This window comes from Streptomyces sp. NPDC018019 (genome assembly GCF_044327805.1).
Classification (GTDB): Bacteria; Actinomycetota; Actinomycetes; order Streptomycetales; family Streptomycetaceae; genus Streptomyces.
Map to the genome: position 1 here is coordinate 57378 of NZ_JBIRGD010000010.1, position 224303 is coordinate 281680.

A 224303-nucleotide genomic window follows, 5' to 3' on the forward strand; every position below is an offset into this window, starting at 1 on the left:
GCGCCACGGCCCGACGCGCGGATCACCCGGGGCATGGCCGAGGCGCTGCGGGCCGGTGTGGGCGGGGTGCCGGGCTCGCTGCGCGAGGAGCCGGGCGGGGAGTACAGCTTCGGCGTGACCATGGAACCGGCGGAGGACGGCCCGGTGGCGCCGCCCGGTTAGTGTGGGCGCATGAGCGATCTCCACGGTGCGCGCGCCGCAGGGCCCGTCCGCGTCCTCCTCGCCGACGACGAGGAAATGATCCGGCACGGCGTCCGGCTCATCCTGCGGCACGCCGAGGACATCGACGTCGTCGCGGAGGCCGCCAACGGTGCCGAGGCGGTCGAGCTGGCCGCCCGGCAGCCGGTCGACGTGGCCCTGGTGGACATCCGCATGCCGGTGCTGGACGGCCTCGCGGCGATCGAACAGCTGGTCCGGCTCGACCCGAAGCCGCAGGTCGTCATGCTCACCACGTTCGGCGACGAGGAGAACGTCACCCGCGCCCTCCAGGCCGGCGCGAGCGGCTTCCTGCTCAAGGACGAGGGGCCGCAGGAGCTGATCAGCGCCGTACGGGCGGCGGCGGCCGGCGACGCGGTCCTCTCGCCCGGTGTGACCGGGCACGTCGTCAAGCGGATGCTCCAGGGCGGCGGCCGGCTCGGCGCCGGGAACGCCGACGCACGGCTCGCCGGGCTGACCGACCGGGAGCGGGAGGTGCTGGCGATGCTCGGCGAGGGACTGTCGAACCTGGAGATCGGCCGCCGGCTGGAGATCGGCCTGGGCACGGTCAAGACGCACGTCGGGCGCATCCTCGACAAGACCGGCACCGAGAGCCGGGTACAGGCCGCCCTGCTGGCCCACCAGGCGGGGCTGGCGGGCTGAGGCCCCGCATCCGAAGCGCGGCGGCTCAGGCCCGCCAGTCGGCGAGGTCGAGGGCGTATTCGACGTCGCCGTGCTCCGCCCCTTCGATGGGGTCGGGCCACTCCTCGTGGAACGTACGGACGTACCGCAGTCCCGCCTTTTCCATGACGCGCCGGGACGCGGTGTTGACCGCCATGGTGGTGCCCATGACGCGCCGGGCGCCGCACACGGTGAAAGCGGCGCGGACCAGTGCGCGGGCGCCTTCGGTGGCGTAACCGTGGCCCCAGGCCGACGGCAGCAGCCGGAATCCCAGCTCGACTTCCCCGGGATTCCCCCGGTTCGCCGGTACGAGTTCGAACCAGCCGAGGAATTCCCCGGTGTCCGCTTTCTCCGCCGCCCGGTAACCGAGCATGTTCCGGTGGCCCTGCCGGGCCAGCATGACCGGCAGCGTCCTTTCCAGGACTTCCGCGCGCGGTACGGGTTTTCCGTCGCCGAGGAAACGCATCACGTCCGGATCGCCGTGCAGCGCGACGAGGTGCGGTGCGTCGGCCTCGGTCAGCCGGCGCAGCCGCATCCGGGGCGTCCGCAGGTCATGTGCCGCAAAAATCTCCATGGTGCGCGCAACCCCTCGTCGGTGGCCCTGCGTGGGGCACAGGCATAGTAGACACGCCCCCGGCCGGGGGCAGGCCTTTTATCCCGCATGACCGGACGCACCAGGGGGAATTCGCTCCATGCCTGCCATACGCCGTACCGCCGCGGCCGCCGCCGCGGTGGTCACGCTGCTCGCCGCCGTCACCGCCTGCGGCCCCGGCGACGACAAGGCCGCCGCCGCGCCGGGGAGTTCGGCCGGGGCCGGGCACCAGGGAGGCGGGGCGGGCCAGGACGCGGGCGGCCCCGAACTGCCCAACGGCCTGCCGTCCACCCTGGACGACCTGAAGAAGTGGCAGAAGGGCGGCTGGCAGGACTGGGACCGGTGGTCCCGCAAGGCGTCCGAGTTCGCCAACCCGATCATCAAGGACCTGTGGAACCCGTCCCGGATGGCCGAGGCGAAGACCACGCCGGACGTCACCGCGCAGAGCGCCGGTACGGCCGACGGCGGCACCGACCCCGAGCCGCGCCCGGTGCAGGCCCGGCAGGTGGCCCGGCCGTACCACCAGCACATGGCCCCCATCGGCAAGATCATGTTCGACAGCCCGCAGGGCCCGATGGTCTGCTCCGGCACCGTCGTCGAGGACCCCGCGCACCCGGGCAGGTCCAACCTGGTGTGGACCGCGGGCCACTGCGTGCACACCGGCAAGCGCGGCGGCTGGATGCGCAACATCGTCTTCGTGCCGTCCTACAACGACCAGGGCCTGCCGATGAGCCAGGTCGGCCGGGCCCCGGCCCAGGAAGTCGCGCCGTACGGGGTGTGGTGGGCGAACTGGGCCACCACGTCCGGCGAGTGGATCGACATGGGCAGCACCCGGTCCGGCAACGCCGGGTCCGCGTACGACTTCGCCGTGCTGCACGTCCGGCCGGAGCGGGGCGGCGGCACGTCGCTCCAGGAGACCGTCGGCGCGGCGCTGCCGGTGTGGTTCGGCGCCCCGTCCGCCGACCGCATCAACGGCCTCCAGGCGTTCGGCTACCCGGCCGCGCCCCCGTACGACGGCGCGCGCATGATGAACTGCCCGGCCCGCCCCGGCCGCCTCACGATGGCCCCGGGCACGCCCGCGATGCACCGCATCGGCTGCACGATGACCGGCGGCACGTCCGGAGGCGGCTGGTTCACCAATCGGGGCGGCCGTACGTACCTGGTCTCCAACAGCTCCATCGGCTCGCTGAACCACACCTGGCTGGCCGGCCCGCACCTGGGCGCGGAGGCGAAGCGGGTCTTCGACGGGATCAGCCGCAAGTTCGCGTGAACGCGGGCCCCGCTGTCCCACCCGGCCTCGTCCGGTTCTCGTACCGGGAGCCAGGTCAGGCGTCCGTCGGCCCTGGTGGGTACATGGGTTCCAGTACGAAGACGGGGATCACGCGGTCAGTCGCCTCCTGGTACTCGGCGTACGGCGGATAGGCGGCGACCGCACGCTCCCACCACGCGGCCTTCTCCTCCCCGCCGACCTCACGCGCCGTCATGTCCTGGCGCTTCGGCCCGTCCTGGAGCTCCACGTGCGGATTGGCCTTGACGTTGAAGTACCAGACAGGATGGCGCGGATAACCGCCCTTCGACGCCACGGCCGCATACCGTCCCTCGTGTTCCACGCGCATCAGGGGAATCTTGCGGATCTTGCCGCTCTTCGCGCCGCGGGTCGTGAGAATGACGACGGGCAGGCCCGTGTCCCACAGCGTCGTCCCCTGCGTGCCGCCCGAACTCTCGTACAGCTCGACCTGGTCGCGCACCCACTGCGCCGGGCTCGGCCCGTACTCGCCCTCAAGAGGCATCGCGGTCACCCCATCGTCGCTCGCGGCTTGCGGATGATGTCGCGCCGTTCACCACACGCCTCCCCACCAGGTCAGATGGCGGTGTGCCGGGCGAACTCGACGAGTCCGGCCCAGGCGTCGGGGTGCAGGGTGAGCACCGGTCCGTCCGGGTTCTTGGAGTCGCGGACGGGGACGATGCTGTGGGTGGGGAGGAGGTTGGTGGCGACCTCTATGCACTGGCCGCCGTTTTCGCTGTACGAGGACTTGAACCAGCAGGGTGAAGCGGTGGTTATGGGGCGCCCCTTCGTAACTGCTCGGTACGGCCACGGACAGCGCTTGGGAGCGCGCGCTGGGAGGCCGTCAACGGGCGTACCCGCCCGCTTGCTCGGACGAAACATGGGGTCACACGAAAGCCCCGCCACTACGGTGCGGAAGTGGCGGGGCCCGAGGTCAGATGGCGGAGTTCCGGGCGAACTCGACCAGGTCGGCGAAGGCGCCCGTGCTGAGCGTCATGACCGGCCCGTTGGGGTCCTTGCTGTCACGGACGGGGACCAGGCCGTGCGAAGCGGCAAGGTCGGCGGCGACCTCTATGCATTGGCCGCCGTTGTTGCTGTACGAGGACTTGAACCAATGGAAAGTTTCGGTGGTCACGGGGTGCCCTTTCGAAGCTGTTCGACCAAGGCTACGGACGCCGACTGTGAGAGGGCTCCGGCCTGCAACTGATGGTAGGCCGTCATCAGGGGCAGTACCGAGGTGCATTCTCCTTCGAGATGCCCCCGCTGGGCGGACTCCGCGTACGACACCAACGAGCGGTTGGCCAGCGTCAGGATCGTAACCGGCAGGTCGAACGGCCTATCTGTCCCCATGGTGAATGGAGCCACCTGGAAGATGGTGTTGGGCAGGTTGGCGAAGCCGATCAGCCGCGCCAACTGGGCGTCCATCACAGCAGGCTCGCCGACGGGACGACGTAGACAGCTCTCGTCCAGCACCGCCAACACCAGCGGCGGGGGCGTCCGCCGCAACACGGCTTGACGTTCGGAGATGAGCGAAACCCGCTCCTCCGCCTGCTCGGCCGTAATCATCCCTCGCCGGACAGCACTCTTGGCAAGGGCAGCTGCGTACCCCTGTGTCTGAAGAAGCCCAGGTATGACGCCGACTTCGTACAGACGGATTTCCGCCGCGCGCCCCTCGTGCCCCACAAACTCCGGGAAACCCTCCAGCAATGAACCGTGCTTGATCTCCCGCCACTGCCGCTCGAAGGTGTCCGTTGTTCCCTCGGTGCCGAAGGCGCGATCAGCGCTACGTGAAAAGCGCAAGGTTGGAATCTTCCGACCGGTTTCGACGGCTGAGATGTGCGTACTGGAGTACCCCATCCGCTCGGCCAGGTCTTCCTGCTTCCATCCGTGGCCCTCGCGCAAACTGCGCAGACGCGCCCCGAAGGCTGCCTGCGGACTGCTGTCCGGGTTCAACTCCTTGCGATTCAAGGGGTCACCGCCAACTCTTCTGCCGGACCTGACACGTTGATCGGTTCCCGACTCTAGGTCACCCTGAATCCCGCCGGTAGTGGAACCATTACGGAAAGGAGCGATCCTTGCCCCGGAAGAGTGACTCTGAACAGAACGCCGGACGGGAACACCTCACTCGGCTTATGCGCTCGCGCGGGCGCGACGGCGTGCTTCTTGTGCCTACCAGTGGTGACGGTGATGCCGTCTTCAACTCACCCCGATCCGAAGGGCGTTCCATGTCCCATCCCGACCCTGCCCCAACGCGTCTGGAGATCCAGATCACCGGTATCCGGAAGCACGTCGCCGCGTGCGTCACCGAAATCGACGGCGCGGAGTGCGGTGCCCGCTCCGCCGTCTGGGACACCCCCATGCCGGCGAACGGCTGGATGCGCGCCCACGCGGCGGAGAGCGGGCACAAGCGGTTCGTGAAGCACACGGAGGAGCCCGTCAGCGTCTTCACCAAACCCGCCGCCACCCGGCACTGACCCGCCGGGTCAGGCGATCCGGCGCCAGTGCTGGGCCGCGTCCTTGCCGTTCTTGTCCTCGCGGACGACGACGCCCAGCTCGGCCAGGTCGGCCCTGAGCTGCTCCGCGTCCTCCTTGTTGCCCTTCTTCAAGGCGTGTGCGCGGGCCTTGAGCAGGGCGTGGGCGGCGTCGGACAGGTCGGGCTGGCCCGCCACCCAGCGGCGGAAGTCGGCGGCGTACGGGTCGCCGTCCGCCTGCCACGGGTACCCGTGCCGCTCGAATGCCGCCGCGAACCGCTGCGCGTCGAAGTCGCCGCGCAACCGGGCCAGTTCGGCGGTGTCGTGGCCGAGCAGCACCAGGCTCTTGCCGTCCTGGAAGACCGCGGCGGTCGCGTCGCGCGGCACCGTGCGGGTGACGCCGTCCACGGTCAGGACGGCCTGGCCGGGCCCGATGACGCCGGTCACGTACTCCCGGTCGGCGAGGAACGCGAGCGCCAGGCCCAGGAGCGCACCGACGGCCAGGGCGCCGATCGACGCCTGCGGTTCGGGCAGGGACGCGACCAGCTTGAACGGTCCTTGCAGCGGCGCCCAGGGCAGTGACGCCACCCAGCCCGCCGCCCTGCTGAGCAGCCACAGCGCCCCCGCGCCCAGGACGGGGAAACCGGCCCACAGCAGGGCGCGTTCGCCGGTGGTGGGGCCGACGGTGGTCCGGTCGGCCGGGCGCGGGGCCTTGGACGCCGGGGTGTCGAAGGACATCGGGCCGGTTCTCCCTCTGGTGCGGGGCGGGTGCGGTGGGTGGGGTCAGGCGGGTGACGGGGACGGCCCGTCGGCGGGTTCCGCGTGGGCGGGGGTCCGTTCCCGGTCGGTCGGCTCCTCGGGCGGTTCCTGGCCCGTCGGCCCCTGGCCCGCCGGTTCCCGGCCGGTCAGCCAGGCGACGATGCGCCGCAGCTCGGCCGCGTGCGCCGCGGGGTCGAAGCCCGGATCGCCGGAGGTGAAGTAGGCGCCGTCGATCAGGTTCTGGATCCAGCCGGCGACCCGGGCGGGCGGGAAGGCGAGCTGCCCTCCCGCCGCGGCGAGCCGTCCGGTCAGGGTGTGCAGCGCGTCCCGGATCTGCGCGGTGTCGGCGACGACCAGCCGGGCGAACTCCTCGTCGCGGTTGGCCTGGAGGACGGCCGCGACGGCGAGGCCGGGCGCCAGCGGGTCGGCCAGGTCGGCGAGGAGGTGGTCCAGCAGCAGGTCGATCCCGTCGTCCGGCCGGTCCGCGGCGAGCGCGCGGGCGCACGCCTCGGCGTTGCGCGGCACATCGTCGCCGAACAGGGCGTGGAAGATGTCGCGCTTGGTCGCGAAGTAGTGGAAGAGCGTGCCGGAGCCGATCCCGGCGGCGCGGCAGATGCGGGCCGTGGACGTGCCGTCCACCCCGTGTGCGGCGAACTCGGTGGCCGCGGCGCGCAGGATGTGGGCCCGCTTCCGGGCGTGCTCTTCGGGGTTGACGGTACGCATCACCGCAATAGTAGAGCAGCTGCTCTAGTAAAGCCAGAGATCGTCAACCAAGGGTTGACGATGGGAGCGGCGTCAACTTACGGTTGACGCATGACGGAACCCACGCGCAGTACCCCGATCCGCCTCGACGACCTGATCGAGGCCATCAAGAAGGTCCACACGGACGCGCTGGACCAGCTCAGCGACGCGGTGCTCGCCGCGGAGCACCTCGGCGAGGTCGCCGACCACCTGATCGGCCACTTCGTGGACCAGGCACGGCGCTCGGGCGCCTCCTGGACGGAGATCGGCAAGAGCATGGGCGTCTCCAAGCAGGCGGCCCAGAAGCGGTTCGTGCCGAAGACGCCCGGCGAGGCGTCGGACCTCGACCCCAGCCAGGGGTTCGGCCGGTACACGGAGCGCGCCCGCAACGTGGTGGTGACGGCGCAGAACGAGGCCCACGCCGCGGGCAACCCCCAGATCGGCACCGTGCACCTGGTGCTCGGCCTGCTGGCCGAACCGGAGGGCCTCGCCGCGCGCGCGATCGTGGCGCAGGGCGTGACGCTGGACGCCGTACGGCAGCGCGCGGCCGAGTCGCTGCCGGAGGCGGCCGGGGAGATGCCCGCCCTGATCCCGTTCGACGCGCAGGCGAAGAAGGCGCTGGAACTCACCTTCCGCGAGGCCCTGCGCCTGGGGCACAACTACGTCGGCACCGAACACATCCTGCTCGCCCTGCTGGAACTGGAGGACGGCACGGGCCTGCTGCACGGCCTCGGCATCACCAAGGCGGCCTCCGAGGCCGACATCACCGCGGCCCTGGCCGCGATCGTCGCGGCCAGGGAAGAAGGGAAGTGATCCCGGCCGGGCCGCGACGGCCCGGCCGGCCGGCGGCTCAGGCCGTGCGCAGCTCCTCCGCCATGGCCTGCACCGCCGTCATCGCCCGCCGGTGCAGCCCGCCCCCGAAGGTGACCCGGGACGCGCCCGCCGCGCCCAGTTCGCGCGGGGACGGGCCGCCCGGTACGGCGATGGCGTTGACCGGCAGCCCGATGCGGTCCGCCAGCTCCCGCAGGACCTCGGGCGGCGCGAGGATCGGGTAGACGCAGTCGGCGCCCGCGGCGGCGTACCGCAGCCCGCGGTCCACCGCCTCCGCGACCTGGGCGGCCAGGTCCGTACCGCCGCCGGAACCGGCCCGGCCGGGCAGGAACACGTCGATCCGGGCGTTGATCAGCAGCGCGTCGCCCGCCGCGGCCCGGATCTCCGCCAGCCGGTCCGCCTGCCGACCGGTATCCGTCAGCGTTCCCGTGCGGTGATCGCCGTCCTCGATGTTGCAGCCGACCGCGCCGGTCGCGGCGATCCGCTCCACCAGCTCCTTCGCGGGCAGCCCGTACCCGGCCTCCAGGTCAGCGGTCACCGGCACGTCCACGGCCCGTACGATCCGGGCGACCGCCGCGAACATCTCGTCCGGCGGTGTGCTGCCGTCCGCGTAGCCCAGCGACGCCGACACCCCCGCGCTCGGCGTGGCCAGGGCCGCGAACCCGGCCGCCGCGAAGATCCGGGCGCTTTCGGCGTCCCACGGGCCGGGCAGCACCAGCGGATCGTCCGCCGCCCGGCCGTGGTGGAGGGCGCGCAGGGCCGCCGCGGTCACGAGAGGCCGCCAATGGGCTGGCGGACCGCGACGTTGATGCGGTTCCACATGTTGATGGTGGTGATCAGGGCGATGAGGTGGGCGAGTGCGCGCTCGTCGAAGTGCGCGGCGGCGCGTTCGTAGACGGCGTCCGGCACGAAGCCGTCGGTCAGGACGGTGACGGCCTCGGTGAGGGCGAGGGCGGCCTGTTCCCTGGCGGTGTAGTGCCCGGTGGCCTCCTCCCAGGCGTTGAGGAGGTGGATGCGCTCCGCGGACACCCCGGCCTTCAGCGCGTCCGCGACGTGCATGTCGAGGCAGAACGCGCAGTGGTTGATCTGCGAGGCGCGGATCAGGACCAGTTCGGCGAGGACGTCGTCGCCCAGGCCCTTCTTCGCGGCGATGTGCGCGTTCAGCAGGGGCTGGTAGACCCCCGGGGCGAGCTTGTAGAAGTCGAGCCGGGGGGAACGGGCGGTGGTCGTCATCACGCCTGCCCCGGGGTCATACGGGTGGTCACACCGAAGCGGTTCCACGCGTTGATGGTGGTGATCAGGGCGATGAGCTGGGCGAGTTCCCGCTCCTCGAACTGGGCGGCGGCGCGCTCGTACACGGCGTCCGGCACGAAGCCGTCGGTCAGGACGGTGACGGCCTCGGTCAGGGCGAGGGCGGCCTGTTCCTTGGCGGTGTAGTGGCCGGTGGCCTCCTCCCAGGCGTTGAGGAGGTAGACGCGCTCCTCCGTCTCCCCTTCCTTGCGGGCCTCCTTGATGTGCATGTCGATGCAGAAGGCGCAGTGGTTGATCTGCGAGGCGCGGATCTTCACCAGGTGGACCAGGGCCGGGTCCAGGCCCTTCTTGGCCGCCGCGTCGAGGGCGACCATCGCCCGGTAGACCTCGGGCGCGTTCGGTGCGATGGCGATCCGGGGGTGGTGGTGCCCCGGTCGCGGGTTCTCGTTCGTCGTCATGGCAGTGACGCTACGCCTGCATTGGCGCACGGGTATGGTCCATTCCCATGGACGAATCGTGGGCCACTTTCGGTCGCGACCTGCACCTCGACCTCGCCGGTTCCGGCGGCGTCCGTGCCTCCCTGATGCGGGCCCTGCGCGAGGCCGTGCGGACGGGACGGCTCGCGCCCGGTACCCGCCTGCCCTCCTCCCGCTCGCTCGCCGCGGACCTCGGCATCGCCCGCAACACCGTCGCCGACGCGTACGCCGAGCTGGTCGCCGAGGGCTGGCTCAGCGCCCGGCAGGGCTCCGGCACCCGCGTCGCCCGGCGCGCCGAACCGCTGCGCCCCGCCCCGCCGGCCCGGCGCACCGCCCCCGTCCGGGTGCCCGGCCGTCCGCGCTACGACCTGCGGCCCGGCACCCCCGACGTCTCCGCCTTCCCGCGCGCCGCCTGGCTGGCCGCGTCCCGCCGCGCGCTCACCGCGGCACCCAGCGAGGCGTTCGGCTACAGCCCCCCGCTCGGCCGCCCGGAGCTGCGCACCGTGCTCACGGACTACCTGGCCCGCGCCCGCGGCGTACGGACCGACCCGGAGCGCGTCCTGATCTGCACCGGCTTCATGCAGGGCCTCGGCGTGCTCGCCCGCGCCCTGCGCGACGCGGGCGTACGCGGGATCGGCACCGAGGCGTACGGTCTCGGCTTCCACCGCGACGTGCTGGCCCGCGCGGGCCTGCGCCCCGTTCCGCTGCCGGTCGACGGGTACGGCGCGGACACCCACCGGCTGCCGGACCTGCCGGGCGTACGGGCCGTCCTGCTCACCCCCGCGCACCAGTTCCCCACCGGCGTACCGCTGCACCCGGACCGCCGCGCCGCCGCCATCGACTGGGCGCGGTCCAGCGGCGGCCTGGTCCTGGAGGACGACTACGACGGCGAGTTCCGGTACGACAGGCAGCCTGTGGGAGCCGTGCAGGGACTCGACCCCGACCGCGTCGTCTACCTCGGCACCGCCAGCAAGAGCCTGGCCCCGGCGCTGCGGCTGGCCTGGATGGTGCTGCCGGACCACCTCGTGGACCCGGTCCTCGCGCTCAAGAACACCGGCGAGTGGCAGACCGCCGCGCTGGAGCAGCTGACGCTGGCCGAATTCCTCGCCTCGGGCGCGTACGACCGGCACGTGCGCGGTATGCGGCTGCGCTACCGGCGCCGCCGCGACCAGCTCGTCACCGCGCTGGCCGAGCAGGTGCCGCACATCCGGGTCAGCGGCATCGCGGCCGGCCTGCACGCCGTCCTCGAACTCCCGCCCGGCACCGAGCAGTCCGTCATCCAGGCCGCGCGCTGGCAGGGCCTCGCTCTGGAGGGGCTGAGCACTTTCGGGCACCCCGCCACCCCGGAAGGGGGCGGCGGTACGCCGCGCGACGGACTGGTCGTGACGTACGGCAGGCCGCCGGACCACGCGTTCGCGGGGGCACTGGAAGCGCTGCTACGGGTGCTCCCGCCCGCCCCGTAGGCCGCTCGCGGTGGGCTCCCCGGCCACATCGGCGGGCGCCGCCGCCCCCGGCACCTCCGGTGCCTCGCCGAAGCGGGCCAGCGCCAGCGCGCCCAGCACCGCCAGCGCGAACCCGGCGAAGCCCAGCGGCGCCAGCCCGGCACGCGTACGGTCGCCGAGCCAGACGACGCCGACCAGCGCGGGCCCCAGCGTCTCGCCGATGACCATGCCCGCCGTGGCCGCCGTCACCGAGCCGCGCTGGAGGGCCGAGGTCAGCAGCAGGAAGGCCGCGCCACCGCCGACGAGCAGGGCGTACGTGGCGGGGTTGGACACCAGGGACGTCGGCGCCAGGTCGGGAACCAGCCGTACGGCGACCTCCACGACACCGAAGCCGAACCCGGCGCCGAGCCCCAGCGCCGCCGCCCGCGCCCGGTCGGGCAGCCGCCCGGCGAACGCGCCCCACACCAGGATCGCCAGCGCGACGGCCAGCACACCGAGGCGCAGACCGGTGGAGCCCGCCCCCGTCCCCTCCGCACCCGAGGCGAGCCCGAGCAGGGCCAGTCCGCCGCAGACCACCACGACGGCGGTCCACTCGGCGCGGCTGAGCCGGACGTGCAGCAGCGGCACGGCCACGACCGCGGTCACGGCGAGGCTGGCGGCGAGGGCCGCCCCCACCGCGTAGATCGGCAAGGAGCGCAGCGCGACCAGTTCGAGGAGGAAGCCGCAGCCGTCCAGGGCCAGGCCGAGCAGGTAGCGCCACTCGCGCAGCACGCGCAGCAGCAGTCTGGGGTCCACGCCGGACCCGGAGCCGGTCCCGGGCGCGGTGGCGCGGGCCGCCACCGCCTGGAGGACCGACGCCGTACCGAAGCAGACCGCCGAACCGAGCGCACAGAACATCCCAATCAGCACACATCGACTGTAGGCGGACGGCCTGCCACGGGCCCGTTGCGGCCTTGCGGGCCATGGCCTTTAGGCTGACCTGGCTGAAAACCGTTGCCACGGATGTACGGGGGAAGACAGGGATGGCAGAGCAGACGAAGGCCCGGCGGCGGCTGCGGTCGAGCACGGTGATCCTGGGCGGCATGGGCGCCCTCGCGGCGGCGCTCACCTCCTGCGGCTCGGAGCCGGACAAGCGGTGCGTCGACCGCAACAGCTACGACGCGGTCAAGGGCTACCGGGTCATCGACTCGAAGGCGTGCAGCAGCAGCGGAAGCGGGTCGAGCGGGACCGGCAGCACGGGCGGCACCGGCGGCGGTTCGTCGTCCGGCAAGAACAAGGGCACCGCCGGGCGCGGGCAGAAGACCGACGGCCAGTGGTACTACGGCTCCGACGTGAACGGCCGGTACGCCGACTCCGGCACCTTCAGCAAGAGCACCGCCGTCAACCGCGGCGGCTTCGGCTGCTCCGGCTCCAGCGGCGGGTGACGGCGGTGCGGACGGAAAGCACCCCGGCCGGGGGAGCCGCCACATGAAGCGGCACCCGGCACGGCCGCGCCCCGGCTGGCAGGAGACCGTCGAGGCGCAGGGCCTGATCTACCCGCTCACCCGCTACCCGGACGGCTCGCTGCGCCCGTACTGGGACGAGAGCGCGTACTACTCCTTCACGCTGCCCGAGGTCGAGGCGCTGGAGGAGACCGTCGAGGAACTGCACGCCATGTGCCTGGCCGCCGCCGCGCACATCGTCGAGCACCGGCGCTTCGCCGACCTGGGCATCGACGACCCGCGGCTGGCGGACCTGGTCGCCGAGTCCTGGCGCCGGCGCGCCGAACTGCCCACGCTCTACGGGCGGTTCGACCTGCGGTACGACGGCACCGGGCCCGCCAGGATGCTGGAGTACAACGCGGACACGCCGACCTCGCTGGTCGAGGCGGCGGGCCCGCAGTGGTTCTGGATGGAGGAACGGTTCCCCGGCGCCGACCAGTGGAACTCGCTGCACGAGCGGCTGGTCGAGGCGTGGCGCAAGCAGGCCGAGCTGCTGCCGCCGGGCGCGCCCGTGCACTTCGCGCACTCGGCGGGCGACGAACTGGGCGAGGACCTGATGACCGTCGCCTATCTGGAGGAGACGGCGCGGCAGGCCGGTCTGGAGACGGTGGCGATACCCGTCGAGGAGATCGGCTGGGACACCCTTTCCGGCCGCTTCGTGGACCAGCGGCTGCGCTTCATCCGGGCCTGCTTCAAGCTCTACCCGTGGGAGTGGCTGGCCACGGACGAGTTCGGGCCGCACGTCCTGGACACCCTCGACAACGGCGGCGGCACCGGCAGCACGCTGTGGATCGAGCCCGCCTGGAAGATGCTGCTGTCCAACAAGGCGCTGCTCGCGATCCTCTGGGAGCTGTACCCGGGCCACCCGAATTTGCTGCCCGCCTACCTGGACGGACCGCGCGAACTGGCCGACGGGCCCGGGTACGTGGCCAAGCCGCTGCTCGGCCGCGAGGGCGCCGGTGTCACCGTCCACCGGCCCGGCGCGGCCCCCGTCGTCCGCGACGAGCCGTGCTGCTACCAGGAGCTGGCCCCGCTGCCCGACTTCGACGGCAACCGGGTGGTGCTCGGCGCGTGGGTCGTCGAGGACGAGGCGGCGGGGCTCGGCATCCGGGAGTCGGCGGGGCTGGTCACGGACGAGTACGCCCGCTTCCTGCCGCACGTGATCCTGTGAGGCGCGCCCCGTAGCGGCGGACGGTCAGGCGTCCAGTACGGCCCGCAGCTGGTCCAGCCCCCAGTTCAGGTCGTCCTTGCCGATCATCAGCGGGGGCGCCAGCCGGATCGTGCTGCCGTGGGTGTCCTTGACCAGCACGCCGCGCTCCATGAGCCGTTCGGAGATCTCCCGGCCCGTGCCCAGGGCCGGGCTGATGTCCACCCCGGCCCACAGGCCGCGCCCGCGCACCGCGTCCACCGCGCCGCCGCCCGCCAGCAGCCCCAGCTCGTGGTGCAGGTGCTCGCCCAGCTCCCGGGCGCGCTGCTGGTACTCGCCCGTCCGCAGCATCGCCAGGACCTCCAGCGCCACGGCGCACGCGAGGGGGTTGCCGCCGAACGTCGAGCCGTGCTCACCCGGCCGGAACACGCCCAGCACCGCGCGCGAGGAGACCACCGCCGACACCGGCACGATGCCGCCGCCCAGCGCCTTGCCCAGCACGTACACGTCCGGCACGACGCCCTCGTGCTGACAGGCGAAGTCGGTGCCGGTGCGGCCCAGACCGGACTGGATCTCGTCCGCGATGAACAGGACGCCGCGCCGGCGGGTCAACTCCCGTACACCCGGCAGGTAACCGGGCGGCGGGACCAGCACACCCGCCTCGCCCTGGATCGGTTCGAGCAGCACCGCGACCGTGTCGTCGTCCACCGCGTCCGCCAGCGCCGCCAGGTCGCCGTACGGGACGATCTCGAAGCCCGGGGTGTACGGGCCGTAGTCGGCACGCGCCTCCGGGTCGGTGGAGAAGGAGACGATCGTGGTCGTCCGGCCGTGGAAGTTGTTGTCCGCCACCACGATCTTCGCCCGGCCGTCCGGGACGCCCTTGACCCGGTAGCCCCACTTGCGCGCGGTCTTGACCGCCGTCTCGACGGCCTCCGCGCCGGTGTTCATCGGCAGCACCATCTCCATGCCGCAGAACTCGGCGAGCCGGGCGCAGAAGTCGGCGTACCGGTCGTGGTGGAAGGCGCGCGAGGTGAGGGTCACCCGGTCCAGCTGCGCCTTGGCCGCCTCGATCAGCCGGCGGTTGCCGTGGCCGAAGTTGAGCGCCGAGTACCCGGCGAGCATGTCCAGGTAGCGGTTGCCCTCCACGTCCGTCATCCAGGCCCCCTCGGCGGAGGCCACGACGACGGGGAGCGGGTGGTAGTTGTGCGCGCCGTGGGCCTCGGCGACGGCGATGCTGCGTTCCGTGGACGTCGTAGGGGTCACCGTTGACTCCGTTCGGTATGCGGGCGTTTCCGGGCGAAGAGATCCCGTTGGGCGGACGGTATGCGAAGAAAGGTTGCGCCGCACACCCCCCGATAGACTGGCTTCGCGCACCGCGACTGGCGTACGGGGAAGCGACCCCGAGGGAGCGGCGCGCGGCCGTCGGGAGACGGCCGACACCACGAGGTGCCGCCCGCCTGGGTACCCCGGGAGCACGACCGGAAAGCCGTACGGACCGATCGCCCCGGAGGACCCCGTGAGCCATCCCCTGCCCCACCCCGCCCTCGCCGCCGCCGACCCCGAGCTGGCCGCCCTGGTCGGTGCCGAAGAGCGCCTCCAGGCCGAGACGCTGCGCCTGATCCCCTCCGAGAACTACGTGTCCACCGCCGTGCTCGAAGCCACCGGCACCGTCCTCCAGAACAAGTACAGCGAGGGGTACGCGGGCCGGCGCTACTACGAAGGCCAGCAGAACATCGATCGTGTCGAGCGGCTGGCGATCGACCGCGCCAAGGCCGTCTTCGGCACCGAGCACGCCAACGTCCAGCCGTACTCCGGCTCGCCCGCCAACCTCGCCGTCTACCTCGCCTTCGCCGAGCCCGGCGACACGGTCATGGGCATGTCGCTGCCGATGGGCGGCCACCTCACGCACGGCTGGGGCGTCTCCGCCACCGGCACCTGGTTCCGCGGCGTCCAGTACGGCGTACGGGCCGACACCGCCCGGATCGACTTCGACGAGGTGCGCGACCTCGCGCTCAAGGAGCGCCCGAAGCTGATCTTCTGCGGCGGCACGGCCGTGCCGCGCACCATCGACTTCGCCGCCTTCGCCGAGATCGCCCGCGAGGTGGACGCCGTCCTGGTCGCCGACATCGCGCACATCGCGGGGCTGATCGCGGGCGGCGCCCACCCTTCGCCGGTGCCGCACGCCGACGTCATCTCCACCACCACCCACAAGACGCTGCGCGGCCCGCGCGGCGCGATGCTGATGTCCCGCGAGCAGTACGCGAAGCCGCTGGACAAGGCGGTCTTCCCGGGCCTCCAGGGCGGCCCGCACAACCACACCACCGCCGCCATCGCGGTCGCCCTCCACGAAGCCGCGCAACCGTCCTTCCGCGCCTACGCGCACGCCGTCGTCGCCAACGCCCAGGCGCTCGCCGAACAACTGCTGGCCCGCGGCTTCGACCTGGTCTCCGGCGGTACGGACAACCATCTGATCCTGATGGACCTCACGCCCAAGGAGGTGCCCGGCAAGGTCGCCGCCAAGGCCCTGGACCGGGCCGGGATCGTCGTCAACTACAACACCGTGCCGTACGACCCCCGCAAGCCGTTCGACCCGTCCGGCATCCGCATCGGCACCCCGTCGCTGACCTCGCGCGGCCTGGGGACGGAGCACATGCCGCAGATCGCGGAGTGGATCGACCGGGGCGTCACCGCCGCCGGCGCGGGCGACGAGGCGGCGCTCACCGCGATCCGCGCCGAGGTCGCCGAGCTGATGAGCGGCTACCCGGCGCCGGGGCTGGTGGGCGACCCGGCCTGACCGGGCCCCCGGGGCGGACCGGCCGGTCCGCCCCGGCTCGCGCCACCCCGTACGCCCGGCCCGGCGCCCGGTGCCCCCGGTGCTGCCCGGTCGGGCACCGGCCCCGTCCGCGGACCTGAGACAATGCCTGTCATGGCTCTCGACTGTCCGCGTGTACTCTCCGGCATCCAGCCCACCGCCGGCTCCTTCCACCTCGGCAACTACCTCGGCGCCGTCCGCCAGTGGGTCGCGCTGCAGGAGTCCCATGACGCCTTCTACATGGTGGTGGACCTGCACGCGATCACCGTCCCGCAGGACCCGACGGCACTGCGCGCGAACACCCGGCTCGCCGCCGCCCAGCTGCTGGCCGCCGGCCTCGACCCGGAGCGCTGCACCCTCTTCGTCCAGAGCCACGTCCCCGAGCACGCCCAGCTCGCCTGGGTCATGAACTGCCTGACCGGCTTCGGCGAGGCCGGCCGGATGACGCAGTTCAAGGACAAGTCCGCCAAGCAGGGCACCGACCGCACCAGCGTCGGCCTGTTCACGTACCCGATCCTGCAGATCGCCGACATCCTGCTCTACCAGGCCCACCAGGTCCCGGTGGGCGAGGACCAGCGCCAGCACATCGAGCTGACCCGGGACCTCGCCGAGCGCTTCAACGGCCGCTACGGCGACACCTTCACCGTCCCCGCGCCGTACATCCTCAAGGAGACCGGCAAGGTCTACGACCTCCAGGACCCGGCGGTCAAGATGAGCAAGTCGGCGTCGACGGCCAAGGGCATCATCAACCTCCTCGACGAGCCCAAGGTCTCCGCCAAGAAGATCAAGAGCGCGGTCACCGACACCGACACGGTGATCCGCTACGACGCCGAGGCCAAGCCGGGCGTCTCCAACCTGCTGACGATCTACTCGACGCTCACCGGCGAGTCCATCGCCGACCTGGAGAAGAAGTACGAGGGCAAGATGTACGGCGCCCTCAAGACCGACCTCGCGGAGATCATGGTCGAGTTCGTCACACCGTTCCGGGACCGTACGCAGGAATATCTGGACGACCCCGAGACGCTGGACTCGATCCTGGCCAAGGGCGCCGAGAAGGCCCGTGCGGTGGCCGCCGAGACGCTGGCCACGGCCTACGACCGGATCGGGTTCCTGCCCGCCAAGCACTGACCGGCCGGGCCGGGGCCGGCGCGCCCCGGCCCGCCCGTGTGCCAGGGCCATCGGTCCCGGACGCGGCGGGACCGAGGACGGTCGCCGCGGGGCCGGACCACCCGGCACACTGGCATCCGGGGACATCGACAGCTTCAGGAGGGAGAACGCAGTGGGGACCGTAACGCTCGGCGTTTCGATCGCGGTCCCGGAGCCGTACGGCAGCTTCCTCCAGGAGCAGCGTGCGGGCTTCGGCGACCCGCACGCACACGGCATCCCCACCCACATCACCCTCCTGCCGCCCACGGAGGCCCGCGCGGAGGACCTGCCCGCCATCGAGGAGCACCTCGCCGAGGTCGCCGCGGGCTTCGCGCCCTTCCGGCTGCGCCTGGAGGGGACGGACAGCTTCCGGCCGTTGTCCCCGGTGGTTTTCGTCAAGCTGGCCGAGGGCGAGGCGGAGTGCACCGTCCTCCAGGAGCGGGTGCGCGCCGCGTCCGGGCCCTGCGCCCGCGAGCTGCAGTTCCCCTACCACCCGCATGTGACCGTCGCCCATGGGATCTCCGAAGAGGCCATGGACGAGGCGTTCGTGGCGCTCAAGGACTTCGAGGCCGCCTGGACGATCGACGGCTTCGCGCTGTACGAGCAGGGGGCGGACGGTGTGTGGCGGCTGGAGCGGGAGTACCCGTTCGGGGCGCCCGCCTCCGGGGTGCCGCGCCAGGCGGACCTGTCCCGGCCGCCGACGCCGACCTGCTAGGCCCCGGCGGGCGGTCCGGCCGTCGGTGCCGACCTGCTGCTGGGCCCGGGCGCTCCGCCGCCGGTGGGTGTCAGACCGGCAGTCTGCGGAAGATTGCCCGTGGCATATGCCGCAGGATGGCCATGACCGGCCGCAGCGCTCCCGGCACCCACACCAGCTCGCTCCGGCGCCGCAGCCCCGTCTCGACGGCCTCCGCGACCGCCTCCGCCGTCGTGGCCAGCGGCGCGGGCCGCATCTCCGCCGTCATCTTCGTCCGCACGAACCCGGGCCGAACCACCATCACGTGCACGCCCGTGCCGTACAGCGCGTCCCCCAGCCCCTGCGCGAACGCGTCCAGCCCGGCCTTGCTGGAGCCGTACACGAAGTTCACCCGCCGCGTCCGCTCGGCCGCGACCGACGAGAGCACCACCAGCGAACCGTGCCCCTGGACGCGCAGCGCCCGGGCGCAGACCAGGCCCGCCGAGACGGCGCCGGTGTAGTTGGTCTGCACCACGCGCACCGCCGCGGCCGGGTCCGCCTCGGCGCGCTCCTGGTCGCCCAGCACGCCGAAGGCCAGCAGCACCATGTCGATGTCGCCCTCGGCGAAGACCTTGCCGAGGGCCTCCTCGTGGCCGCCGGTCTCCAGCGCGTCGAAGGGCACCGTACGCACGTCGGCGCCCAGCGACCGCAGCTGTCCGGCCGCGTCCTCCAGGGAGGGGGAGGGACGGCCCGCCAGCCAGACGGTACGGGCGCGGCGGGCGACCAGGCGGCGGGCGGTGGCGAGGGCGATCTCGGACGTGCCGCCGAGGATCAGGAGGGACTGGGGGGAGCCGAACGCGTCCTTCATGGGAATCCTTTCCGGAACGGGCCGGGCCGGGCCGGGCCGGGCCCGGGCCCGGGTCACAGGGCGAGGCGGCGCGAGAGGTCGGAGGTGAAGATCCCGCGCGGGTCGAGGCGTGCGCGCAGCGCGCGGAACTCCGGCGCGCGCGGGTACATGGCGTCGACCAGCTCCGGCCGCAGCCGGGCGTCCTTGGCCAGGTAGACCCGGCCGCCCGCCGCGGCCACCGCCTCGTCCAGCTCGTCCAGGAAGGCGCCGAGGCCGGGCAGCCCGGCCGGGATGTCCAGGGCCAGCGTCCACCCGGCGGCCGGGAACGACAGCCACCCCGGCCCGCCCGCGCCGAACCGTTTGAGCACCGCCAGGAACGACGGGCAGCCGCGCGCCGCGATCCGCTCCACGATGCGCCGCAGCGTCTCCTCGGCCCCGTGGCCCACCACGAACTGGTACTGCACGAAGCCGCCGCGCCCGTAGACCCGGTTCCAGTGCGGCACCCCGTCCAGCGGATGGAAGAACGCGGAGATGCGCTGCAGCTCGCCGGTCCGGCGGCGGGGCGCCCTGCGGTACCAGAACGCGTTGAACAGGCCCACCGACCGCCGCCCGAGCAGCCCGTCCGGCAGGCCGCGCGGAGCGGGCGGCAGCCGGCCGGGGCGGAAGGCGAGCGGGGCGCGGCGGGCGCGGGCGGGCAGGGCGTCCAGCGGCGCGTGGTCGCCGCGGGTCAGCACCGCGCGGCCGGTCGCCGCGCCGCGCGCCAGCAGGTCGATCCAGGCGACCGAGTAGCGGTAGCGGTGGTCGGTGGCGGCCAGCCGGGACAGCAGGTCGTCCAGGTCCGCCGTGCGTTCGGTGTCCACCGCCATCAGCGACGTCCGTACGGGCAGCAGGCCGACCGTCGCGGCGAGGACCACTCCGGTCAGCCCCAGGCCGCCGGCGGTCGCGTCGAAGAGGTCCGCGCCGGGCCGCACCGTGCGCACCGCGCCGTCCGCCGTGAGGAGTTCGAAGGACCGCACGTGCCGGGTGAAGGAGCCCGCCACGTGGTGGTTCTTGCCGTGGATGTCCGCGCCGATCGCGCCGCCGACCGTCACGTACCGGGTGCCCGGCGACACCGGCACGAACCAGCCCAGCGGCAGCAGCACCTCCATCAGCCGGTGCAGGCTCACCCCCGCGTCGCACTCCACGGTCCCCGCCTCGCCGTCGAAGCGGCGGATGCGGTCCAGGCCGGTCATGTCCCAGATGTCACCGCCCGCGTTCTGCGCCGCGTCCCCGTACGCGCGCCCCAGCCCCCGCGCGATGCCGCCGCGCGCCCCGCACCCCCGCACCGCCGCCACGGCCTCGTCGTACGAGCCGGGGCGGACCAGCCGCGCGGTGGCGGGGGAGGTGCGGCCCCAGCCGGTGACCGAGGCGGTGCGGAAACCGGCCGGGCCGGTGGACGACGCCATGCCAGCGACCGTAATGCGGCAGATGTGCCGATGAGCGGCTGCCCGGCCGTCCCCCGCACGGAAAGAGTGATTAATGGGGTGGATGGGCTAATCGCGGCGACAGGGCACGCGGGACGCCGGAGAGTCGGAAACGGAGCCCCGATGGGCTTGAGGGATAGGCGTCGGGCGGGCCGTACGAAGCGGGCGGCCCGCCCGGCGGGCCGGCCCGAACCGGATCGAGGTGACCCCGCTGTCCCCGCAAGAGATGGATCACCGCCTGCTCGCCGCACTGCGCGCCTGCGGGTGTGACGCGCGGGTGGCCGCCGTCGCCCGCGCCCTCTCGCACGGCGGCGAGCACGGAGCGCTCTGGCTCGCCGCCGGGCTGGCGGGCGCCGCGGCCGACCGGTCCCGGCGCCCCGCCTGGCTCCGCGGTACGGCCCTGACCTGCGGTGCCCACCTGCTGAGCAGCGGCCTCAAGCGCGTCGTACGCCGCCGTCGCCCCCACCTGCCCGGCCGCGCGCCCCTCGTACGGACCGCGAGTCCGCACTCCTTCCCCAGCGCCCACGCCACCTCCGCGACCGCCGCCGCCGTCGCTCTGGGCGCCCTGCGGCCGGTGGGCGCGGTGCTGTCCGTGCTGGCCGGGGCGGTGTGCCTGGCGCGGGTGGTGGCCGGTGTGCACTACCCGTCGGACGTGGCGGCGGGCGCGGCGCTGGGGGCGCTCACGGCGTGCGCGGGAGGCGGACGCGGTCACCTCTTGCGCTGGGGGCGCCGGTGACCGAGCGCACCGCCGTACTGGAGGAGCCGCCCGGCCCCGGAGCCGCCCCCGCCGCGCCACCGGGCCCGCGGGCCCGCGCGCTCGGTCTGCCCCTCGGCCTGCTGCGCACCGCCCGCCCCCGCCAGTGGGTCAAGAACCTCCTGGTGGCAGCCGCCCCGGCCGCCGCCGGCGACCTCCTCCTCCACCGGACCCTGCTCCAACTCCCGCTTCTCTTCCTCCTCTTCACCGCCGCCGCGGCCGCCGTCTACCTCGTCAACGACGCGCGGGACGCCGCGGCCGACCGGGCCCACCCCGACAAGTGCCGTCGCCCGGTCGCCGCGGGCGAGGTCCCGGTGCCCGTCGCCTACACCGCCGGGGCCCTGCTCGCCGCCCTCGTCCCGGCCGCCGCCGCCGTGCTGTGCAACCCGGCCACCGCCGCCCTGCTCGGCGGGTACCTCCTCATGCAGCTCGCCTACTGCGTCGGCCTGAAGAACATCCTGGTCATCGACCTCGTCGTGGTCACCACCGGCTTCCTGATGCGCGCCATGGCCGGCGGGCCCGCGCTCGGCATCCCGCTGTCCCGCTGGTTCCTGATCACCGCGGGCTTCGGCGCGCTGTTCATGGTCGCCGCCAAGCGCTATTCCGAAGCGCTCCAGGCGGCGCGGGACGAGCGGCCGGACCGGGGCGAGACCCGGGCCCTGCTGCGCGAGTACAGCGACGGCTACCTGCGCTTCGTGTGGCAGCTGGCGGCCGGCGGCGCCGTCCTCGCGTACTGCCTGTGGGCGCTGGAGAGCGGCGGCACACCGGCCGGCCTCCTGCCCTGGCGCCAGCTGTCCATGATCCCGTTCATCCTCGCCGTACTGCGCTACGCGGTCTTCGCCGACCGCGGGACGGCCGGCGCACCGGAGGACGTCGTGCTGCGGGACCGCCCGCTGGCCGTCATCGGGCTGGTGTGGACCGGGCTGTACGCGATGGCCGTCGCGGACGTGTGAACGAGAGCGAGTGCCGCAGCGATGGCCCCCGGACCCGCCCGGCACCGGCCGCCGGGCCGCCGCCTGCGCGCCCTGGCCCCCGAACTCCTCGGCTTCGCGGTGGCCGGCTCCTTCGCGTACGCCGCCGACCTGGCCCTGTTCGTCTGGCTGCGCGGCCCGGCCGGCCTGGACCCGTTCACCGCCAAGTCGCTGTCCTTCCTGGCGGGCTGCACCGTCGCGTACGCCGGGAACGCCGTCGGCACCTACCGTGCCCGGACCCGCCCCGCACCGCCTGCGTACGCGTACGGAGGAAACGCCGCCCGCGCCCGTACCCCCGCCTCCGTACGCCTCCGCCGGTACGCCGTCTTCCTCGCCGTGAACCTCGCCGGTGCCCTGGTCCAGCTCGCCTGCCTCGGCGTCTCGCGCCACCTACTCGGCCTGACCTCCGCGACGGCCGACACCGTCGCGGGCGCGGGCGTCGGCATGGCGCTGGCAACGTGCCTGCGTTTCTGGGGTACGCGGACGCTAGTCTTCCGCCACGCGGGCGACATACCTGTACGAATGGTGTCGAAGGCTGACGAAGGGTAGGCGGGGACCATGGAATGGCTGAGCAAGTTGCCGGTCATCGGCCCGGCGGTGTCCTGGCTGATGACGACCCACCTCTGGCGGGCCTACGAACGCATGCAGCACGTGCACTGGACCCGGCTGGCCGCCGCCATCACGTTCACCAGCTTCGTGGCGCTCTTCCCGCTGCTGACGGTGGCCGCCGCGATCGGCGCCGCCCTGCTCAGCGAGCGGCAGCTGCACGACCTCCAGGCGAAGATCGCCGAACAGATCCCGGGCATCTCCGGCCAGCTCGACCTCGGCGGACTGGTCGAGAACGCCGCCACCGTCGGCATCATCGCCGCCGTGGCCCTGCTGTTCACCGGCGCCGGCTGGGTCGAGTCGCTGCGCGACTGCCTGCGCGCCGTCTGGGAGAAGGAGGACGAGGACACCAACGTCTTCGTCGCCAAACTCAAGGACGTCGCCCTGCTGCTCGGCCTCGGCGGCACCGCCCTGGTCTCGCTCGCCTGCTCCGGCTTCGCCACCGCCGCGGTCGGCAAGGCGGCCGACGCGCTGGGCCTCGCGGAGGGCGGCGTCGGCAGCGTCCTGCTGTCCGCCGCGGGCTTCTGCATCGCCGTACTCGCCGACTTCCTGCTCTTCGCCTACGTCCTGACCAAGCTGCCCGGCGTCCACCCGCCGCGCCGCGCCGTCATCACCGCGGGCTTCATCGGCGCCATCGGCTTCGAGCTGCTGAAACTCCTCCTCAGCGGCTACCTCAAGGGCGTGGCCGCGAAGAGCATGTACGGCGCCTTCGGCACCCCCATCGCCCTGCTCCTGTGGATCAACTTCACCGCGAAGCTGGTGGTCTTCTGCGCGGCCTGGACGGCGACACAGCGGTGCGACCCGGAGTCGGCGCGGAAGTCGCTGGACTGCGACGAGGGGGCCGGGGCGAAGTCCGCTCCCGCGACGGGGCCGGGGAAGCCGCCGGGCGACTCGGGGGCGACGGCGCCGTGACGGGGCGGGGGAGGGGCCGGGGGCCGTACCTCTGAGCCCGGACCCCCCGGCCCCCCGGACCCCCGGCCCCCGGGCCCGCGCCCCCGCCGCCCCGTACGTCCCCCTACCGCTTTCCCCCGCGCCGCCGCATCAGCTCCGGGAGCGGCCAGCGGCGGTGTACCGCGAACGCCAGCCCGCCGAGCAGGACCAGGGCCCCACCGGTGATCGCCAGGGCGGTCCAGACGCCGCCGGACCCGCCGGCCGGGTCCTCCAGTCCGGCCCGCGCCTTGTCCCCGGCCAGCTCGGCGCCCGCCCGCGCGTCGCCCTCCTCGCTCCTGGGCCCGACCAGGCGGCCGACCGGCTCGACCTTGTCCGCCGCCGCGAAGCCCCAGTCGAAGAGCTTGGCCGTCTCCTTGTACGCCTCGTTGTGTTCCTTCTTCTCCGGGTTCATGACCGTGACGAGCAGCTTGCGCTCGCCGCGCTGCGCGACGCCGGTGAAGGTCGAGCCCGCGTTGGTGGTGGAGCCGTTCTTCACCCCCGCGATGCCCGGGTACGGCTTGACGTCGTAGTCCCCGCTGAGCAGCCGGTTCGTGTTCTGGATGCCGAACGTCCCGCGCTTGCCGTCCTTGACCTCGCCCGGGAACTGCGCGCTGACCGTGGAGCAGTACTCCCGGAAGTCCGCGTTCTGCAGGCCCGCGCGGGCGAACAGGCTCAGGTCGTACGCGCTGGAGACCTGCCCCGGCGCGTCGTAGCCGTCCGGCGTCACCACGTGGGTGTCCGTCGCGTTCAGCGCCTCGGCCTGCTTCTGCATCTCCTGGACGGTCTTGGCCGTACCGCCGTTCATCGCGGAAAGGGTGTGCACCGCGTCGTTCCCCGAACGCAGAAAGACCCCCAGCCAGAGGTCATGGACCGTGTAACTCAGGTTCTCCTTTATCCCCACCAGGCTGCTGCCCTCGCCCATGCCCGCCAGGTCGGCCGGCTTGACCGTGTGCTTCTGGGTCTTGGGAAACTTCGGCAGCACCGTGTCGGCGAACAGCATCTTCAGCGTGCTGGCCGGCGGCAGCTGCCAGTGCGCGTTGTGCGCGGCCAGCACCTTGCCGCTCTCGGCGTCCGAGACGATCCAGGAACGCGCCGTGATGCCGTCCGGCAGCTTGGGCGCCCCCGGCTTGGGCTGCACCTGCGTACCGGCCTGGCCGAGCCGGTCGCCCCCCACCTTCGACATCTCGGCGGGCGGCGCCGGGACCTGCGGCGCGCTCTGCCCGCCCTTGCCGTCCTTCTTCTTCTCGTCCGCGTGCGCGGGGGCGGCGAGCAGCAGCGGCGGCAGCAGTACGGCGGTGCCGGCCAGGGCGGCGGCCGTACGGGTGAGCGCGGTCCGAGCGGCGACGTGACGGGCGGCATCGCGCCGGGCGGCACCGCGCCGGGCGGTGGGCACGGCACCCGGCGCGTGCGCGGCCTCCGGGGCGTGCGCGGGGACGGCCCCGGACGCGTCCCCGGACGCCGCGGCGGTCGGATGATCGGCAGGAGTGGTCGGCACGTCGGTGAACGTACCCGTCGGCGCGGGCGGTCCGGACACCGCCCCACGGAAGAGTGCCCCGGCCGACCGCCGGATGGAGCCGCTGCCCATACTGGATTCCATGAAGCTCTCTCGCCCCGTCTCCTGGTTCCTGCTCGCGTTCGGGGTATGGAGCTGGTTCATCTGGATCACTTTCGCCAAAAACCTGTGGAAGGACGGGAGCGGCCTCGCCTTCGACGACGCGGGTGACCCGACCGCTTACTTCTGGGTACATCTCGCGCTCGCGGTGACGTCCTTTCTCTTGGGGACGGCAATCGGCCTGATCGGGTTCCGCGGCGTCCGCGCCCTCCGCAAGTCCGCCTCCTGACCCCGCCCCACCAGGCCCTGGTCCTCCGCCGCCAGTGCGTCATCTCACACCCTCGCCCCCATCGTCACCCGCCCCCGCGCGACCCCTACCGCCCGGACGCCCCCTCTGAAACCGGGAGGTGTGAAGAAGCGGGTGGGTGACTTTTCCGCCGGGCGACAGGGAAAATTCCGCGGTCGTTCAGCCGTGCGGTGAGGCCGTCTTACGATCTTGCGTTTGCGTCCCTCAACTCCCTAGCATTGACTGTCTTTACGTTGCTCTTATCGCGTGATCCCAACGGTGCGGCGCGACGGGGACGAGCGGGACATACGGGGCGAACGGGGAGTAGCTGTGGGTGAGCAGTACAAGGTAGACCTGCACGAACTGGACAACGTCGTACGGCAGCTCAAGAGGCTGCAGGCCGATATGGACGAGCCGAGTCAGAAGGTCAAGTACAGCACGACCATTCCGAAGTCGGCCTTCGGGAGCAACTTCCTCGAAGCCTCCGAACTCTCCACCGCGCACGACGACATGCAGGGCTACATGGCGCAGACCGTCAAGGCGCTCCAGGACCTGATCCGCGACTTCGGCGACAAGACCGAGCGCAGCAGAGGGGCGTACGAGGACCAGGAGCACGACACCAAGGTCTCGATGAACGGCTGAGACGCTCCTGCGGGGCGGGAAGGCGGCGCCGGTGTTCGGACCGGGGCGCCGCCGCGGTGGTGAGTGAGCGATGACGACGAAGGGGGGCCGGTGTGGTTGACGCCCGGCAGGAGTACGAGAGCGCCAAGGCGATGGACCGGCAGCGGAAGGCCGAGGACCGGGATGAGCGGCTGAAGTCGTTCAAGAACCACCGGGTCGTCCCCGCCTCCGCCTCCGACTTCCATCACCACGGGATCGACGCGCTGCGCGCGATGATCGAGAACGCCGATCCGGATGCGATCGAGACGTCCGGCAAGCACTGGCGGGCCTCCGCCGACCGGCTGGCCGGCGAGGACGGCCGGGGCGGTATCCGCAAGGCGTTCATGGACGCCGTCGACCATGCCACGGCCCACTGGGAAGGCAAGGCCGCCGACGCGTTCCGGCGCGAGGCGCGGCAGGTGCTGGAGAAGATCGACCGGACCTACGGGCACTCCCGCAACGTGGAGCAGACCCTGATCGGCACCCGCGCGACGGGTGAGCAGGCCGGTGTCGCCCACAACCTCCGTGAGGCGAAGAAGGCCATGTCGAAGATCAAGGACCCGGGGTTCTGGGACAAGGTGGGGGACGAGAAGGGCGACGACTCCCAGTTCCACAAGGACATGGCCAACCCGAAGATGGACGCCAGGATGGCGCTCGAACTCAACCGGGACAATCTGTCCCTGAGCAAGGAGCGCCAGGTCGAGGCGGTCATCGTCATGGAGGAGCTGGCCGCCAACTACCGGGCGCGCAACGACTTCTCCCCCGGCCAGCCCACCCCGCCGGGCAGCGGCGACTGGCCGACGCCGCCCGTCCAGACGACACCGCCGCCACCGGTGAACATGCCGACGCCGGGCGGCACGCGGCCGCGGCCGACCGCGGTGACTCCCCGCGCGCCACGGGTCCCGGGAGGCTCGGCCGTACCCCCGGGGCTGCGCGGTCCGAACGTGAAGCCGTCCGCGACGCCGCCGGTGCGCACGGGCCTGGCCGGCATGCAGAAGGGCATGCCGGGCCTGGGCGGCCCGAGCCTGCTCGGCCGGCCCGGTGGCGGCAACGGCATCAGCGGCGGTGGCACGCCGAACGAGCAGCCGCAGGCCGGCATCCCGGGCCTGCCCGGGGGTATGCCTCCCGGCCTCGGTACTCCGGGCCCGCGGGGCGCCGGACGCACCGGCAGGCCGGCCGGAGGGACGGCGGGCGGCCCCGGCGGCAAGGGCGGCGGGCGCTCCGGTGTGCCCGGCATGCCCGGTGGCGGCACGGGCGGTGGCGCCGGTGCCGGCCGTGGCGGCGCGGTGAAGGGCGGCGCGCAGGCCCGTACGCCGGGTGGAGTCGTCGGCAAGCCGGGCGGCCCCTCGGGCGGCTCGAAGCAGGGCGGGTCCGGACTGCACCGCAGCCGGGGCGGCACCCAGGCCGGCCGTCCCGACCAGCGCGGCAAGGGCGCGGGGATGCCCGGGATGCCGGGTGCCCGCGGCAAGGGCGAGGACAAGGAGCGCACCGCCGGCAAGCGGCCCGACTACCTCGTCGAGGACGAGGAGACCTGGACGCCGCAACGTAATGTGGCGCCACGCGTGATCGAGTAGAACCTGGCTCACGGGCCCGTGCCACGGATGGCCGCCCCGCCTCCCGGCGGAGCGGCCATCCGCACGGCGCCGGACCGCACGGAACGCACACGAGGAGCGAAGCATGAGGGTCACCCGAACCCTGCGCGCCGGTACGGGCGTGGCGCTGACCGGAGCGCTGCTCCTGGCTGCGGGCGGCACGGCGCAGGCGGACGAGGTCCGCAGCAAGCAGTGGCCGCTGGAGGCGTTCGGCGCCAAGGACATCTGGAAGCAGGCCACGGGCAAGGGTGTCACGGTCGCCCTGATCGAGAACGGGGTCCGCACCAGCCACCAGGACCTCGTCGGGCAGTTCGTGCCCGGCAAGGACTTCTCCCGGGGCGCGGACGGCTCCGCGGCGCTCCAGCCGGGCCAGGACATCCGCGACCACGGGACGGCCATGGCCGGGATCATCGCGGGGCACGGTCACGGTCCGGGCGGGGCCCAGGGGATCAAGGGCCTGGCGCCGGGGGCGAAGATCATGCCGCTGTCCGCGTACAAGAAGGAGTCGGAGGCGACCCGGTACGCCGCCGACCACGGCGCCGACGTCATCAACATGTCCTACGGCGTCACCCGCGACGCGGACACCTGCGAATCCATCCGCTACGCGCTGGACAAGGGCGTCATCGTCGTCGCCGGTGTCGGCAACGAAGGCAGTTCCAAGAAGAATTACCCGGCGGCCTGCCCCGGTGTCATCGGCGTCGGCGCGGTGAACGAGTACGGGGAAGCCTGGTCCCGCAGCAATTACAACGACACGGTGGATCTGCTCGCCCCCGGAGAGAAAATCCCCTTCGCGCAGGGCAAGAGCGACTCTGCGTACACCACCAGTGACGGCACTTCGCCGGCCGCCGCATATGTGTCCGCCGCCGCGGCCCTCCTGCGTGAGAAGTTCCCGGACCTCACCCCCGGACAGATCGCCAACCGCCTGGTGAGGACGGCGGGCCTGGCCAAGCCGGAAAAGGCGAAGAACCTGAAGCTGCCCGACGCGCATTACGGATACGGCTTCATCCAGCCCGCCGCGGCCCTGTCCCGCGACATTCCCGCCGGCCCCGCCCAGGGGCCGCTGGCGATGCCGCAGGGCAAGGCGGCGCAGCCGGCCGCCGACCCCGGCGAGGGGCAGCAGTCCGCCTCTTCCGCGAACACGAGCAAGTGGCTGGTCATCGGTGGCGGCGTGCTGGCCGCCGTCGTGGCGGCCGGAGCCGTCGTCGCCGTGGTGGTCTCCCGCCGCCGTGGCCGGGCGAACTCCCGGGCGTGGAGCTGACCCCGCCCCCGGAGAAGGCGGAAAAAATCGAGCGACGCCCCACCGCCGCACCTGTTAGTTTCCCCAACCATGGATCCATTGGCTGAAAAAGACATACGCGCCTCCTTCGTGAATTGCTCGAAGGGGGAGGCGAGCCGGATCAATCTGCCGGTGGGGCTTGGCGCGTTGCCCTGGGGGGATCTGGACTTTTTGGGGTGGCGGGATCCCGGGGCGTTGGACCGGAGTTATCTGGTGGTGCCTCGGGACGGGGGGATCGTCGGGGTGACGTTGCGGGTGCCGCAGGGGGTGCGGCGGAGTTTCACCAAGACGACCGTGTGTTCGTTGTGTGTGACGGGGCACCACGGGTCGGGGGTGAATCTGCTCGCCGCGCGCAAGGCCGGTGCCCTGGGGCGGCAGGGCAATACCGTCGGGACGTATATCTGCGCCGACCTGGCGTGCTCGCTCTATGTGCGGGGGAAGAAGAAGCCGGAGCTTGCCGGGCAGTACGAGGAGACCTTGCCGGTGGAGGACCGTATCGCACGGCTGGTCCTGAATCTGGACGCGTTCGTGGACCGGGTTTTCGAGGCGGAGTGAGGGAGCCGGGGGAGCCGGAACCGGGGCCGCCGCCGCCCCGGCGGCCGGCCGCACCGGGCTGGTGCGGCCCGGTCCCGGGTCCAGTGGTCAAGGCTGCTGGAAGTTCACTTCGGGGTGGGCGGGCGTCGGGCCGTCGAGCAGGGGCTGCCGGACGCCGCGCAGGTGCTGGTCGAAGAAGGCTCCCACGTAGGCGCGGGTGATCTCGTTGCCGCGCAGGCCGGGGATCGTCGCCGTGGGGTCGGGGCGGCCCGCCTGCTGGGACAGGGCCGGGACGTCGGTGAACGTGAAGTGGCCGGCGCCGGCCACGGTCAGCCAGCGCTTCCAGCCGTCCAGGTGGGCCCAGGAGCGGTCCCACGTGTCGTCCGCGCCGGGGCGGTGGCCGTCCTGCGTGCCGAGCAGCAGGAACGGGCGCCCGTTGACGCCCTGTTCCGGCACGGGGGTGTAGAAGGTGCCGTCCAGATCGGCCCCGGCCCGTATCCGGCGGTCCACCGTCATCGCGGAGCCCGCCGCGGCGCCCCCGATGGAGTGGCCCGCCATGCCGATGCGCCGCGGATCGATGAGGCCGGAGCGCTTCCAGGCCGGGTGGCGGCCGTCCAGCAGGCGGTCGAGGAGGAAGCCGACGTCCTTGGCACGGGTGCCGGGGACGCCGGCCAGCAGGGCCCACTTCGCGGCGTCGTCCGGCTGCGCGTCCAGTTTCCGGCAGGCGGTGCAGGGGAGGGTGCGTCCGCCGGGGAAGGTCGTGTCGGTCTCGTAGGCGTGGTCGACCAGGGCCACGACGTACCCGCGGCTGGTCAGTTCCTCGGCGAGGGTGCTGATCGTGGCACGGTTCATGGCGAAACCGGGGGAGAGGACGACCAAGGGGTGCCTGCCGCCCACGGGGCGCGCGCCGTCGCGGGTGTTCGTACGGACGCCGCTGAGCAGCCCGGGCGGTACGCCCTCACCGGCCGGGCCCTGGCGCTCCAGGAATCGCCGGGCCTCCTCCGTGCTCATGTACGCGGCCGGGCGGCCGGTTCCGGGACGGGCCGGGTAGTACATGGACACCATCAGCTCCCGCCCCTCGGCGGACGGCTCCCAGGGGTCCTTGCGGCCGTGGTCGACGAGGTGGAGGGTGTCCCGGCCGATCGCGTACGGGCCGGTGGGGCGGGGGAGGTGGAGCCGTACGGCGGGCGCGGCCGCCGCGTCGGCCCGCACGGCGGCCGCGGGGGCGCCGGGCCCGGCGGCGAAGGCGCTGCCCGCCGAGGCGAGCGGTATCGGCAGGGTGAGGGCGAGCAGCGCGGCCACGGCGCCGCGGGATATGCGGATCATGGGCCTACCGTACGAGGCGCGTGGCGGCCGGCTCGGTGCGGGAGGCTGCCACCCGGCGGCATCACTCCTGGTCGGAGGCGGTCCGGCCGGAGCGGGTACGGGAGGCGGGCCGGGCCGCGGCACCGGCGGCGGCCGGGAAGACGAACTCGCTCAGTACGTCGGTGACTTCGCGTACCAGCGGGCGCAGCACCCGGAACCGGGACGCGGCGACCGCGCGCGCGACCAGGGGAGAGGTCCGCTCGACCAGGCGGCGGCTGCGTTCGCAGTTCTCCGAGCGGTCGTGCACCCAGTACAGGACCAGGCCCATCTGCTGGAGCCACAGCAACTGAGGCAACTTGTCGGCCAGCTCCGGGGCGGCCTTGGTGTCCGCGCCGGCCAGCACCTGCCGGTGCAGCGCGATGGCGGCCTCCCGCGGCCCCTCGGAGGCGTCGGAGAACGGGCTGAGCGGGCTGTCCGGGTCGGCCGCGTTCTTGAAGAACTGGGCGGCGAACCGGTGGTACGGCGCGGCGACGTCCAGCCAGGTCAGCAGGACGCCGCGCAGCCGCCCCGCCAGGTCCCGCTCCCGCGCGAGGACGTCCGTGACCGCCGCCGCGTGCTCGGCGGCGATGCGGTCGTAGAAGCCCTGGACCAGGTGCTCCTTGCTCGCGAAGTAGTAGTACGCGTTGCCGACCGAGACGCCCGCCTCCTGGGCGATGGCCCGCATCGTGGTCTTGTCGTAGCCGCGGTCCTGGAAGAGGCGGAGAGCGGTTTCGAGGATCAGGGTGCGGGTGCGCGAGCCCTGCGAGGTGTGTTCGCGGGCGGGCTCCGCCGCGCGGGCGTCCGCCGCGCCCCGGCCCGCGCCGCCGTCCCCCGTACCGTCGCCCGTCACGCCCCGCGCCCCGTCCGCATCCGCCCTTGTCGCTTCGTCCACGGCACCGACCCTAATGCGGTGCCCCACCCGGCCCCGGTCCCCACCCCCGCCGCGTCGCCCGGGCGCGGCGGGTACCACCCTCAGAGCGCGTGCGCGGCCAGGAACTCCAGGATCAGGTCCTGCCACTCCTCCGGCCGTTCGGCCATCGGTACGTGCCCCGTCGCGATCTCCGCGTACTCGGCCCCCGGTATGTGTTCGGCCAGGTAGCGCGAGTGGGACCGGTGGATCAGCTGGTCCAGCGTGGTCGCGATGACCAGCGTCGGTACGGCGATCCCGGCCAGGTCGCCGGTGGTGTCCACCTCCTTGACCAGCGCGGCCTGCTCCGCCGAACCGGCGGGCGGGCCGTCGGGACGGTCGTCGAGGACGGCGGCCAGCTCGGCGGGCGGCAGGGCGTTCAGCGCTTCCGGGGAGAACCCGCTGAGCGCCCGGACCTGCGCGAAGGCCGTGTAGTCGCCGCGGTCCAGCAGGCGCAGCCACAGGTCGAGCCAGAGGCGCGCGCGGCGGTCGGGCCGGGCGAGCCCGGCGGTCAGCACGAGGCCGCGTACCCGCTCCGGGTGGCGGGCGGCGGCCCGTACGGACACCGCCGTCCCCAGGGAGAAGCCGATCAGGGTGAAGGTCTCGACGCCCGCCGCGACGGCCCGCTCCACCAGGGCGTCGGCGAGTGCGTCCAGCTCCAGCGGACCGCCGGCGCGCGGGGTACGGCCGGAGCCGGGGTAGTCGGGCGCGACGACGGTGTGGCCGGTGGCCGCGAGCGCGGGGATGAGCGCGCCGTAGTTGTCGGCGATGCTGCCGGTGGCGCCGTGCGCGAGCAGGATGCCGTGGGCGGAGCCGGTGCCGGGCCCGGCGGGCGTGACGGTGGTGGACAGGGCGGGAAGGCGCGGTGCGACCGCGGGAATCTGCGTCATGCGCCACAGGTTGACCTTTGACATCGGTGTGAAGGTCAAGTCGGGCCGGTCGGGCCGGCCGAGGCGTCGGAGGAGGCAGCTGATGGGGTGGTCGGCGGGGGAGTGTCCGGTGGAGACGGCCGTGGGGGTCCGTACGCCTCGTACGACAGCGGAGGCGACCGACGCCCACACCCCCATGCGCATAGGCGAACTCGCCGAACGCACCGGAGTCAGCCCCCGCTCGCTGCGCTACTACGAGCAGCAGGGCCTGCTGCGCGCCGACCGGGACGCCAACGGTTACCGCCGCTACGGCCCCGACGCGCCGGCCACCGTCGCCCGCATCCGCGAGCTGCTCGACACGGGCCTGAGCACCGACACCATCCGGGAGCTGCTGCCCTGCGCCCAGGGCGGCCCCGGGCTGGTGTTCTGCGATTTCTCGTGCAGTGTGGTCGAGCGGCAGATGGCGCAGCTGGACGCGGAGATCGCCGAACTTGCCCGTAAACGGGAGGCGTTGGCGACCTATGCGCACGTCATGCGGCAACGGCGGGACCAGGACCGGGCGTTGGCCGCGATGGCGCTGCGCTCGGCGCGCCGCGGAGCCGCCCGGACGTGACCGACGCGCCCCGACGGCCTCCCAGCGCACCGCCCTGACCTGCACAGATGTTTTCTCATTCGTTTTTCATTGAACGAAGTTGGCTGCTGCGGCGTGTACGGGTTGCGCAAAGCGGGGCGTGGGCCGATCCTCGGGTGCACCGCCGTTCGGGGGAACGGCGGGACGGCCACAGCATCGGGGGATTGTTGTGTTACGTGTGCATTTCACGGCGGAGGATCTGAGCCGTACGCGGATCGCCGAGGGGGCCGACCCCCTATGGGAGACCGTACTGAGCCTGCACCGCCTGCGGGAAAGCCGTACCGAACCGGCCCTGGCGCCCTGGCGGCAGCATGCCGCGCGGCACGGCCCCGGGCCCCTGCGGATGCTGCTGCCGCTCGTCCCGCCGCGCGGCTACTTCCCCGACTTCCTCACACCGGCGGCCGGTGCGGCCGGCGTGGAGCCGGGCCTCGAAGCGGTCATGACGACACCCCGGCGGCGGCTGCGTACGGAGATCGCCCTGCTGGCCGGGCAGGCACAGCGCCCGGGGCACGGCCAGCACGCCGCCCCGCCCTCCTGGATGCGCTCCCTCGCGGACGGTGAACCGGCCGCGCTGCGCACCCTCGCCCGCAGCCTGCGCACGTACCACCACACCGCCCTCGGCCCCGCCTGGCCGCTGATCGGGCAGCGCGTCGAGGCCGACCGCACGCTGCGGCAGCACGCGCTGCGCCAGGACGGCGCCGAGGCCCTGCTGCGGACCTTCGGGCCCGCGATGCGCTGGCGGCGGCCCGTCCTGGAGGTCGGCTACCCGCGGGACGGGGAGCTGCGCCTGGAGGGGCGCGGCCTGCTGCTCGTGCCGTCGTACTTCTGCACCCGTCCCGTCACCTTCGTGGACACGGAGCTGCCGCCGGTGCTCGTCTACCCCGCGGCGCCGCCGGAACGGGCGGCGGTGACGGCCGGGCGGACCGGGGCCGGACACGCCGAAGGGCTCCGCCTCCGTACGTACGGGAGCGGAGCCCTTCGCGGCTTCCAGACCCGGTTCGGGTCGCTGACCGGAACCAGGTTCTAAGGCACCTCGGGATCAGAAGCGACGCGTGATCAGCGCGCGCTTGACCTCCTGGATCGCCTTGGTGACCTCGATACCGCGCGGGCAGGCGTCCGTGCAGTTGAAGGTCGTACGGCAGCGCCAGACGCCGTCCTTGTCGTTGAGGATTTCGAGCCGCTGCTCGCCGCCCTCGTCACGGCTGTCGAAGATGAAGCGGTGCGCGTTGACGATCGCCGCCGGGCCGAAGTACTGGCCGTCGTTCCAGAACACCGGGCACGAGGACGTGCACGCGGCGCACAGGATGCACTTGGTGGTGTCGTCGAAGCGCTCGCGGTCCTCGGCGGACTGCAGGCGCTCGCGCGTCGGCTCGTTGCCGGTGGTGATCAGGAACGGCATCACGTCCCGGTACGCCTGGAAGAACGGCTCCATGTCCACCACGAGGTCCTTGAGGACCGTCAGGCCCTTGATGGCCTCGACCGTGATGGGCTTCTCCGGGTTGATGTCCTTCAGCAGCGTCTTGCACGCCAGGCGGTTCTTGCCGTTGATCCGCATCGCGTCGGAGCCGCAGATGCCGTGCGCGCACGAACGCCGGAAGGTCAGCGTGCCGTCCTGCTCCCACTTGACCTTGTGGAGGGCGTCCAGGACGCGCTCCTTCGGGTCCATCTCCAGCTGGAAGTCCTGCCAGGTGGCGTCCTCGGAGACCTCCGGGTTGAACCGGCGGATCCGCAGCGTGATGGTGATCGTGTGCGAGGCGCCGTCCTCGGCCGCGTCCAGGGCCTTGGAGTGCTTTTCGAGGGTGGAGGTGCTCATCAGTACTTACGCTCCATCGGCTGGTAGCGGGTCTGGACGACCGGCTTGTAGTCGAGGCGGATCGACTCCGAGCCGTCTGCCGCCACCTCGCGGTACGCCATGGTGTGCCGCATGAAGTTGACGTCGTCGCGGTTGGGGTAGTCCTCGCGGTAGTGACCGCCGCGGGACTCCTTGCGGGCCAGCGCGGACACCGCCATGACCTCGGCCAGGTCGAGCAGGTTGCCCAGCTCGACGGCCTCCAGCAGGTCGGTGTTGAACCGCTTGCCCTTGTCCTGGATGGACACGTTCAGGTAGCGCTCGCGCAGCTCGCCGATCTTCTCGACCGCGGTCTTGATCGTCTGCTCGGTGCGGAACACCATCACGTTGGCGTCCATGGTCTCCTGGAGCTCCTTGCGGATCTCGGTGACCCGCTCGGTTCCCGTGGCCGAGCGCAGCCGCTCGACCTGCTCCTGGACCATCTTCGCCGGGTCCTCCGGCAGCTCGACGAAGTCCGCGGTGGCCGCGTACTCCGCCGCCGCGATGCCCGCCCGGCGGCCGAAGACGTTGATGTCCAGCAGCGAGTTGGTGCCCAGGCGGTTGGCGCCGTGCACGGACACGCAGGCGACCTCGCCGGCGGCGTACAGGCCCGGCACGACGGTGGTGTTGTCGGCCAGCACCTCGCCCTCGACGTTGGTCGGGATGCCGCCCATCGCGTAGTGCGCGGTCGGCTGGATCGGGATCGGGTCCGTGTAGGGCTCGATGCCGAGGTAGGTCCGCGCGAACTCGGTGATGTCCGGCAGCTTGGCGTCCAGCTGCTCCGGCGGCAGGTGGGTCAGGTCCAGGTAGACGTGGTCGCCCTCGGGACCGCAGCCGCGGCCCTCGCGGATCTCCGTGTAGATGGAGCGGGAGACGACGTCACGGGACGCGAGGTCCTTCATGACCGGCGCGTACTTCTCCATGAAGCGCTCGCCGTCCTTGTTGCGGAGGATGCCGCCCTCACCACGGGCGCCCTCCGTCAGCAGGATGCCCATGCGCCAGATGCCGGTCGGGTGGAACTGGAAGAACTCCATGTCCTCCAGCGGCAGCCCGCGGCGGTACGCGGCTGCCTGGCCGTCACCGGTCAGGGTGTGCGCGTTGGAGGTCACCTTGAAGAACTTGCCGGTGCCGCCGGAGGCGAAGATCACGGCCTTCGCCTGGAAGACGTGGATCTCGCCGGTGGCCAGCTCGTAGGCGACCACACCGGCCGACTTCTTGACCCCGTCGACCTCGCTGAGCAGCAGGTCCAGGACGTAGAACTCGTTGAAGAACTCCACGCCCTCCTTGACGCAGTTCTGGTACAGCGTCTGGAGGATCATGTGGCCGGTGCGGTCCGAGGCGTAGCAGGACCGGCGGACCGGGGCCTCACCGTGGTTGCGGGAGTGGCCGCCGAAGCGGCGCTGGTCGATGGTGCCGTCCGGGGTGCGGTTGAACGGCAGGCCCATCCGCTCCAGGTCCAGGACCGAGTCGATGGCCTCCTTCGCCAGGATCTCGGCGGCGTCCTGGTCGACCAGGTAGTCGCCGCCCTTGATCGTGTCGAAGGTGTGCCACTCCCAGTTGTCCTCCTCGACGTTGGCGAGGGCGGCGGCCATGCCGCCCTGGGCCGCGCCGGTGTGGGAGCGGGTGGGGTACAGCTTCGTCAGGACCGCGGTGCGGCTGCGCTTGGTGGCCTCGATGGCCGCGCGCATGCCCGCGCCACCGGCGCCGACGATGACCGTGTCGTACTTGTGGATCTTCATGAGTCGGTTACCTCAGCCCCGTGGCCTAGCGGATGTTCGGGTCGAAGGTGAAGATCACCAGCGTGCCCAGAAGGACGGTGAAGACCGTCGCGGTGTACAGCAGCATCTTCAGCCAGAAGCGGGTGTTGTCCCGCTGCGCGTAGTCGTTGATGACCGTGCGCAGGCCGTTGGCGCCGTGCAGCATCGCCAGCCACAGCATCACCAGGTCCCAGACCTGCCAGAACGGCGAGGCCCAGCGGCCCGCCACGAAGGCGAAGCCGATCTTGGAGACACCGCCGTCCAGCACGAGCTGGAGCAGCAGGTGGCCGAGGACCAGGACGACCAGCACGATGCCGGACAGCCGCATGAACAGCCAGCCGTACATCTCGAAGTTCGTACGGGTCGTCTTGGGCGTCTTCTTCGTACGCTTGCGGGGCGGCTCGATCACGGGAGCCGGGTTGTCCACGTCGTACAGGGACACGGAGTCGTTCACAGCAGGAGTCGTTTCAGCAGACATCGCGCGTCATCAGCTCCCGAACAGGGTGCGCAGGGTGTGCTGCAGCACCGGGTAGAAGGCGCCGGCCATCAGGACGGCCCACACGCCGACAACGGTCCACAGCATCTGCTTCTGGTACTTCGGTCCCTTGGACCAGAAGTCCACGGCGATCACGCGGAGGCCGTTGAGCGCGTGGAAGAGGATGGCGGCGACGAGGCCGTATTCCATCACGTTGACGAGTGGCGTCTTGTACGTGGCAACGACGTCGTCATAGGCCTCGGGGGAGACGCGGACGAGTGCGGTGTCGAGGACGTGCACGAACAGGAAGAAGAAAATGAGGACGCCGGTGACTCGGTGAGCCACCCAGGACCACATGCCTTCCCGGCCGCGGTACAGCGTTCCAGCCGGCACGGAAAAACCCTCCGGGAGCGGGGATTGGGGCCTGCCGGCTTCTCTGTCGGTCTGGCCCGGCCGGGTACGGTCCACCGGCCCCGGCCATCGTAGCGACGGACTGTCGGTTCCTCCCGCCGGGGTCCGCAGGTGTGATCAAACAGGCACGTACGGGCTATCCCCCGGGGGCGGGCCGGCCCTGTACACGGGGCGGGGGAACAGGGTAGGAGCGGTCCGGACGGCCGGGGCCGTTCAGGCCCGGGAGGCCGTGAGGTGGGCCAGCCGGCCGCGGGCGATCCGGCGCAGCTCCTCCGCGGCGATGGCCCGCTCGTCCTCGGGCTCGTTGCCGAGCCGGTCGTGGATCGCGGTGAGCACCGCGTTCAGCACCTCGGCGTCGCGGAAGCCGTCCAGGCAGATCACGAAGGCGTGCCGGAACTGGCGCTCGTACTCGGCGTGCGCGGCGCGCAGCGCGGTGTGCGCCGCGAGCGTGCCCGGCCCGCGCGCGCCGACCAGCGGCCGCGGCGAGACGGATTCCCCGGCCAGCGCCTCGTCCAGGTCGTCCGCCGTCAGGTCGTAGCTCGCCTCGTCGGCGGCGGCCAGCAGGGCGTCCAGATCGGGGTACGGGCGGTGCGCGGCCAGGCGTCGGGCCCAGCGGCGGCTGCCGCAGCAGTGCAGCAGAGCGGCTTCGGCGGTGGCCGGTGGCGCGGCGTTCAGCCGGTCGAGGCCGGCCGTACGGGGCCGGGCGGCGGCGCCGGGAGGCGGTGGGAGCGCGGGTGGGAACTTCTGGGAGGGTGTGGCGGGCCGGGGAGTGCGCAGCGGTGTCGGCGGGGCGGCCGGGCCGTCGCTGGGCTGCATGGGCTCCTCGGGTCGCAGAACGCCGGATCAGGGCGGCCGGAGCGGGTGGCCGCGACGGATGCGCGGGGCCGTGGGCTCCGGGAGGGGTGAGCGGGTGAGACGCCACCGTAACGACGTCTGTCGATCACTGTCCGACGGATGCACGAATTTCACCCGGATGAGAGAGCTTTCGCGCGCGTAGTAGACGGAAATGACTGTCACCTGGCAATACCTTCGCCCCGGAAAGGGAGGTTTTGCGTATATGAGGACCGGAAAACTCGCCACAACGATCACGGCAGGGGTGACGGCCGCCCTCACGGCGCTGGCCGTCGCGGGCTGCTCGGACGGCGGCACCCCGCGGCAGGGCGACCGCCGTACCCCCTCCGCCGCCCCCACGCCCACCTGGGACCCGGTGCCGGGACCGCCGCGCACCGTGCCGGCCGTCCAGAAGTTCCAGGCGGCCGACGGGCGCGGCTGGCGGCCCACCGAGCAGGCCCGCGTCGTGGTGCCCGCGGGCGAGCAGAGCCCGGTCGCGGACGAGGCCCGGCGGTTCGCCCGGGAACTCGGCCTGCGGACGGTCTGGGGCCGGCAGGCCGTCCGGCCCGGCGACGTCGAGCTGCGGCTGTCCGGCGGCCGGGACGCCGCCCGGCGCGCGGACAACGCCCCGGTCCACGACACCGCCGAGGAGGCGTACACCCTCACCGCGCGCGGCACCCGCCTCACCCTCACCGCCCCCACCGACGCCGGTGTCTTCAACGGCACCCGTACCGTCCTGCAGTCCGTACGGGCCTCCGGCGGCGTCCCCGAAGGCACCGTCGAGGACCGGCCCGACCGGGCCCAGCGCGGCTTCGTGCTGGACATCGCGCGCAAGCACTTCGACGCGCAGTGGATCGAGGACCGCATCCGCGACCTGGCCGGCCTCAAGCTCAACCAGCTCCAGCTGCACTTCTCCGACGACCAGGGCTTCCGGATCGAGAGCGAGCGGCACCCCGAGATCGTCTCCAAGGACCACCTCACCAAGGACCAGGTGCGCCACCTCGTCGACGTCGCCCGCGGCCTGCACGTCACCGTCATCCCGGAGATCGACTCGCCGGGCCACCTCGGGGCCGTGCTGCGCGCCCACCCGGACCTCCAGCTGCGCTCCGCCGACGGGCGCGCCCAGAACGGCGCGATGGACATCTCCAAGCCGGGGGCCGCCGAGATCGTGGACGACCTGCTGCGCGAGTTCGCCCCGCTCTTCCCCGGCAGGCACTGGCATCTCGGCGGCGACGAGTACCGCGCGCTCGCCGACCGGGCGCCCGCCGAGAACTACCCGCAGCTCGCCGAGGCCGCCCGGGAGAAGTACGGGGACGGCGCCACCATCGAGGACCTGGCCACCGGCTGGCTCAACGACCGGGACAAGACCGTGCGCGCGGCCGGCGCCCGGCAGGTCGAGGCGTGGAACGACGGCTACTTCCCCGATACGGACGTCGAGCCGGACCCCCGGCGCACCGTCGCCTACTGGACGGGCAAGGAGATCGGCGCCCGGGAGCCGCGGGAGTACCTGCGGGAGAACCGCAAGGTGATCAACCTCAACGACGAGTACCTCTACTACGTGCTCGGCGAGCCCAACAACATGCCGTATCCGACCGGCGAGCGGATCTACACCCAGTGGACCCCCGGAGTGCTGCGCGGCACCGAGCCCGTACCGGAATCGGAGTCCGGGCCCGACCGGGTGCCCGGCGCGCGCCTGGCGGTCTGGTGCGACATGGCCGGGGAGCAGACGCAGGAGCAGGTCGCCGACGGCATCCGGATGCCGCTGCGCGCGCTGGCGCAGAAGGTCTGGGACCGCCGCAAGCCGGCCCTGTCCTGGGAGGACTTCAAGAAGCTGGCCAACCAGGTCTGAGCGGCCAAGGCCGGCTGCGGCGAGGAGGGGGACGACCGGGGCCGCCACCCCCCACAGGAGAGGCCCCGGCCGTCGTTCCAGTGGAGCCTGGTGACAGGCCCCTGTCCCTTACAGCGCCGTGCGCCGCGAAAGCGTCACAGGCCGGGTCCGGCGGGCTCTGGACGCGGGGTGCGCCCTGGCCGTAGCGTGCGGGTCCGCGCCGACCGGCGCGGTCGCCGGGCGCACGTCCGGTGCGGGGAGGGGCAGGTCGGGCAACAGCCCGGATGCCCCGGGGCGCGGGCGGTCGGGTTACCGTCAGCGGGGACACACGGGTTACCAGGAGTACCCGCGGTGCCCGAGAACAGCGAATCAGCGAGGACCGGGCGGCGGACTTTCCGCGTGCGACAGGATGGACCCGTGCGAGGGGACGACACTCAGCCGGACGACGGCCGGCTGACGGTCGCCGTACAGGCGGCGCAGGGCGGCGACGAGGCGGCGTTCCGTACCGTCTACCGCGCCGTGCACCCGCGGATCGTCGGATATGTACGGACTTTGGTGGGGGATGCGGACGCCGAGGACGTCGCCTCCGAGGCATGGCTCCAGATCACCCGCGACCTGTCCCGCTTCAGCGGCGACGCCGACCGCTTCCGCGGCTGGGCCGCGCGGATAGCCCGCAACCGGGCCCTGGACCATCTGCGGATGCGCGGACGCCGCCCGGCGATCGGCGGCGACGAGACCGAACTGGCCGACAAACCGGGCGCCTCGGACACCGCGGACGAGGCCCTGGAGGCCCTCGGCACCGGCCGCACCTTCCGCCTCATCTCCCGGCTCCCGCAGGACCAGGCCGAAGCCGTCGTGCTGCGCGTGGTGGTGGGCCTGGACGCGAAGAGCGCGGCCGGAGTGCTGGGCAAGCGGCCCGGCGCGGTACGCACCGCCGCGCACCGCGGACTGAAGCGGCTGGCCGACCTGCTCGGCGCCGGCGGCGAGGACGGCGACGGCACCGGACCCATGGACGGGGAGCCCGCACCGGGCGCCGGACGAGGCGGGGGCGCGGCGGAATCGTACGTACCGGGTGTGACGGAAACGGGCGCACGAACGCAGAAGGACATGTGATGGCCGACGACCGGTACGACTGGCTCGACGAGGAGGCCGCGGAGCGACTGCTGCGCGGCGAACCCGCCGGTTCTCCGGACGGCGTCGGCGCCGCGGAACTCACCGCCCTGCTGAACGCCGCCGCCGCGGCGGGCCGGAGCCCGGCCCCGGACCGGGCGCTGCCCGGCGAGGAAGCCGCCGTCGCCGCCTTCAGACAGGCGCGTGGCGACGCCTCCGCGTCCGCCGCGGCCCCGGCCGGCAGCCCCGCCACGCCCGACGTGGGAACCGTGCGCGCGTCCCGTGGCGCCGGACCCGCCGCCCGCCCCCGTTTCGGACGTCCGCTGCGGCGCGGGTTCATGGTGGCGCTGGCGGGCTGCGCGCTCGGCGGCGTCGCCGTGGCCGCCGGCGTGGGCGTGCTGCCGACTCCTTTCCACGGCGGGACCGGCCCGGGCCCCGCCACCAGCGTCTCGGCCGCCGAGACGCCCGGCCCGCTCGCCTCCGGCGGCACCGACACCACCACCGGCGGCACCTCCCCCGTACCGGACACCGGCACCGACAGCCCCGGTCCGCTCGCCACCGACACCGGGGACGACGGCGGCACGCGGTCGCCGTCCCCCGGACGGACCGGACAGGACACGCCCCGCCCGGAGGACACCGGCGGCACCGGCGACGGCAGGGGCCGCCCCGACGACCCCGAACGGAAGCCGGACGCCAAGGAGAAGCGCCGGCTCGGCTCCTCGTTCTGCCGCGCCTATGTGTCCGGCAAGGGCTCCGGCCTCGGCCAGGACACGCTGCGCCGCCTGGAGCGCGCGGCAGGCGGCCCCGGCAAGGTGTACGCGTTCTGCCGCCAGTTCCTGTCCCACGGCAAGGGCGACGGCAACTACGAGGGCGGCCGCTACGACGGCGGCGACAAGGGCGGCCACGGCCGGGGCGAGCACGGCCAGGGCGGCCGGGGGCCCGGCCACGGCAACGGCGGCAAGGGCAACGACGAGGACGACGACCGCCACCGACCCGGTCCGCCCTTCGGCCGCCCCTTCTCCGGCACCGCCCACCGGACCGCGCCCGACCCCGCCGGGACCGTCACCACCACACCCGGCGCGCCGGACGAGCTGCGCATCCCCGGAGCGCCCCGCATCGCGCGGGTGTGACGTTTTCCGGGCCCCCGGCGCAGTACGTAGTGAAGCCGACTGGTCATCGGCTTGCTGCGCGAGCCGGGGTTCCCCCCGTACCAACGGCTCGTCGCACCCGGCGCGGGCGGGGCACGTTCCCCCGGCCCTGCCCGCGCTGTCTTGTGCGCCTGAGCCGGCGCCGCTCTCGCGGACGTGGTTGCTGTGGGTGGGGGTGCCTCAATTGATGGCTGGGGTTACTGATGGGGCCTTGGGCCTATTTGTAGATGACTACCTTGTCGCCCACTTTTACCTGGTGGAAGAGGGCGGCGATTTTTTGCCTGTCGCGGACGTTGACGCAGCCGTGGGAGGCGCCGCGGTAGCCGTGGGCGGCGAAGTCGGGGGAGAAGTGGACGGCCTGGCCGCCGCTGAAGAACATCGCGTACGGCATGGGCGTGTGGTAGATCGACGAGACGTGCCGGCGGCTCTTGAGGCCGATCCGGAACGTGCCCTCCCGGGTCGGCGTGTACTGCGCGCCGAACCGGACGTCCATCGCCGAGCGCACGGTGCCGTCCACCATCCACGCGAGCGTGTTGCTCCGCTTGCTGATGCACAGCACCCGGCCCTTGAGGCAGCGGCGGTCGGCGACGGCGACCGGCTTGCTGGTGGGCGGGTACATCTCGAAGCGGGCCGGCGGGCGGGTGAGCGAGCGCAGGGCGTTCCAGGTCGCCCGGTCGAGGGTGCCCGTACAGCGCAGCCCCTGCTTCCGCTGGAAGGCCGTGACGGAGGCGGCGGTGAGCCGGCCGTAGTAACCCGTGGGCTTGTGGCGGAAGAGTGACATCTGCGCCAGACGGGCCTGGAGCGCGCGCACCCGAGGGCCGCGGGAACCCTTGGCCAGGACGGGCCGGGCGGGACCGCGAGCGTGCTTGGCGTGCTTGTTGCTCCTGGCGTTTTTCGCGCTCTTGGCGGGTTTGGTCGCACGGGGCCGTTCGGGGAGCGTCCGGGCAGGGGTGCGTACGGGCAGCGCCTCCGCGGCGAGCGGTGTGCGGCTCTCGGCGGAGGCGGCCGGGGGCGCGGTCGGCGAGTAGCCGCCGGATGGAGTGATCACCACCGTCTTGCAGCCGGCCGTCACGGCCGCCACCAGCAGCCCTGCGGCCACCGCCTGTCCCTTGCGCACCGCGTTTCCTCTCCGCGTCCCTGTCATTGCGTCACCCCCCGTGGCGTCACCGGCCCCTTCCCTTGTTTCCCAGGGCCGCGACGGGACGAACCTGGAAGCGGCCCGGGAGCAGGGGGCACTGACGTGCGGTCGGGCGGCGCCGGTGGCCCGGACCACGCGCCGCCCGAGCCCCCGGCGCCGCTTCACCGGCCCGGCCCAGGGGACACTGTGGAGATGTCACCGCGTCGCCCCTGCCCCGTATGCAGTCGAGAGATCGCCGTCGTCGGCGGACGTTTCGCCCGGCACGACCCGCCGGGGCGGCGTACCGCGCTGGAGCTCGTGTCATGTCCCGGCTCCCGCCGCATCGCCCCGATGCTCGCTCCCGCCGAGCGGTTGTTCGACCCGGAGGAGCCGCCTTTCCCGGGGCAGCAGCCGCTGTTCTGACGGCGGCGACAGGGCCGTGACCTGGACTGGGACTGTGGTTACGGGTGGGCCTGCCGGGTCGCTCGTCGTTCGGCCACTGACGACGTGAACGCCGTCCAGTCCTGCCCGGCCAGGGGCGCCAGCATCGCGCGCCACCCCTCCGCCGCCTCCGGCCCGGCTTCCTCCAAGGCCGCCGCGAACAGTGCGCGCTGACGTTCGTGCAGCTTGCGTTCGAGTTCCGCACCGCGTTCGGTGAGGTGGAGCTCCTTGCGGCGCCGGTCCCGCGCCCCCGGCGTCATCCGCACCATCCGCTCGTCGGTGAGCTTGCGCAGCGGCCCGTTGATGGCCTGCTTGGTCAGCTGGAGCGTCCGGCACAGTTCGCCGACGCTCATCCCGGGCGCGTACGCGAGGAAGGTCAGGATGCGGTGGTGGGCGCGGCCCATGCCGTGTTCGGTGAGGGCTTCGTCGGCCGCTCCGGTGAACGCGCGGTAGGCGAAGTAGAAGAGCGTGAAATCGCGGTCGAAGGCGTCCGGGCGATTAGGGTCAAGCATGTTGACATTTTATCCCGGGGTTCCGTACGCTCGCGACTTAGGACAACGACCTTGACCTAAAAGGTTCACGTGTGAAGAAAGGCCGGTAACCGTCATGCCGGACACCCCCTCGGACAGCGGCCCGCAGGCCGCCCTGCAGATCACCGTCGCCGACCACCTCCTGCGCCGCCTGCGCGAGCTGCGCGTCGAACACCTCTTCGGCGTGCCCGGCGACTACAACCTCGGCTTCCTCGACCAGGTCGCCGCTTCCCCCGGGCACACCTGGGTCGGCACCTGCAACGAGCTGGACGCCGCCTACGCCGCCGACGGCTACGCCCGGCTGCGCGGCGCCGCCGCCCTCGTCACCACCTTCGGCGTCGGCGAACTGTCGGCCGTCAACGGCGTCGCCGGCGCGTACGCCGAATCCGTGCCGCTCGTCGCCGTCACCGGCACGCCCGCCACCGCGGTCACCGCGGCCGGCCGCCCGGTGCACCACACCCTGATGGACGGCGATCACGGGCACTTCGGCCGGATGTTCGCCGAGGTGACCGTGGCGCGCGCCGATCTGACCGCGGACAACGCGCCCGCGGAGATCGACCGCGTACTGCGCGCCATGGTCCGGCACCGCAAGCCGGTCCACCTGAACCTGCCGACGGACGTCGTCCTGGCCCGGGTCCCGGCCCCCGGCGGACCGCTGCTGACGCCGGATGAGCCCGCCGGCCCCGCGGTGCTGCGGGACTTCCTCGCGAGCTGCGCGCGCATGCTGGACGGGGCGCGCAGCGTCACCGTGCTGGCCGGTCATGAGGCCGAGCGGTACGGGCTGCGCGGACCGCTGCGCGACCTGCTCGCCGCCGCGCCGGTCCGGGCCGCCGTGTTCTCCAGCGGGAAGGGCGTGGTCGACGAGACCGCCGCCGGGTTCGTGGGGACGTACACCGGGGAGATCAGCGACAAGCGCGTCCGGGCGGCCGTCGAGGACGCGGACTGCCTGATCCTGGCCGGCGCCCCGGTCGCGGACAGCGTCACCGGCGGCTTCAGCCACCACTTCACCCCGGAGCGCACCATCGAGCTGCGGCCGTGGCGAGCGGCGGCGGGCCGTGCGGTGTACGAGGGGGTGGGGATGGCCGAGGCGGCTGCCGGGCTGGCCGGGCTGCTGCGGGATGTGCGGCTGCCCGTGCCCGAGGGGTACGGGAAGGCCGTCACCTACCCGGATGTCGCTCCCGGCGGCGCCTTGACGCAGCGTCATCTCTGGTCCGCGGTCGGCTCGTTCCTCCCCGAAGGCAGCGTGCTCGTCGCCGAGCAGGGCACTGCCTTCTACGGCGCCCAGGAAGTGCCGCTGCCCGCTAACGGGCGCTTCGTCGGGCAGCCGCTGTGGGGCTCGATCGGCTACACCCTGCCCGCCACCCTCGGTACCGGACTGGCCGCGCCCGCGCGGCGGTCGGTGCTGGTGATCGGGGACGGCTCCCTCCAGCTCACCGCCCAGGAACTGGGCACCATGACCCGGTACGGCGCGACCCCGGTGATCGTGGTCGTCAACAACGACGGCTACACGGTCGAGCGGGCCATCCACGGCGCCACCGCCGCGTACAACGACATAGCCGCCTGGGACTACACGGCCCTGCCCGCCGCCTTCGGCGCGGGCCCCGGCACGGTCGCGGTACGGGCCGAGACCCCGGCCGAACTGGCGGACGCGCTCGCCCTCGCCGCCCGTACGCCGGACGAACTGGTGCTGATCGAGGCGGTGCTGCCCCGCGAGGACGCCCCGGAACTCCTCACGGCTTTGGCACGTCGGTTCGCGGAGCAGAACGCGTACGGGGCCTGAAGCGCGGTACGGGACGCGCGGGCCCGGGGCAGTCCCACGGGCCCGCGCGGCCTATGGCGCCAGCACGTCCAGTTCCGCCATGGCCCCGGCCGTGATCTCGCGGGTCAGCGCCTCGGCGCGGTCCGCGTCGCCGACCCGTACCGCCTCGGCGACCTGGACGTGCAGGGTCACCGCGGCCGGGTCGGGGTCGGTGAACATGACGTGGTGGTGGGTGCGACCGGTCAGGACCGCGGCCACCACATCACCCAGCCGGGCGAACATCTCGTTGCCGGAGGCGGTCAGCACCACCCGGTGGAAGGCCACGTCGTGCACCAGGTACGCGTCGAGCTGCTGGCCGCGCGAGGTGGCGACCATGCCCATCGCCTGCTCGGTCAGCTCGGCGCACTGCTCCGGGGTGGCGTGCCGGGCGGCCAGGCCCGCGGCGGCCGGCTCGACGGCGGAGCGCAGCACGGTCAGCGAGCGCAGCTGCCGGGGGCGGTCCGGACCGGCCAGTCGCCAGCCGATGACGCGCGGGTCGTAGACGTTCCACTCCTCGGTGGGGCGCACGGTCACCCCGACCCGGCGCCGGGAGGCGACCAGGCGCATGGATTCCAGGACCCGTATCGCCTCGCGGATGACCGTACGGGAGACCTCGAAGCGCTCCTCCAGCTCGTCGGTGCGCAAGATCGTGCCCGGCGGGTACTCGCCCGCGGTGATGGCGGGTCCCAGGGACTCCAGTACCCGCGCGTGCAGCCCCTGTCCCGCCCCCTGGTTCTCCATGGGTTCAGCCTACGTTCCCGGGGTGGGCCGCTTTTAAGTATGACTTTTACATCACAGGCTCTTGAATACGTCGTATCCCATGGGTTTCAGTGGGACGACAGACCGAGGTCAAAGAGGACAGCGAGGTACACGGGATGAGCACCCCCCACGTCATCGTCGTGATGGGCGTGGCCGGCACCGGCAAGACGACGATCGGGCCGCTGGTGGCCGCCGACCTTGATGTCCCCTACGCCGAGGGCGACGACTTCCACCCCCCGGCCAACATCGCCAAGATGTCGGCCGGCACCCCGCTCGACGACGCCGACCGGTGGCCGTGGCTGGACGCCATCGGCGCCTGGGCGCACGGCCGGGCCGGCCGGGGCGGTGTCGTCAGCAGCTCGGCGCTCAAGCGGGCCTACCGCGACCGGCTGCGGGCCGCCGCGCCCGGCATCGTCTTCCTGCACCTGACGGGCGACCGGTCGCTGATCGAGTCCCGGATGGCCGAGCGCAAGGGCCACTTCATGCCCACCGCGCTGCTGGACTCCCAGTTCGCCACCCTGGAGCCGCTCGGCGCGGACGAGGCGGGCGTCGCCGTGGACGTGTCCGGCACCCCGCAGGAGATCGCCGGGCGCGCCGTCGCCGCGCTGCGCCGCTACGACACCGGCCGGCCCGCGCCCGCCTGACCGTCTGCCGCGGGCCCGGGCCCGTACGCCCCCGCGTGACCGCCCCGGGGCCACCACCACAACCAGCAACAGCACCCCTTAGGGAACAGCCGTGACACATCTCAGCGTCGAGATGCTGGCAGCGGATGCGACCGAGCCGATCACCTCGGCCGGTCACGCGCAGCTCGGCATCGCCGTCCTCGCGGGCATCGCCGTCATCGTCCTGCTCATCACCAAGTTCAAGCTGCACGCCTTCCTGTCCCTGATCATCGGTTCGCTGGTGCTGGGCGCGGTGGCGGGCGCGCCGCTGGACAAGGCCATCGCCAGCTTCTCGTCCGGCCTGGGCAGTACGGTCGCGGGCACCGGCATCCTGATCGCGCTGGGCGCGATCCTCGGCAAACTGCTCGCCGACTCCGGCGGCGCCGACCAGATCGTCGACACGATCCTGGCGAAGGCGAGCGGGCGCGTGATGCCCTGGGCGATGGTGCTGATCGCCGGCATCGTCGGCCTGCCGATCTTCTTCGAGGTCGGCATCGTGCTGCTGATCCCCGTGGTGCTGCTGGTCGCCAAGCGCGGCAACTTCTCCCTGATGCGCATCGGCATCCCGGCGCTGGCCGGGCTGTCCGTGATGCACGGCCTGATCCCGCCGCACCCCGGCCCGCTGGCCGCCATCGACGCACTGCACGCCAACCTGGGCGTCACCCTGGCGCTCGGCGTGGTCGTCGCCATCCCCACCGCGATCGTCGCCGGTCCGCTCTTCTCCCGCTACGCGGCGCGCTGGGTGGACATCCGCCCGCCGGAGAAGATGGTGCCCGAGCGGGCCTCCGGCGAGCTGGACAAGCGGCCCGGCTTCGGCATCACCGTCGCGACCGTGCTGCTGCCCGTCGTGATGATGCTGGCCAAGGCCCTGGTGGACGTCGTCGTGGACGACAAGGGGACCACGGTCCAGCGTGTCTTCGACGTGGTGGGCTCCCCGCTGATCGCGCTGCTGACCGCCGTCATCGTCGGGATGTTCACGCTGGGCCGGTCGGCCGGCTTCACCAAGGGCCGGATCGCCTCCACCGTCGAGAAGTCCCTCGCGCCGATCGCCGGTGTGCTGCTGATCGTGGGCGCGGGCGGCGGCTTCAAGCAGACGCTGGTGGACGCGGGCGTCGGCCAGATGATCCTGGAGCTGTCCAAGGACTGGAACATCTCCACGCTGCTGCTGGCCTGGCTGATCGCGGTCGCGATCCGGCTCGCGACGGGATCGGCGACAGTGGCCACCATCTCCGCCGCGGGCCTGGTGGCGCCGCTCACCGCGGACATGTCCACCACCCACACCGCCCTGCTCGTCCTCGCCGTCGGCGCCGGTTCGCTGTTCTTCAGCCACGTCAACGACGCGGGCTTCTGGATGGTGAAGGAGTACTTCGGCATGAACGTCGGCCAGACGCTCAAGACCTGGTCGCTCATGGAGACGCTGATCTCCGTCGTCGGGATCGTGTGCGTGCTGCTGCTGTCGCTGGTGTTGTAGCGCCGTTCCCCAGGGCCCGGTGGGCGCCCGGCGTGTGGCCGAACGACCGGCGGAAGGCGTCGATGAAGGCGCTGGCCGAGGCCCAGCCGCAGCGGTGCGCGATGGCGGTGACGGACAGCGCCGGGGTGCCCTGCGTCAGCAGCAACAGGGCGTGGTGCAGGCGCAGTTGCGTACGCCACTGCGGGAAGGTCATGCCCAGTTCGCCGCGGAAGAGCCGGGCGAGGGTCCGCTCGCTCGCCCCGGCCTCGGCGCCCAGCGCGGCGAGCGGGCGCGGGTCGGCCGGGTCCGCGCGCAGCATCGAACAGACCGCCACCAGGCGCGGATCGCGCGGTGTGGGCAGGTGCAGGGCCTGGAGCGGGGCGTGGCGCAGCTGGTCGAGGAGGACGGCCAGCAGGCGCCGCGCCTCCGCCGTGCGCCGGCTGCCCGGACCGCTGTACGCGATGATCAGCTCGCGCAGCAGCGGGCCGACCGCCAGGACGGCGGGCCGGTCCAGCCCCAGCGGATTGGTGTCCACCGGCACGCCGACGGTGTGCAGGTCGGTGTCGCCGTGCGCCCGGTGCTCGTGCACCGTGCCGGCCGGGATCCAGATCGCCCGGGTGGCCGGGGCCACCCAGCTCCCGGCGTCCGTGGTCACGGTCAGCACCCCGCGCCCCGCGTAGACGATCTGGTGGACGTCGTGCTCGTGGGCCGCCACCTCCGTACCCTGCGGCAGGAAACGGGTGATCGTCGTGACGTGCGGCGGGTGATGGCGGAAAACCGGCATGACGTGGCAGCTTATGGGAAGCCCGCCACCGGGTGCGGTCACCAGGATCGGTGCATGACAACGAAGCAGGTGGCCGCTGTCCGGCGGCCGGTCGCGATGATGTCCGCCGGGCACGCGGCGGTGGACTTCTACCAGGGCGCGGTCCCGGCCCTGGTGCCCTTCCTGGTGGCCGAACGCCACTACGGCTACGCCGCCGCCTCCGGCATCGTGCTGGCCGCCACCCTTCTCTCCTCCATCGTCCAGCCGCTGTTCGGCTCGCTCACCGACCGCTGGACGATGCCCTGGCTGATCCCGGTGAGCACGCTGTGCGCCGGGCTGGGCATCGCCCTGTCGGGGCTCGGCGACTCCTACGGTCTGACCTGCGCCGCGGTCGCCCTCTCGGGCATCGGCGTCGCCGCCTACCACCCGGAGTCCGCGCGGCTGGCCCGCGTCGCCGGCGGCGGCAGCCATGTCGCGATGGGCTGGTACTCCCTCGGCGGCAACATCGGCTTCGCCCTCGCCCCGGCCGCCGTCGGACCGCTGCTGTCCGCGGGCTCGCTGAGCGCGTCGCCGTGGCTGGTGGTGCCCGCGGTGGCCGGTGTCCTGCTGACCGCTTCGGTGATCCGCGTCCTGGCGCCGCGGGCGGCCGTCGCCAAGGCCGCGGCGCGCCGGGCGGGCCGCGACAACTGGCCGGAGTTCCTGCGGCTGACGGCGGTCATCGTCTGCCGCTCCATCGTCTTCGTCGGCCTGAGCGCCTTCATCGCGGTCTACGCCGGGCAGCGGGTGGGCGGCGGTGCCACCGCGGGCTCGGTGGCCCTGTTCGTGCTGTTCGCGGGCGGCGCGGTGGGCACCGTGCTGGGCGGCCGGCTGGCGGCCCGGTGGGGCCGGGTCCGTACCGTGCGGATCGCCTACGCGGCCACCGTGCCGGCCGTCGCCGGGCTGGTGCTCGTCCCCGGCCCCGCGCTGTACGTCTTCGCCGCCCTGACGGCCACCGCCCTGTACGTGCCGTTCTCCCTGCACATCACGCTCGGCCAGGACCTGCTGCCGAACCGCATGGGCACCGCGAGCGGCGTCACCCTGGGCCTGGCGGTCAGCGTCGGCGGTGTCGCCACCCCGGCCATCGGCGCCCTCGCCGACACCACCGGCCTGCGGACCGCGCTGCTGCCGCTCATCGCGCTGTGCGGGGTGGCCTGGCTCGTCGCGCGGACGCTGACCGAACCGGGGGACGCCGACCGCGCCCCGGCGCCCTCGGCGGAGGACGCCGGGCGGCCGGCCGTCAGCGCGCCGCGGCCGTGAGGACGCCGTACCGGGCCAGTTCGTCCGGCAGGCCGGAGGCGTCGTCGGCGGCGTACGCCACGTAGCCGTCGGGCCGGACGAGGAACACGCCCTCGCCGTACGCCTGGCGGGCGTGGCCCTCGGTGTCGAGCAGGTCGGGGGCGGGGCCGCCGACGCGGCACGTACGGATCATCTCGCCGTGCAGCGCCGGGAGTTCGGCGTCGCCGATGCCCAGCAGGGTGAAGTGCGGGCCCTGCAAGACCTCGAAGAGGCGGCGTGGGGTGCCGTCCGGGGTGGTGCAGGGCGCGTCGGGGGCCCGGTCGCCCGCGCGCAGGGCGCCGTCGGCGAGGCCGGTGCGCCGCTCGGTGGCGAGCGGTCCGTCCGGGTACCCGACGCCTATCTGGTGCAGGTCGCTGCCGCGCCGCATGTCCCCCGACCGGTGCAGCCGGGTGCTGACGTCCAGGATGCCGGCGGCGACCGGCAGCCGCTCGGCCTCGTAGGTGTCGAGCAGGGACTCCGGCGCGCCGTGCCGGAGGACCTGGCCCAGTTTCCAGCCGAGGTTGTAGGCGTCCTGGACGCTGGTGTTCAGGCCCTGGCCGCCGGCGGGGGAGTGCACGTGCGCCGCGTCGCCCGCGAGGAAGACCCGGCCCACCCGGAACCGGTCGGCACGGGCGGCGTTCGGGCGGAAGGTGGAGGACCACAGCACCTCGTGCACCTGGTCCGGGGTGAGGTGGGTGCGCTCCGCGACGAGCTTGCGCACGGCGTCGGGGGTGGTGTCCGGCTCCGCCGCGGGGTCCGCGAAGCCCGCCATGAGCTGGAAGTAGTCGTTCAGCGGCGCCGGGAGCAGGGCGACGAAATCGGTGGCGGTGAAGCCGCCCCACATGTGCCAGTGCCGCTGGTCCAGCCCGTCCAGCCGGACGTCGGCGAGGAGCATCGGATACGGCGCGACGCTCTCCCCGGTCATGGTGACGCCGAGTGTCTTGCGCACCGTGCTGCGCCCGCCGTCCGCCGCGACCAGGTAGGCGGCGCGCACCGTACGGGCGGTGCCGTCGGTGCGTACGACCCGGGCCTCGACGCCGTCCGCGTCCTGCGTGAAGGACTCCAGCGCGGCCCCGAACGCCACCGTGCCGCCCAGCTCGGTCAGCCGCGCGTACTGGATCTCCAGGTTCCGCCACTGCGGGACCATCATCATGGTGCCGTACGGGGTGGACGGCGTCGGTTCGACGGCTTCCACGAACACGTACTCGTCGACCATGCGGCCGTCTTTCCAGGACCCGATCTTCGGGTACCGGGTGCTGCTCGCCCGGAGCGCGTCGAGCACCCCGAAGTCCTCGTAGACCTCCTGCGTACGGGGCTGGATGCCGCTGCCGCGGGTGCCGGGCGACAGCCGGTCCTGCCGTTCCAGGGCCAGGGCCCGCACACCGCGCCGGGCGAGGTCGAGGGCGAGGGCCAGACCGGTCGGCCCGGCCCCGGCGATCAGCACGTCCACGGACTCGGGCAGGACGTCGGAGGGGGCCACGGGTGCGTCCTTAACGTTGTTAAGTTCCATGCTCCCGAGGGTGCGCTTAACGGTGTTAAATTGTCAACATGGCTACGAGACTCGACCGGAAACTGGTGGCGGAGACCGCCCTGGGCCTGCTGAACGACGTCGGCCTCGAAGGGCTCACGCTGCGCCGTATCGCCAAGGAGCTGGACGTCCAGGCGCCCGCCCTGTACTGGCACTTCAAGAACAAGCAGGAGCTGCTGGACGAGATGGCCACCGAGCTGTTCGTGCGGATGACCGCGCCGGTGGTCGAGGCCGGTCGGGACTACGGGGGCGGTGACTGGAAAGGCATGCTCACCCAGGCGAGCCGGGGGATGCGGCACGCGCTGCTCGGCTACCGCGACGGCGGCAAGGTCTTCGGCGGCACCCGGATGCGCTTCCCGGTGCCGATGCAGCCGATGGAGATCTTCCTGACCACGATGCGGGACGCCGGGTTCACCACGAACCGGGCCGCGCGCGCCTGGTTCACCACGTACACCTACACCATCGGCTACGTGATCGAGGAGCAGTCCGTCTTCCCCGTGCCCGGCGATCCGCACCGCGACCCGGCGTACGACCAGGAGGACCGGGAGCGGATCCTGGGCGCCGAGTACCCGCTCACGGCCGCGGCCGGCGTGGAGATGTTCGGCAACACCGCCCGCGGTTTCGAGGACGGCCTGCGGGCCGTCATCGCGGGGATCGAGGCCACGCTGCTGCACGACCGATAGACCGGGAGCCCAGGGGGCCGCCCCCGGGCACCCGGCGTCAGCGCTTGGGCCGTGGATCGATCGCCCGCTTCAGTACGGGCGTGAGCGGGCGCTCCACCCAGCGGTGCAGCACCCACGCCAGTGCCAGCATCAGCACGATGGTGAGCGCGAACGTGGCGTACGAGGGCAGCCGCAGGCCGCCGTGCAGCCCCTGCACGACCACCCAGCCCAGGTGCTCGTGCACGAGGTAGAACGGGTACGTCAGCGCCCCGGCCACGGTCAGCCAGCGCCAGTCGGCCCACCGCATCCGGCCCAGCGCGATGGCCGTCACCAGCGCGAAGCCCACCGTGACGATCGCGATGACGACGAGCGCCGAGCGGTACGAGAAGGCCGTGGCGGACGGCGGGTGCCACAGCCCGGCCACCGCGAAGTGCTGGCCGATGAGCCAGCTCACGCCCACCACCGCCCACGCCACCGGGTCCCGCCCGCCGTAGCGGTGCAGCAGGTAGCAGCCGATGCCGCCGATGAAGAACGGCGCGTACTGCGGCATCAGGACCAGGTCCAGCGCCGGGACGTGCGCGGCCTGCGCCACGGCCGCCGCCAGCGTCCAGCCCGCGCAGAACAGCACCACCCGGCGGCGGGTGGCGCCCGGCAGCACGACGCACAGCGCGAACAGCGCGTAGAACCGCATCTCGGCCCACAGCGTCCAGCACACGCCCAGCACCCGCTTCGCGCCCAGCGGCTGCTGGAGCATCGTCAGGTTGGTCAGCACGTCACTGGGCCCGAGCGCCTCGAACGCCACCCACGGCAGCGCGAAGACGGCCGTCACCAGCAGCACCGCCACCCAGTACGCCGGGTACAGCCGCGAGACGCGGGAGGCGATGAAGGCACGCAGCGACCGCCCCCACCCGCTCATGCAGATGACGAAACCGCTGATGACGAAGAAGATCTGCACACCGAGACAGCCGTACGCGAACAGGCCGTGCAGCGACGGGAACTGGCGGGCCGGCGAGCTGCCCCACGCCTGCGCAATCTCGCCGTTCCGGCCGCCGAGGTGATAGGCGGCGACCATCAGGGCGGCGATCAGACGCAGCCCGTCCAGGGCCCGCAGCCGGGGCGCGCCACGGGAACGCTTGCCGGGCGGGGCGGCGTCGCCCTTCCGCACGTCCGGCACGGCGGATACGGGACGGGTGAGCAGCGCGGACACGGACGACGTGGACGGGCCGGGCACCGCGGCGGGCGGCGGCGCCTCGGCCGGAAGCGGTGCGGTCATCCGAACGCGGCCCGCTTCTTCAGGCGCCGCTGCATCGCCCGTGCCCGCCGCGCGACCCTGCGTACGGCCGCGTTGCGCGGGATGAAGGACAGCTGGGACGGGAGCGCGCCGGGCAGCGCCAGCGCGGTCAGCCGGCGGCGCTTGAAGTAGCGCCAGGTGCGCTCGTTCAGATGGGTGGCGAGGTAGCGCTCGGCGACCGGGCGCAGCTCCGGGTAGATCTGGTGCTGCATCGCGTACCCGACCGCGCCGACCAGTCCGTTGAGGTGGGTCGGCGCGGGTTTCGTCCCCGGCTCGTCCGCCAGGTCGGGCACCAGCGCGTCGACGAGGGTGACCGGCACGCGGTTGCTGTTCTGGTACGGGGTCAGCCGCTCCAGCAGCAGGGCCGTGCCCACGCGGGCGGTCGGCAGGTCGTAGAACGCGGACGCCGTCAGCAGGGCCGTCGAGAAGCAGCCGACGACGAGCGCGGGCCGTCTGCGCTGGTACAGCACCTCGGCGAGGACCGGGGTCTCCAGCACGGTCAGTTCGGCACCGAGCCGTTCCGCCTCCCGCTCCAGCGCGCGGGACCAGCGGGCCGGTGCGGACGGGTGCGGCTTGAACACCACCGCGCGGTGCCCGCGCCGGACCGCGCCGCGCAGCATCCGGGTGTGCAGCTCCTCCTCTTCCTCCGGCGTGAGGATGCCCAGCGCGGACAGGTACTGGCCGAGGAGCAGCGCCGCGCCCTCCGGCACGTCGTGCAGCGCCGGGCCGTCGACATCCGCGGCCAGGTCGGCGAGCACCGTACGGAAGGCGTCGGTCGGCACGGTCTCCGCACCCACCCCGAACTCGGTGAGCAGCAGTGGCTTCAGGCCCGGTACCAGGTCCAGGTGCAGCAGGCGGCGGACGCGGGTGCCGACCAGCGGGTCCAGCTTGTTGCGGGTGGGCCCGTAGCTCATCAGCCCGTCCGCGTACACGTCGACCGGCGCGTCCGGGAAGAGCTGGGCCAGCGCGAGCGCCGGGGGGACCTGGATGGACTCCACCACCAGCTCGATCCCGTCCGTGCCCAGGTCCCACAGCAGCCGCAGGTGCCGCTCCCACAGCGGTACGTCGTCCGGGCGCGGGGACCAGCCGCCGGGGTGGAACGGGCTGATCGTCTCGTTCCACGACAGCACCCGGTCGAAGCGGTCGCGCAGCCGCCCGAAGCCGGACATCCGGTCCAGCGGCGTCGCGGTCTCCGGCGTCGCGGCGTTGTTGCTGACCAGCAGCAGCCTGCGGGCGGCCGGGGCGAAGCGGTCCGTGTCGAGCGCGGCGGCGAGCGTCGCGGCGCCGTACAGGGTGGACGCCAGGAAGATCTGCGTCCGCGGCCGGTCCGGTGCGTCGGTGCGGGGGGCCATCAGGCGGCCACCTCCGCCGGGACCGGACGGCGGCGCAGCCGTCGCAGACGGGAGGCGCGCTGCGTGTCCATCGAATCCAGTGCTTCCTTCAGTACGTCCTGCGGCATTCTTTTCAGCGCCGCCGCGCTCATCGCGCGCAATTTACGGGCGACCTGCGGTTCGAATCGCTCGGCCGAACCGAGATGGTGGGAAATGATGGCGCAATAGGTGCGCACCGCCTTGGGCAGGAGCCGGGCCGCATCCCGGTCCCGCGCCGTTTCTTCGACGACCTGGTCGAATGCCCGGATGAAATCGAGCTGCCGGACATCACCGATCTGCGTCAGCGAGGACGCCACCCCGCGCCGGTAGAAGACGCCGAGCAGCCCGGTCACCGCCATCGACCGCGCCTCGCGGTGCAGCCGCCAGATCCACGGCCGGTCCTCCGCGGTGCGCAGCCCGTGCGTGAAATGCAGCAGGCCGTCGTCCAGCAGCCGGCGGTGGTAGATCCCGGCCCAGGCGAAGGCGTAGTCGACGGAGGTGGAGCGGTCGGCGGGCAGGATCAGCTCGCGCGGGTCCAGGACGGTGTTCCGGCGGCCGTACGGGACGCGGTGCACCGAACGGGCCCGCGCGGTGCACTGCACATGGTCCGTCCGCACGAAGTCGCACGCCAACTCCTCGATGACGGAGAGCAGTTGACCGTAGTACCCGGGGGCCAGCCAGTCGTCGCCGTCCAGGAACGTCACGTACTCGCCGCGGGCCGCGTCCAGCCCGGTGTTGCGGGCGGTGGCCAGACCGCCGTTCTGCTCGTGCCGCAGCACCCGGGCGCCCGGCAGCCCGCCCGCGCCGCGCTCCAGGATCCGCGGTGTCTCGTCCCGCGAGCAGTCGTCCACCAGCAGGAATTCGAAGTCCTCACGGGCGTTGGCCGCCAGGCTTCGCAGGGTGTCGGGCGCATATGTCTGCACGTTGTAGAACGGCACGACGACGGAGAGCTTAACCACCCGGGTGACGTTAGGCGCGGACCCGGCATTCGTCTTGACCGGCCGCGGGCGGCAACGTGAACGAAGCGTGGCGGAACGGTTAACCCGGCAATGCGGCCGGCCGGTTCGCGGTCCCGCGTCGCGCTGTTAACCCGTTGTTGCGGCACCGTTGGCCCGCCGAACGGAACGCCTTCCTAGCGTTTTCGTCGTGCCCACTCGTACCACTTCCCCGCCGCGTGTCGCGGTGCTCGCGGATTCGGATACCCGCTGGAAATGGGGCGCTTCGACAGCGCACCGCATTCAGCCGGACGCATGTCCGGACGGATATCTGCTCCGCGGCCGCGCCACCCCCACGGTCCGCCAGCTCGACGAGGTCGGCGCCCGTGCTGACACGCTGCGCGAGATCCGCGGCGTGGACTTCCTGGGGCTGATGAAGGACACCGCGCGGTACGACGTGGTCGTCCTCGCCTGCGTCGGCGGCGCCGTCCAGGCGATGCTGCACGGCCTGGCCCGCGCCTGGGACGGCGCGGCCCGGCGGCCCGTCGTCGTCACCGGCTACGTCGGCGTCGTCTACGAGAAGCTGGCCGACGGCCTGCTGTTGCGGCACGGGGCGGACCTCGTCCTGGCCAACTCCCGGCACGACGCGGACCGGTTCCGCGCGGTGTACGAGGGCGTCGGCGCCGACGGCGGCAGCGTCGTCGAATGCGCCCTGCCCTTCCTGGGCGGCGCCCCGTACGCCCCCGCGGCGGACGGCCGGCCGTACACGGTCGTCTTCGCCGCCCAGCCCTCCGTACCGGACCGCCGCGAGGACCGTACGTACCTGCTGCGCCGCGCCGCCGGGCACGCCCGGCGCAACCCCGGGCGCGAGGTGCTGATCAAGCTGCGCAGCAAGCCCGGCGAACACACCACGCACATCGAGGAACACCCCTACCAGAAGCTGGCCGCCCGCCTCCCCGGTGGCCTGCCCCCCAACTGCCGCCTCGTGTACGGGAACATGGGCGACGTCCTGGACCGCACCGACCTCCTGGTGGCCGTCAGCTCGACCGCCGCCCTGGAGTCCCTGCACCGCGGCGTCCCCACCGCCGTCCTCACCGACCTCGGCATCCGCGAAGCCCTCGGCAACCACCACTTCCTGGGCTCCGGCTGCCTCGCCTCCTGGGACGAGCTGGACGCCGGACACCGCCCCGAACCCGACCCGGACTGGCTGGCCCGCCAAGGCGTCGCACCCCAGGGCGCCACCCGGCAAGGGACGTACGCCTCCGCCTTCGACGCCGCCCGCGCCCGCGTCACCGCACTGCGCGCCGCCGACCGCCTGCCGCCGCTCAGCCCGTACTACACACCCCGCACCGCCCCCGGCTACCTCCCCGGCATCCTCGCCCGCTACGGCCTCGGCCCCACGGGCGAACCGCTGCCCGGACAGGCCGCCGAGCCCGCCGCGGCCACCGGGCTGCGCCGGCTCGCCCGCGACACCGTGCGCGACGCCGCCCGCGGCGCCTACCGCCACGGCGTGCAGCGCGTCGCCCCCGCCATCCGCCGCTGGGGACAGCTGTGAGCCGCCCACCCGCCGCCCGCCCCCGGAGCCCGTACGGCCCCCGGAAGGAGCCCGCCATGCCGACCTCACCGAGCCGCCCGGCCGCGCCCACCGTCGTCGCCGTCATACCCGCCCGCGGCGGCTCCAAGGGCGTCCCCGCCAAGAACCTCGCCGCGGTCGGCGGTGTCCCCCTGATCGCCCGCGCGGTCCGCGAATGCCGGGCGGCCCGGCTGGTCACCGACGTGCTGGTCTCCACCGACGACGCGGGCATCGCCGCCGCGGCGCGCGGCGCGGGCGCCGTCGTGGTGCGCCGCCCCGGCGACCTCGCGGGCGACACCGCCACCAGCGAGGCCGCGGTCCTGCACGCCATGGACGCGTACGAGGCCGAGCACGGCAGGCCCGTCGACGCGGTCCTCCTCGTCCAGTGCACCAGCCCCTTCCTCGCCCGCGAGGACATCGACGGAGTGGCCGCGGCGGTCGTCGAATCCGGCGCGGACAGCGCGCTGACGGTGGCCCCGTTCCACGGTTTCGTGTGGCGCGAGGGGGCGGACGCGGCGGTCGCCGCGGACCCGGTGCAGGACGTACCCGTACCCGCCCCCGCCCCCGGCGGCACCGGCGTCAACCACGACAAGTCCGTCCGCCCGCGCCGCCAGGACCGCCCCCAGGACTTCCTGGAGACCGGCGCCGCGTACGCCATGGACGCGGCCGGCTTCCGGGCCGCCGGCCACCGCTTCTTCGGCCGTACGGAACTGGTCCGCACCGACCCGGCCCGCGTGCTGGAGATCGACGACCCGCACGACCTGGCCCGCGCCCGCGCCCTCGCGCCGCTGCTGGACGGCGCGCGCCCCGGCGCGCTGCCGACCCGCGACGACATCGACGCGGTCGTCCTCGACTTCGACGGCACCCAGACCGACGACCGGGTGCTCGTCGACTCCGAAGGACGGGAGACGGTCGCCGTGCACCGCGGCGACGGCCTCGGCATCGCCGCCCTGCGCAGGGCGGAGCTGAAGCTGCTCATCCTGTCCACGGAAGTGAACCCGGTCGTCGCCGCACGGGCGATGAAACTGCGCCTGCCCGTGCTCCACGGCATCGACCGCAAGGACCTCGCGCTCAAGCAGTGGTGCGAGGAACAGGGCATCGCGCCCGAGCGGGTGCTCTACGTCGGCAACGACGTCAACGACCTCCCGTGCTTCGGCCTCGTCGGCTGGCCCGTGGCGGTCGCGAGCGCCCACGACGCCGTACGCGGCGCCGCCCGCGCCGTCACCGCCACCCCCGGAGGCGGCGGCGCGATCCGCGAGATCGCCTCATGGCTCCTCGGCCCCACCCTCTGACCCAGAAGGAAGCCCCCAAGATGACCAGCACCTCCCGTCTGCGCACCCTCGGCGACCGGCTCGTCGGCCCCGGCCGCCCCGTCTACGTCACCGGCGAGATCGGCATCAACCACAACGGCGACCTGGAGAACGCCTTCGCGCTGATCGACGCCGCCGCGGACGCCGGCTGCGACGCCGTGAAGTTCCAGAAGCGCACCCCGGAGATCTGCACCCCGCGCGACCAGTGGGACATCGAGCGCGACACCCCCTGGGGCCGGATGACCTACATCGACTACCGCCACCGCGTGGAGTTCGACGAGGACGGCTACCGCGCCATCGACGAGTACGCCGGGAAGCGCGGCATCGCCTGGTTCGCCTCCCCCTGGGACGTGGAGTCCGTCGCCTTCCTGGAGAAGTTCGACGTGCCCTGCTACAAGGTCGCCTCCGCCTCGCTCACCGACGACGAGCTGCTGCGCGCCCTGCGCGCCACCGGCCGTACGGTGATCCTCTCCACCGGCATGTCCACCCCCAGGCAGATCCGGCACGCCGTCGAGGTGCTGGGCAGCGACAACATCGTGCTCTGCCACGCCACTTCGACCTACCCCGCGAAGCCCGGGGAACTGAACCTGCGCATGATCAACACGTTGCAGGCCGAGTACCCCAACGTCCCGATCGGCTACAGCGGCCACGAGACCGGCCTCCAGACCACCCTCGCCGCCGTCGCCCTCGGCGCCGCCTTCGTCGAGCGCCACATCACCCTCGACCGCGCCATGTGGGGCTCCGACCAGGCCGCCTCCGTCGAGCCGCAGGGCCTGACCCGCCTCGTCCGGGACATCCGCACCATCGAGGAATCCCTCGGCGACGGCGTCAAGAAGGTCTACGAGAGCGAACTGGGCCCGATGAAGAAGCTGCGCCGGGTGGCCGGTGTCGTCGCCGAGGCGGAGGCCGCCGACCGGGAGCCCGTCTCGGCCTGACCCCGGCGGCCACGGCCGCCTCCGTACGGCCGCACCTGCCTGCCACCGCACGACTGCTCCTGACGCCTGACGGACGGGACGGACACACCGTGAGCTACCCAGACGGGGCCTGTGGCCCGCCCCAGGAGGCGGCGGGTACTCCCGTCCGCCGCCTCCTGGGGGTACCCCGGCAGCGCCGCAGACCCGCCGCGAGCCGGGCGCCCGGCGGCGCGGCGGCGGAGCGGGCGGCGGTCGGCGGTGCCACCGGTCGTGCGTCCGGACGGGCCGCGCGGCGGGCGGCGCGACAGGCCGCGAAGCAGGCCACGGCACAGGCGGCCGAAGCCGCCGCGGCGCAGGCCGCGGGCACCCTCGCCTTCGTCGAGAGCCCGGTGCAGCTGCTCAACGTCCTGGAATGGGCGCACGGCGCACAGGCCGCTGACCTGACCGTCGTCGTCCTCGCCCCGCACGACCCGATGACCCGCGGCCAGCTGCGCCGGATGGCCGAACTCGCCCGCGAGGGCGGCCACTCCGTACGGTGGGAGGAGGCGCGCGGGGGAGCGGGCGCGCCGCTGCGCACCATCGGCGGCCTCACCCGGCGGCTGCGGCGCGCCGGCCGGGTCGTCATCGGCGACCCCTTCTCGCGCTACGTCCAGTTGCTGCTCACCCTCACCCGCGCACGCGACCTGGTCGTGGTCGACGACGGCACCGCCACCATGGAGTTCATCACCCAACTGGCCAACGGCGAACGCCTGGTGCGGTGGCACCGGCACGGCGGCGGGCGCGGGCCGCGGGACCTGGTGTTCGCGCCGTTCGCGGCGGCCGCCCGCCGCCGCCTCACCCCGGCGCCCGGCGGCGGACGTCGCACCGTCGGCCTCTTCACGTCCATGCCCGTCGAACCGCCGCCGGGCATCCGCGTCCTGTCGAACGAATTCGCCTGGACCAGACGGCGGTTCGGGCCGCCGCGGCTGACCCGGGGGACGGACATCGTCGGCACCTCGCTCGTCGAGACCGGCGTCGTCGACGCCGACCGCTATCTGGAGGCCGTCCGTTCACTGGCCCGGGCGCACGGCGCCACCCGCTACTTCGCCCACCGCCGTGAGTCGGCCGCCAAGCTCCACCGGATCGCCGCCGAGACCGGCCTGGAGGTCGTCCGGCCCGACCTGCCGCTGGAACTCATCGCCCGGCGCGGCCCCGTCGGCCGGCTGATCCTCAGTTTCCCGTCCACCGTCGTCCACACCCTGCCGCTCGCCCTCGCCGGGACCGGAATCGGGGTGGCGGTGTGCGACATCGACCCGTCCTGGCTGACCGGCAAGGCGTCGCCGCGGGCGGAGGGGTTCCTGTCGGGGGTCACGGGGACGGCGCGAGGGGTACGGCGGCTGCCGAGGGCGACGGTGGCACCGGAAGGGCGGGAAGCGGCCTTGCGGTGCGATGCTTCCGGGGCATCCGGGGGGCCCGGGGGATTCGGCGCCGGAGGTTCCGGAAAGAAGCGGAACTGATGGTGATACCCGGGTGATGACTGCTCCATGCGCCGGGCGGCCTAGATATTCTTCCCCTAACGGGCTGAACTTTTGTTGATCGAGGGACAGTTGCCCCATCCGCCCCCGTACCCTTCAACGGGTGAACCACTTGATGTCCCGCGAGGCCGAAACCGATGATGCCCCTGCCGGGGAACCGCTGCCCGGCGCGCTGCCGGACGAGCTGTGCGCCGAACTCATCGAGTTCCGGCGTGACTTGCACATGCACCCCGAGCTCGGGAACCAGGAGTTCCGCACCACCGCCGCGGTGAAGGCGCGGCTGGAGCGGGCCGGCCTGACCCCGCGCGTCCTGTCCATCGGCACCGGCCTGGTCTGTGACATCACGCCCGGCCTCGCGCCCTGGGACGGCGGCCGGCCGCTGCTCGCGCTGCGGGCGGACATCGACGCGCTGCCGATCCCGGACGTGAAAACGGTGCCGTACCGCTCCACGGTGCCCAACCGCGCCCACGCGTGCGGCCACGACGTGCACACCACCGTCGTCCTCGGCGCGGGCCTGGTCCTCGCCGGACTGGCCCGCGAGGGGCGGCTGCCGTGCCCCGTACGGCTGCTCTTCCAGCCCGCCGAGGAGGTGCTGCCCGGGGGCGCCACCGACGCGATCGGCTCCGGGGCGCTGGACGGCGTGGGGCGCATCCTCGCCGTGCACTGCGACCCGCGGGTGGACGCCGGGCGCATCGGCCTGCGCACGGGTGCGATCACCTCGGCCTGCGACCGGCTGGAGGTCTCCCTCGACGGGCCCGGCGGCCACACGGCGCGGCCCCACCTGACCACCGACCTGGTCACCGCGGCCGCGCGGGTCGCAGTCGACGCGCCTGCGCTGCTGTCGCGGCGGGTCGACACGCGGGCCGGGCTGGCGGTGACCTGGGGCCGGCTGGACGTGGGCCACGCGTGCAACGTCATCCCGCAGCACGCGGAGCTGGCCGGAACGGTTCGCTGCCTGGACCTGGACGCCTGGCGCGAGGCGCCGGACCTGGTGCACGCGGCGATCGACGAGATCGCGGCGCTGCACGGGGCGAAGTGCCAGATCACCTATGTGCGGGGGGTGCCGCCAGTGGTGAACGAACCGGTGTCCACCCAGCTCCTCCACGACGCGATGGCCGCGCGCCGCGGCCCGCACGCCGTCGAGGGCACCGAGCAGTCGCTCGGCGGCGAGGACTTCTCCTGGTACCTGGAGCGGGTCCCCGGCGCGATGGCCCGCCTGGGGGTCCGGCCGCCGGGCAGCACGGTCCGCTACGACCTGCACCGGGGGGACTTCGACGTGGACGAGGGCGCGGTGCGGGCGGGGGTGGAGCTGTTCACCGCGGCGGCGATGCTGGCGTAGTCACGCTCCGTGACCGAGGCCCGGGGCACCCGCCCGGTGCGGGCGGGCGCCCCGGGCCGGAGGAACAAATAGATAACGGCCACGCGGTGGAGGGTTTTCCGCCAGGTCTACGCGCGTTAATCTCCCGTCAAGCCAGCGCCACCGTGGGCGCTTCGAGCGAAGGGAAAGGCCCCTTGCGTCGGGTCACCAGGTTTGCCGCCTCGGTCAGCGCCACCGCGCTTCTCGCGGTCACCGCCACCGCCTGCGGCCAGAGCTTCGCCGAGGCGAACCGGGCCAGCCACGCCGGTGTCGGGCTCGCCTTCGACATCGGCGGGCGGGACGACCACTCCTTCAACGAGGCGGCCGCCCGCGGCACCGAGAACGCCCGCAAGAAGCTGGGCGTCAACGTCAAGATGCTCACCGCGAAGAACGGCGAGACGGAGGCGGACCGCGAGCAGCGGCTCACCTCGTTCGCCGAGGCCGGGTACAACCCGGTCATCGGCGTCGGTTTCGCCTACAGCCGGTCGATCGAGAACGTCGCCAAGGACTTCCCGGAGACGACGTTCGGGGTCGTGGACGCGATGCCCCAGGGCAAGAACGTGGACGCGATGGTCTTCGCGGAGCACGAGGGCTCGTACCTGGCGGGGGTCGCCGCCGCGCTCAAGAGCAAGACGCACAAGGTCGGCTTCATCGGCGGGGTGAACAACGCGCTGATCCAGAAGTTCCAGGCCGGCTTCGAGCAAGGTGTACGGGACACCGACCCGAAGACGAAGGTCACGTCGCAGTACCTGTACCCCAACAACGACAAGGGGTTCAACGACCCGGCCGCGGCCAAGGCCAAGGCGGGCGGCATGCTGGACAGCGGCATCGACGTGATCTACTCCGCGGCCGGCCAGTCGGGCGCGGGCGCCATCGAGGCGATCAGCAAGCGCGAGGGCGCCTGGGCCATCGGCGTGGACTCCGACCAGTACCTCCAGCCGGGGCTGGCGAAGTACAAGGACTGCATCCTGACGTCGGTCGTCAAGAACGTCGACGTGGCGGTCTTCGACCTGATCAAGAGCGTCGAGGACGGCCGGCCGCTGACCGGTGTGCACGCCTACGACATGAAGAAGAAGGGCGTCACGCTCGCCACGTCGGGCGGGTTCATCAAGGACATCCAGCCGCAGATCGACGCCGCCCGGCAGAAGATCGTCGAGGGCAAGGTGAAGGTCAAGGAGACGCCGTAGTCAGGGCGTCGCACGGTACCCCGCCGCGGTGCGGCCCGGTACCGTCCGCCCCACCGCGGCCGGGTTGCACCACGGCCGGATCAGCCCGCGGCCGGGCCGTGCCCGCGCCCCGACGGCCGGCAGCCGCTGCCGCCGTCCGCCCAGGACACGCCGTCCGCCCCAGGACCATCCCCGAGGGGAGTGCGCCATCAACGCAGCACCCACGATCAGCCGCCCGGCCGAGCCGGGCCCCGCGGCCGTCGAACTCCGCGGCATCACCAAGCGGTTCCCGGGTGTCGTGGCCAACCACGACATCGACCTGACCGTCCGCCGCGGCACCGTGCACGCCCTGTGCGGCGAGAACGGCGCCGGCAAGTCGACGCTGATGAAGATCCTTTACGGCATGCAGAAGCCGGACGAGGGCACCATCACGCTCGACGGCGAGCAGGCGGCGCTCAGCACCCCCGCGGACGCCATCGCCCGCGGCATCGGCATGGTGCACCAGCACTTCATGCTCGCCGACAACCTCACCGTCCTGGAGAACGTCGTCCTCGGCGCGGAGAAGCGGCACGGCATCGGCGGCCGGGCCCGCGCGAAGATCAAGGAGATCTCGGACGCGTACGGCCTCGGCGTACGGCCCGACGTCCTCGTGGAGGACCTCGGTGTCGCCGACCGGCAGCGGGTGGAGATCCTCAAGGTCCTCTACCGCGGCGCCCGTACGCTCATCCTCGACGAGCCGACCGCGGTCCTCGTCCCGCAGGAGGTCGACGCGCTCTTCGCCAACCTGCGGGAGCTGAAGTCCGAGGGCCTGACCGTCATCTTCATCTCGCACAAGCTGGGCGAGGTGCTGTCCGTCGCGGACGACATCACCGTCATCCGCCGGGGCACCACCGTCGCCTCCGTGGAGCCGTCGAAGACCACGCCCAAGCAGCTCGCCGAGCTGATGGTGGGCAGCGAACTGCCGTCGCCGGAGACGCGCGAGTCGACGGTGACGGACACCCCGATGCTGGGCGTCGAGGACCTGCGGCTGTCGGCCACCGACTCCGACGGGGTCGTCCGCACCGTGCTGGACGGGATCACCTTCACCATCCACAAGGGCGAGGTGCTCGGCGTCGCCGGTGTGGAGGGCAACGGCCAGGCCGAACTGGTCGAGGCGATCATGGGCACCCGCGCCCTGGACGGCGGCGTGGTGACGCTGGACGGGCAGGACCTGTCCACCGCCAGCACGCGCAAGCGCCGCGAGGGCGGCATCGGGTACGTGCCCGAGGACCGCCACCGGCACGCCCTGCTGCTGGAGGCGCCGCTGTGGGAGAACCGTATCCTCGGCCACGTCACCGAACGCCCCAACAGCAAGGGCCGGCTGCTCGATCTGGCGGCGGCCCGCAAGGACACCGAGCGGATCGTCGCCGAGTACGACGTACGGACGCCCGGTATCGAGGTGACGGCGGCCTCGCTGTCCGGCGGCAACCAGCAGAAGCTGATCGTCGGCCGCGAGATGAGCCACCGGCCCAAGCTGCTGATCGCCGCCCATCCCACACGCGGCGTGGACGTCGGCGCGCAGGCGCAGATCTGGGAACAGATCCGCGCGGCGCGCCGGGAGGGCCTGGCGGTCCTGCTGATCTCTGCTGACCTGGACGAGCTGATCGGGCTCTCCGACACCCTGCGGGTGATGTACCGGGGCCGGCTGGTCGCGGACGCGGACCCCGCGACCATCACCCCGGAGGAGTTGGGCTCGGCCATGACCGGTGCCGCCAGCGGCCACCTGACCGCTGCAGACGCTGACCCGCGCGAGGGTGGTGACCGGGAGTGAAGACGCTGACCAGGTCGCTCACCAAGGACAAGGCGCTGCTGGCGCTCGCCGCGCCGCTGCTGGCCGTCGCCGCCGCGTTCGTCATCAGCTCGCTGGTCTTCCTGGCCTCGGGCGAGAACCCGCTCCGGGCCTACTGGATCATGGTCGACTACGGCCATTACAGCGACAGCCAGGTCTGGATCATCAACAAGGCGGTGCCGTACTACCTGTCGGCGCTGGCGGTCGCCATCGGCTTCCGGATGAACCTGTTCAACATCGGTGTGGACGGGCAGTACCGGCTCGCGGCGTTCGCCGCCGCCGCGGTCGGCGGCGCCATCGCGCTGCCCGGCGCCCTCCAGATCATCCTGCTCATCGTCATCGCCATGCTGGTGGGCGCGGTGTGGTCGGGCATCGCCGGCGTACTGAAGACCTCGCGCGGCGTCAGCGAGGTGATCACCACGATCATGCTGAACGCCATCGCCGCCTCGGTGATCGGCTACTTCCTCCAGGACGGCCGGCTGGCCATCAAGGACGGCAACCTGCTGCACACCAGGTTCCTGCCGGAGTCCAGCCACTTCTTCAGCTTCCCGACCCACCCCAAGCCGGTCTACGGCTTCGTGGTGATCGCGGTGCTGGCCGGCTTCGTCTACTGGTTCGTGCTCAACCGCACCCGCTTCGGTTTCGACCTGCGCGCGGTGGGCGCCTCCGAGCCGGCCGCCGAGGCCAGCGGCGTCAGCGTCAAGCGCATGGTGGTCATCTCCATGCTGCTCTCGGGCGCCGCGGCCGGCCTGGTGGGCATGCCCACCCTGCTCGGCGAGTCCTTCAACTACGGCACCGACTTCCCGGCCGGCATCGGCTTCACCGGCATCGCCATCGCGCTGCTGGGCCGCAACCACCCGGTGGGCATGGCCTTCGGCGCGCTGCTGTGGGCGTTCCTCGACCGCACCGGCTCCCGCCTGGAGTTCGAGGGGTACGCGCAGGAGATCGTCGGCGTCATCCAGGGCGTGATCGTGCTGTGCGTGGTCATCGCGTACGAGATCGTGCGCCGCTACGGACTCCGCGCCCAGCAGCGCAAGGTCGGCGAGGAACTGGCCGCGCAGGCCCGTACGAACCCAGGTGAGAACGACAAGGCGGAGGCGACCGCGTGAGTACCGAACTCAAGCCCGCGGCCCGGCCCGGCGCCAGCGCGCCGGGCGGCGGTCGCCGCAAGCTGTCCTACCCGGTCATCCTGCTGATCGTCGCCGGTGCGATCGTCGCGGTGTCCGTGCTGCGCGCGGTCACCGGCACCAACGACCTGACCTCCGCCGGACAGTTCAGCGCGGCACTCGCCGCCGCCACCTCGATCGGCCTGGCCGGCCTCGGCGGCCTGTGGGCCGAGCGGGCCGGTGTGGTCAACATCGGCCTCGAAGGCATGATGATGCTCGGCTCGTTCGCGGCCGGCTGGGTCGGCTGGCAGCACGGCCCGTGGGCCGCCGCGGCCATCGGCGTCCTCGGCGGCGCGCTCGGCGGCCTGGTGCACGCCATCGCCACCGTCACCTTCGGCGTCGACCACATCGTCTCCGGTGTCGCCGTCAACATCCTGGCGCTGGGCGCCACGCAGTACCTGGCCACCCTCTGGTTCGGCGCCGAAGGCAGCGCGGCGATGCAGGCGGGCGGCAACGACAAGCAGTCGCCGCCGATGGCCGACATGCCGACGTTCAGCATTCCGGGGCTCTCGGACGCGCTCCAGTCGGTGGAGAACCACCACTGGTTCCTCGTCTCCGACGTGGCCGGCGTCCTCGGCGGCCTGGTCACCAACGTCTCCTGGCTCACCGTGCTGGCCGTGCTGCTCTTCGCCGGCACCTTCTACCTGCTGTGGCGCTCGTCCTTCGGCCTGCGCCTGCGGTCCTGCGGCGAGGCCCCGGTCTCCGCCGAGTCGCTGGGCGTCAACGTCTACACGTACAAGTACGCGGCGGTGCTGGTCTCCGGCGCGCTGGCCGGGCTCGGCGGCGCGTTCCTGTCCATCGGCACGCACTTCTACCAGGACGGCCAGACCGGCGGCCGGGGCTACATCGGCCTGGCCACGATGATCTTCGGCAACTGGCGGCCCGGCGGGGTCGCGATGGGCGCCGGCCTGTTCGGCTTCATGGACGCCATGCAGCTCCGCAGCGGCGGCCCGACCGTGCACGCCCTGCTGCTGGGCCTGGCGGCGCTGCTCGCCGTCCTGGCGCTGTTCCGCCTGCGCGCCGCCAAGCGGGCCCAGGCGGCGGTCTCCGGTGCCGCGGCCGTGGTCCTCGTGCTCTGGTACTTCCTGACCGACGCGGTGCCGCTGGAGCTGGTCGAGGCCAGCCCGTACATCGCCACGCTGCTGGTGCTGGCCCTGTTCGCGCAGCGGCTGCGCCCGCCCAAGGCCAACGGCCGGCCGTACCGGCGGGGGCAGGGCACATGACGCACGATGGTCGGGTGCGCGAAGATCAGGCGGGTCCGGTGCGGGTCGACTGGGAACGGCTCCGCGAGGCGGCCCGGGACGCGATGTCCCGGGCGTACGCCCCGTACTCCGGCTACCCGGTCGGTGCCGCGGCCCTGGTGGACGACGGCCGTACGGTCGTCGGCTGCAACGTCGAGAACGCCTCGTACGGGCTCGGCCTGTGCGCCGAATGCGGCCTGGTCTCCGCGCTCGCCGCGACCGGTGGCGGCCGGCTGACCGCCTTCACCTGCGTGGACGGCCGGGGCGAGCTGCTGGTGCCGTGCGGCCGCTGCCGCCAGCTGCTGTACGAGCACGGTGGGCCCGGTCTCCTGGTCGACGGCGGGGAGGCGGGCGTACGGCGGCTGAGCGACCTGCTCCCGGACGCGTTCGGGCCCCAGCACCTGGCCCGTTAGACACCGCCTTCCGACGACCCGTGGCCCGCACCGTCCCCGGACGGTGCGGGCCTCTCGATCTCCCGGCTCTATGCGTGTAGAACTGTTTCCGCCCGCTCGCCGCGTCGTTCCCGGGTACAGGGACGGGCTGGGCCGGCAGTTCCACGGAAAGGAAGCCAGATGGACGTCATCTCGGTCATCCGCGCGAAGCGCGACAAGAATGAGCTGACCCCGGAGCAGATCGACTGGGTCATCGACGCCTACACGCGCGGCGAGGTCGCCGATGAGCAGATGTCGGCCCTGGCGATGGCCGTCTTCCTCAACGGCATGAACCGTACGGAGATCGCCCGCTGGACCGCCGCCATGATCGCCTCCGGCGAGCGGATGGACTTCTCGGCGCTGGCCCGCCCGACCGCGGACAAGCACTCCACCGGCGGCGTCGGTGACAAGATCACGCTGCCCCTCGCGCCCCTCGTCGCCGCCTGCGGCGCCGCCGTACCGCAGCTCTCCGGCCGCGGCCTCGGCCACACCGGCGGCACCCTCGACAAGCTGGAGGCCATCCCCGGCTGGCGCGCGCTGCTCTCCAACGCCGAGATGATGGACGTCCTGGACCGGGTCGGCTCGGTCATCTGCGCGGCGGGCGACGGCCTGGCCCCCGCCGACAAGAAGCTCTACGCGCTGCGCGACGTCACCGGCACCGTCGAGGCCATCCCGCTGATCGCCTCCTCGATCATGTCCAAGAAGATCGCCGAGGGCACCGGCTCGCTCGTCCTGGACGTCAAGGTCGGCTCCGGCGCCTTCATGAAGAACATCGAGGACGCCCGCGAACTCGCCACCACCATGGTCGAACTCGGCACCGACCACGGCGTTCGCACCTCCGCCCTGCTCACCGACATGTCCACCCCGCTCGGTCTGACCGCCGGCAACGCCCTGGAGGTCCGCGAATCCGTCGAGGTGCTGGCCGGCGGCGGCCCGGCCGACGTCGTCGAGCTCACCCTCGCCCTGGCCCGCGAGATGCTCGACGCGGCGGGCCTGAAGGACGCCGACCCCGCCAAGGCCCTCGCCGACGGCTCCGCCATGGACCACTGGCGCCGCATGATCCAGGCCCAGGGCGGCGACCCCGACGCGCCGCTCCCCGTCGCCCGTGAACAGCACACCGTCAACGCCTCCTCCTCCGGCGTCCTCACCGGCCTCGACGCGTACGCGGTGGGCGTCTCCGCCTGGCGCCTGGGCGCCGGCCGGGCCCGCAAGGAGGACCCGGTGCAGGCGGGCGCCGGCATCGAACTCCACGCCAAGCCCGGCGACGAGGTCAAGGAGGGGCAGCCCCTGCTCACCCTCCACACCGACACCCCCGAGAAGTTCCCCTACGCCCTCGAAGCCCTCGACGGCGGCGTCCTCATCGCCCCGCCCGGCACGGACTTCACGCCGCGGCCGGTGATCCTGGACCGCATCGGCTGATCCGGCTCCGCACCGTGCCGCCGGGCCGGCGGGGCGGATAAATCGTTCGGGTGAACGGGACCGGTGGACCAGTGCCGGTCCCGTTCGCCATGCTGGGATCGGTGCCACAACACGTGAGGAGACCGCCATGGGTGCACTCCCCGCCGACCCCGCTCCGGGGGAGTACTGGGATGAGCTGCTCCGCTTCTGGCAGGAAGCGGACTGGCCCGAGGGCAGCAAGGTGGAGATCATTGATGGAGTCATCGTTGTGTCACCACCGCCGGCCGCACCGCACAACCGCATCGCCGAAAAGGTGCACCGCAGGCTGTACACGGTGCTGCCCGAGGAATGGGGGGTGTACCAGACTCTCGGAGTCACCCACCCCGTGCGTGGACGGCTCTTCATCCCGGACCTCGTCGTGGTCCCGGACGACATTCTCGACCGCATCGAAGGGGGCGAGGCCGTCCCGCTCACGGCCGCGGAGCTGGTCGTCGAGATCACCTCGCCGAACAATGCGAGCTATGACCGGCTCAACAAGGCGGCCGCATACGCGGAGGCAGGTGTACCGCTCTACCTCCTCATCGATCGCTTCGCCCCTCCCGGCCCCACGGTCACGCTGTTCGGGGAGCCGGAAGATGCCGTCTATCAGGAGCTCCAGGCGGTGAAGTTCGGGGAGGACGTCCACCTGCCTGAGCCCTTCGGCCTCACCATCGACACCAGCGTGTTCCCTTTCGGCCCCTGACACGGACGAAGGGCCCACCCCGCCAGGACAGGTGGCGGGGTGGGCCCTTCGGGCTGTGACGGGACGTTAGGCGGCCTTGCGCAGATGGGGGACGCGGCGTTCCGCCATCGCCTTGCGGGTGGCGTACAGGGTGATCGACGCGGCGCCGACCATCGCGGCCAGGCCGAGCGCGACGGTGGCTTCCCAGCCGCCCGCGTGGAAGGCCGCCGCGCCCAGCGCGCCGCCGATGCTGCTGCCGACGTAGTACGCGCACTGGTACAGCGCCGACGCCTGAGCGCGGGCCGTCTTCGCGGCGCGGCTCACGGACGACGAGGCCACCGCGTGGCCCGCGAAGAAGCCCGCGGTGATCAGGACCAGGCCCAGCAGGACGGCGACGAGCGACGCGGTGAGGGTGAGCAGCAGGCCCGCGGCCGTGGTGCCGACCGCGAGGTAGAGGGCCCCGCGCCGGCCGACGCGGCCGACCAGCCGGCCCGCGGCGGCGGAGGAGACCGTACCGACGAGGTAGACCAGGAAGATCGAGCCGACGATGCCCTGGGGCAGGCCGAACGGCTCGTCGACCAGGCGGTAGCCGATGACCGTGTAGACCGCGCCGAAGACCATCATGAAGAGCGCGCCGATGCCGTACAGCCGGCGCAGCAGCGGGTCGGACAGGTGGCCGCCGAGGGTGCGGGCCAGCGCGCGCGGGCCGACCTTGCGGGCCGAGAAGTGCCGCGCCTTGGGGACCAGCAGGCGGAAGACCACCGCGCACACCACGGCCATCGCACCCACCGCGCCGAGCGCGGCGCGCCAGCCCCACGCCTGGGCCACCCAGCCGGTGACGATCCGGCCCGACATGCCGCCGATGCTGTTGCCCGCGACGAACAGGCCGATCGCGGCGACCAGCGCCTTGGCCCGTACCTCCTCGGCCAGGAACGCCATCGCGGAGGCGGGCAGTCCGGCCAGCGCCACGCCCTGGACGGCGCGCAGCGCGACCAGCCAGCCCAGGTCGGGGGCGAACGGCACCAGCATGGCGATCAGCGCGGCCACCGACAGGGACGCGGTCATCATCGTGCGGCGGCCGAAGCGTTCGGACAGCGCGCTCAGCGGGATGACGGCCAGCGCCAGACCGAAGGTCGCGGCGGACACGGTCCAGCTGGCCTGGTCGGGCGTGACGGCGAGGTCGTCGGAGATCGCGGGGAGCAGCGCCTGCGTCGAGTACAGGAGCGCGAAGGTGGCGACGCCCGCGGCGAACAGGGCGAAGCTCATCCGGCGGTAACCGGGGCCGCCCGGGTGCAGCTTGGCGGCCTCCGGGTCGGGCGCCGGGTGCGCGTCGGCGGCGGGCGCGGAGGAGGTGACGGGGGACGACTGCGCGGAGGCGCCGGCGCGCGCGGCGGCCGACGCCCCGGTATCAGCGGGAGGCATGATCCGAACGTATGCCCGCGCGTTTCATGCGTCCAATGCATAGAAACGCCATAATCGATGCTGTGGCACATCACAGCAGCTCACGGCTGCCTCTGACGCACCCTCGCAACAGAAAAGACATCCGGGGGACACCGGGTGAACCGGTGGAGACCGCGGATCTCGGGGCCGGCTCCTGGGCTCTGGCCCTGACGCCCCGGCTCGCGCAGTTCGCCGCCGTCGCGCGCCACGAGCACGTCACCCGCGCCGCCCACGAGCTGGGCATGCCGCAGTCCACGCTCAGCCGCGCCATCGTCCGCCTGGAGGACGACCTCGGCGTGGCGCTCTTCGCCCGGCACGGCCGGACGCTCACCCTGACCCCGGCCGGCCGCTCCTTCCTCGCCTCCACCGAGCGCGCGCTGCTGGACGTGGAGCGCGCCACCGAGTCCGTACGGGCCGACTCCGACCCCACCGCGGGCAAGGTCGCCTTCGGCTTCCTGCACACGATGGGCTCGGAGACCGTACCGGGCCTGCTGCGCACCTTCCGCGCCGACCATCCGCGCGTGCGCTTCCAGCTCGTCCAGAACTACGGCGAGGCGATGATCGAGCGGTTGCGCGCCGGGGACCTGGACCTCTGCCTGACCTCGCCCGTCCCGGACTACCCGGACCTGGTCGCCCGCCGCCTGGACGAGCAGAAGCTGCGGCTGGTGGTGCCGGACGACCACCCGCTGGCGGCCCGCAAGCGGGTCCGGCTGGCCGAGGCCGCGGGGGAGCTGTTCGTCACCCTGGAGCCGGGGTACGGGCTGCGCCGTATCACCGACGCGCTGTGCGCCGAGGCCGGGTTCACGCCCAAGGTCGCGTTCGAGGGGGAGGAGGCGGAGACGCTGCGCGGCCTGGTCGCGGCCGGGCTCGGAGTGGCGCTGCTGCCGCCGCCCGCCGTGCCGCGCCCGGGGGTCGCCGAGCTGACGGTCACGGCCCCGCGCGCGGTCCGCGAGATCGGGGTGGCCTGGCTGGACGGCCACCCCGACACGCCTCCGGTGGCGGCGTTCAAGAAGTTCCTGCTGGGGCGGCGGGGGCAGCTGATCCCGCGGTAGGGGTGCCGGGTCCTCAATGCCTGAGCGACTCCCCGAAGCCGGACGCCAGCGGCATCCGCAGCCCCAGCGGCGGCGGCGCCGCCAGCGCGTCCGCCACCGGCCGGGCGTACGCGTGGGCGAACAGCGAGCCCAGTACGAAGTCGGCGGCCAGCGCCAGGACTTCGGAGCGGTGCTGGTGCAGGGAGTGGCCGTCCGAGTGCACCTCGAAGCGGCAGACAGCACGGTTGATCTTCTTCGCGCGCTCCGCGTAGCGGTAGGAGAGCTCGGGGTCGGTCCGCTCGTCGTTCGTGCCGTGCACGAGCAGCACCTGCCGGCCGGCGAGCTGCTTCACCGGGACGGCGTCGCTCTCCTCCGGGCCCAGGTCGGGAATCCACGGGGCCAGCGCCAGTACGGAGCCGACCGCCGGGTGGCCCGCGGCGTGCAGGGCGGCGCGCGCGCCCATACCCGTACCGACCAGGCAGACCGGCACGTCGCCGTACCGCCGCACCACCTCCTCCAGCGCCCAGGCGGTGTCCGCCGCCGGATGGGCCGCCGCGCCGTTCCAGCCGCGGCAGCGGTAGTGCACGACGTGGGCCGCCAGGCCCTCGGACCGCCCCGCCCGCGCCAGCCGGGCGGCCAGCGGACGGGCCGCCAGAGTGGACAGGGGAGAGGGCCGCCGGGTCCCCGTCGGGCCGCCATCGGGCAGTAGCAGGGCGACGCCGCACACCGCCCGTCCCGCCCCGGCCGCTCCCAGCGGTTTCCCCAGCCGGGCACCGCGCACCGGCAACGCTTGCTGAGCCATGACCGAAACGATGGCAGACGGCGGCCCGCGGGCCACCCCGTGTACGGGTCACCGTTGGATATCGTTCGTGAAGTTCTACGCGCGTAGGGGCTACAGTGCCGAGATGACGAGCGAGACCACCAATCTTCCGACCGGCGACCAGATCCGCCGCGCGCCCAAGGTGCTGCTGCACGACCACCTCGACGGTGGCCTGCGCCCCGCCACCGTCGTCGAGCTGGCCCGTGAGACGGGGTACGCGGGGCTGCCCGAGACCGACCCCGACAAGCTCGGCGTCTGGTTCCGCGAGGCCGCCGACTCCGGTTCGCTGGAGCGCTACCTGGAGACCTTCGCGCACACCTGTGCCGTCATGCAGACCCGCGACGCCCTCAAGCGGGTGGCCGCCGAGTGCGCCGAGGACCTCGCGGCCGACGGCGTGGTGTACGCCGAGGTGCGGTACGCGCCCGAGCAGCACCTGGAGAAGGGCCTGAGCCTCGAAGAGGTCGTCGAGGCGGTCAACGAGGGCTTCCGCGAGGGCGAACGGCGGGCCCGCGCGGCCGGCCACCGCATCCGCGTCGGCGCGCTGCTGACCGCGATGCGGCACGCGGCCCGCGCCCTGGAGATCGCCGAACTGGCCAACCGCTACCGCGACCTGGGCGTCGTCGGCTTCGACATCGCGGGCGCCGAGGCCGGCTTCCCGCCCACCCGCCACCTCGACGCGTTCGAGTACCTCAAGCGGGAGAACAACCACTTCACCATCCACGCGGGCGAGGCGTTCGGCCTGCCGTCGATCTGGCAGGCGCTCCAGTGGTGCGGCGCCGACCGCCTGGGCCACGGTGTGCGCATCACCGACGACATGGAGGTGGCCGACGACGGCTCGGTGAAGCTGGGCCGCCTCGCCTCCTACGTACGGGACAAGCGCATCCCGCTGGAGATGTGCCCCACCTCCAACCTCCAGACCGGCGCCGCCACCTCGTACGCGGAGCACCCGATCGGGCTGCTGCGCCGGCTCCAGTTCCGGCTGACCGTCAACACCGACAACCGCCTGATGAGCGGGACCAGCATGTCCCGTGAATTCGAGCACCTGGTGGAGACGTTCCGCTACACGCTCGACGACATGCAGTGGTTCACCGTCAATGCGATGAAGAGCGCGTTCATTCCTTTCGATGAGCGCCTGGCGATGATCAACGATGTCATCAAGCCGGGTTACGCCGAACTGCGCTCCGAATGGCTGTTCCAGCAGGTGGACACCGTGCCCGCGGTGATCAGCGAATATCGCTCCGAGTAACGGGGACGAATGCGGCAAAGGAAGAACGGCCGGCGTGTCAAGCGCCGGTCGTTTCTTCTTGTGCCGGGTGTTTGCGGCGTGTCGGTGGCGTCACTAGATTCCGGTGCCGGTCAAACTCCCATCACAAGGATGTATTTCCATGAAGCAGGGAACCATCACGTCTCTCGGTGCCGCGGCCCTCGGCGTCGCCTTCGCCGCCACCGCGGCCGGCTCCGCCTCCGCCGCCACGCCGGCCGAGACGGCACCGGCCGACGTCGCCGGCGCGCTGCACAGCCTGCCGGTCGAGGAGACCGCCAAGGGCATCACCGGCGACCAGGACGGCCACCAGGGGCTGAAGGCCAACAACAAGGGCAACCTGCTCGGCGGCCTGCCCGCCGGCGGTATCACCAAGGCCCTGCCGGCCCTCGGCTGACCGGCCCGTCCCGGAGCGGGAATGGCCGTGCCCCGGACCGTACGCGCAGTACGGTCCGGGGCACGGCCATGTGTGGTCCCCGCGGTCGCGGCGCGCGGCGGCGCCCGGTCACCAGGCGGTGCGGTCGGCGTTCTTCTCCGAGGGGATGAACAGCCACAGGCCCAGGTAGAGCAGGAACTGCGGGCCGGGCAGCAGACACGAGAGCAGGAAGATCACTCGCATCGTCGCGGGGGTGGTGCCGAAGCGCCGGGCCAGGCCCGCGCACACTCCGGCGATCATCCTGTTGTTGCGGGGGCGGACCAGTGCGGCGGCCATGGTTCTCGACTCCTCGTCGACCGGGAATCGGAGCTGTCTGCCCCGATGTCTCAAAGGTAGGTGCGGGAACCCGACAGGGCGTCGGCCTGCGGTGCGATACCGACCCTGGTCATGGTGGGGGCCGGGCGGGCGGGTAGCTCCTCCCTGCGGCGGAGCCGTGACCGGGACCCTGGTACGACCAGCAGGTGCGCGAGTACCACCCCGGTGGTGTTCAGCAGCACCATGTCCACGTCCGGTACGCGGCCGGGCACCCCGGCCTGGAGCAGCTCGATGGCCAGCGAGACCATCGCGCCGGTGAAGGCCGTACGGGCGAGCGAACCCAGCGGAGAAACGTTAAGGCGACCGGCTGCCATCGGCAGCAGGATGCCCAGCGGCGCCAGCAGCAGCACCGCGCCCCCGAGGCTCTGCACGGCCTCCCACGGGCCGTGCGCCAGCTCGGCGCGGATCGTCGCCAGCGGGCGGAAGTTCGCGGCGGGCACCCACGGGACCGTACGGGGGCGCAGCGTCAGCCAGCCGACGATCAGCAGATGCGCCACCAGGAGGACGGCTCCCGCGGCGCGCATACGGAGGGCGGCGGAACCGCCGCGGCCATGACCCTGCACACAGGCCAGGACGCGCCGACCGGCGGCAGTGGTTCCGTAAGAGCCCGCGTCATGACGAAGGCCGGGGACCCATCGAGGAGCGGTGGCGGTTTCAGAGCCAGGGGAAGGCCGCACCCCACCCAGCCCGTACGCACACAGGCTCGGGAGCGTGCGCGACGCTCCCGAGCCTGTTCCGTGCAGCCCGGTCCCGGGCGGGGCGGTTCGGGTCAGTTCAGCACTTGTTGTCCGGGTGTACGGAGCCGCCGTCGGACAGATTCCCGTTGTAGACCCAGCCGTTGATCTGGGTGCCGTCGATCCGGACGTGCGTCCACTTGTTGCCCGCGGAGTTCTTCACCCAGCAGTGGTACTGGAGAACGACGTCCGTACCGACCGTGGCGGTCACCCCGCAGTCCTCGCTGGGGCCGGTGCGGACCTTGGCGCTGCTGCCCTTGGCGGTGCCCTTGCCGGGGGATTTGTTCGACCAGCTCGGGTGGGTACAGGCGTCCGCACCGGTGGGCGCGGCGCTGGCCGCCGGTGCCGTCGCGGTGAGCGCGGCACCCGCCAGGAGCAGCGGTGTGGCAACGGCCGATATCAGTCGGACCCGCTTCGTCGGTGCACTCATCGGGTTCCCCCTTGTTGACGAGTGGGCGCCTCGAACGGCTGCCCGCGTAGCCCTGAGCATGCCGTGTAAAAGCGGGAAGCACGGGGCTCCCGGGACTCTTGGCCAAAAGTCGCCACGGACGTGCTGATTCCGTACATGTCTCCGGTGCGAGGCCCGGCCCGCCGCCCTCACGCGGGCGTCAGTCCGCTGGGGCGGGGGCGCTCTGCAGGCTCTCCGGATGGGCGCGTACCTCCGCCGAGCAGGTGTAACGCTGCGGGGCGCGGTCGCCGGGGCCGCCCAGCACCGCGGCGTGCGTGCGGCCCAGAGCGCCGCTTTCACCGAACGTGCAGGCGAGCTGGGCGAGCGCGAAGGACGGCAGGTCCTCCGGCCGCATGCTCAGCCGCAGCGCGGCCTGCGGGTCGCCCGCGCGCGGCCCGGACACCTCCAGGTCCTCGGGCACCGCCGTACTGAACCCGGCCTCCTCCTCGACGGGACTCGGCTGCTCCTGGAGCTCGTCCAGCAGGGCGCGGGCGGCCTGGACACGGCCGGCGGGCTGCTGCTTCGGATACGTCACGGTCCGCTCCACGGGCGCCAGCGTCGAGCTGCACACCAGGTACACGCCGACCGGGGCGCTGTCGGGCTGGGCCGGGGCCACCGAGCCCGCAGGAACCTTGCAGCTGACCCGGGAGGGCGCGCCCCCGGCGTCGACCGGCACGGACGTACCGCGGATGCCGCAGCCCGCGAGCGCCGGGGCGAGGGCGGCCAGCGCCACGGCGGTCAGCGCGACGGCCCGGGACCGGGACGCGGCCCGGACGCCGGCCGGCACCGGAGCGTCGGACGGCAGCGGAACACCGGCCGGGTTCGGGGCGCAGGCCGGGGTCCGGGTACGCCGCAGCCGCATCGGCCAGGTCATCGGCCGTCACCGCCTTCCGTGCCGCGCGGACCGGTGCCGTCGGACCGGGTGTCCGGAGCGGTTCCGGTGCCCGGGGCGGTTCCGGTGTCCGGGGCGGTTCCGGTGTCCGGTCGGGGGCCGGTGTCCGGGCCGTTCCCGGAGTCCGGCGCCGCACCCTCGGTACGGCCCTCGGCGCCCGGCGCGGCATCCGCTCCGGAACCGGCCCCGGCTCCCGCTCCGCCACTGTCCCGGGAGCCCTCACGGGCCCCGTCCCGGGCCTCCCCGCGAGCCTCGTCCCGGGCCTCCTCCCGGCCGCCGTCCCGCTGCTCCCTCTGCCCGTCCTGTCCGTCCTCCGCCGATCCCCCGGTCCCCACCGGCAGCCGCAGGGTGAAGACCGCCCCGCCCTCCGGAGAGTTCGCGGCCGTGATCTCGCCGCCGTGGATGTGCGCGTTCTCCAGGGCGATCGACAGGCCCAGACCGCTGCCCTCCGACCGCGGCCGGGACGCGCTCGCCTTGTAGAACCGGTCGAAGACGTGCGGCAGGACCTCCTGCGGGATGCCCGGCCCGTGGTCCCGTACCCGGATCAGCAGGTCCTCGCCGTCCGGCGTGGTCTCGGTGCGCACCGAGACCCGGACCGGCGAGCCGCCGTGCTTGAGCGCGTTGCCGATGAGGTTGGCGAGGATGACGTCGAGGCGGCGCGGGTCCAGGCGGGCCACGATGCCGCGCTCGGCGTCCAGCTCCACCGCGTCCAGCCAGGCCCGCGCGTCGATGCACGCGGTCACCTGGTCCGCGACGTCCACGTCGTCCTGCACCAGCCGCGCCGTCCCCGCGTCGAAGCGGGTGACCTCCATCAGGTTCTCCACCAGGTCGTTCAGCCGCCGGGTCTCGCTGACCACCAGCTTCACCGCGGGCGCGATCATCGGGTCGAGGGCGTCCTCCTCTTCCTCCAGCACCTCGGTGACCGCGGTGATCGCGGTCAGCGGCGTACGCAGCTCGTGCGACATGTCGGCGACGAACCGCCGGGAGGCCGCCTCCCGCCCGCTCAGCTCCGCCACCCGCTGCTCCAGCCGCTCGGCGGTGCGGTTGAAGGTGCGGGAGAGGTCGGCGAGTTCATCGGTGCCGGTCACCCGCAGCCGGGTGTCCAGCCGCCCCTCGCCCAGCTGCCGGGCCGCGTGGCCCAGCCGCTGCACGGGCCGCAGCACGGTGGTCGCGGCGGCCTGCGCCAGCAGCGCCGAGCCGACCAGGGCCAGCGCGGTGGCGATCCCCAGCGACCAGGCCAGCGAGTTGAGATCCTGCCGCTCGGTGGCCAGCGACTTGAGCATGTAGCCGGTCGGGCCGCCGCCGTTCATCCGGGCCCCGGCGACCAGGTACGGGGTGTCCTGGAGCTCCTTGCGCTGCCAGTACATGTGGTACGGCGTGCGGTTGCCCTCGTCGACGGCGCGCTTCTCGTTGACCGCCGTCTGGAGCGACCTGGGCACCGTCTTGAGCGTGAAGAGGTCCTTGTCGGTGGAGGCGACGCACTGCCGGCCGTCGGCGCCCTGCGCGACGAGCAGCACGGCGTAGCCCTGCGGCCCGCCCGCCATCTGCCGCGCGGCGTCCTCCAGCTCCGCGCACCGCGGGCGCAGCGGCAGCGAACGGGTGCTGTCCTCCAGCGACTTGCGGAAGTCGTTGAGGGCGGAGTTCTGGGTGCGGTCCAGCACGGTGTTGCGGTTGAGCCAGTACGCGATGCCGGAGGCGGAGACCGCCGCGGTCAGTGCGACCAGCGCGAAGACGAAGACCAGCCGCAGCCGCAGGCTGGTCCAGCGCAGCAGGCCGAGCGCCCGCACGCACCGCACGAGCAGCGAGGGCCGCTCCTGCTCGTGCGCGCCCTCGTCGGCGGTGCCGTCGGCCGCCCGCGGGTCCGTACCGTCCGCGCCGTGTCCGCCCGCGCGGGTGTCCGTACGGTCCGGGGCCGGACCGGTCGAGCGCTTCGTCACTGCGGGGTGTCCAGCCGGTAGCCGACTCCGCGGACCGTGCGGATCAGGGTCGGTGAGGACGGTACGTCCTCCACCTTCGCGCGCAGCCGCTGCACGCACGCGTCCACCAGCCGCGAGTCGCCGAGGTAGTCGTGCTCCCACACCAGCCGCAGCAGCTGCTGCCGGGACAGCGCCTGCCCGGGGCGGCGGCTGAGCTCCAGCAGCAACCGCAGCTCGGTGGGTGTCAGTTGCAGGTCCTCGCCGTTCTTGGTGACCGTCATCGCCGAGCGGTCGATGACCAGCGAACCGAACGTCGCCGCGTCGTTGGACTCGCGCTCCCCGCGCCGCAGCACGGCCCGGATCCGGGCGTCCAGCACCCGGCCCTGCACCGGCTTGACCACGTAGTCGTCCGCGCCCGATTCCAGCCCGACCACCACGTCGATGTCGTCGTTGCGCGCGGTCAGCAGGATGATCGGCAGCTGGTCCGTACGCCTGATCCGCCGGCACACCTCGAAACCGTCGATGCCCGGCAGCATCACGTCCAGCACGATCAGGTCCGGGCGCTGCTCGCGCAGCAGCTTCAGGCCGTCCTCGCCCGTCGCCGCGGTCACCACCCGGTGACCCTGGCGCGACAGCGAGAGCTCGAGGGCCGTGCGGATGGCGTCGTCGTCCTCGATCAGCAACAGGAAAGGCACGTCGGCCATTCTGGCCCATGGGGGACCACGACTTCGACCTGCGCGGTCCTGGCGCGCTGCCCGCACGTCGCCCCTCCCCCTGTGACAGGGCTGTGACAGACGGCGGACAGCGTCATGAAACTGCTCCGGCAAGCTTTTCCCCATCACGAACCGAAGCAAGCAGGGTCTACCGACGGGGGGCGCGCGATGAACACACTGCACAGCACCACGACCAGCGCAGTCGTCACGCGTCTGCACGACATCGGCCGGACCGCAGAGAAGTCCGGTGCCGTGGGCGGGCGGGGGTGCGCTCGCGGCACCGGGCGTCATCGCATTCCGTACATGATCGCGATCGACGCGATGACGCAGCGCGACGGGGGGCGCGGAACCGACGGGGGAGACGGTGGTTCCGCGGGGGGGACGGCGTACAGGGAAGGTACGGGGGAACGGCGCGCCGCGTCGCAGGCGGAGGAGACGGGGGACGCCGCCGCGGCGTTCACCGCCTACGTCCAGGAGCGCCGCGCTTCCCTGTACGCCACCGCCTACCACCTGACCGGTGACCGCTTCGAGGCCGAGGACCTGCTGCAGAGCGCGCTGTTCTCGACCTACCGGGCGTGGGACCGGATCAGCGACAAGGCGGCGCTGGGCGGCTATCTGCGCCGCACCATGACCAACCTGCACATCAGCGCGTGGCGCCGCCGCAAGCTGAACGAGTACCCGACCGAGGAGCTGCCGGAGACGGCCGGGGACACGGACGCGATGCGCGGCACGGAATTGCGCGCGGTGCTGTGGCAGGCGCTGGCCCGGCTGCCCGAGACACAGCGCACGATGCTGGTGCTGCGCTACTACGAGGGCCGCACGGACCCGGAGATCGCGGACATCCTCGACATCAGTGTCGGCACGGTCAAGTCCAGCATCTGGCGCTCGCTGCGCCGGCTGCGCGAGGACGAGGCGCTCAGCCTCGGCCGTGACGAGCAGGAGTCCTTCGGCGAGCTGGTGGCCTGAGGGGCGGGGAAGAACGGGGGAACCGAGGGGGGAGCACGGGGGAAACGGGGGGATGAGGAGCGGGTTCGGCCGGCCGGGGGGTACGGCGCGAATCCGCTCCTTCGCCGTTTCCGGCCCGCCGTCGCCCGGTGCGCGCGGCGGGCCCCGGCTCACTCAGGCACGGATCTCCGCGGGACCGGCGACGGCCCGGTCGGCCGCCCCGGTGTCCGCGGTCCGCGCCGCCGCGATGCGCGCCAGCGCCTCCGGCTTGGCGCACGGGTGGGCGCCCAGCCCGGTGTGCCGGGCGACGATGCCGCGCTCGGCGCGCAGCAGCCGCAGCCCGCGGCGCAGCAGGACCGGCACCGGTTTGCGGCCCTCGCGCAGGTCGCGGACCAGCCGGCGGCGGAACGTCGTGACGGGACGGCCGCGCAGGCACAGCGCGTCGGCCAGCAGCCCGGCCGTGCGGCAGTGCTCCACGATGTCCGCGGCGAAGATGCCCTCCGCGATGAACAGCGGCGCCGCACCCCGGTCCAGAACCGTTTCTCCGGTCCGGGCGCTGGCGGCGATGTCGTACACCGGCACGGCCGTACGTCCCGTACGGCACAGCGCGTCGATCGCGGCGACGGCGGCGCCCGCGTCCCACGACAGCGGGGAGTCCCAGTCGGTGGCCCCGCCGGGCAGCCGCGGCAGTGTCGGGTCCGTGCCCTCCTTGTAGAAGTCGTCGAGGCGGAGGACGGGCAGGCCGGTACGGGCGGCGAGGGACGACTTGCCGGAGCCGGAGGGGCCGGTCAGCAGGACGACCCGGGCGGCGGGCCGGGTGCGGGAGTGGAGGCTCACGGGGAGCCATTGTCGCGCATTGGGCCGTGCGGGTTACCGGGAGCGCGGTCGCTGGAACGCCCGGGCGTCCCTCAACTACGCTTCGCAATCGTTCGATTACTCAATCATTTACTTTGCGATGCACAGGCAGGTGGCACATGGCCTCTCATGCACGACCCAGGCACCGGCGCCGCGCCCCGCGCGGCGTCCTGCGCGCCGGGCTGGCGCTCACCGCGGCCGGTGCGGCGTTCGCGGCGGCCGGTGCGGCACCGGCGGGGGCGGCGGGCGTGGCGCCCGGCCGCGCCAGTGACATCGAGAAGACCGGCCGGGCGCTGACGGGCGCGCTGTCGCACTCCCTGGCGGGCGGTGTCGGGCCGGTCAAGAGCCTCAAGCTGGACCCGCTGGCGGGCACCGCCGCCGATCCGCTGACCAACAAGATCGGCACCCAGGTCGCCGACTTCAAGCCGCTGACCACCGGCATCGTGACGGACCCGATCGCCCGCGGGGGCGCGCTGGAGGACCTGCCGCTGACCGCCAAGGCCGCGGACCTGCTGCCCGGTTGAGCGGGCCGGATACGGAGCGGGACGCGAACCGCCCGCCCCCGTGGACGGACGGGGGCGGGCGGAAGCGTGCTCCGCGGGCGCGGGCGCCTGCGGGGGCGGAGGGTCAGACCCCCATCGGGTGCCAGACGGTCTTGGTCTCCAGGAAGGCCAGCAGCCGCTCCGTACCCGGGTCGGCGGTCCAGTCGGTGCCGGAGGAGCCGTCCACAGCCTGTGGACGCAGGACGCGCTTGAGGTTGTCGGCCGCGGCCGTCTCCAGCGCCTTGACCAGCTCCGCGTCGGCCGCGGCGCCCGCCAGGTCGATCGCGTTCACGTCTTGGTGCGCGGCCAGCGGCCCGCCCAGCTCGTTGACGCGCCCGGACAGGATGTTGACCACGCCGCCGGGCAGGTCGGAGGTGGCCAGCACCTCGCCCAGCGACAGCGCGGGCAGCGGCGACCTCTCGCTCGTGACGACCACGGCCGTGTTGCCCGTGACGATCACCGGGGCGATCACCGAGACCAGCCCGAGGAACGACGACTCCTGCGGCGCCAGCACGGCGACCACACCGGTCGGCTCCGGCGACGACAGGTTGAAGTACGGCCCGGCCACCGGGTTCGCGGCGCCCGCGATCTGGGCGACCTTGTCGGACCAGCCCGCGTACCAGACCCAGCGGTCGATCGCCGCGTCCACCTGCGCCGCGGCCTTGGCCTTCGACAGGCCCTCGGCGTCGGCGACCTCCGCGGCGAACTGCTCGCGGCGGCCCTCCAGCATCTCCGCGACGCGGTAGAGGATCTGGCCGCGGTTGTAGGCCGTGGCGCCGGACCAGCCGCCGAACGCCTTGCGGGCCGCGACGACCGCGTCCCGGGCGTCCTTGCGGGACGACAGAGGCGCGTTGGCGAGCCAGTTGCCCTTGGAGTCCGACACCTCGTACACCCGCCCGCTCTCGGACCGGGGGAACTTGCCCCCGACGTACAGCTTGTAGGTCTTGAGAACGCTCAAGCGATCAGACATCGAGGTACGCCTCCAGACCGTGCCGGCCGCCCTCGCGGCCGAAGCCCGACTCCTTGTAACCGCCGAACGGCGAGGCCGGGTCGAACTTGTTGAACGTGTTGGACCAGACGATGCCCGCCCGGAGCTTGTTCGCCATCCACAGGATGCGCGAACCCTTCTCCGTCCAGACGCCCGCCGACAGCCCGTACGGGGTGTTGTTGGCCTTGGCGACCGCCTCTTCCGGCGTACGGAAGGTCAGCACCGACAGCACCGGCCCGAAGATCTCCTCCTGGGCGATGCGGTGGGCCTGGGTGACGCCGGTGAACAGCGTGGGCGCGAACCAGTAGCCCGCGTCGGGCAGTTCGCAGGCCGGGGCCCAGCGCTCGGCGCCCTCGGACTCTCCCGCGTCGGCCAGCGCCGTGATGCGGGCCAGCTGCTCGGCCGAGTTGATCGCGCCGATGTCGGTGTTCTTGTCCAGCGGGTCGCCGACGCGCAGCGTGCTCATCCGGCGCTTGAGCGCGTCCAGCAGCTCTTCCTCGACGGACTCCTGCACCAGCAGGCGCGAGCCCGCGCAGCACACGTGGCCCTGGTTGAAGAAGATGCCGTTGACGATGCCCTCGACGGCCTGGTCGATCGGCGCGTCGTCGAAGACGATGTTCGCGGCCTTGCCGCCCAGCTCCAGGGTGAGCTTCTTGTCCGTACCGGCGACGGTACGGGCGATGGCCTTGCCGACCTCGGTCGAGCCGGTGAAGGCGACCTTGTTCACATCCGGGTGCGCGACCAGCCCGGCGCCGGTCGAGCCGTCACCGGTGAGGATGTTCACGACACCCTTCGGCAGGCCCGCCTGGCGGCAGATGTCCGCGAAGAACAGCGCGGACAGCGGGGTGGTCTCGGCGGGCTTGAGGACGACGGTGTTGCCGCAGGCCAGCGCCGGGGCGATCTTCCACGCCAGCATCAGCAGCGGGAAGTTCCACGGGATGACCTGGCCGGCCACGCCGAGCGGGCGGGGGTTCGCGCCGTAGCCGGCGTGGCCCAGCTTGTCGGCCCAGCCCGCGTAGTAGAAGAAGTGCGCGGCGACCAGCGGCAGGTCCGAGTCGCGGGACTCGCGGATCGGCTTGCCGTTGTCCAGCGACTCCAGGACGGCCAGCTCGCGGGAGCGCTCCTGGATGAGGCGGGCGATGCGGAAGAGGTACTTGGCGCGCTCGGCGCCGGGCAGCGCCGACCACTTCTCGAACGCCTTGCGGGCGGCCTTGACGGCGCGGTCCACGTCCTCGGAGCCCGCCTGCGCGACCTCGGAGAGCGCCTCCTCGTTCGCGGGCGAGACGGTCTTGAAGACCTTGCCGTCGGCGGCCTCGGTGAACTCGCCGTCGATGAACAGGCCGTAGGACGGCGCGATGTCGACGACGGCGCGCGACTCGGGCGCCGGTGCGTATGCGAAGGTCATGGTCAGTCCACCGTGACGTAGTCGGGGCCGGAGTAGCGGCCGGTGCCGAGCTTCTGGCGCTGCATCAGCAGGTCGTTGAGCAGGCTGGAGGCGCCGAAGCGGAACCAGTCCGCGGTCAGCCACTCCTCGCCCAGCGTCTCGTTGACCATGACCAGGTACTTGAGCGCGTCCTTGGTCGTACGGATGCCGCCGGCCGGCTTCACACCGACCTGTACCCCGGTCGCGGCGTGGAAGTCGCGGACCGCTTCGAGCATCAGCAGGGTCACCGGCGGGGTGGCGTTGACCGCGACCTTGCCGGTCGAGGTCTTGATGAAGTCGGCGCCCGCCAGCATCGCGAGCCAGGAGACCCGGCGCACGTTGTCGTACGTCTGGAGCTCGCCGGTCTCGAAGATGACCTTCAGGTGCGCGGACGAGCCGTCCTCGCGGCGGCACGCCTCCTTGACCTGCTTGATCTCCTCGAAGACGGACATGTACCGGCCGGACAGGAAGGCGCCGCGGTCGATCACCATGTCGATCTCGTCGGCGCCGGCCGCGACCGCGTCACGGGTGTCGGCCAGCTTCACGGGCAGCGCGGCCCGCCCCGCCGGGAAGGCGGTGGCGACGGAGGCGACGTGGATGCCGGAGCCGGTCAGGGCCTCCTTGGCGGTCGCCACCATGTCGGGGTAGACGCAGATCGCGGCGACCTTGGGGGTGGTGCGGTCGAGGGGGTCGGGGTGGATCCCCTTGGCGCACAGGGCCCGGACCTTGCCCGGGGTGTCCGCTCCTTCGAGCGTCGTCAGGTCGATCATCGAGATGGCGAGATCGATGGCGTACGCCTTCGCCGTGGTCTTGATCGAGCGGGTGCCGAGGGTCGCGGCGCGGGCCTGGAGGCCGACCGCGTCGACGCCCGGGAGGCCGTGCAGGAAGCGGCGCAGCGCACCGTCGGAAGCGGTCACGTCCGCCATCGACGCCAGACGCCCCGCGGCTTCCTTGCCGTATGCGGGAACAGTGGTGGGCATGGTCACGAGGGGAGCATATCTACGCGCGTAGCTGCATGTCATCCCCTTCGCGGAGCCGGGTTGGTGCGAGGGTGGGGACAACTCCGGTTTTCCGGCGGTGCCGGGTGATACCGGGCAGTCGCCCTTCCGCGGCGCGTCCGTTACACAACGGCGATTCGGCGGTCAAAGACCATCCGTACGTTACGTCCCACCGCCACCGCCAGACCTCACGGCCCCACCCGTCCGGGAGGCGGCATGCGATGTCTTCGTTCATCCAGTCCGGCACGACCAGCCCGCATTGGAGTTCCCGCATGTCTGCATCAGTCCCGCGCCACCGTACGATCCTGCGCACCGCGGCCGTCTGCGCCGCCGTGTCCGCCGCCGCCCTCGGACCGGTGTCCGGCGCGTTCGCCGCCGGTCCGGCGAAGGGCGGGGGGCCGACGCCTGCCGATGTCGCGCGGTGCACGGTCACCGAGAAGGTCCACTCGCTCCTGCCCGTCGAGGGCGCGTACGTGGAGATCATCAACCGGCCGATCCCCGAGAACGGGCCCGAGGGGCCGCAGGCCGTCCTGAAAGACAAGGACGGCAACCTCCTCACCAGGGACGGCGATATCCCCTACGGGGGTGTGAACTACCACCACCCCCTCAACGAGGAGGCCGGACTCAAGCTCACCGACCTGGAGAGCGGCCGGGCCAAGCTGTGGCAGCGCCGTCCGGCGGGCGGGGCCGCCTTTGCCCACACCCACGACTTCCCCGCGCTGCCCAAGGGCTGTCCGGTCCGCTGGGCGGCTCAGGGCGAGGGCACCCACGTCCGTACGGTGGCACTGGCGGACGGCGGTTCCGTCGCCAAGGTCTACCGGATGGGCCCCGGCCACTACCGGGCGGAAGGTTTCTTCGACGACGGACGGTCGTTCGGCTCCCTCGAAGCGACCCCCGCCGAGCCCTACGTGGCCGGCAACCTCAACGGGATGATCACCGCGCTCTCCGCGAAGGGCGAGGTGGCCTCCTGGTTCGCGAAGACCCGCCCGACCGGCCCGCACAACGAAACGCTCGCCGACGGCAGGACCGTCGTCCGGGTGACCGAACTCGGTGATCAGCACTACCGGGCGGTTCTCGTCGGCGGGGACGGGCGTACCCTCGGCACGATGGAGGTCCACGGCGACAGGAAGTTCCGCTCGGCGATCAAGGCCGGCTCCCTGTGGGCCGTACTGGAGACCGATGGCGGCGTCACCTCGCACGTCGCGCGCTGAGCCGGCCCCCACGCCGGAACAGCGTCCCCCATAACGCAGTTCGACCGGCCCGCCGGTCCCCGGCGGGCCGCTTCCCGTACACGCGGGAAGCCCTCTGTAACAGCCGCCCCCAGGAGTGATGAACTTCTGTGAGGTGGCCGTTACACAACCACGGACGGTCTGTCACAGCCGTCCCCTACCTTTTGGAATGCCGCACCGACCGCAGCACCTTCCGGCTCCACCAGTAGAGGACGGCGGATGTGGTCTCGTCGCCGAACGACCGACCATTCAACGGGGGTCACCCATGACCGTACTGACCGCACGCCGCCGCACCCTCCGCACCGCCGTCGCGTCCGCCGCACTGGGCGCCGCCCTGTTCGGCTCCGCCTCCGGCGCCTTCGCCGCCACGCCCGCGACCGCCGTGCCGGCCGCCGGCGCGAAGCCCGTCTCCGACGGCGCCGGCCGTTACGCGGGGCAGCCGGTCTACATCGGCAAGGGCATGGTGGCGGTACTGCGCAACGTGCCCTCGGACGGCGGCCCCGAGGCGTGGATCCGTTACGTCGGCCCGCGGTGGAAGGCCGGCGACTGGTACATGGTCCGGGTGCTCGGCCTCCTCGACCGTGCCCACCCGTCCGCGCGGATCAAGGGCCTGCACCTGCGCCTGTCGGGCATCTCGGGCGCGTCGCCGACGCTGCACGTCGGCGGCGGCAGCCTGGCGAGGACGTACCCGCTGCCGAAGTCCGGCGCGCCGTCCACCGGCGGCAAGGGGACCGGTAAGGAGACCGGCAAGCGCGGTCAGGGCGGCAAGGAGGCCGCGCAGACCGCCCACAAGCCCGGCGGTACCGCCTCCGACCGCCGCAAGAGCTGTTCCGTCACCCGCCGCGTGGCCATCGGCGGCGGCACCCTCGCCGCCCTGACCAACAGCTCCAAGGGCCCCGGGGTGACCTTCGAGGACGGTCCGGGCAACGCGGTGCCGGGCGCCTTCCTCGACCGTACGCACCCGACCCTGACCCGCTTCGGCGCGAAGATCGTCAGTCCGTACAGTGCCCACCCCACGTTCCGCTTCACGATGCAGGGCGGCAGCTACCCGACCGGTCTCGCCAACTTCCCCGCGCTGCCCAAGGGCTGCGCGCCGGTGGCGAAGCCCGGCAAGGGCGGTGCCGTCGGTGGTGCGCACACCGTGAAGGCCGCCGAGAGCAAGGGCACGGCCGCCACCGGCTCGCAGGCCGCCCCGGCCGGCGCCCAGACCAAGGCGCTGCCCAAGGGCGCCGTGGCCGCCGGTTACGACGCGCCGGAGACGCCGGACACCACTCCGCTGTTCGCGGCGGGCGGCGCGTTCGCCGCGGCCGGTGCCGCGGGCGTCGCCTTCGCGGTCCGCCGCCGCCGGCAGTCCGAGGGCGCGGAGTGCTGAACCGGCGCCCCGCGGGGCGCCGGTCGAACCGTCTGCTGGGGGCCGCCTGCCTGCTCCTCCTCGCGTTCGGCGGCGCGCTGATCCTCCGGGGCGTGCTGGCCCGCGGTGCCCCCGCCCCGGCACCGGCCGTCCACGTCGCGAACACCAGCGCCCCCACCACGGGCCCGCGCGCCCCGGCACCGGCCGCGCTGCCCGCCGCCCGGCCCGTCCGCGTCCGCATCCCGGCCGCGGGTGTGAACACCGGCCCGGTCCTCGACCTGGGCCTGGCCGCCGACGGCACGGTCGAGGTGCCGTCCGTGCGGCAGGCCGGCCGCATCGGCTGGTACGACCAGGGCGTCACCCCCGGCGAGACCGGTCCCGCCGTCCTCATCGGCCACTACGACACCGTCGACGGCCCGGCCGTGCTGAAGGACGTCGGCCGCATCGGGGTCGGGGACAAGATCTATGTAGACCGGGCGGACGGCCGGACCGCGGTCTTCGCCGTCCGCGCGCTCCAGCAGGTGGACAAGAAGGACTTCCCCACCCGGCGGGTCTACGGCGACACCGACCGGCCCGAGCTGCGCCTGGTGACCTGCGGCGGCGCCCTGGTCGACGGCCACCGGCCGGACAACATCGTGATCTACGCCGATCTGGTGGCGGCCTGAGGCCCGGCCGCGCCGCGGCGTACGAATGATGCCGTAACGCAATGTCCGGCATCCGGACGCTCAGGCACAATCGGCAGCATGACGAGCCCGGAACAGTCCTCCCCGCAGCAGTACGCGGACCGCAGCTACCGCTCGCCCGCCGCCCTCGCCGGCGGGGTCCTGCTGCTCGCGCTCGCCGCCTGGCTGGGCGGCGACGCGCTGGTGCGCGGCGCGGCGCACACCAAGCTGCTGGCCGTGGCCGGGCTGCTGTTCGCGGTGCCGCTGGTGACCGCCTTCACGCTGCGCCCGCTGGTGCGCGCGGGCACCGACCGGCTCGTGGTGCGCAATCCGTTCCGTACGATCACGCTTCCCTGGGCGGCGGTCGAGGATCTGCGGGCGTCGTTCTCCAGCGAGGTCTTCACGACGGACGGCGCGAAGTACCAGCTCTGGTCCATCCCGGTGTCGCTGCGGCAGCGCAAGAAGGCCAACCGGCAGGCGGCGCGCGGCGGCCGTCCGGCCCGCAGCCGGTTCGGGCTGCACCCGACCGAGGCCGTCGAACAGGAGCCGGTGGTGGCGCGGGCCACGGCCGACCGGTCGCTCGACGAACTGCGGGAGCTCCAGGAGCGGGGCGCCAAGCGGGAGGGCGCGCAGGGCACGCCGGTGGTGAAGTGGGCGTACGAGGTGATCGTGCCGTGCGTGGTGGGAGCGGTGGCGCTGGCGGTGCTGATCGCGCTCTGAGGCGCATGCCCCGCGGGGAGCCGCGCCCGGACGTCACAACGCGCCGCGGTACGTCAGCAGCATGTACGCGCCGAAGTAGGCCGAAGCCAGGGCGGCCACCGGCAAGCACAGCAGGGCGGTACGGCGGCGGGCGCCGGCGAGGGCCAGCGCCAGGGGGAGCAGGAGCGGGAAGCCGGGCAGCAGGAAGCGGGCCCGGGGGAAGTAGACGCCGCCGCTGCCCAGGACGACCGTCAGCAGGACGCCGCTGAAGACCAGGAGCGGCAGCGACCGGCGGTCGGACAGGCACAGCAGGAGGAACAGCACCACCGACACGATCAGCACCACCGACACCACGACCAGATAGAGCTGCGGGCGCGACTGGTGGACCAGGGTGGCCCGCAGCGCGCGCAGCGTCTCCGCGCCGCCGTCCCACTCGTTGCGCCACTGCCGCTGGACCGCGAAGTAGCCGTCCGCGCGCCCCAGCCGTACGCCCACCCACCCGACGTACGCGAGCCAGCCGAGCGGCGCGAGCACCGCGCCCAGGACGATGCGGCGTATCCGGCTGCGGTCCGGGTCCGGGTCCAGGTCCGATTCCGGGGCCGGGTCCGGCCCTGGCGGCACGGACGCGGTACGGCGCATGCGCCACAGGGCCACGACGGCGCTGACACAGACCGCCGCGACGAGCGCCACGCCGGTGGGCCGGGTGAGCCCGGCGAGGAGGCAGAGCGCTCCGGCCGTGACCCAGCGGTCGGTCAGCACGGCGTACAGCGACCACGCCACCAGCGCGGTGAACAGGGACTCCGTGTAGCCCATCCACTGGACGGCGGCGACCGGCGTGACGCCCCACAGGACGGCCAGTACGGTGCCCACCCGACGCCCGTGCAGGCGCTCGCCCACCGCGTAGATCCCCCACGCGGCGAACAGCGAACAGCCGACCGCGACGAGCAGCCCGATGGTCGCGCGGGAGCCCGGCGTCACGCCCGCGACGGCCTTGACGACCACCGGGTAGAGCGGGAAGAAGGCGAGGTTGCACGCGTCGAACCGGCTCGGATCGAGGGAGGCCGCGTAACCGTGGTCGGCGATCCCCGTGTACCAGCGCGAATCCCACCGGTTGGCCAGCAGCGGCCACAGCCCGTGGTGCTGGAGATGCGCCCACTTCATCAGCACGAACGTGCCCAGCAGGCGTACGGCGGTGTAGCCGAGCAGCGCGGGCCCGGCGCGGTGCAGGGAGTTCCGGAGCGCTCGTCCGGGGGAGCGGCGGGCGGCGGAGTCCGGTGCCGGTGCGGTGGGGACGGCCGTGCCGGTCGCGGTCGGGAACACTGCGGCAACTCCTGGGAGGGCTGGGCAGGTTGTCGGACCAGACCAGCGTGTCCCGGAGTGCGGGCGGTGGCGGGGGCGCGCTGCGGCAGGTGCAGTACGACTGTCACCCGTACGGGGCTGTCACCCGTACGGGAAAGCGGAGCGGGCCCCGGAACCCTTCGGTCCCGGGGCCCGCCGCCTGTCCGCCGTCAGATCAGATGCCGGCCGCGGCCGACAGATCCGCCTTGATCGCGCCGAGCACCTCGTCGGCCCGGGCGCGCGCCGCGCCCAGCGCCTGGGCGTCGCCGACCGGCACCACGACCTCCAGGTAGCACTTCAGCTTGGGCTCGGTACCGCTGGGCCGGACCACCACCCGGCCGCTCTCGACGCCGTCCCGCTCCGTCCCCGCGAGGTGGTAGCGCAGGCCGTCGGTGGGCGGCAGCGTGTCCGTCCCCTGGGACAGGTCGTCGGCGGACGACACGGTCAGGCCCGCCAGCGCGGCCGGCGGCTGCTCGCGGAGCCGCCGCATGGCCGCGGCGATCAGCGACAGGTCCTCGACGCGCACCGACAGCTGGTCGGTGGCGTGCAGGCCGAATTCCAGGGCCAGGTCGTCCAGCAGGTCGCTCAGCGTCCGGCCGGACTGCTTGAGCTCGGCCGCCAGCTCGGTGATCAGCAGGGCGGCGGTGATGCCGTCCTTGTCCCGGACGCCCTCGGGGTCGACGCAGTAGCCGAGCGCCTCCTCGTACGCGTACCGCAGGCCGTCCACGCGGGCCAGCCACTTGAAGCCGGTCAGGGTCTCCTCGTACGGCAGCGCGGCCGCGGCGGCGATCCGCGACATCAGCGAGGACGACACGATCGTGGTGGCGAAGGTGCCGGACGCCTGCTTGCTGACCAGGTGCGCGGCCAGCAGCGCGCCGACCTCGTCACCGCGCAGCATGCGCCAGCCGTCCTCGGTACCGGGGGCCGGTACGGCGACGGCGCAGCGGTCCGCGTCCGGGTCGTTGGCGATGACGATGTCCGGGCCGACCGAGCGCGCCGTGGCGAAGGACAGGTCCATCGCGCCCGGCTCCTCCGGGTTGGGGAAGGCCACGGTCGGGAAGTCCGGGTCCGGCTCGGCCTGCTCGGTGACGACGGTCGGCGCGGGGAAGCCGGCCCGCGCGAAGGCGGCCACCAGCACGTCCCGGCCGACGCCGTGCATCGGCGTGTAGACCACCTGCGTGTCGCGCGGCGAGCCCGGCGTCAGCACCGCGTCCGTACGCTCCAGGTACGCCTGGAGGACGTCCTCGCCCAGCACCTCCCAGCCCTCCTCGGGCCGCGGTACGTCGTTCAGCGACTGCACCGCCGCGATGCGCTCGGCGATCTGCCCGTCCGCGGGCGGCACGATCTGCGAACCGTCGCCCAGGTAGACCTTGTAGCCGTTGTCGCGCGGCGGGTTGTGGCTGGCGGTGACCTCGACGCCGGCGACGGCGCCCAGGTGCCGGATGGCGAAGGCCAGGACCGGGGTGGGCAGCGGGCGCGGCAGCACCGCGGCGCGCAGCCCGGCGCCCACCATCACGGCGGCGGTGTCCCGCGCGAAGTCCGCGCTCTTGTACCGCGCGTCGTACCCGATCACGACCAGCCCCCCGGCCCGGCCCTGGTCCTTCAGGTACGCGGCCAGCCCGGCCGCCGCGCGGATGACGACGGCGCGGTTCATCCGCATCGGGCCCGCGCCCAGCTCGCCGCGCAGTCCGGCGGTGCCGAACTGCAGGGTGCCCGCGAACCGGGCGGCCAGCTCGTCCAGGTCCTCCGCGTCGATGAGCTTGCCCAGCTCTTCGCGGGTTTCGAGGTCGGGGTCCTCGGCCTGCCATGCCTTCGCCCGGCTGATCAGCTCCGCGGGATCGGTTGCCACGTGATGCTCCTGCCTCTGGTTGCGGTGGTGGGGGGAAGCGCTCGGCGCGTAACGCTTACCCACTCCGCGCGATTGTTCGACCGGCGGGCGCGCGGGCGCCGGCCGCGCGCGCCGCGCCAGGGCGTGCGGGGGTCCCGGCCGGCCCGGCCCCTTGCGTACGGCGCGCCCCGGGGCACCCGTACGACGTACGGGGCGTCCGTGAACGCCCCGTACTCCTGCTTCCGTGTGTGTCCGGACGCGTCTGCTCGGACGCCGCTGCTCAGAGCTTGCCGAGCACCTGGGCGAGCAGGCTGCCCATGCGGGTCGCGGAGTCGCGCCCGGCCTGGAGGACCTCTTCGTGGTTGAGCGGCTCGCCGGTCATGCCCGCGGCGAGGTTGGTCACCAGGGACAGCCCGAGCACCTCGGCGCCGGCCTCACGGGCGGCGATCGCCTCCAGGACGGTGGACATGCCGACCAGGTCCGCGCCCATGGTGCGGAGCATTCTGATCTCGGCCGGGGTCTCGTAGTGCGGGCCGGGGAGCTGGGCGTACACGCCCTCCTCCAGCGTCGCGTCGACCTCCTTGCACAGCGCGCGCAGCCGCGGCGAGTACAGGTCGGTCAGGTCGACGAACCGGGCGCCGACGATCGGGGAGGTGGCGGTCAGGTTCAGGTGGTCGCTGATCAGGACCGGCTGGCCGGGGCGCATGCCGTCGCGCAGGCCGCCGCACCCGTTGGTGAGCACCACGGTCTTGCAGCCGGCCGCGGCGGCGGTGCGGATGCCGTGCACGACGGGGGCCACACCGCGGCCCTCGTAGTAGTGCGTACGGCCCAGGAAGACCAGGGCCCGCTTCTCGCCGATCTTGTACGAGCGGACCTTGCCGCCGTGGCCCGCGACGGCCGGGGCCGGGAAGCCGGGCAGCTCGGTGACCGGGAATTCGTGCTCGGGCGTGCCCAGTGCCTCGGCCGCCGGCGCCCAGCCGGAGCCCATCACCAGGGCGACGTCGTGGGTCTCGGCGCCGGTCAGCTCGCGCAGGCGGGCAGCGGCGTCGGCGGCGGCGCCCTGCGGGTCGCGCGCGATGTCCGGGGTAACAGATGCGTTCACGCGGACGAGGGTAGCCGGTAATTGCCTACGCGCGTAGATGTCCCGGCCGACGGCATCCCGCCGATCTGTTCGTAGATCCGTACGAAGGTTCCGGACGGCGGTGGAACGGGCCGGTCCGCGGCCTCGGCCCCACCGGACCCGCCGCGGCACGCGGTCCCCGGGCCCGGCCGTCACCCGGGCGGCAAACGATGGTCCGGCGCAGGGCCTAGCAAGGCCGCTTGCGCAGCTCCATCACATAGTCGTGCGGCGCGCCCGCCGACTCCGCCGCGTCGGCGATCTCGCCGAGGTAGCGGGCCGCCGGCAGGCCGCCCTCGTACCCGTTGAGGACGTAGAGCCAGGCGGCCTCGTCGCCTTCGAGCGTGTGGACCCGCACCCGCATGCGGCGGTAGATGTCCATGCCCACGCCCTCCCAGCGGTCCATGGACTCCTCGTCCATGGGGGCGATGTCGTAGAGGGCGACGAAGACCTGCGAGCGGGGGGCCTCGACGATCGTCGGCAGCGCTCCCTCCCAGCCCATCTGCTCCCCGCCGAAGGTGAGCCGCCAGCCGTTGAGCCAGCCGGTGCCGCGCAGCGGCGAGTGCGGAGCGCGGCGGGTCATCAGCCGCGCGTCGAGGTTGCCGGCGTACGCGGCGTAGAGCGACATGGTTCCGAGGGTACGGGAGGTCAGGGGGTGGGCTCGTGGTACGTGAGGTGCGAACGGCGGCCCCCGGGGGGTACCCCGGCGCGGGCGTACGGGACAATGGAGTACGTGACTCGGATCGTGATCATCGGTGGCGGACCCGGCGGATACGAGGCGGCCCTGGTGGGCGCCTCCCTCGGCGCGGAGGTGACCGTCGTCGACTGCGACGGCCTGGGCGGGGCGTCGGTGCTGACCGACTGCGTCCCGTCCAAGACCCTCATCGCGACGGCCGAGGTGATGACCACCTTCGACTCGTCCTACGACGAGCTGGGCATCATCGTCGAGGACGACACCCCGCCGGTCGACCGGCCCGCCCGGGTCGTCGGGGTGGACCTCGGCAAGGTCAACCGCCGGGTGAAGCGGCTGGCGCTCGCCCAGTCGCATGACATCACCGCCTCCGTCACCCGTGCGGGTGGCCGGGTGCTGCGCGGCCGGGGCCGGCTGGAGCCGGGGCAGTCGCCGGACGGCTCGCGCACGGTCACCGTCACCGCGGCGGACGGCACCGAGGAGACGCTGACCGCGGACGCCGTCCTGATCGCGACCGGCGCGCACCCGCGCGAGATCCCGGACGCCCAGCCGGACGGCGAGCGCATCCTGAACTGGACGCAGGTCTACGACCTCGACGAGCTGCCGGAAGAGCTGATCGTGGTCGGCTCCGGCGTCACCGGCGCCGAGTTCGCCGGCGCCTACCAGGCGCTCGGCTCGCGGGTCACCCTCGTCTCGTCCCGCGACCGGGTGCTCCCGGGCGAGGACCCGGACGCCGCCGCCGTCCTGGAGGACGTCTTCCGCCGGCGCGGCATGAACGTGATGGCGCGCTCGCGGGCCGCCTCCGCCAAAAGGGTGGGCGACCGGGTCGAGGTCACCCTGTCGGACGGCCGTACGATCACCGGTTCGCACTGCCTGATGGCGGTCGGCTCCATCCCGAACACCGCGGGCATCGGGCTCGAAGAGGCCGGCGTACGGCTGAAGGACTCCGGCCACATCTGGACGGACAAGGTCTCGCGCACCTCGGCCCCCGGCGTCTACGCGGCGGGCGACTGCACCGGCGTCCTCGCGCTGGCCTCCGTGGCCGCGATGCAGGGCCGGATCGCGATGTACCACTTCCTCGGCGACGCGGTGACCCCGCTCAACCTCAAGGCCGTCTCCGCGAACGTCTTCACCGACCCGGAGATCGCCACCGTCGGCTACAGCCAGGCGGACGTGGACGCGGGCCGGATAGACGCCCGGGTCGTCAAGCTGCCGCTGCTGCGCAACCCGCGCGCGAAGATGCAGGGCATCCGCGACGGCTTCGTGAAGCTGTTCTGCCGCCCCGGCACGGGCATCGTGGTGGGCGGTGTGGTGGTCTCGCCGCGCGCCAGCGAACTGATCCACCCGATCTCGATCGCGGTCGACAACAACCTGACGGTGGAGCAGATCGCCAGCGCCTTCACGGTCTACCCGTCGCTGTCCGGCTCGATCGCCGAGGTCGCGCGGCAGCTGCACACGCGCAAGACGTCCGGCGAGCAGCCCGCCGAATAGGGCCGATCAGACCGCGGCCAACGGGATGAACGGTCCGGGCGGACACCGGTCCGCCGGGCCGGGGACGGCCTCCCCGCACGCCGGCCGGGCGCACCGCCCGGCCGCCCGTTCCGCGTACCGTCCGACGGCGGAAGATGCCCTTCGGCGCCGCTTCATGGCACTCTTATGCCACTGCGCGACCGGCCACCGGCATATACCACGTGCGAGGGTCGGGAACGAACAACTTCCGTTAATTGGTGCAACCTGCTGAAAGCAGACGGTCGTTGGCGTTACTGTCAGTTTCGTGTTCGCTGCAGAACGTCGCCAACTGATCCTCGAAATGGTGCGCGCGAACGGAGCCGTGTCGCTCCGTGAGCTCGCCCGCGTCGTCCAGACCTCCGAAGTAACCGTACGGCGGGACGTGCGGGCGCTGGAGGCAGAAGGACTGCTCGACCGCCGGCACGGCGGTGCGGTCTTGCCGGGCGGTTTCGCCCGGGAGTCCGGCTTCCCACAGAAATCCCACCTAGCGACCGCGGAGAAGACGGCCATCGCCGATCTCGCCGCCGGCTTCGTCGAAGAAGGCGAGGCCATCGTGGTCGGCGCCGGTACCACCACGCAGGAGCTGGCCCGCCGGCTCGCGCGGGTGCCCGGTCTGACCGTGGTCACCAACTCCCTCCTGGTCGCCCAGGCGTTGGCGCACGCCAACCGTGTCGAGGTCGTGATGACCGGCGGCACCCTGCGCGGCTCGAACTACGCGCTGGTCGGCAGCGGGGCCGAACAGTCGCTCCAGGGGCTGCGGGTCTCCCGCGCCTTCCTCTCGGGCAGCGGCCTGACCGCCGAGCGCGGCCTGTCCACGTCCAACATGCTCTCCGCGAGCGTGGACCGGGCGCTGGTGCAGGCGGCGGCGGAGGTCGTGGTCCTCGCCGACCACACCAAGCTCGGTACGGACACCATGTTCCAGACGGTGCCCACCGACGTGATCACCCGGCTGGTGACCGACGAGCCGCCGGGCCACGACGACCGGGCCGCGACCGAACTCCAGGCCCTGGCCGACCAGGGCGTGCAGATCTCGGTGGCCGGCGGGCCCGGGGCCGGCACGGGAGCCGGCCAGCCGGCATCGGAGGTGATGGCGGCCGACCGCCGGGGCCCACGCAGGGACGTGCCGCTGCCCGGCCAGCGGCGCAACCTGTCCCCGGGCGGCGGCGGTTCCGGGCCGCAGCTGCGGACGGCCGCGCCGCTCGCCGAGCCGCCCGGCAGCCGGGTCGCCGACCTGGCACCCCGCCGCCGCTGAACGGGTGCCGGCGCGCGTACGGCCGCGCCGGCACCGCCCCGACGGCCCGGGACCCGGACGGACGACCCGGAGCCCCGGCGCTCGCGCCCCGCGTCCCGGCGCCCCCGCGTCCCGGCCCCGCTCACCCCTGCTCGGCGCGCAGCCCCCGCAGCGTCAGCGTGAGCAGCCGGTCGGCCAGGCCGGGGTCGTCCGGTGACTCCTCCACGGCCAGCGCGATGCCGTTGGTGAGCTGCATCAGATCGCCGATGCTCACATCGGTCCGTACGGCGCCCGCTTCCTGCGCGCGGCCGAGCAGTTCACCGCCCGCCTCGCGCATCGGGACGCTGCACCGCGACAGCCCGGAGGTGGCGTCGCCGGACGCGGCCATCAGGGCCCGTGACAGCCCGCGGTAGGTGCTGGCGTGCGCGATGATCGCGCGCAGCCACTCGACCAGCGCCGCGCACGGCTGCGGCGCGTCGCTCAGCTCCCGCGCGTGCGCCAGCAGCGCGTCCACCTCGCCCTGGAAAACGGCGCCCATCAGGGCCGTCCGGTTGGGGAAGTGCCGGTAGAGCGTGCCGATCCCCACGCCCGCGCGCCGTGCGATGTCCTCCAGCGAGGTGTCCGTGCCGTGGTCCGTGAAGGCCGTACGGGCCACCGCCAGCAACCGCTCGTAGTTGCGGCGCGCGTCGGCGCGCATGGGTCGTACGGTTTCCTGCCCTGCCGTCTCGGTCACCATCGCCGTCCTCGCCGTCCTCCCTGAGCGCGGCCCTCCACCGGACCGGTGTCCCCAGGATGCCACTGCGCCCACCGCACAAGCCTTCGGACCGGCGGCGCACCCCGCCGCCCGGCGCGCGGGGTGGACGGGAGGCGGCCCGCGGGTGACGGGGAGGGAAGGCGGCGTGGGCGCCTTGGGGAACAAGTGCGAGCGGTGGCAACGGGGCGCTCCCGGCAGGCATCAAACCTGGCGCAATGGGGTCTTCGGAGACCGTCGGAACGCGTGCGGGAACACCTGCCGGGAGCACCTGGGGAAGCAATGGAACTGACCAGCCGATCGCTGTTGTACACCATGATCGCGGTCGCCGTGGTGTGCGTGGGGCTCACGCTCTGGCAGTGGCCGCGCTTCGCCCGAAGCGGCCCGCTGGCCTGGCTGGGCCGGATCGGGTCCATCCTGGCCACCCAGCTGTCCATCGTCGCCGCGCTCGGCCTCGTCGTGAACGCCAACTTCCAGTTCTACGGTTCCTGGCACGAGCTGCTCGGCCTGTACGACGACGCGCCGGGCGCCGTCGCCAAATGGGGCGACGGGGGAGCGGGACCGGCCGGCGACCCGTCCAAGGGCCTGGTGCAGCCCGCCGGGGCCGAGGGGCTGGACAAGGTGCACGGCCTGCCGAAGGGGCCGCCCGAGCGGACGGGCCGGGTGGAGTCCGTACGGATCGTGGGCAAGCGCACCAAGGCCGTGGACCCGGCGTACGTCTACCTGCCGCCGCAGTACTTCCAGAAGCAGTACGCGCGCCAGCGCTTCCCCGTCATCGTCGCGATCAGCGGTTACCCGGGCGGCCACTACCTGCTGGGGCAGCACCTGCGGGTGCCGCAGACGGCCGGCGACCTGATCGCCGGGAACCGGATGCAGCCCACCGTCATCGTCATGCTGCGGCCCACCATCGCGCCGCCGCGCGACACCCAGTGCGTGGACGTGCCGGGCGGCCCGCAGGCCGAGACGTTCTTCGCGAGCGACCTGCCCACCGCCCTGAAGGAGCACTACCGGGTCGGGCACGACCCGGGCGCCTGGGGCGTGCTCGGCTACTCGTCCGGCGGCAGCTGCGCCCTCCAGCTGACCATGCGGCACCCCCGTACGTACACCTCGGCGGCGGCCCTGTCGCCCGACTACAAGGTCACCAGCGACCCCACCACCGGTGACCTCTTCGGCAGCGGCGCGGAGCGGGCCCGGCGCAAGCGGGAGCACGACCTGATGTGGCGGCTCGCGCACCTGCCCGCGCCGCAGGTGTCCGTGCTGATCGGCACCAGCCGGGAGGGCGAGAAGAACTACCCGGCGGCGAAGGAGTTCCTGAACGCGGTCAAGCCGCCGATGAAGGCCGAATCGATCATCCTCGACCAGGGCAGCCACAACTTCGCCACCTGGCGGCGCGAACTGCCCGCCGCGCTCCAGTGGATGAGCCGGCAGCTGACGTTCCCGCAGGACGTGGTGGGCAACTCCTAGCGTCCGGACGGCAGCGAAGGGGCCCGCGGCGGGTGCCGCGGGCCCCTTCGGACGCGTACGGTACGGCCGTCAGTCCTTGATCTCGCAGATGACCGCGCCGGACGAGAGCGAGGCGCCGACCTCGGCGGTCAGGCCCTTGACCGTGCCGGAGCGGTGCGCGTTCAGCGGCTGCTCCATCTTCATCGCCTCCAGGACCACGACCAGGTCACCCTCGGCGACCTGCTGGCCCTCCTCGACGGCGACCTTGACGATGGTGCCCTGCATCGGCGAGGCGAGCGAGTCGCCGGAGGCCGCGGAGCCGGACTTCTTGGCCGCCTTGCGCTTGGGCTTGGCGCCCCCGGCGACCGCGGCACGGGCCAGCGGCATGCCGAGCGAGGACGGCAGCGAGACCTCCAGGCGCTTGCCGCCGACCTCGACGACGACCGTCTCGCGGGTGTCCGCCTCGGCCTCGTCCGTGCCGGGCGCGGCGAACGGCTTGATCTCGTTGACGAACTCGGTCTCGATCCAGCGGGTGTGCACCCGGAACGGCTCGGTGGAGCCGGTCAGCTCGGGCGCGAACGCCGGGTCCTCGACGACCGTGCGGTGGAACGGGATGGCGGTGGCCATGCCCTCGACGGTGAACTCGCCGAGCGCGCGGGCGGCGCGCTGCAGCGCCTGCTCACGGGTGGCGCCGCTGACGATCAGCTTGGCGAGCAGCGAGTCCCAGGCCGGGCCGATGACCGAGCCGGACTCCACGCCCGCGTCCAGGCGCACGCCGGGGCCGGCCGGGGCCTCGAACTTGGTGACGGTGCCGGGGGCCGGGAGGAAGTTGCGGCCCGGGTCCTCGCCGTTGATGCGGAACTCGAAGCTGTGGCCGCGCACCGGCGGGTCGTCGTAGCCCAGCTCCTCGCCGTCGGCGATGCGGAACATCTCGCGCACCAGGTCGAGGCCGGTGACCTCCTCGGTGACCGGGTGCTCGACCTGGAGGCGGGTGTTGACCTCCAGGAAGGAGATCGTGCCGTCCTGGCCCACCAGGAACTCGCAGGTGCCCGCGCCCTCGTAGCCGGCCTCCTTGAGGATGGCCTTGGACGCGCGGTACAGCTCGGCGTTCTGCTCCTCGCTCAGGAACGGCGCGGGGGCCTCCTCGACGAGCTTCTGGTGGCGGCGCTGGAGCGAGCAGTCACGGGTGGAGACGACGACCACGTTGCCGTGCTTGTCGGCCAGGCACTGGGTCTCCACGTGCCGCGGACGGTCCAGGTAGCGCTCCACGAAGCACTCGCCGCGCCCGAAGGCCGCCACGGCCTCGCGGACGGCGGAGTCGTACAGCTCCGGCACCTCTTCCAGGGTGCGGGCGACCTTCAGGCCGCGCCCGCCGCCGCCGAAGGCCGCCTTGATGGCGATCGGCAGGCCGTGCTCCTCCGCGAAGGCCACGACCTCGTCCGCACCGGAGACCGGGTCGGGGGTGCCGGCGACCAGCGGCGCACCGGCGCGCTGCGCGATGTGACGGGCCGCCACCTTGTCGCCGAGGTCGCGGATGGCCTGCGGCGGCGGGCCGATCCAGGTCAGCCCGGCGTCGAGGACGGCCTGGGCGAACTCGGCGTTCTCGGAGAGGAAGCCGTAACCGGGGTGGATGGCGTCGGCGCCCGAATCGGCGGCGGCGGCAAGGACCTTGGCGATGTCCAGGTAGCTGGTGGCAGGAGTGTCACCGCCCAGGGCGTAGGCCTCGTCGGCCGCGCGGACGTGCAGGGCGTCCCGGTCAGGGTCGGCGTAGACGGCTACGCTCCCGATTCCGGCATCCCGGCATGCACGGGCTACGCGGACAGCGATTTCGCCTCGGTTGGCGATGAGCACCTTGCGCACGATCGGTTCCTCCTTGGCGCTTCGCCGCAACAAATTAGGACGTCGCGAGTTTAGGGACTGGCGACACCGCGTGCCGACCCGTTCCCGGTAGTGAGCTTGCCCACACGGAGCGTGTGCCCGGTGGGCGTCCGGGACCGAAGTCGCCCGGTATCCCAGGGTAGGCCCGTATTCCCGGGGTGCCGCAGTGATCAAAATGTGGGCAAGGTCTCGCCCGTCCGCCGTTCACCGGAACCCCGATTCTTTGTGGAGTCCCTACGAATGGGCGAAGGAAACTTTGCCCGCGGCTGCGCCCCGGCGGGCGCGTCCGCTTCCGTTCCGGCTCTTACCCGCCCCCGGCCTCTTGTAGAGCGGGGGGTACCCAGGAGTAGCCTGCGCGACGGACTTTCGTACTCGCGGTAACAGTGCAGCGGCCGGGAAGTGGGTGGTCGGAATGGCGGCGCGCGGACCGGTGGCGTGGGCGGCGGCGGTGGTGCTGGTGCTGGAGGCGCTCGGCATCCTCTTCCTGAACTGGGTCCTGAGCATCGTGGTGGACGAGCAGCACATGTCCATGGCGGGCGTGGACCCCGGCGCGATGTCCGCCGGTGCCTGGGTGCTCGGCGCCGTCTTCGCTCTCTACCTGGTGTGCTGCGCCGTCCTCCTGGCGCGTACCGCCGTGCGCGACCGCCCGCCGGGGACCCTCGGGCGCATCGCGCTGATCGGCTGCGCGGTGGCGCACGCCGTCCTCGGGGCCTTCGCGGTCGGGCTGGTCGGCTGGGCGGCGTTCGCGGTGCTGATGGCCGTTCTCGGGCTGCTGGTGCTGACGCTGCTGGCGTACGGGGCGGCGGACGGCGCGGACGGTACGGGCGGCGGCGCGTCGGCTACCGCTCCGGCTCGCCCCACGTCCTGACGTCCACCTCGTCCCCCACCGACAGCGTGCCCGGCCGGAGCACGGCGAACTTGGCGCCGAACACGACGCCGCCGCCGGCCGCGCGCCGGTACCCGGCCAGGGTCCGCAGCGGCTCCGGCCCGGTCCGCGCGCCGGTCCCCTGCTCGATCGTCGTCACGGCGCAGCGCACCGCGAGCTTGGCGTACCCCAACTCGGCGTCGCCGAGGGCGACCCGGCGCGCCCGGTCCTCGGTGTGCGGCTCGTCCCAGCCGTCGACCACGATGTTGGGCCGGAACCGGTCCATCGGCAGGGGGGCCGCGCCCTGTGCCGCGAGCCGTTCGTGCAGCAGCGCCAGCGAGGAGCGGGACAGGACGTGCAGCGCGCAGCTGTCGGCGTACCCGGAGGTGCCGGGGGTCAGACCGTCCGTCACCCGGCCGTGGTCCGGCGGCACCCGTACGAGCCTGCTCGGCGCGCCGAGCACCTCGGTCAGCCACTCGGCCGCGGCGGCACCCTGGTCGATGCCCCGGTAAGGCACCTTGAACAGCTCCACGTCCCTGGGGGCGGACGAGGCGTCCACGTCCAGGCTCAGCGTGTCCGCGCCCGGCGCGGCGAGCGTCATCCGGGTGCCGTCCGGGCTGATCCCGGGCCGGATCACCGCCAGCCGGGGGTCCCGCCGCTGGCTGCGGAACACGCCGTCCGTGCCGGTCACCATGAAGCCGCGGTCGTGCGCGAGCCCGGCGGGCGTCAGCTCCGCGGTGCTCACCGACACCCCCGCACACCCTTTGACCGGGTAGTACCTCAGCTCGGCCACCGTCGCCCTGCCGGTCATGTGCTCCCCCTGTTCCTCATGGGCCCCGTGACCACCGCGCACCCCGCGCATCTCACGACGCCCGTACGCACCGCGCTCCCCACGCGCTGTCGGTGCCAACCTAGCGCCGGGCCCTCAGGCCAGCGCCATCACCTCGCGCCGCAGGGCCTCCGTCAGCGGGCCGCGCAGCCGGGCGAAGTCCGCCACCGGCAGGGCGGCCGATACGGCGGTCAGTGCGGTGGCCGGGGTGCCGGGGCCGCCGGGGCGCACCGGTACCGGTACGGCGATGCACGCCATTCCGGGCACCGACTCCTCCCGCTCCACGGCCACTCCCTCCCGGCGGATCCGGCGCAGCTCGCGTTCCAGCCGGTCCGGGGCGGTGAGGGTGTGCGCGGTCCGGGGCGGCAGTTCGCCGGCGGTCAGGTACTGGCGCCGGGCGGCGGCCGGGAGGGCGGCGAGCAGGGCGCGGCCGTGCGCCGTGGCGTGCGCGGCGGTGTCCGGGCCGACCGAGAAGGCGGAGTCCGGTCCGGCGGCGCCGTCCAGCACGGCGATCCCGCCGTCCCGGTATGTGCTGAAGAAGATGTCCGCGCCGGACGACCGGCGCAGCCGCAGCAGCGCCTCGTGCACCCGCTCGTCGATCCGCAACTGCCGCTGGAACGCCCGGTGCAGGGCGGGGACGCGGTAGCCGAGGGTGTACCCGGCGGCCGTACGGGTCAGGTGGCCGCGCTCGGTCAGCGAGCCGAGCAGGTCGTAGACCGTGGACAGCCCGCAGTCCAGCTGCCGGGCCAGCGCCTTGGCCGGGACCGGCTCCGCCGCCTCGGCGACCGCGTCGAGCAGGTCCAGGGCACGGTCGACGGACTGCGGCATGGCGGTCTTCCTCCGGGGCGGGCGGCGTACGGGCGCGGTGTGCGGGGGCGGGGGCGGGTACGCGGGCGGGCGGCGCGTGCGTACGGCCCTCCAGCCTCGCACAGCTTCGTGGGGGGCCGGGCCGGCCGCGGTGACGGTCGTCACCGCACCGGACATTTCGGGAATGTACGGCGGCCGGTCACCGTTCACCCAGGTCGGGCCTCCACTCTTCCGGTTTCGGAACCAAGCTCACCAGGAGTTTTTCAATGCAGTGCTTCGACTGTGCGGAACTCGGCAGCGCGACCGCCGCGCTGGCCGTCTGTGCGGAGTGCGGCGCGGCGGCGTGCGCCGCGCACGCCGCCGTCGTCCCGCGCACGGTCCACCGGACGGCGGGCCTGGGCCGCAGCACGTCCCACACGGCGGGCCGCCGCCTGCTGTGCACGCACTGCCGCCACGCGGCGACGGCGGCGGCGTAACGCACGGTCTCCGGGCGGCCTCCGGACGGTCAGGGCGCCACGAGGCGGACGATCTCGCGCGGGCGCGCTTCCCGCTCGTCGTGGGCGAGGTCCAGCCCGGGGGCCGCCTGCACGGCGGCGAGCGACGCGGCCGACGCCTCCTCGGATTCCCACTGCACGACCGACACCACCGCGTCGCCGTCCGCGGTCAGCCAGCAGTCCGCCGACAGGCAGCCGGGCGTGCGCCGGAACTCCTCGGCGACGCGGTGCACGCGGGCGACGAACTCCTCGCGGTGTGCGGGGCGCGGGTAGTGGTGTGCCACCATGCCGACCTTCATGACGCTCTCCTTCGCGGTGTCCGGCGGTGTGCCGTGCGGCCGGGGCCCGCGTGGTCCGCGGGGACCCCGGGTGGGTACGTGAGCCCGAGCGCGCCGGCGGCGGCCCTGGTCACGAGCGTTTCGTCGTGCGGTGCGTGCCCGGCCAGGGCGATCGAGGTGCCCTCGACCGCGCCGACGAAGGCGAGTGCGACGGTCCCGGCGGGCGGGCCGTCCGGGATCGCCCCCGCCGCGCGCGCCGCTTCGACCAGGGCCGTGCAGCGGGCGGTCAGAGCGCGGTAGCCCTGCTCGATCGCGTTTCCCACCGGGTGGTCCTGTCCGGTGAACTCCAGCCGCAGCGCGATCGCCACGCGGGCGATGTCGCGCCGGCAGTGGACGGCGTGCCCGCGCGCCAGGGTGAGCAGCGCCGCGACCGGGTCCGGTGCCTGGTCGACGAGCCGGCCGACCTCCTGCTGCCAGGTTTCGAGCACCCACTCGGTCACGGCCAGGGCCAGGTCCTGCTTGCCCGTGAACTGGTGGTAGAGCGCGCCGCGGGTGTACCCGGCCTCCTGGGCGACCTGTTCGAGGCTGAGGTTGCCGTAGCCGTAGCGGGACAGGCCGCGGGCGGCCGATTCGAGCAGCGCGGCGCGGGTGCGTGCCCGCCGCTCGGCCTGCGTGGCGCGGGGGTGCCCCGCGCCGCCTCGCCCGTCCGGCCCGCTCGCCGCGCTCTTACCTACATGCATGTATGTATGTTACGCGCCGCGCCCGCGCGCATTCAATGGCCTTCGCCCGCCGAAGCGTTGACGGTCCCGGCCCGGTCGCACAGCGGACGCGGCGCCGGCCGCCCTCACCCTCCGTGACCCGTACCGGGGCGCGCTCCGCATGCGACGGGCGCGCGCCGGGGTCACCATGCGAGGAGTGCCCCGTGCGCTCTTCATGAGGAGGTAGGGATGCTGCCGGTCGCGGAACTGCTGGCCGACTGCCTGCGGGACGCCCGTGTCGCCCCGCTCGGAACGGTGCCGGTCGGGCCGGACGATCCTGGGTACGCCGACGCCCGCCGCGCGTTCCTCGCCGCCGGGCTGGCCACCCTCCGTGACGGGGGGCCGGGCGCGGACTGGGTCCAGGTGAGCCTGGACCCGGGAGCGGCGGTACGGCGCGACCTGTACGGCAGCCTCGCGCGGACCGTCCGCGAACTCCTCGGTGCCGGAGCGGTCCGCAACTTCTTCTTCATGCACAAGCCCCCGGGCCTGCGCCTGCGCTTCCAGGCGCCCGCACGGGACGCGTGCGACGCGTTGCGCGCCGATCTGCTGGCACGTCTCACCACCGACGGCGGACTCGGCGCGGCGCTGATCCGCCCGCCGGTCTGCGGGGTGTACGAGCCGGAGACCTACCTGTTCGGCGGCGAGCGCGCGATGCCCTGGGTGCACGGGGTGTTCACGGCCGACTCGCTCGCCTGGCTCGACCACCACGCCGGCGCGGCGGCCGGGGGAGGCGCCCCCGAAGCCGCGGACTGGCGGGTTTCCCTGACGCTGCTCCGCGAACTGCTCGACGGGCTGGGCATCGTCGGCTGGGAGCACCGCGGGGTGTGGGAGTCCGTACGGGACGACACGGGGCGGCGGCTCGGCGAGGACCCCGACGCGGCGGCCACGCGGCGCGCCGCCGAGGGCATCCGCGCGTTCTGGCGGCGCGGCCGGGACGAGCTGACGGCCGGGCTGCCCGCGCCCGAGCGCGCCGCCCTGGAAGCCCACCGGGACGCGGTCGGCACGGCCGCGCGGCAGTGGTGTACCGGGTACTTCGCGTCCGGTGACGCGACCGGCGGTGCCGGGCCGCGCCGGGCCGCCGCGTACTGCGTGATCTTCCACTGGAACCGCGGCCGGCTCTCCCCGGCGCGGCAGTCCCTGCTGACGGCGGCCCTCGCGGCACCCGAGATGAGCCGGGCGCCCGCGGCGGACCCGCGCCCGGCGGCCGTGGCGGGAGTGACCGGCCGTGGCTGAGGCGGACATGGGCGCGTTCGCGGCGGACGGGCGCGCGCCCGAGGTGGACGCGGGCGCGCCCGGGTCGCCGGGTGGGCCGGGGCTCGGCGGTACGGCCCTGCTGCGCACCGCCGGAATACCGGCCGCGGCGTGGACCGGCGCCGGGAACCCGCGGCTCTTCGAGCGGGCCGGCGAGTACGACCGCGCACGGCGGCAGCAGGCCGGCCGCGCCCGCGCCCTCGCCGGACGGCTGGGCACCGCCGTGGTCCCGCACCCCGCCCTCACCGGCGCCGACCGCCGGGCGGTCCTCGCGCTGCGCCGCCGCCTGCACGGCGGTGCGGCCCCCGGCGAGGCGGACTGCGCGTACCTGGAGTCCCTGGCCGCGGTCCCGGAGGACCTGGTGCACGAGGCCGTCGCCGTGCACCGCAACGACGTACGGCTGTCCCGTGCCCGGCGGGAACTGGAGAGCGCGGTCGCGGACGAGACGGACCGGGTGGGCGCGCTGGGCTGGACGCTGGCCTGCGCGGGACCGGTCATGCGGGCCTTCCTGGCCGACGCGGCACCGGACCTGGCACCGACCGTCGAACGCCGGCTGGCGCACGGCGAGTCCTGGAACGGCAAGCGGCTGCGCAAGAGCGGCGCGTACCTGTGGCGGGCGCTCGGCCGGGCCGCGGTGAAGACCACACCGCGCGGCTGGGTCGGCCAGGTCGCGCCGCTCCCGGTCGAAACCCGTACGGCACCCGGCGCCACGGACCCGGACGAGCCGCCGCCGCTGCTCGCACCCGGCACGGCGCTGGGCGCGATGGCGGCCGAGGCGGCGGAGAACGTGCACGTGGCGCGGACCCGCCTGAGCGCCGTCGACCTGACCTCGGCGGACCCCGCGACGCTGCTCGCGCCCGCGCCGCTGCACTTCCGCACCGCCGGAGCCGTACGGTGCTGGGTGACCGACCCGGCCGTACGGGACCGCCTGCGCCAGGTCGAACTGCGCCGCACCCGGCCGCTGGACGCCGTACTGACCCTGCTGGCCGAGGGGCCGCGCCCGCTGGGCGAGATCGAGACCGCGCTGCTGGGCACCACGGGCGGCGCAGGCGGCACCGGGCCCGGCCGGACGGGCGACGGCACCCGCCGGGTGCTGCGCGGATTCCTCGCCCACCTGCACGGCCTCGGCGTCCTCCAGGTCTGTGCCGCCCCGCGCCGTCGGCGCAGCGCCTGGACGCCGCCGGTGGCCGTCCGCGAGCGGGACCGGCTGCCGCGTCCGCAGGCCCTGGGAGACGCGGAGTTCGTGGACTCGTACCGGATGGCCGAAGGGGCGGCCACGGTGCCCGCGGCAGCCGCCGACGCCGTACGCGACGCACTGCGCACCGCCGCCCGCCTGGCCGCGCTGCGCGAAGCCGACGTCCGGCCCGGCGGGTCCGGGCGGCAGCTCCCCGACGAACTGCGCGTGCTCGACGAGCGTCCACGCGCCCTCAGCGATCTGCTGGCCGATCACTGGCCCGACGTCCGGCTGGCGCAGGGCGACGGCAGGCCCACCGCGCCCGCGCGGCACCGCTACGAAGGCTGGCACCCGGCCCGTACCGCGCACTCCGGATACGCCCGCCTGCTCGCCCACCTCGCCACCCGCGGCGACGAGCAACAGGTGGACGTCACCGACGCGTTGCTGGACTCCTTCGACGCGCCCGCGGGCGCCGCCGTACTGCCGCCCTGGCCCGTCGACTGCCTGCTGCGGCCCCTCGCCGGAGCCGGACCGGGCCCGCTGGCCGTCCTGGAGACGGCCTCGCCCGCCGGCATGCTGGACGCCCGGTTCGCCGACGCGCTGCACACCCTGCACGGCGGCTACGACAACGCCGAGCGCTACCGCGCCTTCCTCGCCGCCGTGGAACGCGAAGCGGACGTGCGGTTCGTCGAACTGCTGGTGCCCCCACTGGCCGAGCGCGCCGCCAACGCCGTACGCCGCCCGCTGGTCACCGGCTGGTGGACCGGCGACCCCGACCCCGCGCCGTACTACGGGACCGCCGCCGGCCCCGCCCGCTACCTGCCGCTCGACCGCGTCACGCTGCGCCGCGACGGCGGGCGGGTGATCGCGGAGGCGGACGGCCGGCGCATCGTGCCGGTCCACCACGGGACGCGCAGCGCCCTGCCGCCGTACGACGTGCTGCTGCGGCTGCTGATGGCCGCGAGCCACCCCGGGACGGCGTACCTCGTCCGGCTCGACGGGCTGGCCGGAGCCTTCCCGCGCGCCGCACGGCTGCCACGGCTCACGGTGGGCGGACGGCTGGTCGTCTCCCCGGCCACCTGGCGGCTGCCGCGTACGGCGCTGTGGCGCGCCGACGACGGCGACCTGGCCAAGGTGCGCGCCCTCGCGGCACTGCGCCGCTCGGCCGGCCTGCCCCGCTTCGTGTTCCTGCGGTACGGCGCGGGTGCCAAGCCCGTACCGGCCGACCTGGCGGCGCTGCCCGCGCTGCGCGTCGTCGACCGGCTGCTGGCCCGGGGGAGCGCCCCGGAGGGCGGCGACGAGCTGCTGGTCGAGGAGATGCTGCCCGCGCCGGACGGGCTGGTGCTGCGCGACCGCGCGCACCGGGACGGCGGCCGGGGCCGCGGCGACGGCGCGTACGTGGCCGCCCAGCTCCTCATGAGACTTCCGCACGACCGCGCGATCGGCGATCTCGCGGCGTCCGCGGCCGCCGCCCTGGGCGGCGGGACCGGCCTCCCCGGAACGCTCGCCCCCAGCGGGCGCGCCGCCGGGGCGGACCCCATCCATTGAGAGAAGGGAACACCGTCATGTCGGACACCCTGGAGCGCACCGAGCTCACCGACCTCGACGAGCTCATCGGCGACCTGGAGACCCGGATCACCGAGACCGAGCTGCCGGAGACCGAAGCGCACTCCGGCCACTGCAGCAACGTCTGTACGGTGCTCGTGTGCGGCACCGTCCTGATCTGCGGCTGACCGCACCGCCGTCCGTCCGGCCGCGGCCGGACGGACGGCTGCGCCTCCCCGGACGGACACGCGCATGAGCACCGGCACTCGCCCCGAGGACACCGCTGCGGACAGCGCCGCCGCTGCCGACGCCGCCCCGGAGATCCGCGCCCTCGCCGTCGGGCAGTTGGACGCCTGGGCCTGCCGCCAGACGTCCGGCCCACGGCAGTGGACGGCCGAGACCGCCCCCTGCGACCCGGGCGTCCCCGCGCTGGCCGCCCTGGTGGCGGCCACCGGAGACCCTGCCGAGGCCACCGCCGCGGGCCGTACGGTGGCGGTGTGGGCCCGGAGCGTCGGCCACGGCCAGGGCCACCCCGGCCTGTACGACGGCGGTCTGGCGGGCACCCTCGCCGGGCTGCGCCTCGGCGCCCGGCTCCACCCCCAACTGCACCGGCTCGCCGACCGGTTGCGCGATCACCTCGTCAGCGGGGCGCAGGGGCGGCCGTGGCGGCACGAGGGCGTCCGGTTCCCCGATTACGATCTGATCATCGGACCGTCGGGAACGCTGCTCTCCCTGTGCGCCGGAGCGGACCCGGAGGAACGCGAACTCCGGCCGTACGCCGCTCACCTGGCGTCGCTCTGCGACGCGGAGGAACTGCCGCGGCTGCGCACCGACGGCTACGCGGAGCACCCCTACCTGAGTTGGGTCCAAGGGCGGATCAACACCGGCACGGGGCACGGCGTGGCCGGCCTCGTCACCGCGCTCACCGCCGCGGCCCGGCGCCTGCGGCCGGACGACGGGACGCGGCGCGCGCTGCGGAACGCGACCCGGTGGCTGGTCCGTCAGTCCTTCGACGACGCCCGCGGCATCCGCAGCTGGGACGGCGCCGGACTCGACACCGGGCCGCCGCCCGGCGCCCGCGCGCGCCAGGCGTGGTGCTACGGCAACCCCGGCGTCACCTGGGCGCTGTGGGACGCGGCGGACGCCCTGGGCGACGACGCGACCGCCGAGTGGGCGGCGCGGGCCTTCACCGGCCTCGCCGAGCGCTACGACCCGGACTTCCACCTCTTCGGTGACCACCCGGCCGACCTGCTCGCCTGCTGCCACGGCGCCGCCGGTGTACTGGCCGTCGCGGACGCCTTCCACCACCACGCGCGGCTGCCCGCCGCGACGGCCCTGCGCGCTCGCCTGACCCGCCACCTGCTGGACCGGCTGCCCGACGTGCGGACGCTGGGGGAGGAGCGGATGGGGCTGCTGGGCGGCGCGACGGGACCGCTGTGCGCGCTGCTCACCGTGGCCGTACCGGATGCGGACCGCCTGTGGCAGCCGTGTTTCGGGCTGCGCTGAGCGCGCTGGCGGCGGACGGCCGGACTACGCCCAGAGGTCGGTGATCGCCACGTCCAGGTCCGCCAGCAGGCGGCGCAGCAGCGGCAGGGACAGGCCGATGACGTTGCCGGGGTCGCCGTCGATGCCGTCGACGAACGGGGCCGACCGGCCGTCCAGGGTGAAGGCGCCCGCCACGTACAGCGGTTCGCCGGAGGCCACGTACGCGGTGATCTCCGCGTCGCTCGGCTCGCCGAAGCGGACGGTGGTGGAGGCGGTGGCCGACACCCGGCCGCCCTCCCGCGCCGTGTCGATCACGCAGTGCCCGGTCCGCAGGATTCCGGAACGGCCGCGCATCGACTTCCAGCGGGCGGTCGCGTCCTCGGCGTCGGCGGGCTTGCCGAGCGCCCGGCCGTCCAGCTCCAGGACCGAGTCGCAGCCGACGACCAGGGCGCCGGCGGCCTCCGGGCGCGCGGCCACCGCGTCCGCCTTGGCCTCGGCGAGCACCCGGGCCAGCTCGGCCGGGCTGCCGGCGGTGATCGCGTCCTCGTCCACACCGCTGACGATCACCTCGGGTGCCAGCCCGGCCTGGCGCAGCAGGCCGAGCCGGGCGGGGGACTGGGAGGCGAGGACGAGACGGCGGGCGGCGGTGCCGGGCTGAACGGTCATGGCCGCCATCGTACGGAGCGGGGCGGGCGTCGTCCGACGCCCGCCCCGTGACCGGCCCGGTCCCGCCCGCTCACTTGCCGAGCACGGCCTCCATGACCTTCTTCGCGATCGGACCGCCCAGCTTGCCGCCCGCGATCTCCTTGCGGGGAATGTCCATGTCCGAGGGGTCGACGAAGACCGCGACCGCGACCGGCGAGCCGTTGCCCTGCTTGGCGTACGAGACGAACCAGGCGTACGGGCGCTCGTCGCGGACGTCCGCGCCGTGCTGGGCGGTACCGGTCTTGGCACCGACCTTCACGCCGTCGATCAGCGCCTTCTTCGCCGTGCCGTTCTCCGCGGTGTTCTCCATCATCTCCTGCACCTTCTTCGCGGTGCTCTCGGAGACGGCCTGGTTCAGCTCCTTGGGCTCGAACTTCTCGATCGTCGACAGGTCCGGGCCGCGCGTCTCCTCGACCAGGTACGGCTGCATGACCTTGCCGTTGTTGGCGAGCCCGGCGACGACCATGGCCATCTGGAGCGGGGTGGCGGTCAGGCTGCCCTGGCCCATGCCGGTCAGCGCGGTCTGCGGCTTGTCCAGCTTCTTCGGGTAGCCGCTGGTGGCGGTGCGCACCGGGGTGAAGATCTTCTGGTTGAAGCCGAACTTCTCCGCCGTCTCGCGCATCTTGTCCGTGCCGAGCCGGTTCGCCGCCTCCAGGTAGGTGTTGTTGCAGGACCACTGCATGCCGACCTTGAGGGACGCGTTCTCGCACGGCGCGGTGGCGATGTCGTTGCCGACCTTGGTGGCCGTCTGCGGCAGCGTGTACGGCACCGGGGCCTGCACCGGGGTGTCGATGTCCGGGACCACGCCGTGCTCCAGGGCCGCGGCGGCGGTGAGGATCTTGAACGTGGAGCCGGGCGGGTAGATCTCCAGGGACGCCCGGTTGTTCATCGGCTTGGACTTGTCCTTGATGAGGGCGGTGTACTTGTCGCCCTCCTTGAAGGAGCTGCCCGCGAAGACCGACGGGTCGTAGGACGGCGTGCTGGCCATCGCGAGGATCTTGCCGGTGCCCGGCTCCAGGGCGACCACCGCGCCCTTGGCGCCGATGTCGGTCAGGCTCTTGTACGCGGCCCGCTGCGCCTTCTCGTTGATCGTCGTCAGCACGTCGCCGCCGCGCGGCTTCTCCCCCGTCAGCACGTCCTTGGCGCGCTTGAGGAAGAGCCGGTCGTCCTTGCCGCTGAGGATGTCCTTGTAGACGCCCTCCAGGAACGTGGTGCCCTGGGACTGCGAGGCGTAGCCGGTGATCGGCGCGTACATCGGGCCGTCCTTGTAGACCCGTTTGTACTTGAAGTCGCCGGCCGTCTCGACCGACCCGGTGATCGGCTTGCCGCCGACGATGATGTTGCCGCGCGGGTAGGAGAACGCCTCGATCTTCACCCGGCGGTTGTTCTCGTCGTTCGCCAGCGAGTCCGCCTGGACGAACTGGACCCAGGTGGCGCGCACCAGCAGCGCCAGCACCAGTACTCCGCAGAAGACGGCTATGTGTCTCAGCGGCCTGTTCATCGCTCTCCACTCCCCTTGCCGTACGGCCGGTGCCGCGCGGACCGGCCGTACAGGCGCCCGAATCACGGCCTCAGGAGTAAAGGATGTCCCAAGTCGGGGTGGTGGTTGCAGGCGGGGCGTGTGATCTGGTGCTCTTCGTCCGCTTTCACCGGGGCGCACCGGGCGCGGGCACCGACGCCGCGCTCAGGCCCCGCCGACCAGCATGATCATCAGGATCACCGCGGCCACGGCCAGCACGATGCCCACCCGGTGCAGCATCGCCTGTACCTGGCGCAGCTCCTCGGGAGGCTCGTCGGGCGGATCGGACCACAGCATCCTTCGATCCTGCGCCGGGAAAGCCGACGGCGCCTGAGTACGCGTACTCAAGCGCCGTCGGGTGAAGGGACCGGCCCCGGGGTCAGCGCGGCCAGTAGCTCGTGCGCCAGGCCCGCGGACCCGGGTGCGGCAGCCGGCGGCCGGGGACCGTGGACGCCGGATCGGCCCAGGCGTCCGTACGGTCCGTGCCGGGCGCGGAGGCGGCGGCAGCGGCGGCCGCCGCCGCGCGGGTGCGAACCACCGCCAGTGCGGCGGCCAGCTCCTCGGGTGTGGGGTTGCCCCGGACGACCTTGATCATGGTCAACCGACCTCCTGGAGGGGTTGCGGCGAACGGCGGACAGCGCGGGTGGCGGGCACTGACGGCCCTACAGCGGGATGTTGCCGTGCTTCTTCGGCGGCAGCGACTCGCGCTTGTTGCGCAGCGTGCGCAGCCCGCGGACGATGTGCCGGCGGGTCTCGGACGGCATGATCACCGCGTCCACGTAACCGCGCTCGGCCGCCACGTACGGGTTCAGCAGCGCGTCCTCGTACTCCTGGATCAGCTCCTGGCGGCGGGCGTCCTGCGCGGCCGGGTCCTCGATCGCGGCCAGCGTGCGCCGGTGCAGGATGTTGACCGCGCCCTGCGCGCCCATCACCGCGATCTGCGCGGTCGGCCAGGCCAGGTTCAGGTCCGCGCCCAGGTGCTTGGAGCCCATGACGTCGTAGGCGCCGCCGAACGCCTTGCGCGTGATGACCGTGATCAGCGGCACCGTCGCCTCGGCGTACGCGTAGATCAGCTTGGCGCCGCGCCGGATGATGCCGTCCCATTCCTGGTCCGTACCCGGCAGGAAGCCCGGTACGTCCACGAACGTCAGCACCGGCACGTTGAACGCGTCGCAGGTGCGCACGAACCGTGCGGCCTTCTCGCTCGCGTTGATGTCCAGCGTGCCCGCGAACTGCATCGGCTGGTTGGCGACCACGCCGACCGCGTGGCCCTCCACCCGCCCGAAGCCCGTGATCATGTTCGGCGCGAAGAGCGCCTGCGTCTCCAGGAACTCGCCGTCGTCGAGGACGTGCTCGATGGCGGTGTGCATGTCGTACGGCTGGTTCGCCGAGTCCGGGATCAGCGTGTCCAGCTCGCGGTCGTACTCCGAGGTCTCCAGGTCCGCCTCCTCGGGGAAGGCGGGCGGCTCGGAGAGGTTGTTGGACGGCAGGTAGGACAGCAGCGCCTTGACGTACTCGATGGCGTCCTTCTCGTCGCCCGCCATGTGGTGCGCCACACCCGAGGTGGTGTTGTGCGTCCGGGCGCCGCCCAGCTCCTCGAAGCCCACGTCCTCGCCGGTCACGGTCTTGATGACGTCGGGACCGGTGATGAACATGTGCGAGGTCTGGTCGACCATGACCGTGAAGTCGGTGATGGCGGGGGAGTAGACCGCGCCGCCCGCGCACGGGCCGACGATCAGCGAGATCTGCGGCACCACGCCGGAGGCGTGCACATTGCGGCGGAAGATCTCCGCGAACAGGCCGAGGGCGACGACCCCCTCCTGGATGCGGGCGCCGCCGCCGTCGTTGATGCCGACGATCGGGCAGCCGTTCTTCAGGGCGAAGTCCATCACCTTGACGATCTTCTCGCCGTAGACCTCGCCCAGCGATCCGCCGAAGATGGTGAAGTCCTGCGAGTAGACACAGATCGGGCGGCCGTCGACGGTGCCGTAGCCGGTCACCACACCATCGCCGTACGGCCGGTTCCTCTCCAGGCCGAAGTTGGTCGAACGGTGCCGCGCGAACTCGTCCAGCTCGACGAACGACCCCTCGTCGAGCAGCAGCTCCACGCGCTCACGCGCCGTCAGCTTGCCCTTCGCGTGCTGCTTTTCCACGGCTCGCGCGGACCCGGCGTGGGTGGCCTCCTCGATCCTGCGCTGAAGATCGGCCAGCTTGCCCGCGGTCGTGGTGATGTGTGCTTCCGGCTCGGACATCGGGATGCGGCTCCTGCTCGTCCTGGACTGGTGCTCGTACGAGGGTGGTACGGGGGTTGAACGGGATGGGCTACCGCTTCGTAGCGTATCGGCGGCACTGCTCAGCGGCACTGCGTCGTTGACCACACCTAGGCTGGGGCCATGACGCCTCAACCTCCGGAAAACCAGGACAAAGACCACGCGGGAACCGGCGCCGGAGGGCGCTGGTCCGACCTGGCACGCCCGCCGCTGAACCGGATGGCGCTGCGGCGGGCCCTGCTGCGGCCCGGCGGGCTGTGGACCGACCTCGATGTGGTGCCCGCCACCGGCTCGACCAACACCGACCTCGCCGCGCGGGCCGCCGCCGGGCTGGCCGAGGGCGCCGTCCTCGTCGCCGAGGAGCAGTCGGCCGCGCGCGGGCGGCTGGACCGCCGGTGGTCCGCGCCGCCGCGCTCCGGCCTCTTCTTCTCCTTCTACCTGACGCCCGAGGTGCCCGTGGAGCGCTGGGGCTGGCTGCCGCTGCTCGCCGGAGTGGCGACCGCCAGCGCGGTGGCCCGCACCGCCGGGGTGGACGCGGCCCTGAAGTGGCCCAACGACCTGCTGGTGACCGTCGGTGACCAGGAGCGCAAGGCCGGCGGCATCCTCGCGGAGCGGGCCGGGGACGGTGTGGTGATCGGCATCGGCCTCAACGTCACGCTGCGTGCCGAGGAGCTGCCGGTCCCCGGCGCCGGTTCGCTGGGTCTGGCCGGCGCCGAGGTCACCGACCGCGACCCGCTGCTGCGGGCGGTGCTGCGCTCGGTCGAGGACTGGTACGGGCAGTGGACCGCGGCGGACGGCGACGCGGCGGCCTGTCGCCTCCAGGACGCGTACGCGGCCGGGTGCGCCACGCTCGGCCGGTCCGTACGGGCCCAACTGCCCGGCGACCGGGAGCTGCGCGGCGAGGCGGTGGCCATCGACGGCGACGGCCGGCTGGTGCTGGCGACGGAGGAGGGGGTGCAGCAGCCGGTCGGCGCGGGCGACATCGTGCACCTGCGGCCGGCCGGTCAGGAGTAGCCGGACAGGAGTAGGGCGAAGCCGCCGTTCCGTACGCCACCGTTCCGCGCGCCGCCCGGTGTCCGGCTGCCGTCCGACCGTCGGGCGCGGTGTCCCGGGAGGGTGCGTCGTACGGTGGCGGCCTGGCGGGTGGGGCCGGGTGGCCGCGACGGGGGTGCCACGGCGTGCGTCCGTATGACGGTCAAGAACGATCAGATCTTGGTCAAGAACCCTCGGGAGCAATCGCACTTATGTGCCGATCGGGGCGATAGCGCCGAGGTGCGAGAGTGAGCCAGAGCACACCTGCCGTATCGTTGAGGCGGTCCGCCGTGGAGCGGGCAACGAACGAGCAGTGATCGGAAGGGCAGTGCGCAGGGAACGGACAGGGAGCGGGCGGTGACCGCCGACGACTCGGGCGCCGGCCCGCGCGAAGCGGACATCGCCCCTCGTGGGACGGGGTCCGCTCCTCGCGAGGGGGACCCGGCGCGGGCGGCCGGCGCGGTGAACGGCGTGGCGCGGGCCGACGGCGCGGGCGACGCCGACGACGACACCATCGCCATCCGCCTGGAACAGCTCATCCTCGGCGCCGACCGCCGCTACACCCCCTTCCAGGCCGCCCGCAGCGCCGGCGTCTCCATGGAGCTGGCCTCCCGCTTCTGGCGCGCCATGGGCTTCGCGGACATCGGCCAGGTCAAGGCGCTCACCGAGGCCGACGTACTGGCGCTGCGGCGGCTGGCGGGCCTGGTGGAGGCCGGGCTGCTCAGCGAGGCGATGGCGGTCCAGGTGGCCCGCTCGACCGGGCAGACCACGGCCCGGCTCGCCGACTGGCAGATCGACTCGTTCCTGGAGGGCCTGACCGAGCCCCAGGACTCCGGCCTGACCCGTACGGAGATCACCTACCCGCTGGTCGAACTGCTCCTGCCCGAGCTGGAGGAGTTCCTCGTCTACGTCTGGCGCCGCCAGCTCGCCGCCGCGACCGGCCGCGTCGTCCAGGCCCAGGACGACGCGGAGATGGTCGACCGGCGGCTCGCGGTGGGCTTCGCCGACCTCGTCGGCTTCACGCGGCTGACCCGCCGCCTGGAGGAGGAGGAACTGGGCGAACTGGTCGAGGCGTTCGAGACCACCGCCGCCGACCTGGTCGCCGCGCACGGCGGCCGGCTCATCAAGACGCTCGGCGACGAGGTGCTGTTCGCGGCCGACGACGCGGGCACGGCGGCCGAGATCGGCCTGCGCCTCATCGAGACCATGGCCAACGACGAGACGATGCCGGAGCTGCGCGTCGGCATCGCGTTCGGCACGGTCACGACGCGGATGGGCGATGTCTTCGGCACGACCGTGAACCTGGCCAGCCGCCTCACCTCGATAGCGCCGAAGGACACGGTGCTGGTCGACGAGGCGTTCGCGGAGGAGCTGGGGCGCACCGGCGAGGCGCCGGTCTCCGAGGCCGACGCGAAGGCCGCCGCCGAGGCCGCGGCGGGCGGCGCCGGGCCGCTGCCCGAGTACCGCTTCGCGCTGCAGCCGATGTGGCAGCGGCCGGTGCGCGGGCTGGGCGTCGTGGAGCCGTGGCTGCTGAGCCGGCGTACCTGACTTCCGGCGCGCCCGACGCCGGGCATCTGACCCCGCGCGCCCGACTCCGCGCGCCCGACTCCGCGCGCCCGACGCCGGGCACCCGACCCCGCGCGCCCGACTCCGCGCGCCTGATCCGGCGCGGCTGCCCCCGGCGCGGATGATCCGTCCCGTTCCGGCCGCGGCACCCCCTGGCTAGAGTGGCGAACGATCGTTAACGAATCACCGTTGACCAGGGAGGGTGCTGCATGGACACGCAACGCTTCGGGGACGTCGTCGGCGTACACCGCCACGGCCACGTGGCCGAACTGCGGCTCGACCGGCCCAAGGCGATGAACGCGGTGTCCACGGCCATGGCCGATGCCCTCACCGCCGCCTGCGACGCCCTCGCCGCCGACCGCGACGTCCGCGTCACCGTCCTGACCTCCACCCACGAGCGCGCGTTCTGCGTGGGCGCCGACCTGAAGGAACGCAACTCCTTCAGCGACGCCGACCTGATGCGGCAGCGTCCGCGCACCCGGGCCGCCTACACCGGCGTCCTGGACCTGCCGATGCCCACCATCGCCGCCGTCCACGGCTTCGCGCTCGGCGGCGGCTTCGAGCTGGCGCTGGCCTGCGACCTGATCGTGGCGGACCGTACGGCCGTGGTCGGGTTGCCGGAGGTGTCGGTGGGCGTGATCCCCGGGGGCGGCGGTACGCAGCTGCTGCCGCGCCGCGTCGGTGCGGCACGGGCGGCCGAGCTGATCTTCACGGCGCGGCGCGTGGAGGCGGCCGAGGCCCGTGACCTGGGCCTCGTCGACCAGCTGGTGGAGGCGGGCCAGGACACCGCGGAAGCCCTGTCGCTGGCCGGACGCATCGCCCGGAACTCCCCGGTCGGCCTCCGCGCCGCCAAGCGCGCCCTGCGCCTGGGCCATGGCCTCGACCTGCGGGCCGGGCTGGACCTGGAGGACGGCGCATGGCGCAGCGTGGCCTTCTCGGGCGACCGCGCGGAAGGGGTGGCCGCTTTCAACGAGAAGCGGCAGCCGGAGTGGCCGGGCGAGTGAGGGCCGCGGCGCACCCGCGGCGGCCCGCCCGCCTGGCGGCGTGACCCACCGTGTCCAACCGGAAAAGGCGAACGGCCCCGAACGTTCCTACGCTGTAGTGACACGAAGTGCGCACGGTGACGGAATGTGAGGTCCGGTGACGGACGAGGGTGACGACAGGCTTCGGGCCGTGGTGGCACTGGCGCAGGCGATGGCCGCCGCGCACACCCCGCGCGAGTCGGCACGGGCCGCCGCGGAGGGGGTGCGGGCGGCCATAGGGGGCTCCTTCGCGGCGATCTCGGCCTGGGAGCGCGAGCTGGGCCGGTTGAAGGTGCTGGTCAACGTCGGTGAACTGGCCGAGGGCGAAGAGGAGTTCCCCCGGCACGAGGCGTATCCGGTGCACGAGTTCCCGGAGATCGTCGGATTCCTGCACGAGCAGTGGGCCGGGGGCGGCCAGCCCAACGCGTGGGTCGAGACCGCCGACGGCACGGCGCAGGAGGGCCCGTACAACCACCAGCGGGTGGCCGCGCTGCGCCGCCGGGGCCGGGGCTGCTGCGTGGTCGCGCCGATCGTGCTGCACGGGCGCGCGTGGGGCGAGCTGTACGTGGCCCGCTCGGTGGGGGAGCCGGTCTTCACGCGGGCGGACGCGGACTTCGCCACCGTACTGGCGGCGGTGACCGCCGCCGGGATCGCGCAGACGGAGCGGCTGGCGGAGGCGCGCCGGCTGGCCTTCACGGACGCCCTGACCGGCCTCGCCAACCGGCGCGCGGTCGACATGCGGCTCGACGAGGCGCTGGAGCGGCACCGCCGGGACGGGGCGGTGGTGAGCCTGGTGGTGTGCGACCTCAACGGGCTGAAGCGGGTGAACGACTCGTGCGGGCACGCCGTCGGCGACCGGCTGCTGGAACGATTCGGCTCGGTGCTCTCCCTGTGCGGCGCGATACTGCCCGGCGCCCTCGCCGCCCGGCTCGGCGGCGACGAGTTCTGCCTGCTCACGGTGGGTCCCCCGGCCGACGAGGTGGCCAAGGTGGCCGCGGAGCTGTGCGACCGGGCCGCGGAGCTGGAGCTGGGCGAGGGCGTCGCGGTCGGCGTCGCCTCGACCGGCGACCCGATCGGCCCGGTGCGCTCGGCCCGGCGCCTGTTCCGGCTGGCCGACGCCGCCCAGTACCGGGCGAAGGGGGCCGGCTCGCGCAGCCCGGTCGTGGCGGGCCGGGAGGGCGGTACGGACGATCCGGTGGTGCGCCTGGCCGACGCCCCGGAGCGCGCCTCGTCCACGGAGCGCCGCCGGTTCCGGCGCTGAGACGGCCGCGCGGCGGGCCGTCCCTGGGGCCGCTGCGAACCCAGTGGTGACATCCAGGGATTCAGTCTCTAGGGTGCCTGAATATGGATATGCACACTGTGGTGCTGGGGACGTCCGGCACGACCGCACAGGACGTCATCGCCGTCGCCCGCGGCGCCGCCCGTATCGAGCTGTCCGAGGAGGCCACGGCGGCCGTCGCCGCCGCCCGCGCGGTCATCGACGACCTCGCGGCCAAGCCGGACCCGGTGTACGGCGTCTCCACGGGCTTCGGCGCCCTGGCCGTCCGCCACATCAGTCCGGACCTGCGCGCCCAGCTCCAGCGCAACATCGTGCGCTCGCACGCCGCCGGCATGGGGCCGCGGGTGGAGCGCGAGGTGGTGCGCGCCCTGATGTTCCTGCGCCTGAAGACGCTGGCCTCCGGGCACACCGGCGTCCGCCCGCTGGTCGTCGCCACCATGGCCGAGATCCTCAACGCCGGGATCACCCCGGTCGTCCACGAGTACGGCTCGCTCGGCTGCTCCGGCGACCTCGCGCCGCTGTCGCACTGCGCGCTGACGCTCATGGGGGAGGGCGAGGCGGAGGGCGCGGACGGCGTCGTACGGCCGGCCGCCGAGCTGCTCGCCGAACACGGCATCGCGCCGGTCGAGCTGCGCGAGAAGGAGGGCCTGGCCCTCCTGAACGGCACCGACGGCATGCTCGGCATGCTGATCATGGCCTGTGCCGACCTGGCCCGCCTGTTCACCACCGCGGACATCACCGCGGCGCTCTCCCTGGAGGCGCTGCTCGGTACGGACAAGGTGCTCGCGCCCGAGCTGCACGCCATCCGCCCGCACCCCGGACAGGCCGCCTCGGCCGCCAACATGCTCAAGGTCCTGGCCGGTTCGGGACTCACCGGCCACCACCAGGACGACGCGCCGCGCGTCCAGGACGCGTACTCCATCCGCTGCGCCCCGCAGGTCGCGGGCGCGGGCCGGGACACGCTGGACCACGCCCGCCTGGTCGCGAGCCGGGAGCTGGCCGCCGCCGTGGACAACCCGGTGGTCCTGGAGGACGGCCGGGTCGAGTCGAACGGCAACTTCCACGGTGCGCCGGTCGCCTACGTACTGGACTTCCTGGCGGTCGCCGCGGCCGACCTCGGCTCGATCGCCGAACGCCGTACGGACCGCCTGCTGGACAAGAACCGCTCGCACGGCCTGCCCGCGTTCCTGGCCGGCGACCCGGGCGTCGACTCGGGCCTGATGATCGCTCAGTACACGCAGGCCGCGCTGGTCAGCGAGCTGAAGCGGCTGGCGGCACCCGCCTCGGTGGACTCCATCCCGTCCTCCGCGATGCAGGAGGACCACGTCTCCATGGGCTGGTCGGCGGCGCGCAAGCTGCGGACCGCCGTGGACAACCTGACCCGGGTGCTCGCCGTCGAGCTGTACGCGGCGACCCGGGCGGTGGAGATGCGCGACGGCCTGACCCCGGCACCGGCCACCCGCGCGGTGCTGGACGCCGTACGGGCCGCGGGCATTCAGGGGCCCGGGGAGGACCGTTTCCTCGCGCCGGACCTGGAGGCGGCGTACGACTTCGTACGCAGCGGCCGGCTCGTCGAGGCGGTCGAGCGGGTCACCGGCGAGCTGGCCTGACGGCGCGGGACCTCGGACCTGCGCCGGGCCTGACGGCGCGGGTCCGGCGGGGGCCGCCGCAGATCCGGCGGGCCGGGTGCGGCCCGCTTCACCGGACGCGCACCGCCGCGCCCTCGCGCTTCCCTTGATGTTTCTTTCGCGCTGCTCTCGCGCTTCTTCGCCAGGTCGGGGCGCCGCGGACCCGTCTCAGACCTCGCCGCCGCGCTGACGGCGGACCGAGAAACCGACCAGACCTGCGCCGATACCGAGGAAGGCCGCGCCACCGACGACGTACGGCGTGGTGTCGAACGCGCCGGTGTCCGCGAGCAGCGCTTCCTGCGTCTGCTGCGCCTGCTGCTCGGCCTGGCCGGCGGATCGCGGCTGGGACTGGGGCCCGGACCGGGCCTGGTCCCCGGCGTCCTGCTGGGCCGACCGGGGGGCGTGCGTCGTCCGGTCGCCGTGTTCGACGGTGGCGTTCGCGGACGGTACGAACCACAGCGCGAGCAGTACCGATCCCGCGGCTGCGGCGGTCAGCAGTGGTCGACGTGCGGTCACGGGCACGGAAACGATCCCCCTTGTGGGCTCGGCAAATTGACCGTTGACAACAGATGTTAGTGACAGCCGCGGGTCGTGGGGAAGTCAGGACCGGCTGGTGCTTACGCTCCCAGACATGAGCAATGACGAGACATCACGGTTTGTCCGGCTCCATGTCGAACTGGTCATGGAGGTCACGGACTCGGGCCGGCTGACCGGCGCGGCACTCGACCACATCAACGGTGACCCTTCCCTACCCGCCGAGGAGCGCGGGCATGCGCGGGAAACGGTCCAGAGCGATCCGGCGGAGGCCCTGGCGTACCTGGTGGACCCCCTCGACCTGGTCGAGGACGTGCCCGGGGTCGAGCTGACCCAGGCGTCCTGGAGCAGCGAGGAGATCGACTACGACGCGGACGCGGACTGGGTTCTCGGAAACGAGGCGGAGGACGAGGACTTCCCGGAGGAGGACGAGCCCGCGGGCGCGGAGACCGGCGACGGGGTGCGGGTCCGCTTCTGAACCGGGCCGCCGCACCGGCACCACGCGCTCCCGGACGACGTACATCGCCGTCCGGGGGTTGCGTGGCGTTTCCCACAGCTGCCCTACGTATGGAACGGACGAAACGGAACAGACGTTCCTGAGGTGTCGCCCGGCGGTCTGCGGTGCGGCGCCCGGCCTCGGGGGTTTCCGGGTTCGGCAGCAAGGCAATGGAGAATCGTGTGATGACGGACAGCAAGCGTCGCAAGGGCCTGATAGCCACTGCCGCTTTGCTCGGGGGTGTGCTGACACTCGGGGCCTGCGGCGGCGGCGACGGCGGTGACGGTGGCGGCCAGGACAACACGAAGAAGGTCGACGAGGCGGCGGCGAAGGACGCCTCGGCAGCCAAGATCAAGATATCGCCGGAGAACGGTGCGGCCGACGCGGGCATCAACAGCGACGCCAAGGTCAGCGTCACCGGCGGCAAGCTGACCGACGTCAAGATGACCGCGGGCGAGGACAAGAAGCCGGTCGAGGGCACGCTCGCCGCCGACGGCGCCTCCTGGAAGCCGAAGAAGCAGCTGGAGCGCTCGACCAAGTACACGATCACCGCGCACGCCGCCGACGACAAGGGCCGCAAGGCGGTGGAGCACTCGACCTTCACCACGGTCTCCCCGAAGAGCAGCTTCATAGGGAACTACACGCCGGAGGACGGCTCGACCGTCGGCGTCGGCATGCCCGTGTCGGTCACCTTCGACAAGCCGGTGAAGAACAAGAAGGACGTCCAGTCCGCGATCAAGGTGGCGTCCAGCAGCAACCAGGAGATCGTCGGCCACTGGTTCGGCGACCGGCGCCTGGACTTCCGCCCGAAGGACTACTGGAAGGCCGGCTCCAAGGTCAGCGTGGACCTGAAGCTGGACGGCGTGGAGGCTTCCCCCGGCGTCAAGGGCGTCCAGAACAAGAAGGTCGACTTCCAGATCGGCCGTTCCCAGGTCAGCACGGTCGACGCCAAGACCCACCAGATGACGGTGGTGCGCGACGGCAAGACGATCCGGACCATCCCGATCTCCGCGGGCAGCAAGGACCACCCGACGTACAACGGCAAGATGGTCGTCTCGGAGAAGTACCAGCAGACCCGGATGGACGGCTCCACGGTCGGCTTCACGAACAACGACGGCAAGGGCGAGTACGACATCCCCGACGTGCCGCACGCCATGCGCCTGTCCAGCTCCGGCACCTTCCTGCACGGCAACTACTGGGGCAAGGGCATCTTCGGCAGCGCCAACACCAGCCACGGCTGCATCGGCCTGGAGGACGTGAAGGGCGCCGGCGACCCGGGCACGGACGGCGCCTGGTTCTACCAGAACTCGCTGATCGGCGATGTCGTCCAGATGGTCAACTCCCCCGACAAGACGATCAAGCCGGACAACGGGCTCAACGGCTGGAACATGGACTGGAACGAGTGGGTCGCGGGCAGCGCCGTCAAGTAGCCCGCCCGGCACCTCCCCCTCTCCCTTCGCCCTGAGCACGCACACGCACATACACACCAGGCGGGCGGCTCCCTCCACGACGGAGGGAGCCGCCCGCCGGTGCGTGCACCTCGTCCGCCCGCCGGTGCGTGCCGCCACACCCGCCTCCGTAAGGTGATCGCGTGAGCAAGCGCAAGGACGGACAGCGGCAGCAGGACCGGGCCGCGGCCCGTGAACTGGTCGGCACGGTGCTCGGCAGCGTCCGGTACGCCGAGGACGGGGCACCCGCCGAGGACGCCCTGGAGGCCGGGGCCTCGATGCTCGCGGCGGCCCCCGCGGGACCGGGGGCCGTCAGCGCCGCGCTGCTGGCCGCGGCGGAGGACGCCGTACGCCGCTGCTGGCACGGCGGCTGGCAGCCCGCCGACCTGGAGCGGATCGTACGGCGGGAGACGGGTGGCGGCCCGCGTACCGCAGTCGTCGTGGACGCGATGGCCATCGAGGCACAGCGCGCGGGCCGGGCGGCCGAGCGCGCCCGCGGCCCCCGCTGGGCGGCACAACTGCACGACCTGCAAGCCGAGGTCTGGTGGCCGTCGGAGACCGGCTACCTGGAAGAGCTGGCGCGCCGCCGCCGCAGCTCACGCTTCGAGACGACGTACGACGTGCTGGCAGCGCTGCGAGTCCTGGGGCGGCTGCCCCGCATCACGCCCCTGCCGGCCGCGCGGCCCGCACGCGCAGGCACACCCGCCGAGTCCCGGGCGCTCGGCCGCATCCGGGGCCTGCTGGCCAAGGCCGAGGCGACGGACTACCCGGAAGAGGCGGAGGCACTGTCGGCCAAGGCCCAGGAGCTGATGGCGCGGCACAGCATCGACGCGGCGCTGCTCGACCACGCCGCTGCGGCCGGGGACGGCCGGGCCGCTCCGGGCGGTGCGGCTGCGCCGGGGACCGGACACGGCCGGGCCGCAGGCCCCTCGGCCATCCGCGTCGGCATCGAGGGCCCGTACGAGCAGGCGAAGGCGCTGCTGCTCGACGCCGTCGCCGCCGCCAACCGCTGCCAGGCCGTCTGGTCCGGCGACGTCGGCTTCTCCACCCTCATCGGCTTCGAGGCCGACCTGGAGGCCGCCGAACTGCTCTACACGTCGCTGCTCCTCCAGGCCACCACCGCCATGCACCGAGCGGGCGACGCACACCACAGCCGCGGCCGCTCCCGCCGCACCCGCGACTTCCGGCAGACCTTCCTCGTCGCATACGCGGACCGCATCCGCACCCGCCTCACCGCGGCCACCGAGGAGGCGACCGCCGAGGCCGCGGGCGGCGCCCCGGACCTCCTGCCGGCACTGGCCGCCCGCGAGGTCGCGGTGGCGCGGACCACCGGAGATCTCTTCCCGGAGACCGCCGCCGTCCGCATGCGCGGCGTACGGGACGCCGTCGGCTGGGAACAGGGCAGGGCAGCGGCGGACCGGGCGCGGCTGGGGAGGCGGAGCGAGGCGTAGGTCCCCGCCCCGCTCGGGACGGCCGCGGCCAGGTGATGTGTCCGCGCCGTACCGCATCGGCCGGATCGTGCTCCTGCTCACGGAGGATGGCGGGCCCCGCCGCGCCCGCGAGAATCATGGTCCGCATATGCCGCGGCCGGACAACGGCCGCGGCTGTCCGCTGTCCGGCCCGTGAACGTACGGCCCGATACCGCCTGGCCCGCCCACCGGGCCCGCAGACCTCCACAGGAGACCGGCTCCATGCCCTTACCCATACCCACCCCGCTCCGCCGCTCCGGCCGCCACCGCGCCAGATGGCGTTCCACGGGAGCCGCCGTGGCAGTCGCCCTCGCACTGACCGCCACGGCGGCGGCCCCGGCGTCCGCGGCGGCACCCGCTCCCACCTCGCACAACCTGGTCACCGAAGGCCTCGGCCGCAAGGACCTCGACCGGTCCCTCGCCGCGATCCACTCGGCCGGCATGTACGGCGTCTACGCGGCCGTACGCGACGGCGGGGACGAATGGCGGGGAGCCGCCGGCCTCGCCGACATCGACACCGGGCGCCCGGTCCGTTCCCAGATGGAACACCGGATCGGCAGCGTCACCAAGACCTTCACCGCGGTCGGCATCCTCCAGCAGGTCGCGCGGGACCGGATCGAACTCGACGCGCCGGTCGCCCGCTACCTCCCCGGCGTCGTCCCCGGCGACCTGGGCCGTCAGATCACCGTACGGATGCTGCTCAACCACACCAGCGGCATCGGCGACTACATACCGGGCGCCTTCCCGTCGCTGCGCCGCCTGGAACCGCAAAGCTTGGACGACAACCGTTTCCGCCACTTCAGTCCCCTGGAACTCGTCCGGTACGGTCTGGCGGAACCGCGGACCGGGGAACCCGGCGCCGTGCACTCGTACTCCAACACCAATTACGTTCTCGCCGGGCTGATCCTGACCAAGGTCACCGGCCAGGACGCGGAGCAATACCTGACGCGGCACGTCATCCGCGCGGCCGGACTGCGCCACACCTACTTCCCGCGCACCCCGTACATCAAGGGTCCGCACGCGAAGATGTACGAGTCCCTGTACGGCCGGATCGACCCGCCGCGCGACTACAGCGTCTACGACATGTCCTGGGCCTGGTCCCTCGGCTCACTGGTCTCGACCACCGCCGACCTGAACCAGTTCTACCGCGCGCTGCTCACCGGCGAACTCCTGGGCCCCGCCGAGCTGCGGGAGATGCAGACCACCGTCCCGGTCCAGGACGCCACGGGCCAGGTGCTGGGGCACTACGGACTCGGGCTGGCCGCGCAGGACCTGCCGTGCGGCCGGTTCTGGGGCCACAGCGGCGGAGTGTTCGGCGCCGGCACCTACGCGCTGACGAGCCAGGACGGCCGACGTCAGGTGTCGCTGGGCATCAACCTGATGAAGTACCAGCGGCTGGACGGCGATCCGTCACAGCCCCACCCGGTCGACGCCGCCCTGCACACGCATATCGTCCAGGCACTGTGCGGCAAGACCACGGCGGGAGCCGGGACCGCCGGCGCTCTCCTCAGCCGCATGGAAACAGCGGCACCGGCAGCAGCGGCACGGCACTGAGCCGAGGGCGCGCGGCCCCGCAACGGTCCGCGCGCCCGCCAATGCCCGGAAACGCCCCACCGGATCACCGACCAGCTTCCGCGCTTCAAGGCCCATCAGGTTGCCCACCGCCGTATATTCCATTTGACGCTCGATCAGTGGCCTATAAGGATTCGCTGGATACAGCAATGTCCGCCCCGCACACATGGATAGACCCCATGTGAGGCGGTCCGAAGGGTTACCGAGAACAGCATGAGCACACACCACGCCCACTCCGCGCGCATGCGCACAGCCATCGCGCGCGGCATCGTGACCGCCACCGTACTGGCCGCAGTCACCGGTGTAGCCGCACCGATGGCCGCCGCTGCCGCGACGCCGGACTCCGAACCCAGGAAATCCGGGCTCACGACCGAGGAAATACAGCGGATGTTCGAGAAGGCCAGGGTCGAGCGCATGGCCCGGCAGGCCAGGGCCCAGGTCCTGAGCACGGTGGGTATTCCGAACCGCCCCGACCTGGTGGAGCTCGACGACGCCGACTTCCTCCGCGCCATTGCGGAACACCCCGCTGCCGGGCCGGAAGTCAGGGCCGCGATCGCCCGCGCCCTGAACGGCGGCCCGGCCGACCGGCAGGAGTTCATGGCCAACGGCGCCCGTGAGGCCCACTGGCGCGACGTGGACCGCGAGATCAGGGAAGTGGAGGAGAAACTCCGCAAGGACGCCGAGCGCCCCAAGGAAATCGCCGCCCGTAAGCAAACCGCGGCCCTGTTCGGCGTCGTTGCCTCCGAGACCATGCTTGGCCTCAGCGACGACGCCTTCCTCCGCGAAGTACTGCGCGACACCCCCGCCGAATCCCGGAACACCGGGCTCTATGCGGCGGGTCTGCGGGCGCTGAACAGCTCCGACCCGGCCGCCTGGAAGGAGTTCATCCACACCGGCGCCCACCAGGCGTACAAGCGCGATTTCGAGGAACTCATGAAAAAGCGCGACGAGGCCGCCCGTAAGCGCGCGCAGTAACCCCGGACGCCCGGCCCGCCTCGATCGCCGCCGCCACCATGCCCAATCCGTCCCGCGGCCAGAGGACTCGGTAGGCGTGCGTCCGCATCAGCCGTCGGTGGGAGCCACCCCCACCGGACAGCTCACCCCCGTCCCCCCGATCCCGCAGTACCCCGCCGGGTTCTTGTCCAGGTATTGCTGGTGGTAGTCCTCGGCCGGGTAGAAGGGGCGGTCGGGGGTGGCGGGGAGGATCTCGGTGGTGATGTCGCCGTAGCCGGAGGAGTGCAGGACGGCCTGGTAGGCCGTGCGGGAGGCTTCGGCGGCCTGCTGGTCGGCGGGGGAGTGGGTGTAGACCGCGGAGCGGTACTGGGTGCCGGTGTCGTTGCCCTGGCGGAAGCCCTGGGTGGGGTCGTGGGACTCCCAGAAGAGCTTCAGGAGGGCGTCGTAGGAGATCTTGGCGGGGTCGTAGACGACGCGGACCGCTTCGGTGTGGCCGGTGAGGCCGCTGCACACCTCTTCGTACGTGGGATTCGGGGTGTGGCCGCCCTGGTAGCCGACCAGGGTCGTCCAGACGCCCTCGGCCTGCCAGAACTTGCGCTCGGCGCCCCAGAAGCAGCCCAGCCCGAAGTCGGCGACGCGCAGGTGCGCGGGGTACGGGCCGGCGAGCGGCGTACCGAGGACCGTGTGGCGGTCGGGGACGGTGAAGGCGGGCTCGGAGCGGCCCTTCAGGGCCTCCTCGGGGGAGGGGAGGGCGGTCTTGAAGCGGTTGAAGAGCATGGCGTCGGGCTCCTGTGGCGGGAGGAAGGACACGGGCGACCGGTACGGGCGAAGGCCAACCGGTGGGTGCAACGCCGGACGGGCCGGACACATTCCGGCGGCCGGCACCACGACTCCACCACGCGGCCCCGCCGCCCGCCCACCCGGCCCGCCGCCTACGGCCGCGGCCGGAAATCCGCCGAGGTGCCCCCGCCGCGTTCCCAGCCGGCCACGGCCTGGGCCCGGTAGGCGGCGTAGGCGGCGGCGGGGCTGCTGCCGTACGACCACGGGACCGCGCCGACGTGGCCGTCCACCAGGCGGAGCTGTTCCAGGGCCTCCTCGTAGCGCTCGGCGTGGACGAGGAACCAGATGAGCAGGTGCCGGACGTGCGGCGCCATGGGGTGGTCCGCGGGGGCCTCGCGCAGTGCGAAGTGCGCACCCTCTATCGCGCGTTCGACGACCGCGCTCTGGAAGAGGCCGCGGACCATGTTGGCCTCGGGCAGGTGGTCGTGGACCGCGAACAGCGGGAGGGCCGGGAGCAGGCTCTTGGCGGGCGCGCCCGCGGCGGCGGCCTCGGTGAAGGCGGTGGCCTCCTCCTTGGAACCGTGCCACTTCTGCGACCAGTAGGGCAGCGCGGCGAGGTGGGCGCCCATATGGTGCGGGGCACGCTGGGTGACCTCCGACCACAGCGCGTCGTAGTCGGCGCGGCGCTCGCCGAGACCGCGGGCGACGGCCAGCTCGGTGATGTACGGGATCGGGCTGCCCGGCGCCAGCAGCCCCGCTTCGCGGCAGACCGTACGGGCCTCCTCCAGGATCATGCGGAAGTCCTGCGAGCCGGGGTCGCGGAGCGCCTGGAGGACCAGGAACTGGGCGTGCGTCTGCGCGCCGCCCGGGTCCTTGGGCGCCTCGGAACGCCACGTACGCAGCCAGATGCCGCCCTGTCCGGGCCGTTCCGCCAGCTCGAACGCCGCGGCCCCGGCGAGCGTCTGCACCCGCTGCCAGCGGCGCTCCCAGTCCTCTCCGGTGGCGTTCAGCAGCTGGGCGGCGGGCCGCCAGTCGTGGGTGCGCCGGATCTCGTCGAGGGCCTCCTCCAGCTCCTGGTCGGGGCCGGGCAGCCGTACGTCGAGCTCCTGGGGCGGGACGAAGCCGTAGCCCGCGGTGGGGTCGGCGGCCACCGCGAACCCCTGCCGGGCCTGCTGCACGGCCTGCCTCCGCCGCAGCCAGGGCAGCAGGACGAGACCGCCGAGGGCGGCAGCGGCGAAGAGAACCAGCAGAGCGTCCATGTGGTCAGTCTCGGATTCCGGTCGTGGGCGGCGGGTGGGACGGGTGAAGCGGGTGCGGCGGGTACGTGGTCCGCCCGGGGCCCGGGCGGGAATGTGTCTTGTATGTATCCACTATCCAGCGAAGCAGAAAGTTCCGGAAAGTTCGCGGGGGTGGACGACTACCCTCGGCAGACATGAGCGAGCAGCGCGAGCAGCGCCCCCAGAATTTCGAGACCCTTGCCATCCACGCAGGTCAGGAGCCCGACGAGCTGACCGGCGCGGTGGTACCGCCCATCTACCAGGTGTCCACCTACAAGCAGGACGGCGTGGGCGGGCTGCGCGGCGGCTACGAGTACAGCCGCAGCGCCAACCCGACGCGTACCGCCCTGGAGGAGAACCTCGCCGCCCTCGACGGCGGCCGCCGCGGCCTGGCCTTCGCCTCCGGCCTCGCGGCCGAGGACTGCCTGCTGCGCACCCTTCTGGTGCCCGGCGACCACGTCGTGATCCCCAATGACGCCTACGGCGGCACGTTCCGCCTGATCTCCAAGGTCGTCGAGCGGTGGGGCGTGGAGTGGTCGGTCGCCGACACCTCCGACCCGCAGGCCGTACGGGACGCCCTGCGCCCCCGTACGAAGGCGATCTGGGTCGAGACGCCCAGCAACCCGCTCCTCGGCATCACGGACATCCCCGCGCTCGCGGCCGTCGCGCGCGACGCCGGTGTGCGCCTGGTCGTGGACAACACCTTCGCCAGCCCCTACCTCCAGCAGCCGCTGGCCCTCGGCGCGGACGTGGTGGTCTACTCCACGACCAAGTACATGGGCGGCCACTCGGACGTGGTCGGCGGCGCGCTGGTCGTCGACGACGCCGCGCTCGGCGACGAACTGGCCTACCACCAGAACGCGATGGGCGCGGTCGCCGGCCCCTTCGACGCGTGGCTGGTGATGCGCGGCCTGAAGACGCTGGCCGTACGGATGGACCGGCACAGCGCCAACGCCGCCCGGATCGCCGACCTGCTCGCCGGGCACGACAAGGTCACCCAGGTCTACTACCCGGGCCTGAAGGAGCACCCCGGCCACGAGACCGCCGCCAAGCAGATGCGTTCCTTCGGCGGCATGGTCTCCTTCCGCGTCGCGGGCGGCGAGCAGGCCGCGGTGGAGGTGTGCAACCGGGCCCGGCTGTTCACCCTCGGTGAGTCGCTCGGCGGCGTCGAGTCGCTGATCGAGCACCCGGGCAAGATGACGCACGCCTCGACGGCGGGTTCGCTGCTGGAGGTCCCCGACGACCTCGTACGGCTGTCGGTCGGCATCGAGTCGATCGACGACCTGGTGGCCGACCTCACGCAGGCGCTGGGTTAGTCGCAGCACCGGGCTGGGCGCAGGCGCGGTTTCCGGGCCGGACGCTGCTCACCACCCTTCCAGCGGCGGGGTGGTGTGCGCCGGCGGCGGCAGCCACGGCTGCTCGACCGCCGCCCAGACCAGCAACGCCGTCAGCGCGGCCAGGGCCAGCAGCCACAGCGCGTGGCGGGCCAGCCGCCGGTGCCCGAGCAGCCGGCGGCCGCTCTCGGCCGCGCGCAGCGCCAGGTCGGGCGGGACCGGCGGATGCGGTCCGTCCAGCATCCGCCGCACCTCGGCCTCCTTGCGGTCGGGCAGGCTCATGGCGCCGCCGCTTCCCGGGGCCGGGGCGGAGTCGGAGGCTCCGGTACGTCCGGCCCGCCCCCGGGCTCGGACGGCCGTGCGCCGGTGGGTACGGACGGCCCCGCGTGCCCGGCCGGGGGATGGCTGCGCAGGTGCCCCACGGCCCGCAGGCACAGCGTGTGGACGCGTTCGGCGGGCAGCCCCAGCTGCGCCGCGGTCTGTTCCTCGGCCACGCCCTCGTACAGCCGCAGCACCAGTACCAGCCGCTCCTGCGGGGACAGCCGCTCCAGGAGGCCGCCGGGCGGTGTGGGCGTCCCGGGGCGGAGGGCCCGGGGGAGGCGCGCCCGCCAGGCGGAGCGCGCGTAGTGGGCGGCCATCTCCTGGCGCGCGCGGTCGTACGGGTCCTCGCCGCGCAGCCGGTCCCAGGCGGCGTACGTACGGGCCAGGGCCAGCGTGAGGAGACGCTCGGCCGCGGGCGCCGGGCGGCCGTCGGGCTCGGCGGTCAGCAGCCTGGCGGCGCGCAGCAGACGTCCGGCCGCGCCCGCGACGAACGCCTCGAACTCCCGGGCACGACGGCGTTCCTGTGCTGCCCGCCGCTCTCGCACAGCTCCATGGCACGGCAGGCCCGGCACCGGGTCAAGAGGCGGCCGGGAAAAACCGGGGCGGGCGGTCATCGGCGGCCGGGGACGTCCCCCGGACCGGGCGGGCGCCCGCTGCCGGGCCGCCCGTACTCAGGACGTGGACGGCACCGCCGGCAGCGTCGCGGTGACGGTGGACAGCGAGGCGTTGAAACGCGTCAGCAGGCTGCAGAACGCGTCCCGCTCCTCCTCCGTCCACTCCTCCGTGACCAGCGCCATCAGGGCGCGGCGGGAGGCCCGCACCTCCTCCAGGCGGCACCGGCCGCGCTCGGAGAGCTGGAGGACGACCGCGCGCCCGTCCTCGGGGTGCGAGGCGCGGTTGACCAGGCCGGAGTCGACCAGCGGGGCGACCTGCCGGGTGACGGTGGAGGAGTCGATGCCCATGCCGGCGGCCAGCGCCTTGACCCCCATCGGGCCCTCTTTGTCCAGGCGGTTGAGGAGCAGGTAGGCGGCACGGTCCATGGAATTGCGCGCCTGGCCGACGCCGCCGAGCCGGCTCTGTTCGGCGCGGCGGGCGAAAACGGCTACTTGGTGTTGCAGCGCGTCGAGAAGAGCGGTGTCGGTGTGGGTCGTCATGTCCGAAGAGGTGGGCATGGCCGGGAGCTCGCTTCATGGGATGCGTACGGATTGGGGGACAGAGTACGCGGCCCCGGCGCGGACCGTACCGGCGCTGCCCAAAGACGTGCTCCCGCGGCACCGGTCCGGCGGTCGGCCGGGCCCGTCGCGTCCCGGACTGTAAGACTGGGCTGCATGGCCGATCACACGCCGCACGAGTCCCTTTCCGCCCCCGGTTCATCTTCAGGTTCCGCTTCCGGTTCCGCCGCTGGTCCGGCGGCCGGGCCGGTGTCGGGTCCGGCCGGTGCGGCGGCGTCCGATACGGGCGGGGCACCGGGGCCGGGTTCCGATTCCGCCTCCGTTTCCGGGCCGGGCGGCGGCGGGGCGGCCGCCGCCCCCGCCGCGCTCACCGCCGAGGACATACGGGAGGCGCAGAAGATCCTGTCCGGCGTCTCCCGGTCCACCGCCTTGGAGGGGAGCCGGCATCTGTCCGGATTGGTAGGGGCACCGGTGCATCTGAAGTGCGAGAACCTGCAACGCACCGGTTCGTTCAAGATACGCGGCGCCTATGTGCGCATCGCCGGTCTGACGCCGCGGGAGCGGGCGGCCGGCGTGGTCGCCGCCAGCGCCGGCAACCACGCGCAGGGCGTCGCGCTGGCGGCTTCCCTGCTCGGCGTGGCCTCGACGGTGTTCATGCCGGTCGGCGCCCCGCTGCCGAAGGTCGCCGCGACCCGCGAGTACGGCGCCGAGGTGCGGCTGCACGGCCACGTCGTGGACGAGACGCTGGCCGCCGCCCAGGAGCACGCGCGCGAGACCGGCGCGGTCTTCATCCACCCCTTCGACCACCGGGACATCATCGCCGGCCAGGGCACGGTCGGCCTGGAGATCCTCGAACAGTGCCCTGAGGTGCGCACGATCGTCGTGGGCATCGGCGGCGGCGGCCTGGCGGCGGGCATCGCGCTGGCGGTCAAGGCGGTGCGGCCGGACGTGCGGATCGTCGGGGTGCAGGCGGCGGGCGCCGCGGCGTATCCGCCCTCGCTGGCGGCCGGGCGGCCGGTCTCGATCGAGTCGCCGACGACGATGGCGGACGGCATCAAGGTGGGGCGGCCGGGCGACGTGCCGTTCAAAATCGTTGGCGATCTCGTCGACGAGGTCCGTACCGTCACGGAGGACGAGCTGTCCAGCGCTCTGCTGCTCTGTCTGGAGCGCGCGAAGCTGGTCGTGGAGCCGGCGGGGGCGAGTCCGGTGGCGGCACTGCTGTCGCGGCCCGACTCCTTCGAGGGGCCGGTGGTGGCGGTGCTGTCCGGGGGGAACGTCGATCCGCTGCTGATGCAGCGCACCCTGCGGCACGGCATGGCCGCCGCGGGCCGCTACCTGTCGTTGCGCCTGCGGCTGACGGACCGGCCGGGTGCCCTCGCGACGCTGCTGGGGGTGCTGTCGGAGGTCGACGCGAACGTGCTCGACGTCAGCCACGTACGGACCGACCCGCGCCTCGGACTCACGGAAGCGGAGGTGGAGTTGCACCTGGAGACCAAGGGGCCGGAACACTGCACGGAGGTCGGCGCGGCGCTGCGGCAGGCGGGCTACACCGTCATGGGCTGAGCGTGCCGTGGCACCGGCAGGGGCGCGGAAGGGGGCACGGTTACGCAAGCGCCATCTGACGTATATCGCGATGTATCGCGTGTGCGCTAAGGTTCGGATCGAGGGGGCGTGCCGCCATGCGGTCGGCGTTCCTCCATGCACGGATATATGCCCATAGCGTGGGTGTTGTCCGGAACGTACAATTTTTCCTGGAGTTAACCCATACCTTGGGAGTATCCACATGCCAGGCGCCATTTACGCCGAGGGTCTGGTCAAGACCTTCGGCAAGGTGAGGGCTCTGGACGGCGTCGATCTCGACGTCCCCGAAGGAACCGTCCTCGGTCTGCTCGGCCCGAACGGCGCGGGCAAGACCACCGCCGTACGGGTCCTCACCACCCTGCTCCGGCCCGACCGGGGCACCGCGGTCGTCGCCGGGATCGACGTCCTCAAGCACCCCGACGAAGTGCGCCGGTCCATCGGCCTATCCGGCCAGTTCGCCGCCGTGGACGAGTACCTGACGGGCCGTGAGAACCTGACGATGGTCGGCCAGCTCTACCAGATGAGCGGGCGGGACGCGAAAGCCCGGGCCACCGAGCTGCTGGAGCGCTTCCACCTCGCGGACGCCGGCGACCGGCCGGCCAAGACCTACTCCGGCGGCATGCGGCGCCGGCTCGACCTGGCGGCCGCGCTGGTCGTCAGCCCGCCCGTGATGTTCATGGACGAGCCCACCACGGGTCTGGACCCGCGCAACCGCCAGCAGTTGTGGGAGGTCATCCAGGAACTGGTCGCCGGCGGTACGACGTTGCTGCTCACCACCCAGTACCTGGAAGAGGCCGACCACCTCGCGCACGACATCTGCGTGGTCGACCACGGCAAGGTCATCGCCCGCGGCACCTCCGACGAACTGAAGGCGCGTACCGGCGGCGAGCGGGTGGAGGTCGTCGTGCACGCCGCCGAGCACATCGGCACGGCCGACGAGGTGCTGCGCGGCTTCGGCAAGGGCGAGAGCAAGATCGAGCAGCACACGCGCAAGATCACCGTGCCGGTCACCGGCGGCGCCAAGCTGCTCGCCGAGGTCATCCGCGAACTGGACGCGCGCGGTGTGGAGATCGACGACATCGGGCTGCGCCGGCCGACCCTGGACGACGTGTTCATCTCGCTGACCGGCCACGCCGCGGAGGTGGCGGAGGACAACGGAGAGAACGGGGACGGCCCGGACGGCCCGGACGGCGGCAAGGGCCCCGGCCGGGCGCCGCGCTCGGCCCGCCGCACCGCGAAGCGGGCCCCGGAGACCAAGGAGGGCGCCAAGTGAGCACGGTTACCGAAGCGGCCCCGCGCGTCGGGGTGCCGAAGCGGCGCGGCGCGATCACCCAGTCCATACGGGACTCCCTGACCGTCGCCAAGCGCAACCTGATACGCATGCTGCGCATCCCTGAGATGGTCATTTTCGGGCTGATCCAGCCGATCATGTTCGTGGTGCTGTTCAGTTACGTCTTCGGCGGCTCCATCACCGTCGGCGGCAGCACCTCGCCCGCGGCCTACCGCGAGTTCCTGATGGCCGGCATCTTCGCGCAGACCGTCACCTTCGCCACCGCGGGCGCGGGCGCGGGCATCGCCGACGACATGCACAAGGGCCTGATCGACCGGTTCCGCTCGCTGCCCATGGCCCGCGGCGCCGTCCTCACCGGCCGTACGCTCGCGGACCTGATGCAGACCGCGCTGACACTGGTCGTCCTGGCGGTCGTCGCCTTCCTGGTCGGCTGGCGGTCCCACGAGAACATCGGCAAGGTGCTGGCCGGATTCGCGCTGCTGCTCCTGCTCGGGTACGCGTTCTCCTGGATCGGCGCGCTGATCGGCCTGTCCGTACGGACCCCGGAAGCCGCCACCTCCGGCGGGCTGATCTGGCTCTTCCCGCTGACGTTCATCTCGAACGCCTTCGTGCCCTCGGACAACATGCCGACCTTCCTGCGGCACATCGCGGAGTGGAACCCGTTCAGCGCCACCGTCCAGGCCGCCCGCCAGCTGTTCGGCAACCTGCCGCCGCACTACAAGGTGCCCGACGCCTGGCCCATGCAGCACCCGGTCTGGGCGTCGCTGATCTGGTCCGTCGTGATCATCGTGGTGTTCCGCACGCTCGCGGTGCGGAAGTACCGGTCGGCCACGGCCTGAGGCCCCGGGCCTGGCGGGCGCGGGACCGCCGTACGCCGCCGTCCCACCACGCCGTACGGACGCACGACCGGCCCGGAGCCGCTGGGGCTCCGGGCCGGTCGTCGTCAGGCCGCGGGCGGGCGCTTCGGGGCGCCCGGCCGGGGTACAGCTCGGTGCGGGGAGCTCAGCCCGTGTACGGCTTGGCTTCGAGGATCTTCACCGAAGCCGTCTTGCCGTTGGGGAGCTCGTACTCGGCGGTCTCGCCGATCTTCTTGCCGTTCACGCCGCCGCCCAGCGGGGACTGCGGGGAGTAGGTCTCGATGTCCGAGCTCGCGTACTCCCGCGAGGCCAGCAGGAACGTCAGCGTGTCGTCCGGGTCTCCGTCGAACGCGATGGTGACGACCGTGCCGGGGGCCACGACACCAGTGGCGGCGGGAGCCTCGCCGACCTTCGCGTTCTCCAGCAGCTGCTTGAGCTGGCGCATGCGAAGGTCCTGCTTGCCCTGCTCCTCCTTGGCCGCGTGGTACCCGGCGTTCTCCTTCAGGTCACCTTCCTCGCGGGCCGCCGCGATCTTCTCGGTGATCTCGACGCGTGCGGGACCAGACAGGTACTCCAGCTCGGCCTTGAGCTGGTCATACGCCTCCTGGGTCAGCCAGGTGACGTTGTCGCTGGTCTGGGTCACAGGTGCTCCTCGTCGGTGCTGGGGATAAATCAAACGCCCTACCAGGAAGGCTGCGCCTCCACGGGTGGGCGAAACCACGAGCCTAACAATTCCGGCACAAAACGGGGAAGGGGAATTTCGCCGAGATACCGACCGGCCCGGAACGTCGCCGGTCAGCGCGCCGGGGCGGGGTGTGCCGGGCGACACACCGGCCGACGTACGGGAGTGGCCCGCAGGGGGTGGACACGGGGCGGGCGCGCGGGGCGGTGTGCGCGCCGGTCAGCCGCCGGAGGACGTGCAGCCGACCAGTACGGCGTTGGTCGCCCGCGCGGTCGTACGGATCGTGACCTCGACGTCCACCTGCTCCTTCGGCGCGTCGACGGTGACGTCCTTGCGGCCCACCTCGGCGCCGCTGTCGGCCTGCGAGCGCAGTGTGCACACGCCGGTGTCGTCCTTGCCCTTGACGACCTCCAGGTGCACCTTGACGGCCTGGTCGGAGACCCGCTCCCAGGTGATCACCCGGCCGCTGAGGTCCTGCCCGGAGATGTAGGAGAAACCGGACCAGCCGACCACACCGAGGAGCGCCACGCCCAGCACGGCGCCCACGATCTTCAGCTTGCGGTCCGCGCGCCGGTCGGCGGAACGGCCGTACCGCCCGTCGGGCAGCCCTTCGGGCACCGCAGACATGATCGACCTCCTGCCGGGGGCTCCGGAATTAATCGCCCCGCGCTTCGGTCACTATAGGAAACATCTACTCCGGCCTTTCACTGAGGATCGAGTCTTGACTGAGCAGCTGCGACTGATGGCAGTGCACGCCCACCCCGACGACGAGTCGAGCAAGGGCGCGGCCACCATGGCCAAGTACGTGTCCGAGGGGGTGGACGTGCTGGTCGTCACCTGCACGGGCGGGGAGCGCGGCTCCATCCTCAACCCGAAGCTCCAGGGCGACCCGTACATCGAGGAGCACATCCACGAAGTGCGGAAGAAGGAGATGGACGAGGCCCGGGAGATCCTGGGCATCAAGCAGGAGTGGCTGGGATTCGTCGACTCCGGGCTGCCCGAGGGCGACCCGCTGCCGCCGCTGCCCGACGGCTGTTTCGCCCTCCAGGACGTGGACGCGGCGGCCGAGCCGCTGGTGAAGCTGATCCGCGAGTTCAAGCCGCAGGTCATCACGACCTACGACGAGAACGGCGGCTACCCGCACCCCGACCACATCATGACCCACAAGATCTCGATGGTGGCCTTCGAGGCGGCCGGCGACCCGGAGCGGTACCCGGACGCGGGCGAGCCCTGGCAGCCGCAGAAGCTCTACTACAACCAGGGCTTCAACCGGCCGCGCACCGTCGCCCTGCACGAGGCGCTGCTGGAGCGCGGCCTGGAGTCGCCGTACGGGGAGTGGCTGGAGCGCTGGAAGGAGTTCGAGCGCCGGGAGCGCACGCTGACCACCTACGTGCCCTGCGCCGACTTCTTCGAGATCCGCGACAAGGCGCTGATCGCGCACGCGACGCAGATCGACCCGGACGGCGGCTGGTTCCGGGTGCCGATGGACATTCAGCGGGAGGTCTGGCCGACGGAGGAGTACGAGCTGGCCAAGTCTCTGGTGGACACGTCCCTCCCCGAGGACGACCTCTTCGCGGGCATCCGCAACAATTGACTCCATGATGAGCGCGACTAGCACCCTCGCCGTGACGCACTTCGTCACCCTTGCCGACAGCTTCGACAAGGACAAGGTGACCCCGGGCGTCCTCGGCTTCATCGTGTTCGCGGTCATCGGCGGCGCCGTCTGGCTGCTGATGAAGTCCATGAACAAGCAGATGAAGAAGGTCGACTTCGAGGAGAGCCCGGAGGCGCCCGCCGCCTCCGGCGGCACGGAGGCGGCCAAGGGCTCCGCCAAGGGGCGGACCTCGGGGAAGGCCCAGCCGAAGACCGGCTGAGCGGCTTCCTCCGGCGCCGGGCGGGGTGGGCGGCGGCCCGCGGGTCCACCGGCCCGTCCGGTGTCAGCCCACGCGTGCCCCCGGCCGGGGCCCCGCCACGGGCTCTACTGCGACGAGGGTATGGACACACCCATGACCTCGCGTGCGTGGCGGTTCGGGACCATGCCGAGCCGCCATGCCTCCCATCCCGTTTCCGGCTCCACACCGCGGTCCAGCAGCAGCGCGAACGTCTCCGCGCAGTCCTCCGCCTTCGAGTCGCGGGTCGCGTGCCGGTCCTGTACGAGCTGCGCCAGCTCCTCCTGCGCGACCGCCGTGCCGACCACCGAGCCGCCCGGTGAGGCGAACGGCAGCAGGGTGCAGCGCAGGAAGCGGGCCCAGTCCTCGCCGCGCCGGTCGCCGTAGCCGGCGAACGTACGCGCCGCCTCGTCGGCCAGCTCCAGCGCCTGCGCCGTCCGGCCGTTGCCCGCGTCGATGATCACCAACTCCAGGCAGGACCAGGCTTCCCCGTGCGGGACGCCGATCCGCTGGAAGTCCTTGCGGGCGTCCTGCAGGAGCTGCCGGGCGAAGCCGCTGTTGCGCAGCGAGCCGGTCTGCGCGGCGCGCAGGTCCCGGGTGACACGTCCGGAGTGGTGCCGGGCACAGGCGAGGCCGTAGCCGTCCTGCATCCGGCTGAACATCGTCCGCGACCGCTCCAGGTGCCGCAGCGCCGCGTCCAGGTCGCCCTGCTCCTCCAGCGACTGGCCGAGGTAGTACAGCGTCCACGCCTCGCCGCGGGCGTCCTCGTACCGCCGGTGCAGGGGCAGGGCCTGGCGCAGCTGGTCCACTGCCGGGTCCGGGTCGCCGTCCACCAGCCGGGCCCGCGCCAGCTGGGTCATCGCCCATGCCTCGCCGCGGTCGTCGTGGGTACGGCCGTACAGGTCCAGGGCCGCGTGGAATTCGTGCTCCGCCTGCGGGACTTCGCCCATCCGCAGATACACCTGGCCGAGCTGGAAGTGCGCCCACGCCTGGCCGTGCAGGCTCTCGCTCTCCCGATGCAGCTCCAGGGACTCGCGCAGCAGCTCCAGCGCCTCCGCCACCTGCGCGCGGTCGCGCTCGACCGCCGCCAGGGCGTGCAGCGTCCACGCCCGGTCACCGCGCACGTCCGGGCCGGACTGCATGTCGATGGCCTCGCGCAGCTTGGCCGCGGCCTCCGTCAGATTGCCCTGCTGCTGGAGCGTGATGCCCAGGTCGCGCAGGGCCCGGGCGGCGCCCACCGGGTGCTGCGCCTCGAAATACAGGTCGACCACCGAGGACAGGGTCGTCCGGGCCTTGTCCAGCTCGCCGAGCTGGCGGGCCGCGACACCGGTGCGCCACTGCACGGACCGGGCGAGCAGGCCCTGTCCGGCGGCCTTGGTCAGCTCGCTCAGCTCGCCGAGGCGGTACAGGTCGCCGCGCAGCAGGCAGTAGTCGGCCAGCGCGCCCAGCAGGTGGGAGACCGTCGCCTGGTCCACGTCCTGGTCGGCGTGGCGCAGCGCGGCCGTGATGAAGCTGGTCTCGTCGTCCAGCCACTGGAGCGCCGCGTCCAGGGACGTAAAGCCGTGCGAGCCGAAGCGGTCGGCCCGGGTGGACGTACGGCCGTCCACCAGGCGGATCACCGAGTCGGCCAGCTCCGCGTAGCTGCGGATCAGCCGCTCCTGGGCCGTGCTGCGCTCGACCGGGTCCTCCTCGTCCACCAGGCGGGCGTGCGCGAAGTGGTGCACGAGGGCGTGCAGCCGGTAGCGGTCGCTGCGCACACGCTCGATCAGCCCCGCCGTGGCCAGCGTGGACAGCTGCCGCTCGGCCTCCTGCTCGGCCACGCCCAGCAGCGCCGCCGCGGCGGCCGCCCCCAGGCTGGCCCGCCCCACCAGCGCGAGCCGGCGCAGCAGGCGCCGGGCCGTCTCCGACTGGTCCGCGTAGCGCAGCCGGAGCGCGGTCTCGACCGGGGCCGCCCGGCCCCCGGTGGCGGGGTGGCGCGCGGCGCTCTCCTCCAGGTCCGCGGCCAGCGTGGCGGGCGACCGCGGGCCCAGCGACGACCCGGCCACCCGCAGCGCCAGCGGCAGCCCGGCACACAGCTGCGCGATCCGCTCGACGGCCTGGTGGTCGTACGGCCCGGCCCCTGCCTCGGACTCGTCCGCAGCGGCCCGCAGCAGCTCCTCGGTGCCCACCGAGTCCAGCGCGCCCACCGGCAGCTGGTGCACCCACGCCTGGAGGTCGGCGGGCAGCTCCATCGGTTCGCGGGTGGTGACCAGCACCAGGCTGTCGGAGCGGTCCGGCACCAGGAGGCGCACCTGCTCCGGGTCCGAGGCGTCGTCCAGCAGAACCGCCACGGGCAGGCCCGTCAGATGCTTCTGATACAGCTCCGTGAGCCGTTTGACGTGCTGCTCCTGGGAGGGCCGCTCGCGGAACAGGAGCTGCTCGCGCGGTGCGCCCAGCCGGTTGAGCAGGTGCAGCAGCGCGTCCCGGGTCGGCCGTGGGGTCTCGCCCGGTGTTTCCCCGCGCAGGTCCACCACACAGGCGCCGCGGAACTGGTCCCGCAGCTGGTGTGCGGCCCGCACCGCGAGCGCCGTACGCCCTGCGCCCGGCTCGCCGTGCAGCACGACGACCGTGGGCCGGGTCTCCGTGCTCGCACGGGCCGCCTGCACCCACTGCGCGATCTGCCGCAGAGCCGCCCGCCGCCCGGTGAACGGCTCCGCAGGCTGCGGCAGCTGGGCGAAGGACTGCTCCAGCACGAACCGCTGCCGGGCCGCCGCGCTGCGGTCCGCGCCGCGCAGCTGCGGCACCCGGGGCGTGCGGGTGGTCGCGGACGCACTGGAGGAGCCGCCGCGTGTCGCCGCCGACAGCATCCGCTGCTGGTCCAGGAACGGCCGGATGCCGCGCACCTCCAGCGCCGTCAGCCACTGCAGCCGCAGCTGCTCGGGGCCGCCCGGCTGCCCGCGCATGCCCGCCTGCCGGTGCGCCGCGGGCCAGTGCCCCGCGGTCAGCTTCACGACCGTCGCCACGGCGCCCGCGGCCACCACCGCCGCCCCGACACCGAAGGCCGGACCGGCGCCGGTCCCGTACGCCAGGTCCGCGCCGAACGCGGCGACCGCCGCGACCAGGGTGGCCACCGCGGGCGTCCCCAGCTCCTTGCGCGACAGCCGCTCGGACAGCGACCGCTGCCCGGCCGCCGACTCGTCCAGCGCGTGGACGTACGCGCCGTACTCCTCGGCCGCCTTGCCGGCCAGCTCGTCCAGCACCGCGTGGGCCCGGGCCAGCAGGGCGCCCCGGTCCAGCGTCCCGCCCGAGCGGCGGACCTCCTCCTCGACGGCCCGTGACAACAGCCCTTCCGCGTCCGCCCGGTGGCTGTCACGCAGCACAGCCAGTGAGCCCGGCATGCCTTCCCCCTCCTGCAGTTACCAGCGTCCCGGCGGATTCCGGTGCTCCCGCAATCCCCGGCCTCCCGGCGCGCCCCGACAGCCGGGGCAGCGCCCCCGTCCCGACCCCCGTTGATCGCCTCCGTCCCCACAGTCTTCCGCTTCCGCGCGGAATCCGGCAGCCCTGTGGATAACTCCCCGCCCGCCCCCTCCGCCCCCACCGCGAACGGAAGGCACCTCCCGGACGAACCACCTGGCTCATGAGGCTTCCCTTGTTTCCACCGCGGCACGCCGGGGTGACCGGAACGGGGTTCGGGGGCTCGGAAGAACTCCTCGGCGTGCGCCCGTCGTCTCTCGGCCACGTAACGCCCTGGCCGTGCCTCGTGTGCACCGCCCCCCACGCCCCGCCTCGCAGACGACGCCGTACGCGGCGTCGGCCTCGTCGTCGGTACCGAGGTCGCAGGTGCCTCCCTGCTCGCCCTGCCCACCCGGGCGCCTGAGCGGTTCTCCGCGTCCGCCACGTCCAAGGCACACCCCCACCCACATGGCTCATGTACGGGGTTCCGCCGGCGGGGCCGGGCATTGTGAGAGCCTGGGCCGTATGAACCGGTTGGCTGGTGTGACCTCGCCTTATCTGCTTCAGCACGCTGACAATCCGGTCGACTGGTGGCCATGGTCCCCGGAGGCTTTCGAGGAAGCGCGGCGGCGTAACGTGCCCGTGCTGCTGTCGGTCGGCTACGCAGCGTGCCACTGGTGTCACGTCATGGCTCGGGAGAGCTTCGAGGACGAGGCCGTCGCCGCGGTGATCAACGAGCACTTCGTGCCCGTGAAGGTGGACCGTGAGGAGCGGCCCGACGTGGACGCCGTGTACATGGAGGCGGTGCAGGCCGCCACCGGGCAGGGCGGGTGGCCGATGACGGTCTTCCTGACGCCGGACGCCGAGCCGTTCTACTTCGGTACGTACTTCCCGCCCGCACCGCGCCACGGTATGCCGTCCTTCCCGCAGATCCTGCAAGGAGTGCGGAGCGCCTGGGCGGACCGCCGGGACGAGGTCGGCGAGGTGGCCGGGCGGATCGTGGCCGACCTGTCCGCGCGGTCGGTCTCGGAAACGTTGGCCAAGGGTGGTCAGGTGCCGCCGGGGCCGGAGGACATGGCCGCCGCGCTGCTGACCCTGACCCGGGACTTCGACGCCGTGCACGGCGGGTTCGGCGGTGCGCCCAAGTTCCCGCCGTCCATGGTGCTGGAGTTCCTGCTGCGGCACCACGCCCGTACGCAGTCCGAAGCCGCCCTCCAGATGGTGCAGGCCACCGCCGAGGCGATGGCCCGCGGCGGGATCTACGACCAGCTCGGCGGCGGTTTCGCGCGGTACGCGGTGGACGCGACGTGGACGGTGCCGCACTTCGAGAAGATGCTCTACGACAACGCGCTGCTGTGCCGTACGTACGCGCATCTGTGGCGCGCCACCGGCTCCGACCTGGCCCGGCGCATCGCCGTCGAGACCGCCGACTTCATGGTGCGTGAGCTCCGTACCGAGGAGGGCGGTTTCAGCTCGGCCCTGGACGCGGACTCCGATGACGGCAGCGGCAGGCATGTCGAGGGCGCGTACTACGTATGGACGCCCGAGCAGTTGCGCACCGTTCTGGGGGAGAAGGACGCCGCGGTCGCCGCGCACTACTTCGGTGTGACGGAGGAGGGCACCTTCGAGGAGGGCGCGTCCGTCCTCCAACTGCCGGACACCGACGACCTGGTGGACGCCGCGCGGATCGTGAGCATCAAGGAGCGGCTGACCGCGGCCCGCGACCGCCGGCCGCGCCCCGGCCGGGACGACAAGGTGGTCACCGCCTGGAACGGCCTGGCCATCGCCGCCCTCGCCGAGACCGGCGCCTACTTCGACCGCCCGGACCTGGTGCAGGCCGCCACGGACGCCGCCGACCTGCTCGTCCGTGTCCACATGGACTGGCAGGCGCGGCTGCACCGCACCTCGCGCGACGGTACGGCGGGTGACAGCTTCGGTGTCCTGGAGGACTACGCGGACGTCGCCGAGGGGTTCCTCGCGCTCGCCTCGGTCACCGGGGAGGGCGTCTGGGTGGATTTCGCGGGCCTCTTCCTGGACACGGTGCTCGTCCACTTCACCGCCGAGGACGGCACGCTGTACGACACCGCCGACGACGCCGAGCGGCTGATCCGCCGCCCTCAGGACCCGACCGACAACGCCACGCCGTCCGGCTGGACCGCGGCGGCCGGCGCGCTCCTGTCGTACGCGGCGCTGACCGGCAGCGGCCCGCACCGGGAGGCCGCCGAACGCGCCCTGGGCGTCGTCAAGGCGCTGAGCGGCCGGGCGCCGCGCTTCATCGGGTGGGGGCTGGCCGTCGCCGAAGCCGCGCTGGACGGGCCGCGCGAGGTCGCGGTCGTCGGCCCGGACGGCGACCCGGCCACCCGGGCGCTGCACCGCGCCGCCCTCCTGGGCACCGCCCCGGGCGCGGTGGTCGCCCTCGGGGAGCCCGGTTCGCAGGAAGTACCGCTCCTGAAGGACCGCCCGCTGGTCGACGACCGGCCGGCCGCGTACGTCTGCCGCCGTTTCACGTGCGAGCGCCCGACGACGGACCCGGAGGAACTGGGGGAGAGGTTGGGGGACTGAGGCCGGACTTGGGGGAGCCGGGGGCTGAGGGCGGCCGGCGGCCGACGTCGGGCCTGGTCCTGGCCCTTCCGCCTGAAGTCCTGGTCCCAGAGACCGACTTGTACTTCACGCGGGCGTCAAGTTCTAGCGTGACGGCATGACGAACCGTACCGAGGGCGGCCTGCCCGCCGTTCACCGTGAAGTCCGCCTGACCGTCCGGCCGCGGGGCCCGCTCACCGACGACCTCTTCCAGGTGGTCGAGGTGCCGGTGCCGCGGCCGGGGCCGGGACAGGTGCTCGTGCGCAATACGGTCATGGCCGTCGCCGCGGTGATGCGGACGCTGATGGACGAGACCACCACCGTCCCGATGCCGTCCTTCGTGCCCGGTGAAGCGCTGTACGGGGCGGCCATCGGTGTGGTGGTCGAGGCCCCCGGCACCGATTTCGCCCCTGGCGACCTGGTGGAACACCAGCTCGGCTGGCGGGAGTACGCCGTGGTGGACGCCGCCGCGGTGCAGCGCCGGGACCCGGACCTGCTGCCCGATCCGGGTGCGTACCTCTCCCAGGGCCCGACGGCCTACATGGGGGTCCTGCGAGGCGCCGAGGTGCGCGCCGGGGACACGGTCTTCGTGACCGGCGCGGCCGGCGGCGTCGGGTCGCTGGCCGGCCAGATCGCCCGGCTGCGGGGCGCCGTACGGGTGATCGGCAGTACGGGTTCGCAGCGCAAGGCCGACCACCTGGTGAAGGAACTGGGGTACGACGCGGCGGTGATCCGCGGGGCGGGGCCCATCGAGGAGCAGTTGCGCGCGGCTGCTCCGGAGGGTGTGGACGCGGTCTTCGACAACGTGGGCGGTGAGCAGTTGCAGGCCGCCCTCGCGCTCGCCAACCGCGGCGCCCGTATCGCGCTCGTCGGCGCGCTCTCCCACCAGCTCTCCGATTCCGGCACGCACACCACCGAGATCGACACGCTGTCCCTGCTCGCCCGCGGCATCACCCTGCGGGGCGTCGCGCTCTACGACCACCTCGACCTGATCAGCGAGTGGAACGAGCAGTTCGGGCGCGGCCTGCGGGACGGCACGCTCACCTTCCCCCACACTCGGCTGCACGGTGTCGAGGAGGCCCCGCGCGCCCTGATGGAGCTGGTCGGGGGCCGGCACCTGGGCGCCGTCCTCGTGGAGTTGTGAGCGGCCCCCCGCAGCGCGGTCCGTCGACGCGGTCCGGTCCACGACGTACGGTCCGAGTGAGTCGACGTACGCAGCGGGGCACCACCGACCGGGCCCCGGCGGGGGAGGACCGGATGCGCATCGGGGACGCCGCGGCCGCCGCGGGCATGACGGCCAGGGCACTGCGCTACTACGAGGAGCAGGGGCTGGTGGTCGCCCGGCGCACGCCGTCCGGCCACCGCGTGTACGCGCCGGAGGACGTGCGCCGCCTGCGTACGGTGCGCGAACTGCTCGACGCGGGGCTGACGGTGGGCGACATCCGGTCGTTCGCGCCGCTGCTCGACTCGCTGCCGCCGGGCGGCGTCTCCGGACTGTTCCTCGCGGGGAACGGCGCGCGCGGCGGCACGGAGGACGATGACACCCCGGACGGCCCCGGGGCGGACGACTGCCGTGCGGCGGAAGCGGTGGCCCGCCGCCGGCTGGCCGACCTGGACGCCCGGATCGAGCGGCTGACGCGGTTGCGCGGGCGGCTGGCCCGGCGCCTCGGCGAACCGGCCAGGGTGCCGGGGCGGGTGGCCCCGTACGACAGGGCCCTCAGGGAGTGAGGCGGACGGCCGACGGCACCCAGGGGGCGCCTCGCTTCTTCAGAGGGCCAGGCCCCGCCCGAGTACGGCCATCGACCGGCCGATGAGGGTTTCCAGGTCGTCCTGCCGGCCGTCCGCCTGCCGTCCGTCCGCGGCCCAGTGCATCAACGCCTCCTGGAGAGCCGCCAGGACGGCCGCCGCGACCACCCGGATCTCCAGGTCGTCGGCGGGCCGTCCGGAGCGCTCCGCCAGTACGGCGCTGACCAGCTCGGTATGGCGCGCGGTGCTCTCCGCCGTACGGCCGCGGATCGCCGGTACCTCCCGGACGAGCCGGATGCGCTGGACCAGTTCGGCGCGCTCCGCACCGGTGATGCGCCGCAGCGCCTCGACGGTCACGTGCCGCAGCGACTCGGCCAGTGGCTCGCCTGCGGGCCGGGCCCGCAGGCCGGTCTCCAGGAGCGCGTCGTACTCGTCGGTGAGCACGATGTCCTCCTTGGTGGGGAAGTAGCGGAAGACGGTGCTGGGGGAGACGTCGGCGGCCTCGGCGATCCGGTCGACATGGGTCGCGTCGTACCCCTGCTCCTCGAAGAGCCGGTAGGCGGCCCGGCGGATCGCCCGCCGGGTCTGGATCTTCTTCCGCTCGCGCAGCCCGACCTTGGGTGCGGCGGGCGGTGCGGCGGGTTTCCGTGCGGAGGCCATGCGGGCCATTGTCGGGCATCGGCCGGGGCCGGAGCGCGGGACGGGATCGCGGCGCGGGTTGGGGACGCGGTCGGGGCTGCGGGCCGGGCCGGTTCCGCAACAGGCCGCCGGCTCCCGCACCGCGATGACGGGAAACCCAGGTGCCCGCGCGGATTCCTTGATGTCTCCTTGTTTGTCAGTGGCGTGTGTAACGCTTTAGCGAGGGCAAGGTCACCGTCAGTGATGCTTGGAGGGGGTGTTGCGGGTATGCGTACCGCGATCGATGCGTTCGTCGTGTTCGCGGCAGTGCTGTGCGTCGGAGGTTTCCTCGTCGGGGGTACGGCCGTGGTGGTCGCGCTGGTGCTGGCCGGGGTCGCCGCCCTGACATGGCAGGTGGCCGCGGCGTCGAGGCCACGGCCACGCATGGACAGGGGAGTCGCGCGCCGGCGCGGCGACGGTGCCGGCGCGCGGGGCGGTGAGGGGATACCGGGCGGGCCGGGTGCCGCGCCGGGCGCCTCAGGCGTGCGTATAGGCCACCAATGAGATGCCGACGTAGTGCACGACGAACGCCGCCAGCGTCAGGGAGTGGAAGACCTCATGGAAACCGAACCACCGGGGTGAGGGGTTGGGGCGCTTGATGCCGTAGATGATGCCGCCCGCGCTGTAGAGGACGCCGCCGACGATGACGAGGACGAGTACGGCGACGCCGCCCTTGCGCAGGAAGTCGGGCAGGAAGAAGACGGCCGCCCAGCCCATCGCGATGTAGCAGGGCGTGTAGAGCCAGCGTGGCGCGCCCACCCAGAAGACGCGGAAGGCGATGCCGGCCAGGGCGGCCCCCCATACGGCCCACAGGAGTATCTGCCCGCGGGTGCCGGGGACGAGCAGCATGGTCAGCGGGGTGTAGGTGCCCGCGATGATCAGGAAGATGTTGGCGTGATCCAGCCTGCGGAGCACGGCTCCGGTCCGCGGGCCCCAGTTCCCGCGGTGGTAGAGGGCGCTGACCCCGAAGAGCAGGCAAGCGGAGAGGGTGTAGACGGCACAGGCGATCCGGCCGCGGGTGCTGTCGGCCAGGGCCGTGAGCACCACACCGGAGAAGAGGGCGGCGGGGAACATCCCCGCGTGCAGCCAGCCTCGCAGTCTCGGCTTGAGCGGCGCAGCCGCCGCGGCAACCGCGGAGACTGCGTCGGAGGCCGCGCTGGTCACGGGGGAAGTGCGGCTTTCGGCGGCGTCGGGCGCGGAAGTCATGGCCGCAATGCTACCTACGCAACCGTAGGTTACGGGTGGCCCCGGAAGTGGTGACGGTCACGAGAACCTCCTCTGGACAGATGTGGATCGGGGTCGGATGATCAAATGAGTGCGGTCGGCACCGGATGAGCGGTCGCGAAGCATCCGGGTCGCAGCCCCCAAGGGGCAGACATCTTCAGAAGCGGGCTCTGCCGGCATGTAACGGGCAGCCGTCCCGTCCAAACCCTCATCTAGGAGCGATCGTGGCGCGCGACAACGCGGCTCCCTCCCCCGTCCCGACCAACCACCAGGAACTGATCTCCTGGGTCGATGAGATCGCAGCCATCACCGAGCCGGACCGCGTCGTGTGGTGCGACGGCTCGGAGGCGGAGTACGAGCGCCTGTGCGAGGAGCTCGTCGCCAAGGGCACCTTCACGAAGCTGGACCCGATCAAGCGCCCCAACTCGTACTACGCCGCGTCCGATCCGTCGGACGTCGCCCGGGTGGAGGACCGCACCTTCATCTGCTCCGAGAAGGCGGAGGACGCGGGGCCGACCAACCACTGGAAGGCCCCGGCGGAGATGCGCGACATCTTCACCGGTGAGCAGGGCATCTTCCGCGGCGCGATGCGCGGCCGGACGATGTACGTCGTCCCGTTCTGCATGGGCCCGCTCGGCTCCCCGCTCTCCGCGCTCGGCGTGGAGATCACCGATTCGGCGTACGTCGCCGTCTCGATGCGCACCATGACCCGGATGGGCCAGGCCGTCCTGGACGAGCTGGGCGAGGACGGCTTCTTCGTCAAGGCCGTGCACACCCTCGGCGCCCCGCTGGCCGAGGGCGAGGCCGACGTGCCGTGGCCGTGCAACCCGACCAAGTACATCTCGCACTTCCCCGAGGACCGCGAGATCTGGTCCTACGGCTCCGGCTACGGCGGCAACGCCCTGCTGGGCAAGAAGTGCTACGCGCTGCGCATCGCCTCGGTCATGGCGCGCGACGAGGGCTGGCTCGCCGAGCACATGCTCATCCTCAAGCTCACCCCGCCGCAGGGCGAGCCGAAGTACGTCGCCGCCGCGTTCCCGAGCGCCTGCGGCAAGACCAACCTGGCGATGCTGGAGCCCACGATCTCCGGCTGGACCGTCGAGACCATCGGCGACGACATCGCCTGGATGCGCTTCGGCGAGGACGGCCGGCTGTACGCGATCAACCCCGAGGCCGGCTTCTTCGGTGTCGCCCCCGGCACCGGCGAGCACACCAACGCCAACGCCATGAAGACCATGTGGGGCAACTCGGTCTTCACCAACGTCGCGCTGACCGACGACGGCGACGTCTGGTGGGAGGGCATGACCGAGGAGCAGCCCGCGCATCTGACGGACTGGAAGGGCAACGACTGGACGCCGGAGTCCGGCACCCCGGCGGCCCACCCCAACGCCCGCTTCACCGTACCGGCCGGGCAGTGCCCGATCATCGCGCCCGAGTGGGAGGACCCCAAGGGCGTGCCGATCTCGGCGATCCTCTTCGGGGGCCGCCGAGCCAGCGCCGTACCGCTCGTGACCGAGTCGCTGACCTGGCAGCACGGCGTCTTCCTCGGTGCGAACGTGGCGAGCGAGAAGACCGCGGCGGCCGAGGGCAAGGTCGGCGAGCTGCGCCGGGACCCGTTCGCCATGCTGCCGTTCTGCGGCTACAACATGGGCGACTACATGGGCCACTGGATCAAGGTCGGCGCCGACAAGGACCCGGCCAAGCTGCCGAAGATCTACTACGTCAACTGGTTCCGCAAGGACGAGTCGGGCCGCTTCGTGTGGCCGGGCTTCGGCGAGAACAGCCGGGTGCTCAAGTGGATCGTCGAGCGCCTGGAGGGCCGGGCCGAGGGTGTCGAGACCCCGATCGGCATCCTGCCGACGAAGGAGGCGCTGGACACCGACGGCCTCGACCTGGCCGACGCCGACCTGGAGTTCCTGCTCACCGTCGACAAGGACGTGTGGCGCGACGAGGCGGCGCTGATCCCCGACCACCTGAACACCTTCGGTGACCACACGCCGAAGGAGCTGTGGGGCGAGTACCACGCGCTGGTGCGCCGACTGGGGTAGTACGGCGGGGCGACGCCGACCGGCCCGGTGCGGCGAAACGGTCCGGCGCAGGCCGGACCGCCATGGCCGACGGCCGGAGCCACGTGCACGAACACGTGGCTCCGGCCGTCTTTTCGTCGGCGGACCCGGCCCGGCTCAGGCCGTGGCCAGCTCCTGCACCGTCGCGTGGGCCTCGTGGGCCTCCATGCGCTCGGCCGCCAGGCCGGCGGCCACGGCGTCCGCCCGTGAGGTGGCGACGGCCAGGGCGCTCCCGGCCAGCATCCGGGCCCGCCGGTGCAGCCGAGGGGCGCGGGCCGGGTCGCCGCCGCTCGGCGTGGCGCGCAGCGGGTACGCCCCGCCGCGCAGCCGGGTCACTTGCTCGGCGATGCGTTCGGCGGCGTCGTCCAGCGCGGGGTCGGGCACGGCGGCGCGCAGCTCGTCGGTGACGGTGAGCAGCGCGGTCAGATGGCCGGCGAGCCGGATGTCCAGTTCCTCCGCGCGGGAACGGTGCGGGACCTCCTGGTCGGCGGCCATGGAGTGGACCGACTTGGTGCGGATCGGTTCGTACATGGGACGGCCTCCTGGCAACGCTCAACGGCTAGGAGACCATCCTAGCTTAGACAACGTCTAAAGTTGTGATCCGTACAGGCGAATGTCGGGCGTGCTGTCTTCCGGGGCCCGCTCAGTACTGCCCGTAGCCGTCCAGGAACCTGCCGATCCGGGTGACCGCGTCCGTCAGGTCGTCCTTGTTCGGCAGGGTGACCAGGCGGAAGTGGTCCGGCTCCGGCCAGTTGAAGCCGGTGCCGTGCACGATCATGATCTTCTCGGCGCGCAGCAGGTCCAGCACCATCTGCCGGTCGTCCTTGATCTTGTAGACCTTCGGGTCCAGCCGCGGGAAGGCGTAGAGCGCGCCCTTGGGCCGGGTGCAGGTGACGCCCGGGATCTGGGTGAGCAGCTCGTACGCGGTGTCGCGCTGTTCCAGCAGCCGGCCGCCGGGCAGTACCAGATCGTTGATCGACTGCCGGCCGCCGAGCGCGGTGGCCACCGCGTGCTGGGCGGGCATGTTCGCGCACAGCCGCATGTTGGCGAGGATCGTCAGGCCCTCGATGTAGGAGGCGGCGTGCGCCTTGGGGCCGCAGACCGCCATCCAGCCGCTGCGGTAGCCCGCCACCCGGTAGGACTTCGAGAGCCCGTTGAAGGTCAGGGTCAGCAGGTCGGGGGCGAGCGCGGCGAACGGGGTGTGGGTGACGCCGTCGTAGAGGATCTTGTCGTAGATCTCGTCGGCGCAGACGATCAGGTTGTGCCGGCGGGCGATCTCGGCGATGCCGCGCAGCAGCTCGTCGTCGTAGACCGCGCCGGTCGGGTTGTTCGGGTTGATGACGACGATGGCCTTGGTACGGTCGGTGACCTTGCGCTCGATGTCGGCCAGGTCCGGCATCCAGTCCGCCTGCTCGTCGCAGCGGTAGTGCACCGCCGTACCGCCGGACAGCGAGACCGCGGCCGTCCACAGCGGGTAGTCCGGGGCCGGTACGAGCACCTCGTCCCCGTCGTCCAGCAGCGCCTGCATCGACATCTGGATCAGCTCGGAGACGCCGTTGCCGAGGTAGATGTCGTCGACCGACAGCTCGATGCCCTTGGTCTGGTAGTGCTGCATCACCGCGCGCCGGGCGGAGAGCAGGCCCTTGGCGTCGCCATAGCCGTGCGCCGTGCCGACCGTACGGAGGATGTCCTCCAGGATCTCCGGCGGGCACTCGAATCCGAAGGCCGCCGGGTTCCCGGTGTTCAGCTTGAGGATGCGGTGTCCCGCCGCTTCGAGCCGCATCGCCTCCTCAAGGACCGGCCCCCGGATCTCGTAGCAGACGTTGGCGAGCTTCGTTGACTGGATCACCTGCATGCCAGCCACCTTACGGGCGCGTCATACGCCCTGCCTGGTGTTCTTGTTCACCTTCGGGGCCGGACGGTGTGGGCTCGGTCACCCCTCGTGACGAGGTGGAACGCGCCGTTCCGGGGGCGGTCGGGGCAACGGGGCCCCGCGCGCCCGCCTGCTGCCGTACGCTCCCGGCGGGTACGCGCACGGGAAAGCGCGCACCAGGGCACTGAGCGCCGGTGCCCGCGCTCCGGCCCGCGGCCGGGAGCCGCGCACCGGCACCGACCACGGGGGCGACATGGTGTCATCCGCGCAGCGGCTCGCGCTGCTCAACGACGAGCCGGTGGACTCGGCCGGCACCGACCTGCTGGGCGCCGGCCGCGCCGCCCGGCAACTCGCCGACCTGCTGATCGCCTCCCGGTCCGCCACCCCCTTCACCCTCGCCGTGGACGCCGGGTGGGGGATGGGCAAGTCCAGCCTGATGCGCCTGGTGGACGCGGAGCTGGCGACGGAGCCCGAGGTGCACACCGTCTGGTACAACGCCTGGACCTCGACCGGCGCGGACGCCCTGGAAGGGCTGATCAAGTCGGTGCTGATGCGCTTCGACCGCCGGCTGCTGCGGCGGGCCCTGCACCGGGCTTCCGAACAGCGGGCCCTGCTGCGCGTCCTGCGCGCGCTCGCCACCCTCGCGGCCGGCCCGCTCGGCGCCGCCGGGCTGGTCAACGAGCTGTGGAGCAATCTGTCGGTCAACTCCCAGGCCCGTAACGAGATGCGCGACGCGATCCGCGACCTGGCCCAGGAGTGGGCGGAGAACGCGGAGTACGCGCCGCGCCGGATGCTCGTGGTGTTCATCGACGACCTGGACCGCTGCTCCGAGGAGACGGTGCTGGCGGTGTGCGAGGCGGTCAAGGTCTACCTGGACGTCCCGGGGCTGGCGTTCGTGATCGGCTGCGACCGGTCCGCGATGGGGCCGAGCGGCCTGCTGCGCGACCTGTCGCCGGCCGGTGCCACTTTCATGGAGAAGATCTTCCAGACCAGCTACCGCATCCCGGTGGCCGACGGCCAGGGCGTACGGGAGTACATCACGTGGTGCGCGCGCACCGCCGGTATCGAGCAGCTGCTCGACGCGCCGCTGGTGGACCTGCTCGCCGAACGCTCGGCCCGCAACCCGCGCCGCATCAAACGGCTGGTCAACGGCTTTGTCCTGGAGGCCACCCTGAACCCGATGTGGGCCGGCCACCCGCCGGAGGCGGTGCTGCGCACGCTGCTCATCCAGTACTTCTACGCCGACTTCTACCGGATGATGACCAGCCCGCCGGGGGCCGACAGCGGTGATGTGATCGCGGATTTCTGTACGTACCGGCGGGTGCGGACGCTGTTGCGGACCCCGGGGGCCGTTCCTGAGGAAGAACGGCCGCTGGTGAACGCCTTCCTGGAGCAGCGTGACGTGGCACGCGACCCGGGCAACCCCCGCGCGGCGCTGCAACGCCTGGAGCGCGAACTCCCCACGGTCTTCCCCGACATGGTCGCCGACCCTGCGTTCAACTCGCTGCTCGACGGCCTGCTCGCGCTGCCGCGCTCCGAGGAACTGGTGCGCAGGCTGCGGGAGGGCGCGCCGACGCTGGTGACGCTGCCGCGGCTGGAGCAGGACCCGGAGGCCGACGTGCCGCCCGTACGGGCCGGTGTGTACGGCCCGACGGCCGGTGTCTACGGGCCGCGCCCCGGCGCGACGGGGTACGGCTCCGCCCCGGCCCCCGACACGTCGCTCGCCGGCCGCACGATCCTGTGGGTGGACGACAACCCGGACAACAACGCGGCCCTGGCCGCCTGGTTCCGGCGCGAAGGGGCGGAGGTGGAGATCGCGGTGGACTCCCGGTCCGCCGACGCGGCCATCGCCGCCCGCACACCGTGCCTGATCATCTCCGACATCAGCCGGGGCAGTGACAACCAGGCCGGTTTCACGCACGTGGCGGCGCTGCGCCGGGAGCGGCGCTACACCGGCCCGGTGGTCTTCTACGCGGGCCGGGTCACCCCCACCCGCGAGGACACCGCCAGGGAACTGGGCGCGCTCGGTGTGGCCGCCGACGGCACCCACCTCGAACGGCTGGTCAGGGCCGCGTTCGCCGCACCGCCCGCCCCGCGAGTACATCCGTCCGCCGCCCGTCCTCGATGACGAACCGGCCGTCGATCAGGACGTGCGGAATGCCCGTCGGCAGGGTGCGCGGCGCGTCGAAGGTGGCCCCGGCGGCCACCGTGTCCGGGTCGAAGAGGACCAGGTCGGCGCGGTAACCCTCGCGGACCAGGCCGCGGTCGGGCAGCCGCAGCCGGGTCGCCGGGCGCCCGGTCAGGTGCGCCACGCACTCCTCCAACGACAGCACGCCCAGCTCCCGCACGTACGTCCCCAGGTACTCCGGGAACGTGCCGTACGCCCGCGGGTGCGGCTTCGCGCCCTGGAGGATGCCGTCGCTGCCGCCGGTGTGCACCGGGTGGCGCATGATCGCCCGGACGTTCTCCTCGTGGCCGACGTGCTGGAGGATCGTCGGGCCGAGCCGGTCCTCGACCAGCAGCCGGCGGGCCGTCGTCCACGGCTCCTCACCGCGCTCCCGCGCCGATGCGGCGACCGTCCGGCCGACGTACTCCTCCAGCGCGGGGTCCGAGACACCGGAGATCTCGATGGTGTCCCACTCGATCGGCACACCGTGGCAGCCGTCCGCGCCCTCGTCCTCCATGACGTGCCGGATGCGCTCCGCCGTCGCGTCGTCCCGCAGCCGGGCCAGGATCGCGTCGGGCCCGCCCTCGCTCGCCCAGCTCGGCAGCATGGCGACCAGGGTCGTGCAGCCGGGTGTGTACGGGTAGGTGTCGAGGGTGATGTCGGCGCCCGAGGCCAGGGCCCGGTCGAGGAGGGCGAGGAGTTCGGGGGCGCGGCCCTTGTTCACGCCGAAGTTCATGGTGGCGTGGGCGAGGTGCAGGGCGCAGCCCGCCTCCCGGGCGAGGCCGACCATCTCCGCGTACGCCTCCAGCGCGCCCGCGCCGTACGAGCGGTGGTGCGGGCAGTAGTAGCCGCCGTAGCGGGCCACGACCCGGCACAGTTCCGTCAGTTCGGCGTCGTCCGCGTACATGCCGGGGGTGTAGGTGAGGCCGGAGGACAGCCCGACGGCGCCCTGTTCCATCCCTTCGGCGACCAGCTGCCGCATCCGGGCGGTCTCGTCGGGCGTGGCCGGGCGGTCCTCCCAGCCGAGCGCGAGCATCCGGACCGTGCCCTGGGGGATGAGGTACGCCGCGTTGACGGCGATGCCCCGGCCGTCGAAGCCGTGGTCGAGGCGGTCCAGGTACTCGCCGACCGTGCGCCAGCCGAAGTCGATGTCGGAGCCGTCCCCGTTCCAGCCGGTGATCTGCGCGCGGACCGCGGCGAGCGTGCGGTCGTCGACCGGCGCGTACGACAGGCCGTCCTGTCCGATGACTTCGAGGGTGACGCCCTGCGCGGCCTTCGCCTCGTGCGCCGGGTCGCGCAGCAGCGCCAGGTCGCTGTGCGCGTGCATGTCGATGAAACCGGGGGAGAGGGCCAGGCCCGCGCCGTCCACGACGCGTGCGGCGCCGGGTCGCGGCCCTGAGTCGGTCTCCCGGTGGATCTCGGCGATCCGGCCGCCGTCGAGGGCGACGTCCGCCCGGTAGGAGGGGGTGCCGGAGCCGTCGATGACGCGTACGTCGCGGACCACGGTGTCCATGACCGAACTGCCTTTCCTGAGGACCGGCCGCGCCGCCGCACCGGGCCGCGCCGCGCGCCGGTGGCCGTCGGGCCCCGCTCCGGTGAAGGGGGGAAGACACCGGAGCGGGGACCGGGCGCGCCCGGGGTGGGACGCGCCGGCCGGAGGCAGGGGGTTGCCTCCGGCGGTCGGCGCGGGGCTCGGGGGTGCTGCCCCGCACCGAGATCGTGGACGGCCTGGTGGTGGGCCGTCGTGGGGGGTGCGTTGGGGAGTGCTGTCAGCTGTCAGCCGTCAGATGCCCGGCCGTCAGCTGCAAGCCGTCAGTTGCCGGCCGTCAGCCGCCGCCCGCCGTCAGAAGAACGTCCGCACGTAGTCGACGACCGTGCCGTCCGCCTCCGCCACCGGGATCAGCTGCCACTTGTCGAAGGACGTGCACGGGTGCGACAGCCCCAGGCCGACCCAGTCGCCGACCTCCAGGGCGTCGCCCCGCTCCGTACGGACCCAGGCGTGCTGGTCGGAGAGGCCGGTGACGGTGATGCCGTCGGCGGACCGCTCGCTGCCGTCCCGGCCCGACCGGACGACCTGGGCCTGCGGCAGGTCGAGGTCGTACGCCGCGTCGCGCTTGCCCGCGTTGAGGAACGCCTGCTCCGGGGTCGGCCGGGAGACGACCTGGGCCCACAGCCGGAAGGCGGGCCGCAGGGCGCCCTCGTCCGGGACGCGGTTGAAGGGGGTCAGACGGCGGTAGTGGCCGTCGTCGTGGGAGACGTACGCGCCGGAGCGCAGCAGCTTCAGCAGCGGCCGGGACAGTTCGGGCGCCTCACCGAAGACCTCGGCGACCGCGTCGAACCAGGCGCTGCCGCCCGCGCTGAGCACGATCTCGTCCAGGTCGGCGAAGCGCCCGGCCCGGTCGAAGGCGACGGTGAGCGCGAGGAGGCGGCGCAGCCAGGCGGTCACCCGCTCCGGCGTCGCGTCGGGCACCTCGCCCTCGTAACCGGCGATGCCGACCAGGCGCAGGGTGTCCACGCCCGCGACGGCGTCGGCCAGTTCGACGCACTCGGCCTCGGTACGGACACCGGTACGGGCGCCCTCGCCCGCGGCCAGTTCGATGACCACGTCCAGCGGACGGGTGGCGCCGGCCGCGCGCAGGGCGGCGTCCATCAGCTCGATGCCGCGCAGCGAGTCGACGTAGCAGACGCAGCGGAAGCCGGGGTCGGCGTCCAGCTCGGCGGCGAGCCAGCGCAGCGCGGCGGCGTCGACGATCTCGTTGGCGAGGAAGATCCGCTGGATGCCGTAGGCGCGGTAGACGCGGACCTGGTGGGGGACGGCGGCGGTGATGCCCCAGGCGCCGCGGGCGAGCTGGCGGGCGAAGAGCTGCGGTGCCATCGAGGTCTTGCCGTGCGGGGCGAAGGCCAGGCCGTGCCGTTCGGCGTAGATCTCCAGCAGCGCCAGATTGTGTTCCAGCGACTCGGCGGACAGCGCGAGGACGGGGGTGGTGAAGCCGCCGGTGAACAGGTTGCGCCGGTCGGCCGCCAGCTCGCCGACGGTACGGCCGGCCGCGTCCGGGGGAAGGCCCTTGAAGCGGTGGTCGACGCGTTCGTCCGCGAGGGTCCTCGCGCGGCGTTCGGCGGTGGCTGCGTCGGCGCCGGGCGCGGCGCCGGTGGCGCTGCGGTCGGCGTGGGGCGCGGCGGCCATGGGGGCCTCCTCCAGTTCATGTTGCACTGTGTGCAACACCCATTGCGCATATCGCTTACAGCTGTCTAACATCCGACCCATCGCCGGGTCAATGGTGCGTAACACGTCGCGGAACGGCTCAACGAGCCCGTACGCAAAGGAGTGCAGAAGATCGTGACCACGTCCAGGAACGTCCGCGCCGACGGCACCGACGCGATGGACGGCACCGCGCCCGCCCGGAGCGACGCCACCGATGGCGACGCGCCCGCCCGGAGCGGCGCCGCCGACGACAGCGCGCCCGCCCGGAGCGACGCCACGGACGGCACCGCGCCCGCCGCGCGGCCGGGCGCCGATGTCGTCTGCCTCGGTGAATCCATGGTCACCTTCATGCCCACCCGGCCCGGGCGACTCGCCGACGTACCCTCCTTCGAGCGCGGCATCGGCGGCGCCGAGTCCAACGTCGCCTGCGCCCTCGCGCGCACCGGCCACCGCACCCGCTGGATCTCCCGCGTCGGCGCCGACGCCTTCGGCGACCACCTGCGCGCGGCCGTCGCCGCCTGCGGCGTGGACGTCTCCCACGTCCAGCGCGACCCGGACCGCCCCACCGGCGTCTACTTCCGCACCGCCGGCGAACGCGCCACCGGTACGCAGACCGAGGCCGGCGAGGCCGAGGTGGCGTACTACCGCGCCGGGTCCGCCGCCTCCGCCATGTCTCCCGAACTGCTCGACGCCGACGCCCTGCGCGACACCCGCGTCCTGCACCTCACCGGCATCACGGCGGCCCTGTCCGACAGCTGCCTCGACGTGCTGCGCACCCTCACCGCACCGTCCCCAGGGCGCCCGCTCGTCTCCTTCGACGTCAACTACCGCGTCGGGCTCTGGCGCGACCGCACCGTACGCGGCCCCGAGATCCTCCTCGACCTGGCCCGCAGCTGCGACCTGGTCTTCGTCGGCGAGGACGAGGCCGCGGCCGCCTGGGACCTGCACGGCCCGGACGCCCTGCGCGCCGCGTTGCCCGAGCCCGCCGTCCTCGTCGTCAAGCAGGGCGCCGACGGCGCCACCGTGTACGCCCACCGGCCCGACGGCACCGACACGGTCACCACAGCGCCCGCCCTCGCGGTCGACGTGGTCGCCCCGGTCGGCGCGGGCGACGCCTTCGCCGCCGGGTTCCTCTCCGCCACCCTCCGCGACCTGCCCGTGTTCGAACGCATCCGGCACGGCCACCTGATGGCCGCCGCCTCCCTCACCGTCCCCGGCGACCTCGGCACGCCCCCGTCCCGCGACCTCGCCGACCGCCTTGCGCGCCTCGACCCCGCCGCCTGGGGGAGACTGCGACTCGGCCCCGGCTGGACGACCGACGGTGACCCACCCGCTGACCGCGGCGGCGGCACCACCGGCCACGGGCTGCACAACCCACGGGTGGAGGTCCGTACACGATGAGTCAGACAGTCGACCGCGCACTGAGCATCCTGCCGCTGCTGGCGGAGGGCCCGGCCAACCTGGAGCAGGTGGCGGGCCGTCTCGGTGTGCACAAGTCCACCGCCCTGCGCCTGCTGCGCACGCTCCACGAGCACGGCATGGTCTACCGGCAGAGCGACCAGCGCTACCGCCTCGGCGCCCGCCTCTTCGCCCTCGCGCAGCAGGCCGTGGAGAACCTGGACGTGCGCGAGATCGCCCATCCGCACCTCGTCGAGCTGAACGAGAAGTGCGGGCACACGGTGCACCTCGCGGTGTACGAGGAGAACGAGGTCCTCTACATCGACAAGGTCGAGAGCCGCTACCCCGTACGGATGTACTCGCGCATCGGCAAGCCGGTCGCCATCACCGTCGCGGCCGTCGCCAAACTGCTCCTCGCCGACCTCCCCGAGCCCGAACGCCGCGCGCTGGCCGAAAAGCTCGACTACCCCCTCTACACGTCCCGTTCCACACCCAACGCCACGGCGTTCCTCGCCGAACTGGCCAAGGTGCGCGAACAGGGCTGGGCCACCGACCTCGGCGGCCACGAGGAGTCCATCAACTGCGTCGGGGCGCCCATCCGCGGCGCGGACGGCCGGCTCGTCGCCGCCATGTCGGTGTCGGCGCCGAACGTCGTCGTCACCGCCGAGGAACTCCTCACCCTGCTCCCGCTGGTACGCCGTACCGCGGACGCCATCAGCCGGGAGTACTCCGGCAACGCCCCCGTACCCGACACGCACGACCAGAAGGAAGCCCGACCATGACCGAGAAGACCGCCCTCACCCCGGCCACCCACACCACCCCGCCCGCCAAGTTCTCGCACGGCGTGAAGAAGGGCAACATCCTCCAGGTCGCCGGGCAGGTCGGCTTCCTGCCCGCCGTCGAGGGCCAGGCCCCCACCCCGGCCGGGCCCACCCTGCGCGAGCAGACGCTCCAGACCTTCGCCAACGTCAAGGCCATCCTGGAGGAAGGCGGCGCGACCTGGGACGACGTCATGATGATGCGCGTCTACCTGACCGACGTCGACCACTTCGCCGAGATGAACGAGATCTACAACGCCTACTTCGAGGCCGAGGGCCTCAAGGAGGCGCCGGCCGCCCGTACGACGGTGTACGTCGGCCTTCCCAAGGGGCTGCTCATCGAGATCGACGCCCTCGCGGTGCTGGGCTGACCGGGACCCCTCCTTGCCGTTACCGCTGCTGAACCCGCCGTACGGTGCGGCGCCCCACAAGTCCGGGGCGCCGTGCCGCGGTCCCCCCTGCCTGGAACCACCCTGTCTGACAACGGAGTCACCACATGTTCCACGCTGCCCTGTCTGCCGCGGCCCCCGCCACACCACCGACACCGCCCCACACCGGTGGCCTGCTCGCCCTGATACCAGGCACACCCGGCCTCCTCACGGTTGCCGTCCTGGGAATCCTGCTGCTCCTCTTCCTCATCATCAAAGTCCGCCTCCAGCCGTTCGTAGCGCTGCTGGGCGTTTCCATAGCCGTAGGGCTGGCAGCCGGCCTTTCCGTCACCGAACTCTTCGGCACCGTCCAGAAATCCAGCCTCCCCTCCCTCATCGAGAGCGGCATGGGCGGCATCCTCGGCCACGTCGCCATCATCATCGGCCTGGGCACCATGCTCGGCGCGATACTCGAAGTATCCGGCGGAGCCGAGGTCTTGAGCGCGCGCCTGCTGGGCCTCTTCGGCGAACGCCGCGCGCCCCTGGCGATGGGCCTCACCGGCCTCATCTTCGGCATCCCGGTCTTCTTCGACGTGGGCATCTTCGTCCTGGCGCCCATCGTCTACGCGGCGGCCAAGAGGAGCGGAAAATCGGTCCTCCTCTACTGCATGCCCCTCCTCGCCGGCCTCTCCATGACCCACGCGTTCCTGCCGCCGCACCCCGGCCCGGTCGCCGCCGCCGGTCTGTTCAAGGTGGACCTCGGCTGGATCATCCTCATGGGCATCGTCTGCGGCATCCCCGCCGTCCTGGCCGCCTGGGCCTACGCCGCGTGGATCGGCAAGCGCCTCTTCGTCCCCGTACCGCAGGACATGGTCGAGGCCGCGGAGGAGGCCCGCGCCGCGGTGGTCGCCGAACAGGCCGCGGCAGGCGTCGAACGCCACGAGAAGCCGGTGCCGCTCGGCATCGTCCTCACCATCATCGGCACCCCCCTCGTCCTCATCCTCCTGGCCACCTTCTCCTCCGTCGCCCTCGCCCCCTCCACTCTCCGCTCGGTCGTCGAATTCTTCGGCAACCCCTTCGTCGCCCTGACCATCGCGCTCCTCCTGGCCTACTACCTCCTCGGCCTCCGCCGCGGCTGGTCCCGCAAGTCCCTGGAGACCGTCTCCACTGCGTCCCTCAAGCCGGTCGGCAACATCCTGCTGGTGGTCGGCGCGGGCGGCATCTTCGGCGCCGTCCTCAAGGGCAGCGGCGTCGCCGACGCCCTCTCCGACACCTTCCACAACGTCGGCCTGCCCGTCATCCTGCTCGCCTGGCTGGTCTCCGTCGTCCTGCGCGTCGCCCAGGGCTCGGCAACCGTCGCCATCGTGACGACCGCCGGCATCGTCCTCCCCCTGGTGGACGGCCGGCACCTCTCCCAGCCCCACCTCGCCCTGATCATCATGGCCATCTCGGCCGGCTCGATCTTCGCCTCCCACGTCAACGACGGCGGCTTCTGGATGGTCGCCAAGTACTTCGGCATCTCCGAACGCGACACACTCAAGTCGTGGACGGTGCTGGAAACGGTGCTGTCGGTGGTGGGGTTCGCGGTGGCGGCGGGGGTGAGTCTGGTGGTCTAACGCTCCAGCGCCCGCTTTCGCACGAGGCCGGCGCGGACCGCCAGCGCGCGGCGGTCCGGGCCGGCCTTCTGACGCGCCCGTACGGCCTTGTCCCGCTTCGCGATCTCCAGGAACAGCACTTCCTCACTCCCGGGCGCCACGAGAACGGCCCCGAACGCCACGTCCCCCGCGAACCACGCGCCGCTTTCCACTTCCTTGGGCCACCGCCGCCGCCCCACCACATTGACCGCGCGCATGAACGGCATCCGCTCCGGCCCGCCCCCGGAAATCCCCACCGTGAAGAACGTGCCGTACTTGGTCCAGTCGTCCGCCTTCTTCCTGACGACCCGCGGCTGGAATTCCAGCGGATAGTTCCGCAGCACCGCCCGGCACTTCCCGAGCCGCAGACCGAACACAAACCGGTGAAACGTACCGAGCGCGAGAAACACCCCCGCAACCGAGAACACACTCGACAACGGCGAATTCCCCACACCGCTCCGCCCCAGCATCATGGGCAGCCCGACCAGCACCGCGATGCTCACCAGCCGTACCGCCAGGTCCCCGACCAGGCGCCAAGTGGCGCGCTTGAGGACGCGGACCACGTCCACGGGGATGGCCGGGGCCGTGTGTGCGGAACTGCCGGCCAATGTGTCTCCTCAGCCGGAGGGGGGAGGTGGTCGCGGTACATGGAAGCACGCTTCTCGCCGGGTCTCTCCAGGGTTGGCACGGTTGTCCGGTTCTAGAAATCAGGGGCGGATGTGGAAGACGCGCGCGGAACGCTGTGCGCGTACGGGCGCAGCGTGCTGAAGGGGAACGGCCGGGGCCGCCAAAAGGCAGGCCCCGGCCATGTGGTGAGTCGGGTCACCCCTTCTTGCAGTACTGCGTCTCCTTGCCGATTGAGCGGTACATGCAGTCGCTGTTTTCCAGGAGCTGGAGGACGGCGTCGCGGTTTCGGGATGTTTCTCGTTGGATTACCGAGTCGCGGGGGTAGAAGCCGCCCGCGCCCGCGGAGGACGGGTACATCTCGAAGGTGTAGGCGAAGATCTTCTGGTTGCCCCAGAGCCAGTCGTCGATGGAGCCGTCGGTGATGTAGAGGTCGCTGGACTGTTCGGGGGTGTAGCCGTTGCCGGCGGCCATGGATTTGCCGACGGCGGCGAAGGCGTCGCGGTCGTCCTTGGTCATGCCGGGGGCGGTGTCGCTGTAGGTGTAGCCGTAGGGCCACAGCACCAGTTCGCTGTAGGTGTGGAAGTCGATGGCGGTCTTGATCTGCTGGACGCCGCCGACGACACGGCCGCGGACGAAATTGCTGACGACCTTGACCTCGGGGGCCGAGGCGGGGGACGGGCCGCGGTAGGTCTCGGAGCCGGTGCTGCCCGAGGAGCCGCCGCAGCAGCCCCACTTGAAGTCCCAGTTGCGGTTGAGGTCGGTGCCGGTGTTCGCGGAGCCGGCGTTGGGCTGGCGGTTCTTGCGCCAGCTGCGGAAGGAGCCGGTGGCGATGTCGTACGCGCCGCCGTCCGGGTTCACGTCCGGGATGACCCAGATCTCGCGGGAGTCGAGCATCTTGGTGACGCGGGCGTCGCTGCCGTACTTGGACGTGAACTCGTTGAGCAGGTAGAGGGCCATCTCCACGGTGAGGTGTTCGCGCGCGTGCTGGTGGGCGGTGAAGAGGACCTCGGGTTCCTGCTCGTCCTGGGTGACGTTCTTGCTGAGCTTGAGGGCGAGGATGTCCCGGCCTTCGTAGGACTTGCCGATGACCTGCTTGCTCAGGATGGCCGGGTACTTGGCCACGAGGTTGTTGATCGCGGCCGTGGCCTCGGCGTAATTGTGGTAGCCGCCGTAGCCGGAGGGGAAGTCCTTGACGCGGTCGCCGGTGCCCGACGGGGGCGCGGGCAGCGCCCGCAGCCGGTGGCCGAGCTTGCGTACGAGGGCGGCCTGTGCGGTGTCCGCGGTGATGACGACGGTGCGGCCGTGCACCTCGTCGATGGACACGCCCGTCGAGGCGAGCGCGCTGCGCTCGGCGGCGGTGGCGAGGCCGGTGATCTCGTACTGGCGGGGCGTGCCGGTGTCCGCGGCCGGGGTGCCGGAAGCGGTGGAACGGGTGGCCGGGTCCTGCTGAGGGGAGTCCTCCGCGCGGGCGGCGAGGGGTGCCGCCAGGGCGAGGGAGACGAGCGCGGTGAGGACGGTGGTCCGTCTGCCGCGTAATCGTGGTCGTCGCATGGTGTCCTCCGTGGGGGTGTGAGGCGAGCGACGGCGCCAGTGTTCGGCCTTGGCATGCCTCGGTCAATGCCTTGCGTTGACGCAAACACGCCAAATTCACGCCGGTTTCCGGAAGATTCTTGCCAGCGGCCGGTGCCGCCCCAACAATGCGCACGACAAGTCCGGCGCCACGCCGGACTCACCAGTGTGAGAGGACCCCCACATGAACAGACCTCTCGTCGGCGCCCTGGCCACGGCCGTCCTGGGCGCCACGGCGCTCGCGGGCACCGCCGGTACGGCCCAGGCGGCCACGGCACCGGACGCGGCGGCCCGGGGTGCGGCCCGGACCGCGGTGGCGCCGCAGCTCCAGGGCGTGCCGGCGGCCTCGGTCCACGCGGCCACGGCGCCCAAGGCCAAGGCCAAGGCCGTGAACTTCGCCGGTACGGTCGCGCTCAGCAACTGTTCGGGTTCGATCGTCCGGATGCCCACCTCGACCGACAACGATCCGGCCCTGGTCATGTCCAACGGCCACTGCCTGGAGAGCGGTATGCCCGCCCCGGGCGAGGTCGTCGTCGACCAGCCGTCCAGCCGCAGCTTCACCGTGCTCAGCGCCTCGGCCGGCAACCTCGGCACGGTCCGCGCCACCAAGGTCGCGTACGCCACCATGACCGACACCGACGTGTCCTTCTACGAACTCTCCTCCACCTACGCCCAGATAAAGCAGCGCTACGGCATCAAGGCACTGGACATCGCCACCACCCACCCGGCCAAGGGCGCCGCCATCACCGTCGTCTCCGGCTACTGGAAGAAGACCTATTCCTGCAACATCGACGGGTTCGTGCACCAGTTGAAGGAGGGGGGCTACGTGATGAAGGACTCCGTGCGCTACACCCCCGCCTGCAAGACGATCGGCGGTACGTCCGGATCGCCCGTCATCGACACCGCCTCCGGCAAGGTCGCCGCCATCAACAACACGGGCAACGAGAACGGCGGCCGCTGCACCATGAACAACCCGTGCGAGGTCGACGAGAACGGCAAGGTCACGGTGCGCAAGGGCATCAACTACGCCCAGCAGATCTACACCGTCCCCAAGTGCTTCGGCACCGGCAACAAGCTGGACCTGGGCAAGGCGGGGTGTGTGCTTCCCAAGCCGTAAGGCGCTGTGGGCCGTTAGGGCCCGTGAGCCGTAAGGGCCCGTAAGCCGTCAGGGTACGGGCTCCCACCGAGCGGTGGGGCCGCTGACCGACAGACCTGAACGACCGGCCGCGCGATTCGGGAGCGCCGCGCGGCCGGCCGGGGCGGCGTGGCACCGAGATGCCAAGGCCCGCCCCCAGTCCCCCGGAACGTGTTCTCCAGGGCGCGACTCGTGGATAAGGTGCTGAGCCAACAGCAGTGCCGACAGCGCCAACAGTGCCGACAGCGCCAGCAGCGCAGTGGGGGACGCGACGTGCCGACCGCGATTGCAGTCACCAGCGCCGGCCTCGCGCTGCCCGCCACCGACCGGCAGACCCCGGCCGCCGTGGTCGTCCGGCCGCCGCACGACCGGCCGCTGGACGAGGAACTGACCGAGCTGGGCGCGGTACTGGAGCACCACGGCCACCTCGTCGCGCTGCACTCCACCGCCTGCCCGCCGGACCACGTACGCCGGCTGCACACCTTGCGCGCGGTCCTGGAGAGCGACCGGTTCGCGATCGTGCCGATCGACCTGCCGCCGCTGGGGCTCGCCGTACTGGCCCATCAGCTGCGGCAGCTGTCGCTGTGCGACTTCAGCCCCGGCCTGCTGGCCTGCGCGGCCCGCCTGCTGGCCCACTACGTCCACGCGGGCGCCCTGCTGGGCAGCGTGGCGCGGCTCGACCGGGTCGCCACCGACCTGCGCTCCCACCTGCACTCCTGGGTGCCCGGCACGCACTTCGCGGTGCTCGCCAACCCCGAACCGCAGCTGGTCCGCCTCGACCGGCACGCCGAACGGGCGGCCGACGCCGGTCTGCGCCCGCCCGGCTTCGCCACCCGCCTCGCGTACGCGCGCGGCCGGCTGGCCGGCGACTGGGTCGGCGGCGTCCTGGCGCGGTCCTGGCAGGTGCAGGGCACGTACGAGGTCCCGCTGCCCGCCGAGTCGGCGGCCTGGTGGGGCACGCACAAACTGGCCGAGTTCGCGGCGGCCATCCCTGATCTCTCGGTGCTCTACCAGCTCGTGGCGTCCGTACGGAGAGAGGAGTGCGGCTGGTGCGGTCTCGAACTCATCGGCGACCGGTGCGCGTTCTGCGGCGCGCCGTCCGCCGCGCCGGTACCGGGCGGGGGCCCGGGCGGGCGCCGTACGAACGGGTCCGCGCGCTCCCTCCCCGGGCCGGACACCGACACGCCCGCCTCCTCCCTGCTGCGGCGCCGCGGCCTGGCCCCGGTCGCACCGGGCGGCGTCCCCGGGCCCGAGCCGGGACGGCGGACGGCCGTACGGACCGTACGGGCACGCTGAACCCGCTCGGCCCGGCCCGCAGCGGACCCACCCGTACCGGACCGGCCCGGCCCCTGCTTGTGCGCCCCGTCCCGCCCGGAGCGGCCCCACCGGCCACCGCACCGCACACAACCGCCCGGCCCCGCCCCCGCCCGCCCCGTCCCCAGCGAGGTCCCGCACTCATGAACTCACGCCAGCGCCGCGGAGTGATCCTGCTGCTCCTGTCGGTCCTCTGCGCGCTCGGCGCGTTCGTCGGCGTGCTCTCGGTGATCCGCAACGTGGAGTCGAAGGTGGGCCCGGAGCGCACCGCGTACCGGCTGAGGGCGGATGTGGCCGCCTACCAGGCGCTCGACCCGGGCCAGTTCGAGAAGGTGGCGATACCGGAGCGCTGGCTGCCGGAGACCGCCGTCACCGACCTGGGCCGGGTCCGCGGGAAGATCGCCGTGACGCCGCTGCACAAGGGCTCGCTCCTCCAGGACGACATGGTCGTCGACCGCCCCGCGCTCAAGCCGGGGCAGCAGGAGATCGCCATCATGGTCGACGCGGCCACCGGCGTGGCCGGGAAGATCAACCCCGGGGCGCGGGTGAACATCTACGCCACCTTCGAGGGCAAGCGCCCCGAGGACCGGCCCGTCTCCAAGGTGATCGTGGCGAACGCCCAGGTCATCGACCGCGGCAAGCTGACCCCGCTGGAGAACAAGGACCCCGGCGACACCCGCTCGTCCAGCACCCGGCGCGCCACCGAGGCGGTGCCGATCACCTTCGCGCTCACCACCCAGGACGCCCAGCGCGTCGCCTACGCGGAATCCTTCGCCACCCACGTACGGCTCGCCCTCGTCGCCCCCGGCACCGAGACCGCCATCCCGCCGGGCGAGCGCACCTACACCCTCGACGGCGACAAATGACCCGGAGGCCCAGGTGACCATCCGCATCCTCGCGGCCGTCGGCGAACCCGACGCCGCCCGTGCCGTGTCATCGCTGCTCGGTCAGTTGCCGGGCGCCGAGCCCGCGCCACCGGTCGCCGACTCCACCGCCCTGGTCAACGCCCTCGACCAGGCCGCCTCCCGGACCGTGGCCGGTGCCGCCGGCCCGCCGGGGCCGCCGTCCGCGGCCGTGGACGAACTCCCCGAGGTCGTCCTCGTCCACGAACGCATCGGCCCGGTGCCCGCGCTGGAGCTGATCCGCGATGTCGCGCTGCGCTTCCCGGCCGTCGGCGTCGTGCTGATCACCACCGATGCGGGTCCTGCCCTGTTCGCCGCCGCGATGGACGCGGGCGCGCGCGGCGTCGTGGGCCTGCCGCTCGGCTACGACGAACTGGCCGCCCGGGTGCAGGCCGCGGCCCAGTGGGCGACCGGCGTACGGGTGCACCTGGGCGGCGGACAGGAAGCGGCGGCCGGGCCGGCCGGCACGCTCGTCACCGTCACCGGCGCCAAGGGCGGCGTCGGGACGACCGTCACCGCCGTACAGCTGGCGCTGGCCGCGCGCGCTGCCGGGCGCAGCGTCGCGCTGGTGGACATGGACCTCCAGTCCGGTGACGTGGCTTCCTACCTGGACGTGCAGTTCCGCCGTTCGATCGTCGATCTCGCGGGCATCCAGGACATCTCCGTACGCGTCCTCCAGGACGCCGTGCACGCCCATCACACCGGCCTCGGCCTGCTGCTGGCGCCGGAGGAGGGGGAGCGCGGGGAGGAGGTGGACGACCGGGCCGCCCGTACGGTGCTCGCCGCGCTGCGCTCGCGCTACGAGCTGGTGGTGGTCGACTGCGGCGCCCAGATGCAGTCCGCCAACGCCGCGGCCGTCGAACTCTCCGACGTGGCCCTGCTGGTGACCACGCCGGACGTGGTGGCCGTACGGGCCGCCAAGCGCCTGGTGCGGCTGTGGGACCGGCTCCAGATCCGCAAGGCCGAGGACGCCACGACCGTCGTCAACCGCCTCACCCGCAACACCGAGATCCAGCCGCCGCTGGTCGGCAAGGCCACCGGCACCCGCGTCGCGCGCACCCACGTACCGGCCGGCTTCAAGGAACTCCAGCCGTACGTCGACGCCGGGCGGATGCAGGACCTGGACGCCCGGTCCGCGGTCCGGCAGGCGCTGTGGGCGCTGGCGGGGGAACTGGGCCTGGTCGACGCGCCGGCCGCGCGGCTGGGGCGGGGCAGCCACCGCGCCCGTACGTCGCTGACCGGGCGGCGGCGCAAGGCGCTGACGGCCGGACCGGTCCCGGCCGTCCCGTCCGAGGAGAACTGAGGCATGCGCCGCACCCGGCCGGACGACGACCGCGGCCAGATCTCCGTCGAACTGCTCGGCCTCGCCCCGCTGATCCTGCTCGTCCTCGTCCTGGTCTGGCAGTTCGTGCTCGTCGGCTACACGTACGCGCTCGCCGCCAACGCCGCGGACAAGGGCGCGCGGGCGGGCACCGCGAGCGAGACCGGCGGCGCGGGCGCCTGCGCGGCGGCGGCCAAGAAGGACCTGCCCGGCGCCTGGCAGGGCGGCGCCGAGGTCACCTGCGGCGCGCAGGGCGGCCTGTGGACGGCGCGGGTCGGGCTCAAAGTGCCGGTGCTCTTCCCCGGCGTCGCGGACCTCCCGTGGGGGACGATCACAGGCTCGGCGGGGGCGGCGGAGGAGGGGACGTGAGGCGTACGGTACGCGCCCGGGGCGGCGGGGACGGGACCCAAACCGTCCGCGTCCGGCGGGGCACGGCCGCCCGTCGGCGCGACGACCGCGGCCAGGTCTCCCTCGAATTCCTCGGCTTCCTGCCGGTCCTGCTGCTCATCGCCCTCGCCGTGGTCCAGCTCGGCCTGGCCGCGTACGCCGTCCAGCAGGCCGGTACGGGGGCGCGCGCCGCCGCCCGTACGGCCAGCCTGGACGAGACCGACCGGAAGACGACCCCGGAGGCGGCGGGCAAGGCGGCCATGAGCGACTGGGTGGGCGCCACGGCCGAGATCACGGCGCCCGGGGGCGGCGGCGAGGTCCGCGCGACCGCGACCGTCGAGATCCCCTCCCTGCTCCCCGGCGTCGGCCCCTGGCACGCCACCCGCAGCGCCACCATGGCCCTGCCCGCCGAATCCGGAGGACCGACGACGCCATGAGCCTCAGAGCCCGCATCGCCGCGCCGGAGACCCCGCCGGCCGGCCGCGAGGACGGCCACCTCGTCGCCGTCTACCGCGCCAAGCTGCTCGAAGAGATCGACCTCGCCGAGATGTCGGCGCTGGCCGCGGCCGAACGCCGCACCCGCCTGGAGCGCGTCCTCGGCCACATCATCAGCCGCGAGGGCCCGGTGCTGTCCACCGCCGAGCGCGCCCAGCTCATCCGCCGGGTGGTGGACGAGGCGCTCGGCCTCGGTGTCCTGGAACCGCTCCTCGAAGACGCCTCGGTCACCGAGATCATGGTCAACGGGCCCGACCAGGTGTACGTGGAGCGGCACGGCCGGGTGGAGCTCGTACCCGTCCGCTTCGCCTCCCACGAACAGCTCATGCAGACGATCGAGCGCATCGTCTCCACCGTCAACCGCCGGGTGGACGAGTCGAATCCGATGGTCGACGCGCGGCTGCCGTCCGGTGAGCGGGTCAACGTCATCATTCCGCCGCTCGCCCTGAACGGCGCCACCCTGACCATCCGCCGCTTCCCCCGCGCCTACACGCTGCCCGAGCTGATCGGCATGGGCACGCTGGACGACCAGATGGTGATGCTGCTGGCCGGGCTGGTGCGGGCCAAGTTCAACGTCGTCGTCTCCGGCCCCACCGGCGCCGGCAAGACCACCCTGCTCAACGCCCTGTCCGGGCTGATCCCCGAGGGCGAGCGCATCATCACCGTCGAGGACGCGGCCGAACTCCAGCTCCAGCAGACCCATGTGATCCGCCTGGAGTCCCGGCCGCCCAACGTGGAGGGCAAGGGCCGGATCACCATCCGCGACCTGGTACGCAACTCGCTGCGCATGCGCCCCGACCGGATCATCGTCGGCGAGGTCCGCGGCGGCGAGACCCTGGACATGCTCCAGGCCATGTCCACCGGCCACGACGGCTCGCTCGCCACCGTGCACGCCAACAGTGCCGAGGACGCCCTGATGCGCCTCCAGACGCTCGCCTCCATGTCGGACGTCAAGGTCCCCTTCGAGGCGCTGCGCGACCAGATCAACAGTGCCGTGGACTGCATCGTCCAGATCGCCCGGCACGCCGACGGCTCCCGCCGCATCGGCGAGATCGCCCTCCTCGACTCGCGCGGCCACGCCGACTACCGCATCGCCACCGTCTGCCGCTTCGACGCCGAGCCGAGCGGCGCCGACCGCACCGTACGGGGCCGCTTCCGCTACTTCCCGCTGCCGCGCCGGGTCGCCGAACGCCTCTACCTGGCCGACGAACCGGTACCCCCCGCCTTCGGCGTCGCCGCCACCGCCGACCAGCTCGCCACCCGCGAAGCCACGTAACGGCCCCCGAACCGCCCAGCCCCCAGCCCGCAGCAGGAGGACGGACCCACGCCCATGTCCCTGGACAGCATCGCCCTGCTCACCCTCGGCACCGCCCTGCTCTGCGCGGTGCTGGCCGTGGTGGGCCTGCGGCTGTACGCGACCGGCCGCGAGCGCCACCAGGCCCTGGCCGACCGGCTCTCCGACGACCACGGCCTGCCCCGGGCGGGCCGCGGCCGCCGCTTCTCCGGCCTGGACCGCAGGCTGCGCGCCACCCGCTTCGGCCGCGGCCTGGAACTGCGGCTGGCCGCCACCGGCCTGGACGTCTCCCCCGGCGAGTTCTTCGTCTGCCTGCTGGCCGTGGTCGCCGGGGTGTGGCTGGTCGCGCAGGCGGTCCTGGCGCCGTTCTTTGGTCCGATCGCGGCGCTGGCGGCCGTCTGGTCCGCGTACGCCTTCCTCAACTGGCAGCGGCAGAAACGTATCGAGCGGTTCATCAACCAGCTGCCCGAGCTGTCCCGCATCCTCGCCAACGCCACCCAGGCCGGGCTGGCCCTGCGCACCGCCCTGGGCATGGCGGCGGAGGAACTGGAGGCACCGGCCGGTGAGGAGCTGGCCAAGGTCTCCGACAAGCTGGCCGTCGGGCACTCCCTCGACGCGGCCCTCGACGAACTGGCCGCGCGCCTGCCCTCGCGCGAGCTCGTCGTCCTCGTCACCACCCTTGTGCTGTCCAACCGCGCGGGCGGCACGGTCGTCGGCTCGCTGCGCAACCTCACCAAGACCCTGGAGGAGCGCAAAGAGACCCGGCGCGAGGTGCGCACCCAGCTGTCCCAGGTCGTCGTCACGGCGTACGTCGTGCCGTTCCTGGGCCTGGGCACCCTGCTGCTGATGGACCGCATCGCGCCGGGGGCCATCAACCGGATGACGGCCACCTTCCTGGGCCAGGCCGCGGTGGTCGTGGCCTTCGTCCTGTACGCCGTCGGCTTCTTCGTGATCCGCCGCATCTCCAAGATCGACGTGTGACCGCCCCTCTCGTAGCCCCCTGTCAGAAGGCACCGCCCATGGGAATCGGACCGACCGGCCTCCTCCTCGCCCTCGTGCTCGCCCTCTCCGTGGCGGGCATCTGTTGCGGCATCGCCCTCTACCGCCGTGAGGCCAGACTGCCCCCGGACATCGCCGTCGCCCTGGAGGTCGGCTCCTCCCGCACCACCGTCGTCGGCTCGGCGGTGGACCGGATGGGCATGCGCTGCGCACCCCTCGTGCTACGCCTGATGGGGGAGAAGCGGGTGGCCAAGGTCCGCAGACGCATCGATCTGGCGGGCAACCCGGGCGGCCTCACCGTGGACCGCTACGCCGCCCGCCGCGCGGTCTACGGCTTCCTCGGCTTCGGCGGCGCGTTCGTCATGCTGCTGCGCTCCCAGCTCCTGCTCGCCCTCCTCCTGGTCGCCTTCGGCCTCTTCTGGAACGAGGTCGGCATCTGGGCCGCCATTCGCCAGCGCAAGGACACCATCGAACGCACACTGCCCGACTTCCTCGACGTCCTGGCCGTCGTGGTGAGCGCCGGACTGGGCTTCCGGCAGGCCCTGGACCGGGTGGCCGACAAGTACGAAGGCCCCTGGGCCGACGAGCTGCGGATCACCCTGCGGCAGATGGACATGGGCGTCAGCCGCCGCGAGGCGTTCGAGGAACTGCGCAGACGCAACGACTCCGACCAGGTGGCCCAGTTCGTCACCGCGCTCCAGCAGGGCGAGGAGCTGGGCTCCCCGATCGTCGACACCCTCATCCAGATCGCCGACGACATGCGCCGCACGGACGCGCAGAACGCCCGCCGCCGCGCCGCCCGCGCGGTGCCCAAGGCGACCGTGGTGGTCACCACGTTCATGGTGCCCGGCACGATGATCCTGCTGGTCGCCGGGTTCTTCCTGGGCTCCGGCACCAACTTCGGCTCGCTTCTGGGGAAGTGAGCCGCCATGCCGTACAGCAGTACGTCAACTCGGCGCCGCGGTACGCCCGTACGCCCCGTCCGCGTCTCGAAACGGCCCCTCTTGGGCGAACGGCCTTCGCGTACGCAACGGTATGTGGCACAGTCGGCATCCATGTGTTCCCCGGCCCCGGCCGCACCGCCGGGCACACCGGGGCGGCCGCGGACGGCGCTGTCGAGGAGGACGGGGCGGGGGTGGGGCGGATGCCGCCGGACGGAACGGGCACATCGGAAGAACCGGGCTCGGCGGGGAAACCGTACATGCCGGGCGCTCCGGACGGCCGGAGGCGCCCGCCGGGGCTTCGGCCCGCGCCCGGGGGAAAGGAATGGGGCCGTGTGCCCTGTTCCGGGACCGGTGTTCCGGCGTACGTTTCTCGTGTCGCGAGCGCGTGGGTGCGCAGCGTGCTCACGTTCGGCGCGCGGGCGCCCGTCGCCCGGCCGGGCGGGGCCCTTGTGAACGGGGCACGGCCGTACGGCGCCTGCTCGCGTGGCGACACCACGGGGGCAGACCATCCGGACCGGAGCGGCCCGGCCGCCCATGGAGGGGAACACGATGGCGAAGCGGTTGTTGGGAAACGACCGGGGGCAGACCTCGATCGAGTACCTGGGCATCATCGCGGTGGTCGTGGCGATCGTGCTGGTGCTGTCGACCACGGACTTCGGCAGTCAGATCGCCACGGCCATTTCGAACAAGATTTCCGAGGTCGTGGGCATCTGACACGGGCGGTGCCCCACCGCCGGGCACGGGACGGGGGGCAGGCGCGGGCCGCGCGGCGGGTCAGGGATGCCGGACAGGCGTTTCCCGTCTACCTCGTGGCCGTGGCGGGCCTGCTCTTCCTGGCCTTCGCGTTCTTCGCGGTCGGGCAGGCCGCCGCGACCCGCAACTCCGCGCAGACCGCGGCGGACGCGGCGGCCCTCGCGGCGGGGCAGAAGTACCGGGACCAGCTGAGCGCCAAGCTCCTGGACGCGGTCCGTACGGGCGCGCCGTGGCAGGACTATTTGGACGGGCGGGGCGTCCCCGGCGACGAGGCGTGTACGAACGCCCGGTGGTTCGCGGGACGCAATGACGCCGACGCGACGTGTACCCCCGGCTCGTACCCCACGTCGTTCGCCGTCGTGGCCGGCACCCGTGGGACGGTGGGCCGTTCGGTCGTTCCGGGGACCGAGAGCAAGCACGCATCGGCGCGGGCCAGGGCGGTGGTGGAGCCGCGCTGCGCCGCGGGGCCGGAGCGGACGCCGGGCCCCGGTACGGGGCAGAACGGCGGCCAGGACGGGACCGGCCGGGGCGAGGGCGGCGAGCCACCCGCCGGGGACCCGCCCGCCGGCACCGCTCCCCTCGACCTCGTCTGCGAGGACGGCCGGAAGTGGACGATCGACCCCGCCGACCCGGCCCGCCAACTGCCGGAAGCGTCCGACCTGTTCTCCGTACGCCTTGCCGAATGACCAGCCGACGACGAGCAGAAGGAATCGCATCCATGAGTACCGGGCGCCCTTCGAAGGCCAGGAGAGTGGCCGCCGCGGCGATCGCCGCCGGGCTCGCTCTCGTCGTGAGCGGCTGCGGCGGGGACGACGGCGGCGGTACGGCGGGCGGCGGACCGCCCACGCGGGCCACCGCCCCGACCCACGGACGCGGCACCCCGGCCGCCGACGCCAGGCAGGTCATCGGCGAGGTGAAGGGCCCGGACGGGGTGGTCGTCACCCTGCACTCCGCGATCCGCGACTCCGGGGGCTTCGTCACGGTCAGCGGTACGGTCACCAACAAGGGCACCAAGATCTTCAACGCGATCAACTGGCGCTCCAACGAGACCGGCATGCGCTCGCGCTCCTCCGTCTCCGGCGCCACCCTGGTCGACAAGGCCGGCAAGAAGCGCTACCTGGTCCTGCGCGACACCGAGGGCGAGTGCCTGTGCACGACCGGGCTGAGCGGCCTCAAACCCGGGGCGAGCCGGCCCGTATTCGCCCAGTTCCCGGCGCCGCCCGCGAAAGTGACCGAGGTCGACTTCCAGCTGCCGACCATGCCGCCCGCCACCATCACGATCTCGGACTGACCGATGACCGCCACGTCCGGGACCGGGACCCGTACGGCGCGGGCCGCCGTCACCGCCGCCGCCCTCCTGCTGGCCGTCACCCTCGGCCCGCCCGCCGCCCACGCCGCGGACCCGCCCGGCGTCGCCGAGGACACCACCGCGCCGGTGGCGATCGATCCGCGCGACCCGGACCTGCGCATGGTCCAGGGAGCGATCCTCGCGCCCGCCAAGGTGCTCAACATCAAGTCCATTGTCGAGACCGATGACGGGGCCGAGCGGCGGCAGGACACCAACGCCAATGTGACCTTCGCCCTCCAGGCCGAGGTCCTCTTCGGCAAGGACAGTGCCGAGCTGACCCCCGACGCGCTGTCCCGCATCGCCGCCATCGCCACCGAGATCAAGCAGCAGCACGCCGCCAGCCTGCGCGTCTTCGGCTTCACCGACAACCTGGGGACGGCCGCCCACGGCCTGACGCTGTCCAAGGACCGCGCCAACGCCGTCCAGCGCGAACTGGCCGAGCAGCTCGGCCCGGCCGTCACGTTCCAGATCCGGGGCTACGGCGAGCAGTACCCGATCGCGGACAATGCCACGGAGGACGGCCGGAAGAAGAACCGCCGGGTGGAGGTGAGCTTCCCTCGTACGGAGGCGGCCGGGCGGCGTTGAGGAGGGCGCCGGGGCCCGCGCGCTGAGGGGCCGTCGCGTGTCCGGGCCCGTCAGGAGTGGAGGGCCTCGCGCAGGGCGCGTACCTGGTCGGCGAGGTTGCGTTCGCTGACGCGGGCCTGGGGGAAGAGCAGGTCGAAGCCGTGGACGGCGCCGGGGACCTGCACGAGTTCGGTGGTGACGCCGGCGGCGGACAGGCGTGCGGCGTAGTCGCGGCCCTCGTCGCGGAGCGGGTCGATCTCCGCCACGGCGATGTAGGCGGGCGGCAGTCCGCCGAGGTCGGCGGCGCGGATCGGGGAGGCGTACGGGTCGGTGTGGCGGTCCTTCGCGTAGTACCGCACGGCCAGTTCCAGCGCGCCCCGGTTGAGGACCGGGGTGTCGGTGAACTCCCGCGCCGAGGCGGTGGACAGGCTGCCGTCCAGGCCCGGGTAGGTCAGGGACTGGAAGAGCACGTGCGGGCCTGACCGGTCGCGGGCCCGCAGCACGGTGGAGGCGGCGATGTTCCCGCCGGCACTGCCGCCGGCCACCGCGATGCGTGCGGGGTCGCCGCCGAGTCCGGCAGCGTTGGCGGCGATCCAGAGCAGGGCGGCGTAGGCGTCGTCGGCCGCGGCCGGGAAGGGGTGTTCGGGGGCGAGGCGGTAGTCGACGGAGACGACGACGGCCCGGGCGTCGCGGGCGTAGCGCAGGGAACGTCCCTCTTCGGCCTCGGGGGACCCGTAGGTGTAGGCGCCGCCGTGCACGTAGAGGATCATCGGCAGGTCTTCGGAGGTGTCGGGCCGGTAGACGCGCAGCCGCAGTTGTCCTCCGGGACCGGGTATGTACAGGTCCCGCACCTTGACCTGGTCGTCGACGGGGGTTTCGGGGTGCTCGCGCAGGAGTGCGTAGCGCTGGGGGTCGGCGAGGACCGCGTCCAGGCCGTAGACGGGGAAGACGCCGGTGTCGGCGGTGTCGAGCAGGGTCTGGATCTCGGGATCGACAGCGGGGACGGACATGGCTGACGGCCACCTTCCGGGAGCGGGCCGGGAGTTGCCGCCCGGCGCTGGTGTGCGGAACGACCTCAGTCTCTGCTGGTCGAGAGCGGCATTGAAGTGGCCCGGGGGCCACTATCTGCAACTATTGGGCCATGACCGTAGCGACACCTCACCACGTGGCCGTTCTCGCCCTCGCACCGGTGGTGGCCTTCGACCTCAGCATCCCGGCCCAGATGCTGGCCGGGGTCGAAACCCGCGCGGGGCACGCGGCCTACGAGGTGCGCACCCTCACCCCGGACGGCTCCCCGGTGCCGACGGTGAACGGGTACGGCGTCACGCCCCAGGGCGGCCTGTCCCTGCTGGAGCACGCCGACACGGTGATCATCGCGGGGACCCGCTGCCCGGAGGTGGTCGAGGACGGCGTGGTGGACCCACGTGTCGCCGAGGCGTTGCGCGCGGCCCGGCACCGCGCCCGGCTGGTGTCCCTGTGCACCGGCTCGTTCGTCCTCGCGGCCGCGGGCCTGCTGGAGGGCGGCCGGGCCGCGACCCACTGGCGCTACGCGCAGCAGTTCAGGCGGCTCTTCCCCACGGTCGACCTCGACACCAACCCGCTGTACGTCGCCGATCGCGGCATCCTGACCTCGGCCGGCGGCGCGGCGGCCATCGACCTGTGCCTGCACCTGGTCCGGGAGGACCACGGCAGCTCCGTGGCGAACCGCGTGGCCCGGTACAACGTGGTCGCGCCCCTGCGGGACGGCGGGCAGGCGCAGTACGTCGAGCGCCCGGTCCGGGAGGACGCGGGGACCTCGACGGCCGGGGCGCGGGCGCTGATGACGGAGCACCTGGACCGGCGGCTGTCCCTCAAGGACCTCGCGGCGCACTGCCACATGAGCGTACGGACGTTCACCCGGCGGTTCCGGCAGGAGACCGGGCTCTCCCCCGCCGCGTGGCTCACCTCGGCGCGTCTGGAGCACGCGCGCCACCTGCTGGAGTCGACGGAGCTGCCCGTGGACGACATCGCGGCCAGGACCGGTCTGGGCAGCGGGACCAACCTGCGGCAGCACATGCGGGACGCCCTGGACACCACCCCCTCCGCCTACCGCAGGGCGTTCCGCTCTTCCCCCGCCGCCCAAGCGCCGTAGGGCCGGGGCGTCCCGACGCGTGCGCACGGCACTCCCTCGCCGCTCGTACAGCAGCCGCTGATGGGCCGTCGGGCGGTGGCCGTACGAATGGGCCCGGGGCGGGGTATACCTCCCCTTTACTGCATCTTTGTTGCAGGTGCACACGGCTGGCGCGACGCTGGCACGGTTCCATGACGCCAGCCCGTGAGGAACCACCCGCACCATGAGCATCAGCCCCGCCGCCCCTTCCGCGCCGCCCGCAACGGACGGCGGACCGGACGGACGGCGACGGCGGGGGCTGCGCAGGCTGCGGACGCCGATGACGCGCGAGGAGTGGACCCGGCTCGGCGGCATGGCGGCGTTCATCCTCGCGCTGCACGTCATCGGCTGGTTCACGCTGGTGGCGATCGTCGCGCCCGAGCACTACAGCCTCGGGACGAAGTCCTTCGGCGTCGGCATCGGCGTCACCGCGTACACCCTCGGCATGCGGCACGCCTTCGACGCCGACCACATCGCCGCCATCGACAACACCACCCGCAAGCTGATGGGCGAGGGCCGGCGCCCGCTCTCCGTGGGCTTCTGGTTCTCCCTCGGCCACTCCAGCGTCGTCTTCAGCCTGGCCTTCCTCCTCTCCCTCGGCATCAGGACGCTGGCCGATCCCGTACGCGACGACGATTCACAACTGCACAACATCACGGGACTCATCGGAACCACCGTCTCCGGTGTCTTCCTCTACGTCATCGCCGCCGTCAACCTCGTCGTCCTCGCCGGCATCTGGCAGGTCTTCCGACGGATGCGCACCGGCCACTACGACGAGGCCGCCCTGGAGGAACAGCTCGGCAACCGCGGCCTGCTGAACCGTCTCCTCGGCCGCCTGATGAAGTCCATCACCAAGCCCTGGCAGATGTACCCGCTCGGCCTGCTCTTCGGCCTCGGCTTCGACACCGCCACCGAAATCGCCCTGCTGGTCCTGGCCGGCTCCGGCGCCGCCTCGGGCCTGCCCTGGTACGCGATCCTCTGCCTGCCCGTCCTCTTCGCGGCCGGCATGAGCCTGCTGGACACCATCGACGGCACGTTCATGAATTTCGCGTACGGCTGGGCCTTCTCCAAGCCCGTCCGCAAGGTCTATTACAACCTCACCATCACCGGCCTGTCCGTCGCCGTCGCCCTCATCATCGGCACCGTCGAACTCCTGGGCCTGCTCGCCGACAAGCTCTCCCTGCACGGCCCCTTCTGGGAATGGGTGTCCGGCCTCGACCTCAACACCATCGGCTTCGTGATCGTCGGCCTCTTCTTCGCCACCTGGGCGGTCGCCGGAGCCGTCTGGAAACTCGCCCGGGTGGAGGAGAAGTGGACGGCGGGGCTGCGGGCACCCGCCTCCGACCGGCCCGCCGACTGATCACCGGACCGAGTGCGGGATCGAGTACGGAACCGATGACCGGACCAAGTATTGGACTGATCGATTCAATACGTGTAGCGTCAGCGCCATGGCCCGTCCCAGGAAGTTCGACGAGGAGCGGGCGGTCGACGCCGCGATGAACGCGTTCTGGGCCGCCGGCTACGAAGCCACGTCCACGCAGGACCTGTGCGAGGCGACCGGCCTCGGGCGGAGCAGCATCTACAACACGTTCAAGAGCAAGCACGACCTGTTCGAGCGGGCGCTGGACCGCTTCATGGCGGAGCGGAACGGCGAGCTGTTCGCGCTGCTGGAAAGCGACCTGCCGGTGCGGGAGAAGATCCGTACGCATCTTCAGCGGGTCGTGGACGAGGAGTGCGCGGGCGAACGGCGCGGCTGCCTGGTGGTGAACACCGCCGTCGAGGTGGCGGCCCGCGACGAGGAGGTCGCGGGCGAGCTGGCGCGGGACTACCGGCTGCGGCTGGAGGCAATCCGCGCCGCCATCGCGTCCGGCCAGCGGGACGGTGACATCGACGCGGACAAGGACGCGCGCGCTCTCGCCCACCTGGTCATCGCGGCCGTCGGCGGCCTGCGCGTCTCGGCCCGCTGCGGTGCCGATCGCGCGGCGCTGGAGGGGGTCATGGAGGGATTCATGGCGGCGCTCTGAGAGGTGGAGCGCGATGGGCGGGGCGGAGTGTGCCCCGCCGCGGCGGCGGTCCGGCCACCGGGCCGCCTTTCTTTTCGTCCTAGTTTTGAACTGAACGATACATAACGCGGGTACCTGCGTCCCACGCCCATGCCGGACGCCCCGCCGTACAAGAACGGGAGTACGTGAGAACCATGCCCATAGCCGTCCATCTCCTCGGGCTGGGGATCTTCGCCCAGGGAACCTCCGAGTTCATGCTCGCGGGGCTGCTGCCCAACGTCGCCACGGACCTGGGCGTTTCCATCCCCGACGCCGGGCTCCTGGTGTCCGCGTTCGCCATCGGCATGGTCGTGGGCGCGCCCGTACTCGCCGTCGGCACCCTGCGCCTGCCGCGCCGGACCGCGCTGATCGCCTTCCAGCTCGTCTTCGTGGCCGGGCACGTCGTCGGGGCGCTGGCTCCGGGGTACGGGGTGCTGTTCGCGACGCGGGTCGTCAGCGCGTTCGCGTACGCGGGGTTCTGGGCGGTGGCCGCCGCGACGGCGGTGGGCCTGGTGGCCCCCGACGCCAAGGGCAAGGCGCTGTCCATCGTCGGCACCGGACTCACGCTCGCGACGATCGTGGGCGTACCGGCCGGCACGGTGCTGAGCCAGCACGTGGGCTGGCGCGCGGCGTTCTGGGCCGTGGTCGCCCTGACCGTCGTCAGCCTGCTCGCCCTGCTCGCCGTCCTGCCCGCCGGCCGTACGGGCCAGGAAGCACCCGCCTCCCCGCGCCGCGAGCTCACGGCCCTGGCCCGGCCCGCCCTGTGGGTCTCCTACCTCGTCACCACGCTGAGCTTCGGCGCCGCCATCGTCACCTTCAGCTATCTCACGCCGGTGCTGACCGAGGTGAGCGGACTGCCGGCGGGCCTGGTGCCGGCCGTACTCGCGCTGTACGGAGTCGGCGGGCTCCTCGGGATGACCCTCGGCGGACGCACCGCCGACCGCCACCCCCTGCGCACCCTCTTCCTCGGCGTCGGCGGCCTGACCGCCGCCTCCGCGCTGCTCGCCCTGACGGCCGCGCACCTGGCCGTGACCATCGCACTCGTCTTCGTCCTCGGCCTGACCGGCTACGTCACCAACCCGGTCGTGCAGTCCCGGGTGTTCGCCATCGCCCCGGACGCACCGACACTGGCCCCCGCGGTCAACACGTCCGCCTTCAACGTCGGCATCACGCTCACCCCGATGCTGGGCGGCCTGACGATCGACGCGGGGTACGGCTTCACGTCGGTGGCCTGGGTGGGCGCGGCGGTCGGCGCCGCCGCGTTGGCCGCGGCGCTGTGGGCGGCAACACTCCAGCGCCACGCGAAGAGCCGTACGGTGACGGCCCGGACGCCGGTCACGTCGGGCTCCCCCACCGCCGGGGACAGGCCGGACGCGCTGGCAGCGGTCGACTGACCGGCCGCCTCATCGGCACAGCTCACACCACACGGTCTTGCCGTCGGCACCGAGGCGGTCCGGTTCGAGCGCGTACCTCCCAGGGGGTGGACCTTGCCGCCAAGGAGTTCACCAAACGGGCGTCGGCGACGACTCGGTGGGGAGTTGCGGAAGTTGCGTGAGCGCGCAGGGGTGACCGCGCGTGAGGCGGGGCAACTGCTCAGCGTGAACGCGGCGCGGCTCAGCAGTATCGAGTCCGGGCGCTTCGGAGTGAGTGCCGAGCGGGTGCGCATGTCCGCGCACGAATACGGCTGCGTGGACGAGGCGTCCATTGCCGCACTTGCTGATTTGACGGTAGGCCGTGGTCGTCAATGAGGTACTCGGAGCGGGTTTGCTTACAGCGGCAGGTGAGCCTCGTCCGACCGGCGCGGGTTGCCCTCGGAACGGCAACGCCGCAGGGACGGCCATGGCCGGCATGAGTTCGGGAGTTACTACGGACTTTCCGCCCATCGTCATGCCCCCTTAGCGGTGAGCCGGCCGATGGCCCGGATGACCTGGCGCCGGGTGGCCAGGCGTCGGGCGAGGAAGGCCATCACCCGGTTCATGCGGCCTGCGATGACGCTGGGTGGCGGGTTCCTGCGGTCCAGGGCGGCCAGCGCGGTGCGGACGACGTCGGCGGGTGAGGCGAGCCTGGTCCCTCCGGCGGCCTGTGGGGTGCCCACGACGTCGAAGAACTCGGTCCGGGTCGCGCCGGGGGACAGGGCCAGTACCCGCAGGCCGGTGCCGCGTGACTCCTCCCAGAGCGCTTCGGTGAGGCTGAGCACGAACGCCTTGGTCGCCCCGTAGAGCGCCATGCGCGGGTTGGGCTGGTAGGCGGCCATGCTCGCCACGTTGACCAGTACCCCGCGGCCCGCGGTACGCAGTTGGCCGATGAAGGCACGGCTGATGTCGGCGACCGCGGTCACAACGACCGCGATCTCCCGGTGCAGCCGGTCCGGGTCCGCCTGGTGGAAGGGGCCGAAGGTGGCGAACCCGGCGTTGTTGATCAGGCTCGTGACGTGCAGGCCGAGCCGGTCCAGCTGCGCGGCCAGCGCCTGCCCGGGGTGGTCCGTGGCCAGGTCCATCTCCACCACGTGCACCTGGATCCGATGCTGTTCGCGCAGCTCGGTGGCCAGCTTCTCCAGGCGCTCCCTGCGGCGGGCGACCAGCACCAGGCCGGAGCCGCGGGCGGCGAGCTGGCGGGCGAACTCGGCGCCGAGGCCCGCGCTGGCCCCGGTGATGAGGGTGGTGTGTCCGTGGTAGTCGACGGCCGGCATGCTCATCCTTCTTTCAGTCGCTGCCTTCTTGGCAGTTAATGCCAAGTAGTCGGTCGCTGTCCAGAGGCGTATCCTGACGTCTATGACGACCTTGTGGGAGCGTTCGCGGCAGGTCGCCGTCCAGGCGATCCTGGACACGGCGGTACGCCTGTTCGCCGAGCAGGGCTACGAGCAGACGACGATCGCGCAGATCGCGCGGGAGGCGGGGATCTCGCAGCGCTCCCTTTTCCGCTACTTCGGTACCAAGGAGGACCTGGTCTGCGGCGACCAGGAGGCGCTGGGCGAGCTGCTGAAACGGACCGTCGAGCAGCAGCCGGCCGAGATGTCCGCCTGGGATGCCCTGCGCGCCGGATTCGAGGCCATCCTGACCGCCAATCACCCCCCTGAGCGTGCGCTGGAGCTGTCCCGCCTCATCTTCGACACGCCCTCGCTGCATGCCCGCTACATCGAGAAGCGACTGCGCTGGCAGGCCGAACTCGTCCCCGTCATCCGGGCGCGGCTGGGCAACGGCTCCGGCCGTCCGGCTCCCGACACGCAGGCCAAGGCGATCGTCGCGACGGTCTTCGCCTGTATCGACACGGCAACCGAACTCTGGGCCGGACATGAGGGACGGATCGACCTGGCAGATCTCTACGACCAGTGCCTCGCTGCGGTGCGGGGCCACGGCTGAGGCACGTATCCCCGGCACACCTTCGGGCAGCTCCCGACGTCACCGCGCGCGGTCGACCGCAGCTGTCTAAAGCAGGTGGCAAGGGCCAAGTGGCGGGCCATGCGCTGGGAGCTTCCACTGAACGCGTTCCAGGCCGCCTTGGGGATCGCCTGACCCCGAACAACAACTGACCACTCAACATGAAAGACCAGCCTCCAGATCGACGCAGGCTCAGGAACCTGGCAGAAGTCAGCGGATGGTGAGCCCGCCGTCGACGGCGAGGATGGTGCCGGTGGTCCACTGGGCCGAGGCCAGGTAGGCGGCCGCGGTGGCGACGTCATCGGCGGTGCCGAGGCGTCCCAGGGGGTAGGAGTGCTCGATCCGCTCGTCGTGTGCGGTGCGTTCCTCTGCGGTCATGGGGGCGAGATAGGAGCGTTCGTACTGGGGAGTGCGGACGGCGCCGGGAGCGATGGCGTTGACACGGACTCCTTGGGGGCCGAGTTCACTGGCCAGCGCCCGGGTCATGGAGTTGAGCGCTCCGCGGGTGGCGGAGTAGGCGGCCGAAGGACGGCCGGCGACCATTTTGCGGGCCCAGTAGCTGCTGATGTTGATGATGCTTCCCCGAGCGTTCACGAGGGCGGGCAGGAGTTGCCGGCTCAGCAGCAGCGGCACCTGGACGTTGAGGTGCCACATGGTGTTCATCTCGTCGACCGTGGTGTCGGCAAGGGAGGCGAAGTGTGCGGTGCCGACGTTGTTGACGAGGGTGTCGACCCGGTCGGTCAGGTTTCCGACGTGCGCGGCGATCCGGGCGGGGGCATCGGGCGCGGAGAGGTCCGCGGGGACGGTGTGCGCGACGGTGCCGTGCCGGCCGAGTTCCTTGGCGGCGGTCTTGAGCTTGGCGCGGTTGCGGGCGACGAGAATCAGGTCCGCTCCGTCGTGGGCGAGGGCGTCGGCGATGGCCAGGCCCAGGCCCTCGCTGCCGCCGGTGACGACGGCGAAACGGCCGGTGGTGCGGTGCTCGGGCATGTCGGATTGCCTTTGTGTGGTCGGTGGAAGCGCTCGGCGTCGCGATCGGCGCAGCTCTTCTAGTTGGCCGCTGCGGGCGTTGGGGAGGTAGTCGGGGAGGGCGGCGCTGCCGGGCAGCCGGCTCGCCCAGTTGGCGAGGAAGCCGGTGCGGGCTGCTCCGGGCTCCACGATCGTCGTCCGGATGCCCGGCGAGCTGATCTGTAGTGCACGGCCCCCTTTTGCCGCGCGCAGAGCGGCGCGCAGGACATTGGCGGCGGCAGCGGCTCGTCGTCGCGCGTCACCGCGATCACTCGCTCACCTGAACTCAGAACCTCACTGACCAGGGCCTGGCCCAACCCGCCGGACGCGCCGGTGATCAGCCGCACACGGGACCCCACGCTTCGCACCTCTCGCACGAGCCAGACAAACGGACCGATCTTGTCCGTTTCCATGAGGGTAGAGGAGGCGGACAGAAGCTGTCCACTTATGGATAGGATGAGGTGATGAACACGGAGCGGTCTGCGACGGCCCAGGGGGCGGCGATGCCCGTGCGCGCCGACGCCCAGCGCAATGCCGCGCGGGTTCTCGCGGCCGCGCGTCGTGCCGTCGCCTCTACCGGGCTGGACGTGAGCTACCACGAGATCGCCCGGGAGGCAGGCGTCGGTGTGGGCACCGTCTACCGGCGCTATCCCGAACGCGACCAGCTCATGGCGGCGGTGCTGAGCGACATCCTCGCCGAACTGATCGGCACCGCACACCAGGCTCTGGACTGCGATGACGCCTGGGAGGGCTTCTCGTTGCTGTTCACCGGCCTGGCCCTGCGCACCGCTCAGAACGCGGGACTGTCCGGCTCCCTGGACCAGCACGGCGGGCTCGCTGTCGCCCAGCAGCGCCACGAGCTCCTCGACCTCACCCGGAGGGTCATCGAACGCGCTCAGGACCAGGGACGTCTTCGCCGGGATCTCGCCTGGCAGGAAGTGCTGCGGCTGACCGGCGCCCCAGCGGTACAGGGATGCGTGCTGGGCCTCGAACCTGACCCTGCACACGGTCACCACTCGGTGCTGACCGTTCTTCTCGACGGCCTGCAAACCGGCTGACACCGGCGGCGTGCCGAAGCTCCCAGGGGCGGATGACAATCGTCCGGGAGTGGACGACACCGCCGGGACATGCCGTGCATCCACTCGGCGCGTTCCATGAATGCGAGTCTCCCGACACCGGGTACACCGGCCCTTTGCCGATGACCCGGTGAGCCGACCACGGACGGTCCCCTCGAACCGGTTCACGCCAGGGGCTGAACGGTCTCCAAGCTCCGCACGCCGCCCGGTAATCCGATTCAGCAGCTCGGGATCCATGCCTCGGATGGCAGAAGGCCGCCTGACCCCAGCGAGCAGGAATCAGCGAACCGTCCAGCTCCGGCAGACGACCTACTGCGCAGACTGCCGCCGGCGACCAGCACGAGCACCCCGAGAGCCGGTCACACCAGCCCTTTGGCCCGTGGTTTCAAGGTGGCGGAGGCTCAATGGTGGGACGGTTGGCGGGACGTGTCGTCGTCAGCCTTGTTCGACCTTGCCGAGCTTGGGCACCATGCCACTGCGATCAGCACTGCGCAGATGGCCCATCTGCCCGGACTGATGCAGACCGTCGAATACGCCCGGGTCATCTTCCGGCAGTCCATTCCCGCACTGCCTCCTCCAGAGGTCGAGTATCGCGTCTCACACCGGATCGAACGCCAGCAGATCATTTACGGAGATGATCCGACGCCCTTCAAGGCGATCATCCATGAGACGGCACCGCGCATGCAATTCGGTGGTCGGCGAGTCACCAGGCAACAGCTCGGGCACATCGCCGAGTTGAGCGAGCAACCGCATATCACCGTGCTCGTGATCCCGTACCCGGCCGGGATCTTTCCCGGGGCCGGACAGACCGTTCTCTGTGCCTCCGGGCCGGTGCCGCAGCTGGACACCCTACAACTGGACTCCCGAACATGGACCTGAGTGCGTATACGCGGATTCTCAATTGGAGAAGCACCGCACGTTCATGCGGAGCTCCGAAGTCATGGCGCTGGTAGGGACCGCTTCACGGGACTTCATTCGCGGAATCATCGACAACCTTTGAAGGGGCAGGCCCTGACCGTGTCCATACCCACCTGGCAGAAGTCTTCTTACAGTGGCAATGCCAGCAACTGCATCGAACTTACGGAGGCTGCGGACAAGTCCGTGCTTCTGCGTGATGGCCGTAGTGCCGAGCGGTGGAGCGGGCGGTTGGTCACGGAGTGCTGACCGTGACGCGGGTGCCGGGGCGCAGGCCCCAGTGGGCCATGGCGCCGGCTTCCGCTTCCAGGATGTGCCGGGCGCGGAGGCGGGGGAGGCCGAGCCGCCCCGGCCGCATGGTGCGTACGGCCAGCACGGTGAGGTCCCGGGTGAGGTAGGCGACGTCGAGCGGGAAGCGCATGCGGAAGGTGTGCACACCGCTCGCCGGGGTGAGCAGCAGGGCGCCGTCGATGCCGTCCCGGCCCAGCAGGCCGCGGGCGCGCGCACGGTAGGACGCGGCGATCTCCAGGGGGATCGCCACCGGGCCGCCGGGTGGCCCGGTGACCGATTCGGCCGTACGTCCGGCTTCCACGGGCGTCGTTTCTCCGCCGTCGGGCGGTGCGAAGCGGAGCGTTCCTGATCCGTTCTGCCAGCGGGCCATGGAGAGCGTTTTATCAGCCTAGGGTCGGCCGTGTGGCTGTGATGTTGATGGTTTTCGCCGCTGCCTACGGGGCCGTGGCCGGGCTGCTGGTGCGGCGGCCCGCGTACCGGCTGGCTGTCGGGCCGGGGGAGCGCCGGCGCGACTCCTGTCCGGGCGGGCATCCGGTCGCCGGGTCGTGGCGGGGGTGGATAGGGCCGGGGCGCTGCCGGACCTGTGGGGCGTACGGGCCGGGGGCGGCGACGACCGCCCTGGTCACCGCGCTGGCCTGCGGCGCGCTCGCCGCCGCCACCGGGGCCCGGCCGGAGCTGGTGGTCTGGCTGGCGGCCGCCCCGGTGGCCGTGCTGCTCGCTGTGGTCGACCGGCGGGTGGGGCGGCTGCCCGACGTGCTGACCCTGCCGCTGGCGGGCGGCACGGCGCTCCTGCTGGGCGGCGCCGGGCTGGGTACCGAGGCCGCCGGATCGTGGGGCGGGGCACTGCTCGGTGGACCGGCCCTCGCGGCGTTCTATTTCATCCTTTATCTGGTCAATCCGGAGGGAATGGGGTTCGGGGACGTCAAGTTGGCGATCGGGTTGGGCGTCACTCTTGGGTGGTACGGCTGGGCAATTCTGATCACTGGCGCGTTCGCGGGGGTGCTGCTCGGCGCGCTCTACGGCTGCGGGCTCCTGCTGAGGCGCGCCGGAAGCGCGGAACGCCGTAATGATGGGCTCAAACAGGCCATCCCGTACGGCCCTTTCATGATCATCGGGGCGTTTCTCGGCGTGCTTCTGGGGGCCGCCGCGGCGCCTTGATCCAAAAACCGGCCGCGCCGTTCCACCCGAAGTTGCACGGAGCACCCCCTCGGCGGGGTTATGGTGGAAACCCCCCCTCGGGCCGGTCCGTATCCCCCCCACGGACCGGCCCGCTTTTTTGTGTCCGGGTACGGATCTCGCCATGATCACGCCAGAGCGGGATTCGTACACGGAACGTGCGAACGTCTCTACGGAAGGTAGGGAACGTTTCGCGAAGCCGCCACGGACCGAACAGAATCAGCCGCGCTTCGCCCAGATGTTCACGCCGTCGGTCGACTTCTCGAACTCCTCGATCACGGCCGCTTCCTCGTCCGTGGTCTTCGAGGCGCCCGTCGCGGCAATCCCGTCCAGGTGCTCGCCCGTCAGCAGGCCCTGGGCGAGGGCGCTGAGGGAGAGGAGCCTGTGCCTTCCGCCTCCGGGGTCTTCAGGAGGGCGCCTTCCTCGGTCCGCCGTCGCTCACCGAGTACGTGGTCGGGTGGCCCGGCGGCCGTACGCCCATCGCCTCCTCCGGCGGAGTGTCCGGGGCGAAACGGTGCGAAGAGAAGATGTCGCCGTAATCGACGCCCATCAGCCGCAGTGGCACATCCGGCGACGAGAGCGGTTATTTACCCGGTCCCCATTTGCTGTAGGGCCCGGAGCGCAGGAAATTTCCGATCTTCGCGGAGAGCGCGATCTCGTCGCGGCAGGGCCGGAAGTCCTGCGCAAAGACCTTTCCGAAGTCCGGCTCGGCCGAACCGGGCGGCGGGCCGTACTTGTTCGCCAGGCCGAAGGCCGCGCGCCGCGGGATCGCCCCCAGGGGCGCGAGAGGCGGTCGGCACCGGAGTTGTGCCACAGGCCCAGGGAGGCGGCGGGGAGTTTGCGACCGGTGTGCCCGCTACGGCGGTACTCCATGGAGTCGGTCGTGCGTTTTCGCGGCAATGCGGACAGGGGCGCCGGACATGGTCGTCTCCTTATCACCGAGTTGTGACACACCTGATTGGGTCGCCGGGACGTCCGCGACGTAAAGTTGCCGACTTGAGGCGACGGGGGCGACCGCCATTTGCACGGAGGGGCTTGACCACACATGCTGCGATCTTCCGGGGTGCGCATCCCGTACCCGCCCGCGTTGCGCAACCTCGTCTACAGGCTCTACGCCCGCCGGGTCGAAGGCCGCCTCGACCATGCCCAGGTCCCCAAGCACATCGGCGTCATCCTCGACGGCAACCGCCGCTGGGCGCGGGCCGACGGCCGGAGTCCCGAGCAGGGGCACCAGGCCGGCGCCGAAAAGATCACCGAGCTGCTGGGCTGGTGCGAGGAGACCGATGTCGAGGTCGTCACGCTGTGGCTGCTGTCCACGGACAACCTCGACCGGCCCGCGAAGGAACTGAACCCGCTGCTGGGCATCATCGAGAACACGGTGCGCGGCCTGGCCGCCGACGGCCGCTGGCGGGTCCACCACGTCGGCAACCGCGACCTGCTGCCCGACGGCACGCAGAAGGTGCTCAAGGAGGCCGAGCAGGCCACCGCGGACCACACCGGCATCCTGGTGAACGTCGCCGTCGGCTACGGCGGCCGGCAGGAGATCGCGGACGCGGTGCGCTCGCTGCTCCTGGACCACGCCGAGCGCGGCACCACCTTCGAGGAACTGGCCGACATCGTCGACATCGACCTCATCTCCGAACACCTCTACACCCGCGGCCAGCCGGACCCGGACCTGGTGATCCGCACCAGCGGCGAGCAGCGGCTGTCCGGCTTCATGCTCTGGCAGAGCGCCCACTCGGAGTACTACTTCTGCGAGGTCTTCTGGCCGGCCTTCCGCAAGGTGGACTTCCTGCGCGCCCTGCGCGACTACGCCGCCCGCCACCGGCGTTACGGCTTCTAGGCCGCCCGGACCGCCCCCTCCCGGCGCGGGACACCACCCGCGCCGAACCCGTAACCAAGCGTTCACCGGCCGTGCGTCATATGCCATTGCATGGGTGCGCACGTTCGCGGGAATATCCCTTCCAGGTCGGTATCCGGCAGTACCAGTCATCGGATGCCGTATCTCCGCGGACGGCACGGGGCCGTCCGCCCGGGAGGCCCTTTGCACATCACGGACGACCGTGCGGACCGCACGGACGACGCGGAGGGCCGGCGTTCGGCCCGCGCACGAGGGCCCGAGCCCGGTCCCGTCGCCCGCCGCCCGACGGCGCGGCGACCCCACTCCCGCGACGCCGTCGCACCCCGACCTCATCCGAGGGGGTACGTCCACCCGTGGTGAACAGCAAGCAGCGCCGTGAGAACGGCCGGCGCACCTATGTCCTCGACACCAGCGTGCTGCTGGCGGATCCAGGCTCCATGTCCCGCTTCGACGAGCACGAGGTCGTGCTGCCGGTCGTCGTGGTCACCGAACTGGAGGAGAAGAGGCATCATCCGGAACTCGGCTACTTCGCCCGGCAGGCCCTGCGCCTGCTCGACGAGTACCGGGTGCGGTACGGGCGGCTGGACGCCCCGATCCCGATCGGGGACCTGGGCGGGACCCTCCGGGTCGAGCTGAACCACGCCGACCCGGCGGTGCTGCCGGCCGGCTTCCGGCTGGGCGACAACGACTCGCGGATCCTCGCGGTGGCCCGCAACCTCCAGGCCGAGGGCTACGACGTCACGGTCGTCTCCAAGGACCTGCCGCTGCGCATCAAGGCGTCCGCGGTGGGCCTGCTGGCGGAGGAGTACCGCGCCGAGCTGGCCATCACGGACTCCGGCTGGACGGGCATGACGGAGCTGAGCGCCACCGCCGAGCAGATCGACGGCCTCTTCGCCACGGAGAGCGCCTACCTGCCCGAGGCCGCCGGACTGCCCGTGCACACCGGGCTCGTCCTCCAGTCCGAGCGGGGCAAGGCGCTCGGCCGGGTGACGGCCGACGGCAGCGTGCGGCTGGTGCGCGGCGACCGGGAGGCGTTCGGCATCCACGGGCGCAGCGCCGAGCAGCGGATCGCCCTCGACCTGCTGCTCGACCAGGAGGTCGGCATCGTCTCGATGGGCGGCCGGGCCGGTACGGGCAAGTCGGCGCTGGCGCTGTGCGCGGGCCTGGAGGCGGTGCTCGAACGGCGGCAGCACCGCAAGGTGATGGTCTTCCGGCCGCTGTACGCGGTCGGCGGGCAGGAACTGGGCTACCTGCCGGGCACCGAGGCGGAGAAGATGAGCCCGTGGGCCCAGGCCGTCTTCGACACGCTGTCCGCGGTGACCACCACGGACGTCATCGAAGAGGTGGTGAGCCGCGGCATGTTGGAGGTGCTGCCGCTCACCCACATCCGGGGCCGGTCGCTGCACGACGCCTTCGTCATCGTCGACGAGGCCCAGTCGCTGGAGCGCAACGTGCTGCTGACCGTGCTGTCCAGGATCGGCGCCAACTCGCGCGTGGTCCTCACCCATGACGTGGCACAGCGCGACAACCTGCGGGTCGGCCGGTACGACGGCGTGGTCGCGGTCGTCGAGAAGCTCAAGGGCCACCCGCTGTTCGCGCATGTGACGCTCACCCGCTCGGAGCGGTCGCCGATCGCGGCGCTGGTGACCGAAATGCTGGAGGACGGCCGGATCTGACCCGGTGTGGCATGTGGCGCCGTCCGGCAGGGCGCAGGAGCTTAGCCGGGCGGCGCCGTGCTGCGCGGGCATTTCCGCAAATCACCTACGGCAAACGGGGTGTGAGCTTTCACACGCAACGGAGAATTGATTCGGCGCGTCCGGTTCGGGCAGAGTCTGGTTCCTGTCAGGCCCCGCATACGGCACACCCGCACCCCCAGCGGTGCGGAACCCGGAGAACTCCATAGCGCCGCCGTATGCCGCCCGAGCACCACGCGGACCCCGAGGGGGACGTACCGGGCCAGTGCCTCCCGTGACCAGCCGCCCTCTCCGCTCAACCGGGGGCGGAACAAGGGGAGGCCAGCGCCAGGGGCACGATTGCGTCCGCGAGGTCACCTATGCGGACGATGCTGGAAGGAAAGCGTGTGAGCCGGATTTCGGTCCGGGGATTCGCCGTGGCCTCCGCCACCGCGGTCACCACCGTCGGCGCCGTTGTCGGCGTCGCGTCAGGCCAGGAGCAGGGCTCGGTCGCCCACACCGAGGCCGCCGCGGCCGACGCCACGATCGCTGACATACCCGCGGGCCGGCAGGCCCAGGTGCAGACCGCGTCCCTGACGCAGCAGGCGGACGAGGCGTCCACGCAGGCGGACGCCGCGGCGCTGAAGTCCGCGCAGGAGGCCGCCCGCAAGGCCGCCGCCCAGGACGCGCAGGACAAGAAGGACGCCGCCGAGAAGAAGGCGAAGGCCGAGCAGGACGCCAAGGAGCGCGAGAAGGAGAAGGAAGCCTCCCGCTCCGCCGCGCGCGACGCGTCCACCTTCACCGCCAAGGCGTCCTACACGATCGCCGAGACGCAGGCCATCGCCCGGCAGATGCTGCCGGCCGACCAGTTCCAGTGCTTCAGCAACATCGTGGACCACGAGTCCGGCTGGAACTACCGCGCCACCAACGCCTCCTCCGGCGCCTACGGCCTCGTCCAGGCGCTGCCCGGCACCAAGATGGCCTCGGCCGGTGCCGACTGGCGGACCAACCCGGCCACCCAGATCAAGTGGGGGCTGAACTACATGAACAGCCGCTACAACAGCCCGTGCGGCGCCTGGTCCTTCTGGCAGAACAACCACTGGTACTGAGACGAGTCGGCGGAGCACCGCGTAAGGTGGTCCGCCTCTCCGCTTCGTACGCGAAACCCCCGGCGCGACGGCGTCGGGGGTTTCGTGCGTCCCGCACCGGTAACGTCGTCCTGACAGCACCGGGGGGCGGGAGGGGAAGAGGAAGCGACATGTCCAGATTGCCTCAGTGGGTCGGTGGCCTCGGCGCCGGCCTGACGCGGATCGCGCAGCGGCTGGAGGACCAGCGCCGCCGCGCCGAGGCCGCGGCGGCGGACCCCCCTGGGGGGAGCCTGCCGGACTCCTTGGGGGAGGAGGGCGCCCCGCAGGAGCTGAGGCGTGCCGGGCACGCGGCCGGGTCCCACGCGCCGCACGACGACACGTACGCCGGTGCGTACGCCGGTGTGCGGTCCGACGGAGGGTCACCGGACGCGCCGGGCCCGCCGGAGGACGCGGACCAGCAGCCGAACTCGGTCCCGGCCCCGCCGACGTACGCGCCCGCCGTCGCGCCCCGCCCCGACCCGGTGGCCGCCGTGCCGTGGGGCATGCGGGTCGCCGCGGAGGCCGGCTGGCGGCTGCTCGTCCTGGCCGGCACGATCTGGGTCCTGGCCAAGGCCATCACCTCCATCCAGCTGGTGGTGCTGGCGTTCGTGGCCGCGCTGCTGATCACCGCGCTGCTCCAGCCCACCGTCGCCTGGCTCAAGCGCCGGGGTGTGCCCCGCGGGCTGGCCACCGCCCTGACGTTCATCGGCGGGTTCATCGTCATGGGCCTGGTCGGCTGGTTCGTCGTATGGCAGGTCCAGGACAACATCGACTCGGTCTCCCGCCGCATCCAGGAGGGCATCACCGAGCTGAAGGGCTGGCTCCTGAAGAGTCCGTTCCATGTGACCGAGGACCAGATCAACAACATCGCCAAGAACCTCCAGGACGCGGTCGGCGCCAACACGGAGGCGATCACCTCGGCCGGACTGGAGGGCGTGACCGTCGTCCTGGAGGTGCTCACCGGCATCCTGCTGGCGATGTTCACCACGCTCTTCCTGCTGTACGACGGCCGGCGGATCTGGAACTGGGTGCTCAAGCTGGTGCCGAGCGCGGCGCGCGAGGGCGTGGCGGGCGCCGGGCCGCGCGCCTGGCGCACTCTGACCGCCTATGTGCGCGGGACGGTGATAGTGGCTCTGATCGACGCCATCTTCATCGGCATCGGCATCTACTTCCTCGATGTGCCGCTGGCCGTGCCGCTCGCCGTCTTCATCTTCCTGTTCGCCTTCATCCCGCTGGTGGGCGCGGTGGTCTCCGGCGCGCTGGCGTGCGTGGTCGCGCTGGTGACGCAGGGCGTCTTCGCGGCCCTGATGGTGCTCGCGGTGGTGCTGGCGGTGCAGCAGATCGAGGGGCACATCCTGCAGCCCTTCATCCTGGGCCGCGCGGTACGGGTCCATCCGCTCGCCGTCATCCTGTCGGTGGCCGCGGGCGGACTGATCGCCGGCATCGGCGGCGCGGTGGTCGCGGTGCCGCTGGTCGCGGTCACCAACACCGTCGTCGGCTACCTCCGCTCGTACTCACGGGAACAGGCCCTGCGCATGACACCGCCCCCGCACGGCGCCACGGCGCTGGCGGTCGCGCCGACCCCGCCCAAGGGGAGCGACCCGGAGGACTGAGCGGGGGCCGGTCCCCGAAGGCGCTCAGTACGGTGCGTCCTTCGCGTTTTCGTACGCCCGCAGCCGGGCCGTGTCCTGGCCGGTCCAGCCGGGCGGCGGGACGACGGCCGCCCAGCCGTCCACCGCGCCGGTCCCGTAGCGGTGCCCGTGCGGCGGCGGCGCGCCGAAGGACACCGCCAGGTCCACCGTCGTCTGCCAGAAAGTGATCACCGGCCAGAAGCGCATCTCCCCGGTGACATCCGGGCCGAGCGGCCGGTCCAGCCAGGCGGGCCGGTGCCAGAGCAGGCCGGGCGTCCACCACACCACCGGGTCGGAGGCGTTCTGGAGGTAGACCACCCGGGGGTGCTCCCACGGCCCGTCCGGCCGCCCGAGGTCGCGCTGCGGGTACTGGGCGAAGCGGACGTGCCGCCCGCGGTCGTACACCGGCCGCCACACCGGACTGCCCGGATCGCGCCCGGCGACCACCTCGTTCCAGATGGGGCTGACGTGGGGCGGCCCGGCCAGCAGCGCGCCGTCCACCTTGCCGAGCATGTCGTCCAGGCCGTCGAAGCTCGCCTCGGTGGCGTACGAGCCGAGGCTTTCGCCGCCGACCACCAGCTTGGGGCGGTCGTCGGCGGGCAGCGCGGACCACTTGGCGTAGACCGCGTCGAACACCGCGCGGGCGTCCCGCGCCGCCTGCTCCTTGTCGACCAGGAAGGAGATCCAGGACGGCAGGTACGAGTACTGGGTCGCGACGATCGCGGAGTCACCGCCGTACATGTACTCCAGCGGCTCCGGCATCCGCGGGTCCACCCAGCCGCTGCCCGTGGTGCCCAGCAGCGCCAGCACCTTGCGGTGGAAGCCGCCGGTGCGTTCCAGCTCCTGTACGGCGAGGTCGGCGGTGCGCCGGAAGTGCGCGTCGCCGACCTGCTCGCCGACGTACACCCGGACCGGGTCCTTGGCGGGCCGGCCGGTGAAGGCGGCGATGTCCCGCTCGCGGGGCACCGAGCCGATGAAGCTGCGGCCCTCGGCGCCCAGTTCCGCCCAGTCGACGACGGAGGTCGGGCCGCCGGAGACGTACGCGGAGGCGGGCTGGGTGATGCCGTCGGCGGTGCTCAGGTTCGCGGCCTTGGAGATGCGGTCGACGATGTCGATGAAGCCGCGTTCGTACAGGACGTCCTTGGAGCCGACGGTGACCAGGAGGGCGGTCAGCGCCGCGCCGATCACGTACGCCGCCGGGCGCGGCACCCAGCGGCCGAAGAAGCGGGCGAGCCGCCGGGCCACCAGCCGTACGCACCGGGCCAGGAGCACGAGCAGCGCGCAGACCGCCACCGCGATCAGGATGATCATCGGCGTGTGCCAGACCAGCGAGGGCTCGACCTCCTGGAGGCGGCGGAGCCGGCGCTGCGCGTGGGCGCTCCAGGAGACGGCGGCCGTGGACAGCACGATGCCGAGGACGTGGAAGGCCAGCCAGCAGCGGGCGCGGGTGCGTGCGCCGGGGCGGTACCGGCACAGGGCACGGAAGAGGCTGCTCGCCGCCGCTCCGAGGGCGTAGCCGATGGCGGCCGTGATGCCGCCGATCAGGCCCTGGAGGAACCACGGGCGGGGGAGCAGCGACGGGGTGAGGGAGAGCCAGAAGAAGAGGGCCGCGACGCAGGAGGCGGTGAGGTCGGGCCAGCGGCGGACGACCCAGGCGGGGTCGGGCGCGTCCCAGTACGGGCGCTTGAGCCACCGGACGAGCAGGTGCAGCAGCGCGGACATTTGCCCCATTATGCGCAAAGCCCCGCGGACACGTGGTCCGCGGGGCCCTGTCGTACCGGCCGGGTGCCCGCCGGGCACCTCCGGTTCACCTACTCGGCGAGGACGGCCTCGGCGTCGAGGGTGGCGCCGACGGCCTGGAGGACGGAGGCGATCTTGATGGCCTCAAGGATCGTCTCGCGGTCCACGCCGGCCTTGCGCAGCACCTGCTCGTGCGAGTCCAGGCACATGCCGCAGCCGTTGATGGCCGAGACGGCCAGCGACCACAGCTCGAAGTCGACCTTCTCCACGCCCGGGTTGCCGATGACGTTCATCCGCAGGCCGGCGCGCATCGTGCCGTACTCCGGGTCCGACAGCAGGTGCCGGGTCCGGTAGAACACGTTGTTCATCGCCATGATGGCGGCGGCGGACTTGGCGGCGGCGTAGGCCTCGTCGGAGAGGTTGGCCTTGGCCTCCGGCTCCAGCTCGCGCAGCACCTTCGGCGAGCGCGAGGCGATCGCGCAGGCCAGAACGGTGCCCCAGAGCTGCTGCTTGGGCAGCTCGCTGTTGCCGATGACCGAGCCGAGGTTCAGCTTCAGGTCCTTGGCGAAGTCCGGGATCGCGGACTTCAGCTCGTCGAGAGCCATGTCAGATCAGCCTTTCCCGTGGTGCTGTTCGCCGCAGTTCACTCGCCCGCGAGCAGCGCGACCGGGTCGAGGGTCTCCTCGCCCTTGCTCCAGTTGCAGGGGCACAGCTCGTCGGTCTGCAGGGCGTCCAGGACCCGCAGGACCTCCTTGGGGTTACGGCCGACGGAACCGGCGGTCACCATGGTGAACTGGATCTCGTTGTTCTGGTCCACGATGAACACGGCACGCTGCGCGAAGCCGTCCTCGCCCTCGATGCCGAGCGCGCGCATGAGCTCGTGCTTGGAGTCGGCCATCATCGGGAAGGGCAGGTCGGTCAGGTCCGGGTGGTCCTTGCGCCAGGCGTGGTGCACGAACTCGGAGTCACCGGAGAAGCCGAGGATCTGGGCGTCGCGGTCGGCGAACTCGTCGTTCAGCTTGCCGAAGGCGGCGATCTCCGTGGGGCAGACGAAGGTGAAGTCCTTGGGCCATGCGAAGACGATCTTCCACTTGCCCTCGTAGGTCTTGTGGTTGATCTGCTCGAACTCCTTGCCCTTCTCCAGGGAGACGCAGGCGGTCAGATCGAACTCGGGGAACTTGTCACCGACAGTGAGCACAGGCTCTCCTTCGTGTGCCGTAAGTCCTGTTTCAGGCGCTTACGCGAGGGGTTGGACGGTTCCCTACAGTGCCACAGGGGTCATTGATCAGGGAAATAGCCAGATCATGATGCGTTGATCGGAGCTGGCTATCAGTCGCGTGAGGTCCGGACGGACGTGGGCGGCCTGCGCCGGACGGGCGGGGATCGGGGTGAAGGGCCGGGTGCGCCGACGTATGCATGATCGTGCACAACAATGCCGGATCGGTCGAAAAGGGACGGGAATCCGGGGAATCCACCGGCTATCTCCGAAACGATGTTCCCCGGATCGTGCACCTCACCAAAGATTCGCCCCATCGCGAGCCGCGAGACGTACAATCACCCGCATGGCACAGAAGATCGTCACTATTTACACGGATGACCTGACCGGGGAAGAATCCTCGGAGGTCGCCACGCACTCCCTCGCAGTCGACGGTATTGCATACGAGGTCGACCTCGCGCCGGACAGCTACGACAAGCTGCTGGAGGCGATCGGCCCGTTCCTGAAGGCCGGGCGCCGCACCGGGCGCATGAAGACGGGTACGGGGGCGCGCAAGACCGGCTCCGCCTCGGGCTCGGGCGAGACCGCGAAGATCCGTGCCTGGGCCAAGGAGAACGGCTACGAGGTGAACGAACGCGGTCGTGTGTCGGCCGAAATCCGTGAGGCGTACCAGAACGCCAACAAGTAGGTCTCGCCGGCATCGGTGGTGATGCCGCCGCCGCGGCCCCTTTTCTGAGCGGTCCGGGGCCGCGGACCGCTGGAAGGTGCTGGTGGCAGCCGGTGCGCCGAGGAACCGGCGACGGCTGCCACCGCCCGAATTGCGACTGATTGCGGCCGCGGAAAAGCCGGAACCGCGCGTATCGCGAACGGTACGTATCGGAATGGTCCGTATCCGCGACGATCCGGTGGCGAGATGCCCTCGCGCGGCTGTGCCGTGCCCGCGAAATGCGGGACCCGGCGCACGGAGAAACAGGTACGGGCAGGGCGCGGCCGGCAATCCGCCGGGTCTCCGAATTTCGCCGACGCGTTTCTCCGCCGCGAGAATGCGGCTGCCGGTGCCTCCGGGGGCGCACGCGGACCGCGCAGGCGGAACCTGTCGGTAACGCGGCGCGGCAATTGGCCGGCCGCCTGCCCGCCGGAGCCCGCACCTGAAAATTCTCCCCCGTGGGACCCGCCCGAGCGCCATTAGACTGGATCGCGCTGATCGGAGGTGGCTATCGGTGGCATCCCCCACGAATGCCGGGACCCGGCCGCGGCAGCCCAGTCTGGCGCAGCTGCGGGCCTTTGTCGCCGTGGCCGAGCACCTGCACTTCCGGGAGGCCGCGGCCGAGATCGGCATGAGCCAGCCCGCGCTGTCCGGCGCCGTGTCGGCGCTGGAGGAGGCCCTCGGTGTGCAGCTGCTGGAGCGGACCACCCGCAAGGTGCTGCTCTCGCCGGCCGGGGAGCGGGTGGCGGCACGGGCCCGTACGGTCCTGGAAGCGGTCGGTGACCTCATGGAGGAGGCGGAGGCGGCCCGCGCGCCGTTCACCGGCGTCCTGCGGCTCGGGGTGATCCCGACCGTCGCACCGTATCTGCTCCCGACCGTACTGCGGCTGGTCCACGACCGGTACCCGGACCTGGAGCTCCAGGTCCACGAGGAGCAGACCGGCTCGCTGCTGGACGGCCTCCAGCAGGGCCGGCTCGACCTGCTGCTGCTCGCCGTGCCGCTGGGCGCCCCGACGGTCACCGAACTCCCGCTGTTCGACGAGGACTTCGTGCTGGTCGCGCCCCAGGACCACTGGCTGGGCGGGCGCGGGGACATCCCGCGCGAGGCACTGAAGGACATGGATCTGCTGCTGCTGGACGAGGGGCACTGCCTGCGCGACCAGGCACTGGACATCTGCCGGGAGGCGGGCCGCGAGGAGGGCGCGCCGGTGACGACCAGCGCGGCCGGGCTGTCCACCCTGGTGCAGCTGGTCGCGGGCGGCCTGGGCGTCACGCTGCTGCCGCGCACCGCGCTGCGCGTCGAGACCGCGCGCAACGACCAGCTGACGACCGGGTACTTCGCCGACCCGGCGCCCTCCCGGCGGATCGCGCTGGCGATGCGGTCCGGCGCGGCGCGGCAGGGCGAGTTCGAGGAATTCGCGGCGGCGCTGCGCGAGGCGATGCGGGGTCTTCCGGTACGGATCGTGGACTGAGCGCGGGTGTCCGAGCGCGCCGGGCGGCCCGGGCCGCGAGGTGCACCCGTATGTGACCACGTCGCGGACACCCGCCCTTGACGGGCCCGGCCCGCCTACTCCGCACGCAGCCCGTCCGGCCGCATCAGCCGCCACAGCAGCGGCAGGCTGAGCGCGGTCACCGCGAGGATCACCGCCCCGGCCGTGCCGGTGAGGGCGGCGATGGCGGGCCAGTCCGGCAGCACCGGCTTGTTCACCAGGTGCAGCAGCAGGAGGCCGAGCCCCAGCCCGCAGCCGACCGCGAGGGCCAGGCCGAGCACGACGGGGATGGCGGCCTGCCACAGCACCGACCGGCCGAGCGTACGGCGCGGTGTCCCGAAGGCGTCGAGGGCGGACAGCAGCCGGCTGCGCTCGCGGAGTTGTTCCAGTACGGAGATGAGCAGGCCGGCGCCGATGAGGCACAGCACGGCCACCGCGCCCACTTGGAGCGCCGAGCCGACGATGTCGTACACGCCGGGTGTTCCCGCCCCGGCCCCGAGCACCGACACGTGCAGCAGCGGGTCGATCCGCGCCGCCGTGTTGCGTACGTACTCGACCGCGTCCGGCCGGTCCGGGTCGAGGCGGACCTCGGCCTCGGCGACCGGGTTCCGCAGCAGCGCCGGGTCCAGGGCGCCGGGTGTGGCCAGGACCTTGGTCCGGGCCATGGAGAAGAAGTTGGCGCGCGGGGCGACGGTGCGTGCGGTGTGCGGAACCGTCCAGGTGGCGGGGGCGCGGGCGGCCTCCGGGCCGTGGTCCGGGGAGATGGCCAGCCGGGTGCCGGGGGACGGGAGCCGTGGTGCGTCGGGGGCGGGCCCGGTGGGGTCCGCCGGGTCCCCGGAGCCCTGGCTGAGGAAGACGTCGCCGTCCGCGCACCTGCCGATCCGCGCCAGCCTGCGCAGTGCGTCGCAGTCACCGACGGCCACCGCGTAGGACTCCGTGCCGGCCTCCTCGTCCGGGGCGGTCCTGCCGGACGGCACCGGCGCCGCGTCGTCGAGCAGCACACCGTATGCGGCGCGCACCCCGGTGGTGTCCCGCAGCCGCTGGAACGTTTCGGCGGGGGAGGCCGTCCGCTGCCCGTACCAGGAGGCGACCTGCACTTGGTTCTCGTCGGCCGGCGGGTACGGCTCGACCTGGTCGTACGTCTGCACCCCCGCCAGCAGCAGCTGCACCGCCACCGCTCCGGCGACCGCCACGGTGATGCCGCTGACCGAGCGCGCCGCCGCCGTCGTACTCAGCTGGAGGCGCCGCACGGCCAGTTGCCAGGACGGTACGCCGCCCCCGGCGAACCGGCGGACCACCGCGTCCAGCAGCCACGGCAGCACCGCCGCCACGCCCAGCAGGAGCAGCGAGGTGCCCACGACCACCTGGGCCCCGGCCCCGGTGCCCACGATCGCCGAGTCCCCGGCCGCCTTGGGCCACAGCAGCGCGACGCCCGCGGCCGGCAGCAGCAGCCGCCACCACAGGCGGCGCCGCACCACCGGCGCCGACCGGGTCACGCCGAGCGGTTCGACCGCGACCCGGCGCATCGTGAACAGGGCGACGCCGGCCGAGCAGACCGGGACCGCCAGCGCGACGAGGGTGGCCAGTCGCGCGTCGGGCACCACGTCGGAGGGGAAGACGCCGAGGTTCATCACCCGTATCCGCGCGAGGGGGTAGCGGGCCGCCAGGAAGAGGGCGGCGCCCGTGAGCAGGCCCAGCAGCGACCCGGCCAGCGCCTCGCCGGCCGCGATCCGCCGGGTCGTGGCACGGTCGGTGCCCACCAGCCGCAGCGCCGCCAGCCGCCGGTCCCGGCGCTCCCCGCCGAAGCGCACGGCCACCGCGATGAACACGGCGACCGGGGTGAGCAGCGCGGCGCACCCGACGAGGACCGCCAGCAGCAACTCCGGTGCGGTGGCGGAGGCTCTCCCGGTGTCCGGTGCGTCGTCGCCGCGGCCGAAGGCGTGGATCCGCGTGACACCGGCGCCGGTCTGCGTGAGCCGGTCCGTCCCCCGGTAGTAGGCCAGTTCGCCCGGCCCGGACAGCCCCTCGTCGCCGATCCGTCCCACGACGCGGGCGCCGGGGAAGCGGTCGCGCAGCACCGTGCCGTCCGAGGAGGCCAGCAGCTCGGCGAGGGCGGGCGAGACGACCATCTCGCCGGGGCCCGGCAGGCGGGACACACCGGGCGGGAGGGCGGGCCGGTCGCCGTCGGGCTGCACCAGCCGCCCCCGGACGGACTGTTGGTGATAGGCGGTGTCGGCCTCGGCGACCAACAGCGAGTGGGGCCCGGGACGGCTGTCCTCGATCAGCCGGTCGGAACGCGCGTGTTCACGCCCGACCGCCGTTCCCACCGCGTGCGGAACGGCTGCGGCGACCAGCAGCACCGCCACACCCAGCCCCACGCCGAGCGCGGTCAGTGCCGTACGGATCCAGCCCTCCCGGCCGCCGCCGACCGCGAACCGGACGCCCATGGCGAGGTCCCGGCACCAGCGGCGGAGCGGGTGCCGTCGGTCCCCGTCCACCTGCGTTCACTCCGTCCGTAGGCCGTCCGGCCGCATCATCCGCCACAGCGGCGGCAGGCTGAGCGCCGTCACCAGCAGGATCACCGCCGCGCCGGCGCCCGCCATACCGGCGACCACCGGCCAGTCCACGAAGACCGCGCTGTCGATCATCCACAGCAGCAGCGTGCCCAGCGCCAGGCCGCCGCCGACGGCGAGCACCAGGCCGAGCGCGACGGGGATCGCGGTCTGCCACAGGACCGACCAGCCGAGCGTGGCGCGCCGGGTGCCGAACGCGTCCAGCACCGAGAGCAGGCGCCGCTGTTCGTACAGCTGCTCCACCGTGGAGACCACCAGGCCCGCGCCGATCAGCAGCAGGGTGACCACCGCGCCGACGAACAGGCCGGTGCGCAGGCTGTCGTACTGCCCGTCGTGCCGGTTCTCGGCCCGGGGGACCACCGCCATCGTCGGGTCGACGCGCGCGGCGGCGGTGCGGATGTGCTCCACCGCGTCCGGCGTGGCCGGGTCGTAGCCGACGCTCAGCTGCATGAGGGGCCGGTGCATCCGGTGGATGTCCACCGCGGACGGGGTGATCAGGATGCCGTGGGTGGGCAGGTCGTCGCTGTCCGTCTTCGCGTGCACCACGCGGGCCGTGGGCGGCAGCGTCCACAGCTGCGGCGGACGGGCGGGGCCGGGACCGTCGGGCGGGTCGAGGTTGATGCGGGCGCCCGGTTTCGCGAAGGTGTCGTCCCCCAGGTTGTCGGTGAGGAAGACGTCACCGTCCCGGCAGGGGCCGGTCTCGGCCAGCCGGGCCAGTGCGGCGCAGTCGCCGACCGTGGCGAACACCCCGTCCACCATGCGGTAGTCGCTGCCCTCCATGAACCGGCCCCGGTCGCCCGCGGCCGCGACGGAGGTCCCGATCGTGCCGTGGGCGCTGCGCACCCCTTCGGTTTTGCGCAGCAGCGCGAGCGCGCGCCGGATCTGCGGCCAGTCCTCGGCGCTCCCGGTCATGTCGACGACCGGGCGACCGGTGCGGGCGTAACTGTCCGCGAATCCGGCCTGCATACCGGTGAAGAGCATGTGTACGGCGATGGCCCCGGCGACGGCGACGGTGATGCCGCCGACCGCGCGGGTGGCCGCGCCGCTGTTCAACTGGAGCCGGCGGGTGGCCAGCTGCCATGGCACCGGGCCGCCGCGCAACCGTCGTACCACCGCGTCGACCAGCCACGGCAGCAGTGCCGTGACGCCGAGCAGCAGCAGGGTGGCGCCGGTGGCGAGCCGGATCGTGTTGAGCGGGCTGTCCACCCGGTCGACGTCGCGCGAGACGGTCACCAGCAGCCCGGCCCCGGCCAGCGGCACCAGCGGCCGCCACCACAGGCGCCGCCGCACGGGCGGCCGGTTGCGGACCACCCCCAGCGGCTCGACCGTCACACCGCGCTGGGCGAACAGCGTCACCAGCACGGCTGCGGCCGGCACCAGCACCGCGACCACTACGGCCAGCAGCGGGTCCGGGACGATGTCCGACGGGAAGACGTTGATGTCCCACAGGGTCACCACCGAGGCCAGCTGCCGGCCCCCGAGGAAGAACCCGGCGCCCAGCACCAGCCCCGCCAGCGAGCCGAGCAGCGCTTCCCCGGCGGCGATCCGGCGGGTCGTGCGGATGTCCGCGCCGACCAGGCGCAGCGCGGCGAGCCGCTGTTCGCGGCGCTCGTTGCCGAACCGTACGGAGGTGCCGATGAAGACCATGACCGGCGTCAGCAGCGCCACGCACGTCATGATGACCAGCACCACCGCGGGGGCCCGCATCGGGCGCTGGACGAACTCCAGCCCGAAGTGGTCGATGCGGTAGGCGATCCGCTCGGTCAGTGTGCCGCTGCCCGCCAGATAGGTCAGCTCGGCCGGTCCCTGGAGCCCGGCGTCACCGATGGTGCCCACCACGCGGTACGGGAGCCGTTCGCGCAGCTCCTTGGCACCGGGCGAGTCCAGCAGCTCCTTGAGGGCGGGGGAGACCAGCATGGTTCCCGGGCCCGGGAGTTCGGCGACGCCCGGCGGCCGGGGCGGGTGCGTCCCGTCGGGCCGTACCAGCCGGCCGCGGATGTTCTGGTGGTGGAAGCGCGTGTCGGTGTGCGCGTACAGCAGCGTGTTGTCGGCGGGCCGCGGCGCGTGCGCCTGCCCCAGGTTCTCGCGGGCCTTCTCCCGGCCGTGCCAGGAATCGAGCAGCGACGGCACGGACGCGCCGAGGAACAGGACGGCGACGCCGAGTCCGACGCCGATGGCGGTCAGGACCGTACGGATCCAGCCTTCCCGGCCGCCGCCCGCGGCGAAGCGCAGCCCCGTCACGAGGTCGCGGGTCCAGGCGGCGGGCCCCTTCGGCGGGGCCGGGAACGCGGGTCCGGCGGATTCGCGGGGCGGGGCGCCGCTCCCGGCCGGTCCGCTGTTGGTACGCGGGCCGAGCAGTGTCATCCGGTGGTGCCGATCGGGGCGCCGGCGCCGGCGCCGCCCGGGCCGGGCGGGGTGCGGATGTCGGAGGGGCTCATGCCAGACCCGCCAGCATGTCCTTCACCCTGCCGTCGCGGACGACGATCTCGCGGTCGGAGTAGGCGGCGACCCGCGCTTCGTGGGTGACCAGGACGACGGCGGCGTTGGTGTCGCGGGCCGCGTCGGTCAGCAGCGTCATCACGCGCTCGCCGTTGAGGGAGTCCAGCGCGCCGGTGGGCTCGTCGGCGAAGATCACGCGGGGCCGGGCGGCCAGTGCGCGGGCCACCGCGACCCGCTGGCCCTGGCCGCCGGAGACCTGACCGGGCCGGCTGCCCGCGGTGTCCTCGACCTCCAGCCGCTCCAGCCACTCGCGGGCGTGCCGCTGCGCCTCCTTGCGCTTGACGCCGTTCAGGCGCAGCGGGAGGGCCACGTTCTCCAGGCAGGTCAGTTCGGGGACCAGCTGGCCGAACTGGAAGACGAAGCCGAAGTCCTGGCGCCGCAGGGCGCTGCGCTGTGCGTCGCTCATCGCGGTCACGTCGTGGTCGCCGTAGCGGACCGTGCCGGAGTCCGGCAGGACGATGCCCGCCAGGCAGTGCAGCAGGGTCGACTTGCCGGAGCCGGAGGGGCCCAGTACGGCGACCACCTCGCCGGGGTGGACGGAGAAGTCCACCCCGTCCAGCGCGGTGGTCCGCCCGTACGTCTTGTGCAGCCCCTCGGCGGCCAGCAGCGATCCCGCGGGCGTCACGAGCCGATCACCGCGGCCAGTTTGTCCAGGCGCGCGGCGGTCAGCTCCAGCCAGCGCAGATCGGCTTCCAGGTGGAACAGCGCGTGGTCGCAGATGAGCTGGTCGGCGAGGTCGCCCTTGCGCTTGCGCTCGGTCAGGCCGCGCATCAGCCGCAGGTGCTCGGTGCGCTGGGTGTCCAGCAGTTCGGCGGCGTCCCGGCCGGTGAGCAGGGCCAGCACCACCTTCGTGTAGAGCGTCGACTGGAGGTAGGGCTCGGGCTTCTCGGGCCGCGCCAGCCACTGGGCCACGTCGGTCACACCGGCGTCCGTGATGGCGTACCGCTTGCGCTCCGGGCCGGCGCCCGCCTCGACGCCGTCCACCTCGACGAGACCGTGCTTCAGCAGCCGGGACATGGTCGAGTAGACCTGCCCGTAGTGCAGCGGGCGGTCGTGGCCGAAGTGCTCGTCGAACGCCCGCTTCAGGTCGTAGCCATGGCGGGGGCCGGACTCCAGGAGGCCCAGCAGCGTATGACCGATTGACATACCGACCACCTTACTTCGTCGCTACAGCCATGGTGTATACGTCCGGTGTATAGCGGCACCGGTCCCCGGGGCCCGTGGTGCGGGCCCCGGGAACGCGGCAGCACACTCACTCGGTGCGCAGCCCGTCCGCGCGCATCATGCGCCACAGCGGCGGCATGCTGAGCAGTGTCACGAGCAGCACCAGCCCGGCACCGAACAGCGGCAGCGGCCACACCACCGACCACTCGACGCGGCTCTTGTCCGTCAGCCCCAGCAGCACCCGGCCGAGCCCGACACCGCCGGCCACCGCGAGCGCCAGGCCGAGCGTCATCGGCACGGCGGTCTGCCACAGCACGGACCAGGCGAGCGTGCCGCGCCGGGTGCCGAAGGCCACCAGGACCGACAGCAGACGGCGGCGTTCGCGCAGCTGCTCCAGGGTGGTGACCAGCATGCTGGCGGCGATCAGCGTCATGGTCGCCACGGACGCGATCAGCAGGCCGTTGCGCACGCTGACGAAGCGCCGGTCGTCGGCGGTCTCCGTGAACTGGAAGACGTTGGCCGTGACATCGATGCGGGCCGCGGCGTTGCGGGCGTACTCGGCGGCGTCCGGGACCGCCGGGTCCAGCCGCACCATGACCCCGGCCGTGGGCTCGGCCAGCTTCGTGACGTCGACGGCGCCCATGGTGGCGAAGAGACCGCCGCCCTGCTCACCGGCCGGGTCGGGCCGGGCGTCGACGGAGCGGATCGTCCGGGGCAGGGTCCACGGCCTGGGTTGTCCCGTGATCGTGCCGTTCTCGTCGTAGTCGTTGAGCAGGACCCGGGCGCCGGGCCGCACCACCTTGGGCAGATCCGGGTCCCGGTAGGAGCCGGGCCCGCCGTTGACCAGGAAGACGTCACCGTCCTTGCACGGGCCCGGCCGGGCGATCTCCTGAAGGGTCTCGCAGCTGCCGACCGTGAGCGAGGTGCTCAGGGGGAGGCCCCCTTCGCCGCGCTCCGGGCCGGGGGAGACGACCCGCGAGCGGATGGTGCCGATGACGCCGCTGACGCCCTTGGTCTCCTTGAACGCGTCGATCATCTTCTGCGTGGCGGCGCCGTCCCGGGCCGGCAGCAGTACCTGGAGCTGGGCCCGGGACGTGTCCTGCCCGGTGGGTTTCCGGTAGTCGTCCCCGACCGCGGCGAACATCATCTGGAGCGCGATGGCACCGGCCACGGCGACGGTGATGCCGCTGACCGCGCGGGCCGCGCTGCTGCTGCTCAGCTGGAGCCGCCGGGTGGCCAGTTGCCAGGGCACCGCACCGCCCTTGAAGCGTGCCACGACCGCCTCCACCAGCCAGGGCAGCAGCATGGTCAGGCCCAGCAGCGTCAGAACCGCGCCGGCGCCGATGAGATACGTGTTGACGGAGCCCGACTCCTCGTCGATCGAGCCGAACGCCGCCAGCATCGCCAGTCCGACGAGCGGGATCGGCAGCCGCCACCACAGCCGCCGCCGGCGCGGCACCGCGCTGCGGACGACGCCCAGCGGCTCGATGGCGATGCCGCGCAGCGCGAAGAGCGTGACGACGACCGCCGACGCCGGGACGGCCAGCAGGATCAGGGCGGCCAGCGCGGGCACCGGCGTCAGGTCGGTGGGGAAGGCGTTGACGCTGCGGATGTCGATCATGCCGATGAACTGCCGGCCGAACAGGAACAGCCCGATACCGACGACCAGCCCGAACAGCGAGCCGAGCAGCGCCTCACCGGCGGCGATCCGGCGCGCCATGTGGTTGTCGGCGCCCACCAGGCGCAGCGCCGCCAGCCGCCGGTCGCGGCGCTCGCCGCCGAACCGGACGGCGGTGGCGATGAAGATGGCCACCGGCATCAGCAGGACGACACAGCCCACGAGGATCAGCACCAGCAGGACGGGGTCCATGCCCGGTGACCCGGTCCGCCACCCGTAGGAGGCGGCGCGGCTGGTCCGGTCCCCCAGGACGAGCTTGTCGCTGCCCGCGTAGTAGAAGTTCTCGTTGGGTCCGATCACGCCCGCCTGGCCGATGGTGCCGACCACGCGGTACGGGAGCCGGTCGTGCAGCAGCTTGCCGTCCGGTGATTCCAGGAGCTTCTTCAGGGCGGGGGAGACGACCGCCTCGCCCGGCCCCGGCATCGAGTCCACACCGGGCGGCAGTACGGGGTGGCTGCCGTCCGGACGCAGCAGGACGCCGTCCACATCGGCGCCGCGGAACTTGGAGCCCACGTTGTGGAAGAGGAAGGAGCTGTCGGAGCGCTGCGCCGGCTGCTCCGCGATCTCGATCGTCCGCGCGGTGCTCCGCTCGGAGCGCTGGTGCAGCAGGTTCGGTACGGAGGCGGCGCCCAGCAGGAGCGCCACGCCGAGGCCGACGCCGACGGCGGTCAGCGCCGTACGGATCCAGCCCTCACGGCCGCTGCCGACGGCGAAGCGCATGCCCATGACGAGGTCGCGGACCCAGACGGCGGGGCCGGCCGGGGCCTTGTCCCGCGGTGTGCCGTGGCCGGCGGCGGGGGAGCGGTGGTCGAGGGCGGTCATGCCAGGCCCGCCATTTCCCGGGCCTTGCCGTCGCGGACGACGATCTCGCGGTCGGAGTAGGCGGCGACCCGCGCTTCGTGGGTGACCAGGACGACGGCCGCGTTGGTGTCCCGCGCCGCCTCCGTCAGCAGCGTCATCACGCGCTCGCCGTTCAGCGAGTCCAGCGCGCCGGTGGGCTCGTCGGCGAAGATCACGCGGGGCCGGGCGGCGAGCGCGCGGGCCACCGCGACCCGCTGGCCCTGGCCGCCGGAGACCTCGCCGGGCCGCTTGGCCCGCACCTCGCCGACCTCCAGCCGCTCCAGCCACTCCAGCGAGCGCTCTTCGGCCTCCTTGCGCTTGACGCCGCCCAGGCGCAGCGGCAGGGCCACGTTCTCCAGGCAGGTCAGTTCGGGGACCAGCTGGCCGAACTGGAAGACGAAGCCGAAGTCCTGGCGCCGCAGCGCGCTGCGCTGTGCGTCGGACATCCGGGTCAGGTCGCGCGAACCGTAGAGCACGCTGCCGGAATCCGGGCGGATGATCCCGGCCAGGCAGTGCAGCAGGGTCGATTTGCCGGAGCCGGAGGGGCCCATGACGGCGACCACCTCGCCGGGGTGGATGGAGAAGTCCGCGCCGTCGAGCGCGGGGGTCGAGCCGTACGCCTTGTGCAGCGCACTGGCCGTGAGCAGGGAACCGGCCGGGGTCATACGAGGGCCTCCGGAAGTACGGGCAGGGCGGGCCGGGCGGCAGCGGCCGACGGCGCTGCGGGGTGCGGCGCGGGCGTACCCGGTACGGCGCGCGCTGTCCCGGGGCCCGCCCGGTGGACATGTTCCACACTACATGGCGTGTATACCCACGGTGTATAGCCGGGAAAAAGCACGCCGGGGGCCCCGCCCGCGGACGGGCCGGGCCCCCGGCATCCCTGCGTCACTCGCGCGGTCCGGCCCCCTCCGGGGCCTCCGGCTCCTCGCCCGCCGCCGGTTCCCGCGGCTCCACGGTCTTCGGCGGCCGCCCCCGCCGGGGCAGACCGCCCGCGCCCTTCGGCAGCCGGCCGGCGTCCGCCAGCGCCTTCCGCAGCAGGAACTCGACCTGGGCGTTGGCGCTGCGCAGCTCGTCGTCGGCCCAGCGGGCGAGCGCGTCGTGCACCAGCGGGTCGAGCCGCAGCAGCATCTGCTTGCGCCGCTGCGCCCGCCGCTGCGGTGCCCGCCCGTCGTTCCCGGGCCCGGTGGGCCCGGTCGCGTCCTGGGAGCCGCCGTCGCTCACTGGTAGAGGGACCCGGTGTTCAGTACGGGCTGGGCGGCCCGGTCACCGCACAGCACCACCATCAGGTTGCTGACCATGGCCGCCTTCCGCTCCTCGTCCAGTTCCACGATGTCCTGCTCGCTGATGCGGGCCAGCGCCTGCTCGACCATGCCGACCGCACCCTCGACGATCTGCTGACGGGCCGCCACCACCGCGCCGGCCTGCTGCCGCTGGAGCATCGCCGAGGCGATCTCCGGAGCGTACGCGAGGTGGCTGAAGCGGGACTCGATGATCCGCACGCCCGCGGCCTGCACCCGGGCGGTCAGCTCGGCGGCCAGCTTCTCGGTGATCTCCTCGGCGTTGCCGCGCAGGGACAGGGCGTCCTCGTCGTGCGCGTCGTACGGGTACTCGATCGCGATGTGCCGCACCGCCGCCTCGGTCTGGGTGGCGACGAACTCCAGGAAGTCATCGACCTCGAAGAGCGCCTGCGCGGTGTCCTCGACCTGCCACACGACGATGGAGGCCAGCTCGATGGGGTTGCCGTAGGCGTCGTTGACCTTCAGGACCGCGGTCTCGTGGTTGCGGACCCGGGTGGAGATCTTGCGGTCGGCGGTCAGCGGGTTCACCCAGCGCAGGCCGTCCTCGCGGATGGTGCCCACGTAGCGCCCGAAGAGCTGGATGACCCGGGCCTCGCCGGGGGCCACCATCTTCACGCCGGTCATGCAGAACAGCGAGCCCACCAGCAGCAGGACGCCGACGATGATCAGCGGCACACCCGCCGGCTTGTTCCCGTTCGCGGCGAGCACGCCGCCCCCGATGATCATGCCGAGCCCGGCGAATGCGCCGAGGACGGTGAGCAACAGGCCCAGGCCGCCCGGAATGCTGTGCGCCACCGTCTCGCGGACCTGCGGGCGGGGCATCTGCGGGGCGTCGGCCGCGAGCTGCGCGCCGCCGCCCGTCCCGTCGCCGCCGGCCGGAATCTGGTCGGACATGGTTCTCCCCGTTCTTGTGAAGGGTCGTGCCGGGCCGCCGCGTGGTCGGTGCCGCGGCCGGAGCCGTACTGATCGGCTTGTGCTAACGCGAGCCTAGCAAAGTGATAGCACTTTAAGAAGGTTCTCAGGGATGTGCGGCATCCTTGCCCGGAGGTTCCCCCAAGAGCGGGTGCTCTTTGTCACGTCGGCAAAAGCCTTGATCGATGAGCATTTGTTGACAGATGCGGTGTTAGCTTCGTGAGCTGAGCTATGGGGGCGGAACGACTGGAGTTGCGGGAGCGATGGGGCGAGCGGACGCGAGACGGGCGGCGCAGGGGCGTAACCGCCGGGCGAAGCCGAAGGCCGGGAAGGGCGGCATACGCCGCTTCTTCACCTGGAAGAAGCTTCTCGGGACCTTCCTCGGTGTGTGCCTGCTGGGCATCCTCGGCTTCATCGGCCTGTACCTGTACGTGGACGTCCCCGACGAGGGCAACTTCCAGGCCACGAGCCAGAGCAACGTCTACAAGTACGCCGACGGCACGATCATGGCGCGCAAGGGCGCGGACAACGCGGTCAACCGCGAGATCGTGAAGATCGACAAGATCCCCGAGCACGTCCAGCACGCCTTCGTCGCGGCCGAGAACAAGACCTTCTACCAGGACTCCGGCGTCGACCTGAAGGGCACGCTGCGCGGCATCCTCAACACGCTCAAAGGCCAGGGCAAGCAGGGTGGCTCCACCATCACCCAGCAGTACGTCAAGAACTACTACCTGAGCCAGGAGCAGACGGTCAGCCGCAAGCTCCAGGAGATCGTGATCTCCCTCAAGGTCGACAACAAGATGGACAAGAAGGACATCCTTGCCGGCTACATGAACACCAGCTACTACGGCCGCGGCGCGTACGGCATCCAGGCGGCGGCCCAGGCGTACTACGGCGTGGACGTCGAGAAGCTGACCGTCAGCCAGGGCGCCTACCTCGCCTCGCTGCTCCAGGCGCCGAGCCAGTACGACTGGGCCATCGCCTCCGACGCCGGCAAGAAGCGGGTGCAGCAGCGCTGGGCCTACACCCTCGACAACATGGTCGAGATGAAGTGGCTGAGCCCCGAGGACCGGCAGAAGCAGAAGTTCCAGCAGCCCATCAAGCCCAAGCCGCTGCCCGGCCTGGGCGGCCAGATCGGCTACTTCGTCAACGCCGCCAACGACGAACTGATCCGCAAGGGCGTCGACGAGAAGGAACTGGCGGCCGGTGGCTGGGAGATCACCCTGGGCATCGACAAGAAGAAGCAGCAGGAGCTGGAGAAGGCCGTCAAGCGCAAGCTGACCGACGACCTCCAGCCCGACCGCCGCAAGGCGGACGCGGACGCCCAGATCGGCGCCGCCTCCGTCGATCCCGAGACCGGCCACGTGGTGGCGATGTACGGCGGCCCGGGCTACACCAAGCACTACACGAACAACGCCACGCGGTCGGACTTCCAGCCCGCCTCCACGTTCAAGCCGCTGATCTTCGCCTCGGCCCTGGAGAACCACGCCAAGACCCAGTCCGGCGTGCCCATCACCCCCGACACGGTCTACGACGGCCGCAACCGGCGCCCGGTGGTCAACAGCTCCAAGCCGTTCGCACCGCCGAACGAGGACGAGGTCAGCTACGGCAGGATCACCGTCCAGCAGGCGACCAACAACTCCGTCAACTCCGTCTTCGCGCAGATGGGCGCCGACGTGGGCCTGGACGAGGTCAAGAAGACCGCGGTCAGCCTCGGCATGGACGGCAGCCGGATGGACGTCCAGCCCGCCATGACGCTCGGCACCATGGGCGCCAGCCCGCTCCAGATGGCCGGGGCCTACGCCACGCTCGACAACCACGGCAAGAAGGTCACCCCGTCCCTGGTCAAGAAGGCGGAGCACGGCTCGCAGGAGACCGAACTGCCCGACCCGATCGGCTCCCAGGTGCTGACCCGCAACACCGCCGACACCGTCACCTCCGTCCTGCGCGGCGTGGTCAACGACGGTACGGCCAAGGAAGCGATCGGCAGCACCGACTACCAGGCCGCGGGCAAGACCGGCACCTCCGACGACAACAAGTCGGCGTGGTTCGTCGGGTACACGCCCAAGCTGGTCACCGCGGTCGGCATGTTCGGCGAGGAGGCCAAGGGCGGCAAGCAGGTCTCGCTCAAGGGCACCGGCGGTGGCGGGCGCGTCAACGGCGGCGGCTACCCGGCCAAGGTCTGGGCCGCCTACACCGCGGCCGCGATCGGTGACGACGCGGGGGCCAAGTTCAAGCTGGACACGAACCTCGGCGCCGGGGTCGCCCCGACCAACACCCCGCCGCCGAGCAACACCCCCTCGCACACGCCGTCCCAGACGCCTTCGCAGACGCCGTCCCAGACCCCGTCGCAGACACCCTCCCGGACGCCGTCGCAGACGCCGTCCCACTCCCCTTCGCAGACGCCGTCCCGGACGCCCTCGAAGACCCCGGAGTCGCCCCCGGCCTCCCCGTCGGGCGGCAGCGGCGGGCACGGCGGAGACGGCCGGCCGCCCGGCTTCGACGACCTGGGCTGACCGGCGCCCGACGCCGCCGTGCCGTGGCCCCCGCCTCTCCGGTGGGGGCCACGGCCGTTTGCGTGGTCCGGCTCCGGCTCAGCCGCCGTTGAACCGCGCGGCGATCCGGTCGCCGAGCGCCTTGTCCACGTTGCGCCAGTACTGGAAGGCGCGCAGCAGCACCGGCCGGCTCACGCCCTTCGCCAGGTGCCCGGCGACGTTGCCGATCAGCCGCTCGCGCGCCGCGTCGTCCAGCACCTGCCGCACCTGCGTGCCCGCCTGGCCGAAGTCGTCGTCGTCACGGCGCAGCCTGTACGCCTCGCGCACCATCTCGCCCGCCGCGTGCCAGCCCGCCGGGTCGCCGAAGTGCTCGGTGTCCGCGGCCGGCCCGCCGTACGAGTTCGGTGCGTACACCGCCGCCGCGCGGGACGGCTCGTAGCGCATCGGGCCGTCCTTCGCGTACGAGGAGACCGCCGAGTGCGGGCGGTTGGGCGGCAGCTGCGCGTAGTTCGGGCCGATGCGGTAGCGGTGGGTGTCCGGGTAGGAGAACAGCCGGCCCAGCAGCATCTTGTCCGGCGACGGGCCGATGCCCGGCACCATGTTCGACGGCTCGAAGGCCGCCTGCTCGATGTGGACGAAGAAGTCCTCCGGGTTGCGGTCCAGCGTCATCCGGCCGACCTCGATCAGCGGGTAGTCGCCGTGCGGCCACACCTTGGTCAGGTCGAACGGGTTGAAGCGGTAGTCCGGCGCGTCGTCGAACGGCATGACCTGGACGTACATGGTCCAGCTGGGGGCGTCCCCGGCCGCGATGGCCGTGTACAGGTCACGGCGGTGCAGATCGCCGTCCTCACCGGCCAGCCGGTCCGCCTCCTCCTGGGTCAGGAACCCGATCCCCTGGTCCGTCTTGATGTGGTACTTGATCCAGAACCGCTCACCGCCGCCGTTGACCCACATGTACGTGTGCGACCCGTAGCCGTTCATGTGGCGGTAGGTCTTCGGGATGCCGCGGTCGCCCATCAGCCAGGTGACCATGTGCGCCGACTCCGGCGACAGCGTCCAGAAGTCCCACTGCATGTCGTGGTCGCGCACCCCGCTGTCCGGGCGGCGCTTCTGCGACCGGATGAAGTCCTGGAACTTGCTCGGGTCCCGCACGAAGAAGACCGGCGTGTTGTTGCCGACCAGGTCGTAGTTGCCGTACTCGGTGTAGAACTTCAGCGCGAAGCCGCGCGGGTCGCGCCAGGTGTCCGGCGAGCCCTGCTCACCGGCGACCGTCGAGAAGCGGGCCAGCATCTCCGTGCGCCGCCCCGGCTGGAAGAGGTCCGCCTTGGTGAACTGGCTCACGTCGTTGGTCACTTCGAAGAACCCGTACGCGCCGCTGCCCTTGGCGTGCACCACCCGCTCGGGCACCCGTTCGCGGTTGAACTGGGCCATCTTCTCGATCAGGTAGTGGTCCTGGAGCAGCAGCGGACCGTCCGGGCCCACGGAGAGCGAGTGCTCGTCGCTCTCGACCGGGATGCCGGCGTTGTTCGTCGTACGCGGGACGTCGTGCGCGGAGCTGGTCATGGCGGTGCGCCTCCCGGTGGTGGGGTCGTCAGTCCCTGTCCACCCCAGCAGTCAACTCCGCCGACGCGGTGTCGGCAACCGTTGGACACCGTCCAGTTCGGGATGGAGTCCGGCCGCCGGTACGCCCGTCGACGATCCGGCGGCATTCGCGCCGGCCCGTTCTACGGCGCGCCTCCGAACGGCATCGACAGCTCGAACCACACCACCTTGCCGGTGCTCAGCCGCGTCGCGCCCCAGCGCCGGGCCATCCGGTTGACCAGGTACAGGCCGCGCCCGCCCTCGTCGGACGGGCGGGCCTGGCGCAGCCGCGGCAGCTGCGGCACATCGTCGCCGACCTCGCAGCGCAGCACGTCCGTCCGCAGCAGCCGCAGCGTGATCGGCCGCTCCGCGTACCGCACCGCGTTCGTCACCACCTCGCTGACCAGCAGCTCCAGCTGGTCGGTCAGCTCCTCCAGGCCCCACCGGGACAGCGCCCGGCGGGCCAGGCGGCGGGCCTGCCCGGCGGTCTGCGCCTTCGGGTCCAGGTACCAGTACGCGACGTCGCTCGGCGCGATCCCGTCGAAGCGGGCCGCCAGCAGCGCGATGTCGTCGTCCCGGTCGCCGGGACCGAGCATGTCCAGCACCTCGTCGCACAGCGGCTCCAGCGGTGGCGGGTTGGGCCCGGTCAGCCGGGCCGTCTCGGTCAGCCGCTCCCGCAGCTGCTCGATGCCGGTCCACACGTCCCGGATACGGGACTCCACCAGGCCGTCCGTGTAGAGCACGAGCGTGGCGCCCGCGGGCGCGTCCAGCTCGACCGCCTCGAAGTCCACCCCGCCGACACCGATCGGCGCGCCCGGCGGCACCCGCAGCACCTCCGCACGCCCGCCGCGGTGCAGCATCACGGGCGGCGGATGCCCGGCGTTGGCGACCATGATGCGGTGCGCCACCGGGTCGTAGACCGCGTACAGGCACGTCGCCATCCGGTCCGAACCGAGCCGCTGCGCCTGCTCGTCGAGGTGGTGCAGCACCTCCTGCGGCGGCAGGTCCAGCCCGGCGAGGGTCTGCGCGGTGGTGCGCAGCTGGCCCATGATCGCCGCCGAGGTCATCGAGTGGCCCATCACGTCACCGACGACCAGCGCGACCCGGCTGCCCGGCAGCGGGATCGCGTCGTACCAGTCGCCGCCCACCCGTGCCGTCTCGGCGGCGGGCAGATAGCGGCTGGCGAGCCGTACGCCGGTGGGCTGCGGCAGCGAGTCCGGCAGCATCGTGCGCTGGAGCGCGTCGGCGATGTACGCCTCGCGCCCGTACAGCACCGCCTTGTCGACGCCCAGCGCCGTGTGCGTGGCCAGCTGCGCCGCCACCAGCAGGTCGTCCGCCTCGAAGGCCGGGCGGTCCGGGCGGCGCAGGAAGACCGCCGCGCCGATCACCCGGCGGCGCCCGCGCAGCGGCGCCAGGATCACCCGGTGCCCGGCCGGCAGCTCGGTGAGCGGCCCGAGCAGCTCCGGCAGCGCCGCGCGCGCCGCCTGCACCTCGCCGAACAGCGGCCGTACGCCGCGCAGCACCTCCGCCAGCGGCCCGCCCGGCAGCACCTCGGACAGCTCCGCCGCACTGCCGCCCATCGCCGGGCCCAGGTCCGGCTGCGCGGGCAGCATCGGCAGCCGCCCGCCGTTGGTGTCCGGCTCCTCGGGAATCCGGTCGGTACGGCGCAGCCGCAGCACCACCGGGCCGGTCGGCCGCTCGTCGCCCACCGGCAGCGGATCGCGCAGATAGACCAGGATGGCGTCGGCGAACGTCGGCACCGTCGCCCGGCACAGCCCCAGCACGATCTCGTCCAGGTCTATGCCGCGGGCGATCCGCCGGGTCGCCGCGCCGATGAAGCGCAGCCGGTCGCCGCCCGCCTGCCGCGCCGCCGGCGCCTCGCCGCCCTCGGCCGGCTGCGCGGGGTGCGCCGAACGGGCGGGCGGCGCGGCCGGACCGGCGGCCTGCCCGGACGCCCGCCCGGGCTCCTCGCCGCGCGCCCCGGCCTCCACCGGTACGCCGTGCGGCGCGGTGGGCGGCGGGACCGCAGGCGCCCCCTCGGGGCAGGGCCGGTGCCGGCCGGCACCGGCGTCCGCACGGCCGCCGTCCGCGGCGCGCGCAGAATCGTCACCGCGCGGTGCCGCGGGAGACATGTCGGCCACCTCGGTCGGTCCGCGGGTCGAGGACTGCCCCGGGAAGCCGCGGGGGTCGGCGGCCGCGGCGTACGGCGCCGGCCCGGGCAGACCCCGGTCCGGGGTCGCCGGGGACGCGGCAGGCGGGGCGGCCTGCCGCGGTTCGTGGGAGGTCGGGTGCTCCGTCACGCGTGGGATTCCATCCGTCCGGGGCTGCGCGCGTGGCGCGCCGCGTCTCAAGCGCGTCGCAGGTGCAGGAAGAGCTGGATCTCGGGTGGGGTGTCCGTACTGGCCGGGGCATACGCATACGAGTCCTCCCCGGTGACTTCGAAACCCGCGTCGTGCACGACCTGGCGCAAGTCGTCCCGCAGGTAACCCGATACCCGGATCGTGCTGCCCAGGAACGGAATCGGGCAGTCGTCCAGATCGGCTTCGACCATGGCCAGCGCCAGCAGCCCGCCGGGCCGCAGCAGCGAGTGCAGCATCCGCAGGGTGTACGGGATCTCCGCGCGGGGCAGCATGAGCAGCGAGAAGAAGGCGGCGGCCCCGTCGAAGGAGCCGGGCCCGCCGAGTGCGCCGTGGCGCAGATCGGCGATGTCCAGCCGGTGGAACCGGCCCGCCGGGACGTTCTCCCGGGCCAGGGCGATCATCGCGGGGGAGAGGTCCACCCCGACCACCGAGTGGCCCGCTTCGGTCAGCTGACGGGCCGTCGGCAGGCCCGTGCCGCAGCCGAGGTCCAGCACCCGCGACCCGGGCGGCAGCGCGGCCGCGAGCCGGGCGCCCGCGGTCAGCTGGCCGTCCTTGTGCGGGAAGGCCTCCTCGTAGCGGTCGCCGATCGCGTCGAACGCCTCCGCCTGTCCCGCCCGGTCCAGGACTAACCCGTTCAGGCCCTCGTATCCGTCGTAGCCTTCAGCGCTCACGACCTCGCCTCTCCTGCGACCGCGGTCAAGTTCGGGGCTCCGGCGCGGGAGCCACGTCCGTGCAGTTCCGTGCAGTCTTGAGTTACGCCTGTGCGGTCTTGTGGAGGACGATCCTACGGTTGTTCCCCAGGGGCGCATCAAGGGGGCTCACTCGCCCGCCACGCGGCGCCCTTGCCTGCTCACCGGGCCGACCGGACACGCCCCGGGCTCCGGTCACGCCTCCGCGCCCGGCCGGGCCCGCGGACCGGGTACCGGCCGGTCCCAGTCGTCCGGCAGCCCCGGCACCCCCCACGCCGGGTCGGGCCGCCAGTCCTCCCAGCCGCCGCCGAACGGCTCCCCCCACGCGCCGATGTGCTCGACCGCCGCGCGGCCCGCCGCCCGTACGTCCGCCGCCAGCGCGGGCGGCATCAGCCCGTCCCGCTGCGCCTGGGCGAACTCGTCCTCGTCCCGCCACTCCCAACGCCGGTCCGGGTACACGCAGATGTCCAGGAAGTGGTCCTGGGAGTCGATGCCGCCCGCCCAGCGGCGCCGCGGCTCCTCCAAATTCACGTACCAGTTCTTGAAGTGCCAGCCGGGCTCCCAGAACAGCCACACCGACCAGGGGTCGTGCGGCCGGGCCAGCTTCAGCACCCCGGTCCCGAACCACTGGTCGCGGGCGGTGCGCCGGGGCTTGGTGTAGCGGGTGGCGAGCGGCTCGCGGTGGACCGGCGTCCCGTCGGCCAGCACCGGCTTGACGCAGGGCGTGCCCGGAGCCATCCACACCGCGAGCAGCTCGTCGGTGTCCTGGACGACGGTCATCGGACGGCAGATGTGGATGCCGTCGCCGGCGTTGTCGCGGTACCGCCACAGGATCTGGTCCCCGGGCGCCCAGCGCCCCGGCCGTTCCGCGGCGGCCCGTGTGTCCCCCGCCCCGGCGGCGCCCTTCCTCGTCTCCACCATGTCCGCTGTCATGCGCAGATCTTAGTGGCGGGCCGGTGTCCACGCCGTGACACGGGACGCACGGTCCGTTACGGAAGTGTCAGGCCGGCACCGACGTGCCGGACCGTCACGGGTGGGTCATCCGCAGCACGTCCAGCGCCTCGTCCAACTGCTCCTCGGTCAGCAGGCCCCGCTCCACGTACCCGGACCCGATGACCACCTCGCGGATCGTGCGGCGCTCGGCGAGCGACTTCTTGGCGACCTTCGCGGCCTCCTCGTACCCGATGTACTTGTTGAGCGGGGTGACCACGGACGGGGACGACTCGGCGTACTCCCGGGCCCGTTCGGCGTTGGCGGTGATCCCGTCGATGGTGCGGTCCGCGAGCAGCCGGGTGACGTTGGCGAGCAGCCGCACCGACTCCAGCACGTTCTTCGCGATGACCGGCAGCATCACGTTCAGCTCGAAGTTGCCCGCGGCGCCCGCCGCGGCCACCGTCGCGTCGTTGCCGGTGACCTGCGCGGCCACCATCAGCACCGCCTCCGGGATCACCGGGTTGACCTTGCCGGGCATGATGGACGAACCGGGCTGGAGGTCGGGCAGGTTGATCTCCGCGAGACCGGTACGGGGGCCCGAGGACATCCACCGCAGATCGTTGGCGATCTTCGTCAGGCCGACGGCGATGGTGCGCAGCTGCCCGCTGGTCTCCACGACCGCGTCGCGCGCGCCCTGCGCCTCGAAGTGGTTGCGCGCCTCGGTCAGCGGCAGCCCTGTCGTCCGCGCCACCTCGGCGATCACCGCGGCGGGGAAGCCGGGCGGGGTGTTGATGCCGGTGCCCACCGCCGTACCGCCCAGGGGCAGTTCGGCCAGCCGCGGCAGCGCGGCGTGCAGCCGCTCGACGCCGTACCTGACCTGCGCCGCGAAGCCGCCGAACTCCTGGCCGAGGGTGACCGGCGTGGCGTCCATCAGGTGCGTCCGCCCCGCCTTGACCACCTCGGCGAACTCGGTCTCCTTGCGCTCCAAGGCGCTCGCCAGGTGCTCCAGCGCGGGGATCAGGTCATGGGTGACGGCCGCGGTGGCCGCGATGTGGATCGAGGAGGGGAAGACGTCGTTGGACGACTGGGAGGCGTTGACGTGGTCGTTGGGGTGCACGTCGCGGCCCAGCCGCTCGGTGGCGAGGGTCGCGAGCACCTCGTTGGTGTTCATGTTCGACGACGTACCGGAACCGGTCTGGAAGACGTCGACCGGGAAGTGCTCGTCCCACTTCCCGTCCGCGACCTCGGCGGCGGCCTCCTGGACGGCCCCCGCGACGTCCTGGTCCAGCACGCCCAGCTCGGCGTTGACCTTGGCCGCCGCGGCCTTGATCCGGGCCAGCGCCTCGATGTGCGCCCGCTCCAGCCGCTGCCCGGAGACCGGGAAGTTCTCCACCGCGCGCTGGGTCTGCGCCCGCCATTTGGCGCGGGCGGGCACCTTCACCTCGCCCATCGAGTCGTGCTCGGTCCGGTACTCGCCGTGGTCGCCGCTCAGGCCGTTGTCACTCATACCTGTGTCAGTGCCCGGGAACGGTGATCTGTTCCCGGGCACCGGCACGTTTCGTCCGTCAGGCGGAACGCGGCCGGAACCGGCCGCCGGCCGTCAGGCGGTCCGTACGGGAATGCTGGTGAACGTCGGAGCCGGCGCCGGGTCCTGGAAGAAGTCGTTGCCCTTGTCGTCCACGACGATGAACGCCGGGAAGTCCTCGACCTCGATCCGCCAGACCGCCTCCATGCCCAGCTCCTCGTATTCGAGGACCTCGACCTTCTTGATGCAGTCCTGCGCCAGGCGCGCCGCCGGGCCGCCGATCGAGCCCAGGTAGAAGCCGCCGTGCGCGGCGCAGGCGTCGGTGACCTGCTTCGAGCGGTTGCCCTTGGCCAGCATCACCTTCGAGCCGCCCGCCGCCTGGAACTGCTCGACGTAGGCGTCCATCCGGCCGGCCGTGGTCGGGCCGAAGGAGCCGGACGCGTAGCCCTCGGGGGTCTTCGCCGGGCCCGCGTAGTACACCGGGTGGTTCTTCAGGTACTCCGGCATCTCCTCGCCCGCGTCCAGCCGCTCCTTGATCTTCGCGTGCGCGATGTCGCGGGCGACGACGAGCGTGCCGGTGAGCGACAGCCGGGTCTTGACCGGGTGCTTGGTCAGCTCGGCCAGGATGGCGTCCATCGGCTGGTTCAGGTCGATCCGTACGGCGTCGAGGTCCGGGCCCGCGCCCTCGGTCAGCTCCTCCTCGGTGGTCTCCGGCAGGAACCGCGCCGGGTCCTTCTCCAGCTGCTCCAGGAAGACGCCCTCGGCGGTGATCTTCGCCACGGCCTGGCGGTCCGCGGAGCAGGACACCGCGATGGCGACCGGGCAGGACGCGCCGTGCCGCGGCAGGCGCACCACGCGCACGTCGTGGCAGAAGTACTTGCCGCCGAACTGCGCGCCGATGCCGATCTTCTGCGTCAGCTCGAAGACCTTCTCCTCCAGCTCCTTGTCCCGGAAGCCGTGGCCGGTGGGGGAGCCCTCGGCGGGCAGCTCGTCCAGGTAGTGCGCGGAGGCGTACTTCGCGGTCTTCAGCGCGTACTCGGCGCTGGTGCCGCCGACGACGATCGCCAGGTGGTACGGCGGGCAGGCGGCCGTGCCCAGCGAGCGGATCTTCTCCTCCAGGAACTTCATCATGGAGGCCTCGTTGAGGACCGCCTTGGTCTCCTGGAAGAGGAAGGACTTGTTGGCCGAGCCGCCGCCCTTGGCCATGAACAGGAACTTGTACGCGTCCCCGTCGGTGGCGTACAGCTCGATCTGAGCCGGCAGGTTGGAGCCGGTGTTCTTCTCGTCCCACATGGTCAGCGGGGCCATCTGCGAGTACCGCAGGTTCAGCTGCGTGTACGCGTCGTAGATGCCGCGGGACAGGGCCTCCTCGTCCCGCCCCTCGGTCAGTACGTTCTGCCCGCGCTTGCCCATCACGATCGCCGTGCCGGTGTCCTGGCACATCGGCAGCACGCCCGCCGCCGCGATGTTCGCGTTCTTCAGCAGGTCCAGCGCCACGAAGCGGTCGTTGGCGGACGCCTCGGGGTCGTCCAGGATGCGGCGCAGCTGGGCCAGGTGGGCCGGGCGCAGATAGTGCGAGATGTCGTGCATCGCCTCGGCGGCCAGCTTGCGCAGCGCCTCCGGCTCGACCTTGAGGAATGTGCGTCCGTCGGCCTCGAAGGTGCTCACACCCTCGGAAGTGACCAGGCGGTAGGGGGTGTTGTCCTCGCCTACGGGGAGCAGGTCGGTATAGGCGAACTCCGGCATCAGGGGTCATTCCTCACTCTGCGGCGGTTTTCGGCTGACATCTGCGGCAGCGCCTGAACAGCGTAGAACCCTCACTCGCGGTCGCCGCTGTGAGGTAAGGCTCACCCGGACCGCCCGGCCGGGCCGCGCGTCCCCTAGTCGCGATCTATCGCGTTTCGGTACGCTGCCCCCGTGGACGAATCGTCGCTCGCCAAACGAGCCCAGCAGCCGGTGAACCT

Annotated in this window: 214 protein-coding genes (1 of these 214 only partly in view); 117 read left to right on the forward strand and 97 right to left on the reverse strand. The window is 72.6% G+C overall.

Features of this window, described 5'->3' with window-relative positions:
- The first annotated feature begins 33 nt into the window (after positions 1-33).
- Both ACH4FX_RS18350 and ACH4FX_RS18355 read left to right on the forward strand, forming a co-directional pair.
- Complete coding sequence (locus ACH4FX_RS18350) at positions 34-162, forward strand: hypothetical protein (protein WP_398480099.1); 129 nt, start codon at positions 34-36, stop codon at positions 160-162.
- Positions 163-171: 9 nt separating this feature from the next.
- Complete coding sequence (locus ACH4FX_RS18355) at positions 172-858, forward strand: response regulator (protein ID WP_398480101.1); 687 nt, start codon at positions 172-174, stop codon at positions 856-858.
- 25 nt (positions 859-883) lie between these two features.
- Here the strand turns inward: ACH4FX_RS18355 and ACH4FX_RS18360 are convergent, their stop codons facing one another.
- Entirely contained in the window at positions 884-1450 is a 567-nt protein-coding gene (locus tag ACH4FX_RS18360; protein ID WP_398480103.1) for a GNAT family N-acetyltransferase, read from the reverse strand.
- 118 nt (positions 1451-1568) lie between these two features.
- On the opposite strand from ACH4FX_RS18360, the gene ACH4FX_RS18365 reads away from it, so the two are divergent.
- Positions 1569-2738, forward strand: a complete 1170-nt coding sequence (locus ACH4FX_RS18365; RefSeq protein ID WP_398480105.1) for a trypsin-like serine peptidase — start codon at positions 1569-1571, stop codon at positions 2736-2738.
- A 55-nt stretch (positions 2739-2793) separates the two neighbouring features.
- On the opposite strand, the gene ACH4FX_RS18370 is transcribed toward ACH4FX_RS18365, so the two are convergent.
- The 4 genes from ACH4FX_RS18370 to ACH4FX_RS18385 all read right to left on the reverse strand — a co-directional run bounded on the left by ACH4FX_RS18370 (position 2794) and on the right by ACH4FX_RS18385 (position 4721).
- Entirely contained in the window at positions 2794-3258 is a 465-nt protein-coding gene (locus ACH4FX_RS18370; RefSeq protein ID WP_398480107.1) for a nitroreductase family deazaflavin-dependent oxidoreductase, read from the reverse strand.
- Positions 3259-3329: 71 nt separating this feature from the next.
- A complete protein-coding gene (locus tag ACH4FX_RS18375) occupies positions 3330-3530 on the reverse strand; it encodes a DUF397 domain-containing protein (protein ID WP_398480498.1) in 201 nt (66 codons plus the stop codon).
- Positions 3531-3687: 157 nt separating this feature from the next.
- A complete protein-coding gene (locus ACH4FX_RS18380; RefSeq protein ID WP_398480109.1) occupies positions 3688-3888 on the reverse strand; it encodes a DUF397 domain-containing protein in 201 nt (66 codons plus the stop codon).
- Positions 3885-4721, reverse strand: a complete 837-nt coding sequence (locus ACH4FX_RS18385; protein WP_398480111.1) for a helix-turn-helix domain-containing protein — start codon at positions 4719-4721, stop codon at positions 3885-3887. The genes ACH4FX_RS18380 and ACH4FX_RS18385 overlap by 4 nt, the downstream gene beginning before the upstream one ends.
- A 257-nt stretch (positions 4722-4978) precedes the next feature.
- On the opposite strand from ACH4FX_RS18385, the gene ACH4FX_RS18390 reads away from it, so the two are divergent.
- The gene (locus ACH4FX_RS18390; RefSeq protein ID WP_398480113.1) at positions 4979-5227 is read left to right on the forward strand and encodes a hypothetical protein; all 249 of its coding nucleotides are present in this window, start codon (positions 4979-4981) and stop codon (positions 5225-5227) included.
- A 9-nt stretch (positions 5228-5236) separates the two neighbouring features.
- Here the strand turns inward: ACH4FX_RS18390 and ACH4FX_RS18395 are convergent, their stop codons facing one another.
- Together ACH4FX_RS18395 and ACH4FX_RS18400 are read right to left on the reverse strand one after the other, a co-directional pair.
- Entirely contained in the window at positions 5237-5962 is a 726-nt protein-coding gene (locus tag ACH4FX_RS18395) for a hypothetical protein (protein WP_398480114.1), read from the reverse strand.
- A 45-nt stretch (positions 5963-6007) separates the two neighbouring features.
- Positions 6008-6706, reverse strand: coding sequence for a TetR/AcrR family transcriptional regulator (locus ACH4FX_RS18400; RefSeq protein WP_398480115.1), 699 nt, complete (start codon positions 6704-6706; stop codon positions 6008-6010).
- Between the two features lie 90 nt (positions 6707-6796).
- Here ACH4FX_RS18400 and ACH4FX_RS18405 point away from each other — a divergent pair, with 90 nt between their 5' ends.
- Positions 6797-7537, forward strand: a complete 741-nt coding sequence (locus tag ACH4FX_RS18405) for a Clp protease N-terminal domain-containing protein (RefSeq protein WP_398480117.1) — start codon at positions 6797-6799, stop codon at positions 7535-7537.
- Between the two features lie 37 nt (positions 7538-7574).
- Here the strand turns inward: ACH4FX_RS18405 and ACH4FX_RS18410 are convergent, their stop codons facing one another.
- Genes ACH4FX_RS18410 through ACH4FX_RS18420 form a run of 3 tightly spaced genes read right to left on the reverse strand, consistent with a single transcriptional unit; the run spans position 7575 to position 9264 of the window.
- Positions 7575-8327, reverse strand: a complete 753-nt coding sequence (locus tag ACH4FX_RS18410; RefSeq protein ID WP_398480119.1) for an isocitrate lyase/phosphoenolpyruvate mutase family protein — start codon at positions 8325-8327, stop codon at positions 7575-7577.
- Complete coding sequence (locus ACH4FX_RS18415; protein WP_398480121.1) at positions 8324-8788, reverse strand: carboxymuconolactone decarboxylase family protein; 465 nt, start codon at positions 8786-8788, stop codon at positions 8324-8326. The genes ACH4FX_RS18410 and ACH4FX_RS18415 overlap by 4 nt, the downstream gene beginning before the upstream one ends.
- Positions 8788-9264, reverse strand: a complete 477-nt coding sequence (locus tag ACH4FX_RS18420; protein ID WP_398480123.1) for a carboxymuconolactone decarboxylase family protein — start codon at positions 9262-9264, stop codon at positions 8788-8790. The genes ACH4FX_RS18415 and ACH4FX_RS18420 overlap by 1 nt, the downstream gene beginning before the upstream one ends.
- Positions 9265-9311: 47 nt before the next feature.
- On the opposite strand from ACH4FX_RS18420, the gene ACH4FX_RS18425 reads away from it, so the two are divergent.
- A complete protein-coding gene (locus tag ACH4FX_RS18425; protein WP_398480125.1) occupies positions 9312-10745 on the forward strand; it encodes a PLP-dependent aminotransferase family protein in 1434 nt (477 codons plus the stop codon).
- On the opposite strand, the gene ACH4FX_RS18430 is transcribed toward ACH4FX_RS18425, so the two are convergent.
- On the reverse strand, positions 10719-11621 hold the full coding sequence (locus ACH4FX_RS18430; RefSeq protein WP_398480500.1) for a hypothetical protein: 903 nt from the start codon (positions 11619-11621) through the stop codon (positions 10719-10721). The genes ACH4FX_RS18425 and ACH4FX_RS18430 overlap by 27 nt on opposite strands.
- Before the next feature lie 125 nt (positions 11622-11746).
- Here ACH4FX_RS18430 and ACH4FX_RS18435 point away from each other — a divergent pair, with 125 nt between their 5' ends.
- Both ACH4FX_RS18435 and ACH4FX_RS18440 read left to right on the forward strand, forming a co-directional pair.
- Positions 11747-12148 (forward strand): hypothetical protein, encoded by a 402-nt coding sequence (locus ACH4FX_RS18435; RefSeq protein ID WP_398480127.1) that lies wholly within the window; start codon positions 11747-11749, stop codon positions 12146-12148.
- 43 nt (positions 12149-12191) lie between these two features.
- Positions 12192-13376, forward strand: a complete 1185-nt coding sequence (locus tag ACH4FX_RS18440; protein ID WP_398480129.1) for a glutathionylspermidine synthase family protein — start codon at positions 12192-12194, stop codon at positions 13374-13376.
- Positions 13377-13400: 24 nt separating this feature from the next.
- Here ACH4FX_RS18440 and rocD read toward each other — a convergent pair whose 3' ends face one another.
- On the reverse strand, positions 13401-14615 hold the full coding sequence (rocD, locus tag ACH4FX_RS18445; protein ID WP_398480131.1) for an ornithine--oxo-acid transaminase: 1215 nt from the start codon (positions 14613-14615) through the stop codon (positions 13401-13403).
- Positions 14616-14868: 253 nt separating this feature from the next.
- Between rocD and glyA the strand changes: the two genes are divergently transcribed.
- The 3 genes from glyA (at position 14869) to ACH4FX_RS18460 (ending at position 18025) form a co-directional block, all read left to right on the forward strand.
- Entirely contained in the window at positions 14869-16146 is a 1278-nt protein-coding gene (gene glyA / locus ACH4FX_RS18450; RefSeq protein ID WP_398480133.1) for a serine hydroxymethyltransferase, read from the forward strand.
- Positions 16147-16278: 132 nt separating this feature from the next.
- Positions 16279-17292, forward strand: a complete 1014-nt coding sequence (gene trpS / locus ACH4FX_RS18455; protein WP_398480135.1) for a tryptophan--tRNA ligase — start codon at positions 16279-16281, stop codon at positions 17290-17292.
- Positions 17293-17443: 151 nt separating this feature from the next.
- Entirely contained in the window at positions 17444-18025 is a 582-nt protein-coding gene (locus ACH4FX_RS18460) for a 2'-5' RNA ligase family protein (protein ID WP_398480137.1), read from the forward strand.
- A 70-nt stretch (positions 18026-18095) separates the two neighbouring features.
- Here the strand turns inward: ACH4FX_RS18460 and ACH4FX_RS18465 are convergent, their stop codons facing one another.
- Positions 18096-18851 carry a decaprenylphospho-beta-D-erythro-pentofuranosid-2-ulose 2-reductase gene (locus ACH4FX_RS18465; RefSeq protein WP_398480139.1) on the reverse strand — a complete coding sequence of 252 codons (756 nt, stop codon included), beginning with the start codon at positions 18849-18851 and terminating at the stop codon, positions 18096-18098.
- Positions 18852-18904: 53 nt separating this feature from the next.
- Positions 18905-20275, reverse strand: a complete 1371-nt coding sequence (locus tag ACH4FX_RS18470; RefSeq protein ID WP_398480141.1) for an FAD-binding protein — start codon at positions 20273-20275, stop codon at positions 18905-18907.
- A gap of 244 nt (positions 20276-20519) precedes the next feature.
- Between ACH4FX_RS18470 and ACH4FX_RS18475 the strand changes: the two genes are divergently transcribed.
- Genes ACH4FX_RS18475 through ACH4FX_RS18490 form a run of 4 tightly spaced genes read left to right on the forward strand, consistent with a single transcriptional unit; the run spans position 20520 to position 23536 of the window.
- Positions 20520-21029: a phosphatase PAP2 family protein gene (locus ACH4FX_RS18475; protein ID WP_398480143.1), complete on the forward strand. Its 510-nt coding sequence runs from the start codon at positions 20520-20522 to the stop codon at positions 21027-21029.
- Positions 21026-22000: a decaprenyl-phosphate phosphoribosyltransferase gene (locus tag ACH4FX_RS18480; protein ID WP_398480145.1), complete on the forward strand. Its 975-nt coding sequence runs from the start codon at positions 21026-21028 to the stop codon at positions 21998-22000. Before ACH4FX_RS18475 ends, ACH4FX_RS18480 begins: the two co-directional genes overlap by 4 nt.
- A 21-nt stretch (positions 22001-22021) precedes the next feature.
- A complete protein-coding gene (locus ACH4FX_RS18485) occupies positions 22022-22567 on the forward strand; it encodes a GtrA family protein (RefSeq protein ID WP_398480147.1) in 546 nt (181 codons plus the stop codon).
- Between the two features lie 9 nt (positions 22568-22576).
- Entirely contained in the window at positions 22577-23536 is a 960-nt protein-coding gene (locus ACH4FX_RS18490; protein WP_398480148.1) for a YihY/virulence factor BrkB family protein, read from the forward strand.
- 103 nt (positions 23537-23639) lie between these two features.
- Here ACH4FX_RS18490 and ACH4FX_RS18495 read toward each other — a convergent pair whose 3' ends face one another.
- Complete coding sequence (locus ACH4FX_RS18495; protein WP_398480150.1) at positions 23640-25151, reverse strand: D-alanyl-D-alanine carboxypeptidase family protein; 1512 nt, start codon at positions 25149-25151, stop codon at positions 23640-23642.
- On the opposite strand from ACH4FX_RS18495, the gene ACH4FX_RS18500 reads away from it, so the two are divergent.
- The 5 genes from ACH4FX_RS18500 to ACH4FX_RS18520 all read left to right on the forward strand — a co-directional run bounded on the left by ACH4FX_RS18500 (position 25150) and on the right by ACH4FX_RS18520 (position 29475).
- The gene (locus tag ACH4FX_RS18500; protein WP_398480152.1) at positions 25150-25395 is read left to right on the forward strand and encodes an SCO4848 family membrane protein; all 246 of its coding nucleotides are present in this window, start codon (positions 25150-25152) and stop codon (positions 25393-25395) included. The two genes, ACH4FX_RS18495 and ACH4FX_RS18500, sit on opposite strands and share 2 nt — an antisense overlap.
- Before the next feature lie 327 nt (positions 25396-25722).
- Complete coding sequence (locus ACH4FX_RS18505; protein WP_398480154.1) at positions 25723-26034, forward strand: hypothetical protein; 312 nt, start codon at positions 25723-25725, stop codon at positions 26032-26034.
- A 92-nt stretch (positions 26035-26126) separates the two neighbouring features.
- The gene (locus tag ACH4FX_RS18510; RefSeq protein ID WP_398480156.1) at positions 26127-27626 is read left to right on the forward strand and encodes a hypothetical protein; all 1500 of its coding nucleotides are present in this window, start codon (positions 26127-26129) and stop codon (positions 27624-27626) included.
- Between the two features lie 103 nt (positions 27627-27729).
- Positions 27730-28902 (forward strand): S8 family peptidase, encoded by a 1173-nt coding sequence (locus ACH4FX_RS18515; RefSeq protein ID WP_398480158.1) that lies wholly within the window; start codon positions 27730-27732, stop codon positions 28900-28902.
- 69 nt (positions 28903-28971) lie between these two features.
- On the forward strand, positions 28972-29475 hold the full coding sequence (locus tag ACH4FX_RS18520; RefSeq protein WP_398480160.1) for an FBP domain-containing protein: 504 nt from the start codon (positions 28972-28974) through the stop codon (positions 29473-29475).
- Between the two features lie 87 nt (positions 29476-29562).
- On the opposite strand, the gene ACH4FX_RS18525 is transcribed toward ACH4FX_RS18520, so the two are convergent.
- The 3 genes from ACH4FX_RS18525 to ACH4FX_RS18535 form a co-directional block, all read right to left on the reverse strand.
- Positions 29563-30780, reverse strand: a complete 1218-nt coding sequence (locus ACH4FX_RS18525) for an alpha/beta hydrolase family protein (RefSeq protein WP_398480161.1) — start codon at positions 30778-30780, stop codon at positions 29563-29565.
- A 61-nt stretch (positions 30781-30841) separates the two neighbouring features.
- Complete coding sequence (locus ACH4FX_RS18530; protein WP_398480163.1) at positions 30842-31690, reverse strand: TetR/AcrR family transcriptional regulator; 849 nt, start codon at positions 31688-31690, stop codon at positions 30842-30844.
- An 80-nt stretch (positions 31691-31770) separates the two neighbouring features.
- Positions 31771-32595, reverse strand: a complete 825-nt coding sequence (locus ACH4FX_RS18535) for an alpha/beta fold hydrolase (RefSeq protein WP_398480165.1) — start codon at positions 32593-32595, stop codon at positions 31771-31773.
- A gap of 109 nt (positions 32596-32704) precedes the next feature.
- Here ACH4FX_RS18535 and ACH4FX_RS18540 point away from each other — a divergent pair, with 109 nt between their 5' ends.
- Both ACH4FX_RS18540 and ACH4FX_RS18545 read left to right on the forward strand, forming a co-directional pair.
- Positions 32705-33187, forward strand: a complete 483-nt coding sequence (locus ACH4FX_RS18540; RefSeq protein ID WP_398480167.1) for a MerR family transcriptional regulator — start codon at positions 32705-32707, stop codon at positions 33185-33187.
- A 196-nt stretch (positions 33188-33383) separates the two neighbouring features.
- Positions 33384-34232: a hypothetical protein gene (locus tag ACH4FX_RS18545; protein WP_398480169.1), complete on the forward strand. Its 849-nt coding sequence runs from the start codon at positions 33384-33386 to the stop codon at positions 34230-34232.
- Positions 34233-34244: 12 nt separating this feature from the next.
- Here the strand turns inward: ACH4FX_RS18545 and ACH4FX_RS18550 are convergent, their stop codons facing one another.
- The 5 genes from ACH4FX_RS18550 to ACH4FX_RS18570 form a co-directional block, all read right to left on the reverse strand.
- Positions 34245-35018: a succinate dehydrogenase iron-sulfur subunit gene (locus ACH4FX_RS18550; protein WP_030373203.1), complete on the reverse strand. Its 774-nt coding sequence runs from the start codon at positions 35016-35018 to the stop codon at positions 34245-34247.
- Positions 35018-36772: a succinate dehydrogenase flavoprotein subunit gene (sdhA, locus tag ACH4FX_RS18555; protein ID WP_398480171.1), complete on the reverse strand. Its 1755-nt coding sequence runs from the start codon at positions 36770-36772 to the stop codon at positions 35018-35020. Before sdhA ends, ACH4FX_RS18550 begins: the two co-directional genes overlap by 1 nt.
- A 25-nt stretch (positions 36773-36797) precedes the next feature.
- Positions 36798-37268 carry a succinate dehydrogenase hydrophobic membrane anchor subunit gene (locus ACH4FX_RS18560; RefSeq protein WP_030181769.1) on the reverse strand — a complete coding sequence of 157 codons (471 nt, stop codon included), beginning with the start codon at positions 37266-37268 and terminating at the stop codon, positions 36798-36800.
- 9 nt (positions 37269-37277) lie between these two features.
- A complete protein-coding gene (sdhC, locus tag ACH4FX_RS18565) occupies positions 37278-37658 on the reverse strand; it encodes a succinate dehydrogenase, cytochrome b556 subunit (protein ID WP_398480173.1) in 381 nt (126 codons plus the stop codon).
- Positions 37659-37889: 231 nt separating this feature from the next.
- On the reverse strand, positions 37890-38492 hold the full coding sequence (locus ACH4FX_RS18570; protein WP_398480175.1) for a 2-oxo-4-hydroxy-4-carboxy-5-ureidoimidazoline decarboxylase: 603 nt from the start codon (positions 38490-38492) through the stop codon (positions 37890-37892).
- A gap of 241 nt (positions 38493-38733) precedes the next feature.
- On the opposite strand from ACH4FX_RS18570, the gene ACH4FX_RS18575 reads away from it, so the two are divergent.
- From ACH4FX_RS18575 to ACH4FX_RS18585, 3 genes are all read left to right on the forward strand, one after another.
- Entirely contained in the window at positions 38734-40356 is a 1623-nt protein-coding gene (locus tag ACH4FX_RS18575) for a glycoside hydrolase family 20 protein (RefSeq protein ID WP_398480176.1), read from the forward strand.
- A gap of 396 nt (positions 40357-40752) precedes the next feature.
- Positions 40753-41448, forward strand: coding sequence for an RNA polymerase sigma factor (locus ACH4FX_RS18580; protein ID WP_398480178.1), 696 nt, complete (start codon positions 40753-40755; stop codon positions 41446-41448).
- Positions 41448-42575: a hypothetical protein gene (locus ACH4FX_RS18585; protein ID WP_398480180.1), complete on the forward strand. Its 1128-nt coding sequence runs from the start codon at positions 41448-41450 to the stop codon at positions 42573-42575. Before ACH4FX_RS18580 ends, ACH4FX_RS18585 begins: the two co-directional genes overlap by 1 nt.
- A gap of 235 nt (positions 42576-42810) precedes the next feature.
- Here the strand turns inward: ACH4FX_RS18585 and ACH4FX_RS18590 are convergent, their stop codons facing one another.
- Entirely contained in the window at positions 42811-43710 is a 900-nt protein-coding gene (locus tag ACH4FX_RS18590) for a L,D-transpeptidase family protein (RefSeq protein ID WP_398480182.1), read from the reverse strand.
- Between the two features lie 213 nt (positions 43711-43923).
- On the opposite strand from ACH4FX_RS18590, the gene ACH4FX_RS18595 reads away from it, so the two are divergent.
- Positions 43924-44133 carry a hypothetical protein gene (locus ACH4FX_RS18595; protein ID WP_398480184.1) on the forward strand — a complete coding sequence of 70 codons (210 nt, stop codon included), beginning with the start codon at positions 43924-43926 and terminating at the stop codon, positions 44131-44133.
- Positions 44134-44171: 38 nt separating this feature from the next.
- Here ACH4FX_RS18595 and ACH4FX_RS18600 read toward each other — a convergent pair whose 3' ends face one another.
- Positions 44172-44663 carry a MarR family winged helix-turn-helix transcriptional regulator gene (locus ACH4FX_RS18600; protein ID WP_398480186.1) on the reverse strand — a complete coding sequence of 164 codons (492 nt, stop codon included), beginning with the start codon at positions 44661-44663 and terminating at the stop codon, positions 44172-44174.
- Between the two features lie 94 nt (positions 44664-44757).
- On the opposite strand from ACH4FX_RS18600, the gene ACH4FX_RS18605 reads away from it, so the two are divergent.
- Positions 44758-46461: an alpha-keto acid decarboxylase family protein gene (locus ACH4FX_RS18605; RefSeq protein WP_398480188.1), complete on the forward strand. Its 1704-nt coding sequence runs from the start codon at positions 44758-44760 to the stop codon at positions 46459-46461.
- Between the two features lie 51 nt (positions 46462-46512).
- On the opposite strand, the gene ACH4FX_RS18610 is transcribed toward ACH4FX_RS18605, so the two are convergent.
- Complete coding sequence (locus ACH4FX_RS18610) at positions 46513-47220, reverse strand: FadR/GntR family transcriptional regulator (protein WP_398480190.1); 708 nt, start codon at positions 47218-47220, stop codon at positions 46513-46515.
- Positions 47221-47354: 134 nt separating this feature from the next.
- On the opposite strand from ACH4FX_RS18610, the gene ACH4FX_RS18615 reads away from it, so the two are divergent.
- Positions 47355-47882 (forward strand): gluconokinase, encoded by a 528-nt coding sequence (locus ACH4FX_RS18615; protein ID WP_398480192.1) that lies wholly within the window; start codon positions 47355-47357, stop codon positions 47880-47882.
- A 91-nt stretch (positions 47883-47973) separates the two neighbouring features.
- Complete coding sequence (locus ACH4FX_RS18620; protein ID WP_398480194.1) at positions 47974-49371, forward strand: gluconate:H+ symporter; 1398 nt, start codon at positions 47974-47976, stop codon at positions 49369-49371.
- Here the strand turns inward: ACH4FX_RS18620 and ACH4FX_RS18625 are convergent.
- Positions 49307-50134 carry an AraC family transcriptional regulator gene (locus tag ACH4FX_RS18625; protein WP_398480196.1) on the reverse strand — a complete coding sequence of 276 codons (828 nt, stop codon included), beginning with the start codon at positions 50132-50134 and terminating at the stop codon, positions 49307-49309. The two genes, ACH4FX_RS18620 and ACH4FX_RS18625, sit on opposite strands and share 65 nt — an antisense overlap.
- Before the next feature lie 54 nt (positions 50135-50188).
- Here ACH4FX_RS18625 and ACH4FX_RS18630 point away from each other — a divergent pair, with 54 nt between their 5' ends.
- The gene (locus tag ACH4FX_RS18630) at positions 50189-51409 is read left to right on the forward strand and encodes an MFS transporter (RefSeq protein ID WP_398480198.1); all 1221 of its coding nucleotides are present in this window, start codon (positions 50189-50191) and stop codon (positions 51407-51409) included.
- Here the strand turns inward: ACH4FX_RS18630 and ACH4FX_RS18635 are convergent.
- On the reverse strand, positions 51390-52937 hold the full coding sequence (locus ACH4FX_RS18635; RefSeq protein ID WP_398480200.1) for an FAD-dependent monooxygenase: 1548 nt from the start codon (positions 52935-52937) through the stop codon (positions 51390-51392). The genes ACH4FX_RS18630 and ACH4FX_RS18635 overlap by 20 nt on opposite strands.
- Before the next feature lie 38 nt (positions 52938-52975).
- Here ACH4FX_RS18635 and ACH4FX_RS18640 point away from each other — a divergent pair, with 38 nt between their 5' ends.
- Positions 52976-53638, forward strand: a complete 663-nt coding sequence (locus ACH4FX_RS18640) for a TetR/AcrR family transcriptional regulator C-terminal domain-containing protein (protein WP_398480202.1) — start codon at positions 52976-52978, stop codon at positions 53636-53638.
- A gap of 37 nt (positions 53639-53675) precedes the next feature.
- Here ACH4FX_RS18640 and ACH4FX_RS18645 read toward each other — a convergent pair whose 3' ends face one another.
- From ACH4FX_RS18645 to ACH4FX_RS18655, 3 genes are read right to left on the reverse strand one after another with little or no spacing between them, the layout of a single operon-like run.
- A complete protein-coding gene (locus tag ACH4FX_RS18645; protein ID WP_398480204.1) occupies positions 53676-54890 on the reverse strand; it encodes an acyltransferase family protein in 1215 nt (404 codons plus the stop codon).
- Positions 54887-56260: a polysialyltransferase family glycosyltransferase gene (locus tag ACH4FX_RS18650; protein ID WP_398480206.1), complete on the reverse strand. Its 1374-nt coding sequence runs from the start codon at positions 56258-56260 to the stop codon at positions 54887-54889. The genes ACH4FX_RS18645 and ACH4FX_RS18650 overlap by 4 nt, the downstream gene beginning before the upstream one ends.
- Positions 56260-57237 carry a glycosyltransferase family 2 protein gene (locus ACH4FX_RS18655; protein ID WP_398480208.1) on the reverse strand — a complete coding sequence of 326 codons (978 nt, stop codon included), beginning with the start codon at positions 57235-57237 and terminating at the stop codon, positions 56260-56262. The genes ACH4FX_RS18650 and ACH4FX_RS18655 overlap by 1 nt, the downstream gene beginning before the upstream one ends.
- Positions 57238-57424: 187 nt before the next feature.
- Between ACH4FX_RS18655 and ACH4FX_RS18660 the strand changes: the two genes are divergently transcribed.
- The 12 genes from ACH4FX_RS18660 to ACH4FX_RS18715 all read left to right on the forward strand — a co-directional run bounded on the left by ACH4FX_RS18660 (position 57425) and on the right by ACH4FX_RS18715 (position 71853).
- Positions 57425-58768 carry a DUF6716 putative glycosyltransferase gene (locus ACH4FX_RS18660; RefSeq protein WP_398480210.1) on the forward strand — a complete coding sequence of 448 codons (1344 nt, stop codon included), beginning with the start codon at positions 57425-57427 and terminating at the stop codon, positions 58766-58768.
- A gap of 56 nt (positions 58769-58824) precedes the next feature.
- A complete protein-coding gene (locus tag ACH4FX_RS18665) occupies positions 58825-60078 on the forward strand; it encodes a cytidylyltransferase domain-containing protein (RefSeq protein ID WP_398480212.1) in 1254 nt (417 codons plus the stop codon).
- 20 nt (positions 60079-60098) lie between these two features.
- Positions 60099-61031 (forward strand): N-acetylneuraminate synthase family protein, encoded by a 933-nt coding sequence (locus tag ACH4FX_RS18670; protein WP_398480214.1) that lies wholly within the window; start codon positions 60099-60101, stop codon positions 61029-61031.
- Between the two features lie 368 nt (positions 61032-61399).
- Complete coding sequence (locus ACH4FX_RS18675; protein ID WP_398480501.1) at positions 61400-62506, forward strand: hypothetical protein; 1107 nt, start codon at positions 61400-61402, stop codon at positions 62504-62506.
- A gap of 133 nt (positions 62507-62639) precedes the next feature.
- A complete protein-coding gene (locus ACH4FX_RS18680; protein ID WP_398480503.1) occupies positions 62640-63863 on the forward strand; it encodes an amidohydrolase in 1224 nt (407 codons plus the stop codon).
- 173 nt (positions 63864-64036) lie between these two features.
- Positions 64037-65068, forward strand: coding sequence for a BMP family protein (locus ACH4FX_RS18685; protein WP_398480215.1), 1032 nt, complete (start codon positions 64037-64039; stop codon positions 65066-65068).
- 277 nt (positions 65069-65345) lie between these two features.
- Complete coding sequence (locus ACH4FX_RS18690; RefSeq protein WP_398480505.1) at positions 65346-66857, forward strand: ABC transporter ATP-binding protein; 1512 nt, start codon at positions 65346-65348, stop codon at positions 66855-66857.
- Positions 66854-67984 (forward strand): ABC transporter permease, encoded by a 1131-nt coding sequence (locus ACH4FX_RS18695; RefSeq protein ID WP_398480217.1) that lies wholly within the window; start codon positions 66854-66856, stop codon positions 67982-67984. The genes ACH4FX_RS18690 and ACH4FX_RS18695 overlap by 4 nt, the downstream gene beginning before the upstream one ends.
- Entirely contained in the window at positions 67981-69264 is a 1284-nt protein-coding gene (locus tag ACH4FX_RS18700; RefSeq protein ID WP_398480219.1) for an ABC transporter permease, read from the forward strand. The genes ACH4FX_RS18695 and ACH4FX_RS18700 overlap by 4 nt, the downstream gene beginning before the upstream one ends.
- On the forward strand, positions 69261-69695 hold the full coding sequence (locus ACH4FX_RS18705) for a cytidine deaminase (RefSeq protein ID WP_398480221.1): 435 nt from the start codon (positions 69261-69263) through the stop codon (positions 69693-69695). The genes ACH4FX_RS18700 and ACH4FX_RS18705 overlap by 4 nt, the downstream gene beginning before the upstream one ends.
- Positions 69696-69854: 159 nt before the next feature.
- Positions 69855-71132: a thymidine phosphorylase gene (locus ACH4FX_RS18710; protein WP_398480223.1), complete on the forward strand. Its 1278-nt coding sequence runs from the start codon at positions 69855-69857 to the stop codon at positions 71130-71132.
- A 127-nt stretch (positions 71133-71259) separates the two neighbouring features.
- Entirely contained in the window at positions 71260-71853 is a 594-nt protein-coding gene (locus ACH4FX_RS18715) for a Uma2 family endonuclease (RefSeq protein WP_398480224.1), read from the forward strand.
- A gap of 66 nt (positions 71854-71919) precedes the next feature.
- On the opposite strand, the gene ACH4FX_RS18720 is transcribed toward ACH4FX_RS18715, so the two are convergent.
- Positions 71920-73254: an MFS transporter gene (locus ACH4FX_RS18720; RefSeq protein ID WP_398480226.1), complete on the reverse strand. Its 1335-nt coding sequence runs from the start codon at positions 73252-73254 to the stop codon at positions 71920-71922.
- 62 nt (positions 73255-73316) lie between these two features.
- On the opposite strand from ACH4FX_RS18720, the gene ACH4FX_RS18725 reads away from it, so the two are divergent.
- Positions 73317-74324, forward strand: a complete 1008-nt coding sequence (locus tag ACH4FX_RS18725) for a LysR family transcriptional regulator (RefSeq protein ID WP_398480228.1) — start codon at positions 73317-73319, stop codon at positions 74322-74324.
- 13 nt (positions 74325-74337) lie between these two features.
- Here the strand turns inward: ACH4FX_RS18725 and ACH4FX_RS18730 are convergent, their stop codons facing one another.
- The gene (locus ACH4FX_RS18730; protein ID WP_398480230.1) at positions 74338-75105 is read right to left on the reverse strand and encodes an alpha/beta hydrolase; all 768 of its coding nucleotides are present in this window, start codon (positions 75103-75105) and stop codon (positions 74338-74340) included.
- 103 nt (positions 75106-75208) lie between these two features.
- Between ACH4FX_RS18730 and ACH4FX_RS18735 the strand changes: the two genes are divergently transcribed.
- Positions 75209-76369, forward strand: coding sequence for an adenosine deaminase (locus ACH4FX_RS18735; protein WP_398480232.1), 1161 nt, complete (start codon positions 75209-75211; stop codon positions 76367-76369).
- Positions 76370-76508: 139 nt separating this feature from the next.
- The gene (locus ACH4FX_RS18740; protein WP_398480234.1) at positions 76509-76781 is read left to right on the forward strand and encodes a hypothetical protein; all 273 of its coding nucleotides are present in this window, start codon (positions 76509-76511) and stop codon (positions 76779-76781) included.
- 108 nt (positions 76782-76889) lie between these two features.
- Here the strand turns inward: ACH4FX_RS18740 and ACH4FX_RS18745 are convergent, their stop codons facing one another.
- The 6 genes from ACH4FX_RS18745 to afsQ1 all read right to left on the reverse strand — a co-directional run bounded on the left by ACH4FX_RS18745 (position 76890) and on the right by afsQ1 (position 81820).
- Positions 76890-77096 (reverse strand): PspC domain-containing protein, encoded by a 207-nt coding sequence (locus tag ACH4FX_RS18745; RefSeq protein ID WP_398480236.1) that lies wholly within the window; start codon positions 77094-77096, stop codon positions 76890-76892.
- Between the two features lie 50 nt (positions 77097-77146).
- The gene (locus tag ACH4FX_RS18750; RefSeq protein ID WP_398480238.1) at positions 77147-77659 is read right to left on the reverse strand and encodes a VanZ family protein; all 513 of its coding nucleotides are present in this window, start codon (positions 77657-77659) and stop codon (positions 77147-77149) included.
- Positions 77660-77909: 250 nt separating this feature from the next.
- Positions 77910-78299, reverse strand: coding sequence for an SH3 domain-containing protein (locus tag ACH4FX_RS18755; protein ID WP_398480239.1), 390 nt, complete (start codon positions 78297-78299; stop codon positions 77910-77912).
- A 178-nt stretch (positions 78300-78477) separates the two neighbouring features.
- A complete protein-coding gene (locus ACH4FX_RS18760; protein ID WP_398480241.1) occupies positions 78478-79191 on the reverse strand; it encodes a hypothetical protein in 714 nt (237 codons plus the stop codon).
- The gene (locus tag ACH4FX_RS18765; protein WP_398480243.1) at positions 79188-81146 is read right to left on the reverse strand and encodes an ATP-binding protein; all 1959 of its coding nucleotides are present in this window, start codon (positions 81144-81146) and stop codon (positions 79188-79190) included. The genes ACH4FX_RS18760 and ACH4FX_RS18765 overlap by 4 nt, the downstream gene beginning before the upstream one ends.
- Positions 81143-81820, reverse strand: coding sequence for a two-component system response regulator AfsQ1 (afsQ1, locus tag ACH4FX_RS18770; protein ID WP_004571966.1), 678 nt, complete (start codon positions 81818-81820; stop codon positions 81143-81145). The genes ACH4FX_RS18765 and afsQ1 overlap by 4 nt, the downstream gene beginning before the upstream one ends.
- A 186-nt stretch (positions 81821-82006) precedes the next feature.
- Here afsQ1 and ACH4FX_RS18775 point away from each other — a divergent pair, with 186 nt between their 5' ends.
- Positions 82007-82804: a SigE family RNA polymerase sigma factor gene (locus ACH4FX_RS18775; RefSeq protein ID WP_398480245.1), complete on the forward strand. Its 798-nt coding sequence runs from the start codon at positions 82007-82009 to the stop codon at positions 82802-82804.
- A gap of 153 nt (positions 82805-82957) precedes the next feature.
- Here the strand turns inward: ACH4FX_RS18775 and ACH4FX_RS18780 are convergent, their stop codons facing one another.
- Positions 82958-83620 (reverse strand): uridine kinase, encoded by a 663-nt coding sequence (locus ACH4FX_RS18780; protein WP_398480247.1) that lies wholly within the window; start codon positions 83618-83620, stop codon positions 82958-82960.
- Positions 83621-83757: 137 nt separating this feature from the next.
- Here ACH4FX_RS18780 and ACH4FX_RS18785 point away from each other — a divergent pair, with 137 nt between their 5' ends.
- Positions 83758-84162 (forward strand): hypothetical protein, encoded by a 405-nt coding sequence (locus ACH4FX_RS18785; protein ID WP_398480249.1) that lies wholly within the window; start codon positions 83758-83760, stop codon positions 84160-84162.
- Between the two features lie 103 nt (positions 84163-84265).
- Here the strand turns inward: ACH4FX_RS18785 and ACH4FX_RS18790 are convergent, their stop codons facing one another.
- The 3 genes from ACH4FX_RS18790 to deoC are packed head-to-tail and all read right to left on the reverse strand — an operon-like array spanning position 84266 to position 87571.
- Complete coding sequence (locus ACH4FX_RS18790) at positions 84266-85150, reverse strand: aldehyde dehydrogenase family protein (protein ID WP_398480251.1); 885 nt, start codon at positions 85148-85150, stop codon at positions 84266-84268.
- Positions 85143-86573: an aldehyde dehydrogenase family protein gene (locus ACH4FX_RS18795; RefSeq protein ID WP_398480253.1), complete on the reverse strand. Its 1431-nt coding sequence runs from the start codon at positions 86571-86573 to the stop codon at positions 85143-85145. Before ACH4FX_RS18795 ends, ACH4FX_RS18790 begins: the two co-directional genes overlap by 8 nt.
- A gap of 2 nt (positions 86574-86575) precedes the next feature.
- Entirely contained in the window at positions 86576-87571 is a 996-nt protein-coding gene (gene deoC / locus ACH4FX_RS18800) for a deoxyribose-phosphate aldolase (RefSeq protein WP_398480507.1), read from the reverse strand.
- A gap of 290 nt (positions 87572-87861) precedes the next feature.
- On the opposite strand from deoC, the gene ACH4FX_RS18805 reads away from it, so the two are divergent.
- The 4 genes from ACH4FX_RS18805 (at position 87862) to ACH4FX_RS18820 (ending at position 91551) form a co-directional block, all read left to right on the forward strand.
- On the forward strand, positions 87862-88800 hold the full coding sequence (locus ACH4FX_RS18805; protein WP_398480255.1) for a hypothetical protein: 939 nt from the start codon (positions 87862-87864) through the stop codon (positions 88798-88800).
- Positions 88801-89083: 283 nt separating this feature from the next.
- Positions 89084-90190, forward strand: coding sequence for a hypothetical protein (locus tag ACH4FX_RS18810; protein WP_398480257.1), 1107 nt, complete (start codon positions 89084-89086; stop codon positions 90188-90190).
- The gene (locus tag ACH4FX_RS18815) at positions 90187-90834 is read left to right on the forward strand and encodes a class F sortase (RefSeq protein WP_398480509.1); all 648 of its coding nucleotides are present in this window, start codon (positions 90187-90189) and stop codon (positions 90832-90834) included. Before ACH4FX_RS18810 ends, ACH4FX_RS18815 begins: the two co-directional genes overlap by 4 nt.
- Before the next feature lie 78 nt (positions 90835-90912).
- A complete protein-coding gene (locus tag ACH4FX_RS18820) occupies positions 90913-91551 on the forward strand; it encodes a PH domain-containing protein (protein ID WP_398480259.1) in 639 nt (212 codons plus the stop codon).
- Positions 91552-91584: 33 nt separating this feature from the next.
- Here ACH4FX_RS18820 and ACH4FX_RS18825 read toward each other — a convergent pair whose 3' ends face one another.
- The 4 genes from ACH4FX_RS18825 to ACH4FX_RS18840 form a co-directional block, all read right to left on the reverse strand.
- Positions 91585-92850: a hypothetical protein gene (locus tag ACH4FX_RS18825; RefSeq protein ID WP_398480261.1), complete on the reverse strand. Its 1266-nt coding sequence runs from the start codon at positions 92848-92850 to the stop codon at positions 91585-91587.
- A gap of 193 nt (positions 92851-93043) precedes the next feature.
- Entirely contained in the window at positions 93044-94717 is a 1674-nt protein-coding gene (locus ACH4FX_RS18830) for a phospho-sugar mutase (RefSeq protein WP_398480263.1), read from the reverse strand.
- Positions 94718-94976: 259 nt separating this feature from the next.
- Positions 94977-95798 carry a purine-nucleoside phosphorylase gene (locus tag ACH4FX_RS18835; protein WP_398480265.1) on the reverse strand — a complete coding sequence of 274 codons (822 nt, stop codon included), beginning with the start codon at positions 95796-95798 and terminating at the stop codon, positions 94977-94979.
- Between the two features lie 205 nt (positions 95799-96003).
- Positions 96004-96441 carry a gamma-glutamylcyclotransferase gene (locus ACH4FX_RS18840; RefSeq protein WP_360136724.1) on the reverse strand — a complete coding sequence of 146 codons (438 nt, stop codon included), beginning with the start codon at positions 96439-96441 and terminating at the stop codon, positions 96004-96006.
- Positions 96442-96537: 96 nt separating this feature from the next.
- On the opposite strand from ACH4FX_RS18840, the gene ACH4FX_RS18845 reads away from it, so the two are divergent.
- Complete coding sequence (locus ACH4FX_RS18845; protein WP_398480266.1) at positions 96538-97995, forward strand: NAD(P)H-quinone dehydrogenase; 1458 nt, start codon at positions 96538-96540, stop codon at positions 97993-97995.
- Between the two features lie 283 nt (positions 97996-98278).
- Positions 98279-99265: a DeoR/GlpR family DNA-binding transcription regulator gene (locus ACH4FX_RS18850; protein WP_398480268.1), complete on the forward strand. Its 987-nt coding sequence runs from the start codon at positions 98279-98281 to the stop codon at positions 99263-99265.
- A 121-nt stretch (positions 99266-99386) separates the two neighbouring features.
- Here the strand turns inward: ACH4FX_RS18850 and ACH4FX_RS18855 are convergent, their stop codons facing one another.
- Positions 99387-99941 carry a TetR/AcrR family transcriptional regulator gene (locus ACH4FX_RS18855; protein ID WP_398480270.1) on the reverse strand — a complete coding sequence of 185 codons (555 nt, stop codon included), beginning with the start codon at positions 99939-99941 and terminating at the stop codon, positions 99387-99389.
- A 336-nt stretch (positions 99942-100277) separates the two neighbouring features.
- Between ACH4FX_RS18855 and ACH4FX_RS18860 the strand changes: the two genes are divergently transcribed.
- A complete protein-coding gene (locus tag ACH4FX_RS18860; RefSeq protein ID WP_398480272.1) occupies positions 100278-101459 on the forward strand; it encodes an alpha/beta hydrolase in 1182 nt (393 codons plus the stop codon).
- Positions 101460-101528: 69 nt separating this feature from the next.
- On the opposite strand, the gene ACH4FX_RS18865 is transcribed toward ACH4FX_RS18860, so the two are convergent.
- Entirely contained in the window at positions 101529-103298 is a 1770-nt protein-coding gene (locus ACH4FX_RS18865; RefSeq protein ID WP_398480274.1) for an acetyl/propionyl/methylcrotonyl-CoA carboxylase subunit alpha, read from the reverse strand.
- Positions 103299-103728: 430 nt separating this feature from the next.
- On the opposite strand from ACH4FX_RS18865, the gene ACH4FX_RS18870 reads away from it, so the two are divergent.
- Positions 103729-104184, forward strand: a complete 456-nt coding sequence (locus tag ACH4FX_RS18870) for a hypothetical protein (RefSeq protein WP_398480276.1) — start codon at positions 103729-103731, stop codon at positions 104182-104184.
- On the opposite strand, the gene ACH4FX_RS18875 is transcribed toward ACH4FX_RS18870, so the two are convergent.
- The gene (locus tag ACH4FX_RS18875) at positions 104156-104992 is read right to left on the reverse strand and encodes an MOSC domain-containing protein (protein ID WP_398480278.1); all 837 of its coding nucleotides are present in this window, start codon (positions 104990-104992) and stop codon (positions 104156-104158) included. The two genes, ACH4FX_RS18870 and ACH4FX_RS18875, sit on opposite strands and share 29 nt — an antisense overlap.
- Before the next feature lie 114 nt (positions 104993-105106).
- Positions 105107-105838 (reverse strand): IclR family transcriptional regulator, encoded by a 732-nt coding sequence (locus tag ACH4FX_RS18880; protein WP_398480280.1) that lies wholly within the window; start codon positions 105836-105838, stop codon positions 105107-105109.
- A 245-nt stretch (positions 105839-106083) separates the two neighbouring features.
- On the opposite strand from ACH4FX_RS18880, the gene ACH4FX_RS18885 reads away from it, so the two are divergent.
- A complete protein-coding gene (locus ACH4FX_RS18885; protein ID WP_150247991.1) occupies positions 106084-106293 on the forward strand; it encodes a DUF2180 family protein in 210 nt (69 codons plus the stop codon).
- 29 nt (positions 106294-106322) lie between these two features.
- Here ACH4FX_RS18885 and ACH4FX_RS18890 read toward each other — a convergent pair whose 3' ends face one another.
- Positions 106323-106610, reverse strand: a complete 288-nt coding sequence (locus ACH4FX_RS18890) for an antibiotic biosynthesis monooxygenase (RefSeq protein ID WP_398480282.1) — start codon at positions 106608-106610, stop codon at positions 106323-106325.
- The gene (locus tag ACH4FX_RS18895) at positions 106607-107329 is read right to left on the reverse strand and encodes a TetR/AcrR family transcriptional regulator (protein WP_398480284.1); all 723 of its coding nucleotides are present in this window, start codon (positions 107327-107329) and stop codon (positions 106607-106609) included. The genes ACH4FX_RS18890 and ACH4FX_RS18895 overlap by 4 nt, the downstream gene beginning before the upstream one ends.
- A gap of 207 nt (positions 107330-107536) precedes the next feature.
- On the opposite strand from ACH4FX_RS18895, the gene ACH4FX_RS18900 reads away from it, so the two are divergent.
- The 4 genes from ACH4FX_RS18900 to ACH4FX_RS18915 all read left to right on the forward strand — a co-directional run bounded on the left by ACH4FX_RS18900 (position 107537) and on the right by ACH4FX_RS18915 (position 112823).
- Positions 107537-108580: a thiopeptide-type bacteriocin biosynthesis protein gene (locus ACH4FX_RS18900; RefSeq protein WP_398480286.1), complete on the forward strand. Its 1044-nt coding sequence runs from the start codon at positions 107537-107539 to the stop codon at positions 108578-108580.
- Positions 108573-111320 carry a lantibiotic dehydratase gene (locus ACH4FX_RS18905; RefSeq protein WP_398480288.1) on the forward strand — a complete coding sequence of 916 codons (2748 nt, stop codon included), beginning with the start codon at positions 108573-108575 and terminating at the stop codon, positions 111318-111320. Before ACH4FX_RS18900 ends, ACH4FX_RS18905 begins: the two co-directional genes overlap by 8 nt.
- A gap of 17 nt (positions 111321-111337) precedes the next feature.
- Complete coding sequence (locus tag ACH4FX_RS18910) at positions 111338-111505, forward strand: hypothetical protein (RefSeq protein WP_398480290.1); 168 nt, start codon at positions 111338-111340, stop codon at positions 111503-111505.
- Positions 111506-111569: 64 nt separating this feature from the next.
- Positions 111570-112823: a lanthionine synthetase LanC family protein gene (locus tag ACH4FX_RS18915; RefSeq protein WP_398480292.1), complete on the forward strand. Its 1254-nt coding sequence runs from the start codon at positions 111570-111572 to the stop codon at positions 112821-112823.
- Between the two features lie 24 nt (positions 112824-112847).
- On the opposite strand, the gene ACH4FX_RS18920 is transcribed toward ACH4FX_RS18915, so the two are convergent.
- The 5 genes from ACH4FX_RS18920 to ACH4FX_RS18940 form a co-directional block, all read right to left on the reverse strand.
- A complete protein-coding gene (locus tag ACH4FX_RS18920; RefSeq protein ID WP_398480294.1) occupies positions 112848-113468 on the reverse strand; it encodes a nucleoside triphosphate pyrophosphatase in 621 nt (206 codons plus the stop codon).
- Positions 113469-113538: 70 nt separating this feature from the next.
- On the reverse strand, positions 113539-115008 hold the full coding sequence (locus ACH4FX_RS18925; protein WP_398480296.1) for a peptidoglycan D,D-transpeptidase FtsI family protein: 1470 nt from the start codon (positions 115006-115008) through the stop codon (positions 113539-113541).
- 183 nt (positions 115009-115191) lie between these two features.
- On the reverse strand, positions 115192-115323 hold the full coding sequence (gene mmpB / locus ACH4FX_RS18930) for a morphogenic membrane protein MmpB (RefSeq protein WP_398480298.1): 132 nt from the start codon (positions 115321-115323) through the stop codon (positions 115192-115194).
- Between the two features lie 82 nt (positions 115324-115405).
- Positions 115406-115621 (reverse strand): acyl-CoA carboxylase subunit epsilon, encoded by a 216-nt coding sequence (locus ACH4FX_RS18935; RefSeq protein WP_398480300.1) that lies wholly within the window; start codon positions 115619-115621, stop codon positions 115406-115408.
- Between the two features lie 67 nt (positions 115622-115688).
- Positions 115689-117278, reverse strand: coding sequence for an acyl-CoA carboxylase subunit beta (locus tag ACH4FX_RS18940; protein ID WP_398480302.1), 1590 nt, complete (start codon positions 117276-117278; stop codon positions 115689-115691).
- A 141-nt stretch (positions 117279-117419) separates the two neighbouring features.
- Here ACH4FX_RS18940 and ACH4FX_RS18945 point away from each other — a divergent pair, with 141 nt between their 5' ends.
- From ACH4FX_RS18945 to hutH, 5 genes are all read left to right on the forward strand, one after another.
- Positions 117420-118310, forward strand: a complete 891-nt coding sequence (locus ACH4FX_RS18945) for a biotin--[acetyl-CoA-carboxylase] ligase (protein ID WP_398480304.1) — start codon at positions 117420-117422, stop codon at positions 118308-118310.
- Between the two features lie 375 nt (positions 118311-118685).
- Positions 118686-119876, forward strand: coding sequence for an adenylate/guanylate cyclase domain-containing protein (locus ACH4FX_RS18950; RefSeq protein WP_398480306.1), 1191 nt, complete (start codon positions 118686-118688; stop codon positions 119874-119876).
- A gap of 227 nt (positions 119877-120103) precedes the next feature.
- Positions 120104-120898, forward strand: coding sequence for an enoyl-CoA hydratase/isomerase family protein (locus ACH4FX_RS18955; protein ID WP_398480308.1), 795 nt, complete (start codon positions 120104-120106; stop codon positions 120896-120898).
- Positions 120899-121088: 190 nt separating this feature from the next.
- Positions 121089-122177, forward strand: coding sequence for a diguanylate cyclase domain-containing protein (locus tag ACH4FX_RS18960; RefSeq protein WP_398480511.1), 1089 nt, complete (start codon positions 121089-121091; stop codon positions 122175-122177).
- 83 nt (positions 122178-122260) lie between these two features.
- Positions 122261-123805, forward strand: a complete 1545-nt coding sequence (gene hutH, locus ACH4FX_RS18965) for a histidine ammonia-lyase (RefSeq protein ID WP_398480310.1) — start codon at positions 122261-122263, stop codon at positions 123803-123805.
- A gap of 186 nt (positions 123806-123991) precedes the next feature.
- On the opposite strand, the gene ACH4FX_RS18970 is transcribed toward hutH, so the two are convergent.
- Positions 123992-124339, reverse strand: a complete 348-nt coding sequence (locus ACH4FX_RS18970) for a hypothetical protein (RefSeq protein WP_398480312.1) — start codon at positions 124337-124339, stop codon at positions 123992-123994.
- A 115-nt stretch (positions 124340-124454) separates the two neighbouring features.
- Here ACH4FX_RS18970 and ACH4FX_RS18975 point away from each other — a divergent pair, with 115 nt between their 5' ends.
- The 5 genes from ACH4FX_RS18975 (at position 124455) to ACH4FX_RS18995 (ending at position 130317) form a co-directional block, all read left to right on the forward strand.
- Positions 124455-124835 (forward strand): hypothetical protein, encoded by a 381-nt coding sequence (locus ACH4FX_RS18975; protein ID WP_398480314.1) that lies wholly within the window; start codon positions 124455-124457, stop codon positions 124833-124835.
- A 203-nt stretch (positions 124836-125038) separates the two neighbouring features.
- Positions 125039-126283, forward strand: a complete 1245-nt coding sequence (locus tag ACH4FX_RS18980; protein ID WP_398480316.1) for an Ig-like domain-containing protein — start codon at positions 125039-125041, stop codon at positions 126281-126283.
- A gap of 161 nt (positions 126284-126444) precedes the next feature.
- A complete protein-coding gene (locus ACH4FX_RS18985) occupies positions 126445-127752 on the forward strand; it encodes a DUF2786 domain-containing protein (protein ID WP_398480318.1) in 1308 nt (435 codons plus the stop codon).
- 240 nt (positions 127753-127992) lie between these two features.
- Entirely contained in the window at positions 127993-129324 is a 1332-nt protein-coding gene (locus ACH4FX_RS18990; RefSeq protein ID WP_398480320.1) for a serine hydrolase domain-containing protein, read from the forward strand.
- A gap of 261 nt (positions 129325-129585) precedes the next feature.
- Positions 129586-130317, forward strand: a complete 732-nt coding sequence (locus ACH4FX_RS18995; RefSeq protein ID WP_398480322.1) for an ALF repeat-containing protein — start codon at positions 129586-129588, stop codon at positions 130315-130317.
- An 87-nt stretch (positions 130318-130404) separates the two neighbouring features.
- Here the strand turns inward: ACH4FX_RS18995 and msrA are convergent, their stop codons facing one another.
- Complete coding sequence (msrA, locus tag ACH4FX_RS19000) at positions 130405-131073, reverse strand: peptide-methionine (S)-S-oxide reductase MsrA (protein WP_398480324.1); 669 nt, start codon at positions 131071-131073, stop codon at positions 130405-130407.
- A gap of 155 nt (positions 131074-131228) precedes the next feature.
- Positions 131229-132335, reverse strand: a complete 1107-nt coding sequence (locus tag ACH4FX_RS19005) for a hypothetical protein (protein ID WP_398480325.1) — start codon at positions 132333-132335, stop codon at positions 131229-131231.
- Positions 132336-132508: 173 nt separating this feature from the next.
- Between ACH4FX_RS19005 and ACH4FX_RS19010 the strand changes: the two genes are divergently transcribed.
- The gene (locus tag ACH4FX_RS19010; protein WP_398480327.1) at positions 132509-133669 is read left to right on the forward strand and encodes a cystathionine gamma-synthase; all 1161 of its coding nucleotides are present in this window, start codon (positions 132509-132511) and stop codon (positions 133667-133669) included.
- 48 nt (positions 133670-133717) lie between these two features.
- On the opposite strand, the gene ACH4FX_RS19015 is transcribed toward ACH4FX_RS19010, so the two are convergent.
- The 3 genes from ACH4FX_RS19015 to ACH4FX_RS19025 all read right to left on the reverse strand — a co-directional run bounded on the left by ACH4FX_RS19015 (position 133718) and on the right by ACH4FX_RS19025 (position 135180).
- Positions 133718-133969, reverse strand: a complete 252-nt coding sequence (locus ACH4FX_RS19015) for a hypothetical protein (RefSeq protein ID WP_398480329.1) — start codon at positions 133967-133969, stop codon at positions 133718-133720.
- Positions 133966-134553, reverse strand: a complete 588-nt coding sequence (locus ACH4FX_RS19020; RefSeq protein ID WP_398480331.1) for a sigma factor-like helix-turn-helix DNA-binding protein — start codon at positions 134551-134553, stop codon at positions 133966-133968. The genes ACH4FX_RS19015 and ACH4FX_RS19020 overlap by 4 nt, the downstream gene beginning before the upstream one ends.
- Positions 134554-134679: 126 nt before the next feature.
- A complete protein-coding gene (locus ACH4FX_RS19025) occupies positions 134680-135180 on the reverse strand; it encodes a MarR family winged helix-turn-helix transcriptional regulator (protein ID WP_398480333.1) in 501 nt (166 codons plus the stop codon).
- A gap of 381 nt (positions 135181-135561) precedes the next feature.
- Here ACH4FX_RS19025 and ilvA point away from each other — a divergent pair, with 381 nt between their 5' ends.
- The 3 genes from ilvA to ACH4FX_RS19040 all read left to right on the forward strand — a co-directional run bounded on the left by ilvA (position 135562) and on the right by ACH4FX_RS19040 (position 138891).
- The gene (gene ilvA / locus ACH4FX_RS19030; protein WP_398480513.1) at positions 135562-136743 is read left to right on the forward strand and encodes a threonine ammonia-lyase; all 1182 of its coding nucleotides are present in this window, start codon (positions 135562-135564) and stop codon (positions 136741-136743) included.
- Positions 136744-136963: 220 nt separating this feature from the next.
- On the forward strand, positions 136964-138034 hold the full coding sequence (locus tag ACH4FX_RS19035; RefSeq protein WP_398480335.1) for an ATP-binding cassette domain-containing protein: 1071 nt from the start codon (positions 136964-136966) through the stop codon (positions 138032-138034).
- The gene (locus tag ACH4FX_RS19040) at positions 138031-138891 is read left to right on the forward strand and encodes an ABC transporter permease (protein WP_398480337.1); all 861 of its coding nucleotides are present in this window, start codon (positions 138031-138033) and stop codon (positions 138889-138891) included. Before ACH4FX_RS19035 ends, ACH4FX_RS19040 begins: the two co-directional genes overlap by 4 nt.
- Positions 138892-139054: 163 nt before the next feature.
- Here ACH4FX_RS19040 and greA read toward each other — a convergent pair whose 3' ends face one another.
- Both greA and ACH4FX_RS19050 read right to left on the reverse strand, forming a co-directional pair.
- Positions 139055-139552, reverse strand: coding sequence for a transcription elongation factor GreA (gene greA, locus ACH4FX_RS19045; RefSeq protein WP_398480338.1), 498 nt, complete (start codon positions 139550-139552; stop codon positions 139055-139057).
- Positions 139553-139810: 258 nt separating this feature from the next.
- Positions 139811-140218 (reverse strand): DUF4307 domain-containing protein, encoded by a 408-nt coding sequence (locus ACH4FX_RS19050; RefSeq protein ID WP_398480340.1) that lies wholly within the window; start codon positions 140216-140218, stop codon positions 139811-139813.
- Between the two features lie 94 nt (positions 140219-140312).
- On the opposite strand from ACH4FX_RS19050, the gene mca reads away from it, so the two are divergent.
- The gene (gene mca / locus ACH4FX_RS19055; protein WP_398480342.1) at positions 140313-141185 is read left to right on the forward strand and encodes a mycothiol conjugate amidase Mca; all 873 of its coding nucleotides are present in this window, start codon (positions 140313-140315) and stop codon (positions 141183-141185) included.
- A 4-nt stretch (positions 141186-141189) separates the two neighbouring features.
- Positions 141190-141465 (forward strand): hypothetical protein, encoded by a 276-nt coding sequence (locus ACH4FX_RS19060; RefSeq protein ID WP_398480344.1) that lies wholly within the window; start codon positions 141190-141192, stop codon positions 141463-141465.
- A gap of 104 nt (positions 141466-141569) precedes the next feature.
- Here the strand turns inward: ACH4FX_RS19060 and ACH4FX_RS19065 are convergent, their stop codons facing one another.
- Positions 141570-144857: a tetratricopeptide repeat protein gene (locus ACH4FX_RS19065; RefSeq protein WP_398480346.1), complete on the reverse strand. Its 3288-nt coding sequence runs from the start codon at positions 144855-144857 to the stop codon at positions 141570-141572.
- Positions 144858-145437: 580 nt separating this feature from the next.
- Between ACH4FX_RS19065 and ACH4FX_RS19070 the strand changes: the two genes are divergently transcribed.
- From ACH4FX_RS19070 to ACH4FX_RS19080, 3 genes are all read left to right on the forward strand, one after another.
- Complete coding sequence (locus ACH4FX_RS19070) at positions 145438-147474, forward strand: thioredoxin domain-containing protein (RefSeq protein ID WP_398480348.1); 2037 nt, start codon at positions 145438-145440, stop codon at positions 147472-147474.
- 136 nt (positions 147475-147610) lie between these two features.
- Complete coding sequence (locus ACH4FX_RS19075; RefSeq protein WP_398480350.1) at positions 147611-148636, forward strand: MDR family NADP-dependent oxidoreductase; 1026 nt, start codon at positions 147611-147613, stop codon at positions 148634-148636.
- A gap of 113 nt (positions 148637-148749) precedes the next feature.
- Complete coding sequence (locus tag ACH4FX_RS19080) at positions 148750-149220, forward strand: MerR family transcriptional regulator (protein ID WP_398480515.1); 471 nt, start codon at positions 148750-148752, stop codon at positions 149218-149220.
- A gap of 39 nt (positions 149221-149259) precedes the next feature.
- On the opposite strand, the gene ACH4FX_RS19085 is transcribed toward ACH4FX_RS19080, so the two are convergent.
- Together ACH4FX_RS19085 and ACH4FX_RS19090 are read right to left on the reverse strand one after the other, a co-directional pair.
- Positions 149260-149907 carry a TetR/AcrR family transcriptional regulator gene (locus tag ACH4FX_RS19085; protein WP_398480352.1) on the reverse strand — a complete coding sequence of 216 codons (648 nt, stop codon included), beginning with the start codon at positions 149905-149907 and terminating at the stop codon, positions 149260-149262.
- A 486-nt stretch (positions 149908-150393) separates the two neighbouring features.
- Positions 150394-151122 carry a hemolysin III family protein gene (locus ACH4FX_RS19090; protein WP_398480354.1) on the reverse strand — a complete coding sequence of 243 codons (729 nt, stop codon included), beginning with the start codon at positions 151120-151122 and terminating at the stop codon, positions 150394-150396.
- Positions 151123-151364: 242 nt separating this feature from the next.
- Here ACH4FX_RS19090 and ACH4FX_RS19095 point away from each other — a divergent pair, with 242 nt between their 5' ends.
- Positions 151365-153188: a phosphoenolpyruvate carboxykinase (GTP) gene (locus ACH4FX_RS19095; RefSeq protein ID WP_398480356.1), complete on the forward strand. Its 1824-nt coding sequence runs from the start codon at positions 151365-151367 to the stop codon at positions 153186-153188.
- A 135-nt stretch (positions 153189-153323) separates the two neighbouring features.
- On the opposite strand, the gene ACH4FX_RS19100 is transcribed toward ACH4FX_RS19095, so the two are convergent.
- The gene (locus tag ACH4FX_RS19100) at positions 153324-153737 is read right to left on the reverse strand and encodes a hypothetical protein (RefSeq protein WP_398480357.1); all 414 of its coding nucleotides are present in this window, start codon (positions 153735-153737) and stop codon (positions 153324-153326) included.
- A 112-nt stretch (positions 153738-153849) separates the two neighbouring features.
- Positions 153850-155061 (reverse strand): pyridoxal phosphate-dependent aminotransferase, encoded by a 1212-nt coding sequence (locus tag ACH4FX_RS19105; protein ID WP_398480359.1) that lies wholly within the window; start codon positions 155059-155061, stop codon positions 153850-153852.
- 271 nt (positions 155062-155332) lie between these two features.
- Here ACH4FX_RS19105 and ACH4FX_RS19110 point away from each other — a divergent pair, with 271 nt between their 5' ends.
- On the forward strand, positions 155333-157207 hold the full coding sequence (locus tag ACH4FX_RS19110) for a P-loop NTPase fold protein (RefSeq protein ID WP_398480361.1): 1875 nt from the start codon (positions 155333-155335) through the stop codon (positions 157205-157207).
- On the opposite strand, the gene ACH4FX_RS19115 is transcribed toward ACH4FX_RS19110, so the two are convergent.
- Both ACH4FX_RS19115 and ACH4FX_RS19120 read right to left on the reverse strand, forming a co-directional pair.
- Positions 157143-158759: an amidohydrolase family protein gene (locus ACH4FX_RS19115; protein ID WP_398480363.1), complete on the reverse strand. Its 1617-nt coding sequence runs from the start codon at positions 158757-158759 to the stop codon at positions 157143-157145. The two genes, ACH4FX_RS19110 and ACH4FX_RS19115, sit on opposite strands and share 65 nt — an antisense overlap.
- Positions 158760-159089: 330 nt before the next feature.
- Complete coding sequence (locus ACH4FX_RS19120) at positions 159090-160430, reverse strand: amino acid deaminase (protein ID WP_398480365.1); 1341 nt, start codon at positions 160428-160430, stop codon at positions 159090-159092.
- A gap of 153 nt (positions 160431-160583) precedes the next feature.
- Between ACH4FX_RS19120 and ACH4FX_RS19125 the strand changes: the two genes are divergently transcribed.
- The 4 genes from ACH4FX_RS19125 to ACH4FX_RS19140 all read left to right on the forward strand — a co-directional run bounded on the left by ACH4FX_RS19125 (position 160584) and on the right by ACH4FX_RS19140 (position 164648).
- Positions 160584-161849, forward strand: coding sequence for a sugar kinase (locus ACH4FX_RS19125; protein WP_398480367.1), 1266 nt, complete (start codon positions 160584-160586; stop codon positions 161847-161849).
- Positions 161846-162628: an IclR family transcriptional regulator gene (locus ACH4FX_RS19130; protein ID WP_398480369.1), complete on the forward strand. Its 783-nt coding sequence runs from the start codon at positions 161846-161848 to the stop codon at positions 162626-162628. The genes ACH4FX_RS19125 and ACH4FX_RS19130 overlap by 4 nt, the downstream gene beginning before the upstream one ends.
- Positions 162625-163035, forward strand: a complete 411-nt coding sequence (locus tag ACH4FX_RS19135) for a RidA family protein (RefSeq protein WP_003985464.1) — start codon at positions 162625-162627, stop codon at positions 163033-163035. Before ACH4FX_RS19130 ends, ACH4FX_RS19135 begins: the two co-directional genes overlap by 4 nt.
- A 125-nt stretch (positions 163036-163160) precedes the next feature.
- Complete coding sequence (locus ACH4FX_RS19140; RefSeq protein ID WP_398480371.1) at positions 163161-164648, forward strand: GntP family permease; 1488 nt, start codon at positions 163161-163163, stop codon at positions 164646-164648.
- Here ACH4FX_RS19140 and ACH4FX_RS19145 read toward each other — a convergent pair.
- Together ACH4FX_RS19145 and ACH4FX_RS19150 are read right to left on the reverse strand one after the other, a co-directional pair.
- Entirely contained in the window at positions 164645-165169 is a 525-nt protein-coding gene (locus tag ACH4FX_RS19145; protein ID WP_398480373.1) for a hypothetical protein, read from the reverse strand. The genes ACH4FX_RS19140 and ACH4FX_RS19145 overlap by 4 nt on opposite strands.
- A 319-nt stretch (positions 165170-165488) precedes the next feature.
- A complete protein-coding gene (locus tag ACH4FX_RS19150; protein WP_398480374.1) occupies positions 165489-166844 on the reverse strand; it encodes a M14 family metallopeptidase in 1356 nt (451 codons plus the stop codon).
- A 202-nt stretch (positions 166845-167046) separates the two neighbouring features.
- Here ACH4FX_RS19150 and ACH4FX_RS19155 point away from each other — a divergent pair, with 202 nt between their 5' ends.
- The 13 genes from ACH4FX_RS19155 (at position 167047) to ACH4FX_RS19215 (ending at position 178339) form a co-directional block, all read left to right on the forward strand.
- Entirely contained in the window at positions 167047-167979 is a 933-nt protein-coding gene (locus ACH4FX_RS19155; RefSeq protein WP_398480376.1) for a serine protease, read from the forward strand.
- Between the two features lie 291 nt (positions 167980-168270).
- Positions 168271-169293 (forward strand): hypothetical protein, encoded by a 1023-nt coding sequence (locus ACH4FX_RS19160; protein ID WP_398480378.1) that lies wholly within the window; start codon positions 168271-168273, stop codon positions 169291-169293.
- Positions 169294-169454: 161 nt separating this feature from the next.
- Positions 169455-170177 carry a Flp pilus assembly protein CpaB gene (gene cpaB / locus ACH4FX_RS19165; protein ID WP_398480380.1) on the forward strand — a complete coding sequence of 241 codons (723 nt, stop codon included), beginning with the start codon at positions 169455-169457 and terminating at the stop codon, positions 170175-170177.
- Between the two features lie 13 nt (positions 170178-170190).
- Positions 170191-171516, forward strand: a complete 1326-nt coding sequence (locus ACH4FX_RS19170) for a CpaE family protein (protein ID WP_398480382.1) — start codon at positions 170191-170193, stop codon at positions 171514-171516.
- Between the two features lie 3 nt (positions 171517-171519).
- Positions 171520-171903, forward strand: coding sequence for a TadE/TadG family type IV pilus assembly protein (locus ACH4FX_RS19175; protein ID WP_398480384.1), 384 nt, complete (start codon positions 171520-171522; stop codon positions 171901-171903).
- Positions 171900-172358 (forward strand): TadE family protein, encoded by a 459-nt coding sequence (locus ACH4FX_RS19180; RefSeq protein WP_398480386.1) that lies wholly within the window; start codon positions 171900-171902, stop codon positions 172356-172358. Before ACH4FX_RS19175 ends, ACH4FX_RS19180 begins: the two co-directional genes overlap by 4 nt.
- Positions 172355-173692, forward strand: coding sequence for a CpaF family protein (locus ACH4FX_RS19185; protein ID WP_398480387.1), 1338 nt, complete (start codon positions 172355-172357; stop codon positions 173690-173692). Before ACH4FX_RS19180 ends, ACH4FX_RS19185 begins: the two co-directional genes overlap by 4 nt.
- 54 nt (positions 173693-173746) lie before the next feature.
- On the forward strand, positions 173747-174691 hold the full coding sequence (locus tag ACH4FX_RS19190) for a type II secretion system F family protein (RefSeq protein WP_398480389.1): 945 nt from the start codon (positions 173747-173749) through the stop codon (positions 174689-174691).
- Between the two features lie 38 nt (positions 174692-174729).
- Positions 174730-175632, forward strand: a complete 903-nt coding sequence (locus ACH4FX_RS19195) for a DUF5936 domain-containing protein (protein ID WP_398480391.1) — start codon at positions 174730-174732, stop codon at positions 175630-175632.
- A gap of 504 nt (positions 175633-176136) precedes the next feature.
- Complete coding sequence (locus ACH4FX_RS19200; protein WP_398480524.1) at positions 176137-176367, forward strand: hypothetical protein; 231 nt, start codon at positions 176137-176139, stop codon at positions 176365-176367.
- An 8-nt stretch (positions 176368-176375) separates the two neighbouring features.
- Positions 176376-177092 carry a pilus assembly protein TadG-related protein gene (locus ACH4FX_RS19205; protein WP_398480392.1) on the forward strand — a complete coding sequence of 239 codons (717 nt, stop codon included), beginning with the start codon at positions 176376-176378 and terminating at the stop codon, positions 177090-177092.
- A gap of 32 nt (positions 177093-177124) precedes the next feature.
- Complete coding sequence (locus ACH4FX_RS19210) at positions 177125-177697, forward strand: hypothetical protein (protein WP_398480394.1); 573 nt, start codon at positions 177125-177127, stop codon at positions 177695-177697.
- A 3-nt stretch (positions 177698-177700) separates the two neighbouring features.
- The gene (locus ACH4FX_RS19215; RefSeq protein ID WP_398480395.1) at positions 177701-178339 is read left to right on the forward strand and encodes an OmpA family protein; all 639 of its coding nucleotides are present in this window, start codon (positions 177701-177703) and stop codon (positions 178337-178339) included.
- A 50-nt stretch (positions 178340-178389) separates the two neighbouring features.
- Here the strand turns inward: ACH4FX_RS19215 and ACH4FX_RS19220 are convergent, their stop codons facing one another.
- Complete coding sequence (locus ACH4FX_RS19220) at positions 178390-179328, reverse strand: alpha/beta hydrolase (protein WP_398480397.1); 939 nt, start codon at positions 179326-179328, stop codon at positions 178390-178392.
- 131 nt (positions 179329-179459) lie between these two features.
- On the opposite strand from ACH4FX_RS19220, the gene ACH4FX_RS19225 reads away from it, so the two are divergent.
- The 5 genes from ACH4FX_RS19225 to ACH4FX_RS19245 all read left to right on the forward strand — a co-directional run bounded on the left by ACH4FX_RS19225 (position 179460) and on the right by ACH4FX_RS19245 (position 184257).
- Positions 179460-180449 carry a GlxA family transcriptional regulator gene (locus tag ACH4FX_RS19225; RefSeq protein ID WP_398480399.1) on the forward strand — a complete coding sequence of 330 codons (990 nt, stop codon included), beginning with the start codon at positions 179460-179462 and terminating at the stop codon, positions 180447-180449.
- Between the two features lie 298 nt (positions 180450-180747).
- Positions 180748-181827: a HoxN/HupN/NixA family nickel/cobalt transporter gene (locus ACH4FX_RS19230; protein ID WP_398480517.1), complete on the forward strand. Its 1080-nt coding sequence runs from the start codon at positions 180748-180750 to the stop codon at positions 181825-181827.
- A gap of 88 nt (positions 181828-181915) precedes the next feature.
- Positions 181916-182491 carry a TetR/AcrR family transcriptional regulator gene (locus tag ACH4FX_RS19235; protein WP_398480401.1) on the forward strand — a complete coding sequence of 192 codons (576 nt, stop codon included), beginning with the start codon at positions 181916-181918 and terminating at the stop codon, positions 182489-182491.
- 173 nt (positions 182492-182664) lie between these two features.
- Positions 182665-183903, forward strand: a complete 1239-nt coding sequence (locus tag ACH4FX_RS19240; protein WP_398480518.1) for a Cmx/CmrA family chloramphenicol efflux MFS transporter — start codon at positions 182665-182667, stop codon at positions 183901-183903.
- A gap of 93 nt (positions 183904-183996) precedes the next feature.
- Positions 183997-184257 (forward strand): helix-turn-helix domain-containing protein, encoded by a 261-nt coding sequence (locus ACH4FX_RS19245; protein ID WP_398480403.1) that lies wholly within the window; start codon positions 183997-183999, stop codon positions 184255-184257.
- Positions 184258-184394: 137 nt separating this feature from the next.
- Here ACH4FX_RS19245 and ACH4FX_RS19250 read toward each other — a convergent pair whose 3' ends face one another.
- Positions 184395-185198 (reverse strand): SDR family NAD(P)-dependent oxidoreductase, encoded by an 804-nt coding sequence (locus ACH4FX_RS19250; protein ID WP_398480405.1) that lies wholly within the window; start codon positions 185196-185198, stop codon positions 184395-184397.
- An 82-nt stretch (positions 185199-185280) separates the two neighbouring features.
- Here ACH4FX_RS19250 and ACH4FX_RS19255 point away from each other — a divergent pair, with 82 nt between their 5' ends.
- Positions 185281-185868 carry a TetR/AcrR family transcriptional regulator gene (locus ACH4FX_RS19255; protein ID WP_398480407.1) on the forward strand — a complete coding sequence of 196 codons (588 nt, stop codon included), beginning with the start codon at positions 185281-185283 and terminating at the stop codon, positions 185866-185868.
- A gap of 228 nt (positions 185869-186096) precedes the next feature.
- On the opposite strand, the gene ACH4FX_RS19260 is transcribed toward ACH4FX_RS19255, so the two are convergent.
- Entirely contained in the window at positions 186097-187041 is a 945-nt protein-coding gene (locus ACH4FX_RS19260; RefSeq protein ID WP_398480409.1) for an SDR family NAD(P)-dependent oxidoreductase, read from the reverse strand.
- A 314-nt stretch (positions 187042-187355) separates the two neighbouring features.
- On the opposite strand from ACH4FX_RS19260, the gene ACH4FX_RS19265 reads away from it, so the two are divergent.
- The 3 genes from ACH4FX_RS19265 to ACH4FX_RS19275 all read left to right on the forward strand — a co-directional run bounded on the left by ACH4FX_RS19265 (position 187356) and on the right by ACH4FX_RS19275 (position 189131).
- Positions 187356-187949 (forward strand): TetR/AcrR family transcriptional regulator, encoded by a 594-nt coding sequence (locus ACH4FX_RS19265; RefSeq protein ID WP_398480411.1) that lies wholly within the window; start codon positions 187356-187358, stop codon positions 187947-187949.
- Between the two features lie 390 nt (positions 187950-188339).
- Positions 188340-188846: a DUF5753 domain-containing protein gene (locus ACH4FX_RS19270; RefSeq protein WP_398480413.1), complete on the forward strand. Its 507-nt coding sequence runs from the start codon at positions 188340-188342 to the stop codon at positions 188844-188846.
- A gap of 138 nt (positions 188847-188984) precedes the next feature.
- Positions 188985-189131, forward strand: a complete 147-nt coding sequence (locus tag ACH4FX_RS19275; RefSeq protein ID WP_398480414.1) for a DUF397 domain-containing protein — start codon at positions 188985-188987, stop codon at positions 189129-189131.
- On the opposite strand, the gene ACH4FX_RS19280 is transcribed toward ACH4FX_RS19275, so the two are convergent.
- Positions 189118-189543, reverse strand: a complete 426-nt coding sequence (locus tag ACH4FX_RS19280; RefSeq protein WP_398480416.1) for a DUF192 domain-containing protein — start codon at positions 189541-189543, stop codon at positions 189118-189120. The genes ACH4FX_RS19275 and ACH4FX_RS19280 overlap by 14 nt on opposite strands.
- A gap of 32 nt (positions 189544-189575) precedes the next feature.
- Between ACH4FX_RS19280 and ACH4FX_RS19285 the strand changes: the two genes are divergently transcribed.
- Complete coding sequence (locus tag ACH4FX_RS19285; protein WP_398480418.1) at positions 189576-190331, forward strand: prepilin peptidase; 756 nt, start codon at positions 189576-189578, stop codon at positions 190329-190331.
- 424 nt (positions 190332-190755) lie between these two features.
- Here the strand turns inward: ACH4FX_RS19285 and ACH4FX_RS19290 are convergent, their stop codons facing one another.
- Complete coding sequence (locus ACH4FX_RS19290; protein ID WP_398480420.1) at positions 190756-190899, reverse strand: hypothetical protein; 144 nt, start codon at positions 190897-190899, stop codon at positions 190756-190758.
- 495 nt (positions 190900-191394) lie between these two features.
- Between ACH4FX_RS19290 and ACH4FX_RS19295 the strand changes: the two genes are divergently transcribed.
- The 4 genes from ACH4FX_RS19295 to ACH4FX_RS19310 all read left to right on the forward strand — a co-directional run bounded on the left by ACH4FX_RS19295 (position 191395) and on the right by ACH4FX_RS19310 (position 196623).
- Positions 191395-192192: an isoprenyl transferase gene (locus ACH4FX_RS19295; protein ID WP_398480421.1), complete on the forward strand. Its 798-nt coding sequence runs from the start codon at positions 191395-191397 to the stop codon at positions 192190-192192.
- Between the two features lie 371 nt (positions 192193-192563).
- Positions 192564-193886: a PhoH family protein gene (locus ACH4FX_RS19300; RefSeq protein ID WP_398480423.1), complete on the forward strand. Its 1323-nt coding sequence runs from the start codon at positions 192564-192566 to the stop codon at positions 193884-193886.
- A 404-nt stretch (positions 193887-194290) separates the two neighbouring features.
- Complete coding sequence (locus ACH4FX_RS19305; protein ID WP_398480425.1) at positions 194291-194992, forward strand: transglycosylase SLT domain-containing protein; 702 nt, start codon at positions 194291-194293, stop codon at positions 194990-194992.
- Between the two features lie 149 nt (positions 194993-195141).
- On the forward strand, positions 195142-196623 hold the full coding sequence (locus ACH4FX_RS19310; RefSeq protein ID WP_398480427.1) for an AI-2E family transporter: 1482 nt from the start codon (positions 195142-195144) through the stop codon (positions 196621-196623).
- A gap of 24 nt (positions 196624-196647) precedes the next feature.
- On the opposite strand, the gene ACH4FX_RS19315 is transcribed toward ACH4FX_RS19310, so the two are convergent.
- The 3 genes from ACH4FX_RS19315 to ACH4FX_RS19325 form a co-directional block, all read right to left on the reverse strand.
- Positions 196648-198363, reverse strand: a complete 1716-nt coding sequence (locus ACH4FX_RS19315; protein WP_398480429.1) for an alpha/beta hydrolase — start codon at positions 198361-198363, stop codon at positions 196648-196650.
- Between the two features lie 89 nt (positions 198364-198452).
- Positions 198453-198986, reverse strand: a complete 534-nt coding sequence (locus ACH4FX_RS19320) for an alkyl hydroperoxide reductase (protein ID WP_398480431.1) — start codon at positions 198984-198986, stop codon at positions 198453-198455.
- A gap of 38 nt (positions 198987-199024) precedes the next feature.
- The gene (locus ACH4FX_RS19325; protein WP_398480433.1) at positions 199025-199579 is read right to left on the reverse strand and encodes a peroxiredoxin; all 555 of its coding nucleotides are present in this window, start codon (positions 199577-199579) and stop codon (positions 199025-199027) included.
- Between the two features lie 364 nt (positions 199580-199943).
- On the opposite strand from ACH4FX_RS19325, the gene ACH4FX_RS19330 reads away from it, so the two are divergent.
- Positions 199944-200285, forward strand: coding sequence for an Lsr2 family protein (locus tag ACH4FX_RS19330; protein ID WP_398480435.1), 342 nt, complete (start codon positions 199944-199946; stop codon positions 200283-200285).
- A 532-nt stretch (positions 200286-200817) separates the two neighbouring features.
- Positions 200818-201774, forward strand: coding sequence for a LysR substrate-binding domain-containing protein (locus ACH4FX_RS19335; protein ID WP_398480437.1), 957 nt, complete (start codon positions 200818-200820; stop codon positions 201772-201774).
- A 95-nt stretch (positions 201775-201869) separates the two neighbouring features.
- Here the strand turns inward: ACH4FX_RS19335 and ACH4FX_RS19340 are convergent, their stop codons facing one another.
- The 8 genes from ACH4FX_RS19340 to ACH4FX_RS19375 form a co-directional block, all read right to left on the reverse strand.
- The gene (locus ACH4FX_RS19340; RefSeq protein WP_398480439.1) at positions 201870-204290 is read right to left on the reverse strand and encodes an ABC transporter permease; all 2421 of its coding nucleotides are present in this window, start codon (positions 204288-204290) and stop codon (positions 201870-201872) included.
- Between the two features lie 6 nt (positions 204291-204296).
- On the reverse strand, positions 204297-206729 hold the full coding sequence (locus ACH4FX_RS19345; RefSeq protein ID WP_398480441.1) for an ABC transporter permease: 2433 nt from the start codon (positions 206727-206729) through the stop codon (positions 204297-204299).
- A gap of 70 nt (positions 206730-206799) precedes the next feature.
- Entirely contained in the window at positions 206800-207489 is a 690-nt protein-coding gene (locus ACH4FX_RS19350; RefSeq protein ID WP_398480443.1) for an ABC transporter ATP-binding protein, read from the reverse strand.
- The gene (locus tag ACH4FX_RS19355) at positions 207486-208010 is read right to left on the reverse strand and encodes a PadR family transcriptional regulator (RefSeq protein ID WP_398480445.1); all 525 of its coding nucleotides are present in this window, start codon (positions 208008-208010) and stop codon (positions 207486-207488) included. The genes ACH4FX_RS19350 and ACH4FX_RS19355 overlap by 4 nt, the downstream gene beginning before the upstream one ends.
- 106 nt (positions 208011-208116) lie before the next feature.
- Positions 208117-210528 (reverse strand): ABC transporter permease, encoded by a 2412-nt coding sequence (locus tag ACH4FX_RS19360; RefSeq protein WP_398480447.1) that lies wholly within the window; start codon positions 210526-210528, stop codon positions 208117-208119.
- On the reverse strand, positions 210525-211211 hold the full coding sequence (locus ACH4FX_RS19365; RefSeq protein WP_398480449.1) for an ABC transporter ATP-binding protein: 687 nt from the start codon (positions 211209-211211) through the stop codon (positions 210525-210527). Before ACH4FX_RS19365 ends, ACH4FX_RS19360 begins: the two co-directional genes overlap by 4 nt.
- A gap of 220 nt (positions 211212-211431) precedes the next feature.
- Positions 211432-211767, reverse strand: coding sequence for a hypothetical protein (locus ACH4FX_RS19370; protein ID WP_398480451.1), 336 nt, complete (start codon positions 211765-211767; stop codon positions 211432-211434).
- Positions 211764-212738 carry an SPFH domain-containing protein gene (locus ACH4FX_RS19375; protein WP_398480452.1) on the reverse strand — a complete coding sequence of 325 codons (975 nt, stop codon included), beginning with the start codon at positions 212736-212738 and terminating at the stop codon, positions 211764-211766. The genes ACH4FX_RS19370 and ACH4FX_RS19375 overlap by 4 nt, the downstream gene beginning before the upstream one ends.
- 281 nt (positions 212739-213019) lie before the next feature.
- Between ACH4FX_RS19375 and ACH4FX_RS19380 the strand changes: the two genes are divergently transcribed.
- Positions 213020-215272 carry a transglycosylase domain-containing protein gene (locus ACH4FX_RS19380; protein ID WP_398480454.1) on the forward strand — a complete coding sequence of 751 codons (2253 nt, stop codon included), beginning with the start codon at positions 213020-213022 and terminating at the stop codon, positions 215270-215272.
- Between the two features lie 78 nt (positions 215273-215350).
- Here the strand turns inward: ACH4FX_RS19380 and ACH4FX_RS19385 are convergent, their stop codons facing one another.
- From ACH4FX_RS19385 to ACH4FX_RS19410, 6 genes are all read right to left on the reverse strand, one after another.
- Positions 215351-216814, reverse strand: coding sequence for a catalase (locus ACH4FX_RS19385; protein ID WP_398480456.1), 1464 nt, complete (start codon positions 216812-216814; stop codon positions 215351-215353).
- A gap of 161 nt (positions 216815-216975) precedes the next feature.
- A complete protein-coding gene (locus ACH4FX_RS19390) occupies positions 216976-219132 on the reverse strand; it encodes a SpoIIE family protein phosphatase (protein ID WP_398480458.1) in 2157 nt (718 codons plus the stop codon).
- Between the two features lie 47 nt (positions 219133-219179).
- Entirely contained in the window at positions 219180-219863 is a 684-nt protein-coding gene (locus ACH4FX_RS19395) for a class I SAM-dependent DNA methyltransferase (protein WP_398480460.1), read from the reverse strand.
- Positions 219864-220076: 213 nt separating this feature from the next.
- Positions 220077-220802, reverse strand: coding sequence for a DUF402 domain-containing protein (locus ACH4FX_RS19400; RefSeq protein ID WP_398480519.1), 726 nt, complete (start codon positions 220800-220802; stop codon positions 220077-220079).
- Positions 220803-220908: 106 nt separating this feature from the next.
- Positions 220909-222321 (reverse strand): class II fumarate hydratase, encoded by a 1413-nt coding sequence (locus ACH4FX_RS19405; protein WP_398480462.1) that lies wholly within the window; start codon positions 222319-222321, stop codon positions 220909-220911.
- 93 nt (positions 222322-222414) lie between these two features.
- Complete coding sequence (locus ACH4FX_RS19410) at positions 222415-224085, reverse strand: fumarate hydratase (RefSeq protein WP_398480464.1); 1671 nt, start codon at positions 224083-224085, stop codon at positions 222415-222417.
- A 171-nt stretch (positions 224086-224256) separates the two neighbouring features.
- Between ACH4FX_RS19410 and ACH4FX_RS19415 the strand changes: the two genes are divergently transcribed.
- Positions 224257-224303 carry the 5' end (the start) of a DUF1707 domain-containing protein gene (locus ACH4FX_RS19415; RefSeq protein ID WP_398480466.1) on the forward strand. 736 nt of this gene lie beyond the right edge of the window, so 47 of the gene's 783 nt are visible here — the first part of the coding sequence; the start codon lies at positions 224257-224259; its stop codon lies off the right edge, out of view.

Coding starts and splice junctions, on each gene's coding strand:
- ACH4FX_RS18350 (WP_398480099.1), top strand. CDS start 34: ATGGCCGAGGCGCTGCGGGCCGGTGTGGGCGGGGTGCCGGGCTCGCTG.
- ACH4FX_RS18355 (WP_398480101.1), top strand. CDS start 172: ATGAGCGATCTCCACGGTGCGCGCGCCGCAGGGCCCGTCCGCGTCCTC.
- ACH4FX_RS18360 (WP_398480103.1), bottom strand. CDS start 1,450: ATGGAGATTTTTGCGGCACATGACCTGCGGACGCCCCGGATGCGGCTG.
- ACH4FX_RS18365 (WP_398480105.1), top strand. CDS start 1,569: ATGCCTGCCATACGCCGTACCGCCGCGGCCGCCGCCGCGGTGGTCACG.
- ACH4FX_RS18370 (WP_398480107.1), bottom strand. CDS start 3,258: ATGCCTCTTGAGGGCGAGTACGGGCCGAGCCCGGCGCAGTGGGTGCGC.
- ACH4FX_RS18390 (WP_398480113.1), top strand. CDS start 4,979: ATGTCCCATCCCGACCCTGCCCCAACGCGTCTGGAGATCCAGATCACC.
- ACH4FX_RS18395 (WP_398480114.1), bottom strand. CDS start 5,962: ATGTCCTTCGACACCCCGGCGTCCAAGGCCCCGCGCCCGGCCGACCGG.
- ACH4FX_RS18400 (WP_398480115.1), bottom strand. CDS start 6,706: ATGCGTACCGTCAACCCCGAAGAGCACGCCCGGAAGCGGGCCCACATC.
- ACH4FX_RS18405 (WP_398480117.1), top strand. CDS start 6,797: ATGACGGAACCCACGCGCAGTACCCCGATCCGCCTCGACGACCTGATC.
- ACH4FX_RS18415 (WP_398480121.1), bottom strand. CDS start 8,788: ATGACGACCACCGCCCGTTCCCCCCGGCTCGACTTCTACAAGCTCGCC.
- ACH4FX_RS18420 (WP_398480123.1), bottom strand. CDS start 9,264: ATGACGACGAACGAGAACCCGCGACCGGGGCACCACCACCCCCGGATC.
- ACH4FX_RS18425 (WP_398480125.1), top strand. CDS start 9,312: ATGGACGAATCGTGGGCCACTTTCGGTCGCGACCTGCACCTCGACCTC.
- ACH4FX_RS18430 (WP_398480500.1), bottom strand. CDS start 11,621: ATGTTCTGTGCGCTCGGTTCGGCGGTCTGCTTCGGTACGGCGTCGGTC.
- ACH4FX_RS18435 (WP_398480127.1), top strand. CDS start 11,747: ATGGCAGAGCAGACGAAGGCCCGGCGGCGGCTGCGGTCGAGCACGGTG.
- ACH4FX_RS18440 (WP_398480129.1), top strand. CDS start 12,192: ATGAAGCGGCACCCGGCACGGCCGCGCCCCGGCTGGCAGGAGACCGTC.
- trpS (WP_398480135.1), top strand. CDS start 16,279: ATGGCTCTCGACTGTCCGCGTGTACTCTCCGGCATCCAGCCCACCGCC.
- ACH4FX_RS18465 (WP_398480139.1), bottom strand. CDS start 18,851: ATGAAGGACGCGTTCGGCTCCCCCCAGTCCCTCCTGATCCTCGGCGGC.
- ACH4FX_RS18470 (WP_398480141.1), bottom strand. CDS start 20,275: ATGGCGTCGTCCACCGGCCCGGCCGGTTTCCGCACCGCCTCGGTCACC.
- ACH4FX_RS18475 (WP_398480143.1), top strand. CDS start 20,520: ATGGATCACCGCCTGCTCGCCGCACTGCGCGCCTGCGGGTGTGACGCG.
- ACH4FX_RS18485 (WP_398480147.1), top strand. CDS start 22,022: ATGGCCCCCGGACCCGCCCGGCACCGGCCGCCGGGCCGCCGCCTGCGC.
- ACH4FX_RS18490 (WP_398480148.1), top strand. CDS start 22,577: ATGGAATGGCTGAGCAAGTTGCCGGTCATCGGCCCGGCGGTGTCCTGG.
- ACH4FX_RS18500 (WP_398480152.1), top strand. CDS start 25,150: ATGAAGCTCTCTCGCCCCGTCTCCTGGTTCCTGCTCGCGTTCGGGGTA.
- ACH4FX_RS18495 (WP_398480150.1), bottom strand. CDS start 25,151: ATGGAATCCAGTATGGGCAGCGGCTCCATCCGGCGGTCGGCCGGGGCA.
- ACH4FX_RS18515 (WP_398480158.1), top strand. CDS start 27,730: ATGAGGGTCACCCGAACCCTGCGCGCCGGTACGGGCGTGGCGCTGACC.
- ACH4FX_RS18520 (WP_398480160.1), top strand. CDS start 28,972: ATGGATCCATTGGCTGAAAAAGACATACGCGCCTCCTTCGTGAATTGC.
- ACH4FX_RS18525 (WP_398480161.1), bottom strand. CDS start 30,780: ATGATCCGCATATCCCGCGGCGCCGTGGCCGCGCTGCTCGCCCTCACC.
- ACH4FX_RS18535 (WP_398480165.1), bottom strand. CDS start 32,595: ATGACGCAGATTCCCGCGGTCGCACCGCGCCTTCCCGCCCTGTCCACC.
- ACH4FX_RS18550 (WP_030373203.1), bottom strand. CDS start 35,018: ATGAGCACCTCCACCCTCGAAAAGCACTCCAAGGCCCTGGACGCGGCC.
- sdhA (WP_398480171.1), bottom strand. CDS start 36,772: ATGAAGATCCACAAGTACGACACGGTCATCGTCGGCGCCGGTGGCGCG.
- ACH4FX_RS18560 (WP_030181769.1), bottom strand. CDS start 37,268: ATGTCTGCTGAAACGACTCCTGCTGTGAACGACTCCGTGTCCCTGTAC.
- ACH4FX_RS18570 (WP_398480175.1), bottom strand. CDS start 38,492: ATGCAGCCCAGCGACGGCCCGGCCGCCCCGCCGACACCGCTGCGCACT.
- ACH4FX_RS18575 (WP_398480176.1), top strand. CDS start 38,734: ATGAGGACCGGAAAACTCGCCACAACGATCACGGCAGGGGTGACGGCC.
- ACH4FX_RS18585 (WP_398480180.1), top strand. CDS start 41,448: ATGGCCGACGACCGGTACGACTGGCTCGACGAGGAGGCCGCGGAGCGA.
- ACH4FX_RS18595 (WP_398480184.1), top strand. CDS start 43,924: ATGTCACCGCGTCGCCCCTGCCCCGTATGCAGTCGAGAGATCGCCGTC.
- ACH4FX_RS18600 (WP_398480186.1), bottom strand. CDS start 44,663: ATGCTTGACCCTAATCGCCCGGACGCCTTCGACCGCGATTTCACGCTC.
- ACH4FX_RS18605 (WP_398480188.1), top strand. CDS start 44,758: ATGCCGGACACCCCCTCGGACAGCGGCCCGCAGGCCGCCCTGCAGATC.
- ACH4FX_RS18610 (WP_398480190.1), bottom strand. CDS start 47,220: ATGGAGAACCAGGGGGCGGGACAGGGGCTGCACGCGCGGGTACTGGAG.
- ACH4FX_RS18615 (WP_398480192.1), top strand. CDS start 47,355: ATGAGCACCCCCCACGTCATCGTCGTGATGGGCGTGGCCGGCACCGGC.
- ACH4FX_RS18625 (WP_398480196.1), bottom strand. CDS start 50,134: ATGCCGGTTTTCCGCCATCACCCGCCGCACGTCACGACGATCACCCGT.
- ACH4FX_RS18630 (WP_398480198.1), top strand. CDS start 50,189: ATGACAACGAAGCAGGTGGCCGCTGTCCGGCGGCCGGTCGCGATGATG.
- ACH4FX_RS18635 (WP_398480200.1), bottom strand. CDS start 52,937: ATGGAACTTAACAACGTTAAGGACGCACCCGTGGCCCCCTCCGACGTC.
- ACH4FX_RS18640 (WP_398480202.1), top strand. CDS start 52,976: ATGGCTACGAGACTCGACCGGAAACTGGTGGCGGAGACCGCCCTGGGC.
- ACH4FX_RS18645 (WP_398480204.1), bottom strand. CDS start 54,890: ATGACCGCACCGCTTCCGGCCGAGGCGCCGCCGCCCGCCGCGGTGCCC.
- ACH4FX_RS18650 (WP_398480206.1), bottom strand. CDS start 56,260: ATGGCCCCCCGCACCGACGCACCGGACCGGCCGCGGACGCAGATCTTC.
- ACH4FX_RS18665 (WP_398480212.1), top strand. CDS start 58,825: ATGCCGACCTCACCGAGCCGCCCGGCCGCGCCCACCGTCGTCGCCGTC.
- ACH4FX_RS18670 (WP_398480214.1), top strand. CDS start 60,099: ATGACCAGCACCTCCCGTCTGCGCACCCTCGGCGACCGGCTCGTCGGC.
- ACH4FX_RS18680 (WP_398480503.1), top strand. CDS start 62,640: ATGTCCCGCGAGGCCGAAACCGATGATGCCCCTGCCGGGGAACCGCTG.
- ACH4FX_RS18705 (WP_398480221.1), top strand. CDS start 69,261: ATGACGCACGATGGTCGGGTGCGCGAAGATCAGGCGGGTCCGGTGCGG.
- ACH4FX_RS18710 (WP_398480223.1), top strand. CDS start 69,855: ATGGACGTCATCTCGGTCATCCGCGCGAAGCGCGACAAGAATGAGCTG.
- ACH4FX_RS18715 (WP_398480224.1), top strand. CDS start 71,260: ATGGGTGCACTCCCCGCCGACCCCGCTCCGGGGGAGTACTGGGATGAG.
- ACH4FX_RS18720 (WP_398480226.1), bottom strand. CDS start 73,254: ATGCCTCCCGCTGATACCGGGGCGTCGGCCGCCGCGCGCGCCGGCGCC.
- ACH4FX_RS18730 (WP_398480230.1), bottom strand. CDS start 75,105: ATGGCTCAGCAAGCGTTGCCGGTGCGCGGTGCCCGGCTGGGGAAACCG.
- ACH4FX_RS18735 (WP_398480232.1), top strand. CDS start 75,209: ATGACGAGCGAGACCACCAATCTTCCGACCGGCGACCAGATCCGCCGC.
- ACH4FX_RS18740 (WP_398480234.1), top strand. CDS start 76,509: ATGAAGCAGGGAACCATCACGTCTCTCGGTGCCGCGGCCCTCGGCGTC.
- ACH4FX_RS18745 (WP_398480236.1), bottom strand. CDS start 77,096: ATGGCCGCCGCACTGGTCCGCCCCCGCAACAACAGGATGATCGCCGGA.
- ACH4FX_RS18750 (WP_398480238.1), bottom strand. CDS start 77,659: ATGCGCGCCGCGGGAGCCGTCCTCCTGGTGGCGCATCTGCTGATCGTC.
- ACH4FX_RS18755 (WP_398480239.1), bottom strand. CDS start 78,299: ATGAGTGCACCGACGAAGCGGGTCCGACTGATATCGGCCGTTGCCACA.
- ACH4FX_RS18760 (WP_398480241.1), bottom strand. CDS start 79,191: ATGACCTGGCCGATGCGGCTGCGGCGTACCCGGACCCCGGCCTGCGCC.
- ACH4FX_RS18775 (WP_398480245.1), top strand. CDS start 82,007: ATGAACACACTGCACAGCACCACGACCAGCGCAGTCGTCACGCGTCTG.
- ACH4FX_RS18785 (WP_398480249.1), top strand. CDS start 83,758: ATGGCCTCTCATGCACGACCCAGGCACCGGCGCCGCGCCCCGCGCGGC.
- ACH4FX_RS18790 (WP_398480251.1), bottom strand. CDS start 85,150: ATGTCTGATCGCTTGAGCGTTCTCAAGACCTACAAGCTGTACGTCGGG.
- ACH4FX_RS18795 (WP_398480253.1), bottom strand. CDS start 86,573: ATGACCTTCGCATACGCACCGGCGCCCGAGTCGCGCGCCGTCGTCGAC.
- deoC (WP_398480507.1), bottom strand. CDS start 87,571: ATGCCCACCACTGTTCCCGCATACGGCAAGGAAGCCGCGGGGCGTCTG.
- ACH4FX_RS18805 (WP_398480255.1), top strand. CDS start 87,862: ATGTCTGCATCAGTCCCGCGCCACCGTACGATCCTGCGCACCGCGGCC.
- ACH4FX_RS18810 (WP_398480257.1), top strand. CDS start 89,084: ATGACCGTACTGACCGCACGCCGCCGCACCCTCCGCACCGCCGTCGCG.
- ACH4FX_RS18820 (WP_398480259.1), top strand. CDS start 90,913: ATGACGAGCCCGGAACAGTCCTCCCCGCAGCAGTACGCGGACCGCAGC.
- ACH4FX_RS18840 (WP_360136724.1), bottom strand. CDS start 96,441: ATGTCGCTCTACGCCGCGTACGCCGGCAACCTCGACGCGCGGCTGATG.
- ACH4FX_RS18845 (WP_398480266.1), top strand. CDS start 96,538: ATGGAGTACGTGACTCGGATCGTGATCATCGGTGGCGGACCCGGCGGA.
- ACH4FX_RS18855 (WP_398480270.1), bottom strand. CDS start 99,941: ATGCGCGCCGACGCGCGCCGCAACTACGAGCGGTTGCTGGCGGTGGCC.
- ACH4FX_RS18860 (WP_398480272.1), top strand. CDS start 100,278: ATGGAACTGACCAGCCGATCGCTGTTGTACACCATGATCGCGGTCGCC.
- ACH4FX_RS18870 (WP_398480276.1), top strand. CDS start 103,729: ATGGCGGCGCGCGGACCGGTGGCGTGGGCGGCGGCGGTGGTGCTGGTG.
- ACH4FX_RS18875 (WP_398480278.1), bottom strand. CDS start 104,992: ATGACCGGCAGGGCGACGGTGGCCGAGCTGAGGTACTACCCGGTCAAA.
- ACH4FX_RS18880 (WP_398480280.1), bottom strand. CDS start 105,838: ATGCCGCAGTCCGTCGACCGTGCCCTGGACCTGCTCGACGCGGTCGCC.
- ACH4FX_RS18885 (WP_150247991.1), top strand. CDS start 106,084: ATGCAGTGCTTCGACTGTGCGGAACTCGGCAGCGCGACCGCCGCGCTG.
- ACH4FX_RS18890 (WP_398480282.1), bottom strand. CDS start 106,610: ATGAAGGTCGGCATGGTGGCACACCACTACCCGCGCCCCGCACACCGC.
- ACH4FX_RS18895 (WP_398480284.1), bottom strand. CDS start 107,329: ATGCATGTAGGTAAGAGCGCGGCGAGCGGGCCGGACGGGCGAGGCGGC.
- ACH4FX_RS18900 (WP_398480286.1), top strand. CDS start 107,537: ATGCTGCCGGTCGCGGAACTGCTGGCCGACTGCCTGCGGGACGCCCGT.
- ACH4FX_RS18910 (WP_398480290.1), top strand. CDS start 111,338: ATGTCGGACACCCTGGAGCGCACCGAGCTCACCGACCTCGACGAGCTC.
- ACH4FX_RS18915 (WP_398480292.1), top strand. CDS start 111,570: ATGAGCACCGGCACTCGCCCCGAGGACACCGCTGCGGACAGCGCCGCC.
- ACH4FX_RS18920 (WP_398480294.1), bottom strand. CDS start 113,468: ATGACCGTTCAGCCCGGCACCGCCGCCCGCCGTCTCGTCCTCGCCTCC.
- ACH4FX_RS18925 (WP_398480296.1), bottom strand. CDS start 115,008: ATGAACAGGCCGCTGAGACACATAGCCGTCTTCTGCGGAGTACTGGTG.
- mmpB (WP_398480298.1), bottom strand. CDS start 115,323: ATGCTGTGGTCCGATCCGCCCGACGAGCCTCCCGAGGAGCTGCGCCAG.
- ACH4FX_RS18935 (WP_398480300.1), bottom strand. CDS start 115,621: ATGATCAAGGTCGTCCGGGGCAACCCCACACCCGAGGAGCTGGCCGCC.
- ACH4FX_RS18940 (WP_398480302.1), bottom strand. CDS start 117,278: ATGTCCGAGCCGGAAGCACACATCACCACGACCGCGGGCAAGCTGGCC.
- ACH4FX_RS18945 (WP_398480304.1), top strand. CDS start 117,420: ATGACGCCTCAACCTCCGGAAAACCAGGACAAAGACCACGCGGGAACC.
- ACH4FX_RS18955 (WP_398480308.1), top strand. CDS start 120,104: ATGGACACGCAACGCTTCGGGGACGTCGTCGGCGTACACCGCCACGGC.
- ACH4FX_RS18960 (WP_398480511.1), top strand. CDS start 121,089: ATGGCCGCCGCGCACACCCCGCGCGAGTCGGCACGGGCCGCCGCGGAG.
- hutH (WP_398480310.1), top strand. CDS start 122,261: ATGGATATGCACACTGTGGTGCTGGGGACGTCCGGCACGACCGCACAG.
- ACH4FX_RS18975 (WP_398480314.1), top strand. CDS start 124,455: ATGAGCAATGACGAGACATCACGGTTTGTCCGGCTCCATGTCGAACTG.
- ACH4FX_RS18980 (WP_398480316.1), top strand. CDS start 125,039: ATGACGGACAGCAAGCGTCGCAAGGGCCTGATAGCCACTGCCGCTTTG.
- ACH4FX_RS18990 (WP_398480320.1), top strand. CDS start 127,993: ATGCCCTTACCCATACCCACCCCGCTCCGCCGCTCCGGCCGCCACCGC.
- ACH4FX_RS18995 (WP_398480322.1), top strand. CDS start 129,586: ATGCGCACAGCCATCGCGCGCGGCATCGTGACCGCCACCGTACTGGCC.
- msrA (WP_398480324.1), bottom strand. CDS start 131,073: ATGCTCTTCAACCGCTTCAAGACCGCCCTCCCCTCCCCCGAGGAGGCC.
- ACH4FX_RS19005 (WP_398480325.1), bottom strand. CDS start 132,335: ATGGACGCTCTGCTGGTTCTCTTCGCCGCTGCCGCCCTCGGCGGTCTC.
- ACH4FX_RS19010 (WP_398480327.1), top strand. CDS start 132,509: ATGAGCGAGCAGCGCGAGCAGCGCCCCCAGAATTTCGAGACCCTTGCC.
- ACH4FX_RS19015 (WP_398480329.1), bottom strand. CDS start 133,969: ATGAGCCTGCCCGACCGCAAGGAGGCCGAGGTGCGGCGGATGCTGGAC.
- ACH4FX_RS19025 (WP_398480333.1), bottom strand. CDS start 135,180: ATGCCCACCTCTTCGGACATGACGACCCACACCGACACCGCTCTTCTC.
- ACH4FX_RS19035 (WP_398480335.1), top strand. CDS start 136,964: ATGCCAGGCGCCATTTACGCCGAGGGTCTGGTCAAGACCTTCGGCAAG.
- ACH4FX_RS19050 (WP_398480340.1), bottom strand. CDS start 140,218: ATGTCTGCGGTGCCCGAAGGGCTGCCCGACGGGCGGTACGGCCGTTCC.
- ACH4FX_RS19060 (WP_398480344.1), top strand. CDS start 141,190: ATGATGAGCGCGACTAGCACCCTCGCCGTGACGCACTTCGTCACCCTT.
- ACH4FX_RS19065 (WP_398480346.1), bottom strand. CDS start 144,857: ATGCCGGGCTCACTGGCTGTGCTGCGTGACAGCCACCGGGCGGACGCG.
- ACH4FX_RS19070 (WP_398480348.1), top strand. CDS start 145,438: ATGAACCGGTTGGCTGGTGTGACCTCGCCTTATCTGCTTCAGCACGCT.
- ACH4FX_RS19075 (WP_398480350.1), top strand. CDS start 147,611: ATGACGAACCGTACCGAGGGCGGCCTGCCCGCCGTTCACCGTGAAGTC.
- ACH4FX_RS19080 (WP_398480515.1), top strand. CDS start 148,750: ATGCGCATCGGGGACGCCGCGGCCGCCGCGGGCATGACGGCCAGGGCA.
- ACH4FX_RS19085 (WP_398480352.1), bottom strand. CDS start 149,907: ATGGCCCGCATGGCCTCCGCACGGAAACCCGCCGCACCGCCCGCCGCA.
- ACH4FX_RS19090 (WP_398480354.1), bottom strand. CDS start 151,122: ATGACTTCCGCGCCCGACGCCGCCGAAAGCCGCACTTCCCCCGTGACC.
- ACH4FX_RS19100 (WP_398480357.1), bottom strand. CDS start 153,737: ATGTACGAACCGATCCGCACCAAGTCGGTCCACTCCATGGCCGCCGAC.
- ACH4FX_RS19105 (WP_398480359.1), bottom strand. CDS start 155,061: ATGCAGGTGATCCAGTCAACGAAGCTCGCCAACGTCTGCTACGAGATC.
- ACH4FX_RS19110 (WP_398480361.1), top strand. CDS start 155,333: ATGGTGTCATCCGCGCAGCGGCTCGCGCTGCTCAACGACGAGCCGGTG.
- ACH4FX_RS19115 (WP_398480363.1), bottom strand. CDS start 158,759: ATGGACACCGTGGTCCGCGACGTACGCGTCATCGACGGCTCCGGCACC.
- ACH4FX_RS19120 (WP_398480365.1), bottom strand. CDS start 160,430: ATGGCCGCCGCGCCCCACGCCGACCGCAGCGCCACCGGCGCCGCGCCC.
- ACH4FX_RS19130 (WP_398480369.1), top strand. CDS start 161,846: ATGAGTCAGACAGTCGACCGCGCACTGAGCATCCTGCCGCTGCTGGCG.
- ACH4FX_RS19135 (WP_003985464.1), top strand. CDS start 162,625: ATGACCGAGAAGACCGCCCTCACCCCGGCCACCCACACCACCCCGCCC.
- ACH4FX_RS19140 (WP_398480371.1), top strand. CDS start 163,161: ATGTTCCACGCTGCCCTGTCTGCCGCGGCCCCCGCCACACCACCGACA.
- ACH4FX_RS19150 (WP_398480374.1), bottom strand. CDS start 166,844: ATGCGACGACCACGATTACGCGGCAGACGGACCACCGTCCTCACCGCG.
- ACH4FX_RS19155 (WP_398480376.1), top strand. CDS start 167,047: ATGAACAGACCTCTCGTCGGCGCCCTGGCCACGGCCGTCCTGGGCGCC.
- cpaB (WP_398480380.1), top strand. CDS start 169,455: ATGAACTCACGCCAGCGCCGCGGAGTGATCCTGCTGCTCCTGTCGGTC.
- ACH4FX_RS19175 (WP_398480384.1), top strand. CDS start 171,520: ATGCGCCGCACCCGGCCGGACGACGACCGCGGCCAGATCTCCGTCGAA.
- ACH4FX_RS19185 (WP_398480387.1), top strand. CDS start 172,355: ATGAGCCTCAGAGCCCGCATCGCCGCGCCGGAGACCCCGCCGGCCGGC.
- ACH4FX_RS19190 (WP_398480389.1), top strand. CDS start 173,747: ATGTCCCTGGACAGCATCGCCCTGCTCACCCTCGGCACCGCCCTGCTC.
- ACH4FX_RS19195 (WP_398480391.1), top strand. CDS start 174,730: ATGGGAATCGGACCGACCGGCCTCCTCCTCGCCCTCGTGCTCGCCCTC.
- ACH4FX_RS19210 (WP_398480394.1), top strand. CDS start 177,125: ATGAGTACCGGGCGCCCTTCGAAGGCCAGGAGAGTGGCCGCCGCGGCG.
- ACH4FX_RS19215 (WP_398480395.1), top strand. CDS start 177,701: ATGACCGCCACGTCCGGGACCGGGACCCGTACGGCGCGGGCCGCCGTC.
- ACH4FX_RS19220 (WP_398480397.1), bottom strand. CDS start 179,328: ATGTCCGTCCCCGCTGTCGATCCCGAGATCCAGACCCTGCTCGACACC.
- ACH4FX_RS19225 (WP_398480399.1), top strand. CDS start 179,460: ATGACCGTAGCGACACCTCACCACGTGGCCGTTCTCGCCCTCGCACCG.
- ACH4FX_RS19230 (WP_398480517.1), top strand. CDS start 180,748: ATGACGCGCGAGGAGTGGACCCGGCTCGGCGGCATGGCGGCGTTCATC.
- ACH4FX_RS19235 (WP_398480401.1), top strand. CDS start 181,916: ATGGCCCGTCCCAGGAAGTTCGACGAGGAGCGGGCGGTCGACGCCGCG.
- ACH4FX_RS19240 (WP_398480518.1), top strand. CDS start 182,665: ATGCCCATAGCCGTCCATCTCCTCGGGCTGGGGATCTTCGCCCAGGGA.
- ACH4FX_RS19250 (WP_398480405.1), bottom strand. CDS start 185,198: ATGCCGGCCGTCGACTACCACGGACACACCACCCTCATCACCGGGGCC.
- ACH4FX_RS19255 (WP_398480407.1), top strand. CDS start 185,281: ATGACGACCTTGTGGGAGCGTTCGCGGCAGGTCGCCGTCCAGGCGATC.
- ACH4FX_RS19265 (WP_398480411.1), top strand. CDS start 187,356: ATGAACACGGAGCGGTCTGCGACGGCCCAGGGGGCGGCGATGCCCGTG.
- ACH4FX_RS19280 (WP_398480416.1), bottom strand. CDS start 189,543: ATGGCCCGCTGGCAGAACGGATCAGGAACGCTCCGCTTCGCACCGCCC.
- ACH4FX_RS19290 (WP_398480420.1), bottom strand. CDS start 190,899: ATGGGCGTCGATTACGGCGACATCTTCTCTTCGCACCGTTTCGCCCCG.
- ACH4FX_RS19295 (WP_398480421.1), top strand. CDS start 191,395: ATGCTGCGATCTTCCGGGGTGCGCATCCCGTACCCGCCCGCGTTGCGC.
- ACH4FX_RS19310 (WP_398480427.1), top strand. CDS start 195,142: ATGTCCAGATTGCCTCAGTGGGTCGGTGGCCTCGGCGCCGGCCTGACG.
- ACH4FX_RS19315 (WP_398480429.1), bottom strand. CDS start 198,363: ATGTCCGCGCTGCTGCACCTGCTCGTCCGGTGGCTCAAGCGCCCGTAC.
- ACH4FX_RS19320 (WP_398480431.1), bottom strand. CDS start 198,986: ATGGCTCTCGACGAGCTGAAGTCCGCGATCCCGGACTTCGCCAAGGAC.
- ACH4FX_RS19330 (WP_398480435.1), top strand. CDS start 199,944: ATGGCACAGAAGATCGTCACTATTTACACGGATGACCTGACCGGGGAA.
- ACH4FX_RS19345 (WP_398480441.1), bottom strand. CDS start 206,729: ATGACACTGCTCGGCCCGCGTACCAACAGCGGACCGGCCGGGAGCGGC.
- ACH4FX_RS19355 (WP_398480445.1), bottom strand. CDS start 208,010: ATGTCAATCGGTCATACGCTGCTGGGCCTCCTGGAGTCCGGCCCCCGC.
- ACH4FX_RS19360 (WP_398480447.1), bottom strand. CDS start 210,528: ATGACCGCCCTCGACCACCGCTCCCCCGCCGCCGGCCACGGCACACCG.
- ACH4FX_RS19365 (WP_398480449.1), bottom strand. CDS start 211,211: ATGACCCCGGCCGGTTCCCTGCTCACGGCCAGTGCGCTGCACAAGGCG.
- ACH4FX_RS19375 (WP_398480452.1), bottom strand. CDS start 212,738: ATGTCCGACCAGATTCCGGCCGGCGGCGACGGGACGGGCGGCGGCGCG.
- ACH4FX_RS19380 (WP_398480454.1), top strand. CDS start 213,020: ATGGGGCGAGCGGACGCGAGACGGGCGGCGCAGGGGCGTAACCGCCGG.
- ACH4FX_RS19385 (WP_398480456.1), bottom strand. CDS start 216,814: ATGACCAGCTCCGCGCACGACGTCCCGCGTACGACGAACAACGCCGGC.
- ACH4FX_RS19400 (WP_398480519.1), bottom strand. CDS start 220,802: ATGGTGGAGACGAGGAAGGGCGCCGCCGGGGCGGGGGACACACGGGCC.
- ACH4FX_RS19405 (WP_398480462.1), bottom strand. CDS start 222,321: ATGAGTGACAACGGCCTGAGCGGCGACCACGGCGAGTACCGGACCGAG.
- ACH4FX_RS19410 (WP_398480464.1), bottom strand. CDS start 224,085: ATGCCGGAGTTCGCCTATACCGACCTGCTCCCCGTAGGCGAGGACAAC.